Here is a 193,377-nt window from a genome sequence, read left to right as displayed (position 1 = left end):
CGGCAGCATCCAGCCAGGCCACCCCGACCGACGAGCGGCTCGACACCGGACCCGGCCTCGGCCCACCGGCACCGACAACCGCCTACGAACCCACCGCGACCCAACGCCGCTTCCTGCACGTCCGCGACCGGCACTGCCGCATGCCCGGCTGCCGACGACGCCCCGGCCGCTGCGACATCGACCACGCCATCGCCCACGCCGACGGCGGCCCCACCGACTGCTGGAACCTCTGCTGCCTCTGCCGCCGGCACCACCGCATCAAGACCTTCGCCCGCGGCTGGTCCTTCACCCTGCACCCCGACGGCCGGCTCACCGTCCGCACCCCCTCAGGCGTCTCCCGCACCACCCGCCCACCCGGCTGGTCCCACGACCCCGAACCCGACCCACCCTGGCTCGACGAAGAAGCACCACCAGACCCGTTGAGCGACTGAACTGCTACGCCGCCGCGCCACCGGGACGACCGCAACCGGATCCGTTCCCAAGCAGCGGGACGGCGAGGACAGTGGGCGGCGCAGTCGCGTCGTCCGGGCCTCGCCCGCTCGCCAGAGGAGCCGTCGCATGTACGCGCGTTCCACCACCATCGCCGGCAACCCCGAGCAGGTCGAGCGGGGCATCGTCTACATCCGCACCCGCGTCCTGCCGGCGGTCATGGGCATGGACGGCTTCATCGGCCTCTCCATGCTCGCCGACAGGCAGTCCGGTCGCTGCATCATCACCAGCGCCTGGGAGGACACCGCCGCGCTCCGCCGCAGCGCCCCCCAGGTGAAGGCCATGCGGGCCCGCGCCAGCGACATCCTCGGCGGGCCGGCGGTCGTCGAGGAGTGGTCGATCGCCGTCCTGCACCGCAGGCACCCCGCACCCGAGAACGCCTGCGCCCGTGTCACCTGGACCCGCGGCGACCCCGAACGGCTCGACCGGATGACCGACGCCTTCGGCATCAGCATGGTTCCCCGGCTCGAGGAGCTCCCCGGCTTCTGCTCGGTCAGCGTCCTCGTCGACCCGGAGGGCGGCCGCGCCACCACCGCCGTCACCTACGACTCCCGCGACGAGATGCAGGCCGCGCTCGACCGGGCCACCGACCTGCGGGAGGAGTTCACCGCTCTGATGGGCGCCGAGGTGGTCGAGGTCGCCACCTTCGACCTCGTGGTGGCCGAGCTGCGGGTACCCGAGACGGTCTGACCGGCGACGGTCAGCCCGGCCCCAGCGCCCGCACCGGCACCGTTACCGAGCGGGAGCCACCCGGCCACGTCGGCAGCAGCAGCATCTTCACCCCCGCCCCTCCGGTGAGGACGACGTGCACGTCGGACGGGGACGCCGCCACCCGCAGGTCCTCCGCCGCGTACCGCGCCAGCCCCGCGTGGAACGCGAGCACCGGAGCCGAACCCTTCAGCAGCGCGTTCCCCTGCTCGAACAGGAACTGCGCGATCCGCTCGTGCCCCCACCCGCGCACCGCCAGCAGCTCCGCCGGCTCCGGCGGCAGCAGGAGGAACTGCTCCCCCAGGCCGGCACTGCGCGGATCACCGGACGCCAACGCGACACCCGCCATCGCCGCCGCGGCCGGTCCCAGCACGGACGGCGGCTCCCGGTACCCCTCCCCCGGCAGCGCCTCGACCACGCTGCCGACGCCGATGACCGTCACCGCGTCGACGTCCACCCCGAGCCCTCGGCGCTGCGCCAGCGACGGCAGCGGCCGCGCAGCCTCCGCCGTGCAACAGGTGTACTTCGCCGGCTGCCCGATCGTCGACATGTCGGTCACCCCGGCCGTGGCACCCCCGATGCCCGCCAGCGCCATCGACACCGCCCGCCCGATGCACGCGTTCGCCCGGTTCCCGGTGCCCAGCCCGCCCGCGGCCGACGTCATGCCCAGGCGCCGCGCCACCGGCCCGTGCACCAGCACCGCGACCGCCGGCGCACCTGTCGTCGTCGAGAGCCCCAGCAGGTTGAACGGTTCCTCGAGCGCCGCACGGCAGGCGGCCGCCACCACCGGCAGCTCTCCGGGCCGGCACCCCGCGAGCACCGCGTACCAGGCCACCGCGCGCACGGTCAGCGAGCCGAACAGCGGCGGCACCAGTCCGAGCTCCTCGTCGGGAGCGGCGACGCCGTCCAGCATCGCGCCGAGCCGCGCCGCGGTCGGCGGCACCACCGGCAGCCCGTCCCCGTGCCCCGCCGACAGCAGCTCGACCAGCACCGCGGCGGCGTCGGCATCGGCCCCGACCAGCGGCAGCTCCGCCGGGCTCACGGCAGCTCCGCCGGGCTCACGGCAGGTCCGCCGGGCTCACGGCAGCTCCGCCGGGGTCACGGCAGGTCCACCGGGCTCACGGCAGGTCTGGCTTCGGGAGATCCGGGTTCACGGCCGCTCCGGCACCGCGCGCGTCACCGCCGCCGTCGCACCGAACGACGGGATCCAGGCCGAGTGCTTCCCCGCCCCGCCCGCGACCAGGATGTGCAGCATGTCCGGGCCGGTGCTGACCGGGTAGAGCTCCCCCTCGGGCTGCACGCCCCAGTCCTCGAACTGGCGCTGGTTCTCCTCCGACACCTTCGACACCGGCACCCGCGCCTGCTCCCACAACCGCTCGCGCAGCGACTCCGCGGTCCACCCGTCGCGGTGCAGCGTCGCCGCGTGCTCCGGGCCGAGCACCAGGAAGTGCGGCCCCTTCACGTACAGGTTGTTCGACCCCGTCTGCGCCATCGTGCCGGCGATCGTCATCAGCAGACCCTCGCCGGTCGTGCTCCCGTGGTCGTTGATGTTGTGCGGCCCCTCGCACGCCGCCACCGTCACCGTCGACTCCCCCGGCGCGAACCCCCGGCGCACCGAGAACGGCTCGAACGGGCTCTCCTCCTCGTTCTCCCCGAAGCACCACGTGTACTTCGCCGGCCCGCCCTGCGTCGACCGGTCCATCGAACCCGGCCGCGCCCCGCCGACGTGCGTCGTCACCAGCTGCACCGCCCGGCCGATCACCGCGTTGGCCCGGGTGCCCTGGCCGAAGCAGTTGGTGCCGCCGTTGATCCCCAGTGAGGTCCGCACCGGGCCGTTCACGATCACCAGCGGCGCGCAGGGGTGGGTCGTGGCCAGCACGCCGTGCAGGTTGTACTCCGGTGCCAGCAGCGCTCGCACCGCGGCGAGCACCACCGGCAGGTCGGCCGGCCGGCAGCCGGCCATCACCGCGTTCGCCGCGAAGCTCTCCCGCGTCGGCACCAGCCCGGACGGCGGCACCGGCCCGAGCTCCAGCTCGATGCCGTCGAGCGCCTCGAGCGCCGCCGCCACCCGCTCCGGGGTCGGCGGCACCGTCGGCAGCCCGTCACCCCAGCCGCGCTCCCACGCGACCTCGTGCCAGCTCTCCTCGGTCACCCCGGGGAGCTCGACGACCTCCGCCTCGCTCACTGCCCCTCCCGCGCGGCGTCGGCCAGCGGCAGCAGCGCGCCGGCCGCGGCCTCGATCCGCTCCACGAGCTCCTGCTCGTTCAGCCCGCCGACCGGGTGCGGCACCACGATCACCCGCGGCGTCACCCGCCGGGCCTTCGCCTGCGCCTCGACCAGCGGCAGGAACGTCGAGGTCACCAGCAGCGGTGCCACGACGCCACGCTTCTCCAGTTCCACCGAGTCGTGGAGACTCCACGACGAGCACGAGCCCTAGTCACCGACCGCCACCAGCACCATCTTGTAGCGCTGCGACAGCCAGTCGATGACGTCCTTGTCGGCCGCCGCGGAGGCGTTGGGCTTGCTGGCGAACCCGAGCTCGGGCAGCGCCCAGTGCTCCTGGAGCCGGCCGCCCACCCCGCGCAGCAGCTCGGTGGCGTTCGGCTTGGAGTTGGAGAACAGCGCCACCTCGGTCCAGTCCGCGCCGCCGCCGACCGCCACCGCACCCTCGGCCTCGTCCGCCGGCACACCGTAGGTCGGGTCGACGATCCGCAGCCCCGGCCCGGCCGCCGTCCGCAGCCCGGCCGCCGAAGCCTCACCCGCCGCGGTCCGGAGCACGGCCACCGCCGCCTCCCCCGCCGCCGCCCCGTCGTCCACCGCAGCCGTCACCGACTGCACCGCACCCGACCGCGCGTCACCGGCCACCAGCACCGTGCCCGCGGCGGTGCGCTCGCCGTCGGCCCGCAACCGCCCTGCGTCGTCGGCGGGCACCTCCTCGACCAACCCGCCCGGCCCCCGGCGTCCCACGTAGGGGAACAGGCCATCGACCGCCAGCTCCCGTTCCCCGCCGGGCGTGGCGACGACGACGCCCGCGAGCAGGCCCTCGCCGCGCAGCGCGGTCACGCTCGCCCCGGTCAGCACCTCGACCCGCTCCGCGGCGGCCAGCCGGCGGGCGCGGTCGTCGTTCCACCGCGGCTCCCCCGGCACGAGCACGGTGACCGCGGACGCCACCTCGGCCAGCTCCAGCGCCTCCTCGGCCGTCCACTCGTCGTCACCCACCACCGCCACCGGGCGGCCGCGGAACAGCGGGCCGTCGCAGCCGGCGCAGGTGGAGATCCCGCGGCCGACGAGCTGCTCCTCCCCGGGCAGGCCCAGCCGCCCCGCGCCCAGCCCGGTGGCCACGACGACGGCACCCGCAGTCACCGCGCCCTCGCTCGTCTCCAGCCGCGCCGGCGGACCGGGGCGCACCCGGGTCACCTCGTCGAACGCCATCACCACCCCGGCCGCCTCTGCCTCGGCGACCAGCCGCGACACCAGCCCGGCCGACTCCGCGACCTCCCCCGGCCGCGGGTGGTCGTGCACCGAGGTCAGGTTGACCAGCTGCCCGCCCGGGGCCATCCGGTCGTAGGCCACCACCCGCAGCCCCGCCTCGGCGGCCTCCCGCGCCGCGGTCAGCCCGGCGACGCCGGCGCCGACGACGGCGACGTCCCAGTCGGTGCTCATGCGCTCACCAGTCCCGTCGAGATCCGCGGCCAGAGCTCGTCGGCGCCGGCGCCGGCCAGCCGCCGCCCGAGCTCCCGGCCCCACGCCCGCTCGCTGCCGAACTCGTCCCGCCAGGACCACAGCCGCCGGCTGAGCTGGCCGAGCTCGTACTCCTTCGTCATGCCGATCGCACCGTGCGCCTGGTGCGCGGCGCGGGCCGCCACGGTCGCCGCCTCGCCGGTCACGGACGCGGCCGCCGCCACGTCGAAGAAGCCGGGGTCCGGCCGCGCGTTGCGCGCCGCCACCTCGACGGCCAGCCGGGCCAGCTCCGCCTCCTCGGCGATCGTCACCAGGTGCGCCTGCACCGCCTGGAACCGGGCGACCGGCCGGCCGAACTGCTGCCGCTCGCCGGTGTACCGGACGGTCAGCTCGGCCACCCGCTGCAGCGCCCCCGAGATCAGCGCCGCCCGGCCGAGCGCCCCGCGCAGTCGCAGCGCGTCGGGGTCCACGCCGGCCGGCGCCGCGGCGACCGCCTCGTCGGCCAGCGGGACGTCGTCCCAGGCCAGGGTGTCGCGGGGCTCCGCGGCGAGGTTGCGGCCCGGCTCGACCTGCGCCACCGCCGTCGGCGCCGAGACGACGTGCCGCTCCCCGCCGACGGACGCCAGCAGCACCACCCGGGTGCTCCGAGCGCCCCAGGGCACCCGCTGCACCCGCGCGGTGAGCCGCCACCGCCCCGGCCCGCCGGAGAGCTCGACGACGTCGCCGGGCCGGCCCGCCGCCACCGACACCGGACCCTCCGGCAGCTCCAGTCCCGCAGCGGCCAGCGCCCAGCCGGCCAGCAGCCCGCTCTCGGCCAGCGGCACCGGCGCGGCGAAGCGCCCGGCCACGGCCAGCAGCGCGCAAGCATCGGCGACGTCGCCACCCGAGCCGCCGACCTCCTCCGGCACCGACACGTAGGGGAAGCCCGCCTCGGCCAGCGCCGACCACAGCCGGTCGCTCCAGCCGGTGGCCTCGGCCGCGACCACGTCCTCCGGGGTGCACAGGTCGCGCATCAGCCCCGCGGCCACCTCGGTCAGCATCGTGCTGTGCTCGCTCATGCCAGCCCCTTCGCGGCCACGGACCGCAGGATCTCGGTGGTGCCGCCGCGCAGCGTGTAGGACGGCGAGGTCAGCACGGCCTCGGCCAGCAACTGCTGGAACAGCGTGCCCGTGCCCTGGTCGACCTCGGTCTCGGCGGCTCCCCGCAGCGCCTCGACCAGGTCCTGCTCGAATCGGGTGCCGACCTCCTTGACCAGCGCCGCCTCGATCGCCGGCACCTCCCCGGCGTCCAGGGCGCGGGCCACCGACAGCGACAGCGCCCGGATCGCCCAGGCCCGCGCGGCGAGCCGCCCGATGACCGTCGCCTCGTCGTCGGCGACCGCCTTGCCGGCGCCCTCGCGCACGAACTCCCGCAGCACCGGGAACGTCGAGAGCCACCGGTCGGGCCCGCTGCGCTCGTAGGCCAGCTCGCTGGTGACCTGCTGCCAGCCCGAGCCGATTTCGCCGAGGACCATGTCGTCGGGCACGAAGACGTCCTCGAGGGCGACCTCGTTGAAGTGGTGCGACCCGTCGAGGTACGGGATCGGCGAGATCGTCACGCCGTCGGCGTGCAGGTCGACGATCAGCTGCGACAGCCCGGCGTGCTTGCGGCCCTCCTCCATCGGGGAGGTCCGGCACAGCACGGCGAAGAAGTGGTTGCGGTGCGCCTCGCTGGTCCACACCTTGGTGCCGGTGACGGTCCAGCCGCCGTCCACCCGGGTCGCCCGGGTGCGCACCGAGGCAAGGTCGGAGCCGGAGTCGGGCTCGCTCATCCCGAGCGAGAAGTAGATCTCCCCCGCCGCGATGCCCGGCAGGAAGCGGCGGCGCTGCTCCTCCGTGCCGAAGTGCAGCAGCGTCGGGCCGGTCTGGCGGTCGGCCACGAAGTGCGCCCCGATCGGGGCGCCGGCGGCGAGCAGTTCCTCGGCGACGACGAAGCGCTCCACCGCGCTGCGGCCGTGCCCGCCGTACTCGGGCGGGATCGCCATCCCCACCCACCCGCGGGCGGCGAGCTTCCGGGAGAAGTCCGGGTCGTAGCGGCCGGCGAAGCCGAGCGCCGGCCGGTGGTCGGCGGGCAGTTCCGCGGCCAGGAAGTCGCGCACCTCGGCGCGCAGCGACTCCTCGGCGGGGGTGAGGGTGGTGGCGCCGAACTGCATGGCCGGTCTCCTCCGGTCGGGGGTGCCCGCCGGGCCGCCGAGGTGCGGCGGCCCGGCGGGGAGTGCTCAGGCGGTCTCGCGCCGCCGCTGGGACCACATCTGCGTGGCCCGCTCGAAGTGCAGGGCGGCCTCCCAGCCGATCCCGGGCGGGCCGGCCTCGGTGCGGAACGACCGGGCCGCCTCGCGGGCCAGCTCCGGGTCCTGGGCGGCACGACCGGCGAGCTCCAGGGCCAGGTCCTCGACCTGCTCGTCGGGCACCGCCTTCCACGCCAGCCCGATCTCGGCGGCGCGGACGCCGTCGATCTGCTCGCTGAACAGCCCCATCGCGGCGGTGGCCTCGCGGCCCGCCGTCCGGGAGCTGATGGTGAAGTAGCCACCGCCCGGGTGCAGCCCGATGCGCAGGAAGCCGGCGAGCAGCCGCGCGCTCTCGGAGACGATGCGCAGGTCCGTGGCGAGGGCCAGGTTGAGCCCGGCGCCCACGGCCGCGCCGCGGACGGCGGCGATCGTCGGCACCTGCAGCACGCCCACCCGGCGGAACGCCTGGTAGACGGCGCCCAGCTCCTTGTAGGTCTTGTCCTCGGCCTGGTCGGAGCCGGCCGTCCAGCGGCGGCGGTCGGCACCCGAGCAGAACATGCCGTCCTTGCCGCGCACGACCGCGGCGCCGATGGCGGGGTCGCGGTCCACCTCGTCGCACAGCTCCGACAGCTGCATGCCCATCTCGGGCGTCAGGCCGTTCTTCACCTCGACGTTGTCGACGGTGAGGACGGCGACGCCGCCCTGCTTCTCCAGGTGTACCTGTCCCACGCGGGGGTCCTGCCTCTCTGTTGAGTGGTGCTACTCGCCGAGCGGGGCGCGGTGGCCGGTGGTGCGCACCAGCACGTCGACGGCGGTCGCCCCGCCGCCCTGCGCCCCGACGATCAGGGGGTTGACCTCGAACTCGGCCAGCCTGTCACCCCCGGCGACGGCGGCCTGCGACAACCGCACCACCGCGTCGACGGCGGCGGCGACGTCGGCCGGCGGCGCACCGCGGAAGCCGGCGAGCAGCGGCCAGGCGCGCAGGCCGCGCAGCATCGCCCAGGCCCGTTCCGGGGTCACCGGCGCGAGGCCGCTGACGATGTCGCGGTAGAGCTCGGTGGTGATCCCGCCCAGGCCGACGGTGACCACCGGGGGGAAGCCGTCGCGGCCGGCGGTCGCGGCGAGGATCAGCTCGGTGCCGGGCGGGATGAGCTCCTGCACCTGCACGCCCTCGACGCCGGGTACGTGGTGCCGGCGGGCCGCCTCGACCAGCTCGGTGAAGACGGCGGCGGCCTCCTGGGCGGGGACGCCGACCCGCACGCCGCCGACCTCGCTCTTGTGCGCCAGGTCGCCGGCGGCCAGCTTGAGCACCCCCGGGCCGGGCAGCGCGGCGACGGCCTCGCGGGCCTCCTCCGGCGTGGTCACCAGCGTGGCGGAGGGCTGCGCGATGCCGATGGCGCGGAGCAGCTCGGGCCCGTCGACGACGTCGGCGTCCAGCAGTTCCCGGATCCGGGCAGCCGGCACCGAGGGGGCGGGCGGCAGCGCGGGCGCCGCCCCCCGGTGCGCCGGCGGCGCCATGCGCGCGGCGGCGCGGACCACCCCGCCGACCGAGCCGAAGACCGGGATGCCCGCGTCGCGGAGCACCCGCCGCCCCTCGGTGGTCAGCTCCTGGCCGGCGATCCAGCCGACGAGCAGCGGCACCGGCAGCTTGGCGGCCGTGAGCACCAGGTCCTCGGCGAGCCGGGCGCCGGCGTCGCCGACCACCATCGTCACGAAGACCGCGATCGCGTCCACCGACGGGTCGTCGGCGACGATCCGGCAGACGTCGCCGAAGGCGTGCGCCCCCCGGTTGAACAGCTGGGCGGTGACGTCGACCGGGTTGGCCAGCGCGCCGAACGCCGGGATCAGCGGGCGCAGCCGGTCCTGGGTGTCGGCGGAGAGCTCGGGCATCTCCAGGCCGAGGTCCTCGCACTGGTCGGCCGCGAGGCTGCCGGCGCCGCCCGAGGTGGTGACGACGGCGACCCGCCGCCCCTCCGACCGCTTGCCGGTGGAGAGCAGCGCCGCCACCGACAGCAGCTCGTCGATGTCGTGGACGAGCACCACGCCGTGCTCCTCGGACGTGAGCACGAAGGCGACGTCGTCCCCGAGCATGGAACCGGTGTGGCTGGCCACCGCGCGGCGCCCGGCGCTGGAGCGACCCGACCGCAGCACCACCAGGTGCCGGCCCGTCTCGCGCGCCCGGCGGGCGAGCGCGGCGTAGGCCTGCCCGTCGTCGGTGGCCTCCACGTAGAGCATCAGGACCCGGATCGCCGGGTCCTCCAGGAGCTCCCGGGAGACCTCCAGCAGGTCGAGGTCGGCCTGGTTGCCGGTGCTCGCCCAGAACGACAGGCCCAGCCCCATGTCGGTGGCGAGGTCGAGCACCGAGCCGCCGACCGCCCCGCTCTGCCCGACGTAGGCGACGCCGCTGTCGGAGGTGAGCGGCCGGTCGGCCGCCGCGGTGAAGGTGGCCACCACGCCGGTCGGCGCGTAGAGGAAACCCTGGCAGTTGGGCCCCAGCACCCGGACGCCGGTCTCCCGCGCCACCTCCGCCAGCCGCTGCTGCAGCGCCAGCCCCTCCGGCCCCACCTCGGCGAAGCCGGAGGCGTAGACGACGGCGGCCGAGGCGCCGACCGCGGCCGCCTGCCGGATCGCGTCCTCGACCCGGTCGGCGGCGACGAGCACGAGCACCAGGTCGACCGGCCCCGGGACGTCGGCCAGCGTCGGGTAGCAGCGCTGCCCGACCAGCTCCTCGTAGTTGGGGTTCACCGGGTAGAGCGCGCCGGTGTAGCCGTGCTCGACCAGGTAGCGCAGCGGCCGGGACATGAGGTTCTCGGTGCGCCCGGAGATGCCCAGCAGCGCGATCCCGCGCGGCCGCAGCAGGGCGCCGAACCCACCGGGGCGGGCGTCGGTCGGCGATCCGGTCAACGGGATCCGCCTTTCGGGCGGGCGACGGGGTGGGCAGGACCAGCTAAGTTGACACCGACGTCAGTGTCAACCACGCCCGAGCGTTCCGGGAAGGAGGCCCCTGGTGCAGCTCCCCGGTTCCGCCGACGGGCCGAGCGCGGCCCCGGCCGGCCCCGCCGCCGCTCCGGCGGCACCGGTCACCGAGCGCGGCCGCGCCATGCGCGTCCGGCTGCTCGCCGCCGCCCGGCAGGTCTTCGAGCGGGACGGCTTCCTCGACGCGCGCGTCACCGACATCTCCGCCGCGGCCGGTGTCGCGCACGGCAGCTTCTACACCTACTTCCGGTCCAAGACCGACGTGTTCCGGGCCCTGGTCGCGGCCACCATGGACGACCTCTACGCCTCCCTCGGCAGCGGCGCGGAGACCGATCGCGGCGCCCGCGACCGCCCGGCGGATCCCGTCACCGCCATCGAGCGGGCCAACCGCCGGTTCGTCGCGATGTACCGGGAGAACACCGCCCTCATGGCGCTGTTCGAGCAGGTCACCACCTTCGACCCCGAGGTGCGCGCGGTGCGGCAGGCGGCCCGCGAGCGGATGGTCGGCCGGGTCCGGCACAGCATCGAGCGGTACCAGGCCGACGGCGTCGTCGCCGCCGACCTGGACGCGGAGTACAGCGCGCACGCGCTCGTCGCGATGGTGAACGGCCTGGTGCACTACTGGCTGGTGCTCGGCGGCGACTTCGAGCAGGAGCGCCTGGTGGAGACGCTGACCCGGTTGTGGGCGCAGTCCCTGGGGCTCCCCGCCCACCGGTGAGCGCCCGGATCAGCCGGCGGCGGATTCGGCAGCACGATGAGTTGGTGGGTACGAGTTCGCCGTGCCGTGACACCGGCGGCCGTACTCCTGGGCCTTGAAGGCGGCTGTAAGGACCGGCGGCCACCGATGAAGTGCACGGCCATCCCTCCGCTCGTCGGTAACCTGTCGCGGGCTGCTCACTCGAGAACGGCATCCCTACCCCACCGGGTGGCATGGCGATCGGATGGTGATGACGGCGTTCTGGAAGTCCCAACTGGCTGTCGACACCGCCCCTGCACCGATCGACCCCTGGAGCCGGCTGGTCTGCCAGGACGACGGGCCCCTGGTGCTCGCGGCGCTCGAGTCGAACGCGGCAGCCGGGCCGTGGGTGGTCGTCGACGTAGACAGCGGCACCGCGGCCGTGGGGCGTCAGCTCACACCCATCGCTGACGGACACCTCCGGGCAGACGGCAGTGGCCTGCTACTCACCTACCGCGGCCTGACGCCCGTCCGCGTCGTGCCGGAGCCAGTCGTCGGTCCGAGCCGAGGCGCTGGCCTCGGCACCGGCAAGGACGCGCATGAACAGACGATGCTGGACCTCGGCTCGGAGGTGGTGGCCGTCGGCCGCTGGTTCCGACAGACGTCCAAGCTCGTCAACACCGTGACCGGCCAGGTCCTGCGAAGGCTGCCCGCAGAACCGCCGTTCTTCCTCCTGCCCGCTGCCACGGGGCATGCCCGCCTATGGGCGCTGGGCAGTGGAGCCGTCTTCACGCTCGACACGCGGACATGGCACACGGTCAGCAGTGAGGAAGCGCCCCGTGGGCTGGCGGCTTGCCGGACCCCGCACGGCACCGTGGCCGTGCTCGGCACGGTCGATGCCAGCTTCGATGAGAGCCTCGGTCACGCGCTGCTGCGCGACGTCGCCCCCGGAAAGCTGCTGCACAAGTTGCGGTCCCCATTCGTGGGGCTGCGCCTGGCGTTGCTCAACGACGACTTGACCGAGGTCAGCTCGGACAAGGCGAGCTGGCTCTGGCAAGCACTTGATGACCCGGACATTCGTGGTGCTGTGCGGCTCACTGCCGACAACGCGGGCCGGGTCGTCCTCACGACCGCCCAGGGCCTGACCCTGGTCGAACCCCTCTCGCTTCAGCTGCTGGCGCAACACCGCACCCGCGCGTGGCCGGCGCCTTGGAGCGGAAGGTCCCGTGCCTGCTACTGGTCAGGCGAGCGCGAACTCACCGTCCTCGCTTGGACATAGGTCTCAGTGCATCGGGACGCAGACGCCCACCAGCGGAACCTCCACCTCGGCATGGCCGCGCTCTTGGTTGAGCGCTCAGCCGGACAGTCACTCTCCGCAATCCGCGATGTCCCGTAGTGGGCCGCTATGAGCGAGTCCGCGGGTCACGCCGCACTCATCCTGGTGGGGCTCTTCGTCCGGTCGCTGCGCGTTCGCCGCCACCACCACAACCCGACCGGGGACCACCGGGGAGAACCCGAGGCGTAGGACCCGCTGCTTCCCCGGGTCGCAGCTCGACGGAAGCGCCGGCGGGATCGCTGCGCGACCGCGGGCGGCTCTCACGACGAGGGGCGCTCGCACTCCTCCTGAGGACGGTTCCGCCGGGCGCGGAGCGTGCGGACGAGCCACACGCTCGAGATGATCAACCACAGGGCGGCCATGGCGATCCGCCAGCCGTCGTCCCCGTCGAGGACTGCCAGCACCAGTGCGACGAGGAAGAAGCCCGACCAGCACGATCCAGAAGCCGAGATCCAGCCCTCGCGGGGAACGACCGAGCCACGTCCTGGACACCGGCGGCAGCCTAGCCACGTCATCGTGCGGGCCACGGATCGCGTGGAGGTCGGGAGCCACGTCGAGCCCCGGATCCCCCGATCGGGCCCGAGGGTTGAACCGCGCCAGGGAACGTCAAGCCGCGTGCAGACACGGCTCAACGTCCGCTGGCCCGGCTCAACCCGCGCGTGGGCAGCTTCGAACCCGGCTCAACCCGCGCGCGAGGACGCACCAGCGGGCAGGGACAGTGAGCGCCTGCTTCAGCCGGCGATGCGGGTGGCCAGCGTGCCGATGCCCTCGATGGTCACCGCGATGTCGTCCCCGCGCTGCAGCGACCCGACCCCGGCCGGCGTGCCGGTCAGCACGACGTCGCCGGGCAGCAGCGTCATCGCCTGGCTCACCCAGGAGACGCACTCGGCGACGTCGCGCAGCATGTCCGCGGTCGTGCCGTCCTGCCGGAGCTCCCCGTTGACGGTGGACCGCAGCGCGAGTGCGGAGGGGTCGACGTCGGTCTCCACCCACGGCCCCAGCGGGCAGGCCCCGTCAAAACCCTTGCCGCGGGTCCACTGCCCCTCGCGCTTCTGGACGTCGCGCATCGTGAGGTCGTTGGCCACGGTGTAGCCGAACACCACTCCGGCGACGTCCCCGGCCGCGACCGCCTTGCAGCGCCGGCCGATGACGACCGCGAGCTCGCCCTCGTAGTGCAGGTCGGAGGTGAGCGCCGGGTACTCGACCTCGGCGTCGGGGCCGACGACCGAGGTGGACGGCTTGAGGAAGACGATCGGGATCTCGGGGACCTCGTTGCCGAGCTCCTTGGCGTGCTCGGCGTAGTTCCGCCCGAACGCGACGACCTTGCTCGGCTCGACCGGCGCCAGCAGCTGCGTCTCGGCCAGCGGCAGCTGCTCACCGGTGCGCTGGAGGCCGTCGTAGGGCAGCCCCTCGAGGGCGTGGAGCACGGCATCGTCGCCGTCGCCCTCGACGACGGCGTAGGCGGGGGCGCCGCCGCTGGTGGCCTGGTAGCGGGCGATGCGCATCAGATGGCCTTGACCAGGCCGCCGTCGACGAGCAGGTTCTGCCCGGTCAGGTACGTGTTCGCGCCGGAGACGAGGAACGCCGCCACCCGGCCGAACTCGTCGGCCTCCCCGTAGCGCCCCAGCGGGATCGTCTTCTCCGACTGCGCCCGCACCTCCTCGACCGAGAGGCCGGTCTGCTTGGCGCGGTTGGCGTCCAGGGAGGCCACGCGGTCGGTCGCGATGCGGCCGGGGCCGACGGTGTTGACCAGCACGCCCTCGCGGGCGAACTCCGTGGCCAGCGACTTGGCCAGGCCGACGACGGCGACCCGGTACGTGTTGGACAGCAGCAGGTTCTCGATCGGCTGCTTGACCGACGACGACGTGACGACGGCGATGCGGCCCCAGCTCTGCTCGCGCATGTGCGGCAGCACGCCGCGGATGAGCCGCACCGTGCTCATGAGGTTCAGGTCGTGCGCCTGGTACCACTTCGCGTCGTCGACCGCGTCGAACCCGCCGGGCGGGGGGCCGCCGGCGTTGGCGACGAGCACGTCCACGCCCCCGAGGCGGCTCCGCGTCTCCTCCAGCAGCCGCTCGACGTCGGCGGGGTCGGCGACGTCGGCCGGGCAGTGCTCGACCTGCGCCCCGGTGGCCTCGGCGATCTCGGCCGCCGTCTTCGCGAGCTGCTCCGCGCCGCGGCTGGAGATCATCACCTTCGCGCCCTCGGCGGCCAGCTGGGTGGCGGTCGCCCGCCCCAGCCCCTTGCTGGCCGCGGTCACGAGCGCGGTCCTACCGGTCAGCTGCAGGTCCATCGGTCACTCCACGGGGTTCGAGAGGTCACGGAAGCCGGCGATCGAGCAACCGGCGGTGTCGCCGGGCCGGATGTGCACGGCACCGGGGGTGCCGGTCGAGATGATGTCGCCGGGCAGCAGGGTCATGACCCGCGAATGGAAGGCCACCAGCCACCACGGCCGGAACGTCATGTTGGAGACGACGTTGCGCCGGTGCACCTCGCCGTTGTGGATCGTCGCGACCTCGAGTGCGTCGACGTCGGGCACCTCGTCGACGGTGACCAGCTCCGGGCCGAAGCTGAAGAACGTGTCGAAGCTCTTCGACCGGGTCAGGTACCGCGGGTTCTTCTCGAGGATGTCCTCGGCGGTCATGTCCACGATCGTGGTGAACCCGGCGACGACGCCGGGGGCGTCGGTCTCGTCGACGTCCTTGCACGCCCGGCCGATGACGACGCCGAGCTCGCCCTCGGCCGTGGTCCGCTGCGACTGCGGCGGGATCCGGATCGCATCCCCCGGGCCGATGATCGCGGTGTCGGGCTTGAGGAAGCTCGCCGGCTCGGTCGACGGCGCCTTCTCCGACAGGTCCGCCGCGTGCTCGACGTAGTTCAGCCCGATCCCCCAGATCTTGCGGGGCCGCCGGTAGAGCGGCGCGTAGGTGAGCTGGTCCTGCGGGATGGCCAGCTCGTCGAGCACGCCGGCCGGGGCGCCGCCCACCCACTCCCGCAACGCCTCGACCTGCCCCTGCTCCAGCAGTTCCTGCACCGTGCCCGGCCAGGTGGTGCCCAGGGCCTCGTTCACGGCGGTCAGCAGCACGGCGCCGGAGGGCCGGACCAGCGCCGCCGGCTCGGCGCCGTCGATCCGCAGGGAGGTCAGTCGCACAGGAGGATCCCGTCTCTCGGGGGCCGCCGGTCAGAGACCGACGGCCGCGATCAGGTCGTCGAGCTCGGCGAGGGTGACGTCGTCGACCGGCGGGGCCGGGAAGCGGGCGTGCGGCGAGCTGATCGCCCCGCGCCGGGCGAACACCTGCTTGCGGATGGTCACCCCGCCGACGCCCAGCTGGGCCTCGTAGCGGATGAGCGGCAGGTGCCGGAAGAAGTACTGCTGGGCCTCCGCGCGGTCGCCGGCCACGAACTTCTCGTAGGTGCCCACCAGCACCTGCGGGAAGCCGAACCCGGTCATGATCCCGTCGGCCCCGCGGAGCAGCTCCTCGTAGAGGTACACGCCGCCGAGGCCGCCGAAGATGCCCACCGGCGAGGTGACCGCCTTCCGCACCGCGGTGATCTTCGGCAGCGTCGGCGTCTCCTCGAGCTTGAGGTACCGGCACCCCTCGATCTCCTCGAGCAGCCGCACGAGGAAGGGCGCCGGCATGGTGACCCCGGTGTTCACCGGCTCGTCCTGCACGACCACCGGCACCGAGACCGCCTCGGCCACCCGGCGGAAGTGCTCGAAGACCAGGTCGAGGTTCTTCGTGTTCTCCGGCGGCGCGAGCATGACCGCCGCGGCGCCGGCGTCCTCGGCCCGCCGTGCGTAGTCCAGTGCCATGTGCGTCGCGCGGGCCGACACCCCGGCCACGACCGGCACCCGCCCGGCGGTCGCCCCGACGTAGCGCCGGAGCACCCGCTCCCGCTCCTCGTCGAGGAGCTTTGCGGCCTCGCCCATGATGCCGAGGATCGTCAGGCCGTGGGCCCCGGCGCCGAGGTAGTCCTCGACCAGGGTGTCGATGCTCCCCTCGTCGACCGCGCCGTCGTCGGTGAACGGGGTGAGGGTGATGGGCAGGACCCCCCGCAGCGAGGTCACCGCCGAGCACCCTGTGCGAACGTGTCCTGCGACGGGCTGCAACACTCGGTGATCGACATCACAAGGTCACCGTAACGGTTCCTCGGGCGATGCTCAGGGCGGGTCCCACGGGGGCCCAGATCGGAGGATCCATGTCTTCGGCTCGCGTCGCCGTCGTCGGCGGCGGCATCATCGGGACGGCGGTGGCGCGGCGGCTGCTCCAGCTGCGGCCCGACGCGCAGGTGACCCTCCTGGAGAAGGAGGACCGCCTCGCGGCCCACCAGACCGGGCGCAACAGCGGGGTCGTGCACGCGGGCCTCTACTACGAGCCCGGCTCCCTCAAGGCGGTCCTCTGCCGCCGCGGCGTGGCACTGCTCAAGGAGTTCTGCGCCGAGCACGACCTGGGCTACGACGAGATCGGCAAGGTGCTCGTCGCCCTCGACGACGCCGAGGAGCACCGGCTCGGGGCCATCGCCGAGCGGGCCCGCGCCAACGGGGTCCCCGGCATCCGCATCATCGGCCGGGGCGAGCTGGCCGAGCTCGAGCCCCACGTCACCGGCGTCGGCGCCCTGCACTCCCCCAGCACGGCGATCGTCGACTACGCGGGCATCACGCGGCAGCTCGCCGCCGACGCCGAGGCCCGCGGGGCCACCATCCGCACCGGCTTCCCCGTCACCGACCTGCGGCACACCACGGGTGGGCCCGGCGAGGAGGTCGTCGTCCGCGGGGGCAGCGGCGAGGAGGTCGTCGTCGACCAGGTCGTCCTCTGCGCCGGGCTGCAGGTCGACCGGCTCGCGCAGCTGGCCGGCGACGTGGGGGCCCCGCGCATCGTCCCCTTCCGCGGGGAGTACTTCGCGCTGGTCCCCGGCAAGCGGGAGCTGGTCAACGGCCTCGTGTACCCGGTGCCCGACCCGCGGTACCCGTTCCTCGGGGTGCACCTGACCCCGCGGTTCGACGGCGAGGTGCTGGTCGGCCCCAACGCCGTCCTGGCGCTGGCGCGCGAGGGCTACCGCCGTCGCGACGTCGACCTCCGGGAGCTGGCCGAGACCGCCCGCTACGCCGGGTTCCGCCGGTTCGCCCGGCAGCACTGGCGCACCGGCGTCGCGGAGATGTACGGCTCGCTGAGCAAGCGGGCCTTCACCCGGGCCGCCCAGCGCTACGTGCCCGACCTGGCCGTCGCCGACCTGGTGCCGGCCGACGCGGGGATCCGCGCCCAGGCCCTCGAGACCGACGGCAGCCTCGTCGACGACTTCCGCATCACCCGCACCGGCGCGGTCGTCGCCGTGCGCAACGCGCCCTCGCCGGCCGCCACGTCGTCCCTGGCCATCGCCGAGCACATCGTCGACGACCTGCTCGACCGCCGCCCCGACGCGTGAGCGCGGCGCGGTGGGCCTGACCGCCGTGCGCGCACGGCGGAGGGACCGCGGCCCGGCGAGCTCGCGCGCGGCCGCGGTCGCCGCGGTGACCGTCACGACGGTCGGGGTGCTGCCGATCTACATGGTCGGCGTGCTGTGGGTGCAGATCCGGGAGGAACTCGACTTCGGGCCCTCGCTCCTGGGCGTCCTGGTCGCCTGCTTCTTCCTCGTCTCGGCGGTCTCCGCCCTCACCGCCGGCGTCGTGGTGCGCCGCTTCGGCACCTCGCCGGTGGTCCGGCTCTCCGCCCTCGTGGGCGGCCTGTCGATGCTCGCCGTCGCCCTGGCCGCGCAGCACACCGCCATCCTGGTCGGCGCGCTGCTGGTCGCGGGCTGGGGCAACGGCATCGGCCAGCCGGCGAGCAACGACCTGATCGCCCGGGCGGTGACCCCCGACCGCCACGGCCTCGCCTACGGCACCAAGCAGGCGGCGATCCCGCTGTCGACCATGCTCGCCGGTGTCGCCGTCCCGCTCGTCGCCATCCCGCTGGGCTGGCGCACCGCCTTCGTGATCGGCAGCGTGCTCGCCCTGCTCGTCCTGCTCGGCGTCCCCGGGGGCGCCCGGCTGCCGGCCCGCGACGCCGCCCAGACCTCGGAGGCGGCGGGCCCGTTCCACCGGGCGGCGCTGGTCGTGCTCGCCATCGGGCTCATGCTGGGCGCGGCCACCGGCAACGCGCTCGGGTCGTTCTTCGTCGCCACCGCCGTCGACTCGGGCATCGCGCCCGCGACCGCCGGGGTGCTCGCCGCGGTGGCCAGCGGCGTGGGTGCGGCCGCGCGGGTGGCGTTCGGCTGGCTGGCCGACCGGGTGCGCACCCGGTGGCTGCTCGTCGTCGCCGCGCAGATGTCGATCGGCGGCCTCGCCTACGCCCTGCTGGGCACCGGCGTCGAGGTCCTGGTGGCCGCGGGCGCGGTGATCGGCTACTGCACCGGCTGGGCCTGGGCGGGGCTCTCCACCTACTCGGTGGCCCGCATGCACCCGGGCATGGCCGCCCGGGCCACCTCCATCACCCAGGGCGGGATGGGCGCCGGGGCGGCGCTCGGGCCGCTGGCGTTCGGCGTCGTCGTCGCCTCGAGCTCCTACGCGGTCGCCTGGTACGCCACCGCCGCCCTGTCGGCGGTGGCGGGCGCGGTGGTCGTGCAGGGCCGGCGGATGCTGATGCACGACCGGCCGGAGCTCGTGGCGGCCCAGCGGCTGCGCCGGCAGGCCCGCTCCGGCTGACCGGGATCAGCCCGGCGGGTCGGCGGGCAGCCGCGCCAGGACGTCGAGGGCCTCGGCCAGCGACGCCGGCACCGACCCGGGTTCGTGCCCGGCCGCGGCCAGGCCCCGTGCGGTCAGCTCGTGGCGCGCCACCAGCCCGCCGGACAGCAGCGGCGGCACCCCGGTCCCGGCGACGGTGTCGCGGGCCATGCGCACCTCGACCTGCCGCCGCCCGGCGTGGCCGACGTGCGTGGTCACCAGCATCGTGGCGAAGTCGCGGGTCGGGTAGCGGTCCAGCGTCTCCTCGACCATGGCGATCAGCGGCTCGACGACGCCCAGCTCCCGGGCGGCCAGCAGCGCCTCCACCCAGAGCCCCTCCATGCCCTTGACGACGACGCTGCGCAGCATCTTCAGCGCCGCGGCGGCCCCGACCTCGCTGCCGACGACGGCGGCCTGCAGCCCCACCCCGCGCAGCAGCTCGGCCGCGCGGGCCGCCTCGGGACCGGCGAGCGAGATCGGGATGGCCGCGCCGTCGAGCCGGATGCCCCCGCCAGTCATCACGCCGTCGACCACCCGGTCGCCGCCGAGGGCGTCGGCCACGGCGCGCTTGTCACCCGGCGCGGTGGAGTTGAGGTCGACGTAGAGGACGTCGTCCCGGGCGCGGACGGCGCACTCCACCGCCACCGCGACCGCGGTTCCCGGCGTGACCAGGGAGAGCACGACGTCCCGGTCGGCCAGGGCCGCGAGGTCCTCGGCCGCTCCGGCACCCGTGGCCTCGATCGCCGCGCGCGCCGCCGGACCGCGGGCGGGGTCCAGCAGGACGCGGTCGTGCACCAGCAGGTCCGCGCCCGCGGCGGCGACGGCCCCGCCGATGACCCGGCCGGCCTCGCCGAACCCGATCAGCCCCCAGCGGGCGCTCACCGCGCACCCTCCTCGCCGGCGGGCGTCTCGGTCAGCGCCGCGGTGACCCAGGAGCGGTCCAGGGTGCCGGCGGCGATCTGCCGGAACATCTCCTCCTCGGCGGCCAGCCGCTCCTCCCCGGCCGCCACCACCTCCGCGGCCCGCGCGTGCGGCACCACCACGACACCGTCGCCGTCGCCCACGACCAGGTCGCCGTCGTGCACCACCGCGCCACCGGCCTGCACCGGGCCGCGCAGCTCCCCCGGGCCGTCCTTGTAGGGCCCGAGGTGGTTGATGCCCCGGGCGAAGACCGGCACCGGCCCCTCGCCCAGGCCCTCGCGGTCGCGGACGGCGCCGTCCACGACCAGCGCGGCCAGGCCCCGGGCGGCGGCGTAGCGCGCCATGATCTCGCCCAGCACGGCCCGGTCCAGAGCGCCGCCGCCGTCGACGACGAGCACGTCGCCCGGCCCGGCGAGGTCCAGGGCGCGGTGGACCACCAGGTTGTCCCCGGGCCGGGTGCGCACGGTGAACGCCGGCCCGGCGACCCGCGGCCAGGCGGCGCCCGGCACCCAGTGCAGGCCCGTCGCACCCTGGGCGCGCTCCAGGCTGTCGGACAGGATGCTGGTCGGCAGCGCGCGGGCCCGGGCGAGCAGCGCGGGGTCGGGCCGGGGGCCCGGCGGGTGCAGCCGGCAGGTGCTCATCGGGGTGCTCCTCTCGTGGTGCGCCGCGGCGCCGGACGGGGTCCGGGCCGGGCGCGCCGATCAGGTCGGGGAGTGCAGGTCGGGCACGGCTCCCGGCCGCCACGGGTGCCGCAGCGACGTCACCGGCAGGCCGCGGGAGCGGCGGACGGTGCGGCGGGCCGAACGCACCGTCAGCGCCGCCGCCAGGCTCAGCACCGCCGCGGTGGACCACGCCGCGCGGTAGGAGAAGGCCTGCGCCACCACGCCGAACAGCAGCGGCCCGCCGGCCGCACCGAGGGACAGGCCGGTCTGCACGAAGCCGGTCACCGAGGCCGCCGCCGTCCGGTTGTCGCGGATCACCGCGAAGTGGAACAGCCCCGTCCAGGCCCAGCCGAGCAGGTAGGCCCCGAATGACCCCGCCACGAACAGCGGTGCGGCACCGGTGGCCAGCAGCAGGTAGGCGACCGCCCCACCGGCCAGGAGGTTGGCGATGAACAGGTAGCGGCTGCGGTCGGGGTACCGGTCGGCGAGCCACCCGAACCACACCCGGGCACCGAGGCCGACCACGGAGCAGGCCGCGAACAGCAGACCCGCGGCGCCCGGGCGCAGACCGGCGGCGACGGCGGAGTCGACCAGGAACACCCCGGTGGAGGTCGCCGCCGCCGCCCCGAGGAACCCGCCGACGGTGAGCACGACCAGCCCCCGGCGCGGGATCCCCTTGTCCGGCCCCCGGTCCACGGCCGCGGGGGCCCGGGACCGGGCGTCCCGGCCGGTGAGGACGGCCCACAGCAGCAGCCCCAGCGCCAGGCCGATCGCGGCGAGCACCGCCCACCGCCAGCCCAGCACCAGCGCGATGCCCGGCACGGCCAGCCCCCCGAGCAGCGTCGCCGCGGGGATCGAGGACTGCTTGATGCCGAAGGCCAGCCCCAGCCGCGCCTCGGTGACCAGCTCGGAGATGCCGAGGTTGGCCGAGGGCTGGGCGACGGCGTTGCCGAGGCCGCCGACCGCCAGCCCGACCATCAGCCAGGCCGCCGACTGGGCGAGCGCGATCACGCTCAGCGAGGCGATGGACAGCAGCGCCGCCAGCGCGGTGCCCCGCCGGGAGCCCAGCCGCTGCACCAGCCGGCCACCCGGCCGGGCGAGGGACCCGGAGACGGCGAAGAGCGTGGCGGCGGCGAGACCGAAGACGCCGAGGCCCACCCCCAGGTCCGCCCGGATCTGCACCGCGAGCGCGCCGACGAGGAAGGCCGGCAGCACGCCGAGCACCGAGACCGAGACGCCCTGCACCACGGCGCGGCCGGAGGCGACCGGGCCGGCCGCGGGCGCCGGCGGCCCGGCGGGGGCGGCGTCGGTCCCCTCAGCCACGGGCGGCGATCCCCTCAGCCACGAGCGGCAGTCCCCTCAGCCACGGGCGTCGGTCCCCTCAGCCACGGGCGGCGGCCCCCAGCGGCCGGCCGAGCCGGTCGCCGAGGGAGACCAGCGCCGCGTGCGTCTCCCGGTCCAGCGGCACACCGTCGGCCCGCCGGCGCGCGCGCTCGGCGGCGGCGCGCTGGCCGGGGGTGCGCACCGGCAGCTCCTCGTCGACGGGCAGGAGCCCCCGCAGCTCGGCCAGCATCCGGTGCATCTCGCCGCGCATGTGCGCGGCGTCCCCCAGCCGCGCCGGGTCGAGGACGACGACGAGGTGGCTGGTGCCCGGTGGCCGGGGCTCGGACCGGAACGTCAGGTTGCCGACCTCCGGGCCGAGCGGGCCGCCGGCGAGCACCCCGGTGAGCACCTCGACCAGCAGGCCCAGTCCGTACCCCTTGTGGCTCGAGCGCTCGCGGTCGCTGCCCAGCGGCAGCAGCGCACCCTTGCCCGGGAAGACCGCCGCGGGGTCGGTCGTCGGCTCGCCCTCGGCGGTCAGACCCCAGCCGAGGGGCACGGGCAGCCCCTGCCGGAGCGCGATCTCGAACTTGCCGCCGGCCACCGCGGAGGTGGCCATGTCGAACACCATCGGCTCCTCGCCGGCCACCGGCACGCCCAGCGCCAGCGGGTTGGTGCCGAAGTACGGCCGGCCGGTCCCCGTCGGGGCGACGATGGGACCGGTGTTCGTGGCCACCAGCCCGACCAGGCCCTGCGTCGCGACGTCGTGCACGTAGGAGCCGCTCGCGCCGTGGTGGCTGCTGCGGCGCACGTTGACCCAGCCGACGCCATACCGCCGCGCCCGCTCGACCGCCTCCTCCAGCGCCACGGTCGTGACCGGGTGGCCGAGCAGCCCCTGCCCGTCGACGAGGGCGACCGCCCCGCCGTCGGAGTGCACCACCGGGTCGCCGTCCGCGGCGATGGCCCCGTTGCCGATCATGGTCACGTACGCCGGCAGCCGGGCGATCCCGTGCGAGTCGATGCCCGAGAGGTCGGCGTAGCCCAGCACGTGCGCCACGTCCCGGGCATGCGCCGGGCGCACGCCGACGGACTCCAGCACGTCGGTCGTCCAGGACGCCAGGACCTCGGCCGGCACCCGCACGTCCGGCTCGGGCCGCACCTCCACCGGCCCGCGCGCGTCGCCGGGGGCCGTCGAGCCGAACGCGGCGAGCACGGCGTCGGCGACCTCGAAGGTGGAGGCCGGCGCGACGCCGGCCGGGGCGAGGTCGTAGGTCCAGGGGCCCTGCCGCAGCACGGTGTGCGTCGCCGCGCGCAGCCGGTCGCCCAGCGCCCGGGTCGCGTCGAAGTGCTGCAGCAGCGCGACCAGGGCGAGGAAGCCACCGAGCGGGTCGACCTGGCGCAGACCCGCCCGCCGCGGCGCCGAGCCGTGCGCCGGCTCGAACAACCCCTGGCAGCGTCCCTGCGCCGGCGGGCCCGGGTGGATCGAGGCCGACCCGCAGAGCGCCGGCGAGCCGGCCCGCCCGGCGGCGAGATCGCTGAGGATGTCGCCGAGCAGCCCCTCGGTGACGATCACCGCGGGCACCTCGGCGCCCGACCCCAGCTCGAAGGCGGCGCGGTCGACGTAGCGGTGCTCGACGGGGACGCCGCGGCGGCCGGCGACGTCGGTGGCGACCTGCCGCCACAGCCGGCCGGTGGCGTAGAGGTTCGCCTTGTCCACCGACACCAGGCGGCCGGCCGCCGTGCCGCCACCCTGCTGCAGCAGCCGGTCGATGCCGAGCTCGACCACCTCGGCGACGCGCTCCGGGGTCAGCCGCAGCACGTCCGCGGCCTCGCCGCCGCCCGCCGAGTAGGTGCGGTCGGCCGGCCCGGTGCCGTAGGAGCCGCCGATGAGGTTGCGCACGACGGTGAGGTCGCCGTCCTCGCCGAGCGGGATGTCGCGCACCGAGAGGCGCAGGTCGTAGCGGGCCCGCAGCCGGTGCAGGGCGACCTCGGGCCGCGGGCAGACCTCGGGCGGGACGCCGGGGTCCTCCCCCACGGCGCCGAGCAGGATCGCGTCCGCGTCGTCGCAGGCGGCGAGCGTCTCCTCGGGGAGCACCTCGCCGGTGACGGCGGCGGCCCGCGCCCCGACCGGCCACGGCCCGGTGACCTCCACCAGGCCCTGCTCGGCCAGCTGCCGCAGCAGCCGGGTCGGCCCCTCCAGCACCTCCGCGCCGACGCCGTCCCCCGGCAGCAGCGCGACCCGGATCACCGCCGCACCAGCCGTCGCCCGACCGTGGTCAGGATCAGCTCGGCGTCCGCCTCCCCCACCGACCGCTCGAGGTCCGCCAGCCAGCCCGGCAGCGCCTGCTCCATGGTCGGGTGGTGCGCGTGCCCGAGGTCGCCGCCGAAGGCCAGCATGTCGTGGGGGTACACCTCGCCGAGCGTCGTCGAGGGCGGGCCGTCGGTGGTCAGGATGTCGGGCAGGATGCCGAGCTCCAGCACCACGCCGAGCCGGGCGAGCTCCGGCGCCGCGTCGTCGTCCCACTCCAGGAACGGCATCCGCGGGTGGTTGAACAGCATCCGGGTCACCCCCGCCGCCTTCGCCGCCCGGAACAGCGCCAGGGTCTGCGCGCAGGTGAGGTGGCCCGAGGCCAGCACGAGGTCGTAGGCGGCGACGACGTCGAGCACGTCCTGCCACGCGGGCAGCAGCGCACCCGCGTCGTCCACGACGTCCACCCGGCGGAACACCATGCCGCGGTGCACCGACCTGGCCGGGCTGGACGGCGAGTCGATGTGCGCCGGCGCCGACACCGTCGGCATCCACACCACCCGGCCCCCGAGCCGCGCCGCCACCTCGACCGCGTCCGGGTTGGCGCCCCCGACCGGCGAGTTGAGCACGATCCCGCCGTACACCTCGACGCCGGCCGCCTCGCCGCGCTGGGCGGCGAAGACCGCCCGCTCGACGGTCGAGCCCTCGTGCGCCTTGAGGACCACGAGGTCGACGCCGACCGACCCGTGCGCGCCGACGACCTCGTGGTCGAAGCCGTGCCGCTCCACGAGGCTCGGCGCGCCGTGGACGTGCAGGTCGGCGACCCCGGAGATCACGACGCCCCCCGCGGGGCGGGACCGCCCACGTCAGCGCTCCCCGGGACGGTCGGTGCCCGGGCTGGTGGCGTCCGCCGTCGACCCGGTCGGGGCCGCGGCGTCGTCGCCCGCTCCCCCACCGCGCCCGGGGACCATCCCCTTCACCGCACCGGCGACGTCGTCCCCCGCTCTCCTGCGCATGACCAGGTGCACCACGGTGCCGAGCGCGCCGAACCCCAGACCGATGGCGATCCACAGCGGCTCCATGACCAGCAGCGCCACGGCCGCACCCAGGAAGAGCAGCCGCTCGGGCCAGGCGGCCGGCCCGATGAGCCACTTGCCGGTGACCACCGCGAGCGCGCCGACCGCGAGCACCGCGGCGACGAAGGCGATGGCGACCGTCCCGGCACCACCCTCGAACAGCAGCCCGATGCCGTTCTCCGAGAGCACGAAGATGAACGGCACGAGGAACGCCGGCAGGGTGTACTTCCAGGTGAGCCACATCGTGGGCACCGGTTTGCCGCCGGTGATCGCCGCGGCCGCGAAGGGCGAGAGCGCCGTCGGCGGGGACACCTCGCTCAGCACGGCGTAGTAGAAGATGAACATCGCCGCCGCGAACGGCTCGACGCCCACCTGCTGGAGCGCCGGCGAGATGATCACGAACGAGATGATGAAGCTCGCCGTGACCGGCACCGCCAGCCCGAGCAGGATCACCACGACCGCCGAGAACAACGCGGTGAGCGCGAGGCTGCCGCCGGCGAAGTCGACGATGATGCCGGCCAGCCGCAGGGCCAGACCGGTGAGGGTCATGACGCCGACGATGATCCCGGCGACCGCCATCACCGGGATGACCGAGAGCGCCCCGACCGCACCCTGGCCGAGCGCGTGCCAGACCCGCTTCGGCGTCATCCAGTGCTCGCGGTCCAGCCAGCTGAGCAGGAAGGCCAGCGCGGTGGCATACACGACGGCGCGGAAGGGCGTGTAGCCCAGGGCCAGGAAGAAGACGATCGCGGCCAGCGAGCTGAAGTGGTACCCGAAGCGGAGGAGCAGCCGCCACGCCGACTTCTCCTCCACCTCGACCTGGTGCGTGCCGTGCCGGCGGGCGTCGAACTCGATCGCGAGGACGATGCCGAGGTAGTACAGGATCGTGGGGATCGTCGCCCAGATCAGCACCTCGAGGTAGGAGACGTTGAGCAGCTCGGCGATGATGAACGCCGCGGCGCCGAGGGTGGGCGGCGACATGATCGCGCCGATGCCGGCCGCTGCGAGCACACCGCCACCGGCCTCCGGCGCGTAGCCGGCCTTGCGCAGCAGCGGCCAGCCGAAGCCACCGAGGGTCACCGTCGTCGCCACGCCCGAGCCCGACACCGTGCCCAGCAGGAAGCCCGACAGCGTCACGGTGCGACCGGGACCGGCCTTCGACTGGCCGAAGGCGGCGAACGACAGGTCGATGAAGAACTTCGTCGCGCCGGAGGCCGCCAGCACGGCGCCGTAGATGGTGAACAGGATGATGTAGGTCGCGGCGACGTCGAGCGGTACGCCGAAGATCCCCTGGGTGCCCATGACGTTGTGCCCGATGAGCCGCGTCCACTGGAAGTCCGCGGTGGTGAACGGGCTCGGCATCGCGGAACCGAAGTACGCCATGGCCAGGAACCCGAGCACCACGAGCGGGACGAGCAGCCCCACCGTGCGCCGGGCCGCTTCCAGCACCAGCAGGACGAGCAGGGTGCCGATGATGAGGTCGGTGTCCGTCGGGACGATCGCCCGGCGGAAGAAGCCCTGCCAGTCGGAGACCATGTAGAGGCCCGGCACCAGCGAGGCCAGGGCGAGGGCCCAGTCGAGGACGTTCGGGTGGTCGGCCTTGCCCTGCAGCTTGTCCTTCTCCGACCGGCCCCAGCCGCGGTAGGTCAGGAAGGTGAGGAAGAGCCCCACGCTGAGGAACAGCGGCAGGTACACCTGCCGCGGCATGGGGTTGAACACCCAGTAGAGGGCGAAGAGGGCCAGCCCGACGCCCACGACCGCGACGACGTGGCCAGGGATCCCGGTGAGGTGCCGGGCCGGCTTCTCCGCCTCGTACTCGGCGAGCAGCGCCTCCTCGTCGATCTCGTCGGGGTCCACCTCCCGCTCGCGGTCGAGGCTCTTGTCCACGGTGGAGGCGTCCTCGACCCCGTCCCGCGCGCCCGGGCTGGCCGGTGGTGCGCCGGGGACGTCGCCCGCCCGGTCGTCGGCGACCCGGGTGGCGCCGCCGGTGGTCTCCGGCCCGGCCCGCCGGTGCGTGAGGCGTCGGAGATTCATCAGTTCTCCTCGATGTCGAGAATCACGGTCGGGTCGTCGGTGACGACGAGCTGCCAGATCGGGACCGGCTCGGCGCCGGGCACGTGGAGCGTCCGCTCGCCCAGGTCGGTGGCGGCGATGTTGAGCTGGGTGAACACCGCCGGCCGGGCCGGGTCCGGTGGGACCACGTACGCCATCCGGTCCCCGGGCGGGGCCGGGCGGGGCGGGTCGGGCACGGCGTAGTACTCCTCGAGCACCGCGACCTGCTCCGCGGCGAGCTCGACGAGCTCGAACCTGCCGTCGGCGAGCACGCGGTACCGCTCTTCGGCGAGGGTCCGGTAGATGCTGTTGCGGTAGCCGACGGCGAACGTCTCGCCGTCCAGCGGGATGCGGGCGATCTCCGTGCCGTCCGGCGCGCGCACGGTGACCGCCCGCGCCCCGTCGCCCACCGCGACGGTCCCGCCCTCCGCGGTCGCGACCGCGACCGCGACCCCGGCCGCCGTCACGGTCACGAGCACCGCGACGACGGCGAGGACGAGGTGGCGTGCCACGAGCGGGCGTCGGGAGGGCCCGGGGCCGCCGGGGCCGGAGCTCGCTCCGGCACCCGGCAGCGCACGGGTCGGGCTGCCGGTCAGCCGACCGAGTCGAAGTAGGTCTGCGCGCCGGGGCAGGTCTCGATGAACTCGACCTCGTCGGCGGTCTCCGCGTTCAGCTCCTCGGCCGCCGGGTGCACGGTGAGCAGCTGCTCCTGGTTCTCGAAGATCGTGCGGGTGATGGCCTCCTGCAGGGCCTCGTCCATGTCGCTGCGGACCACGAGGATGTTCGGCGACACGACGTTGGACACCGCCTCCTCCTGGCCCTCGTAGGTACCGGCCGGGATGTCCTCGGCGAAGTAGAAGTCGCCGTACTCCTCGGACAGCGGCTCGGCGTACTCGCCGGTCGGGATGAGCACCAGGTCGCCGGTGCTCGCCAGGTCGACGATGGCGCCCGTCGGCAGGCCGCCGGACCAGGCGCCGGCGTCGACGGTGCCGTCCTGGATCGCGGCGACGGTCTCGGCGACACCCAGCTGGACGCGCTCGATGTCGGCCTGCGGGTCCAGGCCGGCGGCCTCCATGATCCGGTCCGCGGTGACCTCCGAGGCCGAGCCCACGGCGCCGGGCGAGACGCGCCTGCCCTGCAGGTCCTCGATGGAGGTGATGCCCGTGTCCGCCGTCGTGAAGAAGTGGACGAAGTTGTTGTAGATGTTGCCGAGCGAGCAGATCTCCAGCGCCTCGCTGAAGGTGTTCTCGCCGTTGGCCGCGTCGGAGACGACGTCACCGAGCGCCAGCGCCAGCTGCGCCTGCTCGGTGTCGAGCAGCTGCATGTTGTCGACGGATGCGTTGGTCTCCTGGACCGTCACCGTGAGCCCCGGGATCTCGGAGCTCAGCACGTTGGCGATGCCACCGCCGTAGGGGAAGTAGACGCCGCCGGTGCCGCCGGTGGCGAACGTCAGCTGCTGGTCGAACGACTGCGTGTCACCGTCGCCGCCGCTGGCCGTGTCGTCGGCCGCGTCGCCGCCGCAGGCCGTGAGCGCGAGCGTGGTGGCGACCCCCAGGGAGAGGAGGAGGCGCGACCGCGTGCCGGGGTGGGAGCCGGGGGTCGAGATCATCGTGGGCCTTCCTGTCGGTGCCGGCCCGGCGGCGGCCGGGGCACCGGATGCGGGCCCGCCCGCATGCCGGCCCACCCGCAGCCGGAGGGGGCGTCAGCAACATGCCGTTCATCGAATCACAGGAGTGAAGCAGCTCACATTCGAGACTGTCTACTGTTTACAGTGTCTCGGAACGATGACTTTTCCGAGCGTCGCGTGGAGGCCGGCCGATGTCCGACGCACTGCCCATCGCCGCCCTGCCCCTGCGCGAGCACGTGTACGAGCGCCTCCAGGAGCTGCTGATCAGCCGGTCCCTGGCGCCCGGCGACCACCTCGTCGAGGAGCGGCTGGCCGCGCAGCTCGGGGTCAGCCGCGGGCCGGTGCGCGAGGCGCTGCAGCGCCTGCACCGGGACGGCTGGATCACGCTGCGTCCCCGGCACGGCGCGTTCGTCAACAAGCCCACCCGGCAGCAGGTGCACGAGTTCTTCGAGGCCCGCCAGCTGGTCGAGCGCGAGGCGGCCCACCTGGCCGCCGTGCGCCGCACCCCCGAGGACGCCGCGGAGCTGCTGGAGATCTGCGACCGTGCCGACGCCGACTGGCGGCGCGGGGTGCCCTCCCAGGAGATGGCCGCGCACACGGCGCGCTTCCACCGGGCCGTCCTCGTGCACGCCCGCAACCACCTCCTGCTCCAGTTCGGCGAGCAGCTCTCCCTCCGCAGCCGCTGGTTCTTCGCCCCGCTGGTGTCCTCCATCGCGCCGCGCGCCTGGCACGAGCACCGCCAGGTGGCCGAGCTGATCGCCGCCGGCGAGGCCGCCCGCGCGGCCGAGGCGATGCACCGGCACGTCGCGCTGTCGCGGAACTCCTACCTGGAGATCCACCCCGACGGCGACGTGCACGAGACCGACCTGGTCCCGGTGCCGGGCACCGGGGCGCAGGCGACCGGCCCCGGTCGGTGACGGTCGAGCCCTCCCACGGCAGTCCCCTCCCACGGAAGAAGGCCCCCATGGCAACCACCCCCGTCGTCCTCGTGACCGGCGCCTCCAGCGGCATCGGCCGCGCCTGCGTCGACGCCTTCCTCGCCCAGGGGGCCCGGGTGATCGCCGCGGCCCGGCGCACCGACCGGCTGGAGGACCTCCGGGCCGAGCACGGGGACGCCGTCCTGCCGGTGGCCCTCGACGTGCGCGACCGGGCGCAGGTCGACGAGGTGATCGGCTCGCTGCCCGACGGCTGGTCGCCGATCGACGTCCTGGTGAACAACGCCGGGCTGGCCCGGGGGAAGACGCCGCTGCACGAGGACGACCCGGACGACTGGGACCAGATGCTCGACACCAACGTGCGCGGGCTGCTGAACGTCTCGGGCGCCGTGCTGCCCGGCATGGTCGAGCGCGGCTCGGGGCACGTGATCAACATCGGGTCGAACGCCGGACGCGAGGTCTACCCGGGCGGCACCGTCTACTGCGCCACCAAGGCCGCGGTCGAGCGGATCACCCGGGGCATGCGCATGGACGTGCTCGGCAGCGGCGTCAAGATCAGCGAGGTCGACCCGGGCATGGTCGAGACCGAGTTCTCCGAGGTCCGCTTCCACGGCGACAAGGAGGCCGCCGCCGCGGTGTACGACGGCGTCACGCCGCTGGTGGCCGCCGACATCGCCAACGTGGTCACCTGGGTCGCCAACCAGCCGCCGCACGTGGTGATCGCCGACGTCCTGGTCTACCCGCTGGACCAGGCCGGCTCCGGCAAGATCGCCCGTCGCAAGTGAGCCCGCGCTGAGCCGGGGCGGGCGCACCCCGCTGGTCACCCGCCGCCGGGACTTCCCCGGCTGGCGCATGGTCTGGGCGCTCGCCGTCACCGAAACCGCCTCCTACGGCGTCCTCTACTACTCCTTCGCCGTCTTCCTCGTGCCGATGCGCGAGGAGCTGGACGCCTCGACCGCCCAGCTCTCCGGGGCCCTGACGCTGTCGCTGGCGCTGAGCGGGCTGGGTGCCGTCGTGGTCGGGCGGTGGCTGGACCGGTGGGGTGCGCGGTGGGTGATGACCACCGGCAGCCTGCTGGGCGGTGCCTCGGTGCTCGCCTGGTCGCAGGCGCAGGACCTCGTGCAGCTGTACCTGGCGTTCGCCGGCATCGGCCTGGCGAGCGCGGCGGTGCTCTACGAACCGGCCTACGCGGTCATCAACACCTGGTTCCACCGCGACCGCCCCCGCGCGCTGCTGACCCTGACGGTGGTCGCCGGGTTCGCCTCGACGATCTTCCTGCCCACCTCCCAGTTCCTCATCGACGGCGTGGGCTGGCGGCCGGCCCTGGTCGTCCTCGCCGCGGTCGTCGCGGCGTGCGCGCTGCCGCACGCGCTGGTGCTGCGCCGGTCCCCGACCGACCTGGGTCTGCTGCCCGACGGTCGTGCGGACGGCGACCCACCGCCCTCCGCCGCCGCGTCGGCCGCGCCCGACGTCGACCTGTCCCCGTTCCGGGGCCCGGGCGGTGCCTACCGGCGGCCCGCGGTGCGCTGGCTGACCCTGGCCGCGGCGCTGCAGATGGTGGCCAACGCCGCCGTGGCCGTGTTCCTCGTCGCCTACCTGCTCGAGGGCGGCGCACCGGCCGGGCTGGCCGCGGTGGCCGCCGGTGGGCTGGGGGCGCTGTCGGTGACCGGGCGGGTCGTCCTCACGGTCCTCGCCGCGCGGGTGGGGATCGGGCACGTGACGGCGGCGATGGTGCTCGGCCAGGCCGTCGGCGTCGCGGCGCTCTTCCTGCTCCCCCAACCGGCGGCCACCGTGGCGTTCGTGCTGCTGTTCGGCGTCGGCTTCGGCGTCCTCAACATCGCCCGCCCCGCCCTGCTCGGGCACTTCGTCCCCGAACCGGTGTTCGCGGCGGTGTCGGGCCAGCAGGCGCTGGCCGTCCAGCTCGGCCGCGTGGTGGCGCCCGTCGCAGTGGGGGCGCTGATCACGGCCGTGGGCTACGGCGCCGGGTTCACCGCGATCGCCGGCTGCGCGCTGGCCGCCGCCGTCCTGCTCGTGCTGTCCGACCGCGCGGCCGCCGCGTCGGGGGGACGGGCGTGACCGCAGGGATGCGCAAGGAGGCGGTACTGAAGCTCGGATGACCACACCTGCACGGATTCCTGCGGGACCCGGCGGCTCAGGCGGGTGGGCCGGCGTGCGGCTCGCCGGCGGGGTGGTGCGGACGGCCGCTCGCCGCCCGGATCGCGTCGTCGTCCAGCCCGACCGCGCGCAGCACCGGGCCGGAGTGCTCCCCGAGCGCGGGGGCGCCGGGCAGGTGCGGCGCGCCGCTGCGGGAGAAGGTCCACGGCAGACGGGCGTGCACGAGCGGCCCCTCGGTGGGGTGCTCGACGTCCTCGAACAGGCCCACCGCCGCGAGGTGCTCGTCGGCGAAGAGGTCCTCGATGGCGTGCACCGGCATCGCGGGGACGGCGTGCGCGCGTAGCAGCTCGATCCACTCGCCGGTCGTCCGCTGCGCCAGCGCCTCCTCGACCAGGGCGTACAACTCGTCGATCCGCTTCGTCCGCCCCCGGATGCTGTGCAGCTCGGGGTCGTCGGCGAGGTCCGGGCGGTCGACGAGGCGGAAGAAGGTGCGCCACTGGCCGTCGGTGTAGAGCAGCACCGAGATCGTGCCGTCGGCGGTGCGGTAGGGCTTGCGGTACGGCGAGGCGGTGCGCGCGTACCCGGTGCCGCCGGTGCGGCCGGCGTAGACCCGCTGCCCCTGCTGCTCCATGAGCAGGAAGGTCGCCATCGACTCGAACATCGGCACCTCGACGGCCTGGCCCTCGCCCGAGACGTCGCGCTCGTGCAGGGCGGCGAGGACCGCGGCCAGCGCCATGACCCCGACGGTCTTGTCCACCACCTGCGTCCGCACGTACTGCGGCTCGGCGGTGCCGCCCTGCACCGCCGCGACCCCCGAGACGCCCTGCACGACGTCGTCGTAGGCGGGCTCGTCGCGGTACGGCCCGGCCGAGCCGTAGCCGACGGCGTGGCAGTAGACCAGCCGCGGGTTGCGCGCCAGCACCGCGCCCGGGTCGATGCGCAGCTTGCGCATCGCCCCCGGGCGCATGTTGTGCAGGAAGACGTCAGCGGTGTCGATCAGCCGGTCGAGGGCGTCCCGGCCGGCCGCCGTCGCGAGGTCGAGGACGACGGACTCCTTGCCCCGGTTGAAGGTGAGGAACGCCGGGCCCAGGCCGGAGTGCCGGTCATCGGCCACGTACCGGATGATGTCGCCCTCGGGCGGTTCCACCTTGACCACCCGGGCGCCCATCTGCGCCATCAGCTCGGCGCAGTAGGGGCCCAGGAAGGTCGAGGTCAGGTCCAGGACGGTGACGTCGGCCAGCGGTCCCCGCCCGGACGGCACCGCTCAGACCGCGCGGGTCAGCGCCGGCCAGAGCTCGTCCGGCCCACCGGCCAGCAACCCCGACGCCAGCACCCGCGACCACACCAGCTCGCTGCCGGCCTCGTCCCGCCACGACCACAGCCGCCGCGTCAGGTGGTGCAGCTTGTGCTCCTGGGTGAACCCGATCGCGCCGTGCACCTGGTGCGCCAGCCGTGCCACCACCTCGACGGCGGCGCCGGCCCGCACCTTCGCCGCCGCGGCGGCCGGCACGACGTTCTCGGCACGGTCCAGCGACTGCACCGCGGCGTCGGTCAGCGCCGTCACCGCCGTCACCTCGCCGGCCATCTCCGCGAGCTCCATCTGGATCGCCTGGAACTTGCCCAGCGGCCGGCCGAACTGGTGCCGCTCCCCCGCGTACTGCACCGTCCACGCCAGCACCTGCTCCAGCGCCGCGGCCATCTGGACCGCCCGCGCCAGCGCGTAGCGGGCCCGCACCTCGTCGGCCTGCCCCACCGTCAGCAGCGCGCCGGAGGTGCCGACCTGGTCGAGCACCAGCGACCCGCGCGGTTCACCGGCGAGGTTGAACGCGTCCCCCGCCGGCAGCGACGACGCGTCGACCAGCGCCAGCACCGCCCCCTCCATCCCCGCCGGGGCCGGCGCCAGGACGACGACGTGCCGCGCCGCACCCGCCCACGCCACGTCGGCGACCGTCCCGGAGAGCGTGAACCGCCCCGGCCCGTCACCGTTGTCGACCGGGTGCACGGTCACCGCGTCGGCGACGGCGAACGTCGTCGGCTCCTCCGGCGAGGGCAGCTCGAGGTCCGCGGCCACCAGCGCCGGGCCCGCCACCAGCAGCTGCTCGGCCACCGGCACCGCCGCGGCGCCGGCGGCGAGCGTCCGCACGATCGCCACCGCGTCGGCCAGCTCGCCCCCCGAGCCGCCGGCCTCCTCGGGCAGGCCCACCCCGGTCAGCCCGGCGTCGCCCAGCGCCGACCACAGCCCGGCGTCCCAGCGGCGCTCGGCGGTGAGCACGAACGGCTCGAAGCCGCTCAGGATGTCCTTGACGGTCCCGACCACCAGGTCCTGGTCCGATGCCATCAGCGCTCTACCCCCTGGCTCGACACCGCGCTCGCTCCGCTCCTCGCTCGTCCCTCGCCGCGATGCTCGCTCGCTGTGGTCATCGCAGGCCCAATCCACGAGCCACGATCCCGCGAAGGATCTCGTTGGTCCCGCCGCGCAGCGTGAAGCCCGGCTGGTGCAGCTGCGCCTCCGCCAGCGCCCGCGCCAGCGGGTCCGGCGAGTCCAGCGACGGCGTCACGTCGACCACCTTGCGGACCTCCTCGACGACGTCCGCCTCGAACGTCGTCCCCACGTCCTTGACCAGCGCCGCCGGGATGTTGGGCAGCTCCCCGCGGTCCAGCGCCGCGGCGATCCGCAGCGACATCTGCCGCAGCGCGAGCAGCCGCGCCGAGAGCCGGCCGAGCGCGGCCAGCTGCCCGGGATCGCCCGTCTCGGCCACCCGGCGCCCGAACTCGGCGACGAGCGGGTAGGTCGACAGGAACCGCTCCGGGCCGGAGCGCTCGAACGCGAGCTCGGCGGTCACCTGGTGCCAGCCGTTGCCCTCCTCGCCCAGCAGCATGTCGCCGGGGACGACGACGTCCTCGAACACCACCTCGTTGAAGTGGTGGCCGCCGTCGAGGATGCGGATCGGGTTGATCGAGATGCCCGGAAGCGAGAGGTCGACCAGCAGCTGCGACATGCCGGCGTGCCGGCTCGACGGGTCGGCCGGCGAGGTGCGCACCAGCACGATCCCGTAGTGGGAGTGGTGCGCGTTCGACGTCCACACCTTCGCGCCGTTGACCACCCAGTCGCCGTCGCCGTTCCGCATGGCCCTCGTGCGGATCGAGGCGAGGTCTGAGCCCGAGTCCGGCTCGCTCATCCCGATGACGAAGAAGCACTCGCCCGCGACGATGCGCGGCAGGATCTCCTCCCGCTGCTTCTCCGTGCCGTAGGTGAGCAGGTTCGGTCCGGACTGCCGGTCGGCGATCCAGTGCGCGGCCACCGGGGCGCCCGCGGCGAGCAGCTCCTCGGTGACGGCGTAGCGCTCCATCGCCGACCGCTCGTGGCCGCCGTACCTCTTCGGCCAGGTCATGCCGAGCCAGCCTCGCTCCCCGAGCTTCTTCGAGAACGCCGGGTCGACGCCGGACAGCCAGGTGTCGACGTGCGTCCGGAAGGTCCCGGCGGCGAGCTCGGCGGCGAGGAACTCGCGCACCTCCGCCCGCACCTGCTCGGCTGCCTCGGACCGCGGTGCGGGCGCCAGTGTCAACGAGTTGCTCATGCGACTCCCTCGGGGGTGGCCGTGCTCACGCCCGTTCTACAGGTCGCCCGCACCGCCCCGCCCGGCAGCCCCCCTTTGCCCCCGTTCAGCCCGGCTGGACGTCGGTGGGTGCGTCCTCCTCCGGATCGCCGCGGGTCAGCTGGCGCAGCTCGGTGACGACGTCGGAGGCCACCGCGCCCAGCGAGACCAGCGCGCCCGAGACCAGCCGCCGCACCCCCTGGACGTCCAGCCCCAGCGCGGCGCCGACGCCCGCGGCGGTCTCCAGCCCGCCGAGCTCACCGGTGGCCGGCGTCCGCTCCGCCAGTTCGGGCGACCAGCGCATCGCGTCCCCCGACAGCGTCCAGTCACCGGTCGCGCCGTCGATGGCGTCGGTGACCGGGTTCCCACGAGCCGACGAGTCCATCACTGTCTCCTCCCCGGGGTCGCGCTTTCCCATGGTGACCCGAAACCACGGCGTCCGGAAGGTGGTCGGCGCCCGCCGTCAGGTGCGGGTGAGCGCGAGCAGGGCGATGTCGTCGGCCCGGTGCTCCCCGGTCAGCTCGGAGAGCAGCCGGTCGCAGAGCTGCTCGGGGTCCCCCGCCCACGCCCGCGCCGCCACCTCGACCAGCCGGGCCAGCCCCGCGTCGATGTCGGCCCCCGGGCTCTCCACCAGCCCGTCGGTGAACAGCAGCAGCGCCGCGCCCTCCGGCAGGGCACCGCTCCACTCCACCGCCGGCGCCGGCGGCGCTCCGAGCATGCGGGTCGGGCGCACCGGCAGCAGCTCCGCCCGGCCCGGGGTGCACAGCAGCGGCGGCAGGTGCCCGGCCGAGGCGAGCCGCAGCTCCCCCGACGCCGGGTCCAGCGTCGCGAACAGCGCGGTCGCCATCCGCTGCAGCTCGAACAGCTCCCAGTTGTGCTGCAGCCGGTCGACGAGCACGGCCGGCGAGGGTCGATCGGCCGACATCGCCCGCGTCACGCTGCGCAGCTGCCCCATCGTCGCCGCCGCCGTGATGTCGTGTCCGACGACGTCCCCCACCGTGAGCCCCACCTGATCCCCGGGCAGCCGGACGACGTCGTAGAAGTCGCCGCCCACGTCGACCCCCCGCGTCGCCGCCAGGTACCGCACCGCGGTCGTGAGCCCGGGGATGACCGGGGGCGAGGGCGGCAGCAGGCTGGCCTGCAACGTGTGGGAGGTGCGCTCCTCGAACTCCAGCCGCAGCGCCTTGTCCACCACCTGCGACAGCTGCAGGGCCAGCTGCTCGGCCACCTCGACGTCGGCGGCGGTGAACGGCGCGCGGTGCCGGTCGGCCCCGAACGTGACGACGCCGAGCCGCCGGCCGTCCACGATCATCGGCACGCCCACCACGCCGACCAGCTCCAGGTGGCCGACGGCCTCGCGGAAGGCGTCGTCGGGGGCGACGGCGTCGAGCACCGCCCGCGCCTCCTCCAGGTCGCGGATCCACTGCGTCCGGCCCTCGCGCAGCGCGCGCACCGAGGGGTGCATCGGGGACCTCGCCGGCGGGTGGCTGCCGCGCAGCCGGTCGAGCACCGGCTGGCGGTCCGGGTCCCGGTGCCGCGCCACGGGCTGGTGCAGCCCCTGCTCGGTGACCATGTCGATCACGCAGACGTCGGCCAGCCGCGACACCACCAGCCCGGCCAGCCGGTGCACCGTCTCGGTCACGTCGCGGGCCTCGCTCATCAGCCGCGCCGCCTCGAGCAGGAACGCCGCCCGCTCGCCCTGCTGGCGGGTCTGCTCGTGCAGCCGCACGCGCTCCAGGGCCTGCCCCGCCTGCCGGCCGAGCGTCCACAGCAGGTCCACCTCGGCCGGGGTGAGCGGCCGGTGCTCCCCCGGCTCCTCCAGGCTGATCAGGTTCCCGCGCACCGGCGCACCGCGCGCCAGCACCAGCACGCCCAGCCGTTTGGAGTCGGCCGACACCGGGACGACGACGAGGTCGGTCAAGCCGTCGGCCGCCATCGTCGCCGCGAGCTCCGGCTGATCGGCCCGCAGCCGGTCGTCGAGCACGATCGACCGCAGCCCCTGGGCCAGCTCCAGGGCCAGCCGGCTGCCGGCGGCCTCCCGCAGCCGCCGCAGCAGCTCCCGCGACACCCCCTCCGAGCGCACCGGCCGCAGCGCCGGCAGCTCCTGCGCGTCCGCCTCGCCCTCGACCAGCACGAGCGCGGCGCCGCTGCCCCGCAGCGCCGCGCGCCCGCGCTGCACGATCACCGTCGCCACGTCCTCCGGCGTCGCCGCGGCGGCCAGGTCGAAGACCACCTTCTGCACCACCCGCGAGCGGGCCTCGGACTCCTCCGCCAGCCGCTGCGCCGCCAGCAGCTCCCGTTCGTACCGGCGCCGCGCCGTCGCCTCGAACAGGGTCGCCCGCACCAGCAGCGGGGCGCCGTCCTCGTCGCGCACCTCGACGGCGTTGAGCAGGCAGGGCAGCAGCGAGCCGTCGATGCGGGTGATGTCGATGGCGATCTCGCGCACCATGCCCTGCAGGCGCAGCAGCGGCAGCAGGTGGGTGTTGTAGAAGACCCGTCCCCCGACGCTGAGCAGGTCCTGGAACCGGTGGTCCAGCAGGTCCTCCGGCGCCCGCCCGGTCCACGCGCAGAAGGTGCGGTTGGCCTTCACGATCCGCCCGTCGGGCAGCGTGGAGAGGTACCCCATCGGCGCGTTCTCGTAGAGGTCGGCGGGGTCCTCGTCGAGCAGGCGCTCCAGCCGGCCGCCCGCGTCCTCGGGGCCGGTCACCGGACGCCGTCCGGGGTGGTCACGGCGTCAGGAACGCGCGGATGGCGGCCGTGGTCTCCTCCGGCGCGGAGAGCTGGGGGACGTGGCCCGTGGCCCGCATGCGCACGAGCGCGCTGCCGGGGATCTGCCGGTGCACGTACTCGCCGACCGCGTCCGGCGCGATCGCGTCGGCGCTGCACTGCAGCACCAGCGTGGGCACCTCGATGCCCTGCAGATCGGCGCGGTTGTCCGACAGGAAGGTGACCCGCGCGAACTGCCGGGCGATGTGCGGCGCGGTGCGGCAGAAGCTGTTCGTCAGCTCCTCGGCCAGCTCCGGCCGGTCGGGGTTGCCCATGATCACCGGCGCGATCTGCGTCGACCAGCCCAGGTGGTTGCTGTCCAGGGCGTCGAGCAGCTCCACGATGTCGGTGCGGCTGAACCCGCCCACGTAGCCCTCGTCGTCGACGTACCGGGGGCTGGGCCCGACCATCACCATCGCGCCGAACACCTCGGGCGCCCGGTGGTAGGCGAGCACGCCGATCATCGCGCTCACCGAGTGGCCGACGAAGACGACGTCGGTGAGACCCAGCTCGCGGCAGATCTCGACGACGTCGCACGCGTACCCGTCGAGCGAGTCGTACTTCTCGGGGTCGTAGGCCGACAGGTCCGACTGCCCCGACCCGACGTGGTCGAACAGCACGACCCGGTGGTCGACGGCGAAGTCCGGGGCCACCAGCCGCCACAGCGTCTGGTCGCAGCCGAAGCCGTGCGCGAACACCATCGGCCGCCCCTGGGGCAGGCCGCTGACGTTCACCCGGTTGCGAGTGACGACGCTGCCCACGGACCCGACCGTAGTGGAACGGACGCCGCGTGTGGTCGATCCGCGCGATCGCGGCGGAACGGTTCCGGATCGTCCCGGGTCACGCTCGGTGAACCGGGGACGACGCACGGCTCCGCGCCGCCGGACGCCCTCCGCGCCGCCCGGGCCGATCCGGAAAACCGCTGCCCCCGGTGGACGGCCGGCCCTACCCTCCCGGCATCCCGCGCTCCGGCCGATCCCGGAGCCCCGGCCCGAACCGCTGAACGAGGTGCGCGCCATGACCGCTACCGCGGTCCTTCCCCCCGCCGTCCCGCTCCCCCGGCGCCCGGTCGACCCGGCGCCGCCCGTCGCGACCCCCCGGGCCCCGGGCCGGGCGGCGACCTACCAGCGGGTGCTGCACCAGCTCGTGCGCCGGGAGCTGCGCACGCTGGCCGACGTCGCCACCTGGGCGCCCGACGACGAGTGCGCCCGCACCGGGACGCTCACCCGCCACGCCGGGCTGGTGGCCCGGCTGCTGCTGCACCACCACGCCGTCGAGCGGGACGCGGTGTGGCCCGCGCTCCTGCGCAGCGCACCGAAGGGCGCCCGCCCGGCCGTGGCCGCCGCCGTCGCCGGCTGGACCTCCTCGTGCGCCCGGATCGACGCCGCGCTGCGCGACCTGGACACCGCGGCCCGCCAGTGGGCCTGCTCCGGCAGCGGAAGGGCACGGGAGGCCTTCGCCCGCGCCTGCCGGCGGCTGGCCGACGACGTCGACGCCCAGACCGCCGAGGAGGAGGCCATCCTGCTCCCCCTGCTCGACGCCCACCTGACCGACGCCGGGTGGGCACCGGTCATGCGCACCGCGCGCTGCGGGCTCTCCGGGCGCGAGCAGCTGCTCGTGCTGGGGCTGGCCCTGGAGGACTGCAGCGCCGCCGACCGCGCCCGCCTGCTCGGTGGCCTGCCGCGCGGCAGGCGGCTGGCCTGGCGGCTCTGGGGTGGCGGTCGCTACCGCGCCGCCGTCGTCCGGCTGCGCGGCGCCCCGCCCGCCGCCTGAGCTGAGCCGTCCCGGCCCGGTGCCGGGTCAGCAGCGGGACGTCCCGCAGTCGCGGCAGCGCTTGCGGGCGCTCATCTCGCGCCCGTGGCAGTTGTCGCAGACCCAGGTGGTCCGCTCCTTCGTCGCGGTGCTCATGGCCGGTCCTCCTCGTCGTCGTGCCGACGACGCTAGGGAACCAGCGTGTCGGGAAGGTGTCCGCAGAGTGGCGATGGAACGCGAACTGATCCCCCGCCCGCGCCGGCCGGCTACCGGCGCGCCCCTGCGGCGAACGGGCCCTGCAGCGCCGCCCACTGCAGCAGCATGATCGTCTTCGCGTCGGCGATCCGGCCGTCGGCCACCATCCGCAGCGCTTCGTCGAACGGCAGCTCCACCACCTCGATGTCCTCCCCCTCCTCGGCCAACCCGCCGCCGCCGGCCGTGCGGTCGGCCGCCGTGTAGGGGGCGGCGTAGAAGTGCAGCCGCTCGGTGACCGAGCCGGGGCTCATCCAGACGTCGAACACGTGCTGGAGCTCGCCCACCGTCACCCCGAGCTCCTCCTCGGCCTCGCGGCGGATGGCGGTCTCGGCGTCGTCCTCGTCGAGCAGCCCGGCGGCGGCCTCGAGGAGCATGCCGTCGGGGTGGCCGTTCACGTACACCGGGAAGCGGAACTGCCGGGAGAGCAGGACGGTCCCGCGGGCGACGTCGTGCAGCAGGATGGTCGCCCCGTTGCCGCGGTCGTAGGTCTCCCGCGCCTCGGTCACCCAGGTGCCGTCCGCGCGGCGGTACTCGAAGGTGGTCCGGCGCAGCACGTGCCAGGCGCTCGCCACGAGCTCCACGTCGGTGATGCGCACCCGCGGGTTGCCGCTGAGGTCCCGCCCCACCCGGTCCAGGCCGGTGCGGCCGCGGGCGTCCGGGACGTCGATGCCGGGAATCTGCGTCACACGCAGGACGCTAGTGCGCGAGGCACGGCGCCCGCGCAGGGTCCGCGTGCGCAGAATGAGCAGCTGCCCGGAACGGCACGCGGCGTGCCGTGCGCACTCCCCTCACCACCAGAGAGCGAAGAGGTTGTGACGACAGTTCGTGCGACCGGGTCCCCCGACGACGGGATCGCGGCCGAGCAGGCCTACGTCAGCGTGTTGCACCGCCGGCTCGACGAGGTCCGCGCCCGCACCGTCGCCCGGCTCGACGAGGCCCTGGCCACCGTGCCGCACAACCCGCAGGCCGTCGGGGAGCGCGAGGCTGCGGTCGAGCTGCACTCCCAGCGGATCGTCGCGCTGGACGCCGCCGACAGCGGGCTGTGCTTCGGCCGGCTCGACCGGCACGACGTCGACGTCCCCCGGTACATCGGCCGCATCGGGCTCTTCGCGGAGGACGGCGGCGAGGAGCCGCTGCTCGTCGACTGGCGCGCCCCCGCGGCCCAGCCCTTCTACACCGCCACGCCCCTGCACGACCTCGGCGTGCGCCGCCGCCGGCACATCCGCACCCGCGGCCGCACCGTCGTCGGCGTCACCGACGAGACCCTCGACCTCTCCGACCCGGACCTCGCGCAGCGGTCCGGGCTGGCCGGCGAGTCGGTGCTGCTGGCCGCGCTCAACGCGAACCGCACCGGCCGGATGAACGACATCGTCCGCACCATCCAGGCCGAGCAGGACCGGATCATCCGGGCCGACCACCGCGGCGTCCTGGTCGTGCAGGGCGGTCCCGGCACGGGCAAGACCGCCGTCGCCCTGCACCGCGCGGCCTACCTCCTCTACACCCACCGCGAGCGGCTGGCCCGCAGCGGGCTGCTCGTCGTCGGGCCCTCCCCCACCTTCCTCGGCTACATCGCCGACGTGCTGCCCTCCCTCGGCGAGACCGGGGTGGTGCTCACCGACATGGGCGGCCTGCGGCCGGGGCTGCAGGCGCACGCGGCCGAGGCACCGGAGGTCGCCGAGGTCAAGGGGCGGCTGGCGATGGTCGACGTCGTCGCCACCGCCGTCCGCAACCGGCAGGCCGTCCTGGACGCGCCGGCGAACCTCACCGTCGACGGGCTGCCGCTGCGCTTCACCAAGGCCGACGCCGCCCGCGCGCGCAGCCGCGCCCGGGCGGTCTCCCGGCTGCACAACGAGGCCCGGCCGGCGTTCGTCCGCGCGGTCATCGACCTGCTCGCCGGCAAGTACGCCGACAAGCTCGGCGCGAACGTGCTCGACGGCGGCAACCTGCTCGGCCGGGGCGACCTCGCCGCGCTGCTGCAGGAGGTCGCCGCCGAGCCCGCCGTGCACGCCCTGGTCGAGCGGCTGTGGCCCCGGCTGAGCGCCGAGCGCCTGCTGCGCGACCTCTTCGCCGACCCCCGCCGGCTGGCGGCCGCGACCCGCGGGTGGCCCGAGGCCGACCGCGAGCTGCTGCTGCGGCCGGCGTCCGCGCCGTGGACGCCGGCCGACGTGCCCCTCCTCGAGGAGGCCGACGAGCTGCTCGGCATCGACGACAGCGCCGAGCGGGCCGCCGCCCGCCGGGAGCGGCAGCGCCGGCTGCGCCACGCCCAGGAGACCCTCGACCTGCTGCACGGCTCCCGCTCGACCGACTGGGAGACCGAGGATGAGTCCGAGGAGCTCTCCGCCGGCGACCTCCTCGACGCCGAGGGCCTGGCCGAGCGGCAGGAGGTCGGCGACTCGCGGTCGACGGCCCAGCGCGCCGCCGCCGACCGCACCTGGACCTACGGGCACGTCATCGTCGACGAGGCGCAGGAGCTCTCGGCCATGGCCTGGCGGGTGCTGCTGCGCCGCTGCCCCACCCGGTCGATGACCCTGGTCGGCGACGTCGCGCAGACCGGCTCGGCCGCCGGTGCCAGCAGCTGGGCCGAGGTGCTCGAGCCGGCGCTGGGGCCCCGGGACATGCGCGGCTGGCGCCTGGAGGAGCTGACCGTCAACTACCGCACGCCCGCGGAGATCATGGACGTCGCCACCGACGTGCTGGCCGCGGGCGGGGCCGCCACCTCGGCGGCCCGGTCGGTGCGCTCCACCGGTGAGCAGCCGTGGGCCCGCGCGGTCGCCGAGGAGCATCTGGTCGCGGCCGTCGCCGGGGCCGCGGCCGAGCTGGACCGCGAGGAGGGCACCCTCGGCGTCGTCGTGCCGCGCAGCCGGCTGGCCGCCGTCATCGACGCCGTCCGCGCCCGGGTGCCCGCCGCCTCGGCCGACGGCGACCTGACCGCCGGGCCGGTGGTGCTCACGCCCGAGGGCAGCAAGGGCCTGGAGTTCGACTCGGTGCTGGTCGCCGACCCGGGCGGGATCCTCACCGAGGGCGTGCGCGGCCACAACGACCTCTACGTGGCGCTCACCCGGGCCACCCAGCGACTGGGCGTGGTGCACGCCGGCGAACTCCCCCCGGAGCTGAAGCGGCTCGACCCCCGCTGACCGCGCTGCTGCTCCGGCGTCGGGTGGGCGATCGACGACCGGCCAGCGTGTGCGCCGACGCCCACTTTCGAGCGCTCGGGTGGACGTCAGCGCACACGCTGACCGGTGAGTGCACACGCTGGCCGGTGAGATCCGTGAGGGGGCCGGTGCGTCAGGGCCTCGACCTCCGTGGCGGTGTCCCGCAGGACCGTCCACGTGTGCCGTACCGGAGCGCACGTGGCGGGGCGCCCGCCTCAGGTCCCGCCGCGCACCCGCAGCCGCACGCCGCTCCTCGGCCTGGCCGGGATCCGGTGCAGCGCCATCGTCAGGTCCTGCTCGGGCGCCTCCCACTCCAGCCGGGCCAGCCGCACCGCGAGGGCCGAGATGAGCGCGACGGTGATCTGCTCCCCCGGGCAGCGGTGGTTGGTGCGCGGGTCGCCGCCGCCCTGCGGCACCAGCTCCCACTCGCCGATCTTGCGGTCGAGGAACCGCTCGGGGCGGAAGGCGTACGGGGTGTCCCAGAGCGCCGGGTCGTGGTTCTGCCCGTACAGGTCCAGCAGCACCATGGCGTTCTCGGGGATCTCCTCGCCGGCGAACTCGTTGCGTTGCGGGGAGCGGCCGCCGATGAACGGGGCGAACGGGTAGAACCGCCGCACCTCGTGCGCCCACGCCTCGGCGAATGCCGGGTCACCGCTCGCCAGCCGCTCCCGGTTGCCCGGCCAGCGGATCAGCGCGTGGCCCGAGAAGGCCATGAACCAGGCGACCGCCGTCGTCGGCCGGATGATGTTGACCAGCTCCACCGCGGCCACGTCCGCCGGTAGCTGGGCGCCGTCGGCGTCCCGGTGCTGCGACACCACCTCGACCGCCGAGCCCTCCTCCACCCGGGCCCGCCCGCTGCGCACGTCCCGGACCAGCTGCTGCAGCCACCGCTCCCGGCGGCCCCGGGCCCGGCGCGCCCGGAAGTGGCGGGGCCCACCGGTCGCGAAGCCGTCGACCATGGCCACCATGTCGCGGGCGAGGCCGGGCACCTCCTCGTCGCGCACCGGCACGCCCGTCCACCGGGCCACGGAACCGGCCAGCACCCGGCTCGCCTCGTCGAACAGCACGATCTCCGACCGGCGGGACCACTCGGGCACCGCGGCGTCCCAGGCCGCGGTCGTGCGCTCCACCAGCGAGGCGATGCCGTCCTCGCGCATCAGCAGCGCGACGAACATCGCCTTGCGCACCCGGTGCATCTCGCCGTCCAGCGTGTGCACCGCACCCTTGCCGAAGAGCGTGCCCTGCACCGGCTCCGGGATGGCGTGCGAGCGGCGCACGTGGTCCTCGTCGTAGAGGAAGCGGGCCGCCTCGGGGCCCTCGATGCCGACGGCCGGCATCCCGCCCAGCCGGACCCCGACCGCGTCCCGGCCGGCCCGCCGGCGCTCGTCGGGTAGCCAGGCGTAGCCCTTCGACAGCAGTTTCAGGCTGTTCTCCAGACGTGGCATGAGCCGTGCCGTGCCCATCCGCGCAGGTGGGCAACCCCTCAGCCCGGCCGCTGCTCCTGCGTCCGGTCGTCGCGGGGCCGGGTGGCGACGCCGACGGGCGGGTCCTCCCCGTCGGCGGCGCAGCTGCCGTGGCCCAGCCGGCGCAGCAGGCCGGCGACCTCCTGCCCGACCGTGGACGAGGCGTCCCCGGGCAGCGCCGCGGCCACCCCGGCCAGCGCCTCGGCGAGCACCCGCTCCTCCTCGTCGAGCAGCCCGCGGTAGGCAGGGTCCAGCAGGTAGCCGGTGGGCGGCGTGGACAGGCAGCCGATGAGGTCGAGCAGCACCTCCAGCCGGCGCGCGGCCTCGGCCGGCGAGGCGTCCGCGGGGCTCATCGCCACCGTCTCGACGTCCTGCTCCCACAGGCGGGCGCGGGCCGGGTCCTCCTGCAGCGCGAGCACGGTCCCGGTGCGCCGTGCCGTCCCCGCCCCCTGGGTCTGCAGCGCGATGCGCACCTGGTGGGCGATCCGGATCAGGTCGTCGTCCAGCATCGAGGTGCCCACGAACAGCACGTGCCGGGTGAGCAGCAGCGAGTGCAGCACCCCCGCCAGCGCCGCACCGGTGTTGCCGAACTGCAGGTACTCCTCGCGGGTCAGCACCACGCTCTCCGGGTGCGCGGCGTCCCCGTGCAGCTTGAGCAGCCACGGCGCCCCCGGCCGGGCCTCGTCGTGGGGCAGCACGGTCACCTGCCGGCCGATGTCACCGGCGGCGAGCTCCACCAGCGGGTCGTAGTTCGTGGTCACGAACTCCTGCACCGGCAGATCGGCGATCAGCGCGTGCGCGAGGGCGTAGTGGCCGGGCCCGAACCGCTCCTGGACGAACGCCGCCAGCTCGTCGGCGCCCAGCTCGCGGGCCAGCAGCGCCGCCGCGTCCTGCGCCGGCAGCCGGGCGAGGCCCACGCGCAGCGCGTCGTCCAGGCCCGACCGGGTCGCCAGCTCGTGCACCAGCTGCTCCCACGTCGGCAACCCCGCGGCGGCGCTGACCCCCGCGCCGATGAAGACCGCCAGCTGACCCCGGCGGGCGCGCTCGCCCAGGTCCACGGCCAGGTCCCGCAGGCGCCCGGGCAGGTCCCAGCCGCCCTCCTCGCCGCGCCGCACCCGCTGGGCGGCGGCGAGGTCGCTGGGCCGGCGCAGCACCAGGGCGACGTCGAAGCCGTGCTCCTCGGCGGCCTCGCGCAGCACCGGCAGCAGCTGCTGCAGCAGGGCCCCGCGCTCGCCCGCGGCTCCGCCCCAGCCGGTGCCCAGCGCGGGCAGCCCGACCAACCGCCGTGCGCGCCCGAGCACCGGTTCGCGCACCTCGCGCCGGGCGACGGCGGCCAGCGCCTCGCGGGCCCCGTCGAGCAGCCAGGACCGCCCCCGGCTCCCCGTTCCATCGGCGCCCCCGTCGACGGTGTCGACCAGCCACGCGCGCCGTGCGCCGTCCCCGGGCACCTCGAGCACCCGCTCGTCCCCGGTCCACGACATCGCGACGCAGTCGCCGTCCGCCCGCCGGTCGGTGATCAGCTCGTCGGGCAGCAGGGCGCACCAACCGCGGGCCACCCGCAGCGAGCGGTCGGTGGGCACCAGGACGTCGTCGCAGGACAGCCGCGTCAGGTCCGCCCCGACGACGAAGACGTGTCCGCTCACGGGCTGGGCCATACCCAGGGCCCGCGGGGCATGCGCGCCGGTCAGGCCCCGCAGCCGCCCGCGCCGCAGGCGCAGCCACCGCAGCCGGAGCCCACCGGCGCCGGGGCGGGCGCCGCCGCCACCGTGCGCAGGTGCGCCGCGCCGATCAGCAGCGGGACGCCGAGCACCGCGAGGACCAGCGCGGCCACCACGGTGGCGACGTCGGCGGCCCGGTCGGCGCCCTGCAGCACGCCGGTGACCACCAGCAGAGCGGTGACCAGCACCGACCAGACCAGCAGCGCCTGCCCCCCGCGCCTCGCCGCGCCGCCCCGGCCCAGCAGGCCGAGCGACGTGCCGAGGAGCAGCAGGGGGACGCCGACGAGGAGGACCGCCGCCGCGAGGGACGCCGAGGTGACGGCGACGACGAGGGCCGCGGCCCCGGCCACCACGGCCACCGTGCCCAGCGACCGCGCCCGCCCGGCCACCTCGCCGGGGACGACGCCGGCGCGGGCACCCCGGAGCAGGACCGTCCCCCGCGCGGCCAGGAACAGCCCCACGCCGCCGAGCAGCAGGCGGGCACCGGCGTCCCAGACGACGGCGACGACCGCGACCGCGATCATCGCCACACCCAGGGCCAGCCACCGCGGCCAGGTGCGCCGGGCGACCTCGGGGGTCGCCGCGCCGACCGTGCCGGCCGAGAGGATTCCGGTTCCGTTCGCCACGCACCCAGTGTCCCCCACGCCGCACGCCGGACGGGGAGGCACCGGGACGTGGGCCGTGCCACGCTGATCACCGCATGGCGCTCCGCCATCGGAGCCGGAGCAGGAGGCACCGCGATGAGCGTGCAGGACAGGGCCGGCTCGGTCGCGGGCCGGGCCGGGAACAGCGACGGCCTGGAGCACCTGGCCCGCGTGGGGCTGGTCGCCTACGGGCTGGTGCACGTGCTCATCGCCTGGCTGGCGCTGCAGCTCGCCTGGGGCCGGGCCGGCGAGCAGGCCGACCAGTCCGGGGCGCTGGCCACCCTGGCCGAGCAGCCGCTGGGCGAGCCGCTGCTGTGGGTGCTCGGCATCGGGCTGGTCGCGCTGGCGCTCTGGCAGGCCGCCGAGATCCTCCGCTGGCGGCACGGCTGGTCGGCGTCGGGCAAGGCCCGCACCACGGCGGTGGAGAAGACCGTGAAGGCGGCAGCCAAGGCGGTGGTCTACACCGCCCTGGCCGTGCTCGCGATCCGGTTCGCCACCGGGGGCGGGCAGTCCGGCGGCGGGTCCCAGCAGCAGGCCGCCGCCGGCGTCTTCGGCTGGCCCGCCGGCCGCTGGCTGGTCGGCGCCGCCGGGCTGGTCGTCGTGGGCGTCGCGGTCTACCTCGTCCACAAGGGCGTCACCAAGAAGTTCCTCAAGGAGATCGACCTCAGCGACTGCTCGTCCTCCGCCCGGCGGCTGGTCACCCGGCTCGGCCAGGTCGGCTTCCCCGCCAAGGGGGTCGCGCTCGGGCTCGTCGGCGGGCTGCTCGTGTGGGCGGCGGTCACGTTCGACCCCGCCAAGGCGTCCGGCCTGGACGGCGCGCTGCAGACGCTGCTGACCGCGCCCGCCGGGCCGGTGCTGCTGACCCTCGTCGCCGTCGGGATCGCCGCCTTCGGCGCCTACTGCTTCGTCCGCGCGCGCTATCCCGAGCGCACGTGAGCCCGCCGGCGCCCTCGGTCCGGGCGCTGGCCCACCGCCTCCACGACGTCGTCGTCCGGATCCGCCGGGTCACCGACCACCCGGTGCTGGTCCACCTCGCCCGCGCCGGCCTCATCGCCTACGGGGCGATGCACCTGCTCATCGCCGTGCTCGCGGTGCGCATGGCGATGGGGCTGCGCGGCGCCGATCCCGACCAGACCGGCGCGCTGCTCACGGTCGCCGGTGGGCCCGGCGGGCGGCTGCTGCTGGTCGCGATCGGCCTGGGCATGCTGTCGCTGGCCGTCTGGCAGGCCGCGGAGGTGCTGCTCTGGTGGCACGGGCTGCTGGACGGCGAGCACCGGGTGCGCACCGCCGTCGTCTGCGCCAAGTGCCTGGCCAAGGGCGCGGTGTACGGCGTCCTCGGGCTCACCGCGCTGCTGTTCGCCCTCGGGTTCGAGTACGAGGCCGACGAGCGGCTGCGCGAGCTCACCGAGGAGACGCTGCTGATCCCCGGCGGGGCCGTCTTCATCGGCGCGGTCGCGGCCGGGGTGGTCGCCGTCGGGATCTACACGTTCGTGCGCGGCTGCACCGGCGGCTTCATGCGCGACATCGACCTGCCCGCGGCCCCCGACCGCTGGGAACCGGCGATCGAGGTGCTGGGGCGGATCGGGTACCTGGCGAAGGGCGTCGCCTTCGCGCTGGTCGGCGTCCTGCTGTGGCAGGCGGCCACCTCGCTCGACGCCTCCACCGCGACCGGCCTGGACGGCGCGATGACGGCGATCGCGGGGGTGGGCGCCGGGCCGTGGCTGCTCGGCGGTGTCGCGGCCGGGTTCGCGGCGTTCGGGGTCTACGCCCTCGCCCGCGCGCGGTACCCCGACCGCGACCCCTCGTCCTAGTACTGCGGCCGTCGACGTTCGCCTGCCTGGCGGCTGCCTTCCCGAGACCGCCGCTGCTGGCGACGGAGTGCGCAGATGGTCAGTTCTCGGCACGGGAATGGCGCGTCTGCGCACACTGTCCTGACGCGAAGCGCTACCCGGCCCAGCTTGAACCAGTCGAAGGTTGCGTGACGCGGTCCTAGGTGCGCGGACCGCCGGCGACGTAGACGACCTGCCCGGAGACGAACCCGGCGCCCTCGCTGCAGAAGAACGAGACGGTGTGCGCGATGTCCTCCGGCACGCCGGCGCGGGCGACCGGGATCGCCGCCGCGCGCTTCTGCACGTAGGACTCCCAGTCCTCGCCGATCCGCTCGGCGGTGGCCTTGGTCATCTCCGTCTGGATGAAGCCCGGCGCGATGCAGTTGGCGGTCACGCCGAACTTGCCCAGCTCGATGGCGAGGGTCTTGGTGAAGCCCTGCAGACCGGCCTTGGCGGTGGCGTAGTTGGCCTGGCCGCGGTTGCCCAGAGCGGACGTGCTCGACAGGTTGACGATGCGCCCCCACTTCTGGTCGATCATGTGCTTCTGGGCGGCGCGGGTCATGAGGAACGAGCCGCGCAGGTGCACGTGCATGACCACGTCCCAGTCGGCGTCGCTCATCTTGAACAGCATGTTGTCCCGGGTGACCCCGGCGTTGTTCACCAGCACCACCGGCGGGCCCAGCTCCGCGGCGATCCGGTCGACGGCCGCCTGCACCTGCTCGGCGTCACCGACGTCGGCCCCCACGGCCAGCGCCCGGCCGCCGGCGGCCTCGATCGCCTCGACGGTGCCCCGGGCGTCGTCCTCCTTCAGGTCGATCACCGCGACGGCGAAGCCGTCCTGGGCCAGCCGCAGCGCGGTGGCCGCACCGATGCCGCGGGCGGCTCCGGTGACGATCGCGACGCGGGCAGTGGACTCGGACATGCAGACTCCTCTGGTCGACGGGATGGAACGGCCCCGCTGCAGGGGCCCGCCGCGAGCTCGCGAGCGGTGGGGGGCAGCGGGGTCCTTCTTCAGACGCGCTCGAACAGCGCGGCGAGGCCCTGCCCGCCGCCGATGCACATCGTCTCGAGGCCGTAGCGGGCGCCGCGGCGGTCCATCTCGCGCAGCAGCGTGGCCAGGATCCGGCCCCCGGTCGCGCCCACCGGGTGGCCCAGCGAGATGCCCGAGCCGTTGACGTTGGTGCGCTCCCAGTCGGAGTCGGTGAAGCCCCACTCCTTGGCGACGGCGAGCACCTGGCTGGCGAACGCCTCGTTGAGCTCGATGAGGTCGACGTCGGAGAGCTTGAGGTCGGCCTGGGCGAGCGCCTTGGCGGTGGCCGGCACCGGGCCGATGCCCATGGTCTTCGGCGGCACCCCGCCCACCCCGAAGGACACCAGGCGGGCCAGCGGCCGCAGGCCGAGCTCGGCGGCCTTCTCCGGGTGGGTGACGATGGCGACGGCGGCGCCGTCGTTCTGCCCGGAGGCGTTGCCCGCGGTGACGGTGGCGTCGGGGTCGTTCTTGCCGAGGATCGGGCGGAGCTTGGCGAGGGTCTCCACCGTGGAGTCAGGGCGGATGTGCTCGTCGCGCTCGACGACGGTCTCGCCCTTCCGGTGCTTGACCGTCACCGGCACGATCTCGTCGGCGAACCGCCCCTCGGCGGTGGCGGCCGCGGCCCGCTGGTGGCTGCGGACGGCGTACTCGTCCTGCTCCTGGCGGCCGATGCCGTAGTCGCGCCGGACGTTCTCCGCGGTCTCGAGCATCCCGCCGGGCACGGGGTGGTTCTGCCCGCCGGCGGTGACCCGGCCGCGGGCCAGCCCGTCCTCCAGCAGCACGCCGGGCCCGGGCTTGACGCCCCAGCGCATGGCGGTCGAGTAGAACGGCGCGTTGCTCATCGACTCCGCGCCACCGGCGAGGACGACGTCGGAGGCGCCGGACCGCACCTGCAGCGCCGCGTAGACGACCGCCTGCAGGCCCGAGCCGCAGCGGCGGTCGACCTGGAGGCCCGAGGCCGTCACCGGCAGGCCGGCGTCGAGGGCGGCGACCCGGCCGAGGGCCGGCGCGTCCATCGTCGGGTAGCAGTGGCCGAGCAGGACGTCGTCCACCGACTCGGGCGGCAGCCCGGTGCGCTCCAGGAGCGCACGGATCACCGTCGCCGCCAGCTCCTGGACGGGGACGTCGCGCAGCGAGCCCCCGAACCCGCCGACCGGCGTCCGCAGGGGCTCGCAGATGACCGCATCGCGCACGGTGGTCCTCCTCGTTCGTCCGCTCCCGGCACCCGGTCCGGCTCCGGGCGTCGCGCCCCGAGTCTGCCCCGCGGGCGGTCGCCGCGCGCCCCCGGCCCCCGAAGGGCGGGTCCGGGCGGCGATCAGGTCGCGGCGCCGCCGACCCGTTCGCCGCCGAGGAGGTCCCAGAGCCCGGTGATCTGCAGCGGCCTGACGACCGCACGGGTGGCGGCCAGGACCCGCAGCCGCCCACCGCCGGCCAGCGCCTTGCGGTGCCCGGCGGCCAGGGTGCACAGACCGGCGGAGTCGAGGAACGTGACGGCGGTCAGGTCGACGAGGACCTCCTGCGGCGCAGCCGCGACCAGCTCGTCGAGGACGGCGGCGACCTGCGGGGCGGAGGTGCAGTCGACCTCGCCGGCGACGGTGAGGCGCGGCAGGGCAGCGGTACCGGCCACCTCGAGGGCGAGGGGCGCGGCGGGTGGGAGGTCCAGCCCGGCCGCGGACTGGACGGATCCCGTGAGCGGACGGTCGAGCGAGGAAGCGGTCACGGGTTTGCCTCTCGGGGCCAGAACCGGACCAGTGAGCCTGCGGACGCGAACGACACGACGACCAGCACTGGGTTCGCGGCTGCTGCTTGAACCGCGATCCTGACCGTAGGCATCGCCGGGGCGGGGCGCAAGGGTCGCCGCCGCACGTGGCCGACCCGGCACCGGCGGCCGCGGGGACGGTCCGCCGCCGGCCCCGCCCGGCGACGGATACTGGTCTCGTGACCGAGCCCCGCCCCTCGTCCCGCCGCCCGTCCCCGCTGCTGGTCGTGGGCGGCCTCGTCGCGCTGGCCGTCGCGGTGGGCGCGTTCGCCGTGCTCGACCCGATCCTCGCCGCCGCGGTCGCCATCGCGGCGCTCACCGTGCTCGCCCTGGCCGCAGCCGCGCAGGGCTGGGAGTCGCACGCGACCTTCGAGGAGCGGGAGCTGGCCCGCGCGCGCCGCCGCAAGGACAAGTGGGAGCGCAACGCCGACGCCCGGGCGCGCGACCGCGCCCGCTGGGAGGCCCACCAGGCGCGCAAGGCGGCGCGGGACGCCTCTCGTTAATCCGGTCGACGCCGGGGCGGTTCCGGCCTAGCGTCCCTCCCCATGCGGTACTCCGTGCGACTGCGCACCTCCTGAGCTGACGCGCCGCGGGCCGGTATCCCCGCCCGCCGTCCGCGCCCGGTCCTCCCGGGCGCCCGCTCCCCTGCGCCCCCGCCCGGTCCCTGCCGTGCCCGCGGGGCGCCCCCCACCGCACCTCCCCGGAGGCACCCCGTGTCACGAAGCACCCCTGAACCGGCCGGCCCGGCCGCCGACGCCCGCACCGCGCTCCCCGAGAGCGAGACCGCCGCGTTCGACCGGCTCGCCCACGCCGTCCTCGCCTCGCCGTCGGCCCCGCTGGGCGCGCTCCTGAGAGCCCAGCTGCCGGGGACGGCCGGCGTCCGCTGGCTGCGGCAGGAGGGCCTCCCGCCCACCACCCGGCCGGCGGAGCTGACCGCCGAGCGGTGGCTGTCGCTGTTCCGCTGCTGGCAGTCGGTGTCCCCGGCGCCGGGAGCCGCCGGGACGAGCACCCGGCGCAACGACGGCCGACCGGCCACGCACGGCCATGCGCCCGGCGCGGCCGCCATCCCGCGCTGGGGCAGCTGAGCTCCGGTCCCGTTCCTGCTCCGGACGCCCGCCCGGCCGGCGGGCAGCGGTCCCTCTCCCGGGAGCTCGCGCTCTGCCCACGCCGGCTGGGCAGAGCGCGAGCTCCCCGGGCACCTGTGCCGCGCCCGCCCGCGGGGGCACGGATGCGCCGCCGGACGGCGGCCCCCACCGGTCCCGGCGGGCGCGCGGGCGGGTGGTGACGACGCGCCCGGCCGCCGGGCCCGGCCGTCCAGCTCCGGCCCCCTCTTCGGGGTGAGGTGAGGATTCGCGCCGCACCGGAACGGGCAGGGGGGCGCCACGACCGGTGAGCAGAGCCGGCGGGGAGAGGCGGTGACCGGTGGGGCTCTGGCAGGCCGCGCGACCACCGCGACCGTTCCCCGAGGTGTGGTGCCAGAAGCTGTCCTCCCTGGGCGAGCTGGCCGCACTGCGCGCCCGGCTCCGGCTGTCCACGACCGGCAGCCGCACCGTCGCCCACCCCGAGCGCGACCACTGGTCGGAGCGGCTGGTGCTGATCGCCGACGAGCTCACCTCCAACGCGCTGCGCCACGGCGGGGTCCCGGTCGCGGCGGTCCTCGGCCGCGACGGCGACCGGTGGCTGATCGCGGTCCGCGACTCCGCCGTCGACGTCCCGCCCGCGCCGGCCCAGGGCCGCGACCCCGGGCTCGGCGGCTTCGGGCTGTACCTGGTGGCCGATCTGTCGGCGGCGCACGGCTGGTTCCCCGAAGCCGGCGCCAAGACCGCCTGGGCCGTGGTCGACGGCGGCGCCTGAGCGCGCTGACCCCGACCGGGCGAACCCCCGCCCCGATGTCTGTGACCCGCCGGTAACGTGCGCCACATGTCGCTCGCCGAGCAGTTGGACACGGTCACCGGCTCCGCCGCGGGAACGGTCGACCGGCACGCCACCACCGAGACCTTCGAGTCGACCGCGCCGGCCAGCGGCGCCGTCGTCGGCGTCTTCCCCGTGCACGACGAGGCCGCGGTCGGCGAGACCGTCACCCGCGCCCGTGCCGCCGCGGAGCGCTGGGCGGCGCTGGGCTTCGACGGCCGCAAGCAGCGGCTCTCGGCCTACCGCGGGTACCTGGCCCGGCGCATGCACGAGCTCGCCGACCTGGTGCACCGCGAGAACGGCAAGCCGCACGCCGACGCCATCCTCGAGATCACCCTGGCCGTCGACCACCTGGCGTGGGCCGCCGGCCACGCGCGCAAGACCCTCGGCCCGCGCCGGGTCAGCCCCGGCCTGCTCGCGGCCAACCACGCCGCCTACCTGGAGTACCAGCCGCTGGGCGTCGTCGGCGTCATCGGCCCGTGGAACTACCCGGTGTTCACGCCGATGGGCTCGATCGCCTACGCGCTGGCCGCCGGCAACGCGGTCGTCTTCAAGCCCTCCGAGCACACGCCCGCCGTCGGTGCGTGGCTGGCCGCCGCGTGGCGGGCCGCCGTCCCCGACAACGCGGACGCCTTCCAGGTCGTCACCGGCTACGGCGCCACCGGTGCGGCGTTGTGCCGCGTACCGGTCGACAAGCTGGCGTTCACCGGGTCGGCCGCCACCGGGAAGAAGGTCATGGCCGCCTGCGCCGAGACCCTCACCCCGGTGCTGATGGAGCTCGGCGGCAAGGACGCGATGATCGTCGACGACGACGCCGACGTGGCCGCCGCCGCCGACGCCGCCGTCTGGGGCGCGATGAGCAACGGCGGCCAGACCTGCATCGGGATCGAGCGGGTGTACGCCACCGAGGCGGTCTACGACCGCTTCGTCGACGCCGTCACCGCCCAGGTGCGCACGCTGCGCCCCGGTGCCGACGGCGAGGCGACCTACGGCCCGATGACCATGTCCTCGCAGATCGAGGTGGTCCGCCGGCACGTCGCCGACGCCGAGGCCGCGGGCGCCCGCGTGGTCACCGGCGGGACGGACGCCGATGCGTTCCCCGCCGAGGGGTACGTCGCGCCCACCGTGCTGCTCGACGTCCCCGAGACCTCGGCGGCGGTGCAGGAGGAGACCTTCGGCCCCACGCTCACCATCACGAGGGTGCGCGACGCCGAGGAGGCGCTGCAGCGGGCCAACGACACGAGCTACGGCCTGGCCGGTGCGGTCTTCTCGGCGTCCAAGGACAGGGCGATGGACCTCGCCCGCCGGATGCGCAGCGGCATGACGTCGATCAACTCGGTACTGACCTTCGCCTCCGTGCCCGCGCTGCCCTTCGGCGGCGTGGGCGACTCCGGCTTCGGCCGCATCCACGGCGAGGACGGGCTCAAGGAGTTCACCCGCGCCAAGGCCATCACCCGCCAGCGCGTGCCGCTGCCGGTGAACCTGATGAGCTTCGGCCGTCCGGCCAACGCTGCCGACGCGCTGGCCCGGGTCATGGGCATGGTCCACGGGCGGCACCGCTGATGGGCGCGCACGAGGAGTACGACGTCGTCGTCGTCGGGGCCGGCTCGGCCGGCAGCGCGCTGGCCGGGCGCCTCACCGAGGACCCGACCGTGCGGGTGCTCGTGCTGGAGGCCGGTGGCCCCGACTCGGTGCTCGAGGTCAAGATCCCCGCGGGGCTCTACAAGGTGTGGCGCACCCGGCACGACTGGAACTACACGACCGACGAGCAGCCGGGCCTCGGCGGCCGGAAGCTCTTCTGGCCGCGGGGGAAGCTGCTCGGCGGGTCCTCGTCGATCAACGCGATGATCTACGTCCGCGGGGCACGCGCCGACTACGACCAGTGGGCGCAGCTGACCGGTGACCCGGCTTGGTCCTACGAGCAGGTGCTGCCGCTGTTCAAGCGCATGGAGGACAACGCCCGCGGCGCCGACGCGTGGCACGGGGTCGGCGGCCCGCTGCGCGTGGAGGACCTGCGCTCGCCCCACCCGTGGACGACGGCGGTGATCGAGTCGGCGGTGGCCGCCGGCCACCCGCGCAACCCCGACTTCAACGGCGCCACGCAGGAGGGCGCCGGCCCGTACCAGGTGACCCAGAAGCGCGGCCGCCGCTGGTCTGCCGCCGACGCCTACCTGCACCCCGCCGCGGGCCGGCCCAACCTCACCGTGCGGACCGGGGCGCTGACCACCCGGGTGCTGGTCGAGCACGGCCGCGCCACCGGCGTCGAGTACCGCTGCGGCGGGGAGCTGCGCACGGTGCGCGCCACCCGCGAGGTGGTGCTCTCCGGCGGCGCGGTGAACTCCCCGCAGCTGCTCATGCTCTCGGGGATCGGCCCGGCCGACCACCTGCGCGAGGTCGGCGTCGACGTCGTGCACGACCTCCCGGGGGTGGGCGCCGGCCTGCAGGACCACCCGCTCGTGCCGGTGATCTGGAACGTGCGCTCCGGGAAGTCGCTGCGGCTGGCCGAGACGCCGCTCAACCTGGCGCGGTGGAAGGCGACCGGCCGCGGGCCGCTGACCTCCAACCTCGCCGAGGCCGGCCTGTTCACCCGATCGAACCCCGACCTGGCCGAGCCGGACCTGCAGATGCACTTCCTGCCGGTGAAGTTCTGGAAGCAGGCGGAGATCGACCCCGACGCCGAGGCGTTCACCTCGGCCGTCGTGCTGGTGCACGTGCAGTCGCGGGGCTCGGTACGGCTGCGCTCGGCCGACCCGACGTGGGCACCCGCCATCGACGCCGGCTACCTCAGCGACGAGCGGGACCTCGACGCGCTGGTCTCCGGGGTGGAGCAGGCCCGGGAGATCGCCGCGACCGGCCCGCTCGCCCCGGTGCTCGCCGAGGAGTGGTCGCCGGGGCGCGGCGTGCACGGCCGCGAGGCCCTGCGGCAGACGGTGCGCGACACCCTCGAGTCGCTGTACCACCCGGTCTCCTCCTGCCGGATGGGCACCGACGAGCGGGCCGTCGTCGACCCGCAGCTGCGGGTGCACGGCATCCAGGGCCTGCGGGTGGTCGACGCCTCGGTGATGCCGACGCTGGTGCGCGGCAACACCAACGCCCCGACGATCATGATCGCCGAGCGGGCGGCCGACCTGGTCCTGGGCCGTGCACCGGCTGCGCAGCTGACCGCCGGCTGACGACCGTCTGCGCTGGGATCAGGGAACCTGATCATGGCGCGCCCTCCCTCACGGTCCGCGGTGCGGGAGGACGCGCCACGATGAGGGAGGAGCCCTCCGTCAGCCGTGGGCCTGCGCGGCCGCGGCCTCCCCGCGATCGGTCGGCAACGCGGTCGCCGTGGGCGGGGCCAGGTTGCGGCGGATGGAGATGGCGGCAGCGGCCGCGACCAGGCACAGCCCGCCGGCGAGGAACCAGGCGAGGTCGTAGGAGCCGGTGACGTCGCGGATCACCCCGCCGCCGAACGCCGCGACCGCCGCGCCGACCTGGTGGGAGGCGAAGACCCAGCCGAAGACGACGGGCGCGCGGGCGCCGAAGTGCTCGCGGCACAGCGCCAGCGTGGGCGGCACCGTGGCCAGCCAGTCCAGGCCGTGGAAGACGATGAAGGCGATCATGCTGACGTGCAGGTCCGGCCCGAACAGGGTCGGCAGCGCGAACAGCGACAGGCCGCGCAGCCCGTAGTAGGCCAGCAGCAGCACCCGCGGGTCGACGCGGTCGGTGAGCCAGCCGGAGAAGACGGTGCCGGCGATGTCGAAGACCCCGACGACGGCCAGCAGCCCGGCCGCCGTGGTCACCGGCATGCCGTGGTCGTGCGCGGCCGGGATGAAGTGCGGCTGCACCAGCCCGTTGGTCGACATGCCGCAGATGAAGAAGCCGGCCGCCAGCAGCCAGAACGGCCGTGACCTCGCGGCGAGCACCAGCCCCTGGACCGCTGCGCGCGCGGCACCGGCACGGACCGGCTCGACGTCGTCGGCCGCCGTCCCGCTGTAGAGGACGGCCCCGACGTCGCGTGGCCGGTCGCGGAGCAGCCAGGCCACCAGCGGGAGGACGGCGACGTCCTCACCTCCGCAGGCAACGCCGCCGGGATCGACCTCCTCCTCCACGTGATCCGCCGGGACCACGGCAGCGAGGTGGCCGGCCGGGTCGCCCGGCGCAGGACCTATCGCGGACCGGCGCCTCACCCGATGTGACCTGTCACTCCCCCCGGGTGGGACCACGCGGGCGCCGGGTCTGGTTGAGTGGGGTGTACCGGCGCCGCCCTCGCTCATCCGGAGCGGCAGGAATCGACGTCGGGCCCAGGCTGCGCCACCGAGGCGCGCCAGGCTGACCGACGTCTCGCCGACGATGCGAGCCCGCCCTGCCCGCGTGCAGGAGCGCCGCGCTCGTCCGCGCCGAGGTGCTCGTGCGGCCACTCGAGTGTCGAGGAACCGATGACTTCGCAGAACACCACCCCGTCCACCCCCGCCGCCGACGGGCGACCGCGCCGTCGCCGGGGCGGCCGCGGCCGCGGCGCGGGCACCCGCCCCGCCGGCGAGCAGCAGACCACCTCGCAGACCCCCGCCGCCGTCCCGGCGCCGCCCGTCGTCCCCGTCGGGGCCGACGCCACCGTCCTGCCCACCGACAGCACCTTCGAGGCCCTGGGCGTCCCCGCGCCGATGGTCGAGGTCCTCGCGGCCAGCGGCATCACCGCGCCGTTCCCCATCCAGGTCGCGACGCTCCCCGACAGCCTCGGCGGCCGTGACGTCCTCGGCCGCGGGCGCACCGGCTCGGGCAAGACCCTGGCCTTCTCCATCCCGCTCATCGCCCGGCTCGCGACCTCCGGCACCCGGCGGCAGGCCAGGCGCCCCCGCGCGCTGGTGCTGGTGCCGACCCGCGAGCTGGCCAACCAGGTGTTCGCCGTCGTCGACCCGCTGGCCCGCGCGCTGGGCATGAACGCCACCACGATCTTCGGTGGCGTCGGCCAGAACCCGCAGGTGCAGGCGCTCGCCCGCGGCGTCGACGTCGTCATCGCCTGCCCGGGCCGGCTCGAGGACCTCATCGGCCAGGGGCACTGCGACCTCGGCGGCGTGGAGATCACCATCCTCGACGAGGCCGACCACATGGCCGACCTGGGCTTCCTGCCCGGCGTCAAGCGGATCATGGACCGGACGCCGAAGGTCGGGCAGCGGATGCTGTTCTCGGCCACCCTCGACAACGGCGTCGACGTGCTGGTCAAGCGCTACCTGAGCAACCCGACCACCCACTCGGTCGACCCGGCCGTCGCACCGGTCAGCACGATGACCCACCACGTCTTCCACGTGCAGAGCGCCGACAAGGGCGAGGTCGTGCGGCTGCTGGCCGCGGGGCTGGGCCGCAGCGTGCTGTTCACCCGCACCAAGCACCAGGCCAAGAAGCTCGCCAAGCAGCTCACCGCGTCGGGCATCCCCGCCGTCGACCTGCACGGCAACCTCAGCCAGAACGCCCGCGAGCGCAACCTCGAGGCGTTCAGCAACGGCTCGACCCGGGTGCTGTGCGCGACCGACATCGCCGCCCGCGGGATCCACGTCGACGACGTCGCCCTGGTCGTGCACGTGGACCCGCCGACGGAGCACAAGGCCTACCTGCACCGCTCGGGCCGTACCGCTCGCGCCGGCGCCGGCGGCACCGTCGTCACCGTGACCACGCCCGACCAGACCGGCGAGGTGCGCACCCTCACCCGCCAGGCCGGCATCAGCCCGATCGTCAGCCAGATCCGGCCCGGTGCCGCGCAGATCGAGGAGCTCACCGGCCCGGCAGCACCCCACGTGGAGCCGGCGCCCGCGCCGGAACCGCAGGGGCAGGGCGGCGGCGGTCGTCGTCGCGGCGGTTCGGGCCGCGGGTCCGCGGGCGGTGGTTCTCCGAAGGCCGCGTCCTCGGGTGGTGCCCGCGGGGGCTCCGGGTCCGGCCGGCCGAGCGGTCCGGCCCGCACCCGCGCCGAGCTGGCGGCCCGCGCGGGCTCGTCGTCGGCGGCCTCCTTCAGCGCGCGCTCGCGCCGCGGCGGCCGCTGACCGGTTCCTGACGCCGAGCTGGTCGGCACCGTCGTCCAGCTCGGCCGTCGCATGACGGTCCTGTAACAGACGGTTGCGAACCGTCCGGCGGGGCACGGTCGAACTCCGGGTACAGCCACGCGTCGCGGCGCAGCATGCAGGTCGCGAGGCACATGACGACCGAGGAGATTCGCGTGACCCACAGCAGGACCCAGCACCGCCGGGCTGCGGCCGCACTCGCCTGTGCCGCCGCGCTGACGTTGAGCGCCTGCGGCGGCTCGGACGACGACGCCGGCACCGCGACCGGCGGCACCACCCCCACGGTGGAGGAGGAGGCGCCGCCGACATCGGCCGAGCCCACGGAGGCCGAGACCACGGAGCCCGAGACCACGGAGACCGAGACCGACGAGGCCGGCGCTCAGGAGGTCACGATCGCCGCGGTCGACTTCGACTACGAACTGCCGACCACCGAGTTCAGCGCCGGGGAACTCACCATCGAGCTGGTCAACGAAGGCGAGGCCAGCCACAACATCGTCGTCGAGCAGGACGGCGAGGACATCGCCTCCACCGATGTCATCAGCTCCGGTGAGACGGCCACGCTGACCGTCGACCTCGAACCCGGTGAGTACGTGTTCTACTGCTCCGTGGCCAACCATCGCGCCCTGGGCATGGAGGTCCAGGTCACGGTCACCTGATGGTCGCCGGCCCGACCGCCCGGCGGTCCTCCCCTACCGTGCTCGTGCTGCGCATCCTCGGCGTCGCGCTGCTGCTCGGGGTGGCGGTGATCCACGGCTACCTGTGGCAGCAGGGCTACCGCGACATCGACGTCATCGGCCCGGCGTTCGCTCTCGACACAGTGCTCGCTCTCGGCGGCGCACTGGCCGTGGCCGTCGCCCCCCGGCGGCTGCTGCCCTGGGCCGCCGCCGCCGGGGCCCTGCTGTGCCTCGGCACCCTGGCCGCGCTGCTGCTGTCGACCACGGTGGGGCTCTTCGGCTTCCAGGAGACGACCGCCGCCCAGCTGTGGTGGGAGTCGCTCTGGGTGGAGGCCGCGGGCACCGTCGTGCTCGGTGCGCTCGCCGTGCTGACCGCACACCGCCGCTGAGGAGGACCGCCGCGGGAGACGGTGGGCGTCGCCGGTGTCGCCACGCTCTCCCGGCTGGGCACCGGGGGCGACGCCGGGCGCACATCGTCTTCGGCGCGTTGACCGCCGGCTACCTGTTCTGGGTCGACGTCGCCGGACCCGCACATGACGAATGGATGACGCCGGTGCCTCGCTCGCATCGGTGCCCCTCGTTGCTGGGCAGTCCCGGGCCGGGTGCCCGAAGCTGGTGACGTCCTGCCTCCGGCGCCTGGACCCGCCACCGACCGGGAGGAAGCGCCCGTGCGCACCGTCGACGCCGTCGTCATCGGCTCCGGCCACAACGCCCTGATCACCGCCGTCTCGCTCGCCCGCGCCGGCTGGGACGTGCTCGTGGCCGAACGCAACGACGAGATCGGCGGCGCGACCCGCAGCGGCGAGGTCACGCAGCCGGGGCTGGTGCACGACCTCTACGCGACGAACATCAACCTCTTCCTCGCCAGCCCGGCGTTCCAGGAGTTCGGTGACGACCTCGCCCGGCACGGCTTCCGGCCGGCGGTGAGCGAGCGCTCCTACAGCAACGTCTTCCCCGACGGGCGCAGCCTGCGGGTCTACTCGGACGTCGAGCGCACCGAACGGCTGCTCGGCGAGCACAGCGCCCGCGACCTCGCCGGCTGGCGGGGGCTGCACGAGCGCTACGGCATGTTCATGAAGGCCCTGATGCCGCTGTACTCCACGTCGCTGCCGAGCCTGCGCGCGCTCGCCGGCCTCGCCAAGGGGGTACGGGCGGCCGGGGTGTTCGACACGCTGGAGCTGCTGCGGACCCTGTCGGCCTCGACCCGCGAGCTGGGCGACACCTGGTTCGAGACCCCGGAGGCCAAGGCGCTCATCGCCACGTGGGGCATGCACCTGGACTACGGCCCCGACGTGTCCGGCGGGGCCATGTTCCCCTTCCTCGAGACCTTCACCGACATGGAGCAGGGCATCGCCGTGGCCGAGGGCGGCATCTCCCGCCTGCCCGAGGCGCTGGCCGCCCTGGTGCGCGAGGCCGGTGGCGAGGTGCGCACCGGCAGCCCGGTCACCCGCGTGCTCACCGACGGCGACCGCGTCACCGGGGTGCGCCTCGGCGACGGCGAGGAGATCCGGGTGCGCCGCACCGTGGTCGCCGGCACCACGCCCACCCAGCTCTTCGGGGACCTGCTGCGCGACGATCCCGCGGTCAGCGACACCACCCGCACGCGGGCCGAGCGCTACCGGTACGGGCCGGGCACGATGGTCGTGCACCTCGCGCTGGACCGGCCGCTGCAGTGGCAGGCCGAGGAGGAGCTGTCCCGCTTCGCCTACGTGCACGTCGCGCCCTACGTCGACGACCTGGCACGCACCTACCAGCAGGCCCTGGCGGGGCAGTTGCCCGACAGCCCGCTGCTCATCGTCGGGCAGACCTCGCAGGTCGACCCGACCCGCTCCCCGGACGACCGGCAGGTGGTGTGGGTCCAGGTGCGGATGCTGCCGTCGGAGATCCGTGGCGACGCGGCCGGGGAGATCACCGCCACCCACTGGGACGAGGCCAGGGAGCCGGTGGCCGACCGGGTGCTGGCGAAGCTGGAGGAGTACGCGCCGGGTGCGCGGGACAGCGTGCTGGCGCGGACGGTGCTCTCCCCGCTGGACCTCGAACGGTCCAACCCGAACCTGGTGGGCGGCGACAGCGTCTCGGGCAGCCACCACCTGTGGCAGAACTTCTTCTTCCGCCCGTGGCCCGGCGCCTCCACCTACGAGATGCCGATCGAGGGCCTCTACCTCGTCGGTGCCGCCACCTGGCCCGGCGGCGGCACCAACGGCGTCTCCGGGTCGCTGTGCGCCCGCCGCATCCTGGAGCCCCACCCCTACCGCCGCTGGGTCGCCGGCGGCGCGGCGGCCGTCGCCGCGGGCGGGGCCGCTCTGGCGCGCCGGAGTCGCTGATCTCGGCGAGATGTCGACTCGTCGTCATGTCAGCCGGACGACATGACGACGAGTCGGCACCGTGCCACCGGGGGTGCGGCCGGACGTCTCCGGCCGCCCCGGTGCGCTAGCTGCCGCTGGAGAACGCGGCGTCGAACGCGGCCGACGGCGGGTCGAAGGCCAGCCGGCGCACGAACTCCAGGGCCTCGGGCGCGCCGACCAGGCGGTCCATGCCGGCGTCCTCCCACTCGATCGAGATCGGCCCGTCGTAGCCGATGGTGTTGAGCATCCGGAAGCAGGCCTCCCACGGGACGTCGCCGTGCCCGGTGGAGACGAAGTCCCAGCCCCGCCGCGGGTCGGCCCAGGGCAGGTGCGAGCCCATCCGCCCGTTGCGGCCGTTGCCCACCTGCTTCTTCGCGTCCTTGCAGTCGACGTGGTAGATCCGGTCCTTGAAGTCCCAGAGGAACGACACCGGGTCCAGGTCCTGCCACACGAAGTGCGACGGGTCCCAGTTCAGCCCGAAGGCCTCCCGGTGGCCGATGGCCTCCATCGCGCGGACCGTCGTCCAGTAGTCGTAGGCGATCTCCGACGGGTGCACCTCGTGGGCGAACCGCACGCCCACCTCGTCGAAGACGTCGAGGATCGGGTTCCAGCGGTCGGCGAAGTCCTGGTAGCCGTCGGCGATCATCGACTCGGGCACCGGCGGGAACATCGCCACGGTCTTCCAGATCTTGGAGCCGGTGAAGCCGACGACGACGTCGACACCGAGGTTGCGCGCCGCCCGCGCGGTCAGCTTCATCTCCTCGGCGGCCCGCTGCCGCACGCCCTCGGGGTCACCGTCGCCCCAGACGCGCGGGTGCACCATGCCGCGGTGCCGCTCGTCGATCGGGTCGTCGCAGACGGCCTGGCCGTTGAGGTGGTTGGAGATGGCGAACACCTTCAGGCCGTGCTTCTCCAGCAGCCCGAGCCGATCGGCCACGTAGGAGTCGTCCTCCGCCGCGCGCTCGACGTCGAGGTGGTCGCCCCAGCAGGCGATCTCCAGGCCGTCGTAGCCCCATCCGGAGGCCAGCCGGCACATCTCCTCGAAGGGCAGGTCGGCCCACTGGCCGGTGAAGAGGGTGACGGGGCGCGGCATCAGTTCTCTCCTCGGATCGGGGTCCAGCGCGAGCTGTCGGCGGCGCTGCGTTCGACGGCGTCGAGCACCCGCTGCACCTGCAGACCGTCGGCGAACGACGGCATCGGGTCCTCGCCGGCGGCGATGGCGGTGACCAGGTCGACGACCTGGTGGGTGAACCCGTGCTCGTAGCCCAGGCCGTGACCGGCCGGCCACCAGGCACCGACGTAGGGGTGCCCGGGTTCGGTGACGATGATGCGGCGGAAGCCGGCGGTCTCCGCGGGCTCGCTGCCGTCGAAGAACTGCAGGACGTTCATGTCCTCGAAGTCGAAGGCCAGGCTGCCGGCCGAGCCGTTGATCTCGATCCGGATGCCGTTCTTGCGGCCGAGGGCGAAGCGGGTCGCCTCGAAGACGCCGAGCGCTCCCCCGGTGAACCGCCCGAGGAACACCGCGGCGTCGTCGACGGTGACCTGCCCCGTCTCCGAGCCGCCGACCCCGCCGAGCTTCCCGGTCTCGGTCGGCAGCGGCCGCTCCGTCACGAAGGTCTCCAGCGTGGCGCTGACCCCGGTGAGCACCTGCCCGGTGATGTGCTGGGTCAGGTCGACGACGTGCGCACCGATGTCGCCCAGCGCCCCGGAGCCGGCCTTGTCCTTCTCCAGCCGCCACGACATCGGCGCGGCCGGGTCGGCGATCCAGTCCTGCAGGTACTGCGCCCGCACGTGCCGGATCTGGCCGAGCCGGCCCTCGGCGACGAGCTTGCGGGCCAGCCCGATGGCCGGCACCCGCCGGTAGGTGAAGCCGACCATCGACCGCACGCCTCGAGCGGCCGCCTTCGCCGCGGCCTCGGCCATCGCCTCGGCCTCGGCCACGGTGTTGGCCAGCGGCTTCTCGCAGAGCACGTGCTTGCCGGCCTCGAGCGCGGCGATCGCGATCTCGGCGTGGGTGTTCCCGGGCGTGCAGACGTCGACCAGGTCGACGTCCTCGCGCTCGATCACCCGGCGCCAGTCGGTCTCGGTCCCGCGCCAGCCGAGCTTGCCGGCGGCCTCGGTGACCTTGGCCTGGTCGCGGCCGGCCAGCACGGTCAGCTCCGGCCGCAGGGGGAGGTCGAAGAAGTGGGGGGCGGTGCGCCAGGCGTGCGAGTGCGCGGCGCCCATGAAGGCGTAGCCGATCAGCCCGATGCCGAGGGTGGGGGTCATGTGCAACTCCGGAGCGGGGGTGGTGCAGCAGGGAAGCGCGAGCGCTTCCCTGCTGCACCGTGGACGGATCAGGACTCGAACGCGCGGTCGATGTAGTCCTCGACGTTCTCCGAGGTGACGACGGGGGCGTTGAGCACGATCTCCCGCGGGACCTCGGGCGAGACCAGGTCCGAGAGCGACTTCCCCTGCGCGATCAGGCGCGCCAGCGCGATGCCGTCGGCGGCCTGGGTGTGCGGGTAGATGACGGTCGCCTGGAGGACGGAGTTCCCTTCCTGGATCTCGCGCATGGCGTTCGCCGACCCGGCGCCACCGACCATGACGAACTCGTCGCGGCCGGCGTTCTCGATGGCGGCGAGCACGCCCACACCTTGGTCGTCGTCGTGGTTCCACAGGGCGTCGATCTGCGGCGCGGCCTGCAGCAGGTTGGCCGCGGCCTCCTCGCCGCCCTCGACCGTGAAGTCCGCCGCGACGCGGTTGTCCACGTCGAGACCGCAGTCGGCGAGCGCGTCGGCGAAGCCCTGGCTGCGGTCCTGGGTCAGGGGCAGCGAGTCGATGCCGGCGATCTCCGCGACGACGGCGTCGGGATTGTCGCCGACCTGCTCGCAGATGTAGGTGCCGGCGGAGACGCCCATGCCGTAGTTGTCGCCCAGGATGGTGGCGCGGGCGGCGAACGGGCTGTTGAACTCGCGGTCGACGTTGATGACCGGGATGCCGGCCTCCATCGCCTGCAGCGCGACCGGGGTCATCGCGGCGCCGTCGAAGGGCAGCAGCACGATCGCGTCGACGCCCTCGTTGATGAAGGTCTCGACCTGGCTGATCTGCGTGCTGACGTCGTTGGTGCCCTCGGCGACGATCAGGTCGACGTCCTCGTAGTTCTCGGCCTCGGCCCGGGCGGCCTCGGTGATGCCGGCCATCCAGCCGTGGTCGGCGGCCGGGGCCGAGAAACCGATCCGGACGGTCTCGCCGGTCTCGTCGTTCGAGCTGGCGACCGCGTTCCCGTCGCCACCCCCCGACGCGGAGGTCTCGGGCTCGTTGCTGGTGCAGCCGGCGACGAGCACGCCGGCGCCGGCCAGGGCGACCGCGGTGGACATCAGGCGACGGTAGGGACGCTGCCTCGCTGCAGACATGGAATCTCTCCTCGGTGTGCCACTTCCCGGCGGGTCGCCGGCAGGTGTGGGTGGTGGGCGGGTGGACGGGTGGGTCGGATCAGGGGGTGGAGCCGCTGCCGGGGCGGTCGCCGGCGGGCCCGCCCCGGCCCGAGCGCAGGCCGGACAGCCGGCCCGAGCCGCCGCCGCGTCCCTCCGCCAGCCGCATCTGCAGCAGGACGGCGAGCACGATGATCACGCCCTGGGCGACGGCCTGGACCGAGCTGGACAGGTTGTTGAGCGTGAAGACGTTCTCGAGCGTGGTGAAGATCAGCACGCCCAGGACGGTGCCGACGATCGTGCCGCGACCACCGGTGAGCAGGGTGCCCCCGATGACGACGGCGGCGATCACCTCGAGCTCCAGCAGGGTGCCGTGGGTCGAGCTGCCGGTCGTCGTCCGCGCCATGAGCATCACCGCGGCGATGCCGCAGGTGATGCCGGAGAGCACGTAGAGCTTGAGGGTGTGCCACTGCACGCGGATGCCGGCGAGCCGGGCGGCCTCGGCGTTGCCGCCGACGGCGAAGGTGTGCCGGCCGAAGGTGGTGCGGTTGAGCAGGACCCAGCCGCCGGCCGACACCAGGGCCCAGATGATCACGAGGGACGGCACGCCCAGGACATCGCCCCCGAAGAAGTCGAGGAAGCCCTCGTTCTGCACGATCTGGGTCCGGCGGTTGGCGATGATCTCGGCCAGACCCCGCGCCGCGGCGAGCATGGCCAGGGTCGCGATGAAGGCGACCAGGCGTCCGTAGGCGATGACGATCCCGTTGACCAGCCCCGCCCCGGCCCCCACCGCGATCGCCGTGAACACCATGACGATCCAGTGGGTGTCCTCGGCCATCTGCTGGGTGGCCAGCGTGGTGGCCCACACCGACGAGAGCGCGACCAGGGCGCCCACGGACAGGTCGATGCCACCGCCGATGATCACGAACGTCATGCCGACGCTGACCACGCCGATGACGGCGGCCAGCCGCAGGATCGTGAGGACGTTGTCGATGTCGACGAACCGTTCCGGCGCGGTGACCGCGCCGACGATGCAGAGCAGTGCCAGGGCCACGACGAGCCCGACCAGGGGCCCCGCCGACCCGGCCATGAAGCCGGGGCGCTTCCCGTCGGTGCGCTCGGGCGTGCGGTCCTCCGACGGCGCGGGTGCGCCCGCTCCCCCGGTCGTCGCGGTGCTGCCGGTCATGCCACGTCCCCTTCGTGCTGCTGTGCGGTGGCCTGGTGCCGGTCGCCGCGCGGGCGCGGGCCGACCGTCCCCTCCATGACGAGGTCGAGCACGGCGTGCTCGTCGAGCGCGTCGGCCGCCTGCTCGGCGACGACGGATCCGTCGGAGATCACCAGCACCCGGTCGGCGAGGCCGAGGACCTCCGGGATCTCGCTGGAGACCACGACGACGGCGACGCCGCGGTCGGCCAGGTCGCGGATCAGCGCGTAGATCTCCGAACGGGCACCGACGTCCACCCCGCGGGTCGGTTCGTCGAGGAGCAGCACCCGGCAGTCGCGCAGCAGCCAGCGGGCGAGCACGACCTTCTGCTGGTTGCCGCCCGAGAGCGTCCGCACCTCGCGGGTCACGTCGGCCGGGCGGACGTCGAGGGACTGGACCTGGTCCCGCGCGGCGTCCTTCTCGCTGCTGCCGGAGAGGAAGCCGCCGCGGGCGAAACGGGCCAGGCTGGCGATGCTGATGTTGCGGTAGACGGCGTCGCCCAGCAGCAGCGCCTGGCTCTTGCGCTCCTCGGGTGCCAGCCCCACCCCGGCCGACACGGCGGCGGCGACGCGGCCCGGGCGCAGCCGCTTCCCGGCCACGGTGACGGTGCCGCCGGTCGCCCTGCGCGCGCCGTAGATCGTCTCGAGGATCTCCGACCGCCCCGACCCGACGAGGCCGGCGAGACCGACCACCTCGCCCGGCCGCACGTCGAAGGACACCCCGCGGAAGGTGCCGTGCAGCTCGAGGTCGCGGACCGAGAGCAGCGGCTCCGCCGCGGTGACCGGGCGGCGGTCGGGGAAGACGTACTCGATGTCGCGGCCGGTCATCAGCTCGATCACCTGGCGGGTGGAGGTGTCGCGCACCGGCAGCCCGGTGGCCACGGTGCGCCCGTCCTTGAGCACGGTGATGCGGTCGCCGACCTCGCGGATCTCCTCCAGCCGGTGGGAGATGTAGACCACGGCGACGCCGTCGCGGGTCAGGTCGCGGATGACCTCGAACAGGTGCTGGACCTCTTCGTTGTCGAGGACGGCCGAGGGCTCGTCCATGACGATCAGCTTCGCGTCCTGGGACAGCGCCCGGGCGATGCTGACCATCTGCTGCGCGGCCGCGGGCAGCGAGCCGACCTCGGCGGTGGGGCGGATCTCCGGGTGACCGAGCCGGGCCAGGAGCTTCCCGGCGGCCTCGTTCGCCGGCGCCGGGCGGGCCAGGCCGAAGCGCGACCGCTCGCGCCCGAGGAAGATGTTGTCGGCCACGGTGAGGCCGGCGACCAGGTCGAGCTCCTGGTAGATGGTGGCGATCCCGTGCTTCATCGCCGTCTGGGGGTTGGTCAGCGCGACCGGCTCACCCCGCCACTCGATCCGCCCGCCGTCGGGCTGGTGCGCCCCGGCCAGCACCTTGATCAGGGTGGACTTCCCCGCGCCGTTCTGGCCGAGGAGGCAGTGCACCTCACCGGCGCGGACGTCGAGGTCGACGCCGTCGAGCGCCCGCACGCCCGGGAAGGTCTTGACGATCCCGTGCATCGCCAGCAGGGGCGCCCCCGCGCCGTCCCTGCTCCGCGCACCCGGTGCACCGGCCACGTCGCCACCTCCGGAGACTTTTGCTCACCACTGACCATTAGTCCGTTGAGGCAGCAACATATGTGCCGGGTCACAAGGGGTCAAGGCGCTGGGCCACGGGTTACCGAACCGAGACGTGCACTCCGTCGGCCTCCGGCCGACACCGCGGCCATGACTCTGCGGTCCTCCGGACCGCACCGCGTCCAGGTGCCGTGCCCTGACTGCGCTGAGCCGCTGCGTGGCGCCTACGCGGACCCCTCCGGGGCACCTCCGGGGCCCACTCGGCGCGACCGTGCCTCACCTGGCCAGGGCCTGGACCGACTCCTCGTCGAGGAACTCCTCGATGGCCATCAGCGCGGCACCGACCCGGCCGGAGAGGTCGGGCGCCTCGCTCACGGTGATCTCCAGCGCCCGGGCGGCCAGCGGCATGGAGCGCCGGTACACGGCCTCGCGGATACCGGCGAGCAGCGGGACGCCGGCCTGCGCGACGCCGCCGGTCATGACGATGCGGTGCGGGTTGAAGAAGTTGACGAGCGAGGCGAGCACGGTGCCGATCGTGCGCCCCGCACCCCGCACCAGCTCCAGCGCAACACCGTTGCCCTCGGCGGCCAGCCGCACCACCTCGCGCACCGTCCCGACGGGCAGACCGGCCGCGATCGCGTCCCGCAGCAGCGCCCCGCCGCCGGCGATCGCCTCGAGGCAGTTCTCCTGCCCGCACCGGCAGACGACGGTGCGCCCGTCGGGCTGGGCGACGTGGATGTGCCCGATGTCCCCGGCGCTGCCCTGCGCGCCCCGGTACACGCGGCCGTCGACGATCACGCCGCAGCCGATGCCGGTGCCGACCTTGACGACGAGCACGTCCTGCGAGGAGCCGGCGACACCGATCTCGCCCAGCGCCATGACGTTGACGTCGTTGTCGACGTAGACCGGGCACTCGTACCGGCCGAAGGCGCTCGGGACCGGGTAGTCGTGCCAGCCCGGCATGATCGGCGGGTGCGACGGCCGGCCGGTCGGGAACTCCACCGGCCCGGGCACGCCGATGCCGATCGCGCAGACGTCACCGGGGGTCAGCCCGACGTCGGCGAGGACCTGCTGGGCCAGCCGGTCCACCTCGGCGAGCACGGCGCCGGGCCCGTCGGCGATGTCGATCGGGTGCCCCACCGTGCCGAGGATCTGCGCCGAGAGGTCGGTGACGGCGACGTCGACGCTGGTGACCCCCAGGTCGACGGCGAGGACGCAGCCCGCGCGGCTGTTGAACTGCAGCAGCGTCGGGGGGCGGCCACCGGTGCTCCAGCCGCGGCCGCCCTCCTCCAGGAGGTTCGCCGCGATCAGCTGGTCGACGCGTGCGCTGATCGTGTTCCGCGACGCCCCGGTGAGCGCCACGAGGTCCGCGCGGCTGCGCGCACGACCCGTGCGCACGTGGCGCAGCAGCACGCCGGCCGAGGCAGAGGTGGACGCCACGCCGCCATAGTGGCACGTGCGGCGCCCCACCCCGTCGGACGTCGACCGATGGGAGGAGGGCGCCGACGGCCTCCAGGGTTGACGCCCCGCGCACGGGGGCACGCCGGTTGAGCACTGGACCAGCTCCCCGACCGAAGAGGTGTGCACCCATGGGCCTGCCCATCACGCTGTCCGAGATCGCTCCCCGGATCTCCGCCGGCGCCTTCATCCTCAACAGCGGCCTCGGCAAGCGCGGCGCCGACGAGGAGGCCGCAGCCGGAATGCACGGCTTCGCCAGCGGCACCTACCCGTTCCTGGGCAGCGTGCCGCCGCAGCAGTTCGCGAAGGCCCTGTCCACGGCGGAGATCGCCATCGGCGCCACCCTGCTCACCCCGTTCGTCCCGACCGCCGTCGCGGGCGCCGCGCTCACCGCCTTCTCCGGCGGCCTGCTGGGCCTGTACCTGAAGACGCCGGGCATGCGGAAGGAGGGCAGCCTGGCCCCCACCGAGCAGGGGCTGACGATCGCCAAGGACAGCTGGCTGCTCGGCATCGGCATCGGCCTGCTGGTGCGCGGCACCGTCGACCGCGAGTCGCGGCGGGTGCGCAGGGCGGCGAAGGTCCTCGACAAGGCCACCAAGCGGGCCGCGAAGGCGCGCAAGCGCCTCGACGGCTGAGCCCGCGGGCGTCGCCGCCGGGCCGGTTCAGCCGTCGTCGCCGGGCAGGTTGGCCAGCCGCTGCTGCAGCACCGTGCGCAGGTCGGCCAGGAGCTCGCCGAACTCCTCGTCGGTCACCCAGAGCCCGACCTGGCGGTAGCCGACGCCGTCACGCGCCAGGTCGGGCTCGCCGCGGCCGAGGTAGCGGTCGAAGTCGGCCAGCAGCGAGGCGACGAACGCGGTGAACGCGCGCCGGTGGTCCTCGGCCGACAAGGCCGCCAGGTCGGCCGGCACGTTCGCCGCCTCGAGCACGAGGCGGTAGCTGCGCTCGGCCGCTCCCCGGACCTTCCGCTCCCCCACCACCTGGAGCACCCCGGCGTCGGCCAGCACGCCGACGTGCCGGTAGAGCGACGCGACCGGCACGTCGGGCAGCGGTGCACCGCTGCCGGTACCCGCCGTGCTGCTGGCGTCCGGATCCGGTCCGATCGACCGCGACTCCAACCACCGCCGCGCCCGGTTCGACGTCGCCTCGCTGCGCTACGACAAGCGCGGGGTCGGCGGCAGCCCGGGCGACTGGCGGGCCGCCGGCCTGCACGACAACGTCGACGACCTCGGCGCCGCACTCGACGCGCTGCGCGCCCGACCGGAGGTCGACCCCGCCCGCGTGCTGCTGGCCGGGCACAGCGAGGGCGCGATCCTCGCTGCTGCCCTCGCCGCCCGGGGTGCCCCCGTCGCCGGCCTGGTGTGCTCGCCATGAGCGCCACCCCCGGCGAGGAGCTGCTGCGCTGACAGGCCCGGCAGATCAGCCCGACGCTCCTGGCCCCGGTGCGGTTCGTGCTCCGCCTCCTCCGCACCGACCTCGAGTCGAAGGTGGCGGCCAACCACCAGCGGATCAAGGCCACGACCACCGACGTGGGCCCGGATCGGCGGCGCGCGGCTCAACGCCCGGTGGCTCCGCGAGTTCATGGCGCACGACCCGCGGGAGGACCTCCGCCGCATCGACGTCCCGGTGCTGGCGGTCACCGGAGCGAAGGACCTGCAGGCGCGGCCGGACGACCTCGAGGTGATCGGGGCGACGGTGCGCGGGCAGGTGGAGACCCACCTCGTCCCCGACCTCACCCACACGCTGCGCCGCCAGCCGGGGCCGGCCGCGCTGGGCGCCTACCGGAAAGAACTCCGCTCCCCCGTCGACGAAGAGCTGTTGGCAACGGTCGTCGAGTGGTCCGCCAGGGCCGTCCAGCCGGACACGTCCCATCCGGACGAGCCACCGCTGACGAACACCTGACGTCCCGGGCGGCAGGAACAGGCGACGGGACGAGTGGGCGCCGTGTGCTACCGAGCGCACGACGCCCCCGACCCGAGGAGCGCCCATGTCTCGTACGACCCGTTCCCGCCCCGTCGCACGGATGCGCTCGACCGCCTCCGCCGTCGTACTGGCCGGAGTTCTCGTCGCCGCGTCGGCCTGCGGCGGGTCCACCGACGCCGAGTCGGCAGACCCCGCGGCGACGCAGTCGACCGCCTCGCAGACCCCGGCCCAGTCCTCGAGCGAGCCGTCGACCGAGTCCTCGGCGCAGGCCGGTGAGCAGTCGGCGGAGACCGTCGAGGCGCAGCTCGTGGACTTCGCGATCGAGCTCGACGAGGACAGCTTCTCGGCCGGCACCTACGAGTTCGCCGTGTCGAACGAGGGGGACGCGAGCCACGACTTCATCGTCGAGCGCGACGGCGAGGACGTCACCGGGACGTCGATCCTGCAGCCGGGGCAGTCCGAGACCCTCACGGTGGAGCTGGAGCCCGGCACGTACGTCTTCTACTGCTCTGTCGGCAACCACCGGGCGATGGGCATGGAGATCACCATCGAGGTGACGTGATGACCACGACGACCACCAGGGGGCGGCGCGCGGGGGCGCTGACGTGGGTGCTGCGGCTCATCGGTGCGGTGCTGCTGGCCGTGATGGGCTGGCTGCACCTGGACCTGTGGTCGGACGGCTACCGCACCATCGACGTGATCGGGCCGGCGTTCATGCTCGACGCGATCGCCGGGTTCGGGCTCGCGGTCCTGCTCCTGGTCGCGCCCCGGCGGTGGCTGTGGCTCGCGGCGGCGCTCGGCGCCCTGACGGCGCTCGGCACCCTGGCCGCCCTGCTGCTGTCCACCACGGTGGGCCTGTTCGGTTTCGTCGAGAGCACCGCGGCGCCGCTGTGGTGGGAGACGTTCTGGGTGGAGCTGGCGGCGGTCGTCGTCCTGGCGGTGCTCGCCGTCGACGCCCGGCGGCGACCGGCCTGACCGCGCGGGCGGGCGAGGACGTGCCCCGCCCGCCCGCGCGAGGTGCTCAGCGCACGCCGAGCAGGTGCTCCATGGCGAGCTGGTCCAGCCGCTCGAACTGCAGGCCGCGGGCACCGAGGGCCTCGGGGTCGTGCGCCTCGCTGCGCAGCGCGTCGAGCGACTCCCCCTCGCCCAGCGTCGGGACGGCGAGCTCGGCCACGCGCGCGGCCTCCAGCGCCTCGGCGACCTCCGGATCGGCCCGGAACGCCTGCACCTTGTCCCGCAGGATCAGGTAGTTGCGCATGCAGGCGCGGGCGGTCTCCCACACCCCGTCCATGTCCTCGGTCCGCGGCGGCTTGTAGTCGAAGTGCAGGTAGCCGTCGTAGGCCTTGCCGGTACCCGAGCCCAGCAGGGTGTCGACGGTCCAGAAGGCGCCGCGCAGGTTCCCCGCGCCGAAGCGCAGGTCCTGGTCGAAGCGCGGGCCGTGCTGGCCGTTGAGGTCGACGTGGAAGAGCTTGTCGTGCCACAGCGCCTGGGCGATGCCCTGGGCGAAGTTCAGCCCGGCCATCTCCTCGTGCCCGACCTCGGGATTCAGGCCGACGCGGGCGGGCTCCTCCAGCTCGTTGATGAAGGCGATGGCGTGGCCGATGGTCGGCAGCAGGATGTCGCCGCGCGGCTCGTTCGGCTTGGGCTCCAGGGCGAAGCGGATGTCGTAGCCCTTCTCGCGCACGTAGGCGCAGAGGACGTCCAGCCCCTCCTTGTACCGGTCCAGCGCGGCGGCGACGTCCTTGGTGGCACCGGACTCGGCGCCCTCGCGCCCGCCCCAGAGCACGTAGGTCTTCGCGCCCAGCTCGGCGGCGAGGTCGATGTTGCGCAGCACCTTGGCCAGCGCGTAGCGGCGGACGGCGCGGTCGTTGGCGGTGAAGCCGCCGTCCTTGAACACCGGGGCGCCGAACAGGTTGGTGGTGGCCATCTCCACGCCGACGCCGGTCTCGGCCAGCGCCTTCTTGAACCGCTCGAGGGTCGCCTCGCGGGTGGCGTCGTCGGGCACCAGGTCGTCGTCGTGGAAGGTGACGGCGGCTGCACCCAGCTCGGCCAGCCGGTGCACGGCCTCGACCGGGTCCAGCAGCGGGCGGACCGGGCCGCCGAAGACGTCGACGCCCTGCCAGCCGACGGTCCACAGACCGAAGCTGAACCTGTCGTCCTTGCGGGGGGTGTAGTCGGTCATGCGGGGATCTCCGTCCGGGTCGATCGGTGGGTTGCGCGGTACTCGGCGGCCTCCGGCGCGCGCTGGATCGCACGGCCGTCGGCGGACGAGGAGGTGTGCTGCTCGCCGGCGGCGAGGGCGGTCACCAGGTCGGTGACCTGGGCGTCGAGGGGGCGGCCGTGGACCGGGGCCGGCCGGGTGGTCACCGGGCGCCCGCCCCGGCCGGCTCGAGCGAGGGAACGGGGACCAGGGTCGGGTCGTCGAAGACCGACTCCAGGGCGACGTGCGCGCCGCCGCGGACGGCGGCGGAGAACCCGAGGGTGGAGAGGACGACGCGCGCGCCGGCCACCCCGGGCCCGAGCACCCGGACCTCCAGCTCGGCCATCAGCGGCTCCATGAGGAACTTCCCCAGCACCGCGAAGTAGCCGCCGAGGATGACCACCCGCGGGTTGAACAGGTTGATCAGCACGGCGGCGCCGGTGCCGAGGGAGGCGCCCACCTGGTGGAGCGCGGCGAGGGTGCGGGCGTCACCGTCCTCGGCTCGGGCGGCGACCTCCGACAGGCGGGCCTCCAGGTCGCGCGCCGGGTCGCCGACCGGGTCGCCGGGGTCGGCGGCCGCGCGGAGCAGGGCGGCCATGCCGACGACGGTCTCCCAGCACCCGCGCCGCCCGCAGCCGCAGACGAGGTCCGGGTCACCCAGCGAGGTGTGGCCGACCTCGCCGGAGAGCCCTCCGGCACCGCGCAGCAGCCGGCCGGCGACGATCACGCCACCACCGACGCCGACCTCACCGGTCAGGTAGACCAGGTCGGGGGTGCGCGCCTCCGAGCCCATGGCCCACTCCGCGATGGCCGAGAGGTTGGCGTCGTTCTCGACGCGGATCGGGAAGCCGGTCCCCAGGCGGGCGTGCAACCCGTCCAGCACCGCCACGTCGTGCCAGCCGATGTTCGGCGCCAGCGTGACGACGCCGTCGACGCTGCGGACCAGGCCGGCGACCGCCACGGTCAGCCCGGCCGGGCGGGCGCCCGTGGCGGCGGCAGCGGCGACCGCGTCGGAGACCAGCACGGCGACGGCGTCCAGGGTCCGCTCGGCGCCCAGCGCGGGCAGGTCGAGGGCGAGCCGCTGCTCGAACAGCACCTCGCCGCGCAGGTCGAGCACCAGCACGGCGGCGTAGTCGACGTTCAGCTCGACGCCGATGCCGCAGACGCAGCCGCCGTCCAGGTGGACCGTCAGCCCGGGGCGACCCACCGAGCCAGCCCGGTCCACCTCGCCGGTGGTGATCAGGCGGCGGTCGGCGAGCTCGGCCACGAGGCTGGAGACCGTCGCCTTGTTCAGGCCGGTCTCCTGGGCGATGCGGGCGCGGGAACGCGGGCCGTGGTCGCGGAGGTGCCGCAGGACCAGCCCCAGGTTGGTGCGGCGCACCGTGGCCTGATCCGCCGGAGCCCGCCGCTCGGACGACCCGTCGTACAGCGACGGCGCCTCGCCCATGCCCACCCCCTCGAAATTCGTCGGTTGCGCAAACAAATTAGGGCTCCCCGGTCGGGCGGTCAAGGCGGACCGCCGCCTCCCCCACCACCCTCCAGCGGGCGCCCCCGGGGCGGGCGGCCTAAGGTCCCGTTCCCATGACCCCCGTGCCCGCGCCGCTCCCCGCCGACCGCTCCGCCAGCCAGGGCCCGGAGCAGGTCCGATGACCCTCGTGGCAGGCGTCGACACCTCGACGCAGGCGTGCAAGGTCGTCGTCCGGGACGCCGGCACCGGTGAGCTGGTCCGCTCGGGGCGGGCGCCGCACCCGGCCGGCACCGAGGTGGACCCCCGCGCGTGGGAGGAGGCGTTCCGCGCCGCGGCGGCCGAGGCGGGCGGGCTCGACGACGTCGCCGCCCTCGCCGTCGGCGGCCAGCAGCACGGGATGGTGTGCCTGGACGAGCAGGGCGAGGTGGTCCGCGACGCGCTGCTGTGGAACGACGTCCGCTCGGCGCCCGCCGCGGCCGACCTGGTCCGGGAACTCGGCGACGGCGACGAGGACGCCGGCCGCCGCGCCTGGGCCGACGCCGTCGGGCTGGTGCCGGTCGCCTCGTTCACCGCGACGAAGCTGCGCTGGCTGGCCGACGCCGAACCCGCGAACGCAGACCGCACCGCCGCCGTCTGCCTGCCGCACGACTGGCTGACCTGGCGGCTGCAGGCCGACCGCGACCTCGGCACGCTGGTGACCGACCGCGGCGACGCCAGCGGCACCGCCTACTGGTCGGCGCGCACCGGCGAGTACCGCCTCGACCTGCTCGAGCGCGCGCTGGTCGGGCGGCGTCCCGCGGTGCCCCGCGTCGCGGGCCCGGCCGAGCGCGTCGGCAGCCTCGCCGGCGGCCGCGCCGCCCTCGGTCCCGGCACCGGCGACAACGCCGCGGCGGCGCTGGGGCTGGCGGCGCGACCGGGCGACGTCGTCGTCTCCATCGGCACCTCCGGGGTCGTCTCCGCGGTGACCCCCACGGCCGTCGCCGACGTCACCGGCACCGTGGCCGGGTTCGCCGACGCCACCGGCAACCACCTCCCGCTGGTGGCCACGCTGAACGCCGCCCGCGTGCTCGACGCCGCCGCCGCGCTGCTCGGGGTCGACCACGCCACCCTCTCCGAGCTGGCGCTCTCCGCCCCCTCCGGCGCCGACGGCCTCGTGCTGGTGCCCTACCTGGAGGGCGAGCGGACGCCGAACCTGCCGCACGCGACGGGCTCGGTGCACGGCCTCACCCTGCGCACGTCCACTCCGGCGCACTGGGCCCGCGCCGCCGTCGAGGGGCTGCTGTGCGGGCTCGCCGACGGCATCGAGGCGGTCGTCGCCCAGGGGGTGGACGTCCAGCGGGTCATGCTGATCGGCGGGGCCGCCCGGTCGGCGGCCGTGCAACAACTGGCCCCCGGCATCTTCGGCCGGCCGGTACTGGTCCCGCCGCCCGGCGAGTACGTCGCCGACGGCGCCGCGCGGCAGGCCGCCTGGGTGCTCTCCGGGGCCGACGTCCCGCCGGAGTGGGCGCAGCCGGGGCTGCAGGAGTTCGACGCCCCGGAGGCCGCGCACGTCCGCGAGCGCTACGCCGAGGTGCGCGGCAGGACGGACGGCCAGTAGGAGGGCCGGGCTCCTCCCCGCCCGCGACGGAGACCGTTCCGGCACGTCACCTGGGTCGCCGGTCAGAGGGTGCGGAGGACCGCGGCGAGCTGGGCGGGGTGGGTCTGCACCGTCATGTGCGCCGCACCCGGCAGCTCGACCAGCCGGCCGTGCGGCGCCGCCCCGGCCACCCGCGCCGCCCAGTCGGCGGGGCAGAGCGCGTCCCGCTCCCCGCGCACCACCACGACCGGCACGGCGACCGCGGCCAGCCGCTCCTCGATGCCGTCGGGCGAGGCCACCCGCCACAGCGCGATCATCGCCCGCGGCCCGGTGCGCAGCCACTGCCGCAGGATCAGCGGCACCTGCCACCAGGGCTCGGCGAGGGCGGTGCGCACCCAGCGCGCGGCGAGCACCCGGAACTTGCGCATCCGCGGGTCGGTGGTGGGCCCGCACAGCACGATCCCCGCCACCCGGGCGTCGGTCGCGGCCGCGGCCACCACCTGGCAGCTCTGCGAGTGCCCGACCAGGACCACGGGCCCCTCGGGCAGGGCCGCGACGAGCTGCCGCGCCAGGTCGCCGACCGCCGGCACCGGTGACCGCCGTCCCATGCCGGGCAGGACGACGACGTCGGCCGGAACTTCTCGGCGCAACCTGCGCGAGGAACGTTCATCCAGCCCGAGACCGGGAACGAGAACGACGGACACCGATCGCGGCACCCCGGAGGGTCTACCGGTCCCGCGGCCGACCCGCGAGCCGACCGAGGTCGACGCGCTGTGACGTGCATCCCCCGGGGTGCTCCCGGACCGGCACGGGGCCAAGTGGAAGGATGAAACATCATGACGACATCACCAGCGCAGGCGCCCGCCCCGTCCGACTCCCCCGGCGGCCGGCCGCGCGTCGTCATCATCGGCTCCGGTTTCGGCGGCCTGTTCGCCGCGCAGGCGCTGAGGAAGGCCCCGGTCGAGGTCACGCTCATCGGCAAGACCGCCCAGCACCTGTTCCAGCCGCTCCTCTACCAGGTGGCCACCGGCATCCTCTCCGAGGGCGAGATCGCGCCGGCCACCCGCGAGATCCTGCGCCGGCAGAAGAACGCGAGCGTCGTCCTCGGCGAGGTCACCGACATCGACGTCGCCGCCCGCACGGTCACCTCCGAGATCCTCGGCCGGACGCTGGTCCACCCCTACGACGAGCTGATCGTCGCGGCGGGCGCCGGGCAGTCCTACTTCGGCAACGACCAGTTCGCCGAGTTCGCGCCCGGGATGAAGAGCATCGACGACGCCCTCGAGCTCCGCGGCCGGATCTTCGGCGCCTTCGAGCTGGCCGAGATCGCCAAGGACCCGGCCGAGGTCGACCGGCTGCTCACCTTCGTCGTCGTCGGCGCCGGCCCCACCGGGGTGGAGATGGCCGGCCAGATCGCCGAGCTGGCCCGCCGCACCCTGCGCCGGGACTTCCGCAACATCAACCCCACCGGCGCCCGGATCATCCTGCTCGACGCCGCCCCGGCGGTGCTGCCCTCCTTCGGCGAGAAGCTCGGCGAGGCCGCCCGGCGGCAGCTCAACGAGATCGGCGTCGACGTCCAGCTCGGCGCGATGGTCACCGGCGTCGACGCCGACGGTCTCGAGGTCAAGGACTCCGACGGCCAGGTCCGCCGCATCCAGGCGGCGACGAAGATCTGGGCCGCGGGCGTGCAGGCCAGCGAGCTGGGCCGCATCCTCGGCGAGCAGACCGGCGCCGAGGTCGACCGGTCCGGCCGCATCTCGGTGCAGTCCGACCTCACGCTGCCGGGCCACCCGGAGATCCACGTCGTCGGCGACATGATGGCGCTGGGCAAGCTGCCCGGCGTCGCCCAGGTCGCCATCCAGGGCGGGCGCTACGCCGCCGAGGCGATCGAGCGGCGGGCCACCGGCAAGAAGCCGCAGGAGCCGTTCGAGTACTTCGACAAGGGCTCGATGGCCACCATCTCCCGGTTCTCGGCCGTCGCCGACATCTGGAAGTTCAAGTTCAGCGGTTTCATCGCCTGGGTGCTGTGGCTGGTCGTGCACCTGATGTACATCGTCGGCTTCAAGAGCCGCATCACCACGGTGCTGCACTGGATGGTCAGCTTCCTCGGCCGCGGCCGTTCCGAGCGGGTGGCCACCCAGCAGCAGGTCTACGGCCGGCTGGCGCTGGAGCAGCTCGGCCCCCGGTGGGAGGTCTCCAAGACCGGCGGCCCGAAGGACGTCGACCCGGCGGACGAGGACGTCACGCAGCGCGACTCCGCCTGAGCCCTGCAGGGGGGCACGCTCCATCTGAGGCTCAGGCCAGCCACCAGTCCAGCCCGGCGGTGACCCCCTCCGGCCGGACCACGTGCCCTCCGTCGAACTCGTCGTAGAGCACGTCGTGGCCCAGCGTCCGGAACGCCGCCGCCAGCCGGCGGCCGCACCGGTCCACGGGCAGCACCCGGTCACCGGTGCCGTGGGTGATCCACAGCCGCGGCCGCCCGACGTGCCCCGGCGGGTGCGCGAACCCCGGGGAGAAGGCCAGGACCGCGTCGAACAGGTCGCCGTTGGCCGCGCCGATCGACAGCGCGTACGAGGCGCCGTCGGAGAAGCCGGCCACGGCGCACGCCGACACCGCGGCGTGCTCGGCGACCTGCTCCAGCGCCGCGTCGAGCACGGCGACGTCGCGGCCCAGCCGGCCGGCGATCAGGTCCCAGGTGGCGGCGCCGGACCGCGGCGCCAGCACCAGCACCCCGCGCTCGGCAGCGGGCGCCTGCACCGCGGCCAGGCTCTGCCCCGGGTGCCCGCCGGCACCGTGGAAGAAGACCAGCAGGGGGCGCGGGACCGGCTCCCCCGGCGGGACGGCGAGCAGCACCTCCGCTCCCCCGCCGAGGTCGAGCGCGTGCACCCCGGCCGGCCAGCTCTCCCCCGGTGGCGTGGCCGTCGGCCGGCTGCCGAGCCGGCCGGATGCGTGCCGCGGCCCGGTCACGCGTCGAGAGCGCCGACGGGCACGTGCTCGTCGGCCCGCTCCAGGTGCAGCGGCTGCAGCGGCGTCGTGTCGTCCAGGTACAGGAAGGCGTCGTAGCGCTCGCCCAGGACGTAGTACTCGTGCGTGCCGTGGCTGGCCTCGCCGATGGCCACGACCCGGGCGTCGCCGATCCGCTCCAGGAGGGGGTCGAGGTCCGCGGGGGTGCGCAGCGGCCGGGCGAGGCCGCGGATCTGCTCGAGCACCGGATCAGTCACGTCCACGTCCCTCCCGGACGATCGAGGCGGCGACCTCCCGCAGGTCGCCGGTGCGCCGCCAGACCGCACGCTGGCGCACCGCGGAGGTACCCCGGGCGAGCAGCCGCTGCACCAGGTGCTGCACCTCGTCGAGCTCCCCGCGGTCGGCCAGGTCGTCGGCGAGCTCGGCCAGCAGCGCCTCCACCGCCGTGCGGGCGTCGACGAGCACCGCGGCGACCGGGTCGAACAACGCACCGGAGACCCCGTCGCGGGCCGCCCGCCAGCGCGCCGCCCGCAGCAGCTCGGTGCGCGGCTGCTCGAAGGGCTCGTCGCGCTCCGCGCGCGCGGCGAGGACGCGGACCAGGGAGGCCGCGAGCGCAGCGTGCAGCACGGCGTCGTCCAGGTCGGTGCACACGTCGGCCAGCCGGAACTCCACGGTCGGCAGGTGCGACGAGGGCCGCAGGTCCCAGTACAGGTGGGAGGCGTCCTCCACGACGCCGGCGGTGACCAGGCCGTCGACGACCGCGCGGTACCGGTCCGCCGAGCCCAGCGGCTCGGGGATGCCGGTGTGCGGCCAGCGGCCCCACCACAGCGTCCGGTAGCTCTCGTAACCGGTGTCCCCGCCGTCGTGGAACGGTGAGCTGCCGGTGAGCGCGAGCAGCACCGGCAGGTGCACGCGGGCCCGGTCGAGCACCGCGACCGCCGTGTCCAGGTCGGGCACGCCGACGTGCACGTGGCAGCCGCAGATGTCCTGCCGCTGGGCGAGCCCGGCCCACCGCCGCACCATCGCCTCGTACCGCGGCTCCGGGGTGATCACCTGCTCGCGCCAGCCGGCCGACGGGTGCGTCGAGGCCATCAGGAGCTCCACCCCCGCGCCGGCCGCCGCGGCGCGCGCCTCCGCCCGGGTGCCCGCGAGCGCCGTCCGCACCTCGCCGAGCGTCCGGCAGATGCCGGTGGCCGTCTCCAGCTGGGTCGTGGTGATCTCGGCGTGCACCCGCTCGCCCAGCTCGTGCCGCGCCGCGGCGCCGACGAGCTCCGGGCTCGGGGCGAGCGCGAAGGTCCCGGGGTCGACGAGGTGGAACTCCTCCTCCACCCCGACGGTGGCACCCGCGGCACCCGGACGACCGGCGGTGGACTGCACACGCCCTCCTGTCCCGGGCAGGACCCCTGCGCGCACCGTACGGCCCCGGCGGCAGCGCCGCACCCCGCCGGACGGGCGTGCCAGGACCACCCGGACGGGTCGTTCCCCCCTCCCACGCGGCGCGGTGTCACCCCCGGCCCGCAGGATGGAGAGCATCGACCTCGGGGGGAGGACGAGGAGGAACTGGGTGCACACCGGACCACGCACGGCCGCGACCCTGCTGGCGGTGGTCTACGGGGTCAGCGGTCTCCTCTGCTGGTTCGGCGCCGCGGCGCCGATGGACGACGCCACCCCCGTCGGGCTGCTGTGGGCGCTCGGTGCGCTGGGGCTGAGCGCCGGCGCGGTGCTGCGGTCGACCGCCGGGCGGCTGCCCCCGTGGCTGCTGCACGCCGGCGTCGCCCTGCTGTCCGTGCTCATCGGGGTGCTGGCCTGGCGCTCGGCGACCGCCGTGGGCGTGGTCGGTCTCGGGCCCGCCCTGATCGCGGTGAGCCTGTACGCCGCGCACTTCCTGCCGCTGCCGGCCGCCCGCCTGCACGGCGGCCTCGCCGTGGTCTCCGGCAGCACCGGCGCGTGGGCCGCCGCGCCGTCGGACTTCCTGTCGGCCTGGATCGCCGTCGTCGTGTCGGTGGTCGTGCTGACCGAGGTGCAGGGGCGGCTGGCCCGGCAGCTGCGGCGGGCCGCGGGGACCGACCCGCTCACCGGCGTGGCCAACCGCCGCGCCTGGGAGGAGCAGGCCGCCGGGCACCTGTCGCGGGCGGCGCGCACCGGGGAGCCCCTGACCTTCGCGATCCTGGACCTCGACGACTTCAAGGAGGTCAACGACCGCGACGGGCACCGGGCGGGCGACGACCTCCTCCGCGAGCTGACCGCGGGCTGGCGGCGCCGGCTGCGGCGGGCGGACGTGCTCGGCCGGTACGGGGGCGACGAGTTCGTGCTCTGCCTGCCGGCGACCGACGAGGCCGCCGCGTGGCGGCTCATGCTGGCGCTGGAGGAGACCCACCCGTTCACCTGGACGGCCGGGGTCGCCGCGGCCGCGCCCGGGGACGAGCTCGCGGCCGTGCTGGCCCGCGCCGACGCGCAGCTCTACCGGCGCAAGCGCGACCGGCTCACCTGACCCACGACCCGGTTCAGCCGCGGCGCCAGTCGTCGGCCTCCAGGTGGGAGCCGGCCATCGGGCCCATCCGCAGCATCCCGCCGTCCACGGCCCAGGACGCCCCGGTGACGTAGCCGGCGCCCGGTGAGGCGAGGAAGGCGACGACGGCGGCGACCTCGCGGGCGTCACCGGGCCGGCGCAGCGGCACGCCGGGGCGCTCGTGCCCGGGCGCGGTCGGGTCCTCGTCCTCCTGGCCGGTCATGGGGGTGGCGATCTCCCCGGGGGCGACGGAGTTGACGGTGATCCCGTGCTCGGCCAGCTCCAGGGCGGCGACCTGGCTGAGCAGGCCCAGCCCGCCCTTGGCGGCGCAGTAGCCGGCTGCACCGACGCGGGGCGCGTGCTCGTGCACGCTGGTGATGTTGACGATCCGCCCCCCGTTCCCGGCGGCGACCATGCGCCGCGCGGCCCGCTGCAGGCACAGGAACGCACCGTCGAGGTCGGTCGTCAGCACCTCGCGCCAGGTGGCGAAGTCCAGGTCCAGCAGCGGGGTCGAGTGGCCGGTGCCGGCGTCGTTGACCAGCACGTCGACGCCGCCCAGCGCATCGGCCAGCTCGTCGACGACGTCGGCCGCGGCGGGGAGCCGGGTCAGGTCGAGGTGGCGGACCTCCGCTCGCCGGCCCAGCGCCCGCACCTGCTCCGCGGTCGCCTCGCCGGCGTCCCGGTCGCGGTACCAGGTGATCCCCACGTCGCAGCCCTGCTCGGCCAGGGCGAGCGCGACGGCCCGCCCGATGCCCGACTCCGACCCCGTGACGAGGGCGACCCGCCCACTGCCTTCCGCCATGCCGGCGACGCTAACGATCCCGTGACGGCCGCGCAGCGCGGCGGGTTCCACCGCTCCGCCGGGTAGGGGACGGCCGTGCCCGCCACCCGATCCCTGCTCGCCCGGCTCCTGCTCGTGCTCGCCGCCGTCGCGCTGCCCACCACCGGGTGCGTCGTCGTCGACACCTCCTCCCCCGGCACCGGCGCCGGGTCCGCCTCCACGCCCGCGCCCGACGAACCGCCGTCGGCCGAGGACGGCGACGCGGCGGCCCGGATGGCCCGCGCCGTCTTCGAGCGGGTGAACGACGAGCGGGCGGCGCGGGACCTGGCACCGCTGGAGTGGGACGAGTCGCTGGCGGGCGTGGCCCGCGACTGGAGCGAGCAGATGGCGGGCGAGGGCCGGCTCGAGCACCAGGACATCCGCGGGCTCCTCGGCCGCGAGGAGCTGAGCGGCTTCGCCGGCGTCGGGGAGAACATCTTCACCGCATCGGCGCCGGTCCCGGCCGGGGCGGCGCACGTCGGCTGGATGCGGTCGGACGAGCACCGGGTGAACGTGCTGAACCCGGGGTGGAACCGCATCGGCATCGGCTTCCACTGCGCCCCGGACGGCTCGGTGTGGGCGACCCAGGAGTTCGGCCGCACGACCGGTGCCGACCGCCCGGAGCTCAGCCAGGAGACGCCCCCGCAGGAGCCGATCGCCCGCCCGGCCGAGGACGGCCCGTCCTGCTCCTGACGCCGGGACCGGTCAGCGGGCGGCGGCCGCCTGGTCGAACCGCCGCGCCCACTCGGCCAGGAGGGTCCGCAGCTCCGCGGGCGACTCGACGGTGAACCCGGCGCCGACCGTGCCGAGCGCGAACGCGGCCCAGCCCAGCTGGTCGGTCTCCATCCGCACCCGGCAGGCCGCGTCGCCGTCGTCCTCCACGGCGGCCCACGTGCCGATGCGCGACCGGACCACCGCGGCCGGAGCGGCCACGTGCGCCTCGACGGCGTACGACCCGGCCCGCACGTCGGTGCCGGCGCGGACGAACGCCTCGGGGCTCTCGGCCGGCAGCCGGCGCGGCGCGAAGCGGGCCCCCGTCGGGCGCGGGCCGGTCAGCCGGTCGAGGCGGAAGCTGCGCCAGTCCCCCCGCCCCGTGTCGTGGGCGACCAGGTACCAGCGGCGGCCCAGCGCCACCAGGGCCGAGGGCTCGACCAGCCGCTCGGTGCGTGCACCGGAGGCGTCGGTGTAGCCGAAGGCGAGCCGCTCGGTGTCCCGGCAGGCCTCGGCGACCGTGGTCAGCGCCTGCGGGTCGACCACCGGCCCGCTGCCCCACGTCCCCCGGGTGGTCACGCTGACGAGCGCCTCGGCCCGGCGCCGCAGCCGCGCCGGCAGCACCTGGACCACCTTGGTGAGGGCCCGTACCGACGCCTCACCCGTGCCCGCGACCGCGGTCTGCGCGGCCGCCTGCAGCCCGACGGTCAGCGCGACGGCTTCCTCGTCGTCGAGGACCAGCGGCGGCAGCACCGCACCGGGTGCCAGCCGGTACCCGCCGTCCACACCCGGCCGGGCCTCCACCGGGTAGCCGATCTCGCGCAACCGGTCCACGTCCCGGCGCAGGGTGCGCAATGAGACGCCGAGCCGGTCGGCGAGGTCGGCGCCGGACCACTGGCGCCGGGTCTGCAGCAGCGAGAGGAGGCGGAGCGTCCGGTTCCCGGTATCGGCCACGGGAGCAGATGCTCCCCCATCGCGGCCAGGAACTGGCACCGATACCTCCTAGCGTCGTCCGTGACGGCTCCACCCCGACGGAGAGGCATCCCGATGACCGACAGCACCCTCAGCCCCGAGCGCGCCGACCTGCTCGAGACGCTGGCCGTGCACCGCTGGTTCCTGCGCCACACCGTGCAGGGGCTCACCGACGAGCAGGCACGGCAGCGAACCACCGCCAGCGAGCTGACCCTCGGCGGGCTGGTCAAGCACGTGGCCGCCACCGAAGCGGGCTGGGTGCGCTTCGTCCTCGAGGGCACCGAGGCGATGGCCCCGCCGAGCGACACCGCCGGGGCGGACCGGTGGACCGACGGGTTCCGGCTGCTCCCCGGCGAGACGCTCGCCGGCGTGCTCGCCGGCTACGACGACGTCGCCCGGCGCACCGACGACCTGGTGCGCACCCTGCCCGACCTCGACGTCTCGCACCCGCTGCCCGAGGCGCCGTGGTTCCCGCCGGGCGCCACCCGCTCGGCCCGGCGGGTGTTCCTCCACATCATCGCCGAGACCGCCCAGCACGCGGGCCACGCCGACATCCTGCGGGAGTCCCTCGACGGCCAGAAGACCATGGGGTGAGGCCAGAGGGCCGGTCAGTCCCCGCCGAGCTCGCGGAGCCGAGCCACGGCGCGGTCGTGGGCCTCGGCCGCCGCGGCGGCGTCCCGCTCGGCGCCGGCCCGCCGGCGCTCCTCGCGCCGGAGCGCCGCCGCCGCGTCCCCCGCCTGCCGCTCTGCCTCGGCCAGCTCGTCGGCCAGTTCGTCGACACGGGCCCGGAGCTCCTGCTCACGGGTGGCCAGCTCCTCGGTGGCGCGGCGGTGCTCCTCCAGCACCTCCTCCGCGTCGCGGGCGGCCGCCTCCGCCCGGTCCGTCTCCTCCCGCGCGGCGGCCAGCGCCCGCTGCCGCTTCTCCTCGGCGGCCCGGCGGCGCTCCTCCTGCTCGCGCGCCCGCCGGTCGGCCGCCGACCCCCCGGTCTGCTCCCGCGTGCCGCGTGCCGGGGGCCGCGCGGGCTTCTCCGCGGGCTGCGGGCGCGGCGGGTGGACCAGCCGCAGGTCGGGCCGGGTGACCGTCGTCCCCATGCCGCTGTAGGACATCGGCGAGGTGAGGCGGCCGGCGAGCAGCGCCCGGCCCGCCTCGGGGTCGGACATCGCGGCCCGCAGCGTCTCCTCGACCTGCGTCGCCACCGCCGTGCTCACCGGGTGGCCCGAGGCGTGCGCCAGCGCCCGCGCCTGGCGGGTCAGGGCGGTGAGCAGCTGGCGCCGCTGCACGTCGAGCGCGCGCAGCTGGTTCCCCGCGAGGCCTTCCTGCGCCTCCCGGAGCAGGTCGCCGAGCTCGACGAGGCCCTCGATCTCGGCGCGCTGCTCGCGCACCAGCAGGTTGCACGCCCAGGCGGCGGCCGACGCCTTGGGCAGCGCACCGATCTCCTTGGCCAGCGCTTTGTCACCGGCGGCCTTCGCCTCGTCCTGGCGGGTCTTCCGCAGGGCCACGAACTCCTCGGGCGGGATGGCGTACAGCTCGTCGGCCACCTCGTCGAGATCCACGCCCCTCCCCCAGTGCTACGAACTCGTGGTGATCAGCACCTGATCACCACGAGTTCGTAGCACTCGCAGCGTGCGACGTCAGCAGCAGGCGGCGGCCGGCTGCGCGTCCGTCCGGCAGCAGGTGCCGTCTCCGGCGACCTCCACGAGCTCCGGCTCGGTGCGGCCCTCCAGGTCGGGGCGCGCGTCGGCCGTGACGGTGTAGACCTCCCACGGCTCGCCGCCCGGCCCGGTCACCCACACCTTGTCCTGGACGGCGTAGCAGCAGGTCGTGCCCTCCTCGGGCCGGGTGGCCAGCCCGGCTTCGGCGAGCCGGTCGGTCGCGGCGGCGACCTCGTCGGTGGAGGCGACCTCGACCCCGAGGTGGTCCATGCGCGTGGGCTCCCCGGCCTCACCCTCGAGCAGCACCAGCTTCAGCGGCGGCTCGACGACGGCGAAGTTGGCGTACCCGGGGCGGCGCTTGGCCGGCGCGGTGCCGAAGAGGCGCGAGTAGAAGTCGACGGCGGCGTCGAGGTCGGCGACGCGGAGGGCGAGCTGGACACGGGACACGGGGAACCTCCTGTGGGCAAGACATCGACAGGCGTCGATGTATGAACCGAGAATGAACACCTCGTATCGACACTTGTCAATACGATGAGCGTCGTTACGATGGCGGTCGACGTCTGATGAAGGAGTGCCGATGAGCGAGCCCGCCCTGGCCTGCTGCACCCCGCTGTCCGGTACGGCGATGTCCGCCGACCAGGCCGAGCAGGTCGCCCCGCTGCTCAAGGCGCTGGCCGACCCCGTGCGGCTCCGGCTGGTCAGCCTGATCGCCTCCAGCGCGAGCGGCGAGGCCTGCGTGTGCGACCTGAACGATGCCTTCGACCTGACCCAGGCCACGATCAGCCACCACCTGAAGGTGCTGCACTCCGCCGGGCTGGTCGACCGGGAGAAGCGCGGGGTGTGGGTCTACTACGCCGTCCGCCCCGCCGCGCTGCGCGCCGTCGCCGGCCTCTTCGACACCGCGGTGCCCGCATGAGCGACGCCGTCCGGGAGACCGCGCGCACCGACGTCCCGGCCGACGCGCCCGTCCTGCAGAAGCTCTCGACCCTCGACCGGTTCCTGCCCGTCTGGATCATCGCGGCGATGGCGCTCGGCCTGGCGCTGGGCCGCTGGGTGCCCGGCCTGGACGACGCCCTCTCGGCGGTCGAGGTGGGCGACGTCAGCCTGCCCATCGCCATCGGTCTGCTGCTGATGATGTACCCCGTGCTGGCCAAGGTCCGGTACTCCGAGCTGGACCGGGTCACCGGCGACCGCAAACTGCTGGGCGCCAGCCTGGTGCTCAACTGGCTGCTCGGCCCGGCGCTGATGTTCGCCCTGGCCTGGCTGCTGCTGCCCGACCTCCCCGAGTATCGGACCGGCCTGATCATCGTGGGCCTGGCCCGCTGCATCGCGATGGTGCTGATCTGGAACGACCTGTCCTGCGGCGACCGCGAGGCGGCCGCCGTCCTCGTCGCGATCAACTCCGTCTTCCAGATCCTCGCCTTCGCCGCGCTGGGCTGGTTCTACCTCCAGGTGCTCCCCGGCTGGCTGGGGCTCTCGACGACGTCGGCGGAGTTCAGCGTCTGGGCGATCGTGCTGTCGGTGCTCGTGTTCCTCGGCATCCCGCTGCTGGCCGGCTTCCTCACCCGGACCGTCGGCGAGCGGCGCAAGGGGCGCGCCTGGTACGAGGCCACGTTCCTGCCGCGCATCGGCCCGGTCGCCCTCTACGGCCTGCTGTTCACGATCGTGATGCTGTTCGCGCTGCAGGGCGACGCGATCACCTCGCGCCCCTGGGACGTCGCCCGCATCGCCCTGCCGCTGCTGGCCTACTTCTTCCTCATGTTCGGCGGTTCGTTCCTGCTGGGCATGCGGCTGCGGCTCGGCTACGCGAAGACGGCGACGCTCGCGTTCACCGCGGCCGGCAACAACTTCGAGCTCGCCATCGCCGTCGCCATCGGCACCTTCGGCGTCACCAGCGGGCAGGCGCTCGCCGGCGTCGTCGGCCCGCTCATCGAGGTGCCGGTGCTGGTCGCGCTGGTCTACGTCTCGCTGTGGGCCGCCCGCCGCTGGTTCCCCGGCGACCCGACCGTCCCCACGACCGCCAGGAGCACCCGGTGACCGCGAGCGTCCTCTTCGTCTGCGTGCACAACGCCGGCCGCTCGCAGATGGCCGCCGGGTGGCTGCGGCACCTCGGCGGCGACGCCGTCGAGGTGCGCTCGGCCGGCTCCCTGCCCGGCGACCAGGTCAACCCGGCCGCGGTCCAGGCCATGGCCGAGGTCGGCATCGACATCTCCGACCAGCGCCCCAAGGTGCTCACGACCGACGCCGTCGAGGCCTCCGACGTGGTGATCACGATGGGCTGCGGCGACGCCTGCCCGGTCTTCCCCGGAAAGCGCTACCTGGACTGGCCGCTGGCGGACCCGGCCGGCCAGGGCGTCGAGGCGGTGCGGCCGATCCGCGACGAGATCGGGCGGCTGATCCGCAGGCTGCTCGCCGAGCTCGTCCCAACCCCGAGGACCGTTCCGCCCGCGGAGTGAGAGCGCCGTCACGCGGCGGCAGTGAAGCTGCTCTCATCCGTTCCCCGCAACGGTCCGACGACGTCGAGCCGGCGGCCCGGCGAGGTATCACTGAGGACATGCCAGCTCGGACCGCGCCCCACGGGAGTGCCGCGCCCACCAGCCTCGCGAACCGCCTCCTCGTCACCGCGACCATCGTCGTGACCCTCGGCATCCTCCCGGTCGCCTGGGACGCATCGGTGGTCTGGCAGGTCCTCGGCCCACTCGTCGCCCTCGCGTACGTCGTGCAGACCACGCTGGTGGTCTGGCAGCAGGTCTTCAGCACCGACCCCAGGCACCTCAGCGGCCGGGCCTGAGCCGGGACGGACAGCAGCCCCGGACCGCCGTCGCGGTCCGGGGCTGCTGCGCCTCCTGAGCCGGGCCGGTCAGCCGAAGATGAGCACCCCGGCCACCGTGGCCACCACCAGCCCGGCGATGACCGGGAGGAACAACCGCCGGGCCAGCTCCACCGCCGGCACCCGGACGAATCCGGCCACCGCGAGCAAGGACGACCAGGCGACAAGCGTGCCACCGCCGGACCAGATGTTGCCCATCTGCCCGATCGCCGCGAGCGTCGGGCTGCTGACCCCGGCGCCCTCCGCCAGCGAGCCGGCCAGCGAGCCGGTGAGGGGCAGACCCGAGAAGCCGGACCCGTCCAGGCCCGCCACGATGCCGACGACCATGATCCCGAACGCGGTGATCAGGGCGTTGGCAGGCAGCTGCTCCTGTCCCGCGACCACCAGGTCGAAGAGCAGGTTCGGGGCGGTCTCACCCTCCGGGACGGAAAGGATCGTCGCGGCGAACTCGCCGTTGCCGATGAAGAAGAACCCGGCGATCGGCAGAACCACGCCCATCGCCTTGAAGGCGAACACCAGGCCATCGATGATGTGGTCGGCCGCCGTCTCCAGAAACGCGGGGCCGCTGCGGGCGAAGGCAGCTCCGAACATGACCAGGAGCGCGATGCCGCCGACCAGCGCCGCGGCGTCACCGCCCGCCAGGTCCGGGACGGTCTCCGAGACGCTCGCCACGACCAGGTACACGATCAGCGCCAGATAGGCCAGCGGCACCAGCACCGCGAAGGCCTTCGAGGCGAGCGGCTTCTCCACCGGCGTGATCGTGTGCTGCTCCGGTGGGACGATCCCGCCGGCCGGCGTACCGATCAGCGCGCGGCCCTTGCCCAGTCGCGTGGCGATCGCCTCGGCATCCTCGCGCGGCCGCCCCGCCGGCCCGCTACCGACACCGACCAGCTCGCGCTGCCCCTCCACGGAGGGACCCCCGCCGCCGGTTCCGTCGATCGGCAGGTCGTCGCCGGAGTCCCCGGCTGCCGACGCCCCCGACGAGCGGGGACGCCCACCGAGGTGCGCGGCCTCCTGCCGGGCCTCGGCGTCGGCGCTCCCGGCCCGGCGGTCGGCGCTGCCCTCCCACTCCGCCAGCAGGTCGTCCGACGGCCGGCGCATCTTGCGGAACTCCATGGCGTAGCCGATCGCCAGCGCGACACCACCGACGATCCACGAGAGCACGAGGGCCCGGTCGGCCACGACCGAGACGTCGACACCGGCGGTCGTCGCCGACAGCTGGGGCGCGACCCCGATGATGTAGTCCGCGGACAGGGCCATCCCCTGACCGGCGACCGCGATGGTGAAGCCGACCGCGATCGGCCGGAGCCCGGCACGGATCGCCACCGGAACCAGCACCGCACCCACCAGGGGCACCGCGGGTGTGGGCCAGAAGAACAGCGAGATGAAGTAGGTGACAACCACCAGCGTCCACCAGGACAGGTGCGCGTTCCGCATGACCTTCCGGAACGGTGCCACCATCCGCTTGTCCGACCCGAGGCCCTCCAGGGACCTGAGCATCGCGGTGACCATGGCGATGATCAGGAAGATGTTGAACAGGCTGGTTGCGGCCACCAGGCTGGCGTTGAAGACCGACGAGAGGCCGGTCGCGAGGCTGCCGGACCACACCAGCGCGGTGAGGAACGTGGCCACGACAGCGGGAACCACGATGTTCTTGCGCATGATCATCGTGGCGAGGATGACGACCACCCCGGCCAGGAAGACCCAGTGCGCTGCTGTGAGTTGCATCGATGCCCCTACAGGTGAGCCCAATGTGATGGACGCAAAAGCTCCCGGAACGGCGGGGGCGAGTCCATGAACGAAGTGCACACCCGGTCCTCATCCGAATGTGCATCGTGCCGTAGGAACCGTCGCCCGGGCTTGGCACGCTGTCCCGCACAGGGCAACCGGGAGGACGTCTGTGACGGGCACGTCGATGGGCCGTATGACGTCCGCACGGCCACCCGGAGGCGCAGCCGGCAGCCGGGACGCCCTTGCTCCACCACCCGGCGCCTGGCTCCTGGCCGCACTCCTCGGGGCCACCTTCCTCGGGACCGTCAGCAACAACATCGTCAACGTCCCCCTGCGGCAGATCACCGACGACTTCGTCGCACCCGTCACCCAGGGGGTCCTGGTCGCGGCCGCCTCCGTGCTCGTCCTGGCCGTCGCCATGCCGCTCACCGGCTGGATCACCGACCGGTTCGGGCGGCGGCGCACCCTGGTGCTCGCCCTCGTCGTCCTCCTGGCCGGCACGGTGGGTTCCGCCATCTCCCCGACCCTGGACCTGCTGGTGGCCAGCCGGGCGGTGCAGGGACTGGGCTGCGCCCTCGTGCCGACCGCGGTCATGGGCACCCTGGCGCGGCGGTGGCCGGCGCACCGGCGCAACCGGGTCATGGGGGCGTGGGGCGCGGCCAACGGCATCGGCCAGGCCGTCGGCCCGCCGATCGGTGGCCTGCTGGCGGATGCCCTCGGGTGGCGGTCGATCTTCTGGCTCCTGGTGCCGGTCACCGTGGCCGTGCTGCTCCTGACGATCTGGCGCATGCCCCGCGACCAACCTCAGCCCGTGCCGATCGACCTCCCCGGGGTCGCCTCGCTGACCCTTGGGGTGGCCGCGCTCATGGCGGCGATCACCCTTGCCCCTCAGGTCGGCGTGCCCCCGTGGGCTGCGCCGCTCGGCGTGCTCGTCGGAGTGGTCGCGCTGGCGGTGTTCGTCGTCTCGGGGCTCCGCCGGCCGAATGCCTTCATCGACCCGCGGCTGCTGATCGAGATCCGCTGGCTGCGGAGCGCGGTCGGCGTCTTCGTGCAGCAGGTGACGCTCTTCTCGGTGCTCGTCGCGGTACCCCTGCACCTCACCGGTGTCGTCCAGCTGTCGGGGACGATGACCGGTCTGCTGGTCTTCCTGCTCCCCGCCGTCTGGGCCGCGTCGGCTCCGCTGGTGGGGCTGCTCGCCGATCGGATCGGGCCACGGTCGGTGCTGCGCACCGGGCTGGGCGTCCTGTTCACCGTCGACGTCGGCATCGGCGTCCTCCTGGGATCCCGTTCCACGGCCGTCGTCCCCGTCGCGGTGCTGCTGGTGGTCGCCGGCCTCGGTGTCGCACTGGTGCAGACGCCGTCGCTGACCGGGGCCACCCGGTCACCGGCCGGGCAGAAGGGCGCCGGACTGGGCCTGTTCAACATGATGCGGTTCATCGGCGCTTCGGTCGGTGCCGCCGGAGTGGCCGCGACCTTCCCCGAGCACCTCGCCTGGCTCTTCGGCGGCTGCGCCGCCGTGGCGGTCCTGGGCCTGGCACTGAGCTTCGCCGGGCGGGAGATGCTCGAGGCTCCGGGCGCCGACGCGCCCACCGGGCACCGGGCGGACTGACCCCTCCTGGGCCCACCCGGCGACGTGCCGGAGGCTCGGATGGGGTGGGCACGGTGCACAAACCGTGAGGTCAAGGCTGAGCACAGTGCCAGTGACCTACTTCACGTCCGCCGCTACGTTCGGCAAACGATCACCACCGCATCCCGGTGATCACAGACCGTTCCGCTCGGCTCTCCGCAGCACCACGGACGGACCGCCGGGCCCGGCGCACGGACCTCGGAGGGACCATGGAGTTGACGGTTGCACATTGGGTTTACATGGCGGGCGTGGCATCGCTGCTCGTCGTGATGGTCATGCGCAAGAACGTGATCGTGCCCGCGATCATCGCCACGTTCGTCACGGCGTGGCTCTACACCGGGGACTTCCTCAACGGCCTCGGCTCGGTGTTCAGCGCGAGCATGGTGGCGACCACGCAGTTCCTCAACATCTTCCTGGTCCTCGCCGTCGTGACCGCCCTGCTGGGTGCGATGCGCACGATCGATGCCGACCAGCGGATGATCGCGCCGATCGCCAAGCTGATGAAGAACGGCCCGATCTCCTACGCCGTGCTCTTCGTCGGCACCTACCTGCTCTCCCTGGTGTTCTGGCCGACGCCGACCCTGGCGCTGCTGGCCGCGATCCTGCTGCCCGCCGCCATCCGTGCCGGGCTCTCTCCGCTCGCGGCCGCCATGGCCATCGCCATCGCCGGCCAGGGCATGGCGCTGGCCTCCGACTACGTCCTCGGGGTGGCCCCGAGCCTGTCGGCCGCCGGGGCCGGCGTTCCCGCCGGTGACATCGCCGACCGCGCGCTGATCCTGAGCTGGGTGGTCGGTGCGGTCGCCATCACCCTGACCTACGTCGTCCACGTCCGGGGCCGCTCGCTGGCCCGCGTGCTCCCTGGTTCCCTGAGCCGGACCAGCCGCCGTACGGTCGTGGCGAGCGGCGCCTCCACGTCGACCATCGAGGTCGAGAACATCTCCGCCACGGTCGGGGACGCGCTGATCACGAAGGACCGGCCGCCGCGAGCCACGGCGCAGCCCGGTCAGCCGGCCGGCTCGATCGGGAACGGCGGCGGTGGCGACACCAGCGGCGGCAACGGCCTGCCCGGTGCCGACGGCCGCGACGGCCTCTCCGGTACCGGCATCACCAAGGGTCTCGACAGTGCGGATGGCGGCCCGGGCGCCCGGGCCGGGAGCAACCAGCGGGCGCAGCTGTTCGCGACCGCCGTTCCGCTCGGTTTCGGCGCGCTGGTGCTCTACATGATCCTCGGCAAGGTCACGGACTGGGTGCCGGAGGTCGAGGCCGGCTGGGGAGCCGCCCTGGTCGGCGGGCTGGCGCTGCTGCTCATGCTGTGCGTGACCCTCTCCTCCGGTGGGGACGGCCTGGAGCGGGCCGGCGAGCACTTCGTCGACGGCCTGCTGTTCGCCTTCCGCGCCATGGGCGTCGTCATCCCCGTCGCCGGGTTCGTGCTCATCGGCATCTCCGACTTCTCCGGTCAGATCATGCTGCTGCCCGAAGACGCCGAGGCTCCTGGCTTCCTGTTCGACGTCATCGCCAGCGGCCAGGGCTTCATCCCCGACAACAAGATCGTGATCATGTTCGCCATGCTGCTGGCCGGCATGCTGATCGGCCTGGACGGCTCCGGCTGGGCCGGCCTGCCGTTCACCGGCGAGCTCGCCCAGGCCTTCGCCTCCTCCTCCGGCGGCGACACCGCGACCCTGGCGGCCATCGCGCAGAACGCGGCGGGCTGGACCGGCGGCGGAACGCTGGTCATCTGGTCCTCGCTCATCGCCGTCGCCGGCCTCACCGGGGTACCGGTCGCCACCCTCGCCCGGAAGCTCTTCATCCCGGTCGTCAGCGGGCTGATCCTCAGCGTGGTCGTCGCTGCGGTGATCTGGTGATCGGGCGAGCCGGGCGCCGGCGAAGCACGGACAGCTGCCGGAGGGAGGTGTGGTGACCCGTGTCGCGCTGCGGGCGGTCGCCCGGGACATCCGTTCCGGGCGCCGCTCGGCGTCGGAGGAGCTCGACCGCTCCCTCGACGTGATGCGGACCGTGGAGCCGGCGATCAGGGCGTTCGTCTCGGTCGACGAGGAGCGGCTGCGGGCGGAGGCCGCGACCCTGACCGACGAGGCGGCCCGCGGCCGGTTCCGGGGGCCCCTGCACGGCGTCCCCATCGCCGTGAAGGACCTCATCGACGTCCGCGGCCATCCCACCCGGGGCGGCTCCCGCGTCACCGACGGACGGCCCGCGACGACCGACGCGCCGGCGGTCCGGCGGCTGCGGGAGGCCGGCGCGCTGATCCTCGGTAAGACCGCGACCCACGAGTTCGCCCACGGGGTCACCACCCCGCCCACCAGGAATCCGTGGGACGTCACACGCATCCCGGGGGGCTCCAGCGGCGGTTCGGCCGCGGCCGTCGCCGCGGGCGAGTGCACCGGGGCACTGGGCAGCGACACGGGGGGATCCATCCGGGTCCCGGCGGCGCTCTGCGGTGTGTCGGGGCTGCGGCCCCGACCGTCGGACATCCCCACCGGGGGTTGCCTGCCGTTCTCGCCCAAGCTCGACACCTGCGGCCCGATCGCCGGGGACGCCGAGGACCTCGCGCTGCTCTTCGGGGTGCTCTCCGCGACGCGCTGCACGCTGGACGCGACGATCGCCGGCCTGCGCGTGGGCGTCGTCCCCGCGGCGGACCTCGGGGACGTCGACCCGGAGGTCCTGCTGGCGGTCGAGGCAGGGGTACGCGAGCTGGTCGCGGAGGGTGCGACGACCGCCGCGGTGCGCGTTCCGCCGTTCGCAGCCTGGAGCGGCCCCCGGACCGTCTACGTGCTGCACGACTTCCTCACCGTCCACCGGGCGGCAGGCTGGTATCCCCACCGCGCGGCCCGCTACGGGGAGGAGGTGGCCAGCTACCTCGCCCTGGCCGAGACGATCACCGCGCACGAGCGGGAGCGTGCCGTCCGGGAGCTGCACCGCCTCGAGGCACTGCTGCGCGCCGGGCTGGAGGAGGTCGACGTCGTGGTGCTCCCGACGACGGCCATCCCGGGACCGACCGTCGAGGAGTGCGCGTTCACCCCGGACGGCGGCGGGCGCTCGCCGGTCGTGGCCACGTTGATGCGCCTGTGCGGTCCGTTCAGCTGGTGCGGCCTGGCCGCGGTCACGGTGCCCTGCGGGTTCACCACGGGCGGCCTGCCCATCGGCCTGCAGGTCGTGGGCCGCGACGTCCCGACCGTGCTGGGCGTCGCCGCCCAATACCAGGCACGGACCGAGCACCACCGCACGGTCCCGGCGCTCGGCCTGGCCGCGGTACCTGATTGAGCCGCCCCGGGGACCGGGTCGTCAGCCGGGGCTGACGACCCGGTCCACCTCGGCGGTGGTCGTCGCCAGGAGGTCCAGGGTGTGCGCCAGCCACACGGCGAACTGGTTCTCCGCCTGACGCAGGTCCATCCCCAGGAGCCGCGATGCGCGGTCGAGCTTGTACAGCATCGTGTTCCGGTGGATGTGCAGGTCGCGCGAGGCCGCGTTCACGTTGCCGCCCGCGGCGATGTAGGCCAGCACTGTCGCCTCCAGCTCACCGGCGGACGGGTCCCGCAGTGGTGCCAGGAGGTCGGTGGCGTAAGAGCGGCCGGTCCGGCTGCCAGCCACGTCCTCGAGCACCGCGTGCACGCGCAGTTCCTGGAAGCCGCAGACGGCGGGCAGGCCGAGTCGCTGCTGCAGTCCGTGGGCCATGCGGGCCTCGCGGTAGCTGTCCGGGATCGCCAGGGCGCCGACGGCCGGCCGGCCGTACGTCACGCGGACCGGACGGCCCCCCTGGTCCTTACGCCGGGAGAGGTACTGGTGCAGGGCCGTCGCGTAGTCACCGATGGCGGCGGCGGCGGCCTCGGGCGTCCCCATCGTCCCGCGGCGCGCCGCCTCCCGGACGACGACGAGCACGTCGCCGACCATCGCCGCCTGCGTGTGCCGCCCCTGCTCGGACAGCAGCCGCGCCGCCTCCATCCCGACCTGCTGCAGCCGGGCGGGTGAATCGACGTCCGCAGGCACCGCCATGCCCGAGGCGACCACGACCCCGAACCACGACCGGACCGGGAACCCGTAGTGGGCCGCCCGGGGGCTGATGTCCTCCGCGGTCGCGAACCGCCCGTGCAGCAGACCGTGGACGAAATCACCGCGCGCTTGTTCCTTGGCCCGCTGGACGCTGCGCAGCCGCAGCATCTCGGTGCCCACGATGGGTGCGGCCTGCTCGACGAGGACCCGGTGCTCGGCCAGGTCGTGCGGATGGGGGTCATCGGATTCCTCGAGCAGCAGGATCCAGCCATCGTGCCGCCCGCCCAGCACGATCGGCGTGACGATGCAGGCCAGCTCGCGGTCGGCCAGCCGGATCCCCACCGTTCTGGGGTGCAGCTGCTCGGGCGCCTGCCGGGTACCGAGAGCGTCGCCCTGCTCGGCGAACGCCGTGACCAGGTCGGCGGCCTCCACCGTGCGCGGCTGGCCCTGCTCCAGGGCGGCGAGCTGGCCCTGGTTGTCGAAGACGGCCACCGGCCGCTGCGACATCCGGTTCAGCTGGCTGCACAGGGCGGAGAGCTCCGCGCCGCGGTAGAGCAGCTCGGCCAGAGCACGGTGGACGGTGAGCCCGTAGCGGAGGACGTGCGTCTCGCGGGCCAGCGTCAGGTCGGCCACGAGCCGGTTGAGCGCGGCGAAGGGCACCGTGTCGGCCATGGTGACCAGCGGGAGCTGGCAGGCGGCGACCGCGTCCGAGGCGACGGGCTGGTGGCCGTCCACCAGGAGCGCCGCGGCGCCGCAAGCCGCCAGCCGCTCCGCCGCGCGCGTGACGGTGACCTGGTCCCGCGCCAGCTCGCCGGGATGGGCATGGACCAGGACACCCGTGAGCGGATCGTCCTGCCCAGCGGCGACCGACCACGGCACCACCCACTCCACCCGGGTCACCGCGCCCGCGCGCCCGGCGTGGATGCGGGCCCGGCGCAGCGCCGGCTCCTGGAGCAACCGCGCCAGGGTCAGCGCGTCGTCCGAGTAAGCGTGCGGCATGGCCCTCCTCAGTCACTGTGCACAACCGCGGGCGAGGTCGAGGCTGCAGTCTCACCATTGTTGCCGTGCACCGCCAGCCCCCATGGTGGTGCCTCCGCCGGTTCCCGACCCGAGGAGCCCGGCAGCCGTCAGACCCGGCCCACCCGCCGGAGGAGGAGAACCCCGTGCATCAGGTCTTCCGCATCACTCTCGACGACGCCCTGCCGGTGCTCCAGGCGGCACGTGCGAAGGCCGAGGAGCTCGGCGTCAAGCAGACGATTTGCGTGTGCGACGACGGCGGGAACGTCATCGCGCTGCACCGGCTGCCCGGCGCCCGGTTGACGGGCGTGGAGATCTCGATCGCCAAGGCGTTCACCGCGGCGGGGCACGAGCGCGCCACCCACCTGTTCAACGAGCCGCCGAACGGCCCCGCCCTCCCGGGCAACGAGGCCTTCGGCATCTCGCACATGCTGCCGGGCAAGTTCGCGATCTTCGTCGGTGGCTTCCCGATCGTGCACGAGGGCCAGATCGTGGGCGCCGTCGGCGTGAGCGGCGGCAACGGCGAACAGGACAAGGCCGTCGGCGCCGCGGCGCTGCAGGCCTTCGCCGACCACGTGGCCACCCCCGCCGGCTGACCTCCGCTGCCATCCGTCCGGTGGCCACCGGACCCGCGGTCCGGTGGCCACCGGTCGAGGTGGCACCACCGGCGACGGCCGTGCGGGCACAGCTGCCACGCGTCAGGGGCGGACGGCGGCGACGAGCTCGACCTCGACGGGGGCTCCCGAGGGGAGGGTGCGGACGCCGACGGCGCTGCGGGCGACCGCGCCCCGGTCCCCCAGGCGCTCCCGCAGCACCTTCGAGGCGCCGTCGGCCACGGCCGAGTGGGCGGTGAACCCGTCGGCGGCGGCGATGAAGACGGTCATCTTCAGCGCCCGCTCGATACCGGGCAGACCGACGGCCTCCACCAGCGCGGTGACGGCGTTGTGGGCGGCGAGGCCGGCCGCCTCCCGGGCGGCGGGGATGTCGAGATCGCGGCCCACGACGCCGTGGACCACGAGCTCGCCGTGCCGGCGGGGTGTCATCCCCGCGGTCCAGGCCAGCCCACCGTGCACGACGGCGGGCACGTAAGCGCCCTGCGGCGGGACCGACGTCCCCGGTGCCTCAGACACCGAGCGCCACCCCGTCCTGCCGCGGGTCCGCGGCGCCGGCCAGCACGCCCCGGTCGTGATCCATCGACACGACCAGCGCGCTGCCACCGCCGCCCCACGCCCCCACGTCGCGGACGTCGTGCCCGCGCTCGACGAGGCCGGCGAGCACGTCACCGCCCAGCCGGCTCTCGCACTGGAGGGTCTCGGGGGCGCCCAGGGCATCGGCGTCGCTGCCGGGGTGCACGGTCGTCCGGGGCGCCGACACCGCCTGCTGAGGGTCCAGCCCGCCGTCGACGAGGTACGAGAGCAGCTGCATGTTCCACTGCACCTGGCCGTCGCCGCCCGGGGTGTTCCCCACGTGTCGCAGCCGGTCGGCCGCATCGGTCGCGATCCAGGCGTTGAGGGTGTGCAGCGGCTTGCGGCGGGGAGCCAGCGCGTTCGGGTGCCCCGGGATCAGGTACGTGCCCCGTGCCAGCCGGTTGTTGAGCGCGACGGCGGTGCCGGGGATCGAGATGCGGGCCCCGAACGTGAACGCCAGCGAGGAGATGGCACTGACCGCCCGGCCCTCGCCGTCGACGGCGACGCAGCTCGTCGTGTCGCCCGCGATGCCCGTCGGCGCACCCACGGTCGCGGGCTCGCGGACGAGGTCGCGTCGCGCCCGCGCCAGCTCGTCAGGGGTGAGCAGCTCGCGCCAGGCGTCGTCGTCGGCGGCGCAGCGTTCGTACCGGTCCCGGAAGGCCCTCCGGGCCGCGAGGCCGAGCAGGTGCACAGCTTCGGCACCCGCCGTCGGCAGCCGGGTCAGCTGCCCGTCGAGGAGACCGGCCTGCTGCAGCACCATCCAGCCTGGTGAGGGCGGCGGCGTCTGGTGGACCGTGACGTCGCCGTACGGGGCGCTGATCGCCTCCTCTGCGGGCACGTCGCCGGCCAGCACCCACTCGTCGCCCGAGAACGGCGCACCGCCGGCGCGCAGCAGCTCGATCGTGCGCTCGGCGATCGGGCCGCGGTAGAGGGCCTGCGGCTCCCTCGCCAGGAGCTCGATGGTGCCGGCCAGCTCGGCGGAGGACAGCAGGTCGCCGACCGACGGGATGCGCCCGCCGGGGAGCAGCCAGCGGGCCAGGCCGGGATCAAGGGCCAGCTCGCGGGCGTGCTCGGTGATGTCGCGGCGGTTCTTGGCCGTGCAGGGGACCCCGCGGCGCGCCGCGGCGGCGGCCGGTGCCCAGAGGTCGGGCAGCTCCCGCGTGCCACCGAGCCGGTGCAGCGTCGCCAGAGCGCTGATCGCACCCGGGGCGGCGACCGCCTGCGGCCCGGTGAGCGGGACCGCGGACAGCCCGCGGTCGAGATAGCCCTCGGCCGAGGCGCCATCGGGACCGAACCCGCTGCCGTTGACCGTCCACATCCGGCCGTCCGGCTCCCGGACGACGGCGAAGAAGTCGCCGCCGATCCCGCACTGCCCGGGCAGGACCAGCCAGGAGACCGCGGTCATCGCGAGGACGGCGTCGATCGCCGTCGCCCCGTCGCCCACCAGGCGCGCGCCGATCTGGCTGGCCGCCGGCGCACTGCTCACGACCATCCCGCCGGTGGCCAGGGTCGGCGTGCGGACCGGGCCCCAGGACTCCGGCCACACCCCCGGCGCGAGCCCGCCCGTCGTCATGCCGACGGTGGCCGGCGGCGGCGGGGGCCGCCCTCCAGCACGTCACGCTGGGAGAGCCCGACGAGCACCTGCCCGTCCTCCTCCTTCACCGGGTAGGTACGGATGGGCTCGGTCGCCGGGGGCTGGATCGGCTCGCCGGTCTCGAGGTCGAAGACGCTGTTGTGGCAGGAGCAACGGATCCCGTCGTCCTGCAGCTTGCCCGAGCTGAGCAGGCAGTCCAGGTGCGTGCAGTAGTTCGACGTGGCGTAGGCCTTGCCGTCGAGCCGGGCCACCGCGAGTTCCATCTCGCCGTGCTCGGTGTCCGCGTAGAAGCGGCGCACGTAGCCGTTCGGCACCTGTCCGGCGCGGCAGATGCGGACGAACGCGCACTCGGTACCGGCCTCGGCCAGTTCCTCGTCCGACGCGGGGTTGACGGTCATGGTCTCCTCCGGGGCGCTCATGCGCTGAGATAGACGGTCTTGTCGACCGTGTAGAAGGCCATCATCGATTCTCCGGCCTGTTCCTTCGAGGTCTGCGTGGAGCTGTCCTTCAACCCGCCGAACGGGGCGTTCATCGCCTGCCCGGTGGTGGGCTGGTTGACCTTCACCAGCCCCGCGGTGACCCGCCGGGCGAAGGTCATGGCGCGGCCGACGTCGCTGGTGACGATGCCGGCGGACAGGCCGAACCGGGTGGCGTCGGCGACGCGGAGCGCCTCGTCGAGCGAGTGCACCCGCAGCACGGCCAGCACCGGGCCGAACACCTCCTGGGTGGCCAGCTCCGATGCCGGGTCGACGTCCGTGAAGACGGTCGGCCGCACGTACAGGCCGTGGGCGAGGTCGCCCGCGGTCAGGTCCTGGGTGTCGTCGTCCGAGCCGCCCGCCACGAGGATGGCGCCGTCGTCCAGCGCCCGGGCGACGTAGCCCAGGACCGACTGCTGCTGGCGCTCGGTGGCCTGCGGGCCGAGGTCGACGCCGTCGGCGAGGCCCGGGCCCAGCCGGAGCCCGCGCGCCTTGGCCGCGATGCGGTCGACGAGCGCGTCGTGCACCGCGTCGTGCACGATCACCCGGCTGGTGCCCGTGCACGCCTGCCCGGACAGCCCGAAGGCCCCCTTGGCGATGAGCGTGGCCGCACGGTCGAGGTCGGCGTCCTCCAGGACGACCACGGGGTTCTTGCCGCCCATCTCGAGCTGGGTGCGCTGGCTGGCGCGGGAGACCCGGTGGATCGCCTCGCCGACGTTCGTGGAACCGGTGAACGTGACGGCGTCGACCCGGTCGTCGGTCACCAGGGCCGAGGCCACCTCCGCGCCCCCGTGCAGTACCGCGATGGCGCCCGCCGGGAGGCCGCCCTCGAGCAGGGCGTCGACCAGCCGCTGACCGAGCAGCGGGGTGACCTCGCTGGGCTTGAAGACCACGCCGTTGCCCGCGGCCAAGGCGGGGCCGAGCTTGCGGGAGGGGATGTTCAGCGGGAAGTTCCACGGCGTGATGGCCGCGACGACCCCGACCGGGGCGCGCAGGGTGAAGACCAGGCTGCCGTCGCCGGTCGGGAGGGTCACGCCGGCGGTGCGCAGCGCCTCGCCCGCGTAGAACCGCAGGTTCATCGGCGTCCGGGAGACCTCCATCGTGGCCTCGGCCCGGGTCTTGCCCTCCTCGCGGACGAGTTCCTCGATCAGCGGGTCGCGCTGCCGCTCGAGGACGGCGGCCGCGTTCTCGAGGACCTTCGCCCGCTGCTCCGGGGCCGTGTCGGCCCACTGCTGCCAGCCGGCGGCGACCGCGGAGACCGCGGCCTCGGCGTCCTTGGCGTCGGACTCGGGGAAGGTGCTGACGACCTCCCGGACGTCGGCGGGGTTGCGCCGTTCCAGGGTGCGGCCGGTGACCGACTCGACCCAGGCGCCGTCGACGAGGTTGCGTACGGTTCGTACGGTCATCAGACCCGCACCTCTTCCTGCTCCAGGAGATCCTCCAGCTCGACCAACTCGTCGGCCAGCTGCTCGGCACTGACGGGGATCTCCAGATCCATCAGCTCGCGGGCGACCGAGAGGTCCTCGCCGCGCTCGATCGAGGCGCCGCCGACCAGGAGCCCGTCACGGAGCCAGAACGACGTGCCGTCGAGGTCGGCGAGGCTGCCGCGGGTGACCACCGTGTCGGTCGGCCGGAGCCCGGTCAGCCCGAGGCCCTGCACGTTGATGTCGTACTGGTCGGTCCAGAACCAGTGCGCGTCGCCGGCGGTGGAGGGTCGCCCGGCCACGGTGGCCGCGATGGCGGCGGCCTGCCGCTGCGCGACGTCGACGTGTTCCACCCGGACCCGCCCGTAGAGGGGGTGGTCGTGGGCGGCGACGTCGCCGGCGGCGAACACGTTCGGCAGTGACGTCCGGCCCTGGGCGTCGACCTCGACACCGTTGCCGACCACCAGCCCGGACCTGACGGCGACCTCGGTGTTGGGCTGGATCCCGATGCAGACCACGAGGTCGTCGACGGTCTCGCTGCCGCTCTCGGTGACGATGGTGACGCCGTCGGCGCCGGGACGGATCGCGCTGATCGCCTGGCCGAGGCGCAGGTCGATCCCGCGCCGCTGGTGCAGGCCGGTGAGCGCGGCGCCGATATCGGCACCCATGGCGCGGGCGAGCAGTACCGGGTCGCGGTCGAACACGACGATCTCCGCACCCCGCCCCAGGGCCGCGGCCGCGATCTCGCTGCCGAGGAAGCCGCCGCCCAGGACGCCGATGCGGCGCCCGATCGACAGCCGCTCGCGCAGCCGGTCGCTGTCGGCCAGCGTGCGGATGTAGTGAACCCGTTCGCCCTCCACGCCGGGGAGCCTGCGGGGGCGCCCGCCGGTGGCGAGGACGACGACGTCGGCAGGGATGGACGAGCCGTCCGCCAGGAGCACCGAGCCGGTGTCGGCGGCGATCCGCTCCACCGTGCTGTTCGTGCGCAGGGTGACGTCATTGGCTTCGCACCAGGCCGGGGTCAGCAGCCAGAGACCGTCGTCCCCACCCGCGGAGAGGCGTTCCTTGGACAGGTGCGGCCGCTGGTAGGGGCCCACGGGCTCGTCCCCGATCAGGACGACGGGACCGGCGAAGCCGCGGCGCCGCAGGGCCCGGGCAGCGGACGCTGCGACGTGGCCGGCGCCGACGACGACAAGGGTCTGCTCGCTCACCGGGTCACCGCCCGGCCGGGTGCGTCGCGGAGTCGGAGGTGGTGGCCTCCCGGGGAGTGACCGGCTGGGGAGCGACCAGTACCGCCCCTTCCTCGGTGACCTGGACCGCGTAGGTGGCCAGGCGGCCGTCCTGGTCCTCGGCCTCCCCGGTGCGGGGATCGAACTTCCACTGGTGGCCGGGGCAGATCACCTGGCCGCCCAGGAGTGTGCCCTTCGCCAGCGACCGCTCCTGGTGGATGCAGGTGTCGTCCACGGCGAGCACCTCGTCGTCGACGAGGAAGAGCGCGACAGGGCAGCTGCCGACGGTGACCTGCTTGCGCTTGCGGCGGGCGAGGTCCTTGAACTCGGCGACGTGCACCCAGGAGTCCGTGTCCGGTTGGTCGACGACGGGCGCCGGGGAAGTGGGAGTGGGCTCGCTCACGAGGGTCTCCGGTCGTGGTCGTGCGGAGGTGCCGGCGGGGGCCGGTGAGGATCAGGGGTGGAAGCGGCGCGATGGCCGCCGGAACAGTTCGGGGTGCCGGACGCGTGGCGCCCGGCACCCCGGTCCGTTCGACGCGGTCAGGCCTGCGCAGCAGCCTCGAGGTCGGGGGCGACGTACGTGTCGTACAGCGAGCGGGTGTAGGAATACCGCATCTCCGCACCCCACCGGACGAACTGCAGGCAGCGCTGCTGCAGCTCCGGGGTGTTCGCGTTCTCGAGCACGATCTGGTAGCCGCGCTCGCCGTGCACCACGTCGGAGGTGATGTGGAGGTCGAAGAACTCGATCTCGTCCTCGGTGAAGCCATAGGTCTCCCGCAGCGGGACGATCTGCTTCTTGTAGATCTCGGGCACCTGGGACTCCAGGCCGACGACGAGCGCCGCCGTGGCGACGACGAAGTGCTCCCGGAGCGCCGTCGCGTAGCACCAGGCCTGCAGGCCACGGGTCACCGCGTTGGCGTTGTTCGGGTCCTCGATCCGCTCCTTGGTCGTCCCGCAGGCCTCGCCGAAGCGGATCAGCAGGTCGGTGTGCCGGATGTCCGCCAGCTCCTCCTCGTACATGTTCTGGAGCAGGAAATCCTTGGCCTCGGTGATGGTGTCCGGGGTGTTGGCGTAGACGATGCCCAGGTAGTCGGCGAAGGGGCCGACGTACTGGTAGTGGTTCTCGGCCCACCGGGCGAAGTGGTGCCGCTCGAGCTTGCCGTCCGCCCACGCCTTGCTGAAGGAGGCGTTCTTGGCCTCGCGGCCCTTGATCGCGTCCTGCAGAGCGGCGCGGAACTCGTCGTGGTCGAGCAGTTCGGTGGTGGGGCGGTTGAGCGTGGCGGTCATGGAGTGCCTTCCCTGGCGAAGCGTGGGCTCGGGCTTGCGTCCTCCAAGTTAGGTGCGTCACTCGTCCAACCCGACGGTCATCCTGCACAGGCCTCCGCCAGTTTCGTGTGCACATGGACCAGGGCTTCCGGGAACGGCCGGCAGGGATCCTGCATGGGTGTCCGGGCCTTCAACGACCTCCCCCGCCGCGACGACCACACCCACCAGCGGACCGACCGTGGCGGAGGACGTGCGCCGCCGCGCGCTGCGCCTGCGCCAGACCCTGGTGGTCGCCCTCGCCGTCGTCAGTGGCGCGACCGACGCGATCGGGTTGATGGCCCTCGGCGGCGCCTTCACCAGTGTCATGACGGGAAACCTGGTGATCCTGGGCGCCTCCGCGAGCACGGCGGACGCTGAGCTGGCCATCGCGTCGGGCGGCGCCATCATCGCCTTCTGCGCCGGCGCGGCGCTGGGTGCGCGCCTGGCCGGTAGCCCGATCCCCGGGGACCGGATCTGGCCGCGGCCGGTGACGGTGGCCCTCACCGTCGAGCTGGTCCTCCTGGCCGGCTACGCCGTCGGCTGGTGGATCACCGGCGCAGGACCCGGGACGGCGCTGACCCTGGTACTGCTCTTCGCCATGTCCGCCGCACTGGGGATCCAGAGCAGCACCGTCCAGCGGTTCGGCGTCAGCGGCATGTCGACGACCTACCTGACCGGCACGCTCACCACCGTGGTGATTCGGCTGGCGACCGGCCGCGGCGTGCGGGAGGTCTGGCACAGCATCGAGATCCTCGTGGGGCTCGTCGCCGGTGCAGCGGCCGGCGCGGGGCTCCTCATCGTCGCGCCCCTGGCCGCGCCGGTGCTGCAGTTGGCCGTGCTGGGGGCCGTCGTCCTGGTCGGCGCGACGATGTTCCGCCGGAGCTGATCCGCCTGCCGACGGGGCGGAAGCGGCCACCGGCCCCTGCCGACGCCGCCGACCGCGCATGGGCTCGCACGGGCAGGCCGCACAGAAGTGACCGCCTGGTCTGTGCAATCTGTCCGTGCCACCGTTCGGCGGCCGGTCACTACCGTCGGCCTTCCACCGACGGGAGCATCGACTGGAAGGTATGGACGACATGACCCAGGACCTGTCCAAGAACCAGTACACGAAGGCTGCCGACGAACTCGTGCTGGCCGTCCGCCACTACCGCGAGGCCGCGAGCCACTCCGGACTGGGCGAGCACGTCCAGGCCGCTCACCATGCGCACCTCGCGCGGGGGCACTTCCTCAACGCCCAGGCCGTGGCACACGACGCCGCCCGCTGGCACGCCGACGAAGTCAGCGAGACCGTGATGGCGGAGCACCCCCTGAACGGGGACGCCGTGGCCGGCGTCTGAACCGAGCCTCCGGAGGGCCTTCCAGCAGCTAGGAGACGGGCCGCTCGCAGGTGGCCAGGAGGCCGCCCAGCCATCTCGGCCTCCACTCGTCCACCCGGCGCACCCCAGGCTGCCCTCCGCCCGCAGGACCGTCGAGACGCCGCCTTCGCGCGGGTCGACCGACCGGGCCGTCGCGGTGCAGGATGAAGAAGAACGGGTCGGGCAGGCCGCGCAGGTCCATCATCCCGAGGACGGTCCGGCCGTTCACCCGCCGGAAGACGTCGATGATCGGCAGCCGGTCGTAGACCATCGCCGCGGTGACGACGCCGCGGTGCTCGACGGCGCGCAGCCGGGCTTTCGGTCGGGACGTCGTCAGCAGCGGCCGGACGGCGGTGAACGCGAGCCGGGCCGCCCGCGAGTGCGCCAGCCCGGGCAGGCCGCGCAGCACGCCCACCGGGATGAGCGCCGGGTCGACCGGGCGCGGTCCGGAGCGGGTGCGGAACAGCAGCGGGTGCACGGTCTCGGCGTCGAGGAACTCCTTGCCCCACCAGCCGTAGGACTCCAGCAGCCCGTCCAGCGGCGACCCGGTGGGCAGCCCGCTCCCCCGCCACCGCCCGACCATCTCCTCGACCGGCTGCGGCCGGAAGGCGTCGAACCAGGCCAGCGCGATGTCCCGGTCGACGCCGTCCCGGTGGTCGAGCAGCCACTGGTCGCCGCTGGTGAACTGCAGCGTCATGCCACCGGGCGCTCGAAGGTCACCAGGACGCCGTCGACGCCGCCGGGACCGATCCGCCCCTTCACCTCGACCGAGGTGATCGCCTTGAGCTGCCAGCCGGAGCGGGCGTGCTCGTTCAGGACCTTCTCCAGCTTGCCGCCGGACATCTTGCCGCCGATGAGGCCCTCCCGGATCTCCTCGACCTTGTACTCGTAGCGCGCGGCAGCCATGGGTCGCCCGTCCTCTCAGCCTGCTCCGGTCGGTCTCCCGCCAGCCTGCCGCGAGAGCGGACGCGCGTCGAGACGGACCGCTCCCGACTGGACCTGGCGCTGCCGTTCGCCCGGGAGACGTCCGCCCGGGGCGCCGCGGATCACCGGCCGGAGCCACCACCGTCGGCGCCGGCCAGCGCGCGCTCCAGCTCCGGGGTCAGCCGCGGGATCGGCCGGGTGTCGTCGTCTCCCGGACGTCGGGCGGCCGGGGCGACGAACGGGCTGCGCACCGCGGCGGACACCGCGTCCGGGTGGAGCGAGGCGGCCGGCACCCGGCGGCCGGGGGCGACGGGCGCCTCCACCGCGACGGGGGTGATCTCGACGGCCGCCCAGCGGGCGGCGCCGGCGCCGAACGCCGTCGCCGAGAGCGCGGCCAGCTCGCGCCACTGCCGCCCGACGAACTGCAGGCGGTGGACGTCCCCGCTGCGGGACCGGACGACCGTGCGGAAGACGACGTGCGCGGCGCGGTCGGGCACGCGGATGGCGAGCTCCACCTCGGCGCCGACGGCGGCGCCGACCCCGCGGACGCGCACCTGCGCGCCGCCGAGCGAGACGTCGACCAGCCGGGCCGGGGCCCCCTCGACGACGGCGGACAGCGCGGCCGGGAAGCGGTGCCCGTCCCGGCGCTCGGCGGAGAAGCGCGGGTCGCGGATGCGGCGGATGCCGGCGACGACGAAGCCCAGGGTGGTCGCCACCCAGAAGACCGGCACCAGCGTGGTGCCGCCCAGCCCGTGCTCGACCGGCGTCCAGCCGGCCAGGCTCGCCGCGGTGAAGAGCAGGCTCCCGACGAGCACGGCGGCGAGCGCGAGCAGCAGCGCGGGCACCCGGGCGCGGGTGCGCTCCTCCCCCGTGCGGCCCTTGGCGGTGACCGCGAACCGGCCCGTGCCGCGCAGCACCAGCGAGAGCGTGGCCGCGAGGTTGGAGGGCAGCCGGACGACCTCGAACAGCAGCGAGAAGCGCGCCGGGGCGAACCCCCGCGACAGCAGGCCGAGCGCCACCTGCTGCAGGAGGAACGGGACGCCCGCCATCACCGCGAACAGCGCGGGCGGCGCGTCCACCGGGAACACCCCGGTGACCAGCACGCTCACCGGCACGAGGGCCAGGCCCAGCGTCCGCCACGAGTCGAACCACGCCGACAGGGAGTAGAGGTAGCCGAGCCGCTGCCGAGGGGTCAGCCCCGTGGCGGTCAGCGGGTTGTCGTGCCGCAGCACCTGCATCGCGCCGCGGCCCCACCGCCGGCGCTGCGCGTAGAAGGCGTCGGGGCTGCCCGCCGCCAGCCCGCGGGCGAGCACCTCGTTGTGGTAGACGCTCCGCCACCCGGCGCGGTGCAGCTTCATGGTGGTGTGGAAGTCCTCGGTGAGCGACTCGGTGGCCACGCCCCCGATCTCGCGGAGCGCCTCGGCCCGCAGCACGGCGTTGGTCCCGCACCAGAAGGCGGCCCCCGCGTGGTGCTTGCCGGCCTGGATCACCCGGTAGAACAGCGACTCCTCGTGCAGGTCGGCCCCCTCGCGCAGGTGCTCGAAGGAGCTCGTGTTGTAGAAGTGCTGCGGCGTCTGCACCAGCGCCAGCCGGTCGTCGGCGAAGTAGGGCAGCGTGCGGGTGAGGAAGTCCGGGTCGGGCACGTGGTCGGCGTCGAACACTGCGACGAGGTCGGTGCGCACCAGCGCCAGCGCGTGGTTGAGGTTGCCTGCCTTGGCGTGGTCGTGCTCGGCGCGGGTGACGTAGCGGGCGCCCAGCGCGGTGACCATCTCCTCGACCTCGAGCCGATCGCCGTCGTCGAGCACCCAGGTCTCGTGCTCGCCCTCCATGGCCAGGCAGGCGGCGACGGTCGGCAGCAGCACGTCGAGGTGCTCGTTGTAGGTGGCGACGAGCACGGTGACCGACGGCGGCGGCCCGGGGCGGGGCGCCGGCACGGTCGCCGGCGCGACGTCCCAGGTGGTCATCACGAACAGCACGAGGGCGAGTCCGCCGTAGAGCTCCAGCGCGAGGAACGGCACGCCCAGCCAGAGGGCGGCGCCCTCGGGCAGGGTCGCCAGCAACCGCCAGGTCAGGTAACCGGCGGTGGCCAGGACGGCGGCGACGGCCACGGTGCGCACCACGAGCAGCCGCGCGGCGCTCTCCGGCGCCGGAACGGCGTCCCGGGTCCCGCTGGGGCGGCCCAGGGCCACCCGTTCCATGCTCACGCAGGAGGCATCGACACGCTGCGCGCGCCGGCACATCCCCCCGAGGGGTGAGGTCTCGCGCGCTCAGCCGGCGGTGATGCGGAACCGCTCGGCCGTCCGGTCGGCCATGTCCGCGAACTCCTCCCCCTCGTGCAGCAGCGTCCAGGCCATGACCAGCTCCACGCCCGTCGGCACGCTGTCGGCGTCGACCGCGCCCGGAGGTGCGACGAGATGGCGGACGCTTTCGACGAGCAGGCCCTCCCCCGGGCCGTCGGCCTGCCGCTCCACCCGCCGGACGCGCAGCGCCGGACCGGCCGGCAGTGCGACCAGGTCGACGGCAGGAGGGGCCAGCCCCCGCCCGGCGGTGGCGCGCTCCTGCGCGGCGAGCTCCGGCAGCCCGGTGGTGAGCCGGTACCGGTCGGTACGGAGCGTCGCCAGGACGCCGTGGGCCGGGTCGGGCACCCAGAGCGCGGCCAGGTCGGGCGGGCCCTCGCGGAGGGCGGCGCCCAGCGACCGCAGCTGGGCACCCAGCCAGGCCGCCTCCGGCCCGTGGACGTAGAGGTCGGCGCAGACCTCCTGCGCCCAGGCGGCGACGTCCCCGGTCCCGGGCAGCCACACCCACCCCTCGTCGGAGGGCGCGACGGAGTAGCCCCAGTGGTGGACGACGCCGGTCACGGGAGCCACCGGAAGGAGCCCGCGACGGCGTCGAACAGCGCGGTGAGCGGGTCGAGCAGCTCCAGCAGCGGCGTCGAGAAGCTGAGCAGCACGAAGCCGCCGCCGGGCATCGGGTGCTGGTACTGCACCACCTCCGTCTCGACCCTCCGGCCATCCGGAGCGGGTGCGGACGTCCGGCGGCGCAGGCGGGCCACCGGGCCGCAGGTCAGGTCGACCACCTCGGCCGTGGCCCCCGTCCCCGCCGCGGCGAGGAACGCGGCGTCCTCGCCACCGGGCCGGTCACCGTCCCGTGGAGGGACCACCCCGACAGCCAGGGCGCAGGCCACCGGCGGGGCGCCCTCCTGGAGCACCGGCAGGTGCACCTCGACGGTGCGGCTGTCGGTGCGCGCGGCGACTGCCTCGTGCAGCACGCGGGCCAGCTGCGGCATCAGCCGGTCGCGGTCGGGCCGGCCCCGGGTGACCGCCCGGGCGATGCGGCGGACGTCCGCGTCGCGCTGCGCGTCGTCCAGGACCCGGATCCGCACCCAGTCGCCGGGCACCGCGAAGGTGAAGTCGCGGGGAGGCGCCGCGGCCGTCACCGGTCCGCCCGGACCGGGGCGCGGGAACCGGCGGGGCCACCGCTGCCCGCGAAGGCGTTGGCGGCCGGGGCGGTGCCGGCGGCGTTCGCGAGCAGGGACGCGCCGTCGGCCCGCGCGGCGCGGGAGAGGCCGGCCTGCACCTGGGGGGCGGCCGTCGCGGCCGGGTGGACGAAGGGCGGCGGGCCGCCCGGATCGCGCAGCAGCCCCGACGGGCGGTAGGCCTCGGCCCACTCCCCGCGGGTGGGCAGCCAGCCGCGCGGGTCGCGGGCCCGGGAGGTGAGCGCGGAGGCCGCCGCTCCGGGGGACGCGGCGACGCCCGAGGCCTCCTTCGCCTCCCGGCGCGTCATCCCCGAACCCCGCAGGTGCTGCACCAGCGAGGGGCGAGCCAGACCGCGGGTGCCCGTGGCCACCGCCCGGCCGGCCAGCGCGAAGGCCCGACCGGCCCCGAAGGTCAGCACCCCCACCGCGTCCCAGAGCACGGCGTCGAGCTCCGCCCGGCCGCTCGCCAGCAGCACCGTGTTGCCCACCAGCGAGACGGCACCGGCGACGAGGGCCGCCCCGGCGAGCGCCGCGGCGAAGGGCTGCAGACCCGGGATCGTGCCGAGGAAGAACGCCGCCAGGCCGAGGGCAGCCGAGAGCAGCCCGGCCCAGCCGGTGACCACGGCGACCACGTCCAGCACGTCGTCCCAGAACCCGTCCGCGAGGTCGTCGGCACCGAGGACGTCGTCGATGGCGTCGGCGGCGCTGGTCCCCGCCGCCCGCCACTCGGCCTCGAGCGCGTCGAGTTCCTCGCCGGCCGCCCGGATGCCCCCGGTGGCCGCCGCGGCGTCGTCGTGCGCCCGGCGCTCGGCGACCGGATCGGGCTCCGCCTGGGCCGCGGCGCGCTCGCGGGCACGCCAGGCGGCGTCCCGGGCCTCCTCGGCACGCTGGGCGCGGGCCAGGACGACGTCGGCGCGGGCCTGGACGTCCTCCAGCGTGCGCGCGTAGCCGGCCAGCGCCGCCGCCGCCCCCTCGTACCGGGCGTGCGCCTGCTCGATCGCGCCGGCCACCTCGACGGTGCGCTGCCGGAACGCCCGGCCCGCGTCGGAGTTCCACGCGGTCGCGCTGCCGTGGATCTCGCGGAGGGCCGTCGCCGCCGTGGTGATCGCCGTGGCGGTGTCGGCGTACCGACGTGCGAGCCGGACGACCGCCGCGGCGTCCCCGCCGACCGGGTCCGCCGGGCGCAGCGGCGACCAGTCCCGCGGGCGGATCACCGTTCACCGGCCATGGCGGCGACCAGTTCGGTCTCGATCCGCTCGTAGACCTCCGCGGCGTCCTGCGCGGCCTGGCCGAGCCCCGCGATCAGCCCGGCCATCTCGGTCCGCCGGCGGTCCCAGTTGCTGCCGAACTCCCCCAGCCGCTCCCGCAGCCCGTCGTGCGCGATGACGTCGGCGCCGACGTCGGCGGTGTCCCGCGCGCCGTCGAACTCACCGTGCACGACCAGCAGCGCACGCCCGGCGTCCCGCAGGACCGCCGTCTCCACCTCGAGGCCGTCACTCACACCGCGGACCCTAGGCAGGAACGACCCTCCCCCGGACCCGTTGTCCACAGGTGCTCAGGCGGTGCGGGGGCCCTCCCACAGGTCGATGCCGCCGTCGACGGCGTGCTGGTCGATCGCCGCGAGCTCGTCGTCGGAGAACGCGAGGTGGTCCAGCGCCCCGACGTTCTGCTCCAGCTGCGCCACGCTGCTGGCCCCGACGAGCACCGTCGTCATCCGCGGGTCGCGCAGCGCCCACGCCAGCGCCATCTGGGCCAGCGAGTGCCCGCGCTCCCGGGCCAGCCCGTCGAGGGCGCGGACGTGGGTGAGCGTCTGCTCGGTGAGCAGGTCGGGCGAGAGCGACTTGCCCTGGCTGGCCCGCGACCCCTCCGGCACCCCGCCGAGGTACTTGTCGGTGAGCATGCCCTGCGCCAGCGGCGAGAAGGCGATGCACCCGGCACCGACGTCGGCGAGCACGCCCAGCAGGTCCTCGCGCTCGACCCAGCGGTTGAGCATCGAGTACGAGGGCTGGTGGATCAGCAGCGGCGTGCCCAGGTCGGCCAGGATCTCCGCCGCCCGGCGGGTCTGCTCGGGCGAGTACGACGAGATGCCGGCGTAGAGCGCCTTCCCGGAGCGGACGGCGGTGTCCAGCGCCCCCATCGTCTCCTCCAGCGGCGTCGTGGGGTCGGGCCGGTGGCTGTAGAAGATGTCGACGTGGTCCAGGCCCATCCGCCGCAGCGACTGGTCCAGGCTGCTGAGCAGGTACTTGCGCGAGCCCCCGCCCTGGCCGTACGGCCCGGGCCACATGTCGTAGCCGGCCTTGGTGGAGATGACCAGCTCGTCGCGGTAGGGCCGGAAGTCGTCGGCCAGGTGCCGCCCGAAGTTGCTCTCCGCGCTGCCGTAGGGCGGTCCGTAGTTGTTCGCCAGGTCGAAGTGCGTGATGCCCAGGTCGAAGGCCCGCCGCAGGATGTCGCGCTGGCGGTCGAAGGGCATGTCGTCGCCGAAGTTGTGCCACAGGCCCAGGCTCAGCACGGGGAGGTCCAGGCCGCTCCGCCCGGTGCGGCGGTAGGTCATGGAGTCGTAGCGGTCGTCGGCTGCGGAGTAGGCCATGCGCCGATCCTGCGTCACCGCCGCCGCCCGCGCCGCACCGCCGCCTACGGCCGGCTCAAGCGGGACGACCGGGTCTGACCCCCGCCGCAGGATCAGTCGCCGTCGGCGTCGCCGCCCGCTCCGCCGGCGAACGGGTGCGGTTCGCCGGCCGGGGCAGGGGGCGGTGCGCCGGGCGTCGGCTGCTCCGCGACCTGGTCGGCCGGCTCGACGCGGCTCCCGGCCTCGAGGGCGTCCAGGCCGATGGCGTAGCGGTTGTCGGTCACGGGCACACCTTCCCGCTGCGGGCGCCCGACGTCCAGACCCGCCGCCCCCGGGGCTCCGGACCGCGTGCGGAAATGGCGGGGACAGGTCTTCCCCACCCCCCACCCCCCGGCCACGACCGCGTGAACGCGATTTCCGCGCGCCCGGCGAAGGCGCCGGAACGGTCGGCGCATGCGAAGATCGACCGCGGCCGGAAAAATGGACGGAAATTCGTCGGAATGCCTCGGCACCACGTCCCCGATCCGGTCGCGGAAATGGTCGGCGCACACCGGGAGGACGACGAGCGATGTCGGAGCTGGACCGTCTCGTGAACGGCTGCCTGATGCCCGGGTTCGCCGGGCCGGCCGTCCCCCGCTGGGTGGTCGACGCGCTCGGGGAAGGCCTGGCCGGCGTCTGCCTGTACGGGCAGAACCTGCGCGCCGACGACCCCGCGGAGGCCGCCGGGCGGGTGGCGTCGCTCAGCGGCGCCGTGCACGCGGCACGGGCGGACGCCCTCGTCGCCGTCGACGAGGAGGGCGGCGACGTCACGCGCCTGGAGTACGGCTCGGGCAGCAGCTACCCGGGCAACCTCGCCCTCGGCGTGCTCGATGACGAGCAGGTGACCGCGGCGGTCGCGGCGGCCATCGGCGCCGACCTCCGCCGCGCCGGCGTGGACGTCGACCTCGCGCCCTCGGTCGACGTGAACAGCGACAGCCGCAACCCGGTGATCGGCGTCCGGTCGTTCGGCGCCGACCCGGGGCTCGTCGCCCGCCACGGGGCGGCCTGGGTGCGCGGGCTGCAGTCGACCGGGGTGGCCGCGGCCGCCAAGCACTTCCCCGGCCACGGGGCCACCACCGTCGACTCCCACCTCGACCTGCCGGTGGTCGACGTCGACGAGGCGACGTTCCGCCGGCGCGAGCTGCTCCCGTTCGTCGCGGCGATCGAGGCCGGCGTGCGGCTGGTGATGACCTCGCACGTGGTCTTCCCCGCCTTCGACGAGCAGCCGGCCACGCTGAGCCGCCGCCTGCTGGTCGACCTGCTCCGCACCGAGCTCGGCTTCCAGGGGGTGCTCGTCACCGACGCCCTCGACATGGCCGGGGTGCGGGCGGCGCACGGCATCCCCCGCGCCGCAGCGCTGTCGCTGGCCGCCGGCTCCGACCTGCTGCTGGTCGGGGCCGAGGACGGCCAGGAGCACTGCGCCGCCATCCGCGCGGCGGTCGCCGAGCACCTGCGCGACGGCACGCTGACCGAGGCCCGGCTGCACGAGGCCGCCGGCCGGGTGGCCCGCCTCCGCCGCGAGCCCACCGCCACCACCACCGACGAGGCGTCCGGCGGCGTCGGCCTGCGCGCGGCCCGGTCGGCCCGGCGGGCCCGCGACCTCTCCCCGCTGGCGGCCCCCGCGGTGGTCGTCGAGCTGCGGGCGGCGGCGAACATGGCCGTCGGCGCCGCCCGGTGGAGCCTGGCCGACCCGCTGCGCGAGCTGGGCCGGCTGGACACCCTGGTCACCGTGGCGGACGACGACCCCACGCCCGACGCCGTCGTCGCGGACGCGGCCGGCCGGCCGCTCGTGGTGGCCGCCCGCGACGCCTACCGCAGCCCGTGGCAGGAGCGCTGGCTGCGCCGGCTGACCGAGCTGCGGCCCGACGCCGTCACCGTCGCCCTGGGGATGCCCGACGACCTGCGGCTCGTCCCCGGCCCGGCGCTCGCGGTCCACGGCGCGTCGCGGGCGTGCACCCGCGCGGCCGCCGAGGCGCTGGCCGGCCGGTGACGACGCTGCTGCGCGGGGGTCGCGCCGTCGACGCCGCCGGGCGCCGGGACGACGCCTGGCTGCTGCTGGACCGCGGCACGATCGCCGCCGCGGGCACCGGGGACGCCCCGGCCGCCGAGGACGTCGTGGAGCTCGCCGGCGCCTGGGTGACGCCGGGCTTCGTCGACCTGCACGTGCACGGCGGCGGCGGGCACGCCGCCGAGGACGGCGCCGACGGGATCCGCGGCGCGCTCGAGGTACACCGGTCGCACGGCACCACGCGCTCGCTGGTCAGCCTGGTCGCCGCACCGGTGGAGCGGCTCGAGGCCTCGCTCGCGGCGATCGCCGACCTCGCCGCGCACGACGACCGGGTGCTGGGCGCCCACCTGGAGGGCCCGTTCCTCTCCCCCGAGCGCTGCGGCGCGCACGAGCCGGAGCACCTGGTCGCACCGGCCCCCGCCGTCGTCGACCGGCTGCTGGCCGCCGCCCGCGGCACGCTGCGCCTGGTGACCGTCGCCCCCGAGCTGCCGGGCGCGCTGGACGCGGTGGCCCGGCTCACCGCCGCGGGGGTCACGGTGGCCGTGGGGCACACCGCGGCAGGCATGGCGCTGACCGAGCAGGCCTTCGGGGCCGGGGCACGGGTGCTCACGCACGCCCTCAACGCGATGCCGGCGCTGGGGCACCGCGCGCCCGGGCCGGTCGGCGCCGCGCTCGCCGATCCCCGCGTCACCCTCGAGCTCGTCCTCGACGGCCACCACGTGCACCCCGTCGTCGCGGGCCTGCTGCTGGCCGGCGCCCCCGGCCGGGTCGCGCTGGTGAGCGACGCCATGGCCGCGGCGGGCGCGGACGACGGCCGCTACCGGCTGGGCCGCTCCGACGTCGTCGTCCGCGACGGGGTGGCCCGCATCGCCGGCACCGGCACCCTCGCCGGGTCCACGCTCACCCTCGACGACGCGCTGCGCCGGGCCGTCGACGTCGTCGGCCTCGACCCGGTCGCGGCGGTGACGGCGCTGACCGCCGCCCCCGCCCGGGCCCTGGGCCTCGGCGACCGCCTCGGCCTGCTCGCCCCCGGGTACGTGGCCGACGCGGTGGTGCTCGACGAGGGCTGGTCGGTCCGGCAGGTGTGGGCGCGGGGCTGCCGGGTGCGCTGAGGTCAGGCCCCGCCCGGCCGGTGGGCGTAGGTGTACCGGTAGTAGTCGGCCAGCCGCAGCCGCGCGGCGGCCGCCTCGTCCAGGTAGACCCCGGCCCGCGGGTGCAGCTGCAGCACCGAGGCGGGGCACACGCTGCTCAGCGGACCCTCCACCGCCGCCGCGACGGCGTCGGCCTTCGCCTCGCCCTGGGCGACGAGCACCAGCTCCCGCGCCTCCAGGATCGTGCCCAGCCCCTGGGTGAGGCAGTGCACCGGCACCTCCTCCGGCGAGGCGAAGAAGCGGGCGTTGTCCGCCCGGGTCCGGGGCGCGAGCGTCTTGATCCGGGTGCGCGACGACAGGGAGGACGTCGGTTCGTTGAAGCCGATGTGCCCGTTGGCGCCGATGCCGAGGATCTGCACGTCGATGCCACCGGCGGCACGGATGTCGCACTCGTAGCCGGCCGCCGCCGCCTCCAGGTCGGCCGCGCACCCGTCGGGCACGTGCACCCGCCCCGGGTCCAGGCCCAGCGGCTCGACGACGGTGCGCCGGAGGACCGACGCGTAGCTCTGCGGGTGCGCCGGCGGGAGGCCGACGTACTCGTCCAGCGCGAAGCCCCGGACGCCGGAGACGTCCAGCTCCCCGGCGGCCACCTGCCGGGCGAGCTCGGCGTAGAGGCCCAGCGGCGAGGAGCCGGTCGCCAGCCCGATGACGGCGTCCCGGCGCCGGCGCACCGCCTCGGCGATCCGCCGCGCCGCGACCCGAGCGACCTCGCCGGCCCCGGGGAGGATGACCACCTCCACGAGCTCAGGATCCCACCGGCTGGGCGCGGCCGGGCACGGCCGGGCGCACGCACAGCGCGGCCCCGACGGGACCCACCGGGACGTCGGCCGGCGCCAGCTGCACCCGGTCTGGGATGCCGAGGCTGCGCAGGAACGGGGAGCCGGCGGCCTGCCGCCGGGCCGCGGTGACGACGGCGTCCCGCAGCGGCGTCCCGACCTCGGCGACCCCGCCGCCGAGCACGACGTGCTCGACGTCGCAGGTGAGCACCAGGGTGCGGACGGCGGCGGCGACGGCGTCGGCGAACCCGTCGCGGATGCCGATCGCCCGCCGGTCCCCGCCCGCCGCGGCGGCGAACAGGTCCGCGGCGGCCGGGATGCCGTTGCGGCTGGGCCAGGCCGCCTCCAGAGCCGCCCCGGAGGCGTAGAGCTCCAGGCAGCCCTGCTGGCCACAGGGGCAGCGCGGCCCGGTGCGGTCGTAGGGCAGGTGGCCGATCTCGCCCGCCGCTCCCCACCGGCCCCGCCGCAGCTCGCCCCCGAGCAGCAGCCCGGCGGCAACGCCGGTGCCGAGGGCGAGCAGCGCCAGGTCGCCGGGCAGCCCGAGTGCGCGCGCCGCACCCACGGCCGCCGCGTTCAGGTCGTTCTCCAGCACCACGGGGGTGCCGCCCAGCCGGGCCGACAGCATCGGCGCCAGGTCGACGGCGCGCTCGTGGATGCCGAGGTTCACCGCGTAGGACAGCCGCCCGGTGGCCGGGTCCACCAGCCCGGGCACCCCCGCGCCGACCCCGGTCAGCTCCTGCGGGGTCACGCCGGCCGCGGCGCAGAGCTCGCCCACCACCTGCTCGGCGGTGTCGAGCACGCCCTGCACCCCGGGCCGCGTGGGCACCCGGAGGCGGTGCCGCACGGTGGCGCCGGCGTCCAGCAGGACGCCGAGCACCTTCGTCCCCCCGATGTCGAGCCCGACCGACCAGCTCCGCGACCCGTGGCCGTTCGTGCTCACCCCTTCACCGCCCCGGCGACCAGGCCGGCGCTCATGCGCTTCTGCACGAACAGGAAGAAGACGATGACCGGCACGGAGATCAGCGTCGCCCCGGCCATGACCAGGCCCCAGTCGGTGGCCCGGTTGGCCTCCACCAGGCCCTGCAGCCACAGCGGGAGGGTGCGCTGGTCGGGGTCGGTCATGACCACCAGCGCCAGCGTGTACTCGTTCCAGGCCTGGAGGAAGCCGTACACGCCGGAGGCGACCAGGCCCGGGGCCAGGAGCGGGAAGGTGATGCGGAAGAACGCCCCGGTGCGCGAGAGGCCGTCCATCATCGCGGCCTCCTCCAGCTCCAGCGGCACCCCGGCGACGAAGCCCCGCAGCATCCAGACGGTGAACGGCAGGATCGCCGCGACGTAGACGATCGTCAGCCCGAGGACCGCGTTGACCAGGCCCCAGTTGTCCAGCATCTGGTACTGCGAGATGAACAGGCCCTCGGCCGGGATCATCTGCACGACGAGGATGGTGAGGATGAACGACCGGCGCCCGCGGAAACGGAAACGGCTGATCGCGAGCGCCCCCAGGAATGCGAAGAGAATGGCGACGACGAGGGTCAGCCCGGTGACCGCCAGGGACACCTTGAAAGCGTCATAGAAGGCAGAGTCGGTGAGCACGTTGCGGAAGTTGGAGAACGTCCCGCCGAATGGCAGGAACGAGGGTTCGCCCGTACGCATCCGATTGGTCGGCAGGAATGCGCTGTTGACCATCCAGTAGATCGGGAAGACCCACACCAGCGCGACGAGCACGGCGAGCAGGCCGAGCAGGCGCCGCCCCGTGCCGCCGCCGCGGGCACGCCGCCGGGCAGCTGCGGGGGCACCCGGGCGCGCCGCGGTCACACCTCCTCCTTCAGCATCCGGCGGATGTAGAAGACCGTGAGCACGAAGGTGATGACCAGCATGATCGTGGCCATGGCTCCGGCCATCGAGAACTCCTTCGCCAGCGAGTAGATGTAGGTGCCCAGCAGGTGGGTCTCCCGGGTCGGGGCCCCGGCCCGCTGGAGCACGTAGATCTGGGTGAAGACCCGCAGGTCCCAGATGACCTGGAGCAGCGCGACGACGAGCAGCACCGGCTTGACCATGGGCAGGGACAGGTGGCGCAGCCGCTGCCAGGCGTTGGCGCCGTCGAGCTGCGCGGCCTCCATGCACTCCTCGGGCACCTGCAGCAGGCCGGCGTAGACGGTGAACACCACGAAGGGCACCGACATCCAGACGACGATGACCGTCGCCACGAGGTAGAACGACGCCGGCTCGATGATCCAGGAGTGCTGGCGCATCCCGGTCAGGCCCAGCGGCTCGGCCAGCAGCCAGTTGACCACCCCGTACTGCGAGTCGAACAGCCACTGCCAGACCGTCATGGTGGCCAGCACCGGCGTCCCCCAGGCCAGCAGCAGCCCGACCTGCAGGGTGATCCGCGCGCCGCGGCCCACCCGCGTCATGAGGACGGCGACGGCGATCCCCACGGCCATCGTCAGCGCGGCGTTGACCAGGCAGAAGAGGACCGACCGGCCGATGACGCCCCAGACGTAGGGGTCCGACAGCAGCGTCGTGTAGTTGCGCAGCCCCACCCACTCGGCCGGGCGGCCGAACTGCTGGGCCAGCCCGTACTCCTGGAACGACAGCACGAACTGACGCACCAGCGGGTACCCGAGCCCGACGGCGACGGGCACCAGCGCGGGCAGCAGGAGCAGGTAGGGCCCCAGCCGCGACCGCAGCGACCGGCGGCGGGGAGCGGGCCGGCGCTCGCCCGGCGGGTCCGGGTGGACGGGCGGGGCGGCGGCGCGCGGCGGAGCCGGCGGGAGCACCGGCGCCGAGGACGTGCGGGGAGCGGACACGGTTCCTCCGGGACGTGGGGGGCGGGGGTGCGGCGCGGTCGGCCAGGGCACCCCCGCCCCGGATCACAGGATCAGGCCAGCGTGTCCGTGATCAGCTGGTCGGCCCGGGCCGAGGCCTCCGCCAGGTCGGCACCCGAGGCCACCTCCTGGAAGAAGTCCTCCAGGATGCGGGCGGCCTCCACGTCGGCCCACTTCTCCGCCGGCGGGGTGAGCTGGGCGTCGAGGGCCGCCGCGAGCGCGGCCTGGGCGTAGACGTCGTCGCCCAGCGCGTCGGCGTACTCGCTGTTGCCGGGGATCAGCCCGTTCTCGGCGAGCATCGTCTGGTACTCCTCGCTGAAGATGATCCGCAGCAGGTCGCGGGCCGCCTCCTGGTTGCCCGACATCGCCGGGATGGCGATGTTCGAGCCACCGGCGAAGACCGTGGCCGGCTCCCCCGCCGTCGGGCCGGGCAACGGGAAGATCCCGGTCCGCTCCTCGTTGCAGGCCTGCTGCTCGGCCAGCGCCGCCTGCGCGGCCTCCGACTCGTCGTCGGGGTCGACGCCCTGGTTGCACTCGGGCAGGTCGATGCTCCAGCGGGCCCAGGTCGGGGCGGAGAACATCGCCGCCTCACCGTTGTTGAACGGCACCCACGGCTCGGCCGAGTCGGCGTCGCGCGGGGCGGAGGTCGCGTTCGCGAACAGCTCCTGGACCTGCTGCAGACCCTCCTGCGACTCCGGGCTGGACAGCGCGCCCACCCACGCGTCGCCGTCCTGCTCCGCGAGGCTCCCGCCGTTGCTGTAGAGCCAGGCGATGCCGTTGTACCAGTCCTGGCCGGGGAGCCAGAACCCGGAGAAGTTCGCCGCCCCGCCGGGGTTGGCCTGCTGCAGCGCGACCGCAGCGTCGCCGAACTCCGCCAGGGTGGTCGGCACCTCGACGCCGGCCTGCTGGAAGAGGTCCTTGCGGTAGAACACCGCGCGGGCGCCGGAGTAGTAGGGCACCGCGTAGACGTCGCCGTCCACGGTGCCGGCCTCGACGAACCCCTCGAGGAGGTCGTCACCGCCCAGCTCGTCGACCAGGTCGCTGATGTCGGAGAAGGCACCGGCGTGGGTGAACGTGGGGCTCTGGGTGTTGCCGATCTCGACGACGTCGGGCGTCTGCGACTCCGAGGACAGCGCCGTCTGCAGGCGCGGCACCAGGCCGCTCCAGTCCTGCTCCTCGATGACCAGGCTCATGCCCTCGTGCTCGGCCTCGAAGGTCTCGACCAGGTAGTCGCGCAGCTCCTGGGGCGTGTCGGAGCCGGCCAGCCACAGCCGGATCTCCTCCGAGCCCCCCGCCTCGGCCTCGTTCCCACCGCCGCAGGCGGTCAGCGCCAGCAGCAGCCCGACGCTCGCAGCTGCGAGCCCGCTCGTGCGTACCCTCGTCATGTTGGGGTTCCTTCCTGGTGCGCAGGCGGTGCCGGACAGCGCCGCCACAGGGATGTGGTTCTCCGACGTGCAACTGGCCGGCTCGGGGTCGTCACGTGACCCCGAGCTGGCCGGACAGCACGAGGACCGCGGCCCCGGACAGGGCCCCGTCCTCGCCGAGCGAGGTCATCCGCAGCTGCATGTGGCTGCTGACGACGGGCATGGTGCGTTCCTGCAGGGTGGCCAGCGCCGCCTCGCGGAGCGGGCCGTCCAGGAGCTCCCCGGGGCCGGTGAGCACGACCTCGGACAGGTTGAGCGTGCTGACCACCGGCGCGAGCACGATGCCGAGCCGCCGGCCCACCGCCGCCAGCGCGACCGCGGCGGCGGACGGGTCCAGCCCGTCGGTCCGCCGGCGCAGGGCGGGCACCGACAGCACCGTCTCCAGGCAGCCCCGGCGCCCGCAGGCGCAGGGCAGCGGACGACCCAGCGGCGCGCCGTCGATGTCGTCGCGCTCGTCGACGGCGGTGACGTGGCCGATCTCGCCGGCCGCGTGCTCGTGCCCCTGCACCAGGCCGCCGTCGAGCACGATCCCGGCGCCCACACCACCGCCGACGGTGAGCACCAGCAGCCCGCCGCCCGACGCGCCGCCGTAGGTGAACTCGCCCAGGGCCGCGGTGTTGGCGTCGTTGGCCACGTGCACGGGCAGGCCGAGCTCGGCGCCGAGCCGGTCGGCGAGCGGCAGGTCGAACCACTGCCGGTTGGGCGCCTGGAGCACCCGGCCGGCGGGGTCGATCACGCCGGGCGACCCGACGCCGACGCCCAGCACCGGCCGGGTCGCCGCCGCCACGAGGTCGCGGCACAGCGCGGTGAGCGCGTCGACGGCCGCCGTGCCGGTCCGCCCGTCGACCCGCGTCGTGCGGCGCTGCAGCACGGTGCCGGAGAGGTCCAGCACCGCCCCGTGCATCCGCTCGTCGTCGGCCAGGTCCACCGCGACGATCTGGTGGGCGTCGGTGCGGACCCCCAGCAGGGTGCCGGGCTTCCCGGGGCGGCCTTCCGCGCGGGCGCCGAGCTCGGCCACCAGGCCCTCGGCCATGAGCGAGGCGACCAGGTCGGAGATGGTGACCCGGGTCAGGCCGGTGGCGCGGGCGAGGTCCGCCCGCGAACCGGGGCCCGCGTGGAACAGGTGCTGCAGGACCATCGAGCGGTTGTGCGCGCGGGCGTGCTCGGGCAGCACCTTCGCCGTCGGTCGGAGCAGGCGCCCCGGCCGGGCTGTGTCGCGGGTCACGGTCACGTTTGTTAGGCAACCGTCCTTACATTCCCCTGTCAAGGGGCTGCGCCGCCGTGACCGGACCGTGACCTGCGGGCCAACGGCGGCGCGAGCTCCATCGCCCGGGGCCGACGGGAGGCGTCGGCCGCCGCGTGACCTTCCGGGCGGCTGCTCGTTGGCTCATCAACCGTCGCACCCCCCGCTCGAACCGGAGAGGCGCCATGAATCCTCGCAACCTCCCCAGACGTGCCGGCCTGCTGGCCCTGGGCACCGCCGCGCTGGTCGGCTTCACCACGGTGGCCGGCCCGCCCGCGCCGGCCACGGCAGGCTCGGACGAGTTCCGCCCGCAGCTGGTCACCGTGGACACCCCTACCCGCGAGGACAAGCGCCTCCTGCAGACCCTCGGCCTCGACCTGACCGAGCACGCCGGCCACGACTACGTCGAGGTGGTGCTGCACAGCCCGGCCGACGTGACGTCCCTGCTCGCGGCCGGCCTCACCTACGACGTCCGCATCCCCGACCTCCTGCTCCGCGAGGCGGAGAACAACCGGGTCAACGCGGCGTACGCGGCGGCCACCACGACGTCGCCGCTGCCGTCCGGCCGGGACGCCTACCGCACCCTCGCCGACTACGACGCCGACATGGCCGCGCTGGAACGCGACCACCCGGGCCTGGTGTCGACCTTCACCCTGCCGCACCGCTCGCTGGACGGCCGGGAGATCCGCGGGGTCGAGATCGGTCGCGAGGTGCACGGGCCCGACCGCGGGCTGCCGACGTTCCTCATGCTCGGCGTCCACCACGCGCGGGAGTGGCCATCCGGCGAGCACGCGATGGAGTTCGCCGTCGACTTGGTGAAGAACTACGGGAAGGACCCACGGATCACCGACCTGGTGGACCGCTCCCGCGTCATCGTCGTCCCGGTCGTGAACGTCGACGGCTTCGAGCTGTCCCGGACCGACGGCGGCCTGGTCGATCTCCGCTCGCTCGACGACGGCGGCACCGCCAGCCTCCTGGGAACCCCCGGCAATGCCTACAAACGGAAGAACTGCCGACTGGTCGACGGGCAGGACACCCCCGACGGCACCTGCCGGGCCGGCAGCGCCACGAGCCCGGGCGGCTTCGGCACGGGCGTCGACCTGAACCGCAACTACGGCGGCTACTGGGGCGGCCCGGGCGCATCCGACCTGTTCGCCGACCCGACCTACCGGGGCGCGTCGGCGTTCTCCGAGCCCGAGACCCAGAACATCCGCGAGCTGGTCAGCAGCCGGCACGTGACCACGCTGATCACCAACCACACCTTCTCCAACCTGGTGCTGCGCCCGAACGGCGCCGCGCCCGATCTGGTGCCACCCAGCGAGGGCGTGCCGCTGGGCGACCCGTTCGACGAGGCGGCGCTCAAGGCGCTCGGCGACGCGATGGCCGCGCAGAACGGCTACACCAGCCAGCACGCGTGGGAGCTCTACGACACCACCGGCTCCACCGAGGACTGGTCCTACAACGCCACCGGCGGGTTCGGCTACACCTTCGAGATCGGGCCGGACGAGTTCCACCCGCCGTTCCCCCAGGTCATCGACGAGTACCTGGGTGCGGGCGAGTACGCCGGCAAGGGCAACCGGGAGGCCTACCTGCTCGCGCTGGAGAATGCGGTGGACCCGGCGACGCACTCGGTGCTCACCGGCAAGGCGCCGGCCGGTGCCACCCTGCGGCTGCGCAAGACCTTCGCCACCCCGACGTGGGAGGGGGCCATCCAGGACACCCTCGACACGGCCATGACGGTCGGACCCGACGGCCGGTTCACCTGGCACGTCAACCCGTCCACCCGCCCGGTGGTCAAGGACCGGCAGGTCGAGACCGTCTCATCCGACCCGGTCGCGCAGCAGACGTACACCGGGACGACGCTGCCGCTGCAGTCGACCGACTCCGAGTTCACCGTCGACCGGGACGCCGATCTGCTCGAGATCGTGCTGGACTGGCCCACCCCGGACGACATGGACCTCGAGGTGTACCGGAAGAACGCCGACGGCTCGCTGGAGCAGGTGGGCAGCTCCGGCAACTTCGTCGGGGAGAAGGAACGGGTGCTGCTGCAGGACCCGGCCCAGGGCACCTACGTGCTCCGCGCCATCAACTTCGCCTCGGTGACGCCGACCTGGACGCTGACCGCGTCGCTGTTCGATGCGGAGTCCTCGACCGTGCCCGGGCTGGTGGAGAACTGGACGCTCACCTGCGAGGTCGGCGGCCAGATCAGGGAGACGGTACCGGTGGTCGTCGACCGCGGGCAGCGGCTGCGCGTGGACCTCAAGGCCTGCGGCCGGCGCTGATGCACGGGCGGGACGCCGGGCCCACCGTCCGGCGTCCCGCCCTTCGCGGGTCGGCATCCGCCCCGGCGTGAACGCCGGCTACACCGAGCACGCCAAGCTGGTCGGCGTCCCGGAGACGGCGGCGTTCTTCGCCTCGGGCGCCGGCGGGACCGCCGAGCAGGCCTGGTGGCAGCAGCTGTTCGACCCGGGGCTGGCCGAGCGCCTGCCCCACCTGGCGATGGTGAACTGGTTCGAGTGGGCCGAGGACGAGCCGGAGGTCGGCGGCCGGGTGGACCGGCGGGCGACTGGTTCCGCGCCGGTGCGAGGCGCCTTCCGCGCCGACCTGCCGGAGTGGGGCCTCGACGCCGGGACTGTTCCCCGCTGCGGCGGCTGAGCCGGCGACCGGCAGCACCGCCCGCCGGGCGCGCAGCATCCCGCAGACGACGAGCGCGCAGCACAGCCCGATCCCGGCCGAGAGCCAGACCATCGGCTGGTCCACGCACCAGCCGTAGCCGGTCCACGCGGCGCAGGACCCGGAGCCGAGCCACCACCGCGCCGGCGAGAGCCCCGAGAGATCCTGGGTGCGGTCGCGCAGCAGGCTGACCGGCTGCGGGAGCGCGGCCGCCGCACCGACCACGGAGGCGACCCCGCCGAGCAGCGCCGCGGCCGCCGCCGGGTCGGTGCCGAGCAGCCCGGTGGCGGCAGGACCCCCGGTGGCCAGCGCGGCGAGGACGACGGCGCCGGACGCCGTCCGCAGCAGCACGCGCGGAGCCCGCAGCCGGGGCTGGGTGAGCAGCAGGGCTACCAGGACGGCGGCGTTGCCGGCACCGACGACGGCGTTGGTGACGATCTGCACGGGGTCGCCGGAGAGCAGGCCGAAGGCGAGCCAGCAGAGGTTGAGCGCGACGGCGAGCCAGGCGCTGGTGGGTGAGAGACCGAGGGTGCGGCGGTGCCGGCAGGAGAGCCAGACCTGGGGCCAGACGACGGCGATGCTGAGGGTGGCCGCGAGGATGCCGAGAGCGGCGGACATGGTGGGGCGGGGATCCGTTCGGAGTCGGTGCGAGAGGTGGCCACCGGGAACGGGGGGCGCTCGTCGGGAAGCGGCGCCGGCGGGGGCCGGGCGGTGACCGGGGACGTCATCGGCGCTCCACATCCGTGACCGGAACGTGATCTGCCGATCGCTTTCTGTGACGTCCACCGCACGCGGCGGAGCGGCTCCCTAGGCTGGGCGCCCGTGACGACCCGCACCGAGACGATCCGCGCCGCCGCCGGCTACCTGCGGTCGTGGCTGGACGCCCAGGTGGCGCACCGCCGGGTGCCGGGTGCGCAGGTGGCCGTCCGCCACGGTGGCGAGCTGGTGCTGTCGGCCGCGCTCGGGGTCGCCGACGTCTCGACCGGCGCCCCGCTGACCCCTGCCCACCTGTTTCGCGTGGCCTCGCACTCCAAGACGTTCACCGCGGCCCTCGTGCTGCAGCTGGTCGAGGCGGGGCGCATGCGGCTGGACGACCCGATCGGCGTCCACGTGCCCGAGCTGGAGGCGGCCGGCTCACCGGTGGCGCGGGTGACCGTCCGGGAGCTGCTCGGCCACCAGGCCGGCGTTACCCGGGACGGCGCCGACGCCGACTTCTGGCAGCTGGAGCAGCCCTTCCCGGACCGGGCCGGGGTGATCGCGGCGGCGCTGCGGGCCGGCCCCGTGCTGCGGCGCAACGAGCACTTCAAGTACTCCAACACCGGCTACGCGCTGGTCGGCCTGGCCGTCGAAGCCGCCACCGGGACGAGCTACGCCGAGGCGGTGCGCACCGGGATCCTCGAGCCGCTGGGCCTCACCCGGACCGGGGCCGACCACGACCCCGCGCGGGCCGGCGAGTACGTCACCGGGCACACCGGGCTGCTCCTGGGCGAGGACGTGCGCGAGCCCCTCGGGTCGGTCGGCACCGGCGCCCTCGCCCCGGCGACCGGCTTCTTCTCCACCGCCGAGGAGCTCGCCGTCTACGGCTCGGCCCACGTGCTCGGCGACGACCGGCTGCTCGGCGACGACGCGAAGCGGCTCATGCAGCGCGTGGAGTCGGTGGTCACCGCCTACGGCACGGAGGTCGGCCGGTACGGGGTGGGCCTGGCGCTGACCACCGTGGGCGAGCGGCACCTGGTCGGGCACAGCGGCGGGTGGCCGGGGCAGATCACGGTCACCGTCGTGGACCCCGCCGACGGGCTGGTCGTCAGCGTGCTCACCAACGCGATCGACGGCCCGGCCGAGGAGCTGGCGACCGGGCTGGTGAAGCTGGTCGACGTCGCGCTGCACCCGCGCACCGAGGTGCCCGCCGCCCCGCCCGGCAGCCCGCCGCCGTCCGCGTTCACCGGCCGGTTCGCCGGCCTCTGGGGCGTGGTGGACGTCGCCGAGCTGGCCGGGCGGCTGGTGCTCGTCCGGCCGACTTGGCCCGATCCCCTGCCGGGGGTCGAGGAGCTGCAGGTGGTCGACGCCGACACGCTCCGGGTCGCCGCGCAGCCGGGCTTCGGGCCGGCCGGTGAGCCGGTGCCGGTCGAGCGGGACGCCGGCGGGCACGTCGTGTCGCTGCGGCTGGGCGGGGTGACCTACCGGCCGGTCGAGGAGTTCCGCCGCCGGCGCTCCTCGACGACCGGCCGTCCGGCCCCCTCGTCGCAGCTCTGGGATTAGCTAGGAACCGGCGGCGGGCACCCGGTCGGCGAGCGGCAGCGGGTCTTTGACCTCGGGCGCCTCGTAGGCCCGCAGGACCGTCCGGTCACCCGGCCGGCCGTAGAGCTGCCCCTCCCGGGCCTTCACCCCCGCGACCAGGACGATGCTCACCACGACGAGCAGCGACCACGACCCCAGCTTGGCGGCGTGGACCAGCGTCCACACCGACTCCTGCGACGGGTACTCCCAGGCGCGGAGCAGGGTGGCGGCGTTCTCGGCGAGCCAGAGGAAGAAGCCGATGAGGACGAAGGAGAGCGCGAGCGGCATCGCGTAGCGGCGCCGGCCGACCGTGAAGTGCACCCCGGTCCGCCAGGTGACGGCCAGCAGCAACAGGGCCAGCGGCAGCCGGACGTCCCAGGTGACGTGGTGGGTGAAGAAGTTGAGGTAGATCAGGGCGGCGACGGCGGCGGTGCTGCGCGCCCGGTAGGTGGTGATCCGGAGGTCGAACCGGCGCCAGGCCTGGCAGACGTAGCTGCCGACCGCGGCGTACATGAAGCCGCTGTAGAGGGGCACCCCGCCGACCGTGGCGAGCCCGGTGTCGGGGTAGGACCAGGAGCCCTGGGCGACCTTGAACAGCTCGAGCACCAGGCCGACGAGGTGGAAGCCGAAGATCACGGCGACCTCGCGGCCGGTCTCCCAGCGGACCAGCCACAGCACCAACGTCACGCCGAGCGACCACACCAGCAGCGCGTCGGCGGGGTTGACCGGCAGCGGGACGACCCGGACGAGGGCCAGGCCGAGGAAGAACAGGACGGCGAACAGGCAGCACTGCGCCTCGATCCAGGCGAACCGCAGCAGCTGCCTCACCGGGTGGAGGCTAGGTCGTGGCGGCGGCTGGTGGCGTCTCCGCCACCCGTGCGTGTCTCCTGGGGCCCGTGGTCAGCGCACCGTCGCCGGGCCGGGCCGGAACGGTGCGCCGTGGGCGCAGACCACGAGGGTGGCGAGGTCCAGCACCCGTTCGCGCTGCCGGCGCAGCTCGTCGCGGTCGTGGCTGTAGGGGTCGTCGGCCGGGCCCTCCTCGGTCCACCACAGGTGCGTGAGGGCGACGACGTCGTCGGGGGTGCCGACGAGCGTGGTGATGTCCTGCGGGGTGTGCCCCGGCGTGGCGAGCAGCCGGATGCCGGGGGTGAGCTGCGTGCCCTCGGCGGCCCGGCGGGTGAACATGTCCCCCTCGATGACGGACTGGAAGTCGTGCACCGGCACCACCGGGAAGAGCGCGACGTTGAGCGTGTGGTCCAGGTGGTGGTGGCTGACGACGACGTCGGTGACGTCCTCGGGGCGGACGCCGAGCTCGCGCATCGGGGCGAGGATGAGGTCCCGGTCGGACACCATGCCGGGGTCCACGATGACGACCCGGTCGGCGTCCCGGACGAGGCTCACCGTGCCCGCCACGTGCGGCATGCGCACGTAGCCCTCGACGAGGACGTCCAGGCGGGCGGTGCGTGACAGCTCCGGCATGCGCGGACCGTAGCAACCGCGGCGGCCCGGTGCCCGGCCGCCGGCCGGCCCTGGGTGCCCGGCCGGCCCTGGGCGCCCGGCCGGCCCTGGGCGCCGGCGGGCACGAGTGGCGACGCCGTACCGGTCACCCGCGGGAGTGCGTCGACCCCGCCGGCGCGCGCGGTCGACCAGAGCCGCTGCATGATCGCGTCCGTGACCTCGCCGGACGTCGTCCTCGACCTGCGCCCGCCGCGCTTCTCCACCGCCCTCTACGGCGCCTCGGTCGTGGTCGCCGTCGTGCTGGTGGTGTTCGTCCTGACGACCCCCGGTCCGCCGCTGTTCACGGCTGCCTTCGCAGCGTTCGCGGTGGGCATCACCGGCTACAACACGGCGACGGTGCTCAGCCGTGTCCGGGGGCACGCCGACGGGTCGCTCGAGGTCCGGAACCGGCTGCAGACCCGCCGGCTCCAGCGCCCCGACATCGACCGGGTGATGGTGGGTCGCCAGGGTGGTGCGGGAAGCGTGCGGCGTGTGGAACTGCTCCTCACCGACGGGACCGTCCTGCACCTCGTGGCGACGGAGACGCTGCCGTTCCCCGGCCAGCGGCAGGTGGACGAGCAGGCCGCGGAGCTCCGCCGGTGGATCGAAGGGCCTCGCCCGCCGTCCCCCTGATGGCCGCGTCCCCTGATGCGTCGGCCACGCGCCCCTGCACCCGCGGCGATCGGCGGGCTCGGCGGCACCGGGCACCCACCGGCCCGGACACCCCTCGACGCACGTGTCCCCCCGGAGCGGTGTGCTCCGGGGGGACACGTGCGTCTGTCGAAAACGCCCGACCGAGGTGCGATCGAGGCCCTGATCTCAGCCCCTGCTGCGCGACGCGGTCAGGACGACCGTGCTCAGCTGCAGCCGCTGGTGGAGCCGCAGCCCTCGCAGACGTAGCAGCTGCCGGCCGGGCGCATCTTCGTGCCGCAGGTCATGCACAGCGGCGCATCGGTGGCGGTGCCGGTGACCAGCTCGAGCAGCTCGGCCGAGGAGTGCGCCTCCTTGACGGACTTCGGGCCCTCGGGGGTGACCTTCTCCTCCGTCTTGGCGGTCTCGATCGGCGCGGAGCCGCGTAGCTGCTCCAGGTCGACCTCATCCTCCTGCACGGTGGCCGTCGACGCCGAGGCCCCGTAGCCGGAGACCTGCGCCGCGCGCTCCTCGGCGGTGAAGATGCCGAGGTTGGCGCGCTTCTCGACCGGCAGGTGGTCGAGCGCCAGGCGACGGAAGATGTAGTCCATCACCGACTGGGCGATCCGGATGTCCGGGTCGTCGGTCATGCCGGCCGGCTCGAAGCGCATGTTGGTGAACTTCTGGATGTAGGTCTCCAGCGGCACACCGTGCTGCAGCGCCAGCGAGATGCCGATCGAGAAGGCGTCCATGACACCGGCGAGGGTGGAGCCCTGCTTGCCGAGCTTCAGGAACACCTCACCCAGGCTGCCGTCCTCGTACATCCCGGCGGTCATGTAGCCCTCGGCGCCGGCGACGCTGAACGAGGTGGTGACGCTCGTCCGCTTCTTCGGCAGCCGCTTGCGCACCGGGTGCGACAGGGCGCTGGGCGCGGCCGCCTCGACCTTCTCCTCGGCCTTGGTGCCGTCGTTCTTGCCCTTGCCGCCCGACAGCGGCTGGCCGACCTTGCAGTTGTCGCGGTAGATCGCCAGCGCCTTGAGACCCATCTTCCAGCCCTGGAAGTAGATCGTCTCGACGTCCTCGACGGTCGCCGTCTCCGGCATGTTGACCGTCTTGCTGATCGCGCCGGAGATGAAGGGCTGGACCGCGGCCATCATGCGGACGTGGCCCATCGGGGAGATGGCCCGCTCCCCCATGGCGCAGTCGAACACCTCGTAGTGCTCGGGGCGCAGGCTCGGCGCGTCGACGACGTGGCCGTGCTCGGCGATGTACTCGACGATCGCCTCGATCTGCTCCTCCTGGTAGCCCAGGCTGCGCAGCGCCCGCGGCACCGTCTGGTTGACGATCTGCATGGAGCCGCCGCCGACCAGCTTCTTGAACTTGACCAGCGAGAAGTCCGGCTCGATGCCGGTCGTGTCGCAGTCCATCATGAAGCCGATCGTGCCGGTGGGGGCCAGCACCGAGGCCTGGGCGTTGCGCCAGCCGTTGTCGGCGCCGATCTCCAGGCACTCCTGCCACTGCTGCGTGGCGACCTTCAGCACATCGGCGTCGTCGGCACCGACCGGGCGGATGGCGTCGTTGGCGGCGGCGTGCTTGCGCATGACGCGGGCGTGGGCGTCGGCGTTGCGGGCGAAGCCCTCGTAGGGGCCCACGATGCCGGCGAGCTCGGCCGAGCGCCGGTAGGCGGTGCCGGTCATCAGCGAGGTGATGGCCGCGGCCAGCGTCTGGCCACCGCGCGAGTCGTAGGCGTGGCCGGTCGCCATGAGCAGGGCGCCGAGGTTGGCGTAGCCGATGCCCAGCTGGCGGTAGGCCCGGGTGGTCTCACCGATCGGCTCGGTCGGGAAGTCGGCGAAGCAGATCGAGATGTCCATCGCGGTGATGACCAGCTCGACGGCCTTCACGAAGTTCCTGGCGTCGAACGTGCCGTCGTCCTTGAGGAACTTCATGAGGTTCAGCGACGCCAGGTTGCACGAGCTGTTGTCCAGGCTCATGTACTCCGAGCACGGGTTGGACGCGTTGATGCGACCGGTCTCGGGGTTGGTGTGCCAGTCGTTGATCGTGTCGTCGTACTGGATGCCGGGGTCGGCGCACTCCCACGCGGCCTGCGTGACCTTGCGGAACAGCGACTTGGCGTCGACGGTCTCGATGACCGAGCCGTCGAGGCGGGCCCGGAGGCCGAACTTGTCGCCTTCCTCCACCGCGCGCATGAACTCGTCCGAGACGCGGACCGAGTTGTTGGCGTTCTGGTACTGGACGCTGGTGATGTCCTTGCCGCCGAGGTCCATGTCGTACCCGGCGTCGCGCAGCGCGCGGATCTTGTCCTCCTCGCGCGCCTTGGTCTCGATGAACTCCTCGATGTCGGGGTGGTCGATGTCGAGGACGACCATCTTCGCCGCGCGGCGGGTGGCACCACCGGACTTGATGGTGCCGGCGGAGGCGTCGGCGCCGCGCATGAAGGAGACCGGTCCGGAGGCGGTGCCACCGGAGGAGAGCAGCTCCTTGGAGGAGCGGATCCGGGAGAGGTTCAGGCCGGCACCGGAGCCGCCCTTGAAGATCAGGCCCTCCTCGCGGTACCAGTTCAGGATCGAGTCCATCTCGTCGTCGACGGCGAGGATGAAGCAGGCGCTGACCTGCTGCGGTGCGCTCGTGCCGACGTTGAACCAGACGGGCGAGTTGAAGCTGAAGTACTGGTGCAGCAGCATCCAGGTCAGCTCGTGCTCGAAGATCTCTGCGTCGCCCTCGGTGGCGAAGTAGCCGTGCTCGCGGCCGGCCTCGGTGTAGGTGAGCACCACCCGGTCGATGAGCTGCCGCAGGCTGGTCTCGCGCTGCGCGGTGCCGACCGCGCCGCGGAAGTACTTCGTGGTGACGATGTTGGTGGCGTTGATGCTCCACTCGGCCGGGAACTCGACACCGCGCTGCTCGAAGTTGATCGAGCCGTCCCGCCAGTTGGTCATGACGACGTCGCGACGCTCCCAGGTCACCTCGTCGTACGGGTGCACACCAGCGGTGGTGAAGACACGCTTGATCTTGAGGCCCTTGGCCCGGCCGGGCGTCTTGGCGCTGCGTCGGGTGCGGGCGCCGGCCACGCGGTCGTCGGTCTCGGTCATGGTGTGGAGCTCTCCCTGGTCGTGTGTCGCGTGGTGCTTCGCGGGGCTGCGCGGTGGTGCTGCGCGGTGGCGGATCGGGGGCTGGGGAAGAGCCGCGATCGGTAACTGCTCGAACTGCTGTCTATCGGGTGGCACCGACAGTTCTCAGGTGCCGGCGGAGCTGCCGGACGGGACCGGCTCCCGGGGCGCGGGCGGGCCCGTCTCCCCCGGCGGCGCGCCGGACTGCCGGGCCTTGAGCTCGGCGATCTCCCGCTCGAAGTCGGCCACCGAGGTGAAGGAGCGGTAGACGCTGGCGAACCGGAGGTAGGCGACCTCGTCGAGCTCGCGCAGCGGACCGAGGATGGCCAGGCCGACCTCGTTGCTCGGCACCTCCGCGGCACCGCTGGCGCGGATGGCGTCCTCGACCTGCTGGGCGAGGAGCTTGAGCTGGTCCTCGTCGACCGGCCGGCCTTGGCAGGCCCGCCGGACGCCGGCGACGACCTTGCTGCGGTTGAACGGCTCGCTGACGCCGTTGCGCTTGACGACGGCGAGCACCGCCTCCTCGACGGTGGTGAACCGCCGACCGCACGCCGGGCACGAGCGACGGCGCCGGGTGGTGGCGCCCTCGTCAGCCTCGCGCGAGTCGATGACCCGGCTGTCGGCGTTGTGGCAGAACGGGCAACGCACGGTGGTTCACCTCCTTCGCCGACGAGCCCCTCACCGGCTGCCTGTGGAGCTCCCTGGGGACATCCGGTGGACGCGACGGGGAGAACCTGAGGACGGGCCTGTGGACGGGCTTACAGCTCTGTAACTACTAGATGTAGGGGAACCCTAGGACGGCGCCCACAAGATGTGCAAGTGATCGTTTGCTCGGCGTGTTCCACCCCGACACTGCGGTACGCAGGCGGAACAGCGGCCCCCAGCCGTCACAGGGGCACCGCGACGACACGCCGGAAGTCGACCCGACCGGGCCCCGAGGAACTGCCCGCGGCGACACCGAAGAAGCGCGCACGATGACACCGCTGCACCCCTCCCCCCACTGACCCCGGCGCGGGTTCCACGGTCGCCACGGCCGCCGCCACCCACGGGCGTCGGCGGCGGAGGGCACCGCGGGAGGTGCGGCACCACCGAAGGCCGCGCCGATCCGTCAGGCGCGGACGGAGCCGCCCACCCGAGGGCGCCGTGCGTGCGGCACCTGGTCGGTCAGGCGCATCGGCCGGGTGAGCAGATCGGGCTCGAGGTCTGCGGGAGGCGTCCAGCCGTGCCCGACCGCACGCCTCTCGACCGGATGGGCGGAATGCGCGGCGGGCACCCCTCTGCCGCCCGGCCGGCTGCTGCGGGCGGTCGCCGGCGCACCCGCGTCGACGGGGCGGAGGTGATCGGTGTCGGCAGCACGGTGCCGACCGACCACGGGACTCGGCGCGGTCGCCGGAGCCCGGTGGCGACCGGTCGGGGCCGCCGGCGCGGACGAGGCCGTCACCCCCTGGACCGCGTCGCTCTCGGGCGCGCGTCGACGGCCGCCCGTGCGAGAGGTGGCCGACTGCACCCCACGACTGTCCCGCACCAGCGGGAGGCTGGCCGTCGCGTCCGGGTCCGTCGACGGAGCAGCTCCCGGCATGGCGGCCGCTTGCGCAGGCACCGCCTGCGTCGCGGGGGGCGAGACCGAGGACGCGGGCTCTGGCAGCCGTACCGCGGCCAGCTCGGTCCACGTCATCTGCTCGACACCGTCCGACACGACCCGGACCCACATCTGGCACGCGCCCGCGTCATCGTGCCGCCACCCCAGCAGCTCCCCCGCCCGCCAGGCCCCTGCCTGGTGGACCTCGACGACCTGGGGCTGGCGGGTGAACACCGCGGCGCGGTTCTCCATGACGCTGGACACCCAGTAACCGTAAGCGGGTGACGAGCACGGACCGTGAAGACGCCCACACGGAGGGTTGACGAAGTCGGCGACCGAGCTTGTGAATCTCTTGTTGCGGCCCACCGAAGCGCGTCCGCCGGGGCGGATCAGGGCAGCACCAACACCTGGCCGGGCCTGATCGCAGCGCTCTCGAGCCGGTTCAGCTGCCGGATGTCGACGACGACGTCGCGCACGTCCCGCCCCCCGGCCGCCGCACCCGCGATGGACCACAGCGTGTCACCCGGCTCCACGATGACCTTGGTCGTCCCCATGAGCTCGAGCGCGTCACCGTCATCGCCGAGGACGGCGCCGCCCAGCGCGACGACACCCAGGCCGAGGAGCAGCACGACCACCGCGACCACGCGCCGTCCTCGTGCCGTCAACCGGAGCGGGGGCAGCGACTCCGCCGCCGGACCGATCGCCGGACGACCGGTCGCCGGCCGCCGGACCCACCCCGCCCCGTCACCCGGCAGCCCCGGATCGGCGCGAGGTGCGACGGCATCTGCGTAGGCGCGGGGCGGCGGCAGCACCCTGTGGTGCCGGGCGGGCGCGGTCGCGGACCGCCCCCCGCACACATCGGCCGACATCTCTCCGCGGACCCGCAGCGCAGCAGCGCTGTTCATGCTCCCTGCCCTCCCGACCGGCACCTCGCCGGCCCGAACACATGTTCGATTCGAACGCCTGTCCGATGTCTACCGGAAGCGACCGACAGAAGCGATGCGACACGGAGAACTTTCGAACGTGTGTTTGAACTGGTCGGCGATCAGCGCTACCGTTCACGCGACGACGACGGGCGAGCGCTGCACGGGCAGCCGGCGAGGAGGAGACGTGGCGGACTCGAACGGGACCTCCGGCGGCGGGCGAGGCACCCGGAAGGCGGCCCCCGATGCGAGCGGTACCGCCTCGGTGCGGGCGTTCCCCGATCGCACGGCCGACGGTGACGGCCTCACCCAGCGCCAGCGGCGCGTCCTCGAGGTGATCCGCGACTCGATCGACCGCCGGGGCTACCCGCCCTCGGTCCGCGAGATCGGCGAGGCCGTGGGGCTGTCGTCGGCGTCCTCGGTCGCCCACCAGCTCTCGGTCCTGCAGAAGAAGGGGTGGCTGCGGCGCGACCCCAACCGCCCGCGCGCACTCGACGTCCGACTGCCGGGGGATGCCGGCCGCAGCACGGCCGCCCACGTCGAGCCGCCCGTGATCGGCGACGGCGAGCAGGCCTCCGCCCCGACCTACGTCCCGCTCGTCGGCCGGATCGCCGCCGGTGGGCCGGTGCTGGCCGAGCAGGCGGTGGAGGACGTCTTCCCGCTGCCCCGCGAGCTCGTCGGCGAGGGAACGGTCTTCATGCTCAAGGTGGCCGGCGACTCGATGGTCGAGGCCGCGATCTGCGACGGCGACTGGGTCGTCGTCCGCCAGCAGCCCACTGCCGAGAACGGCGAGATCGTCGCCGCGATGATCGACGGCGAGGCGACGGTCAAGACCTACAAGCGGCGCGACGGCCACGTCTGGCTGCTGCCGCACAACCCGGCGTACGAGCCCATCCCCGGCGACGAGGCGACGATCCTCGGCCGGGTCGTGAGCGTCCTCCGACGGGTCTGAGCCACTGACGTCGATGGCCGGCCGGGGGGACTCCCCCGGCCGGCCATCGACGTCTGTGGGGACGATCAGCGCCGCAGGTAGTCGCCGTCCCGCTTCTCGAAGAACGCCCGCAGCGCCTCCTGGTGGTCAGAGGTGCGGAACATCTCGAGGAAGCGCTTGGTCTGCAGCGCTTGCCCCTGCGCGAAGTCCATCTCGAACGCCCCGGTGACGGCCTCCTTGGTCACCTCCACCGACAACGGCGCGCGGGTGGCGATGCGCTGGGCCTTCGCGAGCGCCGCGGGCATGAGGTCGCCGGGCTCGTGCACCTCGGTCACCAGTCCCCAGTTGAGCGCCTGCTGGGCCGTGTAGCGGGCGCCGGTCAGCAGGATCTCCTTGGCCGGCCCCAGCCCGATGACGCGCGGCAGACGCCAGAAGCTGACGATGAGGCCCACGTTGACACCCGCGGCCACGAAGAACGCCTCCGTCGATGCGATGCGGATGTCACAGCAGAGCGAGAACTCCAGGCCGCCGCCGATCGTGGCCCCGTTGATGGCGGCGATCACGGGTGCCCGGAAGTTCTGCACGCCGTTGAGCACCCGGCTGAATTCGGCGAGGTAGTCGGTCAGCTGCTCGTCGCTCATGGACTGGTCCTCGCCCAGGTGCGCTCCCGCGGTGAAGGCCCGGCCCTCGCCGGTGATCACCAGGCACCGGACGTTCTCGTCGGCGTCCAGGATGTCCAGCGCCTTCATGAACGACCGCCGGCTCTCCCAGCTGAAGGTGTTGGAGGGCGGGCTGTCCAGCGTGAGGACGGCGATGTGCGGGGTCTCGTAGCGCAGGTGGACGCCGCTGCCGACGTCGGTGGTGGTCACGGTCATGCTGCTTCCTCCGGGGGTGTGTTGAGTGCGACGGACGGGTCGCGGCGGGACCGCCGCGTGGATTCGCCGGGCTTGCGGTCGAGCAGGCGCATCGCGATGACGGTCACCACGATGTTGATCAGCAGGATCACCACGGAAAGCGCACCGACCCGCTGGTAGAGCGACTCGCTCGCCAGGTTGTAGAGCACCGTGGCGACCGTCGGATTGGCGCCGGTGTAGAGGAACACCGACATCTCCAGCTCCCGGAAGAGGAGCACGAAGTTGAGCAGACCCGCCGCCAGCAGTGAGGGCCGCAGCAGCGGAACGGTGATCCGGCGCCAGGTGCGCGCCCAGGAGGCGCCCAAGCTGCGGGAGGCCTCCTCCACCTCCGCACCGATCTGACCCATGCCGGCGTGGACGTAGGCGAACGTCAGCGGCAGTGCGCTGCCCGTGTAGGCGATCAGCAGGATCGTCAGCGTCCCGCCCAGCCCGAACGGCTGGGCGGCGTAGGCGATGATCAGCCCGATGCCGAGGACCGCCCCCGGGAAGGCCAGCGGCGCGGCCATGGCACCGACAATCACCGCGTTGCTGCGCGCCTTGGTGCGGTGCACCAACCACGAGGCGAGCAGCGCCACTGCCAGGGCCAGCACCGTGCCGCCGATGGCCAGCAGGAAGCTGTTGCCCATGGCTGCGGCGATGAGGGGCCTGCCGAAGACCTCCTCGTAGTTGCCGGTCAGGGTGAAGTTGTCCCACCCGAGCGGGCGGCCCAGGGCCTTGCGGAACGACGTCACCAGCAGCATGCCGAACGGCAGGACCAGGCTCAGCACCACGACCGCCGCGCAGAACGCCACCGCCACGTAGCGACCGGCGCCCAGGTGCGTGAGGTCCTGCCGGCCCGGCTTGCCCCCGATGACGGTGAACTTCCTGCCGCCCACGATCTTGCGCTGGATCAGCAGCAGCGCCGCGATGATCACGAGGATCGGCACGGAGATCACCGCCGCCACCTCGATCCGCGGCGGGAACTGCATGAGGCTCAGCAGCACGGTCGGGATGGTCTGGAACCCGGTCGGGGCGCCGAGGATCGCCACCGGGCCGAAGATGATCGCCGAGGAGACGAACACCAGGATGGAGCCGGCGATGAGGGCCGGCGCGATGACAGGGAACGTCACCGTCCGCAGCACCCGCCAGCGGGAGGCGCCGAGGCTCGCCGCGGCCTGTTCCAGGGCGGGGTCGATGCCATCGAGGGCCGCCGACACCGGCAGGAAGACCAGCGGGTAGAGGAACAGCGCCAGGACGAAGATGATCCCCCACGGCGTGAAGATGTTGAACGGCGACTCCCCCAGGCCGAACAGCGACATCAGCGCGGTGTTGAGCACGCCGTTGCGCGGCCCCAGGAGGAGCACCCAGCCCAGCGCGGCGATGAAGCTGGGGGCCGCGAAGGTGAGGACGGCGCTGCCACGGAAGAACCGCCGCATCGGCATGTCCGTGCGCACGGTGAACCAGGCCAGCGGAAGGCCGACGACGAGGCTGCCCAGCACCGTGCCGCAGGCGATCCAGACCGAGTTGCGGATCGCTTCGAGCAACTGCGGCTCGGAGGCCAGCAACCCGTAGTTCGACAGCGTGAGGCCGCCGTCGTCGGCCACGAAGCTCTGCCCGAACACCTGCGCGATCGGATAGCCGACCAGGGCCAGCAGCGTCAGCACCCACACCAAGCGCATGGCGCGCTCGAACCCGGTCGACCGACGGCGCCGCGGCGCCCGGCCGGAGGGCGGCCCCCCGGCCGGGCCGGAGGCCGACCCCTCGCGCGGATCGGCGCCCGGGACCGTCGAGGTCGCGGAGCGGCTCAGGGTCACGGCCCGCTCCCCTCGCCCGGGCCGGCGGGAGCGCCGGCCCGCACCGCGTCCGTGCTCACCGGTTGAACAGCTCGGCGAATCGGGCCACCACCTGGTCTCCGCGGGCAGCGATCTCGTCGAGGTCGGCGGGAAGCAACGTGGCGTCGGAGAGGTCGGCTCCCTCGGCCGGCTGCGGAGCTCCCTCGAGCACGCTCCGTCCGCCGAGCTCGACCAGCGCGTTCTGATAGTCCTCGCTGAGCTGGTACTGCATCAGGAGTTTCGCGGCGTTGGGCCTCGGGGCGTCGGCGAGCATGGCGAGCTCGCTGGTGAAGGTCGGGACGCCGTCCTCCATGAAGGCGATCGCCAGCGGCTCCCCCTCCTCGGCCGCACTGATCACCGCAGACTCGATCGCCGGGACGCCGATGTCGGCCTCGCCGGTCAGCACCAGCTGGGCGAGAGCCAGGCTGCTGTCGGTGACGATCACCTCGCGCTCGGACAGCTGCTGGAGCCACTCCTCCCCGTACAGACCGGTGAGCGTCGTGTAGAACGCGAGCGCGGTGCCCGAGGCCCCCGGGTCGGCGCTCACGATCGTGCCCTCGGCCGAGGACGCGAACTCCTCCCACGTGGTCGGCAGGTCGGCAGGATCGGTGCTGGCGCCGTTGTACATGATCCCGAGCGGCACGAGGCTGTAGGGCACCTGCGGGTTGTCGGGGTTGTCGAGGCCGTCGATGATCTCGTCGGCATTGGGGATCTCGGGGTCGGCGATGATGCCCTCGTCCGCCCACTGCTGCAGCGTGTCCGGGTCGGTGAGGCTGACCACGTCGGCGTTGAGGGAACCGCTCGCCAGCTCCGCGGAGACGGAGTTGGCGACCGAGCCGGAGTCCTCCCGGGTGAAGGTCACGTCGATGTCGAAGAGCTCCTGCATCCGCTGCTGGAGCAGCTCGACCCCGGGACGGGTGTGCCCGCCGGCGTAGATCACGACTCCGCCCTCCTCCTGGGCGGCGGCGATGAGCTCTTCGCTGATGCCGTCGATGCCGGCGGCTTCCGCGCCCCCCTCGCCGCCCCCGGCGGCCGGCTCGGAGCCGTTGCCGCATCCGGCGAGGAGGACGGCGGACAGGGGAACGGCGAACAGGGCATTCCTGCGGCGGGCGGTGGGACGAGTCGACACGGTGCCTCTTCTCGGACGGACGGGCGCGGACGGTGGACGGACGGCGGAGCGACGGATCCCGGTCACGCGGCGGACCGCCGGGCCGGAGCTGGGGCGGGCGTGGCGCCCCCGGTGGCCGAGGGGCCCGGTCGGTGGTCGTCCCGGCCGGGGACGGAGGCGCCCGGGCCGTCGCTGACGATGGCGACCGCGGTGCCGTCCACCTCCACGACGACGTCCTGGCCGGCGTCGAACCGGCCCAGGCTGGGGCCCGTGGCCTTCAGCGGCTCGGCGAGGCCGGGCAGGTCGACGGCGTACTGCACGTGGTCCCCGAAGAACAGCGCCTCGCTGACCCGCGCGCCCCCGGCCGCGCCGGCGGATCCGGACGTGAGCCGGAGGTCGACCGGCCGGATCGACACCGACACCTCGTCGCCCGCCTGCAGGGCCACGTCCGCCGATCGGGGGGCGGTCACCGTGATCCCCCCGGGCAGCCGGAGGGGGACGCCGTCGGCGGACGGCGGACCGCACACGGTGGCGGGCAGCAGGTTCGTCGCGCCCAGGGCCCGGGCGACGAAGCCGGTCCGCGGCCGCCGGTAGACCTCCTCGGGTGCCCCGACCTGGACGATGCGACCGGCGTGCATGACCACCAGCCGGTCGGCCAGCGACAGGGCCTCCGCTTGGTCGTGGGTGACGTAGACCATCGTGACCCCGAGCGACCGGTGGATCCGCTTGATCTCCGAGCGCATCTCCTCGCGCAGCCGGGTGTCCAGGTTGGACAGCGGCTCGTCGAGCAGCAGCAGGGCCGGGTCGTTGACCAGGGCGCGGGCGAGGGCGACCCGCTGCTGCTGACCGCCGGAGAGCTGGTGGGCGTAGCGGTCGGCGAGACCGTCCAGCTGGACCATGGCCAGCGCCTCGTCGGTCCGGCGGCGGACCTCCGGCCGACTCACCTTCGCCGTCGTCGGCCCGTAGCCGACGTTCTCCCGCACGCTGAGGTGCGGCCAGAGGGCGTAGCTCTGGAACACGACCGACATCTGGCGGCGCTCCGGCGGGATGAACATGCGGGGTCCGGCCAGCACCTTGTCCCGCAGCCGGATCTCCCCGGCGTCCGGGCGTTCGAAGCCGGCGATCATGCGCAGGCAGGTGGTCTTGCCGCAGCCACTGGGCCCGAGCAGGACGACGGCCTCGCCCTCCTCGATGGTCAGGTCGACCTGATCGACCACCGGTGCGGCGCCGAAGCTCTTGGTCAGTCCGGACAGGACGAGGTGGGTCACGCGGGAACCTCCGTCGGATCGAGAGGGCTGGATCCCGCGCCGGGCGCCGGGCGGGCGTGGTCGTCGTCGGGCGGGGTCGTCACGAGGACACCGGCGGCGAGGAGTTCGTCGATCTCCGCGGCGGGCATCCCGGCCTCGGCCAGCACCTCGCGGCTGTGCTGGCCGAGGAGGGGGGCCGGGCGGCGGATCGTCGACGGGGTGCCGGAGAGCTTCACCGGCGCACCGATGTGGCGGACGGTGCCCATCCGGGGGTGCACGGTCTCGACGAGCATGTCCCGCGCCTGCACGTGCGGATCGGCGTAGACCTGCTCGATGTCGTAGAGGGGACCGCTGGGCACCCCCGCCGCGTGCAGCACCTCGAGCCACTCGGCGGTCGTCCTCCGCCGCAGCGTCGCCGCCAGTTCGCCGGCCAGCTCGAAGCGGTACTCCATCCGCGCGGGGTTGGTCGCGAACCGCGGGTCCCGCAGCAGGCGCTCCATCCCGAGGGCGGAGCACAGACGTTCCCAGTTCCGGTCGTTGGCCGCACCGATGGCGATGAATCCGTCCGCCGTGGGCAGCGCCTCGTAGGGAGCCGACAGCCGGTGCGCCGACCCCATCGGCCGGGCGACGTCGCCCAGGCTGAAGAACATCGCCGTCTCCCAGACGGTGTAGGCGATCCCCGCCTCCAGCAGTGAGGTGTCTACGAACTGCCCCTCCCCCGTCCTCAGCCGGTGGATGTAGGCCGACAGCACGCCGTACGCGCCGAACACCCCGGCGTTCAGGTCGCAGATGGGGACGCCGACCTTGGCCGGCGGCCGCCCGGGCTCACCGGTCATGCTCATCAGCCCGCTCATCGCCTGGGCGATGAGGTCGTAGCCGCCGCGGCCGGCGTACGGGCCCGTCGCGCCGAAGCCGGAGATGGAGCAGTAGACGAGCGCCGGGTTCGCGGCCCGGAGCTCCTCCTGCCCGAGCCCGAAGCGGTCCAGCAGCCCGGGGCGGAAGTTCTCCACGAGCACGTCGGCGTCCCTGGCCAACCGCCGGACGACCTCGGCACCGCGGGGGTCCTTCAGGTCGACGGCGATGCCGCGCTTGTTGCGGTTCATGGCGTTGAACGCCGGCGAGTGCTCCACGTCCGGGCCGCGGGACATCCGGCGGGTGTCGTCCCCACCTCCGGGCCGCTCGATCTTGATGACATCGGCGCCCATGTCGGCCAGCAGCATGGAGCAGTACGCCCCCGCCATGACCTGGGTGAGGTCGAGGACCCGCACGCCCGAGAGGGCGCCTGGAGGGACCTGGTGCGACACGTGCATCTCCCGACCGCCCTGGCGGCGCGCGCTGTGCCACTGTGTGGCACACTTTGCCGTGCAGTGGCACGAAGTGGTGCGCGCCACAGTAGGTCGGAGTAAAGGTGGCGTCAATCACATGAGGTCGGTATCCGTCGCGCTGGCTATCCTGGAGGCGGTCTCGGAGCTGCAGCCGGTCGGCGTCAGCGACCTCTCCCGGTCCATGCAGCTCCCCAAGTCGACGGTCCAGCGCATGCTGCTGACGCTCGGGGACCTGGGGTGGATCCGCGCCGGCGCCGAGGAGCCCACGCGCTGGTCGCTCACCGCCAAGGCCCAGGCCATCGGGTCACGGCACCGGGGCGACGAGGAGATCCGGCGCGTCGCGCTGCCGGCGATGCACCGGCTCTCTGCGGCGACCGGTGAGACCGTGCACCTGTCCGTCCCGGAGGACCGCCGGATCGTCCTGCTCGACAAGATCGACGGCGTCCACCCGGTGCGGACGCACACCTCCGTCGGGCACGGCGCACCCCTCCATACGACGGCGTCCGGGAAGGCGGCCCTGGCCGCGATGCCCGAGCCGCGGGCCGCAGCCCTGCTGCGCGCGGCGCCGCTGGAGGCGCTCACGCCGCACACCGACACCGACCCGGAGGCATTGCTCCGGGAGCTGCCGCGCGTGCGCCGGCAGGGCTACGCGGTCACGGTCGGGACACGGCATCCGGACATCGCCGCCGTCGGGGCCGCCATCCTGGACCGCGCGGGCCTGCCGGTGGCGACCCTGAGCCTGTCCCTGCCCTCCCAGCGCTTTCCCCGGCGCCTGTGGCCGGTACTCGGCGAGCAGGTCACCAGGGCTGCGGAGGAGTGCAGCCGGCAGCTCGGCTGGCGGCCGGAGGCCTGACGGGTCAGGACCGGCGGCGCAGCCGTCCGGTCAGCCAGACCACGACGGTCGCCACGGTCGCCGCGATCAGGGCCGCGGCGATGGGCGACCGGTCCGAGCCGGTGGTCAGCTCGGCGAAGGATGGGAGCGGCACCTCCGCGGGCGCCGGGCCCGACGCGGCAGCCCGGGCCGGCAGGGGCACCACGGTGACGGCGCTGGGCAGACCTTCGCTGGCGACCACCAGCGCCTGATTGTCGGCCGTGAAGCTGATGGCCTCGCCCTGGGGTGACTCCGGCAGCGCCACCCGCACCGGCTCCCCGGCCAGCGCGCCGACGACGTCGGATCCGGTCAGGGGCCAGACGTAGGCGTCGGTGTAGGTGCGGAGCGCCAGGGCGCTGCCGTCCGCCGCGACCGCACCGCCGGTGATCAGGAGCTGCCCGGCCCGGCCCACCGGCCCGCCCGGGGTCCCGGTCAGCGTGACGTTCACCGAGCCCACCCGCTCCATCGGCACCGTGCCGCCGTCCACCAGCGCTGCGGCGGGACGGTAGACGCCGCTGGCCCCGAGGACCTCCTTGGTGACGAGGTACGGCGTCCCGTCCGGCGCCAGGAGCAGCGCCTCGGCGTCGTGCGCGCCGTCGGGGTAGGTCAGCCGGTGCAGCGCCGTCGTGCCGTCGGGCCGCAGGACGTGCAGGGCCACGGTCGGGCGGACGGAGCCGTTGTCCCCGATGTCGGCCACCCAGACGCTCCCGTCGGGCGCCACGCCGAGGTCCTCGGGGTCGAAGGGGTCGACCACCCCGGTCTGGACGTCGACGACCGCGCACGAGGAGTCCAGCCCGTAGACGGTGACCTGCTCGCCGCCGTCGTTGAGCGCGAGCATCTGCTCCCCCACGACCACCAGCCCCGAGAGCTCGGCGAGCCGTGGGTCGGCGATCGAGCACCGGACCTCCGGCGCCGGCGCGGTCGGCGCCTCCGCGAGAGCCGGAGCGTGAGCGAGCACCACCACGCCGCCGGCCAGGGTGCTCGCGACGACGAGCCGGCACCTCCGGGCGCGGTCAGGAACGGGGACGGCCTGCTCGGGCACGTACCCAGCGTGACAGAACCATCTCGTCCAGTGCATGAACCACGCCCAACAGGACGATCCCGACGGCTGCGCCCACGACCGCGTCGGTGATCCAGTGGAAGTCCAGCGACACCATGGCCACGCCGGTGGCGACCGGCCCGACCACGCTCAGCCACCAGAAGGTCCGCTGCACCGCGGCCGGCAGACCGTACTCGACCGCCTGCCAGCGGGCGACACCCCACATGAGCACCGCGTTGGCGACGTGGCCCGAGGGGAACGAGACGCCGTCGGAGTGGAAGAAGTAGGACCCGGGGAACGCCGGGGCCGTGCGGCCGAGACCGTGCTTGATCGCGTAGACCCCGGCGGTCAGCAGCCCCAGGGCGAGGAGCACCCGGGCGGCCGGCAGCCAGGCCCCCCGCCGCCAGAAGAGGTAGCCGATCAGGACGGCGAGCACGACGAGGATCGTCACGCGCCCGCCGATCTGGGTGACCACCCAGACCGCCGGGTAGCCGGTGGTGTCCCGCAGCCCCCAGTCGCTGACGATCTCGGACACCCGCAGGTCCAGCCGCTCGGACGGGCCGTGGGCCAGCAGGTCGGCCGAGAGCAGCACACCGACCAGCAGCGCCGCGACGACCAGCCACCACGGCGGACGGCCGACCGGGACGACGGGGGCGGCGCGCGGTGCATCGATCACCCGCACCGCGCCTCTGGTCACGCCGCCACGGTACCGGCCCGTGACCGGATCGTGATCCGCGACGGTCGACGCGTCGCGCTCAGCCGACCGGGACCGCGAACTCCTCGAGCAGCGCCGCCAGGGCGCCGTCGACCCGGGCCGTGAGCCGTGTCCCGCTGGCCTCGTGGAGCTCGCCGAGCACCTCGCCGTCGCGGTGCACCCGGGCCACCAGGTCACCGCGCTCGTAGGGCACGAGCACGTCGACGTCGACGTCGGGGTGCGGGAGCCGCTCGGCCACCAGCCTGCGCAGCGTGTCGATGCCGACCCCCGTGCGCGCGGACACCCAGACCGCACCCGGCAGGGCCTGCCGGAGCATGAGGATGTCCTCCTCGCTCATCGCGTCGACCTTGTTGACCACGATCAGCTCGGGCACCGCGGCGGCGTCGATCTCGTTCAGCACCACGCGCACCGCGTCGATCTGGCCGAGCGGATCGGGGTCGGAGCCGTCGACCACGTGCAGCAGCAGGTCGGCCGCGGCCACCTCCTCCAGCGTGGAGCGGAAGGCGTCCACGAGCTGGTGGGGCAGGTGGCGCACGAAGCCGACGGTGTCGGTCAGCGTGTACTCCCGGCCGTCGGGCGACTGAGCCCGGCGGACCGTCGGGTCGAGGGTGGCGAACAGCGCGTTCTCCACCAGCACGCCCGCGCCGGTGAGCTGGTTGAGCAGGCTGGACTTGCCGGCGTTGGTGTACCCGGCGATCGCGACGCTCGGCGTCGCGTTGCGGTCGCGGCTGGAGCGCTGGGTGGCCCGGGCGGTCGCCATGCCGGCGATCTCGCGCCGCAGCTTGCTCACGCGGGCCCGGATGCGCCGCCGGTCGGTCTCGATCTTCGTCTCACCCGGACCGCGGGTACCGATGCCGCCACCGCCGGCGACCCGGCCACCGGCCTGCCGGGACATGGACTCACCCCAGCCGCGCAGCCGCGGCAGCATGTACTGCATCTGGGCGAGCTCGACCTGCGCCTTGCCCTCCCGGCTGGTCGCGTGCTGGGCGAAGATGTCGAGGATCAGCGCTGTCCGGTCGACCACCTTGACCTTGAGCACCTTCTCCAGCTGGTTGAGCTGGCCGGGCGTGAGCTCGCCGTCGCAGATCACGGTGTCGGCGCCGGTCGCGGCCACGATGTCGCGGATCTCGGCCGCCTTGCCCGAGCCGACGTAGGTGGCGGCGTCGGGCTTGTCGCGGCGCTGGCTGACGGCCTCGAGCACCTGCGAGCCGGCCGTCTCGGCGAGGGCGGCGAGCTCGGCCAGCGAGCGGTCGGCGTCGGCCTGGGTGCCCTCGGTCCACACCCCGACGAGCACGACGCGCTCGAGCCGCAGCTGCCGGTACTCGACCTCGGTGACGTCGGCGAGCTCGGTGGAGAGGCCGGCCACCCGGCGCAGCGCGCCGCGCGCCTCGAGCGCGTAGGAGCCGGTCGTGTCGTCGGCCTCGTCCCACCGCCCGGCAGGGGCAGGGCGGGTCTCGAGCTCGGCCTGCTCGTCGACGGGCAGGGCATCGGGGGCGGTCGTCATCGTCTCCAGCGTGGCACGGTCCTTCGGCGAAAGCACCTGAGTTGTCATCGCCCTGTGCAACGCACGAGCCGCCCGCATGCATCCCGACCGACGGCGGGTGGCGGCACGGCGGTGGCGGACGGCCGTGCCCGGACGCCCCTGGGCCGGCCGGCGCCGGCCCCGGTGACCGGGGTCAGCCCTGCAGCCACTCCGGGCACAGGACGCCGGCCGAGACCAGGACGGCCGGGCCGCTGAGCACCGTCGTCGCGGACGTCACGCGCACCGACAGGCGGCCGCCGGGGACGTCGACGACGACCGTGCCCTCGGTCGCGCCCTCGGCCCGCAGCGCCGCATAGGCCGCGGCGCACGCGCCGGTCCCGCACGACCGCGTCTCCCCCACCCCGCGCTCGGAGACCCGCAGCCGCACGTGGACGCCCGCCTCGAGGACGTTGACGATCTCGACGTTGACCCCCTCGGGGAACAGCGCCGGGTCGAACGCGGGCGTGCCGGTCAGATCGAGCTGCTCGACGGGCACGTCGGTGAGGCAGGCCAGGTGGGGGTTGCCCATGCTGACCGCGACGCCGTCGAAGGTCCGGCCGTCGAGCTCCGCCGAGCCCTCGCCGAAAAGGCGGGCGGGACCCATGTCCACCCAGTAGCCGCCCTCGGCGCCGGCCCCGACGCGCCGGGCGCCCCCGCGGGTGCCGACCAGCAGACCGTCGGTGCATGCCTGGCGGTCGACGAGTCCCTCGGCGACCAGCGCATGCAGGAACAGCCGGATGCCGTTGCCGCACATCTCGGCGTAGGAGCCGTCGGCGTTGCGGTGGTCCATGAACCACTCGCAGCGGCCGAGGTCGTCACCCAGGACGTCCGCCGCATCGGGCACGTGCGCGCTGCGCACCAGCCGCAGCACGCCGTCCCCGCCCAGGCCGGTCCGGCGCTCGCACAGCCGCTGGACCATCGCGGCGTCCAGGCGGTCGCCGGCCCACACGTCGCCATCGGGGTCGGGCAGGACGACGAAGTCGTTCTCGGTGCCGTGGCCGATGAGCACGCGGGGCGGGGAGGTCACCGGTCGATCGTAGGCGCGGTGATCAGCGCGGCCGCGGCGTCGGCCAGGTCGGCCCGCGCCGCGTCGAACCACGTCGTGGTGGCGTCCCGGCGGAACCAGGAGCGCTGCCGGCGGACGAACCGGCGGGTCGTGGTGACGGTGCGCTCGCGCGCCTCCTCGGCGGACAGGACGCCGTCGAACTGCGCCAGCACCTGGGCGTAGCCGAGCGCGCGCGAGGCCGTCGGCCCCTCGCGGAGCCCGTCGGCGGCCAGCGCCGCGACCTCGTCGACGAAGCCCGCGGCCCACATGCGCTCGACCCGTGCGGCGACCCGGGCGTCGAGCTCCGCGGGCTCGCGGTCCAGCCCCAGCACCACGGCCGGGTAGTGCGGGCGTGGCTCGGGCAGCTCTGCACGGAACGGCCCGCCGGTCAGCTCGATGACCTCCAGGGCGCGCACGATCCGCCGTCCGTTGCTCGGCAGGACGGCCGCAGCGGCCGCGGGGTCGAGCGCGGCGAGCCTGGCGTGCAGCGCGGCCGGCCCCTCGGCGGCGAGCTCGCCTTCCAGCCGGGCGCGCACCGCCGGGTCGGTGCCCGGGAAGTCCAGCTCGTCGAGGACGGCGCGCACGTACAGCCCCGAGCCGCCGACGAGCAGCGGCAGCCTGCCGGCGGCCCGCAGCCGGTCGATCTCGGCCCGCGCGCGGCGGCGGTACCCGGCCACCGACGCGGGCTCGCGCACGTGCCACAGGTCGAGCAGGTGGTGCGGCACCCCGCCTCGTTCGGCGAGGTCGGGCTTGGCGGTGCCGATGTCCATGCCGCGGTAGAGCTGCATCGAGTCGGCGTTGACCACCTCGCCGCCCAGCCGCCGGGCCAGCTCGACGGCGAGCGCGGTCTTGCCGGTGGCCGTCGGACCGACGACCGCGACGACCGGCGGCGCGGTCGGTGCCACGGGTTCGCTGCCGCGGGACGCTCCGCTCACGCCACCACCCAGTCGGCGACCGGGTAGCCCACCCCGAACGGTGCGGCGTCGTGGCGCAGCCGGGCGGTGACGTGCCGGCCGGCGAGCGCGGCTCCCACCGCGCGCCAGACGGGCACGCCGGCGGCGAGCAGGCGTTCCCCGTCCCCCGGGTCCAGCGTCGCCAGCGCGGCGGCGTCCCCCGTGGCGAGGGCGGTCGCGACGGCGGCGTCGAACGGCTCGGCAGCGGGGTCCAGGTAGCCGGGGGCCTTGACCGTGCGCCGCGCCGAACCGTCGCCCATCGCCAGCACGCCGACCGTGGGCGGCAGGTCGCGCAGCAGCTGCCCCACGTCGGCCGGGCCGACGCCGAGGCGGTTGCCGGCGAACGCCACCTGGTCGAGCAGCCAGGCGCCCACCGCGTGCGCCGTCGGCAGCCGGTGCCCGCCCGGCCGCGGCCGGCCGTCGAAGGGCAGCTCGAGGTCGACGCCGAAGCCGCGGAGGTCGCCGCTGTCCCCGGCGCCGAACCGCTCGCCCGGCACCGCGCCCGGACCGACGACCACGACCACCTCGGGCCGGGCGCCGAGCAGGGCGGTGACCGCCTCGACGCAGGCCGCCCGCAGGGCCGCGGTCTCCGGCGAGGGCCGCCCCTCCACCGCCGGGACCAGCAGCGGCGGGCACGGGCAGAACGCGACGGCGGCCGACGGACGAGGCGCCCGGGCCGGGACACCGCCGGGGAGAGAGGTCACGGCAGCAGTGTCGCCGATGCGACGTGGGACACTGCCGGACGTGTCGAGCACGGACGACCCCGGCAACGGGGTGCAGCAGGCCGCTCCGCCGATTGCGGAGACCACCGAGACCCCCGCCCCCGAGGTGGCGACGCCGACCGGCGGCTCCGACGCGGTGACCCCCGCGGCCGGTACGCCGGCGGCGCCGGCGCCCGCGGACGCGGCGCTCCCCGACCCCGCCGGGGAGCCGGGACCGCCGGCGGTCCCCTCACCGGCGCCCGCTCCGGCGCCGCCCGCCGCCCCGGTGGAGACCGTGGTCAGCGACCCGGCGCAGTGGGGCCGCGTGGACGAACAGGGCACCGTCTTCGTGCGCACCACCGACGGCGAGCGCGAGGTCGGCTCCTGGCAGGCCGGGGACGCCGAGGCCGGGCTGGCCCACTACGGCCGCCGCTACGACGACCTCGCCACCGAGGTGTCGCTGCTCGAGGCCCGGCTCAAGGCGCACACCGGCAACCCCGGGGAGATCAAGGCCAAGGCGGAGGGGCTGGCCGGGTCGATCCCGGCCGCCGCCGCCGTCGGTGACCTGGAGGGCCTCGCCGCCCGGGCCCGCGCCATGGTGGCGACCGCCGAGGCCGCCGCCGTGGAGTACCGGGCCGAGAAGGCCGCCGCCCGCGCGGCGCAGGTGGCGCGCAAGGAGGCGCTGGCGGCCGAGGCCGAGCAGATCGCCGCCGAGTCGACGTCGTGGAAGGCCGCCGGTGACCGCCTCAAGGCGATCGTCGAGGAGTGGAAGACCATCCGCGGCATCGACCGGAAGACCGACGACGCGCTGTGGCAGCGCTTCGCCGCCGCCCGGGACGCCTTCGGCCGCCGCCGCGGCGCCCACTTCGCGCAGCTCGACGCCCAGCGCGGCGAGGCCCGCGCAGCCAAGCAGGAGCTGATCACGGAGGCGCAGCGGCTGTCGACGTCGACCGAATGGGGCGCCACCAGCGCCGCCATGCGCTCGCTGATGGACCGCTGGAAGGCGGTGCCGCGCACCGGCCGGGACGGCGACGACGACCTGTGGAAGCAGTTCCGGGCCGCGCAGGACGTCTTCTTCGGCGCCCGCGCCGAGCAGGACAAGGCGCGTGACGCCGAGCAGGTCGCCAACCAGCAGGCGAAGGAGGAGCTGCTGGCCGAGGCCGAGCAGCTCGACCCGGGCAAGGACCTGCGGGGTGCGCAGAACGCGCTGCGGAAGATCCAGGAGCGCTACGACGCCATCGGGCACGTGCCGCGCGCCGTCATGCGCCAGCTCGAGGACCGCATGACGGCCGTGGAGCAGAAGGTCCGCGGCGCCGCCGACGCCGGCCGGGTGCGCACCGCCCCGGAGAACCCGATGGTCGCCTCGATGCGGGCCGCCGTCACCAAGGCCGAGGAGCAGCTGGCCAAGGCCGAGGCAGCGGGCGACGAGCGCCGGATCGACGAGGCGCAGGCCAACCTGGCGACCCGCCGGGAGTGGCTCGCCGAGGCAGAGAAGTCCGCCCGCCGGTAGGCACCCAGGCATAGGAAGCTTTACCTGCGCTTCTGCTCGCGCTCCCGTAGGTAGAGCTTCCTATGCCCCCGGTTCAGCAGCCGGACGTGAGCACCGGCAGCGGGGCGGGGACGCCGATCTGCGGCATGCCGAGCGAGACGCCCGGCGTCGTGGGCTTCCGCCCTACCTCCGAAGCGTCCCCGGCCCGGGTGCGCCGGTGGGACAGCAGCGGGCCGTCGGCCACGAGGTGGTGCGGCGCAGCCTGGGTGACGACGGTCTCGACGATGTCGCCCGGCCGCACCCCGGCCATGGCCTCCCCGCCCGCCCCGAAGTGCACGAGGCGCCCGTCGCGGGCCCGGCCGGAGAGCCGGCCGCGCGCGGCGTCCTTGCTCCCCTCCCCCGCCGCGACGAGCAGCTCGACCTGCCGGCCGACCAGCTTCCGGTTCTCGTCCCAGCTGATCTCGTCCTGCAGCGCGGTGAGCCGGAGGTAGCGCTCCTGCACGACCTCCTTGGGCAGCTGCCCCTCCATCTCCGCGGCCGGCGTCCCGGGGCGCTTGGAGTACTGGAAGGTGAAGGCGCTGGCGAACCGGGCGCGCCGGACCACCTCCAGCGTCTGCTGGAAGTCCTCCTCGGTCTCGCCCGGGAAGCCGACGATGATGTCGGTGGTGATCGCGGCCTCGGGCATGGCGGCGCGGACCCGGTCGATGATCCCGAGGTAGCGCTCCTGCCGGTAGGCGCGCCGCATCCGCTTGAGGACGTCGTCCGAGCCCGACTGCAGCGGCATGTGCAGCTGGTGGCAGACCGCCGGCGTCTCGGCCATCGCGGCGATGACGTCGTCGGTGAACATCGCCGGGTGCGGGCTGGTGAAGCGGATGCGCCCCAGCCCCTCGATGCGGCCGGTGGCCCGCAGCAGGTCGGCGAACGCGCCGCGGTCGCCGAAGTCGCTGCCGTAGCTGTTCACGTTCTGGCCCAGCAGGGTCACCTCGAGCACGCCCTGGTCGACCAGCGCCTGCACCTCGGCCAGGATCTCGCCCGGGCGGCGGTCCTTCTCCTTGCCGCGCAGCGCCGGGACGATGCAGAACGTGCAGGTGTTGTTGCACCCGACGCTGATCGACACCCAGCCGGAGTGGGCCGAGTCCCGCTTGGCCGGCAGCGTGGACGGGAAGACCTCGAGCGACTCGACGATCTCGACCTGCGCCTCGGCGTTGTGCCGGGCGCGGTCGAGCAGCGCCGGCAGCGAGCCGACGTTGTGCGTGCCGAAGACGACGTCGACCCAGGGCGCGCGCCGGACGATCTCGCCGCGGTCCTTCTGCGCCAGGCAGCCGCCGACGGCGATCTGCATGCCGGGGCGGGCGTCCTTGACCGGGCGCAGGTGACCGAGGTTGCCGTACAGGCGGTTGTCGGCGTTCTCGCGCACCGCGCAGGTGTTGAGGACGACGACGTCCGCGTCGTCCCCGTCCGCGGCGGCGGCGTACCCGGCCGCCTCCAGCAAGCCGGACAGCCGCTCGGAGTCGTGGACGTTCATCTGGCACCCGTAGGTCCGCACCCGGTAGGTGCGCGCGGGGCTCTGCGCTGCGCTGCTCATGACAGGAGGAAGGGTACGTCCCGGCGGGCACAACGATTGTCATTGCTATCGACATTCGATATGGTCCGCGGCATGACGACGAGCCGCCCCTTCCTCGGCCACACCGGCACGAACCTGGGTGCCGCCGTCCTGTTCGTCGTCTCCGGTGTCGCCCTCCTGAGCGCGGTGGTGCTCCCGGTCAACCAGCTCACCCAGCCCGGCGGCAGCGTCGAGGTGGCCGTGGCCGCCCCGGACGGCGACCGGCAGCTCGACCTGGCGGGGCTGCCGGAGGGCGTGTGGGTCGTCGACTCCACGCTCGAGTCGACGCTCTTCGCCGCCGAGCTCCCGGCCGGCCTTCGCGCGCTGACGGAGCTGCCGGCCTCGCTGGGTGCGATCGCCGTCGCCGTCGGGGCGTGGCTGCTCGCCCGCGTGCTCTGGGCCATCCACGACGGGCACCCCTTCGACCGGCGCAACCCCGGGCGGCTGGCCGGCCTCGGCGCCGCCGTCGTCCTCGGCGGGCTCGTGGCTCCCATGATCGAGGGGGTGGTCGCCACCGCCGTCCTGGAGCACCTGGACCTGGCCGGCCCGGACTCCCCGCTCGTCCTCTTCAGCACCTCCCTCTCCCTGCTGCCGATCGGGCTGGCGCTCGCCCTCCTGGCCGCGGCCGAGGCGTTCCGCCGCGGCCGGGCGCTCGAGCGCGAGGTCGAGGGGATGGTGTGAGCCCGCGCCGCGACGTCCCGGCGTCCGACGAGGGTTCCACCCACCGGGTCGCCTGCCACCTGGACCGCCTGCTCGCCGAGCGGCGCATGACGCTCGTCGAGCTCTCCGAGCAGGCCGGGGTCTCCGTGGTCAACCTGTCGGTGCTCAAGAACGGGCGGGCCCGCGCCGTGCGCTTCTCCACCCTCACGGCGGTCTGCGACGCGCTGGGCTGCCAGCCGGGTGACCTCCTCTCCGTCGTCCCGGTGCGGTCACCCGAACGGGCGGACTCCGGCCGCTGACCCGCACGTGGGCCGCGTTCGTTACGCCTTCGTGATCCCACAGTGCGGGAACCGCGACCTCCCGCCCTTAGGGTCCCCAGGGTGACCAGCCGTCCGAACGGAGAGCCGCTCGTCCGCCTGTCCGGCGTGAACAAGTGGTTCGGCGAACTGCACGTCCTGCAGGACATCGACCTCGACATCGCCCGTGGCGAGGTCGTCGTCGTCATCGGCCCGTCGGGATCGGGCAAGTCCACGCTGTGCCGTGCGATCAACCGGCTCGAGCCCATCGAGAAGGGCGAGATCACCATCGACGGCGAGCGCCTGCCCGAGGAGGGCAAGGAGCTCGCCCGCCTGCGCGCCGACGTCGGCATGGTGTTCCAGAGCTTCAACCTCTTCGCCCACAAGACCGTCCTGGAGAACGTCACCCTCGGGCCGGTCAAGGTGCGCAAGAAGTCGAAGGCCGACGCCGACAAGCGGGCCCGCGAGCTGCTCGACCGGGTCGGGGTCTCCAGCCAGGCCGACAAGTACCCGGCCCAGCTCTCCGGCGGGCAGCAGCAGCGCGTCGCGATCGCCCGGGCCCTGGCCATGGAGCCGAAGGTCATGCTCTTCGACGAGCCGACCTCCGCTCTGGACCCCGAGATGATCAACGAGGTCCTCGACGTCATGGTCGGCCTGGCGAGGGACGGCATGACGATGGTCGTCGTCACCCACGAGATGGGCTTCGCCCGCAAGGCGGGCAATCGGGTGGTCTTCATGGACGGCGGCCGCATCGTCGAGGCGGCGGAACCCGAGTCGTTCTTCACCAACCCGCAGTCGGACCGCGCCAAGGACTTCCTGTCCAAGATCCTCACCCACTGAACGCACGAGACCGTCCAAGCGAGAGGACCCCCACCATGACCTTCCGGCGCACCGCTCTGGTAGCCACCCTGTCCGTCGTCGCCCTGACCGCCGCCGCCTGCGGCGGTGGCGACGAGGAGACCGCCACCGACGTCCCCGTCGCCGAGGCCCCCGAGTTCGAGGCCGGCACGACGATGGCCGAGCTCGCCGAGGCCGGCTCGATGACCGTCGGCACGAAGTACGACCAGCCCTTCTTCGGCCTCGAGGGCCTCGGCGGAGAGCTGGAGGGCTTCGACGTCGAGATCGCGAAGATCATCGCCGCCGAGCTCGGCATCGCCCCCGAGGACATCGACTGGGAGGAGACCCCCTCGTCGGTCCGCGAGGAGGTCATCGAGGGCGGCGAGGTCGACATGGTCGTCGCCACGTACACCATCAACGCGGAGCGGGCCGAGCGGATCACCTTCGCCGGGCCGTACTACGAGGCCGGCCAGCAGATCATGGTCCTCTCGGAGAACGACGAGATCACCGGCCCGGAGTACTTCACCGAGAACCCGGACGCCACCATCTGCAGCGTCCGCGGGTCGACGCCCTCGGAGCAGATCCGGCCCTACCTCGCCAACGAGGGCCAGCTGACGCTGTTCGACGAGTACTCGCAGTGCGCCGACTCGCTGAGCACCGGCCAGGTGGACGCGGTGACGACGGACAACGTGATCCTGCTGGGCTTCGTGTCGGAGTCCGACGGCGAGTTCAAGCTCGTCGGCGAGCAGTTCACCGAGGAGCCGTACGGCATCGGGATCGAGAAGGGCGACGTCGAGTTCTGCCAGTTCATCAACGAGACGCTGGCCGCCAACGAGGAGGCCTACGTCGCCGCGTGGGAGGCCACCGCGGGCCAGATCGAGGGCACCCAGACCCCCGAGCTGCCCGAGCCCAACGAGTGCGTCTGACCACCTGAACGTTCCGCGACCGGCCGGCCCACGGGCCGGCCGGTCGCGGACCCCACTTCCGATCCGTCCGCAACACCAGCGAGGGAGAGCCCGTGAGCCCGGTGTTCGAGAACTTCGGCGCCTTCGTCGACGGTTTTCTGACCTCGCTGAGCATCATCCTCTGGGCGCTGGTCGGTTCCCTGGTCCTCGGGATCGTGATCGCCGCGTGCCGGGTCTCGCCGATCCCGCCGCTGCGCGCGTTCGGCACGTTCTGGGTGACCACCTTCCGCAACACCCCGCTGACGGTGGTGCTGTTCTTCTGCGCCTTCGGGTTGCCGGAGATCGGCATCAACAACTCGTTCTTCTTCTTCGGCGTGCTCGGGCTGGTGCTCTACACGTCCGCGTTCGTCTGCGAGGCGGTGCGGTCGGGGATCAACTCCGTCCCCGCCGGCCAGGCGGAGGCGGCGCGCTCGGTCGGGCTGAACTTCACCCAGGGGCTGCGCTACGTCGTCCTGCCGCAGGCGCTGCGCACGGTGGTGCCACCGCTGGGCAGCGTCGTCATCGCGATGTTCAAGAACTCCGCCGTCGTCGGCGCCTTCGGCGTCGGGGGCGAACTCTGGGGAACCGGTCTCACGCTGACCAGCGCCCGAGGCTTCGAGACGCTGCCGATCTTCACCGGCGTCGCGATCGGCTACCTGTGCATCACACTGCCGGCGGGAGCCCTGCTGCAGGTCCTCGAGCGAAAGGTGGCGATCGCCCGGTGAGCCGGCAGGAGAGCGTGCTCTACGACGCCCAGGGGCCGAAGGCCCGGCGGCGGACCCTGATCGGCACCGGCGTCGCCGTGCTGGTCCTGTTGGGCCTGGCCTACCTGGTGGTGCAGCGGCTGGCGGAGCGGGACCAGTTCTCCATGGAGCTGTGGGGCCCGCTCATCAATCCGGGCAACGAGAGCTTCGAGGCCGTCTGGCGGCTCATCGGCGAGGGCATCCGCAACACCCTGATCGCCGCGGCCCTGGCGATGACCCTGTCCATCGTGCTCGGCACGGTCATCGCCGTGGCCCGGTTGTCGCTGGGGAGGATCGGCAGGATCCCGCTCATCGGCTTCGTCGAGGTCTTCCGCGGGTTGCCGGTCGTCGTGCTCGTCTACTTCGGGGTACGGGTGCTCGACGACGTCGGTGTCGACCTGAGCGGCCTGCCCGGGGGGCAGGTGCTGTGGGGTCTGGTCCTCGGCCTCACCGCCTACAACATGGTGGTCTTCGCCGAGATCGTCCGGGCCGGCGTCGCCTCGCTGCCGAAGGGGCAGCGGGAGGCAGCGCTGGCGACCGGGCTGACGCCGGGTCAGACGATGCGGATCGTCCTCCTGCCCCAGGCGTTCCGCACCATGCTGCCGGCGATCATCAGCCAGCTGGTCGTCGTGCTGAAGGACACCTCGCTGGTCACCTTCATCGCCAACTACGACGAGTTGCTCAGCCAGGGCGAGAGCATCCGCCGCAACCTGGACAACCCGATCCAGACTTTCACGGTGATCGCCCTGCTCTACATCGCGATCAACTACGCGCTGGGCCGGCTGGCCCAGTACGTGGAGCGCCGCCAGTCCCGAGCTCGTACCACCGGTGGCGAGGCGGAGGCCGAGGCCACCGACGGCATCGAGGGCGCACCGGTCCGCACCGGCTCCTGACCCGCTCCGCCCGCCGTGGAACGCCGCCACCCCCGGCGCGCCGATGACCGGGACGGAGAGTGGCTGCGACGAGACTGGTCGTAACCATGGAGACGATGCATGCGGCCGGGCGCCGCAACCTGCCCCCGGTCCCCCGGACCTCTGCCGAGACGATCCCGCCCGCCCCGCAGGCGGCCCCGGCCCCGGTGGCCGCCCCGGCGGTCCCGGACGCGACCGCGCGCCTCGACGCCGGCCAGGCTTTCGTGACCCGGCTGCGCGCCGCCGCTGCGGCGTTCGCGGACGCGGCCGGGGCGGAGAGCGCCGTCGTCCGGGAGGTCGTGCCGCCGGCCCGGCATCGGCGCGCGCGCTGCCGGGTGGTGTTCCGCTCCCCGGACGGCGCCGAGTCCGACCTGACCTTCGTCGGGGAGCGCCGACGGGCGGGCGCACCTGCGATCGAGGAGCTCGACGGCGGGATCATCCGCTGGCTCGCCGACGGTCAGCAGCGGGACCCCGCCTGGCTCATGGCCGACGAGGAGTCCACCGACGGGCTGGCCATCGACCTGACCGCCTGGCTCGCCGCCGGCTGAGCGGGCGGAGACGACGCGAGGCGGCCCGGAGCATCCGCGCCGCCTCGCCGTGTGCCGGGCGACGTGCCGTGGCTCAGGGCAGCGCCCTCTCCTCGTCGAACTCGGCGAGGGGGTCGTCGGCGTCCTCCGCCGCGCCGATCTCGTCGAGCACTTCGCGGACCACGGCAGCCGCCAGGCCGCCGTTGTAGCCCTTGCGGGCCAGCATGCCCATCAGCCGGCGGGTGGCCGTCTGGCGGTCCAGCCGGCGCATCCCTCGCGCCCGGCGCTCCACCAGCCGGCGAGCTGCCTCCCGCTCGTCGTCGTCATCGACCAGTTGCACGGCCTCCGCCGCGGTCTCCGGGTCGACCCCCTTGGCGCGGAGCTCAGCGGAGAGCGCCCGGCGGGCGAGCCCGCGGCCCGCCTGTCGGCTGCTGACCCAGGCGCGGGCGAACGACGCGTCGTCGATGAGCCCCACCTCGGTGAACCGGTCGAGCACGGCCTCGGCCGCGTCGTCCGGCACACCCTTCACGGCGAGGAGGTCGGCGAGCTGCTGACGGGTCTTCGGCGCCCCGGTCAGCGCGCGGAGGCAGATGCCTCGCGCCACCTGCTCCGGATCACCGGGGTCGTCCTCCGGGGAACCAGGGGCGACGTCCGGGGTCAGGGGATCGTCGCCGCCCGGCGTCCGCGGGCGCCGGCCGCCCCGGGTCTCCCCGAAGGCGCGCCGGCGGCTCGGTGGCCGTCCGTCCACCGGCAGGTCAGAAGTCGGGGGCGTCGACCGGCGCCGGGGCGTCGAGTTTCGGGCCGATGCCGAGCTTCTCCTTGACCTTCTTCTCGATCTCGTCGGCCAGGTCGGGGTTGTCCCGCAGGAAGTTCCGGACGTTCTCCTTGCCCTGGCCCAGCTGGTCGCCCTCGTAGGTGTACCAGGCGCCGGACTTCTTCACGAAACCCTGCTCGACACCGGCGTCGACGATGCCGCCCTCGCGGCTGAAGCCCTGACCCCAGAGGATGTCGAGCTCGGCCTGCTTGAAGGGCGCGGCCACCTTGTTCTTGACGACCTTGATGCGCGTGCGGCTGCCGATCGCATCGGTGCCCTGCTTGAGGGTCTCGATACGGCGGACGTCGAGCCGGACGGACGAGTAGAACTTCAGCGCGCGACCACCGGTGGTGACCTCGGGCGAGCCGTAGACCACGCCGACCTTCTCGCGCAGCTGGTTGATGAAGATCGCCGTCGTCCCGGAGTTGCTGAGCGCGCCGGTGATCTTCCGCAGCGCCTGGCTCATCAGGCGGGCCTGCAGACCCACGTGGCTGTCACCCATCTCGCCCTCGATCTCGGCGCGGGGCACCAGGGCGGCCACGGAGTCGATGACGATGATGTCGAGCGCGCCGGAGCGGATCAGCATGTCGGCGATCTCGAGGGCCTGCTCACCGGTGTCGGGCTGGCTGACCAGGAGGGCGTCGGTGTCCACGCCGATGGCACGGGCGTACTCCGGGTCGAGCGCGTGCTCGGCGTCGATGAAGGCGGCGATGCCGCCGTTGGCCTGGGCGTTGGCCACCGCGTGCAGGGCGACCGTGGTCTTGCCGGAGGACTCCGGCCCGTAGACCTCGACGACCCGGCCGCGCGGGAGACCGCCGATGCCGAGGGCGATGTCGAGGGCGATCGAACCGGTCGGGATGACCTTGATCGCCTGGGCGGCCTCGTCGCCCAGCCGCATGACCGAGCCCTTGCCGAACTGCTTGTCGATCTGGGCGAGGGCCATGTCGAGGGCCTTGTCGCGGTCGAGCGTTGCTGCCATGGTGCGTCACCTTCGGTTCGCGAGAAGCGGGTCGGGACCGACGCTAGGGCGAGGCACCGACAGTTTTCGGGTTCCGGGGCGGGCTGGGGAGAACCGGCCGCCCTGTGGACGCCACAGTAGGCCGAACACCTGTTCGATCGCCAGGCCGACACGCCGGGCCTGGAACCCGGTCGGTGGTCAGCGCTCCTTGGCCGGCACGTCGAAGGCCTCGCACACGGCCAGCCACACCTTGCGCACGGGCAGGCCGGCCTCGATGGCGTCCAGCGCCGTGCGCCCGCCGAGGTCGGAGAACACGTGGTCGCGGGCCACGCTCTGGGCGCGCATCGGCCCGAACTGACCGTCCAGACGGGACCAGAACTCCTGCAGGCGCACACCCCGACGCTAACCCGTCCGCACCCGCGCGCGCCGCTGCCGTCCTACGCTCGGCGCATGATCCCGGGCACCGGCTCCGCGACGCTCGACACCGTCCTCGAGATCGGCATCGTGGTCGCGCTCGTCACACTGATCGTGCTGCTGATCAGGAACTACCGCGGGCGCTGACCCGCGCACCCAGCCACACCACGACCAGCGGCAGCACCAGCGCCGCGGAGACGCCGGACACCAGGCCGAACCCGCCCCAGGCCAGCAGCGGGCCGCCGACCACCCCGGCCAGCGCCGCCCCGAGGCCCATCAGCATGTCGGTGCCGCCCTGCGCGGTCGGCCGCAGCTCCGGCCCCACCGATGACGTGACGAGCGCGGATCCCGCGATCAGACCGCACGACCAGCCCAGGCCGAGCAGCAGCAGCCCGGCGCCGAGCTGCACCGGGTCCGCGGGTGCCGCCGTCCCCGCCACCGCCGCCGCGGCCAGCAGCAGCCCGGCCCCCAGGGCCACGACCGACGGCGCCCCCACCCGGTCGGCGAGCATCCCGACCAGCGGGGAGAACAGGTACATCCCGGCGACGTGCACGCTGATGACCAGCCCGACCAGGCGCAGCACCGTCCCTTCGGGGCCGCCGGCGTGCCCCATGTGCACCGGCGTCATCACCATGACCCCGACCATGACGGAGTGGGCCACCACCACCGAGGTGATCCCGAGCCGCCCGGCCGGGGTGGCCCACACTGCGCGCAGGGCCGTACCGGTGGCCCGCCGCGGCCGGGGACCGTCGCCGCCCCCGCCGAGCGACCGGGCCAGCAGCAGCGGATCAGGGCGCAGCAGCAGGAGGAAACCCGCGGCCACCAGCCCGAACACGATTGCCGACACCACGAAGACGCCGCCGAGGGCAGGCAGCCCCAGCGCCTCGCCGAGCTCGGCACCGGGCGCGGCCAGGTTGGGGCCGACGACGGAGCCCACCGTCGTGGCCCACACGACCAGGGAGAGCGACCTGCCGCGGTGCTCGGGCTCGGCCAGGTCGGCGGCGGCGTAGCGCGACTGCAGGCCGCACGCCGTGGCGGCACCGAACAGGAAGAGCCCGCAGAGCAGCAGGAGCAGGGACGACGCCGCCGCCGCGACGACGGTCAGCACCGCGCCGACCACGCTGAGGCCGTAGCCGACGGCCAGCCCCGCCCGCCGGCCGGCACCGTCGCTGATCCGGGCCAGCGGTACCGCCAGGACCGCCGCACCCAGGACGCCGGCGGTCTGCCCGAGGCCGGCCGCGGAGTCGGTCCCGGCGACGTCGCGGGCCAGCAGCCCGCCGGCCGTGATCCCGACGGTGACGCCGAGCCCCGCCAGCGCCACGCCGCCGCTGAGGACGCCCAGCGTGCGGCGCTGCACGCGGGCGACGTCGACCGTGACCTCGGGCTGCTGCAGCGGTCCCAACGTGCGCTCCCTCCCCGGGCGGGTGGTTCCCGCCCGCCGGCGTCCCCGCCGACCAGCGAAGTGTCGTACACGGCGGGGACACTGAGCGCGTGTCCGCCCGCCCGACCTCCGGCCCCTCCCAGGGTCCCGGCGCCCTGGCCCGCTTCTCGGAGCCGACCCGCGCCTGGTTCACCGGCGCCTTCGAGCGGCCGACGAGCGCCCAGGAGGGCGCCTGGCAGGCGATCAGCAGCGGCGAGCACGCCCTCGTGGTGGCGCCCACCGGCTCGGGCAAGACGCTGGCCGCGTTCCTCTGGTCGCTCGACCGGCTGGCCGCCACCCCGCCGGCCGACGAGCGGACGCGCTGCCGGGTGCTCTACGTCTCGCCGTTGAAGGCCCTGGCCGTCGACGTCGAGCGCAACCTGCGTGCCCCGCTGGCCGGGATCGGCCAGGCCGCCGCGCGGCTCGGGCTGCCCCGGCCGGAGATCACGGTCGGCATCCGCTCCGGTGACACCCCGGCCGACGAGCGGCGCACCTTCGCCCGCCGGCCGCCCGACATCCTCATCACCACGCCCGAGTCGCTGTTCCTCCTGCTCACCAGCCAGGCGCGGGAGGCGCTGCGCGGGGTCGAGACGGTGATCGTCGACGAGGTGCACGCCGTCACCGACTCCAAGCGGGGCGCGCACCTGGCCGTCTCCCTCGACCGGCTCGACGAGCTCCTGGAGCGGCCGGCGCAGCGGATCGGGCTGTCGGCCACCGTTCGGCCGATCGAGGAGGTCGCCACCTTCCTCGCGGGCGGGCGCCCGGTGCAGGTCGTCTCCCCCGGCTCGACGAAGCAGTGGGACCTCTCGGTGGTCGTCCCGGTCGAGGACATGAGCGAGCTGGGTCAGCCGACCGGTGGGCTGGAGGGCTCGGCGGCCGGGAACCAGCCGCGCACCTCGATCTGGCCCGCGGTCGAGGAACGGGTGCTGGACCTGGTCCAGGCGCACCGCAGCACGATCGTCTTCGCCAACTCGCGCCGCCTCGCCGAGCGGCTGACCAGCCGGCTCAACGAGCTGGCCTACGAGCGGCAGACCGGCGAACCGGTGCCGCCGGGCACGAACGCCGCGGCGCTCATGGCGCAGGCGGGCTCGGGCGGTGGCCTGCCGAAGGCGTTCCAGCCGGTCGCGGCCGCCCACCACGGCTCGGTCTCCCGCGAGCAGCGGGCGATCGTGGAGGAGGCGCTGAAGTCCGGTCGGCTGCCCGCCGTCGTCGCGACCTCCAGCCTCGAGCTCGGCATCGACATGGGCGCGGTCGACCTGGTCGTCCAGGTCGAGGCGCCACCCACGGTCGCCAGCGGCCTGCAGCGGGTCGGCCGCGCCGGCCACCAGGTCGGGGCGGTCAGCCGCGGGGTGCTGTTCCCGAAGTACCGCGGCGACCTGGTGCAGTGCGCGCTGGTCGCCGAGCGGATGCAGGCCGGCGCCATCGAGTCCATCCGCTACCTGCGCAACCCGCTCGACGTGCTCGCCCAGCAGATCGTCGCGATCGTCTCCGAGCGACCGCGCACCGTCGACGAGGTCGGGGCGCTGGTGCGCCGGTCGGCGGCGTTCTCCTCGCTGCCGGAGTCGGCGCTGCACGCCGTCCTCGACATGCTCGCCGGGCGCTACCCCTCCGACGCCTTCGCCGAGCTGCGCCCGCGCCTCACCTGGGACCGCGTCACCGACACCCTCACCGCGCGCGCCGGCGCCCAGCGGCTGGCCGTCACCAGCGGCGGCACCATCCCCGACCGCGGCCTGTTCGGCGTCTTCCTCGTCGGGGGCGAGGGCACCGGCGGCCGCCGCGTCGGCGAGTTGGACGAGGAGATGGTCTACGAGTCGCGGACCGGCGACGTCTTCCTCCTGGGCTCCTCGTCCTGGCGGATCGAGGAGATCACCCACGACCGCGTGCTGGTCACCCCCGCGCCCGGCCAGCCGGGGAAGATGCCGTTCTGGCACGGCGACGCCCCCGGCCGGCCGCTGGAGCTCGGTCGCGCGCTCGGCGCATTCCTGCGCGAGGTCGGGTCGGCGACGCCGGAGGCCGGCCTGGAGCGGGCGCGCGCCGCCGGCCTCGACGAGTGGGGCGCGGCGAACCTGGCCGCGTACCTGGCCGAGCAGAAGGCGGCGACCGGCCACCTCCCCGACGACCGGACGCTGCTGGTCGAGCGCTTCCGCGACGAGCTGGGCGACTGGCGGCTGGTCGTCCACTCCCCCTTCGGCGCCCAGGTCAACGCCCCGTGGGCGCTGGTGCTCGCCGCTCGGCTGCGGGAGCGCTACGGCGTCGACGTCGCCTCCATGCACTCCGACGACGGCATCGTGCTGCGGCTGCCCGACACGACCGGCGAGCCGCCGGAGGGCGATCTGGCCGTCCTCGACCCCGACGACGTCGAGCGCGAGGTCACCGCCGAGGTGGGCAGCTCGGCGCTGTTCGCCAGCCGGTTCCGCGAGTGCGCCGCCCGAGCGCTTCTCCTCCCCCGGCGCGATCCCCGCCGCCGCACCCCGCTGTGGCAGCAGCGCCAGCGCGCCGCCCAGCTGCTGGGCGTGGCCAGCGAGTTCTCCTCCTTCCCGATCACGCTCGAGGCGGCCCGCGAGGTGCTGCAGGACGTCTACGACGTCCCCGGGCTCATCGAGCTGATGACGGACGTCCGGGCCCGGCGGGTGCGGGTCGTCGACGTGCAGACGCAAGCCGCCTCACCCTTCGCCCAGTCGCTGCTGTTCGGCTACGTCGGCCAGTTCCTCTACGAGGGCGACGCCCCGCTGGCCGAGCGCCGCGCCCAGGCGCTCGCGCTCGACACCGGCCTGCTCGCCGAGCTGCTCGGCCGCTCCGAGCTGCGCGAGCTGCTCGACGCCGAGGCGATCACCGAGATCGAGGCGGAGCTGCAGCGGCTGCCCCAGCCACGGCACCCGCGCGACGTCGACGGCGCCGGCGACCTGCTCCGCGTGGTCGGCGACCTCACCGCGGCCGAGGCCGCGCGCCGGGGGGTGCCGCAGGAGTGGCTCGAGGAGCTCGTCGCCGCCCGCCGGGCGCTGGTCGTCCGCATCGCCGGCGAGGAGCGGTACGTCGCCATCGAGGACGCCGGCCGGCTCCGCGACGCCCTGGGCACCGCGCTCCCCGTCGGCGTGCCCGAGGTCTTCACCGAGCCCGTCGCCGACCCGCTGGGCGACCTGGTCGGCCGCTACGCGCGCACCCACGGCCCCTTCCAGCCGGCCGAGGCCGCCACCCGGCTGGGCCTCGGGGTCGCCGTGGTCACCGCGACGGTCCAGCGGCTCACCGGCACCGGCCGGCTCGTCTCCGGTGAGTTCCGCCCTGGTGGCACCGGCCAGGAGTGGTGCGACGCCGACGTGCTGCGCTCCATCCGCCGCCGCAGCCTGGCCAGGCTGCGCCAGGAGGTCGAGCCGGTGCCCACCGGCACGCTGGCGCGCTTCACGCCGTCCTGGCAGGCGGTGGGCAGCCGGCTCCGCGGTGCCGACGGCGTGCTCGCGGTCGTCGAGCAGCTCGCCGGGGCCCTCGTGCCCGCCAGCGCCCTGGAGTCGCTGGTGCTGCCGGCCCGGGTCCGCGACTACTCCCCCGCGATGCTCGACGAGCTGACCAGTGCCGGCGAGGTGCTGTGGGCCGGCGCCGGCGGCCTGCCCGGCGGGGACGGCTGGATCAGCCTGGTGCCCGCCGACCTCGCGCCGCTGCTGCTGCCCGAGCAGCTGGAGGTCGCCGGGGAGGGGCAGCCCGTGCTCGACCTGCTCGCGGGCGGCCAGGCGATGTTCTTCCGCGGCCTCTCCGACGCCCTCGGTGCCACCGACGACGCCGCCCTGGCCGACCTGGTCTGGGACCTGGTGTGGGCCGGCGCGCTGACCAACGACACCCTGGCCCCGCTGCGCACCCGGCTCGGTGGCGGCGGCACCCACAAGCGGGCCGCCGCCGCGCCGCGGGTCACCCGCAGCCGGTACGGGCGCCCGCGGCTGACCCGCGCCGCCATGCCCACCCGGGGCGGCCCGCCCACGGTGGCCGGGCGCTGGTCGCGGCTCCCCGAACGGGAGGCCAACGCCACCCGGCGCACCACCGCGCGGGCCGAGGCGCTGCTGGAGCGGCACGGCGTGCTGACCCGGGGCGCCGTCATGGCCGAGCAGGTGGCCGGTGGCTTCTCCGCCGTCTACCCGGTGCTGCGCGCGTTCGAGGAGAACGGGCGGGCCCGCCGCGGCTACTTCGTCGAGACCCTCGGCGCAGCCCAGTTCGGCACCCCCGGCTCGGTCGACCGGCTGCGCAGCTTCGCCTCGCCGGACCGCGTGCCGGCCGGCGCCGTCGTGCTGGCCGCGACCGACCCGGCCAACGTCTACGGGGCCGCGCTGCCGTGGCCCGAGCGGCCCGGGAGCGAGGACGCCGCCGTCGACCTCGGCGAGGGCACCGGCGGCCGGAAGTCGGGGCACCGGGCCGGGCGCAAGGCGGGCGCGCTGGTCGTCCTGGTCGACGGCGACCTGGTGCTCTACGTCGAGCGCGGCGGCAAGACGCTGCTGTCGTGGACCGAGGACGAGCAGGCGCTCAAGGAGGCGGCGACGGCGCTGTCCGGGGCGGTGTCGGCCGGCGCACTCGGCCGCATGGTGGTGCAGAAGACCGACGGCGCCTCGGTGCACGAGTCGACGCCGCTCAGCAACGCGCTGCAGGCGGCCGGGTTCGCCGCCACGCCCCGGGGCCTGCGGCTGCGGGGCTGAGCGACCTCAGGGAGTTCAGCGGCGCCGGGAGCTCTGCAGCCACGGGGCGCACCAGCGGCTCAGCCGCGGCATGAGCAGGCGCAGCGCGGTGACGACGTAGACGGCCGAGAGCAGCAGCCGCAGCGCCCAGGGCCAGCCCTCGACGAGGGGCAGGGCGAGCAGCTGGAAGCTCGAAGTGAACGCCAGGACGACGGCGACGGTGAGCAGCCAGCTCCGCCAGGCCGGCCCCGGCCGGGGCGGGACGGCGAAGAAGCTCTCCAGCCCCACCGCCCGCGCGACCCGCTCGTCCTCGACCATCTCCGGCAGCCGCGCGAGGAACGCCTGCCGCTCCGGCGAGCGCTCCCACGCGGCGAGCGCATCGGCGTCGGTGAAGCGGTAGACCAGGTGGTACTCGGAGCTGCCCTCGCCCGGGTGGAGCAGCGATGCCCCCAGGTTGCTGGGGTAGTTCGCCGCCTCGGCCAGCACCGCGCCGGCCGCCCGCTCGAACGCCGCCCGCCGGTCGGGCCGCACCACGCGGGCGACGGTCACGGTGACCGGCTGGTGGTCGGGGGCGGTGGGGGCGCCCCCGAGCCGGGTGCGCAGTCGCAGGGGCACGCTCACGGACGGAGCAGCGCGCCGGGCGGCGGGCGCCTTCCCGGTTGTCGGACCTCTCACACCCAGGGGGCAGGTCGGCGCGCCGCCGGGGATCATGGTCGGCGTGCCCGAGGGAGACACCGTCTGGCTGGCGGCGAAGCGGATGAACACCGCGCTCGCCGGCGGCACGCTGCGCCGCGGCGAGTTCCGGCTCCCCCAGCTGGCCGCCCTGGACCTCGCCGGCGCCGCGGTCACCGAGGTGGTCCCCCGCGGCAAGCACCTGCTGATCCGGCTCGCCGACGGGCGCACGCTGCGCACCCACTTCCGGATGGACGGCAGCTGGCACATCTACCGGCCCGGCGCCCGCTGGCGGGGCGGCCCCGGCTACGACGTCCGGGTCGTCCTGGCCACCGACGAGTGGGAGTGCGTCGGCTACCGGTTGCACGACGTCGACATCGTCCCGACGGCCGAGGAGGACCGGCTCGTCGGCCACCTCGGCCCCGACATCCTGGGCCCCGACTGGGACCTCGACGAGGCGCTGCGCCGGATCCGCGCCTCTCCCGGCGAACAGGTGGGCGTCGCGATCCTCGACCAGCGCAACGTGGCCGGGATCGGCAACCTCTACAAGGTCGAGTCGCTGTTCCTGCTCGGCCTGCACCCCTGGGCGCGGGTGGCCGATGCCGACGGCCGGCTGGCGCCGCTGCTGGAACGGGCCCAGCGGCTCATGCGCGCGAACCTCGAGCACCCCGAGCAGAGCACCACCGGCGACCTGCGCCGCGGCCAGGACCACTGGGTCTACGGGCGGAAGGGCAAGCCGTGCCGGCGCTGCGGAACGCCGATCCTGATGGGCGACCAGGGGCCCCACCTGCAGGAGCGGGTCACCTACTGGTGCCCGCGCTGCCAGGTGGCGGACTCTCCCATCGCCCCGACGGCGCGCACCGGCGAACCGGGCCGGCCGCGACCGATCGCCACGCCCGGCTGAACGCCCTCCGCCCCGCCGCCCGGGCAGGGGCGGCGGGGCGGAGAAGTCGCCGCGTCAGGCGGGTCGGAGCGGGGGTCGACCCGGTCAGGCCGGGTCGGGCCGCTCCGCGGGCTGGGCCTGGGGCTGGGTGGCCTGCTCCGGTGCCGGCGTCCCCTGCTCGATCGCGCCCGCCGCACCGCTGCCCTCGACGGCCGGCGTGCCCGCCCCGCCCATCGATGCGCGGATCTGGTCCAGCCGCGAGGCTCCGGCCACGTCGAGCGTCGCCTTCTGCACCTCGAGCATGCGGCCCTCGACCGAGGACTGCGCCAGCTCGGCCTGGCCGAGCGCGTTGGCGTAGCGCGCCTCGATCTTGTCGCGCACCTCGCCCAGGCTCGGGGTGTTGCCCGGCGCGGAGAGCTCGTTGACCTGCTTCATGGAGGCGGCGACGTGCTCCTGCATCTTCGCCTGCTCCAGCTGGCTCATCAGCTTGGTGCGCTCGGCCAGCGTCGTCTGCAGCCGCATGCGGGACTGCTCCACCGCGCCGCGCGCCTGCTCGGCGGCCTGCAGCGCCTCGTCGTGGCTGCGCTTGAGGTCCTCCATCGACTGCTCCGCGGCCACCAGCTGGGTGGCGAACGCCTGCGCGGCCTGCTCGTACTCCGACGCCTTCGCCGCGTCCCCCTTGCCCCGCGTCTGGTCGGCCAGCACGAGCGCCTGGCGGGCGGAGGACTGCAGCTTCTCGACCTCGCTCAGCTGCCGGTTCAGCCGCATCTCCAGCTGCCGCTGGTTGCCCAGCACCGCGGCGGCCTGGTTGGCCAGCGACTGGTGCCGCTGCTGCTCGGCCTCGATCGCCTGCGCGATCTGGATCTTCGGGTCGGCCCGCTGGTCGATCTGGGCGTTGGCCGAAGCGGTGAGGTACTTCCACAGCTTCACGAACGGGTTGGGCATGGGGTCCTCCTGCTCCGGCGCGGTCGCCGGCCCGGCGATGCTCGTGCCCAGCATCGTCCCAGGTGATCACCCTCGGCAACCGACGCGGGCCGTCCGCGCCGCGGCTAGTGTGCCGGGCGTGCCGCCTGCCACGCCCGTCCTCTGCGTCCTCGGCGAGCTCGTGGTCGACCTGCTGCCCGTCCCCGGGGCCACCGACGGCAGCACCGCGCCGCACTACGTGGCCCGCCCCGGCGGCAACGCGCTCAACGTCGCCGTCGCCGCCGCCCGCCTCGGGGCCCCGGTGCGGCTGCTCGCCCGGCTGGGCACCGGCCCGCTGGCCGCCGACCTGCGCCGGCACGCCGAGCTGGCCGGCGTCGACACGGCCGGTTTCGTCGACGCCGCCGAGCCGGTCAGCCTGGCCGTGGTCGGCGTCGGCGCCGACGGCTCCCCCGACTACGGCTTCCACGTGCTCGGCGCCGCCGACTGGCAGTGGACCGACGAGGAGCTGGACGAGGTGCTGCCCGAGGCGGTCGGCGCGCTCCACGTCGGCTCCATCTCCAGCTGGACCGAGCCGGGGAGCGGGGCGATCGCCCGGCTGGTCCACCGGCTGGCGGGCCGGGCGCTGATCAGCGTCGACCCGAACATCCGCCCGATGCTGGCCGAGGGCCCCGTCGGCGCCTCGCTCGGCAACGACCGGGCCGCCGTGACCGGCCGCCTGGACGAGCTCCTCCGGCAGGCCGACGTCGTGAAGGTCAGCGCCGAGGACCTGGCCTGGCTGGAACCCGGCACCACCGACCTGGACGAGGCGGCACGCCGCTGGGCGGAGCGCGGGCCGGCGCTGGTGGTCCTCACCGACGGCGGCGCGCCGCTGCGGATCGCCCGTCCCGGCCGGCTCGTGCTGCGCCGGGATATCCCCCGCGTGCCGGTGGTCGACACCGTCGGTGCCGGTGACTCCCTGGCCGCCGGGCTGCTGACCGGCCTGCTGGGTGCGGGGCTCGCCACGAGGACCGCCCTGGACGCCGCCGCGGACGACCAGCTGCTGCCGCTGGTGGAGGACGCCGCCCTCGTGGCCGCGGTCAACTGCACCCGCATCGGCGCCGATCCCCCCACCCGCGCCGAGCTGGCCGCGGCGCGGGGCGACCGGTGACCGCCGGCGCCCTCCGGTTGGTCGGCTTCGAGGAGCTCTCCGCCGGTGCCCTGCGCGGCCGGCTGCTCGCCCGGCGCACCGAGTTCTGGGCCGGCTCGCCGCTCGACGACGACGCCGTCGCGGCGCTGCACGACCCGGTGTTCTTCCACCAGCTCGGCGGCTTCGGCGCGGTCGCCCTCACCTCGGACGAGGAGGACGCCGGCTACCTGCTCGGCGTGGTGAGCGCCGACCGGCTCGCCGTCGTCCAAGCCGTCGCGGTCCACCCGGACTGGCGGGGTCGCGGGGTCGCGACCCGGCTGCTGGAGCGCTTCGCGGCCCTCGCGGCCGGGGTGGGGGCCCGGGCCGCGCAGGCGGTCGCCCTGCCGGGGGACGCCGGCGCCGCCGCGCTGGCCGCCCGCCTCGGGGCCTCCCCGGCCCCCTCCCCCGGCCACGCCGGACCCGGGGCCGACCGGGTGGTGTTCACCCGCCGCCTGCCGCTGGCGCCCCCGGTTCAGCCGGCGGATCCCAGGAGCTGAGCCAGCAGCGCCGCCTGCCGGCGCCGCTGCGTGGTGAGCCCCGGCTGCAGCACCACGCCGAGGAGCCACCGCCCGGCCAGCTGCGCCCCGTCGTCGTCGGTGCCGAGCACCGCGGCCAGCCGCCCGGTGAGCTCGGCCCACGCCTCGGCGTCCGGCGCCAGCAGCCCGAGCAGCCGGTCCGGCTCGGTGCCGGCGAGCCGGCGCAGCACCGGATGGGTGCCGAGCTCGTCGGCGAGCGCGGCGAGCGCCTCGGCAGGAGGCAGGGCCGCGGTGAGGCCGGTGAGCCGCTGCAGCTCCGCCGCCAGCAGGGCCCGCGCCACCTCGTCCTTGGTGCGGAAGTAGTTGTAGAGCGTGGCCTTGGCGACCCCGGCCGCGGCCGCGACCGATTGCATGGTGGTGCGCCGGAGCCCCTCGGCCGCGAAGGCCCGGGCGGCGCCCGCGAGGAGCTCCGCCCGGGTGCGGTTCACGCCGGGGAAGGCCTCAGGCGGCGAGCGACACCGCGTCGCGCCGTCGGGCGGTGCGCCCCTGCCCGGCACCGACGAGGGCCAGCGCGGGCTCGGCCGCCGCGTCGGACGGCTGCGGCGCCGCCGCGGTCTCGGCGGTGGCCGCGGCCTCGCCGGAGCTCGCCAGCGGGCGGACGTCCGCGCCGGCTCCGGCACCACGCAGCTCGAGGCTCACCTCGGCGAGCAGGTCGGCCAGCTGCACCTCGAGGGCATCGCAGATGGAGGCGAGCAGCTCCGAGGAGGCCTCCTTCTGCCCCCGCTCCACCTCGGAGAGGTAGCCGAGGCTGACCCGGGCGGCACCGGAGACGTCGCGCAACGTGCGGTGCTGACGCAGCCGGTGGCCGCGCAGGGTGTTCCCGAGCTGGGTGCGCAGCAGCGTCATGGCCGTCTCCTGTCCTGCGAGCGGGGAAGCGGCGGTGCCATCGGGCACCGTGCGCTCACGGTACGCGGCGCGCGCGCTGTCAGCTCACCGACGGGGCCGAGTCCGCTCATGGCGTAACGCCGTCACCCGGGTGGGCGTTCCCGTCGAGGCGGTCCCGGAGCGCGGCGAACGCGCTGGCCACCGCGCCGGAGCGGACGGCGGCGCGGTCACCCGGGAGGGCCAGCCGGACGACGTCGGTGCGCTGCCCGTCGCTGAGGCCGAGGTAGACCGTGCCGGGGCCGTGCCCGTCGACGGGGTCGGGGCCGGCGACACCGGTGAGCCCGACGCCGAAGGATGCCGAGCACCGGGTGCGGATCCCCTCGGCCAGCGCCGCCGCCGTCTGCGGGCTCACCGGCCCGTGGGCGGCGAGCAGGTCGGCGGGCACCCCGGCGAGCGCGGTCTTCAGGTCGGTGGCGTAGACGACGGCACCCCCGCGCAGCGTGGCGCTGGCGCCGGGCACCGAGGCGAGCGTGGCGCAGAGGAGCCCCGCGGTGAGCGACTCGGCGGCCGCCACGGTCGCGCCGCGGGCCAGCAGCGCCCGGTGCACCTCGCCGGCGAGCGCCTCGAGCGTCGGCCCGGCGACCGGGTCCGCCATCAGGCCGCGGTGTCGCGGCGGGTGCCGGGGCCGGCACCCGCCGCCCGGCGCGCGGCGGCCGCGCGCATGGCGCGGGCGCTGGTCTGCCGCAGCGTGATGGCGCGGTAGACGTAGTCCAGGCCGGTCAGCACGGTCAGCAGCACGGCCGCGGCCATGACCCACCAGCGGGTCGTCGCGAGTGCGCCGCTCAGCGGCAGGATGTACAGGCCGATCGCGAGCGACTGGAGCACGGTCTTGGCCTTGCCCCCGCGGCTGGCGGCGATGACGCCGTCCCGGATGACCCAGAAGCGCAGCAGGGTGACCCCCACCTCGCGCACCAGGATGACCGCGGTGACCCACCAGGGCAGCAGGGCGAGCACGGAGAGCCCGATCAGCGCGGTGCCGGTCAACGCCTTGTCGGCGATCGGGTCGGCGAGCTTGCCGAACTCGGTGACCTGACCGGTCCGCCGGGCGATGAGCCCGTCGTAGCGGTCGGTGAGGATCGCCAGGCCGAAGACCAGCGTGGCCCAGTAGCGGCTGCTGTCGTCGAGGTTCTCGTCCTGCAGCAGGAGGACGGCGAAGACGGGGACCACGGCCAGCCGCAGCACGGTGAGCGCGTTGGGCAGGTTGACCAGCCGCACCGACTGGGGTGGCGTCGCTGCCGGGTCGGGGGCCACGTCGCTCACCTGGGTCACCGCCCGGCCGCGGTGGCGGCCGGCACGCGGGCGGCGGCGACCAGGTCGATGCCCTCGGTGCCGACGACCTCGGCCGGCACCACCTGCCCGGCGGCAGCGCCGGCCGGGACACCGCTGACCGTGGTGGTGCCGTCCGCGTCCGGGTCCTGGTGGGCAGCGTGCCCGAGCCAGACCCCGGGGCCCTCCTCCGCGGAGAGGTCCTCGGTGAGCAGCACCTCGACGTGCTCGCCGATCCGCTCCTCGGCGCGCTGCGCGGTCAGCTCCTCGACGAGGTCGGTGATCCGGCGGACGCGCGCGTCGATCTCGGCCTGGTCGAGCTTGCCGGGCAGCCGCACGGCCTCGGTGCCCTCCTCGTCGGAGTACCCGAACACACCGACCGCGTCCAGGCGGCCCTCGGTGAGGAAGCGCTCCAGCTCCACGACGTCGTCCTCGGTCTCCCCGGGGAAGCCGAGGATGACGTTGGTGCGGAAGCCGGCGCCGGGCGCGAGGCTGCGGGCCCGGTCGATGGTGCGGAGGAAGTCCTCGGTACCGCCGAACCGGCGCATGCGGCGCAGCAGCGTCGGCGACGAGTGCTGGAAGGACAGGTCGAAGTACGGGGCGACACCTTCCGTGCCGGCGATGACCTCCAGCAGGCCGGGGCGCAGCTCCGCCGGCTGCAGGTAGGCCACCCGCACCCGCACGATCCCCTCGACGGCGGCCAGCTGCGGCAGCAGCTTCTCCAGCGAGCGCAGGTCGCCGAGGTCCTTGCCGTAGGAGGTGGAGTTCTCGCTGACCAGCACCAGCTCGGTGACGCCCTGGGAGGCCAGCCACTGCGCCTCGGACAGCACCTCGGCCGGCGGGCGCGAGACGAAGGCGCCGCGGAAGGTCGGGATCGCGCAGAACGCACAGCGCCGGTCGCAGCCCGACGCCAGCTTGATCGCGGCGGACGGCCCGGCGGCCAGCCGGCGGCGGCGCAGCCAGTCGTGGCCGGGGATGGCCGGCCCGGCGTCCTCGACCCGGCCACCGGCGCCGGCGAGGACCGCCGAGCGCTCCACCGGGCTGATCGGCAGCAGCGTGCGCCGGTCCCGCGGGGTGTGCGGTACGAGGGGGCGGCCGGCGAGGACGTCGTCGAGACGCCCGCCGATCTGCGCGTAGTCGTCGAAGCCCAGGACGGTGGCCTCGGGCAGCGCGTCGGCGAGCTCGGCGCCGTAGCGCTCGGCCATGCAGCCGACGGCGACGACGGAGGCGCCGGAGTCGGTCGCGGCGAGGATCGCGTCGACCGAGTCCTTCTTGGCGGTCTCGATGAACCCGCAGGTGTTGACGAGCACCGCGTCGGCACCGTCGGCGTCCTCGACGAGCTCGTACCCCTCGGCGGCGAGCCGGCCGGCGAGCTCCTCGGAGTCGACCTCGTTGCGTGCGCACCCGAGGGTCACCACGGCCACGGTCCGGGCAGGGCTGGGCGTGGCTGTCACCCGCCCATCGTAGGTGAAGGACCCCCGTGCCCTCCGTCACTCGCGGGCTCGCGACGGGACCCTGCACGGGGGCCGTCTCCGGTGGCGGTCCGGAACCCGGCCACCACCCTGATCATTCGCCGCCGCGGAGGGTGAACAGCGTCGCCTCGAGCTCGTCCGGCTTGACCAGCACGTCGCGTGCCTTGGACCCCTCCGACGGCCCGACGATGCCGCGGCTCTCCATCAGGTCCATCAGCCGGCCGGCCTTGGCGAACCCGACCCGCAGCTTGCGCTGCAGCATCGACGTCGACCCGAACTGGCTGGTGACGATCAGCTCCACGGCCTGCAGCAGCAGGTCGAGGTCACCGCCGATGTCCTCGTCGATCTCCTTCTTCTCGCCGGTGGATCCGGCGGAGAAGACCTCCTCGCGGTACTCCGGCTCGGCCTGCCGCTTGCTGAACTCGACGACCGCCTCGATCTCGGCGTCGGACACGAAGGCGCCCTGGACGCGCATCGGCTTGCCCGCACCGATGGGCATGAAGAGCGCGTCGCCCATGCCGATGAGCTTCTCGGCACCGGGCTGGTCGAGGATGACCCGGCTGTCGGTGAGGCTCGAGGTCGAGAAGGCCAGCCGCGACGGCACGTTGGCCTTGATTAGCCCGGTGACGACGTCGACCGAGGGGCGCTGCGTGGCCAGGATCAGGTGGATGCCGGCGGCACGCGCCTTCTGGGTGATCCGGACGATGTGCTCCTCCACGTCGCGCGGGGCCACCATCATCAGGTCGGCGAGCTCGTCGACGATCGCCAGGATGTACGGGTAGCGGCGGTAGACGCGCTCGCTACCGGGCGGCACCGCGATCTCGCCCTTGTCGACCTTGCGGTTGAAGTCGTCGATGTGCCGCACCCCGGTGGACTTCATGTCCTGGTAGCGCTGTTCCATCTCCTCGACCAGCCAGGCCAGCGCGGTCGCGGCCTTCTTGGGGTCGGTGATGATCGGCGTGATCAGGTGCGGGATGCCGTCGTAGGGCGTCAGCTCGACCATCTTCGGGTCGACCAGGATCATCCGCAGCTGGTCGGGCGTCGCGCGCAGCAGCAACGAGGTCAGGATCGAGTTGACGCAGCTCGACTTACCGGCACCGGTGGCGCCGGCGACCAGGAGGTGCGGCATCTTCGCCAGGTTCGCGCAGACGAACCCGCCCTCGATGTCCTTGCCGAGGCCGACCAGCATCGGGTGCGGGTCCTGCTTGGCCGCCTGCGAGCGCAGCACGTCGCCCAGGCTGACCTTCTCGCGGTCGGTGTTCGGCACCTCGATGCCGACGGCGGACTTGCCGGGGATCGGCGCCAGGATGCGGATGTTGTCGTTGGCCACCGCGTAGGCCATGTTCCGGGTCAGGGCGGTGATCTTCTCGACCTTCACGCCCTGGCCGAGCTCCACCTCGTAGCGCGTGACCGTCGGGCCGCGGGTGAACCCGGTGACGGCGGCGTCGATGTTGAACTGGTCGAGGACGCCGCTGATCGCCTCGATGGCGACGTCGTTGGCCTTGGAGCGGGCGCGCGGCGGGTCGCCGGGGCGCAGCGTGGACAGCGACGGCAGCACGTAGTCGCCCTCGACCGGCTGGATGGACAGCTGCTCCGGCTCGGTGATGGGCGGCAGCTCCTCCGGAGGGGAGGTGCGATCGACGACCGGGACCGACGGACGCGCAGCCGGCACCGGTGGCGGGGCGGCGAGGACCGTGTGCTCCGGGTCGGTGGTGCGGGTGGCCTCGGGCGCCTCGGCGTAGGCACCGTGGTCGATCGGGCCGGTGGTGAGCAGGTCCTCGGACAGGGAGGTGCGGCGCCGGCGGCTCTTCGGCGCGGGCTCCTCGTCCTCCTCGTCGTCGTAGTCGTCCTCGTCGTACTCGTCGTGGTCGTCGCGGCCGAGCAGGCGGTCGGTGAACTCGCGCGTGCGCTCGGGGATCTGGTGCACCGGCGTCGCGGTGATCACGAGCAGGCCGAAGAAGGCCAGCAAGCCGAGCAGCACGACGGTGACGACCGCCCCGACCCCGGCGACGAGCGGCGTGCCGACGGCCCAGCCGACCAGCCCGCCCGAGCCCGGCTCGCCGCTCTCGGGGACGGCGGGGGTGCCGACGACGTGGGCGATGCCGAGGACCGAGGCGACGGTGCACAGCCAGCCGATGGCCAGCCGGCCGCGCGCCTCCGGGCGGGGGCCGCGCCGGAGGAGCCGCAGGGCCGCGAAGAGGAGGACGACGGGCAGCACCATCACCAGCGAGCCGATGATCCAGCGCACGCCGTCGGTGAACGCGGCGCCGACCGGGCCGATGCCGTTGCTCCAGGCGGCCGCGCCGAGCACGATCGCCAGCCCGAGGACGGCGAGGCCGACCCCGTCGCGGCGGTGCTCGGGGGCCAGCGGCTCGGCCTCCTCGGGCCGGGCGACCGACCGGGCCAGCCCGCCGGCCCCGCGGGCGAGCAGGTTCCAGCCCCCGCTGGCGATGCGCCAGACCGAGCCGCCGGACGACGGCTTCTTGCGGGCCGGCTGCCGCCGGTTGGGCGCCCGCTTGGCAGAGGGGCGCTTCTTGCTCGCCGCCGTCGATCCCGATCGGCTGCGGGTGGCGGCCGGCCGGCGGTTCGGCGTGGTGCGGGCAGGCATGCGTCAGACCGTAATCCGAGGCGGGGCCGGGACGCGGCAGGCAGGGCGCCGTGTCTCCCGGCGCCGGCGTTCATCACCTCACCCGGGCCCCTACGCCGAGCGCCATGACGGATCGTCGACCCCGCCGAACCGCGGGCGCCCTGGTCACCGGCCGCACGGGGTCAGCAGCCGAGTTCGATCGGCTTCCCGTGCGGCGTGCGGGCCGCGGCCTCGTGCCACGCTCGGGTTCCTTGCTCGATGTCCTGCTCAGTCGCTATCCCGTGCGTCCTGAGCAGCTCTGCCAGCGCGTCGGCCCAGCGCTCGTAGTAGTCGCCACCGTCGGGCCTGCCGTCGGACAGGTGTCGTCCCAGGGCCCGGGCCCACTCCTCCCAGGTGAAGAGGCCCCTCTCGTGCAGGCTCACGGTCATCGCGAAGACCTGCGCCTGCCAGGGAGCGGCGAAGACCGGTTCGCTGCTGGGCGATGGCAGCGGCAGTCGATTCCCGCCGGCTGCGGAGATCTGCGCCAGCGTCTCAGCGGCAGTCGCACCCATCAGACGGCCTCCAGGTACGGTTCCCACGCGTCGATCGAGATGGTGACGGTCGGGTCGGCGCCTTCTCCCCAGAGCTCACAGGCGTCGAAGTCGACGGTGTACAGCCACTCGGGCGCGCGGTCGGGCTGCCGGCCGAGTGGCACCGCATTGCGATCCGGGTAGACGTGTGCCCCACGGACCGCGAGCACAGTGCCGACATGGCCTCGCGCATAGCGCGGCAGGCGCGTGTGTCCGCCGGGGTTGATGGTGCGGGCACGCACCCGCTGACCCGGTTGGAAGATCGGCTCAGTGGCGACGGGGCGTTCGTAGCTGGAGCGCGAAGAGAGCATCCCTCGGAGCTCCTCGGCGGTACGTGCCCTCAGGCCGTCCCGGTCCAGCAGTCCGAGCCTGCGGATGGCGTTCTCCAGCGCGAGGAACCAGATCCGGTAGTAGCTGCTGGACAGGTACTCGGCCGGCGGCAGGGACTCGCGCTCGTGCCGCATCTGGTCGATGTTCCACAGCCCGAGTGCGCCGATCGCGAGCGTGATGGAGAAGGAGCGCCTCTCCCACTCGGCGTGGAAGGGGGGCTCGTCGGCCTCGGGGCGCACCGGTCCGAATCCCTGCATGCCGCCCATGTCGTGCACGCCGTTCATCGGGCGGCGTCTGCGGGTGCCTGGATCAGCCCGGTGCCGATCATGCTGTCACGGGTCACCAGCCCGGTCAGTTGTTCCTCGCTCATGCCGTCCGTCCCCTCGGGGCGCACGGGGACGACGAGGTAACGCACCTCCGCCGTCGAGTCCCAGACCTTGATCTCGGTGTCTGCGGGAAGCGAGACGCCGAGATCGGCCAGCACTCCACGCGGGTCGATCACCACCTTCGAACGGTAGGACGGCGACTTGTACCAGGCCGGCGGGAGACCCAGCACCGGCCACGGATAGCACGAGCACAGCGTGCACACGACCATGTTGTGGCGCTCGGGGGTGTTCTCCAGGGCGATCATGTGCTCGCCCTGGCGCCCGACGTGTCCCAGCGATCCGATGGCAGCATCTGCGTCCTCGAACAGCCATCGCCGGTAGTCAGGGTCCGTCCATGCCCTGGCGACGACCTGGGCGCCGTTACGCGGTCCCACGTCTCTCTCGTAGCGCTCCACCACGGCGTCGAGGCCTGCCTGGTCGATCAGCCCCTTGTCCGTCAGCAGGGTCTCGAGCGCCCGGACTCTGGCGTCCATCTCGGAGAGTTCGCTGTACTCAGGATGCTCGTGCTCGTGCTCGTGGCCCATGGACCGTCAGGGACGCAGGAGCCGCGTGGCGACCTGCCTTCCCATCCCCCCTTCGATTCGCACGTGCGGCTTTCCCGCATTCGGTCGACCGCCGGCTCCGAGCCGCGACGTGATGGATCTGGACTCGCGCCGGGCGGTACTCCGCAATCTTGCTCCCTCCGTCGCGGGTCCGACACCCCGCTCCGCCGGCCGCCTCTCGACGACGAACGCCAGCCTGCTCCCCGGCGCTCCGGCGCCTCACCGGAGCGGGCTTCCACCCGCTGGCCTGGGACACTTGGCAGGACCCACCCCGGATCCACGCAGCCGGCCGATCCTCCGTCAGCCGCCGGTGATCAGCGACGGTCGGACGGACGTTCCGGGCTAACGTCACCGGGATGCGGACCCCGCTTCCCTACGGCAGTTGGCCGACCCCCTTGACCTCCGAGCTCGTCGTCCGCGCCGCCGCCCGCCTCGGTGAGGTGGTCGTGGACGGCGCGGACGTCTGGTGGGCCGAGTCCCGCCCGGCCGAGGGCGGCCGCACCGCGCTCGTGCGGCGCACCGCCGACGGCGAGGTCACCGACGCGCTGCCGGCGCCGTGGAACGCCCGCACCCGGGTGCACGAGTACGGCGGTGCCGCCTGGACGGTGTCCGACGGCGTTCTCTGGTTCACGGACTTCTCGGACCAGCGGCTGTACCGACTGCAACCCGGCGACGGCTCCCCCGTCGCGGTGACCGCGGAACCGGGGATCCCGTCGGGCGTCCGGTACGCCGACCTGACCGCCGTCCCGGACGGCGTGCTCACCGTCCGGGAGACGCACACCGCCTCCGGCGCGGCGGCCGACGTGGTGAACGAGATCGTGCGCGTGCGCCCCGACGGCAGCACCGAGGTGCTCGTCTCCGGTCCCGACTTCGTCTCCGACGCGAGGCTCGCCCCGGACGGCGTCACGCTCGCGTGGCTGCAGTGGGATCACCCCGACATGCCCTGGGACAGCGCGCAGCTCGTCGTCCGCGCGGCCGACGGCACCGACCACGTCCTCGCCGGTGGGCCCGGGGAGTCCGTCGTCCAGCCGGTGTGGGCCGAGGACCTCTCGCTGTGGTGGCTGGACGACCGCACGAACTTCTGGTCGCTGTACCGGAAGCGGCCGCACGAGCAGCCCGAACTCGTCGTCGACGTCGGGAGCGACATCGCCGGCCCGCAGTGGATCTTCGGCCAGTCCCGCTACGCCCACCTCGCCGACGGGCGCGTGGCGGTGGCCTACGGCCGGGACGGCCGCGACCGCCTGGCCGTGCTGACCCCCGGCGGCGAGCCGCACGAGCTGGACCTGCCTTACGGCACCTTCCGGTACGTCACGGCGCAGGGCACCGGCGTCGTCTGCGTCGCCGGCGGCCCGGCGAGCGAGCCGGTGGTCCTGCGCGTGGATGTCGACAGCGGCGCGGCGGAGGTGCTGCGGCCGGCGCGGGACCTGGGGCTGGACCCGGCCTGGTTCTCCCGGCCCGAGCACGTTCCCTTCCCCACCGAGGACCGCGGCACCGGGATCGGCGTCGCACACGCGCTGGTCTACCCGCCGACGAACCCGGAGGCGGCGGCCCCGGCGGGGAGCCTCCCGCCGCTGGTGGTCGTGGTCCACGGTGGTCCCACCGCCGCCGCCGTCCCGGTGCTGAACCTCGAGATCCAGTACTGGACCTCCCGCGGGTTCTGCGTCGCGGACGTCGACTACCGCGGCTCCGTGGGCTACGGCCGCCGCTACCGCGCCGCGCTGCAGGGCCGGTGGGGCGTGATCGACCTCGACGACGTCGTGGCCTGCGCGCGCTGGCTCGCGGACGCCGGGCGGGTGGACCCGGCGCGCATGGCCATCCGCGGCGGCTCGGCCGGCGGCTACACGACCCTGGCCGCGCTCTCCATGCGCCCGGGGGTCTTCACCGCCGGGGCCAGCCACTACGGCGTCGCTGACCTCGGCGCGCTCGCCGCCGAGACGCACAAGTTCGAGTCGCGCTACCTCGACGGCCTGGTCGCGCCGTGGCCATCGGGGCGGGCGGTCTACGACGAGCGGTCACCGATCAACCACGTCGACGCCCTCGACACCCCGCTGGCGGTGTTCCAGGGCGACGAGGACGCCGTCGTCCCGCCGTCGCAGGCCGAGGCGATCGTCGCCGCGCTGCGCGCCAAGGGCGTGCCGCACGCCTACCTGCTCTTCCCCGGCGAGCAGCACGGCTTCCGCAAGGCCGGGAACATCCGCGCCGCCCTCGACGGCGAGCTCAGCTTCTACGCGCAGGTGTGGGGTTTCGATCTGCCGGCCGGGGAGGGCATCGAGCCGATCGAGGTGGTCCGCGGCCGCTGAACCGATCAGGCTCGCCGTGCGTATGCCCGCGGAGGACGGTCCCAGGGAAGGAGTGCCGATGAGGCCAGGCCGGGGCCGTGCCCGCACGGAGCAGCTCGACGTGGGCGCGGCGTACGCCGCGCACGGGCCGGAGCTGTACCGCTTCGCGCTGCGCCAGCTCGGGGACGGCGGGGCGGCCCAGGACGTCGTCCAGGAGGTCTTCCTGCGGGCCTGGCGGGCCGCCGCTTCCTTCGACCCGCAGCTGGCCAGCCTGCGCACCTGGTTGTTCGCGATCGCCCGCAACGTGGTGGTCGACGAGTTCCGGCGGCTGTCCGTCCGGCCGTGGCAGACGCAGCTGACCGAGCCGCGGGCCGACCAGCACCCCGCCCGCGACGGCATCGACGAGCAGCTCGTGGACGCCTGGGTGGTCGAGGAGGCGCTCCGCCGGATCGCGCCCGACCACCGGGCCGCGATCGTCCAGACGCACCTGCGCGGCCGCCCGCACGACGAGGTGGCTGCCGAGCTGGGCATCCCGGTGGGCACACTGCGTAGCCGGGTGTTCTACGGGCTGAGGTCGCTGCGCCTCGCGATGGAGGAGATGGGGGTGGAACCGTGACCGGGCCGACTTCTCCGGAGCACCGCGAACTGCGCGAGCAGCTGGGGGTCTACGCCCTGGGGCACGGCTCGGCCGCCGAGCGCACGGCCGTGCGCGCCCACCTGGACGGTTGCGCCGCGTGCCGTGCCGAGCTGGCGGAGCTGACCCCGCTCGTCCCCCGGCTGGCGAGCGTCGACCCTGACCGCCTGGACGAGGCACCCGCTCCTCCGGCCGGGCTGCGGGAGGCCGTGCTGGCACGGATCGCCGCCGAGGAGGCATCACCGGTGGGCCGCCGCCGGACGGCCCTGCTCGCCGCGGCGGCCGCCGTCGGGGTAGCCGCCGCCGGCTTCGGGGCGGGCTGGCTGGCGCGGCCGGTGCCCGCGCCGGTGCCGCAGGAGGAGGTCGCCGTCGAGGTGACCGAGCCCGGCATCGACGCCTCCGCCGCACTGGTGGCGCACACCTGGGGCGTCGAGGTGAAGCTGACCGGCGAGGGGTTCACCGCCGGGGAGGTCTACCGGGTGGCGGTGGCCGAGGAGGACGGCGCCGTCGTCCCGGCGGGGCAGTTCCTCGGGGTCGGGCCGGCGGAGCTGCTCTGCAACCTCAACTCCTCGGTGCTCCGCGAGGACGCCGCCGGGTTCGTGGTGACCGACGCCGACGGCGAGGTCGTGCTCCTGTCGCGGTTCTGACCGACCGGGCACGCGCGGCCGCGCCGGGGAGCAGGCTCCTGCTCCCCGGCGCGGTCGTGGTCGTGCTGGGGTCAGCTGTCGCCGCCGGGCGCCACGGTGCGCCCGTCGATGGTGAAGCCGGTGCCCTCGCCGTCCTGGTACACGTTCGGGCCGACGGGCGCGGTGTTGCGCCGGATGTCGGTCCGGGTGACGGTCATCGTGCCCGTCTCGGAGTTCCAGAGCCCGCCGCCCTCGTTGGCCGCCGCGTTGCCGGTCACCCGGCTGCGCTCGATCGTCACGGTGCCCGGGCCGGTGAGGTGCAGCCCGCCGCCGTTGCCGGGAGCGGCGCCGGTGGTGTTGTCGTTGAGCTCGGTCCGCGACAGCTTCGTGGTCCCGACGTTGGCCTCGATGCCGCCACCGGCCCGCTGCGAGGAGTTGCCGCTGATGATGCTGCGCTCGACGACCACGGTGCCCTGGTCGTTGAGGATGCCGCCGCCCGATCCGGCCGCGCCGTCGGCCACGTTGTGCCGGATGTCCGAGCGCGTGACGGTCAGCGTGCCGGTGCCCGCGTCCTGGAACAGCCCGCCGCCGCCCATGGTGGCGTCGTCCCCGGAGGCGGTGTTGCCGACGACCTTGGTCCGCTCGACCGTCATGGTGCCCGCCCCGGAGTTCCAGAGCCCGCCGCCCTCGGCGGCGGCGGTGTTGCCGCTGACGATGCTGCGGGTGACGTGCACGGTGCCCGCGCCGGTCAGGTGCAGCCCGCCGCCGTTGCCCGGGCCCGCGCCGGTGCTGTTGTGCGAGAGCGTCGAGCGGCTGATGGTCGTGGTGGAGCCGGGGCTCGCCTCGATGCCGCCACCGGCCCGGGTGGCCGTGTTGCCGGTGATCGTGCTGCGCTCGACCTCCAACGTGCCGGCGTTGCGCACACCGCCACCGGAGGCGGGCAGCCCCTCGCCCAGCGCGGCGCCGCCGGTCACGGTGAGGTGGTTCAGCTTCAGCCACCCGCCCGCGAGCACGTCGAACACCCGGTGCTCGCCCCGGGCGTCGACGGTCGCGCCGTTGCCCTCGATGGTCACCGCCGAGCTCACGTCCAGGTCACCGGCCGCGCCGGTGTCGTCCTCCCCGTGCAGCGTGAGGGCGTAGGTCGCCTTCTTGGCCAGCACGATCGTCCCGCCACCGGAGGCGTCGGCCTGCTGCACCGCGGCACGCAGCGAGCACTGCCCCCAGGCGTCGGCGCACTCCCCGTCGCCCAGGTCGTGGTCGGCGGTGTCCTTCGTCGTCGTGACCCGGAGGTCCTGGCTGCCCTGGCCGTGCCGGGACCGGTCGTCGGCCTGGGCCGGAGCGGTGGCCAGCAGGGACAGGGCCAGTCCGGTCACGCCGGCGCCCGCGAGCGTCCTCGTGCGCATGAGTCGTCTCCCTCGTCGGTGAGGTCCGGCGCTGCCGCGCCGGCCGATGGTGCTTACGCGCCACCGGCACCTGCGTTCGACGCCTGACGAGGGAATCCGCCGACGCGGCGCGCGCTCACCCGCGCGACCCGCACCGTCACCATCTGTCGTTAGCGGCTCAGGATCTGCTCCCGCAGGATGTCGGCGTGCCCGCAGTGCTGGGCGAGCTCGCGCAGCACGTGGAGGTAGACCCAGCCCAGCGGCAGGGGCCCACGGCGGTTGCCGTGCACCGGGTCGTCGAGGGCCAGCGGGGCCGTCGCCCGGCGGGAGGCCGCGCACGCCTCCCGGTGCGCTCGCGTCACCGAGGCGACGGTGTCGTCGTCCAGCAGCACGAACGACTCGTCCGGCGTGGCCGGGATGCCGATCTCCGCCCGGCAGCTCCCCGTTGCCTAGACCTCGAGGACCGTCGGGATGATCATCGGGCGTCGGCGGTGCTTGTCCGACACCCACTTGCCGACCGTGCGCCGGATGATCTGCGAGAGCCGGTGCGCGTCGACGCCCTCGTCGGCCAGCGCCCGCTTGAGGTTGTCCTCGACCAGCCGCAGCACCTCGTCGAAGGCCGACGGGTCGTCGGAGAACCCCTTCGTCGAGAGGTGCACCGGGCGCACGATCGTCCCGGTGGACGGCTCGATGACCACGGTGAGCGCGACGAACCCCTCGTCACCGAGGATGCGCCGCGCCTGCAGCGCCTCCTCGCCCACATCACCGACGTTGAGCCCGTCCACGTACACGTTGCCGATGGGCACGGAGCCGACGATCGTCGCCTTGCCGTCGACGAGGTCGACGACCACGCCGTCCTCGGCCAGCAGTATCCGGTCGGTCGGCATCCCCGTCTCCTCGGCGAGCTTGGCGTGCGCCCGCAGGTGCCGCCACTCCCCGTGCACCGGCATCAGGTAGCGCGGCTTGGCCACGTTGAGCAGCGTGCGCAGCTCGCCGGCCGGAGCGTGGCCGGAGACGTGCACCCGCGCCGTCTCCTTGTGCACGACCGTGGCACCGAGCCGGGCCAGGCCGTTGATCACCTTGTAGACGGCGGTCTCGTTGCCTGGCACCAGCGACGAGGCGAGGACGACGGTGTCGCCGGCCTCGATGGTCACCTGGTGGTGGTCACCGCGGGCCATGCGGCCGAGCGCCGACAGCGGCTCGCCCTGCGACCCGGTGCTCACCAGCACCACCTGGTGCGGCGGCATCGATGCGGCGTCGTCGAGCGAGACCATCAGCCCGGGGGCGACCTTGAGCAGGCCGAGGTCGCGGGCGACGCCCATGTTGCGCACCATCGAGCGGCCGACGAGGGCGACCTTGCGGCCGTGCTTGTCGGCGCAGTCGAGGACCTGCTGGATGCGGTGCACGTGGCTGGCGAAGCTGGAGACGATCAACCGCTGCGAGGCGCGGGCGAAGACGTCGTCGAGCACCGGGCCGATCGACCGCTCGGGGGTGACGAAGCCGGGCACCTCGGCGTTCGTGGAGTCCGCCAGCAGCAGGTCGATGCCCTCGACCCCGAGCCGGGCGAACGCGCCCAGGTCGGTGAGGACGCCGTCCAGGGGCAGCTGGTCCATCTTGAAGTCGCCGGTGTGCACGAGCACACCCGCCGGCGTGTGCACCGCCACCGCGAGGGCGTCGGGGATCGAGTGGTTCACCGAGATGAACTCGCAGTGGAACGGCCCGGCCAGGTGGTCGTCACCGGCGGCCACCTCGATCAGCGTCGCGTCCAGCCGGTGCTCCCGCAGCTTGGCCGCGACCAGCGCGAGGGTGAACCGCGAGCCGACCAGCGGGATGTCCTCGCGCAGCCGGAGCAGGTACGGGATCGCGCCGATGTGGTCCTCGTGCCCGTGGGTGAGGACGACGGCGGCGACGTCGTCGAGCCGGTGCTCGATGACCCCGAAGTCCGGGAGGATCAGGTCGACGCCGGGTTGCTCGGCCTCCGGGAAGAGGACGCCGCAGTCGATGATCAGCAGCTTCCCGTCGAACTCCAGCACGGCCATGTTGCGGCCGATCTCGCCGAGCCCGCCGAGGGCCATGACCCGCAGGCCACCCTCGGGCAGCGGCGGGGGCGCCTTGAGATCGAGGTGCGGTTGGGTGACCTGACCACTCACGAGCTCTCCTCGCCGGCGCTCGTCGAACACGTTCGTTGCACTGCTCTGCTCCTTGGTGAGCTCGCACGCTCGTTCACAGGGTGACGCCTCCAGCGGCGAGGTCGTCACGCAGCTGCGCGAGCTGTTCGGGGGTGGCGTCGACCAGCGGCGGCCGGACCGGTCCGGCCGGCAGGCCGAGCGCGTTGAGCGCGGCCTTCACCGTGATGACGCCCTGGGTGCGGAAGATCCCGGTGTACACCGGGAGCAGGCTGTCGTTGATCTCCCTGGCCTTGACCAGGTCGCCGGCCTCGACGGCGGCGATCAGCTCGACCAACCGGGGGCCGACGAGGTGGCTCACGACGCTGACCATGCCGACGCCGCCCATCGCGAGGATCGGCAGGTTCAGCATGTCCTCGCCGCTGTAGTAGGCGAGATCGGTGCGCGCGAGCGTCCAGGCCATCGCGCCGAGGTCGCCCTTGGCGTCCTTCACCGCGACGATCCGCGGGTGCTCGGCGGCGCGCACGAGCGTCTCGACCTCGATGGGCGTGGCGGTGCGGATCGGGATGTCGTAGAGCATCACCGGCAGGTCGGTGCCGTCGGCGATCGAGGTGAAGTGGCGGAGCAGGCCGGCCTGGGGCGGCCGGTTGTAGTAGGGCGTGACGACCAGCAGCCCGTGGACGCCGAGCTCCGCCGCCGTCCGCGCCTTCTCGATCGAGTGCGCGGTGTCGTAGGTGCCGACGCCGGCGACGACCGTGGCGCGGTCACCGACGGCGTCCAGCACCACCTCCAGGACGGCGCGCTGCTCGGCGTCGCTGGTCGTCGGCGACTCCCCCGTCGTCCCGAGGACGACCAGCCCGTCGCTCCCGCCCCGGTCGACCAGGTGCGCCGCCAGCTCCTGGGCCCCGGCGAGGTCGATCGACCCGTCCTCGGCCAGCGGGGTGACCATCGCCGTGAGGAGGCGCCCGAACGGCCGGGCGGGGTCGGAGGTCATGGGGAGAATCTACCCAGCGGAGCCGACGGGTTCCCGCACGTACTCCGACACCGCGAACCGCAGCCCCTCCGACGCCGACACCGACCAGCCCTCCTCCGGCGTGCGCGCGGTGCGCACCCAGCCGTCGTCCAGGGACGGCGCGACGGTGTCCCCCGCGACGTCGGTGTCGACGTCGGTGACCACGACCCGGCCGGCGTGCGGCAGGAACGCGGCGTAGACGGCTCCCCCGCCGATCACCCAGGCGGACGGGTGCTCGGCGAGCACCTGGTCGACCGAGCGCGCGACCAGCGCCCCCCCGGCCGACCAGCCCGGGTCGGACGTCAGCACGACGTTGACCCGCTGCGGGAGGGGACGGAAGCGTGCGGGCAGCGACTCCCAGGTGCGCCGCCCCATCACCACCGTCGACCCGGTGGTCAGCCGGCGGAACAGCGCGAGGTCCTCGGGCAGGTGCCAGGGCAGGCCGCCGTCGGCGCCGATGACACCACCGCGGGCCTGCGCCCAGATCATCGCCACGCCCACCGGGCCGGTCACACCGCCACGGCTGCCTTGATGGCGGGGTGGTGCCGGTAGTCGCGCACGGTGAGGTGCTCGTAGGTGTAGTCGAACAGCGACGGCGCGGGCGCCAATTCCAGCGCCGGGAACGGGTAGGGCTCCCGGGACAGCTGCTCGCGCACCTGGTCGACGTGGTTGCTGTAGACGTGGCAGTCGCCGCCGACCCAGACGAACTCGCCGGGCTGCAGCCCCACCTGGGCGGCGATCATGCGGGTGAGCAGCGCGTAGCTGGCGATGTTGAACGGCACGCCGAGGAACATGTCGGCGCTGCGCTGGTAGAGCTGGCAGGACAGCTTCCCGTCGGCCACGTAGAACTGGAAGAACGCGTGGCAGGGGGCCAGTGCCATCTCGGGCAGCGCGGCCACGTTCCAGGCCGAGACGATCATGCGGCGCGAGTCGGGGTCGGTGCGCAGGGTGTCCAGCAGCTGGGCGATCTGGTCGACGTGCCCGCCGTCGGGCCTGGGCCACGACCGCCACTGGACGCCGTAGACGGGGCCGAGCTCACCATCGGCGGACGCCCACTCGTCCCAGATGGTGACGCCGTTCTCCCGCAGCCAGCCGACGTTGCTCTCCCCGCGCAGGAACCACAGCAGCTCGACGGCGATCGACTTGAAGTGCACCTTCTTCGTCGTCACCAGCGGGAAGGTGTCGGCCAGGTCGTAGCGCAGCCGCTCCCCGAACAGGCTCAGCGTGCCCGTCCCGGTCCGGTCGTCCTTGGGCGTGCCCTGCGCCAGGATGCGCCGCAGGAGGTCCTCGTACTGGGTATCGATCGGGGCTGCCACGGGCCCGAGCCTACGACCGGCCGTGCGCCCGCCGGGAACCGCGCGGCAGCGGTGACCGGAGGGGCCGGTGGTGCTCAGCCCTCGGTGACGAAGGGGCTCGCGGCGACCTCGGTGCCATCGGTCAGCCGGCTGATCCGGAAGTCGCCGAAGACGTTGCCGGCCACCCGCTGCAGCTCGCGGAGGCAGGCGATCGCCAGCTCGCGGAGCTCGACGTCGGCGTGCTCGCTGGCCCGCATGGCCACGAAGTGCCGCCACGCCCGGTAGTTGCCGGTGACGACGATGCGCGACTCGGTGGCGTGGGGCAGCACCGACCGGGCGGCCTGCCGGGCCTGCTTGCGGCGCAGCGTGGCGTTGGGCACGTCGGCGAAGCGCCGCTCCAGCCCCTCGAGCAGCTCGGCGTAGGCGGCCGCCGCCGCGTCGGTGGCAGCGACGAAGCGCGCGTGCAGCACCGGGTCCTCGGCGATGACCGCGGGCTCCACGACGGCGGCGTCCGGCTCCGGCACGTAGCGCTGGGACAGCTGGCTGCAGGAGAACTGCCGGTGCCGCACCAGCTCGTGGGTGAGCGACCGGGAGACGCCGGTGAGGTACATGCTCACCGTCCCGTGCTCGAGGACGGCGAGGTGCCCGACCTCGAGGATGTGCCGCAGGTAGCCGGCGTTCGTCGCGGTGGCGGGGTTGGGCTTGTCCCACGACTGGTAGCAGGCGCGGCCGGCGAACTCGGCGAGCGCCTGCCCCCCGTCGGCGTCGGTCTCCCAGGGCACGTCCGCGGGTGCGGTGAACTGCGTCTGCGCGACGACCTGGACGCGGAGCGGCGCGATCTCTGGCACCTGTCGAGCCTACGGCGGGCGGCCGGGCAGACTGGGTGCGTGGAGTGGTGGCGTCTCCTGCTCGCCGTGGCCGGCGGCCTGCTGCTCGTCTGGCTGCTGCTCCTGGCCGCCCTGTGGCGCGGCCGATCCGACGGGCTGACGGTGCGCGACGCGCTGCGACTGCTGCCCGACGTCGTCCGGCTGGTGCGCCGGCTCGCCGCCGACCGCTCCCTCCCGGCGGGGCTGCGGGTGCGGCTGTGGCTGCTGCTGGCCTACCTGCTCTCCCCCGTCGACCTGGTGCCCGACGTGGTGCCGGTGCTCGGCTACGCCGACGACGTCGTCGTCGTCGCCTGGGCCCTGCGGTCGGTGGTGCGCCGGGCGGGCGACGACGCCCTGGGTCCGGCACTGGCCCGGCGAGCCGGCCGGTCTCGCCGTGGTGCGCCGGCTCGCCGGGCTCACGCCGGGACGGCCAGCGCGCGGCCGAGCTCGGGCCACAGGTCCCCCCGCTCGGCGACGGCGACGTGGTCCAGCCCCATCCACCCGGCCATGAGCCGGAGCTCGGCACCCAGCTCGGCGGCGACCAGCGACCGGTCCACGCCCTCCTCGGTGTGTGCGGCCTGCACCCTGAGGATGCCGGCCTTCCGGTCGGCCTTGAGGTCCACGCGGGCGACGAGCCGGTCGCCGAGCAGGAAGGGCAGCACGTAGTAGCCGTGCACCCGCTGGTGCGCCGGCGTGTAGATCTCCAGCCGGTAGCGGAAGCCGAAGATCCGCTCGACCCGCGGCCGTTCCCACACCAGCGAGTCGAAAGGGCTGAGCAGTGCCCGCGCCCGGATCCAGCGTGGCCGGCGCGCTGCGGGGTCGAGCCACGCCGGACGTCCCCAGCCCTCCACCTCGACCGGCAGCAGTTCGCCGGCGTCGGCCAGCTCGGCGATCGCCGTCCGGGCGTCGGCCGGGGTGAGCCGGAAGTAGTCGCGCAGATCGGTCTCGGTGGCCACGCCGAGTGCCCGGGACGCCGTGCGGACCAGCTCCCGCACCGCATCGGGACGCTCCGGCGTGGGAGCGTCCAGCACGCCGGCCGGCAGCACCCGTTCCGGCAGGTCGTAGACGCGCTCGAACCCCGCCGTGCGGCGCATCGCCGTGAGCGCGCCGGTGAAGAAGAGGTACTCCAGTGCCGCCTTGCCCGCGTGCCAGTTCCACATGCTGCCCGGCCGGTTCGGCCGCTCCTCCTGCAGCTCGCCGGCCCGGAGCGGGCCATCCCGGCGAACCCGTTCCAGGAGCGACGCCACGTACTCCGGCCGCTCTCGGTGCACCCTCGTCATGCTGCCCCAGGCCTCCTGCTGCACGGCCGCCATGCGCCAGCGCAGGAACGGGTGCAGCCGGACGGGGAGGAACGATGCCTCGTGCGCCCAGTACTCGAACACGTCGTGCCGCCGGTTCGCCAGTGCGTCCAGCACCTCGCGCGGATAGGGCCCCAGCCGGCTGAAGGCGGGCAGGTAGTGGGACCGGGACAGCACGTTGACCGAATCGATCTGCACGACGGCGAGGCGTTCGGTGAGCCGGCGCAGCTGGCGGGTCCCCACCGCTGTGACCGGGCGTGGATCGGCGAACCCCTGCGCGGCCAGGGCGATGCGCCGGGCCAGCGCGGCCGGCATCCGTTCGACGGGCGTCACGACCGGAGATCCTGCCCGCCCGGTACGACACCCGCCGCGCCGGCCGGCACCCCTACGCTGCCCGGGTGACGTCGAACCCGTTCCCCCGCCTCACGGGCTCCGCCGATGTCTCTGTGCGTCCGGCGCAGGCCGGTGACGCCGCCGCCATCGCACGGGTGCAGGGCGTCACCTGGCGGACGGCGTACCGGACGCTCCTCCCCGCGGCGGTGCTCGACGAGTGGGACGAGGCCGCCGTCGCGGACTCCTGGCTGGCCGCCGTCACGGCACCGCCGTCGGCGGGCCACCGCGTCCTGGTCGCGGTCGAGCGGGATGCGGTGGTGGGTTTCGCGGCCGTGGCGACCGGACCGGAGGCCGCGGAGATCAGCACGCTGCTGGTCGAGCCCCGCTGGGGCCGGCGCGGCCACGGCAGCCGGTTGCTCGCCGCGGTCACCGACCTCGCCTCCGCCGACGGGACGACCCGGCTCGAGGTCTGGCTCGCGGAATCGGACCAGGCGTCCGCCGACTTCTACGAGTCGGCCGGCTGGGCCCCGGACGGCTGGGCGCGCACGCTGGACACCGGGGCGGCACCGCTGCGGGAGCTGCGGTGGCACGTCGAGCTGGGCGAGGAGGACGCGGACCGATGACCTTCGACGGGTTCCCGGACGAGGGACTGGTCTTCTACGAGGGGCTGGAGGCGGACAACAGCAAGGCCTACTGGACCGCACACCGGGCCGGGTACGAGGCCCACGTCCGCGCGCCGATCACCGCGCTGGTCGAGGAGCTCGCCGACGAGTTCGGCACCGCCAAGGTCTTCCGGCCGTACCGCGACGTCCGCTTCAGCCACGACAAGACCCCGTACAAGACGCACCAGGGCGCGGTCGTGAACCCGGAGGGTCGCGGTGCGGGCGCCTGGTACGTCCAGATCTCCGCGGACGGGCTCACCGTCTCGGGTGGCTGCTGGCGGCTGGAGTCCGACCAGGTGGCCAGGTACCGCCGCGCCGTGGCCGATCCGCTGCAGGGCCCGCGCCTCGAGCAGGAGGTGACCCGCCTGCGCGGCGCCGGCTGGGAGATCGAGGGCGACCGGCTGGTGCGTGTGCCCGCCGGGTTCTCCGCCGACGACGCCCGCCTCGACCTGCTGAAGCACAAGACGCTGCACGCCACGCAGCGCTGGACGCCGGAGGACTGGCTGCACACGCGTGCGGCCGTCGACCGGGTGCGGGACGCGTGGCGCGACCTGCAGCCCCTCAACGACTGGTTCGCCGCCAACGTCGGAGCCACGACGAAGGAACCGCGCCGGCGCTGATCGCATCCACTGTCGTCTGCGCCTCTCCTGAGCCTGCACCGAGCGCTGCCCAGAGACCGCCGGTATCCGGCTCTTCACGATCGAGGGTGTAGTCGGGGCCTGAACCCGCCGGTCTCGAGCAGGCTTCTGGCGATGTAGTTGGTGAGGTTGCGGAACCCGAGTGCGGATCCTCGGAGGTGCTCGAGTCGTCCGTTGAGGGCCTCGGTCGGTCCGTTGCTGGTGCCGGGTCGGTCGAAGTACGCCAGGACGTCCTCGGCCCGCTTCTTCAGCGTCCGCCCCAGCGTGATCAGCTCGGTCAGCGCGGCCGGGACGCCGCGGCCGAGCGCGTCGATGAGGGTGGTCATCAGGCGCCGGCCCTTGGCCCGGTCGGGTTCGCGGTAGGCGCCGATCATCCGCTGGTAGATGCTCCAGGTGGCCTCGACCTGGACGTGCTCGTCGGCGGCGAACAGCACGGTCAGCCGCTGCTGTTGCCGGTCGGTGAGCAGGTCAGCGCCGGTGTGCAGGACGCGCCGGGCGCGGTAGAGCGGGTCGTCCTTGCGGCCGCGGTGCCCGTGCAGGTCCTGCTGCACCCGACGTCGGCAGCGGTCCAAGGCGTCGCCGGCCAGGCGCACCACGTGGAAGGGGTCCATCACCGCGGTCGCGTCCGGCAGCTCCTCGGTGGTGGCGGTCTTGAAGCCGGTGAACCCGTCCATCGCGACCACCTCCAGGCCCGCGCGCCAGGCCTCGGGCCGGGCGGCGAGCCAGGTCTTGAGCGCCTGCTTGGAGCGGCCCTCGACCATGTCCAGCAGCCGGGCCGGGCCGGTGCGGTCCCGCACCGGGGTCAGGTCGATGATCACGGTGACGTACTTGTCGCCGAGGCGGGTGTGTCGCCACACGTGCTCATCGACCCCGAGCACCTGCACGCCCTCGAACCGATCGGGGTCGTCGATCAGGACCCGCTGGCCTTCGGCCAGGACGGCATCGTTGGCGGTGTTCCAGGCGACCCCGAGGCCCTCGGCGACCCGGGCGACGGTCAGGTGCTGGCAGACGATGCCTTCCAGCGCCCACCGCAGCCCAGATCGGGACAACTTGGCCCGAGGCTCGGCCGCCCGGCTGGTGTCCTGGCGCCACACGTGCCCGCACCCGGTGCACCGGTAGCGGCGGACCGTGACCAGCAGCGTCGTGGGGCGCCAGCCCAGCGGCTCGTGCGCCAGCCGCCGGCAGACGGTGTCGCGCGGCGCGCCCTCGCAGCCGCAGCGGCGGCACCACTGGTCGGGTTCCACCACGCGGCAGGCCAGCACCGCACGATCGGGCTCGAGCCGCTGCCCGAGCACCTCAAGGCCGAGCTCGTCCAGTCGGCAGAACGTGGTCAGATCAGGGCGAACGAAGCCGCCCACAGCGGTAGCGTCAGGCACGTCGAGGTCTTCCGGATGGGCGGCGTAGGAACCTCCATCCTTGGAAGGCCTCGACCCCTATCCGGACACCGACGCGCGGCTCACCCCTACACCCTCATCTGCGAAGAGCC

General features: G+C 74.4%; 185 protein-coding genes and 1 pseudogene. 67 read left to right on the top strand and 119 right to left on the bottom strand.

The window, feature by feature from the left end; all coding sequences use genetic code 11:
- The coding region (locus BMW62_RS22565; RefSeq protein ID WP_170852288.1) for an HNH endonuclease signature motif containing protein at positions 1–431 on the top strand (431 nt) is incomplete at its 5' end.
- Between the two features lie 127 nt (positions 432–558).
- The gene (locus BMW62_RS08695) at positions 559–1,179 is read left to right on the top strand and encodes a hypothetical protein (protein ID WP_091930449.1); all 621 of its coding nucleotides are present in this window, start codon (positions 559–561) and stop codon (positions 1,177–1,179) included.
- Positions 1,180–1,189: 10 nt separating this feature from the next.
- Here the strand turns inward: BMW62_RS08695 and BMW62_RS08690 are convergent, their stop codons facing one another.
- The 8 genes from BMW62_RS08690 to BMW62_RS08655 all read right to left on the bottom strand — a co-directional run bounded on the left by BMW62_RS08690 (position 1,190) and on the right by BMW62_RS08655 (position 10,048).
- Positions 1,190–2,239, bottom strand: coding sequence for a hypothetical protein (locus BMW62_RS08690; RefSeq protein WP_091930448.1), 1,050 nt, complete (start codon positions 2,237–2,239; stop codon positions 1,190–1,192).
- Between the two features lie 108 nt (positions 2,240–2,347).
- Entirely contained in the window at positions 2,348–3,382 is a 1,035-nt protein-coding gene (locus tag BMW62_RS08685; protein ID WP_091930447.1) for a hypothetical protein, read from the bottom strand.
- The gene (locus BMW62_RS08680) at positions 3,379–3,597 is read right to left on the bottom strand and encodes a UGSC family (seleno)protein (protein ID WP_244523916.1); all 219 of its coding nucleotides are present in this window, start codon (positions 3,595–3,597) and stop codon (positions 3,379–3,381) included. The genes BMW62_RS08685 and BMW62_RS08680 overlap by 4 nt, the downstream gene beginning before the upstream one ends.
- Before the next feature lie 33 nt (positions 3,598–3,630).
- Positions 3,631–4,860 (bottom strand): NAD(P)/FAD-dependent oxidoreductase, encoded by a 1,230-nt coding sequence (locus BMW62_RS08675; RefSeq protein WP_091930446.1) that lies wholly within the window; start codon positions 4,858–4,860, stop codon positions 3,631–3,633.
- A complete protein-coding gene (locus BMW62_RS08670; RefSeq protein ID WP_091930445.1) occupies positions 4,857–5,936 on the bottom strand; it encodes an acyl-CoA dehydrogenase family protein in 1,080 nt (359 codons plus the stop codon). The genes BMW62_RS08675 and BMW62_RS08670 overlap by 4 nt, the downstream gene beginning before the upstream one ends.
- Positions 5,933–7,069, bottom strand: a complete 1,137-nt coding sequence (locus tag BMW62_RS08665; RefSeq protein WP_091930444.1) for an acyl-CoA dehydrogenase family protein — start codon at positions 7,067–7,069, stop codon at positions 5,933–5,935. Before BMW62_RS08665 ends, BMW62_RS08670 begins: the two co-directional genes overlap by 4 nt.
- A 66-nt stretch (positions 7,070–7,135) precedes the next feature.
- Positions 7,136–7,873, bottom strand: a complete 738-nt coding sequence (locus tag BMW62_RS08660; RefSeq protein WP_091930443.1) for an enoyl-CoA hydratase-related protein — start codon at positions 7,871–7,873, stop codon at positions 7,136–7,138.
- A gap of 30 nt (positions 7,874–7,903) precedes the next feature.
- Positions 7,904–10,048: an acetate--CoA ligase family protein gene (locus BMW62_RS08655; protein ID WP_091930442.1), complete on the bottom strand. Its 2,145-nt coding sequence runs from the start codon at positions 10,046–10,048 to the stop codon at positions 7,904–7,906.
- A gap of 103 nt (positions 10,049–10,151) precedes the next feature.
- Here BMW62_RS08655 and BMW62_RS08650 point away from each other — a divergent pair, with 103 nt between their 5' ends.
- Both BMW62_RS08650 and BMW62_RS08645 read left to right on the top strand, forming a co-directional pair.
- Positions 10,152–10,838 (top strand): TetR/AcrR family transcriptional regulator, encoded by a 687-nt coding sequence (locus tag BMW62_RS08650; protein ID WP_244523915.1) that lies wholly within the window; start codon positions 10,152–10,154, stop codon positions 10,836–10,838.
- Positions 10,839–11,067: 229 nt separating this feature from the next.
- The gene (locus BMW62_RS08645; RefSeq protein ID WP_139206224.1) at positions 11,068–12,075 is read left to right on the top strand and encodes a hypothetical protein; all 1,008 of its coding nucleotides are present in this window, start codon (positions 11,068–11,070) and stop codon (positions 12,073–12,075) included.
- Positions 12,076–12,392: 317 nt separating this feature from the next.
- On the opposite strand, the gene BMW62_RS22560 is transcribed toward BMW62_RS08645, so the two are convergent.
- The 5 genes from BMW62_RS22560 to BMW62_RS08625 form a co-directional block, all read right to left on the bottom strand.
- A complete protein-coding gene (locus BMW62_RS22560; protein ID WP_170852287.1) occupies positions 12,393–12,536 on the bottom strand; it encodes a hypothetical protein in 144 nt (47 codons plus the stop codon).
- 327 nt (positions 12,537–12,863) lie between these two features.
- On the bottom strand, positions 12,864–13,637 hold the full coding sequence (locus tag BMW62_RS08640; protein ID WP_091930440.1) for a fumarylacetoacetate hydrolase family protein: 774 nt from the start codon (positions 13,635–13,637) through the stop codon (positions 12,864–12,866).
- Positions 13,637–14,425, bottom strand: a complete 789-nt coding sequence (locus tag BMW62_RS08635; RefSeq protein ID WP_091930439.1) for an SDR family oxidoreductase — start codon at positions 14,423–14,425, stop codon at positions 13,637–13,639. Before BMW62_RS08635 ends, BMW62_RS08640 begins: the two co-directional genes overlap by 1 nt.
- A gap of 3 nt (positions 14,426–14,428) precedes the next feature.
- The gene (locus BMW62_RS08630) at positions 14,429–15,283 is read right to left on the bottom strand and encodes a fumarylacetoacetate hydrolase family protein (RefSeq protein ID WP_091930438.1); all 855 of its coding nucleotides are present in this window, start codon (positions 15,281–15,283) and stop codon (positions 14,429–14,431) included.
- Between the two features lie 30 nt (positions 15,284–15,313).
- Positions 15,314–16,201, bottom strand: a complete 888-nt coding sequence (locus BMW62_RS08625; protein WP_091930437.1) for a dihydrodipicolinate synthase family protein — start codon at positions 16,199–16,201, stop codon at positions 15,314–15,316.
- 131 nt (positions 16,202–16,332) lie between these two features.
- Between BMW62_RS08625 and lhgO the strand changes: the two genes are divergently transcribed.
- A complete protein-coding gene (lhgO, locus tag BMW62_RS08620; protein WP_091930436.1) occupies positions 16,333–17,556 on the top strand; it encodes an L-2-hydroxyglutarate oxidase in 1,224 nt (407 codons plus the stop codon).
- Between the two features lie 85 nt (positions 17,557–17,641).
- Positions 17,642–18,811 (top strand): MFS transporter, encoded by a 1,170-nt coding sequence (locus BMW62_RS08615; protein ID WP_244523914.1) that lies wholly within the window; start codon positions 17,642–17,644, stop codon positions 18,809–18,811.
- A gap of 6 nt (positions 18,812–18,817) precedes the next feature.
- On the opposite strand, the gene BMW62_RS08610 is transcribed toward BMW62_RS08615, so the two are convergent.
- From BMW62_RS08610 to BMW62_RS08580, 8 genes are all read right to left on the bottom strand, one after another.
- A complete protein-coding gene (locus tag BMW62_RS08610) occupies positions 18,818–19,711 on the bottom strand; it encodes a DUF1932 domain-containing protein (protein WP_091930435.1) in 894 nt (297 codons plus the stop codon).
- Positions 19,708–20,391 (bottom strand): RraA family protein, encoded by a 684-nt coding sequence (locus BMW62_RS08605; protein ID WP_091930434.1) that lies wholly within the window; start codon positions 20,389–20,391, stop codon positions 19,708–19,710. Before BMW62_RS08605 ends, BMW62_RS08610 begins: the two co-directional genes overlap by 4 nt.
- A gap of 60 nt (positions 20,392–20,451) precedes the next feature.
- Positions 20,452–21,735, bottom strand: coding sequence for an MFS transporter (locus BMW62_RS08600; protein WP_091930433.1), 1,284 nt, complete (start codon positions 21,733–21,735; stop codon positions 20,452–20,454).
- Between the two features lie 58 nt (positions 21,736–21,793).
- Positions 21,794–23,980 (bottom strand): Ldh family oxidoreductase, encoded by a 2,187-nt coding sequence (locus tag BMW62_RS08595; protein WP_170852286.1) that lies wholly within the window; start codon positions 23,978–23,980, stop codon positions 21,794–21,796.
- Positions 23,977–24,816: a DUF6282 family protein gene (locus BMW62_RS22555; RefSeq protein ID WP_170852285.1), complete on the bottom strand. Its 840-nt coding sequence runs from the start codon at positions 24,814–24,816 to the stop codon at positions 23,977–23,979. Before BMW62_RS22555 ends, BMW62_RS08595 begins: the two co-directional genes overlap by 4 nt.
- A 30-nt stretch (positions 24,817–24,846) precedes the next feature.
- The gene (locus tag BMW62_RS08590; protein WP_091930431.1) at positions 24,847–27,090 is read right to left on the bottom strand and encodes a TRAP transporter permease; all 2,244 of its coding nucleotides are present in this window, start codon (positions 27,088–27,090) and stop codon (positions 24,847–24,849) included.
- Entirely contained in the window at positions 27,090–27,620 is a 531-nt protein-coding gene (locus tag BMW62_RS08585; RefSeq protein WP_244523913.1) for a hypothetical protein, read from the bottom strand. The genes BMW62_RS08590 and BMW62_RS08585 overlap by 1 nt, the downstream gene beginning before the upstream one ends.
- A gap of 80 nt (positions 27,621–27,700) precedes the next feature.
- Positions 27,701–28,717, bottom strand: a complete 1,017-nt coding sequence (locus BMW62_RS08580) for a TAXI family TRAP transporter solute-binding subunit (protein WP_091930429.1) — start codon at positions 28,715–28,717, stop codon at positions 27,701–27,703.
- A 209-nt stretch (positions 28,718–28,926) separates the two neighbouring features.
- Between BMW62_RS08580 and BMW62_RS08575 the strand changes: the two genes are divergently transcribed.
- The 3 genes from BMW62_RS08575 (at position 28,927) to BMW62_RS08565 (ending at position 31,746) form a co-directional block, all read left to right on the top strand.
- Positions 28,927–29,652: a GntR family transcriptional regulator gene (locus tag BMW62_RS08575; protein ID WP_091930428.1), complete on the top strand. Its 726-nt coding sequence runs from the start codon at positions 28,927–28,929 to the stop codon at positions 29,650–29,652.
- A gap of 47 nt (positions 29,653–29,699) precedes the next feature.
- Positions 29,700–30,455 (top strand): SDR family NAD(P)-dependent oxidoreductase, encoded by a 756-nt coding sequence (locus BMW62_RS08570; protein ID WP_091930427.1) that lies wholly within the window; start codon positions 29,700–29,702, stop codon positions 30,453–30,455.
- A 67-nt stretch (positions 30,456–30,522) separates the two neighbouring features.
- Positions 30,523–31,746, top strand: a complete 1,224-nt coding sequence (locus tag BMW62_RS08565) for an MFS transporter (protein WP_091930426.1) — start codon at positions 30,523–30,525, stop codon at positions 31,744–31,746.
- 76 nt (positions 31,747–31,822) lie between these two features.
- Here the strand turns inward: BMW62_RS08565 and BMW62_RS08560 are convergent, their stop codons facing one another.
- The 6 genes from BMW62_RS08560 to BMW62_RS08535 form a co-directional block, all read right to left on the bottom strand.
- The gene (locus tag BMW62_RS08560) at positions 31,823–33,046 is read right to left on the bottom strand and encodes a CaiB/BaiF CoA transferase family protein (RefSeq protein ID WP_091930425.1); all 1,224 of its coding nucleotides are present in this window, start codon (positions 33,044–33,046) and stop codon (positions 31,823–31,825) included.
- 3 nt (positions 33,047–33,049) lie between these two features.
- Positions 33,050–34,123 (bottom strand): acyl-CoA dehydrogenase family protein, encoded by a 1,074-nt coding sequence (locus BMW62_RS08555; RefSeq protein WP_091930424.1) that lies wholly within the window; start codon positions 34,121–34,123, stop codon positions 33,050–33,052.
- A 79-nt stretch (positions 34,124–34,202) separates the two neighbouring features.
- Positions 34,203–35,363, bottom strand: a complete 1,161-nt coding sequence (locus tag BMW62_RS08550) for an acyl-CoA dehydrogenase family protein (protein WP_091930423.1) — start codon at positions 35,361–35,363, stop codon at positions 34,203–34,205.
- An 85-nt stretch (positions 35,364–35,448) separates the two neighbouring features.
- Positions 35,449–35,766, bottom strand: coding sequence for a hypothetical protein (locus BMW62_RS08545; protein WP_091930422.1), 318 nt, complete (start codon positions 35,764–35,766; stop codon positions 35,449–35,451).
- A gap of 78 nt (positions 35,767–35,844) precedes the next feature.
- Positions 35,845–38,088, bottom strand: a complete 2,244-nt coding sequence (locus BMW62_RS08540) for a SpoIIE family protein phosphatase (protein ID WP_091930421.1) — start codon at positions 38,086–38,088, stop codon at positions 35,845–35,847.
- Positions 38,089–38,107: 19 nt separating this feature from the next.
- Entirely contained in the window at positions 38,108–38,908 is an 801-nt protein-coding gene (locus tag BMW62_RS08535) for an alpha/beta fold hydrolase (protein WP_091930420.1), read from the bottom strand.
- A 256-nt stretch (positions 38,909–39,164) separates the two neighbouring features.
- On the opposite strand from BMW62_RS08535, the gene BMW62_RS08530 reads away from it, so the two are divergent.
- Complete coding sequence (locus BMW62_RS08530; protein WP_091930419.1) at positions 39,165–39,920, top strand: hemerythrin domain-containing protein; 756 nt, start codon at positions 39,165–39,167, stop codon at positions 39,918–39,920.
- 245 nt (positions 39,921–40,165) lie between these two features.
- Here BMW62_RS08530 and BMW62_RS08525 read toward each other — a convergent pair whose 3' ends face one another.
- A complete protein-coding gene (locus tag BMW62_RS08525) occupies positions 40,166–40,840 on the bottom strand; it encodes an NUDIX domain-containing protein (protein WP_091930418.1) in 675 nt (224 codons plus the stop codon).
- A gap of 126 nt (positions 40,841–40,966) precedes the next feature.
- On the opposite strand from BMW62_RS08525, the gene BMW62_RS08520 reads away from it, so the two are divergent.
- Positions 40,967–43,288: a HelD family protein gene (locus BMW62_RS08520; protein WP_244523912.1), complete on the top strand. Its 2,322-nt coding sequence runs from the start codon at positions 40,967–40,969 to the stop codon at positions 43,286–43,288.
- 233 nt (positions 43,289–43,521) lie between these two features.
- On the opposite strand, the gene BMW62_RS08515 is transcribed toward BMW62_RS08520, so the two are convergent.
- Genes BMW62_RS08515 through BMW62_RS22155 form a run of 3 tightly spaced genes read right to left on the bottom strand, consistent with a single transcriptional unit; the run spans position 43,522 to position 47,113 of the window.
- Positions 43,522–44,751: a cytochrome P450 gene (locus BMW62_RS08515; protein ID WP_091930469.1), complete on the bottom strand. Its 1,230-nt coding sequence runs from the start codon at positions 44,749–44,751 to the stop codon at positions 43,522–43,524.
- 38 nt (positions 44,752–44,789) lie between these two features.
- Positions 44,790–46,412, bottom strand: a complete 1,623-nt coding sequence (locus tag BMW62_RS08510; protein WP_170852284.1) for an SIR2 family protein — start codon at positions 46,410–46,412, stop codon at positions 44,790–44,792.
- Positions 46,413–46,453: 41 nt separating this feature from the next.
- The gene (locus BMW62_RS22155; protein WP_139206222.1) at positions 46,454–47,113 is read right to left on the bottom strand and encodes a hypothetical protein; all 660 of its coding nucleotides are present in this window, start codon (positions 47,111–47,113) and stop codon (positions 46,454–46,456) included.
- A 114-nt stretch (positions 47,114–47,227) separates the two neighbouring features.
- On the opposite strand from BMW62_RS22155, the gene BMW62_RS08500 reads away from it, so the two are divergent.
- Complete coding sequence (locus tag BMW62_RS08500; protein ID WP_091930416.1) at positions 47,228–48,067, top strand: DUF1206 domain-containing protein; 840 nt, start codon at positions 47,228–47,230, stop codon at positions 48,065–48,067.
- The gene (locus tag BMW62_RS08495; RefSeq protein ID WP_091930415.1) at positions 48,064–48,942 is read left to right on the top strand and encodes a DUF1206 domain-containing protein; all 879 of its coding nucleotides are present in this window, start codon (positions 48,064–48,066) and stop codon (positions 48,940–48,942) included. The genes BMW62_RS08500 and BMW62_RS08495 overlap by 4 nt, the downstream gene beginning before the upstream one ends.
- Before the next feature lie 178 nt (positions 48,943–49,120).
- On the opposite strand, the gene fabG is transcribed toward BMW62_RS08495, so the two are convergent.
- The 3 genes from fabG to BMW62_RS08480 form a co-directional block, all read right to left on the bottom strand.
- The gene (gene fabG, locus BMW62_RS08490) at positions 49,121–49,882 is read right to left on the bottom strand and encodes a 3-oxoacyl-ACP reductase FabG (RefSeq protein WP_091930414.1); all 762 of its coding nucleotides are present in this window, start codon (positions 49,880–49,882) and stop codon (positions 49,121–49,123) included.
- Between the two features lie 89 nt (positions 49,883–49,971).
- On the bottom strand, positions 49,972–51,183 hold the full coding sequence (locus BMW62_RS08485) for an acetyl-CoA C-acetyltransferase (protein ID WP_091930413.1): 1,212 nt from the start codon (positions 51,181–51,183) through the stop codon (positions 49,972–49,974).
- Between the two features lie 122 nt (positions 51,184–51,305).
- Entirely contained in the window at positions 51,306–51,710 is a 405-nt protein-coding gene (locus tag BMW62_RS08480) for an STAS domain-containing protein (RefSeq protein ID WP_091930412.1), read from the bottom strand.
- Positions 51,711–51,928: 218 nt separating this feature from the next.
- On the opposite strand from BMW62_RS08480, the gene BMW62_RS08475 reads away from it, so the two are divergent.
- The 5 genes from BMW62_RS08475 to BMW62_RS08455 all read left to right on the top strand — a co-directional run bounded on the left by BMW62_RS08475 (position 51,929) and on the right by BMW62_RS08455 (position 56,833).
- Positions 51,929–52,252: a hypothetical protein gene (locus tag BMW62_RS08475; RefSeq protein ID WP_091930411.1), complete on the top strand. Its 324-nt coding sequence runs from the start codon at positions 51,929–51,931 to the stop codon at positions 52,250–52,252.
- 210 nt (positions 52,253–52,462) lie between these two features.
- Positions 52,463–52,834 (top strand): hypothetical protein, encoded by a 372-nt coding sequence (locus tag BMW62_RS08470; RefSeq protein WP_091930410.1) that lies wholly within the window; start codon positions 52,463–52,465, stop codon positions 52,832–52,834.
- 337 nt (positions 52,835–53,171) lie between these two features.
- Positions 53,172–53,603 carry an ATP-binding protein gene (locus tag BMW62_RS08465; RefSeq protein ID WP_091930409.1) on the top strand — a complete coding sequence of 144 codons (432 nt, stop codon included), beginning with the start codon at positions 53,172–53,174 and terminating at the stop codon, positions 53,601–53,603.
- Between the two features lie 66 nt (positions 53,604–53,669).
- Positions 53,670–55,223 carry an aldehyde dehydrogenase family protein gene (locus BMW62_RS08460; RefSeq protein ID WP_211435046.1) on the top strand — a complete coding sequence of 518 codons (1,554 nt, stop codon included), beginning with the start codon at positions 53,670–53,672 and terminating at the stop codon, positions 55,221–55,223.
- Positions 55,223–56,833, top strand: a complete 1,611-nt coding sequence (locus tag BMW62_RS08455; RefSeq protein WP_091930408.1) for a GMC family oxidoreductase — start codon at positions 55,223–55,225, stop codon at positions 56,831–56,833. Before BMW62_RS08460 ends, BMW62_RS08455 begins: the two co-directional genes overlap by 1 nt.
- Positions 56,834–56,932: 99 nt before the next feature.
- Here the strand turns inward: BMW62_RS08455 and BMW62_RS08450 are convergent, their stop codons facing one another.
- Complete coding sequence (locus BMW62_RS08450) at positions 56,933–57,754, bottom strand: MFS transporter (protein ID WP_244523911.1); 822 nt, start codon at positions 57,752–57,754, stop codon at positions 56,933–56,935.
- Between the two features lie 327 nt (positions 57,755–58,081).
- On the opposite strand from BMW62_RS08450, the gene BMW62_RS08445 reads away from it, so the two are divergent.
- The 4 genes from BMW62_RS08445 to BMW62_RS08430 all read left to right on the top strand — a co-directional run bounded on the left by BMW62_RS08445 (position 58,082) and on the right by BMW62_RS08430 (position 62,693).
- Complete coding sequence (locus BMW62_RS08445) at positions 58,082–59,677, top strand: DEAD/DEAH box helicase (RefSeq protein ID WP_091930407.1); 1,596 nt, start codon at positions 58,082–58,084, stop codon at positions 59,675–59,677.
- A 173-nt stretch (positions 59,678–59,850) separates the two neighbouring features.
- Positions 59,851–60,351, top strand: a complete 501-nt coding sequence (locus tag BMW62_RS08440; protein WP_170852292.1) for a cupredoxin domain-containing protein — start codon at positions 59,851–59,853, stop codon at positions 60,349–60,351.
- A complete protein-coding gene (locus BMW62_RS08435) occupies positions 60,351–60,758 on the top strand; it encodes a hypothetical protein (protein WP_091930405.1) in 408 nt (135 codons plus the stop codon). The genes BMW62_RS08440 and BMW62_RS08435 overlap by 1 nt, the downstream gene beginning before the upstream one ends.
- A 279-nt stretch (positions 60,759–61,037) precedes the next feature.
- Positions 61,038–62,693, top strand: coding sequence for a phytoene desaturase family protein (locus tag BMW62_RS08430; protein ID WP_139206220.1), 1,656 nt, complete (start codon positions 61,038–61,040; stop codon positions 62,691–62,693).
- A 106-nt stretch (positions 62,694–62,799) separates the two neighbouring features.
- Here the strand turns inward: BMW62_RS08430 and BMW62_RS08425 are convergent, their stop codons facing one another.
- From BMW62_RS08425 to BMW62_RS08400, 6 genes are all read right to left on the bottom strand, one after another.
- Entirely contained in the window at positions 62,800–63,807 is a 1,008-nt protein-coding gene (locus BMW62_RS08425; protein ID WP_091930403.1) for a sugar phosphate isomerase/epimerase family protein, read from the bottom strand.
- Positions 63,807–64,982 carry a Gfo/Idh/MocA family protein gene (locus tag BMW62_RS08420; protein WP_091930402.1) on the bottom strand — a complete coding sequence of 392 codons (1,176 nt, stop codon included), beginning with the start codon at positions 64,980–64,982 and terminating at the stop codon, positions 63,807–63,809. The genes BMW62_RS08425 and BMW62_RS08420 overlap by 1 nt, the downstream gene beginning before the upstream one ends.
- A gap of 68 nt (positions 64,983–65,050) precedes the next feature.
- Positions 65,051–66,073 (bottom strand): substrate-binding domain-containing protein, encoded by a 1,023-nt coding sequence (locus tag BMW62_RS08415; RefSeq protein WP_244523910.1) that lies wholly within the window; start codon positions 66,071–66,073, stop codon positions 65,051–65,053.
- Positions 66,074–66,188: 115 nt separating this feature from the next.
- Entirely contained in the window at positions 66,189–67,313 is a 1,125-nt protein-coding gene (locus tag BMW62_RS08410; RefSeq protein ID WP_091930400.1) for an ABC transporter permease, read from the bottom strand.
- Positions 67,310–68,908 carry a sugar ABC transporter ATP-binding protein gene (locus BMW62_RS08405; RefSeq protein WP_244523909.1) on the bottom strand — a complete coding sequence of 533 codons (1,599 nt, stop codon included), beginning with the start codon at positions 68,906–68,908 and terminating at the stop codon, positions 67,310–67,312. The genes BMW62_RS08410 and BMW62_RS08405 overlap by 4 nt, the downstream gene beginning before the upstream one ends.
- A 276-nt stretch (positions 68,909–69,184) precedes the next feature.
- Entirely contained in the window at positions 69,185–70,348 is a 1,164-nt protein-coding gene (locus BMW62_RS08400) for an ROK family protein (RefSeq protein ID WP_091930399.1), read from the bottom strand.
- A 149-nt stretch (positions 70,349–70,497) separates the two neighbouring features.
- Between BMW62_RS08400 and BMW62_RS08395 the strand changes: the two genes are divergently transcribed.
- Positions 70,498–71,001: a hypothetical protein gene (locus BMW62_RS08395; RefSeq protein WP_091930398.1), complete on the top strand. Its 504-nt coding sequence runs from the start codon at positions 70,498–70,500 to the stop codon at positions 70,999–71,001.
- A gap of 27 nt (positions 71,002–71,028) precedes the next feature.
- Here BMW62_RS08395 and BMW62_RS08390 read toward each other — a convergent pair whose 3' ends face one another.
- Positions 71,029–71,403 carry a helix-turn-helix domain-containing protein gene (locus tag BMW62_RS08390; RefSeq protein ID WP_091930397.1) on the bottom strand — a complete coding sequence of 125 codons (375 nt, stop codon included), beginning with the start codon at positions 71,401–71,403 and terminating at the stop codon, positions 71,029–71,031.
- Between the two features lie 34 nt (positions 71,404–71,437).
- Here BMW62_RS08390 and BMW62_RS08385 point away from each other — a divergent pair, with 34 nt between their 5' ends.
- The 4 genes from BMW62_RS08385 (at position 71,438) to BMW62_RS08370 (ending at position 73,261) form a co-directional block, all read left to right on the top strand.
- Complete coding sequence (locus BMW62_RS08385) at positions 71,438–71,737, top strand: alpha/beta hydrolase family protein (RefSeq protein ID WP_211435045.1); 300 nt, start codon at positions 71,438–71,440, stop codon at positions 71,735–71,737.
- Positions 71,738–71,944: 207 nt separating this feature from the next.
- A complete protein-coding gene (locus BMW62_RS08380; protein WP_091930396.1) occupies positions 71,945–72,265 on the top strand; it encodes an alpha/beta fold hydrolase in 321 nt (106 codons plus the stop codon).
- 85 nt (positions 72,266–72,350) lie between these two features.
- Positions 72,351–72,848, top strand: a complete 498-nt coding sequence (locus tag BMW62_RS08375; RefSeq protein WP_091930395.1) for a cupredoxin domain-containing protein — start codon at positions 72,351–72,353, stop codon at positions 72,846–72,848.
- Positions 72,848–73,261 carry a hypothetical protein gene (locus BMW62_RS08370; protein WP_091930394.1) on the top strand — a complete coding sequence of 138 codons (414 nt, stop codon included), beginning with the start codon at positions 72,848–72,850 and terminating at the stop codon, positions 73,259–73,261. Before BMW62_RS08375 ends, BMW62_RS08370 begins: the two co-directional genes overlap by 1 nt.
- 46 nt (positions 73,262–73,307) lie before the next feature.
- Here BMW62_RS08370 and xylA read toward each other — a convergent pair whose 3' ends face one another.
- From xylA to BMW62_RS08355, 3 genes are read right to left on the bottom strand one after another with little or no spacing between them, the layout of a single operon-like run.
- The gene (gene xylA, locus BMW62_RS08365) at positions 73,308–74,468 is read right to left on the bottom strand and encodes a xylose isomerase (protein WP_091930393.1); all 1,161 of its coding nucleotides are present in this window, start codon (positions 74,466–74,468) and stop codon (positions 73,308–73,310) included.
- Entirely contained in the window at positions 74,465–74,653 is a 189-nt protein-coding gene (locus BMW62_RS08360; RefSeq protein WP_091930392.1) for a hypothetical protein, read from the bottom strand. The genes xylA and BMW62_RS08360 overlap by 4 nt, the downstream gene beginning before the upstream one ends.
- Positions 74,650–75,933, bottom strand: coding sequence for an ROK family transcriptional regulator (locus BMW62_RS08355; RefSeq protein ID WP_091930466.1), 1,284 nt, complete (start codon positions 75,931–75,933; stop codon positions 74,650–74,652). The genes BMW62_RS08360 and BMW62_RS08355 overlap by 4 nt, the downstream gene beginning before the upstream one ends.
- Positions 75,934–76,132: 199 nt before the next feature.
- Between BMW62_RS08355 and BMW62_RS08350 the strand changes: the two genes are divergently transcribed.
- Entirely contained in the window at positions 76,133–77,551 is a 1,419-nt protein-coding gene (locus BMW62_RS08350) for a xylulokinase (protein WP_091930391.1), read from the top strand.
- A gap of 62 nt (positions 77,552–77,613) precedes the next feature.
- Here BMW62_RS08350 and BMW62_RS08345 read toward each other — a convergent pair whose 3' ends face one another.
- Positions 77,614–78,234, bottom strand: a complete 621-nt coding sequence (locus BMW62_RS08345; protein ID WP_170852283.1) for an alpha/beta fold hydrolase — start codon at positions 78,232–78,234, stop codon at positions 77,614–77,616.
- Positions 78,235–78,366: 132 nt separating this feature from the next.
- Here BMW62_RS08345 and BMW62_RS08340 point away from each other — a divergent pair, with 132 nt between their 5' ends.
- Positions 78,367–79,794 carry an NAD(P)/FAD-dependent oxidoreductase gene (locus BMW62_RS08340; protein ID WP_091930389.1) on the top strand — a complete coding sequence of 476 codons (1,428 nt, stop codon included), beginning with the start codon at positions 78,367–78,369 and terminating at the stop codon, positions 79,792–79,794.
- Between the two features lie 31 nt (positions 79,795–79,825).
- Here the strand turns inward: BMW62_RS08340 and BMW62_RS08335 are convergent, their stop codons facing one another.
- The 3 genes from BMW62_RS08335 to BMW62_RS08325 are packed head-to-tail and all read right to left on the bottom strand — an operon-like array spanning position 79,826 to position 81,871.
- The gene (locus BMW62_RS08335; protein WP_091930388.1) at positions 79,826–80,497 is read right to left on the bottom strand and encodes an alpha/beta hydrolase; all 672 of its coding nucleotides are present in this window, start codon (positions 80,495–80,497) and stop codon (positions 79,826–79,828) included.
- Positions 80,494–80,751: a hypothetical protein gene (locus tag BMW62_RS23145; RefSeq protein ID WP_091930387.1), complete on the bottom strand. Its 258-nt coding sequence runs from the start codon at positions 80,749–80,751 to the stop codon at positions 80,494–80,496. Before BMW62_RS23145 ends, BMW62_RS08335 begins: the two co-directional genes overlap by 4 nt.
- The gene (locus tag BMW62_RS08325; protein WP_170852282.1) at positions 80,744–81,871 is read right to left on the bottom strand and encodes a carboxylate-amine ligase; all 1,128 of its coding nucleotides are present in this window, start codon (positions 81,869–81,871) and stop codon (positions 80,744–80,746) included. Before BMW62_RS08325 ends, BMW62_RS23145 begins: the two co-directional genes overlap by 8 nt.
- A gap of 187 nt (positions 81,872–82,058) precedes the next feature.
- Between BMW62_RS08325 and BMW62_RS08320 the strand changes: the two genes are divergently transcribed.
- The gene (locus tag BMW62_RS08320) at positions 82,059–82,985 is read left to right on the top strand and encodes a GGDEF domain-containing protein (protein WP_091930385.1); all 927 of its coding nucleotides are present in this window, start codon (positions 82,059–82,061) and stop codon (positions 82,983–82,985) included.
- Between the two features lie 13 nt (positions 82,986–82,998).
- Here BMW62_RS08320 and BMW62_RS08315 read toward each other — a convergent pair whose 3' ends face one another.
- The gene (locus tag BMW62_RS08315) at positions 82,999–83,805 is read right to left on the bottom strand and encodes an SDR family oxidoreductase (protein ID WP_091930465.1); all 807 of its coding nucleotides are present in this window, start codon (positions 83,803–83,805) and stop codon (positions 82,999–83,001) included.
- 75 nt (positions 83,806–83,880) lie between these two features.
- On the opposite strand from BMW62_RS08315, the gene BMW62_RS08310 reads away from it, so the two are divergent.
- Entirely contained in the window at positions 83,881–84,516 is a 636-nt protein-coding gene (locus BMW62_RS08310) for a CAP domain-containing protein (RefSeq protein WP_091930384.1), read from the top strand.
- A gap of 12 nt (positions 84,517–84,528) precedes the next feature.
- Here the strand turns inward: BMW62_RS08310 and BMW62_RS08305 are convergent, their stop codons facing one another.
- Positions 84,529–85,488, bottom strand: a complete 960-nt coding sequence (locus BMW62_RS08305; RefSeq protein ID WP_091930383.1) for a helix-turn-helix transcriptional regulator — start codon at positions 85,486–85,488, stop codon at positions 84,529–84,531.
- Positions 85,489–85,581: 93 nt separating this feature from the next.
- Between BMW62_RS08305 and BMW62_RS08300 the strand changes: the two genes are divergently transcribed.
- Positions 85,582–86,100 (top strand): DinB family protein, encoded by a 519-nt coding sequence (locus BMW62_RS08300; protein WP_091930382.1) that lies wholly within the window; start codon positions 85,582–85,584, stop codon positions 86,098–86,100.
- 14 nt (positions 86,101–86,114) lie between these two features.
- On the opposite strand, the gene BMW62_RS08295 is transcribed toward BMW62_RS08300, so the two are convergent.
- Both BMW62_RS08295 and BMW62_RS08290 read right to left on the bottom strand, forming a co-directional pair.
- Positions 86,115–87,059: a hypothetical protein gene (locus BMW62_RS08295; protein WP_091930381.1), complete on the bottom strand. Its 945-nt coding sequence runs from the start codon at positions 87,057–87,059 to the stop codon at positions 86,115–86,117.
- Between the two features lie 78 nt (positions 87,060–87,137).
- The gene (locus tag BMW62_RS08290; protein WP_091930380.1) at positions 87,138–87,605 is read right to left on the bottom strand and encodes an ArsI/CadI family heavy metal resistance metalloenzyme; all 468 of its coding nucleotides are present in this window, start codon (positions 87,603–87,605) and stop codon (positions 87,138–87,140) included.
- A gap of 130 nt (positions 87,606–87,735) precedes the next feature.
- Here BMW62_RS08290 and BMW62_RS08285 point away from each other — a divergent pair, with 130 nt between their 5' ends.
- From BMW62_RS08285 to BMW62_RS08270, 4 genes are all read left to right on the top strand, one after another.
- Positions 87,736–88,074, top strand: a complete 339-nt coding sequence (locus tag BMW62_RS08285) for an ArsR/SmtB family transcription factor (protein ID WP_091930379.1) — start codon at positions 87,736–87,738, stop codon at positions 88,072–88,074.
- Complete coding sequence (gene arsB / locus BMW62_RS08280; protein WP_091930378.1) at positions 88,071–89,195, top strand: ACR3 family arsenite efflux transporter; 1,125 nt, start codon at positions 88,071–88,073, stop codon at positions 89,193–89,195. Before BMW62_RS08285 ends, arsB begins: the two co-directional genes overlap by 4 nt.
- Positions 89,192–89,614, top strand: a complete 423-nt coding sequence (locus BMW62_RS08275) for an arsenate reductase ArsC (protein WP_091930464.1) — start codon at positions 89,192–89,194, stop codon at positions 89,612–89,614. Before arsB ends, BMW62_RS08275 begins: the two co-directional genes overlap by 4 nt.
- Before the next feature lie 98 nt (positions 89,615–89,712).
- The gene (locus BMW62_RS08270) at positions 89,713–89,949 is read left to right on the top strand and encodes a hypothetical protein (protein ID WP_091930377.1); all 237 of its coding nucleotides are present in this window, start codon (positions 89,713–89,715) and stop codon (positions 89,947–89,949) included.
- A gap of 69 nt (positions 89,950–90,018) precedes the next feature.
- Here BMW62_RS08270 and BMW62_RS08265 read toward each other — a convergent pair whose 3' ends face one another.
- A complete protein-coding gene (locus tag BMW62_RS08265; RefSeq protein WP_091930376.1) occupies positions 90,019–91,716 on the bottom strand; it encodes a hypothetical protein in 1,698 nt (565 codons plus the stop codon).
- A 196-nt stretch (positions 91,717–91,912) separates the two neighbouring features.
- On the opposite strand from BMW62_RS08265, the gene BMW62_RS08260 reads away from it, so the two are divergent.
- The 3 genes from BMW62_RS08260 (at position 91,913) to BMW62_RS08250 (ending at position 96,622) form a co-directional block, all read left to right on the top strand.
- Positions 91,913–93,328, top strand: a complete 1,416-nt coding sequence (locus BMW62_RS08260; protein ID WP_170852281.1) for an MFS transporter — start codon at positions 91,913–91,915, stop codon at positions 93,326–93,328.
- A gap of 257 nt (positions 93,329–93,585) precedes the next feature.
- Positions 93,586–95,208 (top strand): hypothetical protein, encoded by a 1,623-nt coding sequence (locus BMW62_RS08255; protein ID WP_211435044.1) that lies wholly within the window; start codon positions 93,586–93,588, stop codon positions 95,206–95,208.
- A gap of 52 nt (positions 95,209–95,260) precedes the next feature.
- Positions 95,261–96,622, top strand: coding sequence for an amidase (locus BMW62_RS08250; protein ID WP_139206218.1), 1,362 nt, complete (start codon positions 95,261–95,263; stop codon positions 96,620–96,622).
- A gap of 21 nt (positions 96,623–96,643) precedes the next feature.
- Here the strand turns inward: BMW62_RS08250 and BMW62_RS08245 are convergent, their stop codons facing one another.
- Complete coding sequence (locus BMW62_RS08245; protein WP_091930373.1) at positions 96,644–98,347, bottom strand: PucR family transcriptional regulator; 1,704 nt, start codon at positions 98,345–98,347, stop codon at positions 96,644–96,646.
- A gap of 164 nt (positions 98,348–98,511) precedes the next feature.
- Here BMW62_RS08245 and BMW62_RS08240 point away from each other — a divergent pair, with 164 nt between their 5' ends.
- Positions 98,512–98,961, top strand: a complete 450-nt coding sequence (locus BMW62_RS08240; RefSeq protein ID WP_091930372.1) for a GlcG/HbpS family heme-binding protein — start codon at positions 98,512–98,514, stop codon at positions 98,959–98,961.
- Positions 98,962–99,063: 102 nt separating this feature from the next.
- On the opposite strand, the gene BMW62_RS08235 is transcribed toward BMW62_RS08240, so the two are convergent.
- The 7 genes from BMW62_RS08235 to BMW62_RS08210 form a co-directional block, all read right to left on the bottom strand.
- Positions 99,064–99,495 (bottom strand): RidA family protein, encoded by a 432-nt coding sequence (locus tag BMW62_RS08235; protein ID WP_211435043.1) that lies wholly within the window; start codon positions 99,493–99,495, stop codon positions 99,064–99,066.
- Positions 99,488–101,125, bottom strand: coding sequence for a gamma-glutamyltransferase family protein (locus tag BMW62_RS22925; RefSeq protein WP_211435042.1), 1,638 nt, complete (start codon positions 101,123–101,125; stop codon positions 99,488–99,490). The genes BMW62_RS08235 and BMW62_RS22925 overlap by 8 nt, the downstream gene beginning before the upstream one ends.
- Positions 101,122–101,544 (bottom strand): Rieske (2Fe-2S) protein, encoded by a 423-nt coding sequence (locus BMW62_RS08230; RefSeq protein WP_091930371.1) that lies wholly within the window; start codon positions 101,542–101,544, stop codon positions 101,122–101,124. Before BMW62_RS08230 ends, BMW62_RS22925 begins: the two co-directional genes overlap by 4 nt.
- A gap of 17 nt (positions 101,545–101,561) precedes the next feature.
- Positions 101,562–103,028, bottom strand: a complete 1,467-nt coding sequence (locus tag BMW62_RS08225) for an aldehyde dehydrogenase family protein (RefSeq protein WP_091930370.1) — start codon at positions 103,026–103,028, stop codon at positions 101,562–101,564.
- The gene (locus BMW62_RS08220) at positions 103,028–104,257 is read right to left on the bottom strand and encodes an NAD(P)/FAD-dependent oxidoreductase (RefSeq protein ID WP_091930369.1); all 1,230 of its coding nucleotides are present in this window, start codon (positions 104,255–104,257) and stop codon (positions 103,028–103,030) included. The genes BMW62_RS08225 and BMW62_RS08220 overlap by 1 nt, the downstream gene beginning before the upstream one ends.
- Positions 104,258–104,261: 4 nt before the next feature.
- Positions 104,262–104,678 carry a Rieske (2Fe-2S) protein gene (locus BMW62_RS08215; RefSeq protein ID WP_091930368.1) on the bottom strand — a complete coding sequence of 139 codons (417 nt, stop codon included), beginning with the start codon at positions 104,676–104,678 and terminating at the stop codon, positions 104,262–104,264.
- 137 nt (positions 104,679–104,815) lie between these two features.
- A complete protein-coding gene (locus tag BMW62_RS08210) occupies positions 104,816–105,562 on the bottom strand; it encodes a TenA family transcriptional regulator (protein ID WP_091930367.1) in 747 nt (248 codons plus the stop codon).
- A 217-nt stretch (positions 105,563–105,779) separates the two neighbouring features.
- Here BMW62_RS08210 and BMW62_RS08205 point away from each other — a divergent pair, with 217 nt between their 5' ends.
- On the top strand, positions 105,780–106,466 hold the full coding sequence (locus BMW62_RS08205; RefSeq protein ID WP_170852280.1) for a DUF1275 family protein: 687 nt from the start codon (positions 105,780–105,782) through the stop codon (positions 106,464–106,466).
- Between the two features lie 181 nt (positions 106,467–106,647).
- Positions 106,648–106,917, top strand: a complete 270-nt coding sequence (locus BMW62_RS08200) for a hypothetical protein (RefSeq protein WP_091930365.1) — start codon at positions 106,648–106,650, stop codon at positions 106,915–106,917.
- 28 nt (positions 106,918–106,945) lie between these two features.
- Here the strand turns inward: BMW62_RS08200 and BMW62_RS08195 are convergent, their stop codons facing one another.
- The 9 genes from BMW62_RS08195 to BMW62_RS22550 form a co-directional block, all read right to left on the bottom strand.
- Positions 106,946–107,632, bottom strand: a complete 687-nt coding sequence (locus BMW62_RS08195; protein ID WP_091930364.1) for a DUF4334 domain-containing protein — start codon at positions 107,630–107,632, stop codon at positions 106,946–106,948.
- Complete coding sequence (locus tag BMW62_RS08190; RefSeq protein WP_091930363.1) at positions 107,629–107,841, bottom strand: DUF4177 domain-containing protein; 213 nt, start codon at positions 107,839–107,841, stop codon at positions 107,629–107,631. Before BMW62_RS08190 ends, BMW62_RS08195 begins: the two co-directional genes overlap by 4 nt.
- Positions 107,842–107,981: 140 nt before the next feature.
- Complete coding sequence (locus BMW62_RS08185; RefSeq protein WP_244523919.1) at positions 107,982–110,057, bottom strand: glycosyltransferase; 2,076 nt, start codon at positions 110,055–110,057, stop codon at positions 107,982–107,984.
- Between the two features lie 69 nt (positions 110,058–110,126).
- Complete coding sequence (locus tag BMW62_RS08180) at positions 110,127–110,717, bottom strand: hypothetical protein (RefSeq protein ID WP_091930361.1); 591 nt, start codon at positions 110,715–110,717, stop codon at positions 110,127–110,129.
- A complete protein-coding gene (locus BMW62_RS08175; RefSeq protein ID WP_091930360.1) occupies positions 110,714–111,295 on the bottom strand; it encodes a hypothetical protein in 582 nt (193 codons plus the stop codon). The genes BMW62_RS08180 and BMW62_RS08175 overlap by 4 nt, the downstream gene beginning before the upstream one ends.
- Positions 111,292–112,548 (bottom strand): hypothetical protein, encoded by a 1,257-nt coding sequence (locus BMW62_RS08170; protein ID WP_091930359.1) that lies wholly within the window; start codon positions 112,546–112,548, stop codon positions 111,292–111,294. Before BMW62_RS08170 ends, BMW62_RS08175 begins: the two co-directional genes overlap by 4 nt.
- The gene (locus tag BMW62_RS08165; protein ID WP_091930358.1) at positions 112,545–112,835 is read right to left on the bottom strand and encodes a hypothetical protein; all 291 of its coding nucleotides are present in this window, start codon (positions 112,833–112,835) and stop codon (positions 112,545–112,547) included. Before BMW62_RS08165 ends, BMW62_RS08170 begins: the two co-directional genes overlap by 4 nt.
- A gap of 54 nt (positions 112,836–112,889) precedes the next feature.
- Complete coding sequence (mgrA, locus tag BMW62_RS08160; protein WP_091930357.1) at positions 112,890–113,921, bottom strand: L-glyceraldehyde 3-phosphate reductase; 1,032 nt, start codon at positions 113,919–113,921, stop codon at positions 112,890–112,892.
- A 92-nt stretch (positions 113,922–114,013) separates the two neighbouring features.
- On the bottom strand, positions 114,014–114,184 hold the full coding sequence (locus BMW62_RS22550; RefSeq protein WP_170852278.1) for a hypothetical protein: 171 nt from the start codon (positions 114,182–114,184) through the stop codon (positions 114,014–114,016).
- 284 nt (positions 114,185–114,468) lie between these two features.
- Between BMW62_RS22550 and BMW62_RS08155 the strand changes: the two genes are divergently transcribed.
- Positions 114,469–115,929: a glycoside hydrolase family 3 protein gene (locus BMW62_RS08155; RefSeq protein ID WP_091930356.1), complete on the top strand. Its 1,461-nt coding sequence runs from the start codon at positions 114,469–114,471 to the stop codon at positions 115,927–115,929.
- Positions 115,926–117,059, top strand: coding sequence for an N-acetylglucosamine-6-phosphate deacetylase (gene nagA / locus BMW62_RS08150; RefSeq protein WP_091930461.1), 1,134 nt, complete (start codon positions 115,926–115,928; stop codon positions 117,057–117,059). Before BMW62_RS08155 ends, nagA begins: the two co-directional genes overlap by 4 nt.
- Positions 117,060–117,061: 2 nt before the next feature.
- Here nagA and nagB read toward each other — a convergent pair whose 3' ends face one another.
- The 6 genes from nagB to BMW62_RS08120 all read right to left on the bottom strand — a co-directional run bounded on the left by nagB (position 117,062) and on the right by BMW62_RS08120 (position 123,351).
- Positions 117,062–117,838 carry a glucosamine-6-phosphate deaminase gene (nagB, locus tag BMW62_RS08145; RefSeq protein WP_091930355.1) on the bottom strand — a complete coding sequence of 259 codons (777 nt, stop codon included), beginning with the start codon at positions 117,836–117,838 and terminating at the stop codon, positions 117,062–117,064.
- Positions 117,839–117,842: 4 nt separating this feature from the next.
- A complete protein-coding gene (locus BMW62_RS08140) occupies positions 117,843–118,814 on the bottom strand; it encodes an ROK family protein (RefSeq protein ID WP_091930354.1) in 972 nt (323 codons plus the stop codon).
- A complete protein-coding gene (locus BMW62_RS08135) occupies positions 118,811–119,689 on the bottom strand; it encodes a carbohydrate ABC transporter permease (RefSeq protein ID WP_091930353.1) in 879 nt (292 codons plus the stop codon). Before BMW62_RS08135 ends, BMW62_RS08140 begins: the two co-directional genes overlap by 4 nt.
- The gene (locus BMW62_RS08130; RefSeq protein ID WP_211435041.1) at positions 119,686–120,684 is read right to left on the bottom strand and encodes a carbohydrate ABC transporter permease; all 999 of its coding nucleotides are present in this window, start codon (positions 120,682–120,684) and stop codon (positions 119,686–119,688) included. Before BMW62_RS08130 ends, BMW62_RS08135 begins: the two co-directional genes overlap by 4 nt.
- Positions 120,685–120,755: 71 nt before the next feature.
- Positions 120,756–122,087, bottom strand: coding sequence for an extracellular solute-binding protein (locus tag BMW62_RS08125; protein WP_091930352.1), 1,332 nt, complete (start codon positions 122,085–122,087; stop codon positions 120,756–120,758).
- A 91-nt stretch (positions 122,088–122,178) separates the two neighbouring features.
- Complete coding sequence (locus BMW62_RS08120; RefSeq protein ID WP_211435040.1) at positions 122,179–123,351, bottom strand: ROK family transcriptional regulator; 1,173 nt, start codon at positions 123,349–123,351, stop codon at positions 122,179–122,181.
- 203 nt (positions 123,352–123,554) lie between these two features.
- Here BMW62_RS08120 and BMW62_RS08115 point away from each other — a divergent pair, with 203 nt between their 5' ends.
- Positions 123,555–125,651, top strand: a complete 2,097-nt coding sequence (locus BMW62_RS08115; protein WP_091930351.1) for a M14 family zinc carboxypeptidase — start codon at positions 123,555–123,557, stop codon at positions 125,649–125,651.
- Here BMW62_RS08115 and BMW62_RS08110 read toward each other — a convergent pair.
- The gene (locus tag BMW62_RS08110; protein WP_170852277.1) at positions 125,629–126,660 is read right to left on the bottom strand and encodes a SemiSWEET transporter; all 1,032 of its coding nucleotides are present in this window, start codon (positions 126,658–126,660) and stop codon (positions 125,629–125,631) included. The two genes, BMW62_RS08115 and BMW62_RS08110, sit on opposite strands and share 23 nt — an antisense overlap.
- Before the next feature lie 204 nt (positions 126,661–126,864).
- Here BMW62_RS08110 and BMW62_RS08105 point away from each other — a divergent pair, with 204 nt between their 5' ends.
- Positions 126,865–128,301: a serine hydrolase domain-containing protein gene (locus tag BMW62_RS08105; RefSeq protein ID WP_091930349.1), complete on the top strand. Its 1,437-nt coding sequence runs from the start codon at positions 126,865–126,867 to the stop codon at positions 128,299–128,301.
- Here BMW62_RS08105 and BMW62_RS08100 read toward each other — a convergent pair whose 3' ends face one another.
- A complete protein-coding gene (locus BMW62_RS08100; protein WP_091930348.1) occupies positions 128,302–129,147 on the bottom strand; it encodes a DUF817 domain-containing protein in 846 nt (281 codons plus the stop codon).
- A 72-nt stretch (positions 129,148–129,219) separates the two neighbouring features.
- Positions 129,220–129,798 carry an MBL fold metallo-hydrolase gene (locus tag BMW62_RS08095; protein WP_091930347.1) on the bottom strand — a complete coding sequence of 193 codons (579 nt, stop codon included), beginning with the start codon at positions 129,796–129,798 and terminating at the stop codon, positions 129,220–129,222.
- A gap of 192 nt (positions 129,799–129,990) precedes the next feature.
- Here BMW62_RS08095 and BMW62_RS08090 point away from each other — a divergent pair, with 192 nt between their 5' ends.
- Positions 129,991–130,449, top strand: coding sequence for a hypothetical protein (locus BMW62_RS08090; RefSeq protein ID WP_091930458.1), 459 nt, complete (start codon positions 129,991–129,993; stop codon positions 130,447–130,449).
- A gap of 224 nt (positions 130,450–130,673) precedes the next feature.
- Here BMW62_RS08090 and BMW62_RS08085 read toward each other — a convergent pair whose 3' ends face one another.
- From BMW62_RS08085 to BMW62_RS08070, 3 genes are all read right to left on the bottom strand, one after another.
- On the bottom strand, positions 130,674–133,553 hold the full coding sequence (locus BMW62_RS08085; protein WP_091930346.1) for a vitamin B12-dependent ribonucleotide reductase: 2,880 nt from the start codon (positions 133,551–133,553) through the stop codon (positions 130,674–130,676).
- Positions 133,554–133,697: 144 nt separating this feature from the next.
- Positions 133,698–134,219, bottom strand: coding sequence for a transcriptional regulator NrdR (nrdR, locus tag BMW62_RS08080; protein WP_211435039.1), 522 nt, complete (start codon positions 134,217–134,219; stop codon positions 133,698–133,700).
- Positions 134,220–135,539: 1,320 nt separating this feature from the next.
- Positions 135,540–135,794: a LysM peptidoglycan-binding domain-containing protein gene (locus BMW62_RS08070; protein ID WP_211435038.1), complete on the bottom strand. Its 255-nt coding sequence runs from the start codon at positions 135,792–135,794 to the stop codon at positions 135,540–135,542.
- 466 nt (positions 135,795–136,260) lie between these two features.
- Here BMW62_RS08070 and lexA point away from each other — a divergent pair, with 466 nt between their 5' ends.
- Complete coding sequence (gene lexA, locus BMW62_RS08065; RefSeq protein ID WP_091930344.1) at positions 136,261–137,025, top strand: transcriptional repressor LexA; 765 nt, start codon at positions 136,261–136,263, stop codon at positions 137,023–137,025.
- Positions 137,026–137,090: 65 nt separating this feature from the next.
- On the opposite strand, the gene BMW62_RS08060 is transcribed toward lexA, so the two are convergent.
- The 5 genes from BMW62_RS08060 to BMW62_RS08040 form a co-directional block, all read right to left on the bottom strand.
- Entirely contained in the window at positions 137,091–137,879 is a 789-nt protein-coding gene (locus BMW62_RS08060) for an enoyl-CoA hydratase/isomerase family protein (RefSeq protein ID WP_091930343.1), read from the bottom strand.
- On the bottom strand, positions 137,876–139,711 hold the full coding sequence (locus tag BMW62_RS08055) for an ABC transporter permease (RefSeq protein WP_091930342.1): 1,836 nt from the start codon (positions 139,709–139,711) through the stop codon (positions 137,876–137,878). The genes BMW62_RS08060 and BMW62_RS08055 overlap by 4 nt, the downstream gene beginning before the upstream one ends.
- Positions 139,712–139,766: 55 nt before the next feature.
- Positions 139,767–140,858, bottom strand: coding sequence for an ABC transporter substrate-binding protein (locus BMW62_RS08050; RefSeq protein ID WP_170852276.1), 1,092 nt, complete (start codon positions 140,856–140,858; stop codon positions 139,767–139,769).
- A gap of 62 nt (positions 140,859–140,920) precedes the next feature.
- On the bottom strand, positions 140,921–142,105 hold the full coding sequence (locus BMW62_RS08045; RefSeq protein ID WP_091930340.1) for an ABC transporter ATP-binding protein: 1,185 nt from the start codon (positions 142,103–142,105) through the stop codon (positions 140,921–140,923).
- Positions 142,102–143,394 (bottom strand): CaiB/BaiF CoA transferase family protein, encoded by a 1,293-nt coding sequence (locus tag BMW62_RS08040; RefSeq protein ID WP_091930339.1) that lies wholly within the window; start codon positions 143,392–143,394, stop codon positions 142,102–142,104. Before BMW62_RS08040 ends, BMW62_RS08045 begins: the two co-directional genes overlap by 4 nt.
- Positions 143,395–143,506: 112 nt before the next feature.
- On the opposite strand from BMW62_RS08040, the gene BMW62_RS08035 reads away from it, so the two are divergent.
- Entirely contained in the window at positions 143,507–144,262 is a 756-nt protein-coding gene (locus BMW62_RS08035) for an IclR family transcriptional regulator (RefSeq protein WP_170852275.1), read from the top strand.
- Positions 144,263–144,266: 4 nt separating this feature from the next.
- Here BMW62_RS08035 and BMW62_RS08030 read toward each other — a convergent pair whose 3' ends face one another.
- From BMW62_RS08030 to BMW62_RS08005, 6 genes are all read right to left on the bottom strand, one after another.
- Positions 144,267–145,322 (bottom strand): SMP-30/gluconolactonase/LRE family protein, encoded by a 1,056-nt coding sequence (locus tag BMW62_RS08030; RefSeq protein WP_091930338.1) that lies wholly within the window; start codon positions 145,320–145,322, stop codon positions 144,267–144,269.
- On the bottom strand, positions 145,294–146,016 hold the full coding sequence (locus BMW62_RS08025) for a phosphatase PAP2 family protein (protein ID WP_244523907.1): 723 nt from the start codon (positions 146,014–146,016) through the stop codon (positions 145,294–145,296). The genes BMW62_RS08030 and BMW62_RS08025 overlap by 29 nt, the downstream gene beginning before the upstream one ends.
- Before the next feature lie 58 nt (positions 146,017–146,074).
- Positions 146,075–147,538, bottom strand: coding sequence for a GTPase HflX (gene hflX, locus BMW62_RS08020; RefSeq protein WP_091930455.1), 1,464 nt, complete (start codon positions 147,536–147,538; stop codon positions 146,075–146,077).
- 172 nt (positions 147,539–147,710) lie between these two features.
- Positions 147,711–148,583, bottom strand: a complete 873-nt coding sequence (gene dapF / locus BMW62_RS08015) for a diaminopimelate epimerase (RefSeq protein WP_091930336.1) — start codon at positions 148,581–148,583, stop codon at positions 147,711–147,713.
- On the bottom strand, positions 148,580–149,536 hold the full coding sequence (gene miaA / locus BMW62_RS08010; protein WP_244523906.1) for a tRNA (adenosine(37)-N6)-dimethylallyltransferase MiaA: 957 nt from the start codon (positions 149,534–149,536) through the stop codon (positions 148,580–148,582). Before miaA ends, dapF begins: the two co-directional genes overlap by 4 nt.
- Positions 149,533–150,258, bottom strand: coding sequence for a class III extradiol ring-cleavage dioxygenase family protein (locus tag BMW62_RS08005; protein WP_091930334.1), 726 nt, complete (start codon positions 150,256–150,258; stop codon positions 149,533–149,535). The genes miaA and BMW62_RS08005 overlap by 4 nt, the downstream gene beginning before the upstream one ends.
- Before the next feature lie 40 nt (positions 150,259–150,298).
- On the opposite strand from BMW62_RS08005, the gene BMW62_RS08000 reads away from it, so the two are divergent.
- Positions 150,299–151,765: a DUF349 domain-containing protein gene (locus BMW62_RS08000; protein ID WP_091930333.1), complete on the top strand. Its 1,467-nt coding sequence runs from the start codon at positions 150,299–150,301 to the stop codon at positions 151,763–151,765.
- Between the two features lie 73 nt (positions 151,766–151,838).
- Here the strand turns inward: BMW62_RS08000 and miaB are convergent, their stop codons facing one another.
- On the bottom strand, positions 151,839–153,329 hold the full coding sequence (miaB, locus tag BMW62_RS07995; RefSeq protein WP_091930332.1) for a tRNA (N6-isopentenyl adenosine(37)-C2)-methylthiotransferase MiaB: 1,491 nt from the start codon (positions 153,327–153,329) through the stop codon (positions 151,839–151,841).
- Between the two features lie 72 nt (positions 153,330–153,401).
- On the opposite strand from miaB, the gene BMW62_RS07990 reads away from it, so the two are divergent.
- From BMW62_RS07990 to BMW62_RS07960, 7 genes are all read left to right on the top strand, one after another.
- On the top strand, positions 153,402–154,028 hold the full coding sequence (locus BMW62_RS07990; RefSeq protein WP_170852273.1) for a DUF2975 domain-containing protein: 627 nt from the start codon (positions 153,402–153,404) through the stop codon (positions 154,026–154,028).
- On the top strand, positions 154,025–154,306 hold the full coding sequence (locus tag BMW62_RS07985; protein WP_091930330.1) for a helix-turn-helix domain-containing protein: 282 nt from the start codon (positions 154,025–154,027) through the stop codon (positions 154,304–154,306). The genes BMW62_RS07990 and BMW62_RS07985 overlap by 4 nt, the downstream gene beginning before the upstream one ends.
- Before the next feature lie 81 nt (positions 154,307–154,387).
- The gene (locus tag BMW62_RS07980) at positions 154,388–155,143 is read left to right on the top strand and encodes an amino acid ABC transporter ATP-binding protein (protein ID WP_091930329.1); all 756 of its coding nucleotides are present in this window, start codon (positions 154,388–154,390) and stop codon (positions 155,141–155,143) included.
- Positions 155,144–155,178: 35 nt separating this feature from the next.
- Positions 155,179–156,066: a transporter substrate-binding domain-containing protein gene (locus BMW62_RS07975; RefSeq protein WP_091930328.1), complete on the top strand. Its 888-nt coding sequence runs from the start codon at positions 155,179–155,181 to the stop codon at positions 156,064–156,066.
- Positions 156,067–156,158: 92 nt separating this feature from the next.
- Positions 156,159–156,809 carry an amino acid ABC transporter permease gene (locus tag BMW62_RS07970; protein ID WP_091930327.1) on the top strand — a complete coding sequence of 217 codons (651 nt, stop codon included), beginning with the start codon at positions 156,159–156,161 and terminating at the stop codon, positions 156,807–156,809.
- Positions 156,806–157,720, top strand: a complete 915-nt coding sequence (locus BMW62_RS07965; protein WP_091930326.1) for an amino acid ABC transporter permease — start codon at positions 156,806–156,808, stop codon at positions 157,718–157,720. Before BMW62_RS07970 ends, BMW62_RS07965 begins: the two co-directional genes overlap by 4 nt.
- Before the next feature lie 86 nt (positions 157,721–157,806).
- A complete protein-coding gene (locus BMW62_RS07960) occupies positions 157,807–158,286 on the top strand; it encodes a hypothetical protein (protein WP_091930325.1) in 480 nt (159 codons plus the stop codon).
- A 73-nt stretch (positions 158,287–158,359) separates the two neighbouring features.
- Here BMW62_RS07960 and BMW62_RS07955 read toward each other — a convergent pair whose 3' ends face one another.
- From BMW62_RS07955 to BMW62_RS07940, 4 genes are all read right to left on the bottom strand, one after another.
- A complete protein-coding gene (locus BMW62_RS07955; RefSeq protein WP_244523905.1) occupies positions 158,360–159,013 on the bottom strand; it encodes a regulatory protein RecX in 654 nt (217 codons plus the stop codon).
- A gap of 7 nt (positions 159,014–159,020) precedes the next feature.
- Positions 159,021–160,058, bottom strand: a complete 1,038-nt coding sequence (recA, locus tag BMW62_RS07950) for a recombinase RecA (protein ID WP_091930323.1) — start codon at positions 160,056–160,058, stop codon at positions 159,021–159,023.
- Positions 160,059–160,235: 177 nt separating this feature from the next.
- Positions 160,236–160,430: a DUF3046 domain-containing protein gene (locus BMW62_RS07945; protein WP_091930322.1), complete on the bottom strand. Its 195-nt coding sequence runs from the start codon at positions 160,428–160,430 to the stop codon at positions 160,236–160,238.
- A gap of 145 nt (positions 160,431–160,575) precedes the next feature.
- The gene (locus BMW62_RS07940) at positions 160,576–161,853 is read right to left on the bottom strand and encodes an MFS transporter (protein ID WP_244523904.1); all 1,278 of its coding nucleotides are present in this window, start codon (positions 161,851–161,853) and stop codon (positions 160,576–160,578) included.
- 89 nt (positions 161,854–161,942) lie between these two features.
- Here BMW62_RS07940 and BMW62_RS07935 point away from each other — a divergent pair, with 89 nt between their 5' ends.
- The gene (locus BMW62_RS07935; protein WP_091930321.1) at positions 161,943–166,544 is read left to right on the top strand and encodes an ATP-dependent helicase; all 4,602 of its coding nucleotides are present in this window, start codon (positions 161,943–161,945) and stop codon (positions 166,542–166,544) included.
- Positions 166,545–166,559: 15 nt separating this feature from the next.
- On the opposite strand, the gene BMW62_RS07930 is transcribed toward BMW62_RS07935, so the two are convergent.
- Positions 166,560–167,144: an antibiotic biosynthesis monooxygenase gene (locus tag BMW62_RS07930; protein ID WP_244523903.1), complete on the bottom strand. Its 585-nt coding sequence runs from the start codon at positions 167,142–167,144 to the stop codon at positions 166,560–166,562.
- 97 nt (positions 167,145–167,241) lie between these two features.
- Here BMW62_RS07930 and BMW62_RS07925 point away from each other — a divergent pair, with 97 nt between their 5' ends.
- Positions 167,242–168,099, top strand: coding sequence for a DNA-formamidopyrimidine glycosylase family protein (locus tag BMW62_RS07925; RefSeq protein WP_091930320.1), 858 nt, complete (start codon positions 167,242–167,244; stop codon positions 168,097–168,099).
- An 84-nt stretch (positions 168,100–168,183) separates the two neighbouring features.
- Here BMW62_RS07925 and BMW62_RS07920 read toward each other — a convergent pair whose 3' ends face one another.
- The gene (locus BMW62_RS07920; protein WP_280138626.1) at positions 168,184–169,077 is read right to left on the bottom strand and encodes a PspA/IM30 family protein; all 894 of its coding nucleotides are present in this window, start codon (positions 169,075–169,077) and stop codon (positions 168,184–168,186) included.
- Between the two features lie 64 nt (positions 169,078–169,141).
- Here BMW62_RS07920 and BMW62_RS07915 point away from each other — a divergent pair, with 64 nt between their 5' ends.
- Complete coding sequence (locus tag BMW62_RS07915) at positions 169,142–170,149, top strand: PfkB family carbohydrate kinase (RefSeq protein ID WP_244523902.1); 1,008 nt, start codon at positions 169,142–169,144, stop codon at positions 170,147–170,149.
- A complete protein-coding gene (locus tag BMW62_RS07910; RefSeq protein WP_170852272.1) occupies positions 170,146–170,664 on the top strand; it encodes a GNAT family N-acetyltransferase in 519 nt (172 codons plus the stop codon). The genes BMW62_RS07915 and BMW62_RS07910 overlap by 4 nt, the downstream gene beginning before the upstream one ends.
- Here BMW62_RS07910 and BMW62_RS07905 read toward each other — a convergent pair.
- From BMW62_RS07905 to nthA, 9 genes are all read right to left on the bottom strand, one after another.
- The gene (locus tag BMW62_RS07905; RefSeq protein ID WP_091930317.1) at positions 170,640–171,131 is read right to left on the bottom strand and encodes a TetR family transcriptional regulator; all 492 of its coding nucleotides are present in this window, start codon (positions 171,129–171,131) and stop codon (positions 170,640–170,642) included. The two genes, BMW62_RS07910 and BMW62_RS07905, sit on opposite strands and share 25 nt — an antisense overlap.
- Positions 171,132–171,144: 13 nt before the next feature.
- Positions 171,145–171,549: a helix-turn-helix domain-containing protein gene (locus BMW62_RS07900; protein ID WP_091930316.1), complete on the bottom strand. Its 405-nt coding sequence runs from the start codon at positions 171,547–171,549 to the stop codon at positions 171,145–171,147.
- A 106-nt stretch (positions 171,550–171,655) separates the two neighbouring features.
- The gene (locus BMW62_RS07895) at positions 171,656–172,183 is read right to left on the bottom strand and encodes a CinA family protein (RefSeq protein ID WP_091930315.1); all 528 of its coding nucleotides are present in this window, start codon (positions 172,181–172,183) and stop codon (positions 171,656–171,658) included.
- Positions 172,183–172,848: a CDP-diacylglycerol--glycerol-3-phosphate 3-phosphatidyltransferase gene (gene pgsA / locus BMW62_RS07890; RefSeq protein WP_244523901.1), complete on the bottom strand. Its 666-nt coding sequence runs from the start codon at positions 172,846–172,848 to the stop codon at positions 172,183–172,185. Before pgsA ends, BMW62_RS07895 begins: the two co-directional genes overlap by 1 nt.
- 5 nt (positions 172,849–172,853) lie before the next feature.
- Positions 172,854–174,308, bottom strand: a complete 1,455-nt coding sequence (rimO, locus tag BMW62_RS07885) for a 30S ribosomal protein S12 methylthiotransferase RimO (RefSeq protein WP_091930313.1) — start codon at positions 174,306–174,308, stop codon at positions 172,854–172,856.
- Positions 174,309–174,420: 112 nt separating this feature from the next.
- Positions 174,421–176,934 (bottom strand): DNA translocase FtsK, encoded by a 2,514-nt coding sequence (locus tag BMW62_RS07880; RefSeq protein ID WP_091930312.1) that lies wholly within the window; start codon positions 176,932–176,934, stop codon positions 174,421–174,423.
- A gap of 161 nt (positions 176,935–177,095) precedes the next feature.
- Positions 177,096–177,464, bottom strand: a complete 369-nt coding sequence (locus BMW62_RS07875) for a nitrile hydratase accessory protein (protein ID WP_091930311.1) — start codon at positions 177,462–177,464, stop codon at positions 177,096–177,098.
- Entirely contained in the window at positions 177,464–178,096 is a 633-nt protein-coding gene (gene nthB, locus BMW62_RS07870) for a nitrile hydratase subunit beta (RefSeq protein WP_091930310.1), read from the bottom strand. The genes BMW62_RS07875 and nthB overlap by 1 nt, the downstream gene beginning before the upstream one ends.
- A complete protein-coding gene (nthA, locus tag BMW62_RS07865) occupies positions 178,093–178,722 on the bottom strand; it encodes a nitrile hydratase subunit alpha (protein WP_091930309.1) in 630 nt (209 codons plus the stop codon). The genes nthB and nthA overlap by 4 nt, the downstream gene beginning before the upstream one ends.
- 374 nt (positions 178,723–179,096) lie before the next feature.
- Here nthA and BMW62_RS07860 point away from each other — a divergent pair, with 374 nt between their 5' ends.
- The 3 genes from BMW62_RS07860 to BMW62_RS07850 are packed head-to-tail and all read left to right on the top strand — an operon-like array spanning position 179,097 to position 182,300.
- Positions 179,097–181,040 (top strand): S9 family peptidase, encoded by a 1,944-nt coding sequence (locus BMW62_RS07860; RefSeq protein ID WP_091930308.1) that lies wholly within the window; start codon positions 179,097–179,099, stop codon positions 181,038–181,040.
- Positions 181,041–181,098: 58 nt separating this feature from the next.
- Complete coding sequence (locus tag BMW62_RS07855) at positions 181,099–181,635, top strand: sigma-70 family RNA polymerase sigma factor (protein ID WP_091930307.1); 537 nt, start codon at positions 181,099–181,101, stop codon at positions 181,633–181,635.
- Positions 181,632–182,300: an anti-sigma factor family protein gene (locus BMW62_RS07850; RefSeq protein WP_091930306.1), complete on the top strand. Its 669-nt coding sequence runs from the start codon at positions 181,632–181,634 to the stop codon at positions 182,298–182,300. The genes BMW62_RS07855 and BMW62_RS07850 overlap by 4 nt, the downstream gene beginning before the upstream one ends.
- Before the next feature lie 71 nt (positions 182,301–182,371).
- Here BMW62_RS07850 and BMW62_RS23435 read toward each other — a convergent pair whose 3' ends face one another.
- The 7 genes from BMW62_RS23435 to thyX all read right to left on the bottom strand — a co-directional run bounded on the left by BMW62_RS23435 (position 182,372) and on the right by thyX (position 188,942).
- A complete protein-coding gene (locus BMW62_RS23435; RefSeq protein WP_091930305.1) occupies positions 182,372–183,682 on the bottom strand; it encodes a right-handed parallel beta-helix repeat-containing protein in 1,311 nt (436 codons plus the stop codon).
- Positions 183,683–183,831: 149 nt separating this feature from the next.
- Positions 183,832–184,080: a mycothiol transferase gene (locus BMW62_RS07840; RefSeq protein ID WP_280138627.1), complete on the bottom strand. Its 249-nt coding sequence runs from the start codon at positions 184,078–184,080 to the stop codon at positions 183,832–183,834.
- A 30-nt stretch (positions 184,081–184,110) separates the two neighbouring features.
- Positions 184,111–185,811: a ribonuclease J gene (locus BMW62_RS07835; protein WP_091930304.1), complete on the bottom strand. Its 1,701-nt coding sequence runs from the start codon at positions 185,809–185,811 to the stop codon at positions 184,111–184,113.
- A gap of 73 nt (positions 185,812–185,884) precedes the next feature.
- Complete coding sequence (gene dapA / locus BMW62_RS07830) at positions 185,885–186,781, bottom strand: 4-hydroxy-tetrahydrodipicolinate synthase (RefSeq protein WP_091930303.1); 897 nt, start codon at positions 186,779–186,781, stop codon at positions 185,885–185,887.
- Between the two features lie 9 nt (positions 186,782–186,790).
- On the bottom strand, positions 186,791–187,312 hold the full coding sequence (locus tag BMW62_RS07825) for a dihydrofolate reductase (protein ID WP_244523900.1): 522 nt from the start codon (positions 187,310–187,312) through the stop codon (positions 186,791–186,793).
- Entirely contained in the window at positions 187,309–188,115 is an 807-nt protein-coding gene (locus BMW62_RS07820; protein WP_091930302.1) for a thymidylate synthase, read from the bottom strand. The genes BMW62_RS07825 and BMW62_RS07820 overlap by 4 nt, the downstream gene beginning before the upstream one ends.
- A 74-nt stretch (positions 188,116–188,189) precedes the next feature.
- The gene (thyX, locus tag BMW62_RS07815) at positions 188,190–188,942 is read right to left on the bottom strand and encodes an FAD-dependent thymidylate synthase (protein WP_091930301.1); all 753 of its coding nucleotides are present in this window, start codon (positions 188,940–188,942) and stop codon (positions 188,190–188,192) included.
- Positions 188,943–188,981: 39 nt separating this feature from the next.
- Between thyX and BMW62_RS23580 the strand changes: the two are divergent.
- Positions 188,982–189,226, top strand: a pseudogene (locus BMW62_RS23580) (hypothetical protein); the annotation flags it as partial.
- A gap of 150 nt (positions 189,227–189,376) precedes the next feature.
- Here the strand turns inward: BMW62_RS23580 and BMW62_RS07805 are convergent.
- Positions 189,377–190,591 (bottom strand): winged helix-turn-helix domain-containing protein, encoded by a 1,215-nt coding sequence (locus BMW62_RS07805; RefSeq protein ID WP_244523899.1) that lies wholly within the window; start codon positions 190,589–190,591, stop codon positions 189,377–189,379.
- A gap of 65 nt (positions 190,592–190,656) precedes the next feature.
- On the opposite strand from BMW62_RS07805, the gene BMW62_RS07800 reads away from it, so the two are divergent.
- On the top strand, positions 190,657–191,214 hold the full coding sequence (locus tag BMW62_RS07800) for a GNAT family N-acetyltransferase (RefSeq protein ID WP_091930300.1): 558 nt from the start codon (positions 190,657–190,659) through the stop codon (positions 191,212–191,214).
- A complete protein-coding gene (locus BMW62_RS07795) occupies positions 191,211–191,873 on the top strand; it encodes a DUF2461 domain-containing protein (protein ID WP_091930299.1) in 663 nt (220 codons plus the stop codon). The genes BMW62_RS07800 and BMW62_RS07795 overlap by 4 nt, the downstream gene beginning before the upstream one ends.
- 74 nt (positions 191,874–191,947) lie before the next feature.
- Here BMW62_RS07795 and BMW62_RS07790 read toward each other — a convergent pair whose 3' ends face one another.
- Positions 191,948–193,267, bottom strand: a complete 1,320-nt coding sequence (locus tag BMW62_RS07790; RefSeq protein WP_091930298.1) for an ISL3 family transposase — start codon at positions 193,265–193,267, stop codon at positions 191,948–191,950.
- Between the last annotated feature and the right edge of the window lie 110 nt (positions 193,268–193,377).

Origin of the sequence: Blastococcus sp. DSM 46786 (assembly GCF_900109665.1) — a bacterium.
GTDB lineage: Bacteria > Actinomycetota > Actinomycetes > Mycobacteriales > Geodermatophilaceae > Blastococcus > Blastococcus carthaginiensis.
Note: the sequence above shows the minus strand (reverse complement) of the source record. Positions and strands in the feature narration are given on the sequence as shown.

Coding starts and splice junctions, on each gene's coding strand:
- BMW62_RS08695 (WP_091930449.1), top strand. CDS start 559: ATGTACGCGCGTTCCACCACCATCGCCGGCAACCCCGAGCAGGTCGAG.
- BMW62_RS08675 (WP_091930446.1), bottom strand. CDS start 4,860: ATGAGCACCGACTGGGACGTCGCCGTCGTCGGCGCCGGCGTCGCCGGG.
- BMW62_RS08670 (WP_091930445.1), bottom strand. CDS start 5,936: ATGAGCGAGCACAGCACGATGCTGACCGAGGTGGCCGCGGGGCTGATG.
- BMW62_RS08665 (WP_091930444.1), bottom strand. CDS start 7,069: ATGCAGTTCGGCGCCACCACCCTCACCCCCGCCGAGGAGTCGCTGCGC.
- BMW62_RS08645 (WP_139206224.1), top strand. CDS start 11,068: ATGACGGCGTTCTGGAAGTCCCAACTGGCTGTCGACACCGCCCCTGCA.
- BMW62_RS08640 (WP_091930440.1), bottom strand. CDS start 13,637: ATGCGCATCGCCCGCTACCAGGCCACCAGCGGCGGCGCCCCCGCCTAC.
- BMW62_RS08635 (WP_091930439.1), bottom strand. CDS start 14,425: ATGGACCTGCAGCTGACCGGTAGGACCGCGCTCGTGACCGCGGCCAGC.
- lhgO (WP_091930436.1), top strand. CDS start 16,333: ATGTCTTCGGCTCGCGTCGCCGTCGTCGGCGGCGGCATCATCGGGACG.
- BMW62_RS08605 (WP_091930434.1), bottom strand. CDS start 20,391: ATGAGCACCTGCCGGCTGCACCCGCCGGGCCCCCGGCCCGACCCCGCG.
- BMW62_RS08590 (WP_091930431.1), bottom strand. CDS start 27,090: ATGAATCTCCGACGCCTCACGCACCGGCGGGCCGGGCCGGAGACCACC.
- BMW62_RS08580 (WP_091930429.1), bottom strand. CDS start 28,717: ATGATCTCGACCCCCGGCTCCCACCCCGGCACGCGGTCGCGCCTCCTC.
- BMW62_RS08575 (WP_091930428.1), top strand. CDS start 28,927: ATGTCCGACGCACTGCCCATCGCCGCCCTGCCCCTGCGCGAGCACGTG.
- BMW62_RS08570 (WP_091930427.1), top strand. CDS start 29,700: ATGGCAACCACCCCCGTCGTCCTCGTGACCGGCGCCTCCAGCGGCATC.
- BMW62_RS08565 (WP_091930426.1), top strand. CDS start 30,523: ATGGTCTGGGCGCTCGCCGTCACCGAAACCGCCTCCTACGGCGTCCTC.
- BMW62_RS08555 (WP_091930424.1), bottom strand. CDS start 34,123: ATGGCATCGGACCAGGACCTGGTGGTCGGGACCGTCAAGGACATCCTG.
- BMW62_RS08550 (WP_091930423.1), bottom strand. CDS start 35,363: ATGAGCAACTCGTTGACACTGGCGCCCGCACCGCGGTCCGAGGCAGCC.
- BMW62_RS08545 (WP_091930422.1), bottom strand. CDS start 35,766: ATGGACTCGTCGGCTCGTGGGAACCCGGTCACCGACGCCATCGACGGC.
- BMW62_RS08530 (WP_091930419.1), top strand. CDS start 39,165: ATGACCGCTACCGCGGTCCTTCCCCCCGCCGTCCCGCTCCCCCGGCGC.
- BMW62_RS08515 (WP_091930469.1), bottom strand. CDS start 44,751: ATGCCACGTCTGGAGAACAGCCTGAAACTGCTGTCGAAGGGCTACGCC.
- BMW62_RS08500 (WP_091930416.1), top strand. CDS start 47,228: ATGAGCGTGCAGGACAGGGCCGGCTCGGTCGCGGGCCGGGCCGGGAAC.
- fabG (WP_091930414.1), bottom strand. CDS start 49,882: ATGTCCGAGTCCACTGCCCGCGTCGCGATCGTCACCGGAGCCGCCCGC.
- BMW62_RS08460 (WP_211435046.1), top strand. CDS start 53,670: ATGTCGCTCGCCGAGCAGTTGGACACGGTCACCGGCTCCGCCGCGGGA.
- BMW62_RS08455 (WP_091930408.1), top strand. CDS start 55,223: ATGGGCGCGCACGAGGAGTACGACGTCGTCGTCGTCGGGGCCGGCTCG.
- BMW62_RS08445 (WP_091930407.1), top strand. CDS start 58,082: ATGACTTCGCAGAACACCACCCCGTCCACCCCCGCCGCCGACGGGCGA.
- BMW62_RS08435 (WP_091930405.1), top strand. CDS start 60,351: ATGGTCGCCGGCCCGACCGCCCGGCGGTCCTCCCCTACCGTGCTCGTG.
- BMW62_RS08425 (WP_091930403.1), bottom strand. CDS start 63,807: ATGCCGCGCCCCGTCACCCTCTTCACCGGCCAGTGGGCCGACCTGCCC.
- BMW62_RS08420 (WP_091930402.1), bottom strand. CDS start 64,982: ATGACCCCCACCCTCGGCATCGGGCTGATCGGCTACGCCTTCATGGGC.
- BMW62_RS08415 (WP_244523910.1), bottom strand. CDS start 66,073: ATGTCCACCGCGGTCGCCCTGGCCGGCGCCGGCGTGCTCGTCGCCGGC.
- BMW62_RS08410 (WP_091930400.1), bottom strand. CDS start 67,313: ATGACCGGCAGCACCGCGACGACCGGGGGAGCGGGCGCACCCGCGCCG.
- BMW62_RS08395 (WP_091930398.1), top strand. CDS start 70,498: ATGGGCCTGCCCATCACGCTGTCCGAGATCGCTCCCCGGATCTCCGCC.
- BMW62_RS08380 (WP_091930396.1), top strand. CDS start 71,945: ATGGCGCACGACCCGCGGGAGGACCTCCGCCGCATCGACGTCCCGGTG.
- BMW62_RS08375 (WP_091930395.1), top strand. CDS start 72,351: ATGTCTCGTACGACCCGTTCCCGCCCCGTCGCACGGATGCGCTCGACC.
- BMW62_RS08370 (WP_091930394.1), top strand. CDS start 72,848: ATGACCACGACGACCACCAGGGGGCGGCGCGCGGGGGCGCTGACGTGG.
- xylA (WP_091930393.1), bottom strand. CDS start 74,468: ATGACCGACTACACCCCCCGCAAGGACGACAGGTTCAGCTTCGGTCTG.
- BMW62_RS08355 (WP_091930466.1), bottom strand. CDS start 75,933: ATGGGCGAGGCGCCGTCGCTGTACGACGGGTCGTCCGAGCGGCGGGCT.
- BMW62_RS08350 (WP_091930391.1), top strand. CDS start 76,133: ATGACCCTCGTGGCAGGCGTCGACACCTCGACGCAGGCGTGCAAGGTC.
- BMW62_RS08340 (WP_091930389.1), top strand. CDS start 78,367: ATGACGACATCACCAGCGCAGGCGCCCGCCCCGTCCGACTCCCCCGGC.
- BMW62_RS08315 (WP_091930465.1), bottom strand. CDS start 83,805: ATGGCGGAAGGCAGTGGGCGGGTCGCCCTCGTCACGGGGTCGGAGTCG.
- BMW62_RS08300 (WP_091930382.1), top strand. CDS start 85,582: ATGACCGACAGCACCCTCAGCCCCGAGCGCGCCGACCTGCTCGAGACG.
- BMW62_RS08285 (WP_091930379.1), top strand. CDS start 87,736: ATGAGCGAGCCCGCCCTGGCCTGCTGCACCCCGCTGTCCGGTACGGCG.
- arsB (WP_091930378.1), top strand. CDS start 88,071: ATGAGCGACGCCGTCCGGGAGACCGCGCGCACCGACGTCCCGGCCGAC.
- BMW62_RS08270 (WP_091930377.1), top strand. CDS start 89,713: ATGCCAGCTCGGACCGCGCCCCACGGGAGTGCCGCGCCCACCAGCCTC.
- BMW62_RS08265 (WP_091930376.1), bottom strand. CDS start 91,716: ATGCAACTCACAGCAGCGCACTGGGTCTTCCTGGCCGGGGTGGTCGTC.
- BMW62_RS08260 (WP_170852281.1), top strand. CDS start 91,913: ATGACGTCCGCACGGCCACCCGGAGGCGCAGCCGGCAGCCGGGACGCC.
- BMW62_RS08255 (WP_211435044.1), top strand. CDS start 93,586: ATGGCGGGCGTGGCATCGCTGCTCGTCGTGATGGTCATGCGCAAGAAC.
- BMW62_RS08245 (WP_091930373.1), bottom strand. CDS start 98,347: ATGCCGCACGCTTACTCGGACGACGCGCTGACCCTGGCGCGGTTGCTC.
- BMW62_RS22925 (WP_211435042.1), bottom strand. CDS start 101,125: ATGACGACGGGCGGGCTCGCGCCGGGGGTGTGGCCGGAGTCCTGGGGC.
- BMW62_RS08230 (WP_091930371.1), bottom strand. CDS start 101,544: ATGACCGTCAACCCCGCGTCGGACGAGGAACTGGCCGAGGCCGGTACC.
- BMW62_RS08225 (WP_091930370.1), bottom strand. CDS start 103,028: ATGACCGTACGAACCGTACGCAACCTCGTCGACGGCGCCTGGGTCGAG.
- BMW62_RS08210 (WP_091930367.1), bottom strand. CDS start 105,562: ATGACCGCCACGCTCAACCGCCCCACCACCGAACTGCTCGACCACGAC.
- BMW62_RS08200 (WP_091930365.1), top strand. CDS start 106,648: ATGGACGACATGACCCAGGACCTGTCCAAGAACCAGTACACGAAGGCT.
- BMW62_RS08195 (WP_091930364.1), bottom strand. CDS start 107,632: ATGACGCTGCAGTTCACCAGCGGCGACCAGTGGCTGCTCGACCACCGG.
- BMW62_RS08190 (WP_091930363.1), bottom strand. CDS start 107,841: ATGGCTGCCGCGCGCTACGAGTACAAGGTCGAGGAGATCCGGGAGGGC.
- BMW62_RS08185 (WP_244523919.1), bottom strand. CDS start 110,057: ATGGAACGGGTGGCCCTGGGCCGCCCCAGCGGGACCCGGGACGCCGTT.
- mgrA (WP_091930357.1), bottom strand. CDS start 113,921: ATGGCCTACTCCGCAGCCGACGACCGCTACGACTCCATGACCTACCGC.
- BMW62_RS08155 (WP_091930356.1), top strand. CDS start 114,469: ATGTCGGAGCTGGACCGTCTCGTGAACGGCTGCCTGATGCCCGGGTTC.
- BMW62_RS08125 (WP_091930352.1), bottom strand. CDS start 122,087: ATGACGAGGGTACGCACGAGCGGGCTCGCAGCTGCGAGCGTCGGGCTG.
- BMW62_RS08115 (WP_091930351.1), top strand. CDS start 123,555: ATGAATCCTCGCAACCTCCCCAGACGTGCCGGCCTGCTGGCCCTGGGC.
- BMW62_RS08110 (WP_170852277.1), bottom strand. CDS start 126,660: ATGTCCGCCGCTCTCGGCATCCTCGCGGCCACCCTCAGCATCGCCGTC.
- BMW62_RS08095 (WP_091930347.1), bottom strand. CDS start 129,798: ATGCCGGAGCTGTCACGCACCGCCCGCCTGGACGTCCTCGTCGAGGGC.
- BMW62_RS08085 (WP_091930346.1), bottom strand. CDS start 133,553: ATGACCGAGACCGACGACCGCGTGGCCGGCGCCCGCACCCGACGCAGC.
- BMW62_RS08060 (WP_091930343.1), bottom strand. CDS start 137,879: ATGACCGTGACCACCACCGACGTCGGCAGCGGCGTCCACCTGCGCTAC.
- BMW62_RS08040 (WP_091930339.1), bottom strand. CDS start 143,394: ATGCACGTGTCGCACCAGGTCCCTCCAGGCGCCCTCTCGGGCGTGCGG.
- BMW62_RS08035 (WP_170852275.1), top strand. CDS start 143,507: ATGAGGTCGGTATCCGTCGCGCTGGCTATCCTGGAGGCGGTCTCGGAG.
- hflX (WP_091930455.1), bottom strand. CDS start 147,538: ATGACGACCGCCCCCGATGCCCTGCCCGTCGACGAGCAGGCCGAGCTC.
- miaB (WP_091930332.1), bottom strand. CDS start 153,329: ATGAGCAGCGCAGCGCAGAGCCCCGCGCGCACCTACCGGGTGCGGACC.
- BMW62_RS07990 (WP_170852273.1), top strand. CDS start 153,402: ATGACGACGAGCCGCCCCTTCCTCGGCCACACCGGCACGAACCTGGGT.
- BMW62_RS07975 (WP_091930328.1), top strand. CDS start 155,179: ATGACCTTCCGGCGCACCGCTCTGGTAGCCACCCTGTCCGTCGTCGCC.
- BMW62_RS07960 (WP_091930325.1), top strand. CDS start 157,807: ATGGAGACGATGCATGCGGCCGGGCGCCGCAACCTGCCCCCGGTCCCC.
- recA (WP_091930323.1), bottom strand. CDS start 160,058: ATGGCAGCAACGCTCGACCGCGACAAGGCCCTCGACATGGCCCTCGCC.
- BMW62_RS07920 (WP_280138626.1), bottom strand. CDS start 169,077: ATGCTGGGCACGAGCATCGCCGGGCCGGCGACCGCGCCGGAGCAGGAG.
- BMW62_RS07900 (WP_091930316.1), bottom strand. CDS start 171,549: ATGACGCTGCTGCGCACCCAGCTCGGGAACACCCTGCGCGGCCACCGG.
- BMW62_RS07895 (WP_091930315.1), bottom strand. CDS start 172,183: ATGGCGGACCCGGTCGCCGGGCCGACGCTCGAGGCGCTCGCCGGCGAG.
- BMW62_RS07880 (WP_091930312.1), bottom strand. CDS start 176,934: ATGCCTGCCCGCACCACGCCGAACCGCCGGCCGGCCGCCACCCGCAGC.
- BMW62_RS07875 (WP_091930311.1), bottom strand. CDS start 177,464: ATGGGTGCGACTGCCGCTGAGACGCTGGCGCAGATCTCCGCAGCCGGC.
- nthB (WP_091930310.1), bottom strand. CDS start 178,096: ATGAACGGCGTGCACGACATGGGCGGCATGCAGGGATTCGGACCGGTG.
- nthA (WP_091930309.1), bottom strand. CDS start 178,722: ATGGGCCACGAGCACGAGCACGAGCATCCTGAGTACAGCGAACTCTCC.
- BMW62_RS07860 (WP_091930308.1), top strand. CDS start 179,097: ATGCGGACCCCGCTTCCCTACGGCAGTTGGCCGACCCCCTTGACCTCC.
- BMW62_RS07855 (WP_091930307.1), top strand. CDS start 181,099: ATGAGGCCAGGCCGGGGCCGTGCCCGCACGGAGCAGCTCGACGTGGGC.
- BMW62_RS23435 (WP_091930305.1), bottom strand. CDS start 183,682: ATGCGCACGAGGACGCTCGCGGGCGCCGGCGTGACCGGACTGGCCCTG.
- dapA (WP_091930303.1), bottom strand. CDS start 186,781: ATGACCTCCGACCCCGCCCGGCCGTTCGGGCGCCTCCTCACGGCGATG.
- BMW62_RS07795 (WP_091930299.1), top strand. CDS start 191,211: ATGACCTTCGACGGGTTCCCGGACGAGGGACTGGTCTTCTACGAGGGG.